This window comes from Streptomyces sp. NPDC104307, from assembly GCF_055584045.1.
The window spans coordinates 341,067-569,298 of the sequence record NZ_JBVJMU010000001.1 but is presented as its reverse complement, the minus strand read 5'-3'; the positions used below and the strand labels follow the sequence as shown (position 1 = coordinate 569,298).

Annotated in this window: 198 protein-coding genes and 1 pseudogene; 107 read left to right on the top strand and 92 right to left on the bottom strand. The window is 71.4% G+C overall.

The window, feature by feature from the left end:
• The first annotated feature begins 146 nt into the window (after nt 1-146).
• On the top strand, nt 147-1,523 hold the full coding sequence (locus ACZ601_RS02225) for a transglycosylase family protein (protein WP_469532123.1): 1,377 nt from the start codon (nt 147-149) through the stop codon (nt 1,521-1,523).
• Here ACZ601_RS02225 and ACZ601_RS02220 read toward each other — a convergent pair.
• Nucleotides 1,493-2,860 carry a DMT family transporter gene (locus ACZ601_RS02220; protein ID WP_469532121.1) on the bottom strand — a complete coding sequence of 456 codons (1,368 nt, stop codon included), beginning with the start codon at nt 2,858-2,860 and terminating at the stop codon, nt 1,493-1,495. The two genes, ACZ601_RS02225 and ACZ601_RS02220, sit on opposite strands and share 31 nt — an antisense overlap.
• Nucleotides 2,861-3,092: 232 nt before the next feature.
• Here ACZ601_RS02220 and ACZ601_RS02215 point away from each other — a divergent pair, with 232 nt between their 5' ends.
• The 3 genes from ACZ601_RS02215 (at nt 3,093) to ACZ601_RS02205 (ending at nt 9,158) form a co-directional block, all read left to right on the top strand.
• Nucleotides 3,093-3,794, top strand: coding sequence for a (2Fe-2S)-binding protein (locus ACZ601_RS02215; protein ID WP_469532119.1), 702 nt, complete (start codon nt 3,093-3,095; stop codon nt 3,792-3,794).
• Between the two features lie 268 nt (nt 3,795-4,062).
• Nucleotides 4,063-6,666 carry a PA14 domain-containing protein gene (locus ACZ601_RS02210; protein WP_469532116.1) on the top strand — a complete coding sequence of 868 codons (2,604 nt, stop codon included), beginning with the start codon at nt 4,063-4,065 and terminating at the stop codon, nt 6,664-6,666.
• A gap of 128 nt (nt 6,667-6,794) precedes the next feature.
• Nucleotides 6,795-9,158, top strand: coding sequence for a GH92 family glycosyl hydrolase (locus ACZ601_RS02205; RefSeq protein ID WP_469532114.1), 2,364 nt, complete (start codon nt 6,795-6,797; stop codon nt 9,156-9,158).
• Between the two features lie 72 nt (nt 9,159-9,230).
• On the opposite strand, the gene ACZ601_RS02200 is transcribed toward ACZ601_RS02205, so the two are convergent.
• Entirely contained in the window at nt 9,231-9,563 is a 333-nt protein-coding gene (locus tag ACZ601_RS02200; RefSeq protein WP_440574046.1) for an STAS domain-containing protein, read from the bottom strand.
• Between the two features lie 276 nt (nt 9,564-9,839).
• On the bottom strand, nt 9,840-10,337 hold the full coding sequence (locus ACZ601_RS02195) for a MarR family transcriptional regulator (protein WP_440574047.1): 498 nt from the start codon (nt 10,335-10,337) through the stop codon (nt 9,840-9,842).
• 80 nt (nt 10,338-10,417) lie between these two features.
• Here ACZ601_RS02195 and ACZ601_RS02190 point away from each other — a divergent pair, with 80 nt between their 5' ends.
• The gene (locus ACZ601_RS02190) at nt 10,418-11,593 is read left to right on the top strand and encodes a PP2C family protein-serine/threonine phosphatase (protein WP_469532112.1); all 1,176 of its coding nucleotides are present in this window, start codon (nt 10,418-10,420) and stop codon (nt 11,591-11,593) included.
• A 53-nt stretch (nt 11,594-11,646) separates the two neighbouring features.
• On the opposite strand, the gene ACZ601_RS02185 is transcribed toward ACZ601_RS02190, so the two are convergent.
• The 5 genes from ACZ601_RS02185 to ACZ601_RS02165 form a co-directional block, all read right to left on the bottom strand.
• Complete coding sequence (locus tag ACZ601_RS02185) at nt 11,647-12,102, bottom strand: ATP-binding protein (RefSeq protein WP_469532110.1); 456 nt, start codon at nt 12,100-12,102, stop codon at nt 11,647-11,649.
• Nucleotides 12,103-12,204: 102 nt separating this feature from the next.
• Nucleotides 12,205-12,648: a response regulator gene (locus ACZ601_RS02180; RefSeq protein ID WP_469532108.1), complete on the bottom strand. Its 444-nt coding sequence runs from the start codon at nt 12,646-12,648 to the stop codon at nt 12,205-12,207.
• A complete protein-coding gene (locus ACZ601_RS02175) occupies nt 12,645-14,264 on the bottom strand; it encodes a sensor histidine kinase (protein WP_469532106.1) in 1,620 nt (539 codons plus the stop codon). Before ACZ601_RS02175 ends, ACZ601_RS02180 begins: the two co-directional genes overlap by 4 nt.
• Complete coding sequence (locus ACZ601_RS02170; protein WP_469533788.1) at nt 14,254-15,474, bottom strand: PP2C family protein-serine/threonine phosphatase; 1,221 nt, start codon at nt 15,472-15,474, stop codon at nt 14,254-14,256. The genes ACZ601_RS02175 and ACZ601_RS02170 overlap by 11 nt, the downstream gene beginning before the upstream one ends.
• Before the next feature lie 198 nt (nt 15,475-15,672).
• Nucleotides 15,673-16,575, bottom strand: coding sequence for an RNA polymerase sigma factor SigF (locus ACZ601_RS02165; RefSeq protein WP_440574052.1), 903 nt, complete (start codon nt 16,573-16,575; stop codon nt 15,673-15,675).
• Between the two features lie 213 nt (nt 16,576-16,788).
• Here ACZ601_RS02165 and ACZ601_RS02160 point away from each other — a divergent pair, with 213 nt between their 5' ends.
• The 13 genes from ACZ601_RS02160 to ACZ601_RS02100 all read left to right on the top strand — a co-directional run bounded on the left by ACZ601_RS02160 (nt 16,789) and on the right by ACZ601_RS02100 (nt 31,568).
• The gene (locus ACZ601_RS02160; protein ID WP_469532104.1) at nt 16,789-18,285 is read left to right on the top strand and encodes an MFS transporter; all 1,497 of its coding nucleotides are present in this window, start codon (nt 16,789-16,791) and stop codon (nt 18,283-18,285) included.
• 191 nt (nt 18,286-18,476) lie between these two features.
• Nucleotides 18,477-19,997, top strand: coding sequence for an SDR family NAD(P)-dependent oxidoreductase (locus ACZ601_RS02155; RefSeq protein ID WP_440574054.1), 1,521 nt, complete (start codon nt 18,477-18,479; stop codon nt 19,995-19,997).
• 348 nt (nt 19,998-20,345) lie between these two features.
• Nucleotides 20,346-20,522: a hypothetical protein gene (locus tag ACZ601_RS02150; RefSeq protein ID WP_440574143.1), complete on the top strand. Its 177-nt coding sequence runs from the start codon at nt 20,346-20,348 to the stop codon at nt 20,520-20,522.
• Nucleotides 20,523-20,876: 354 nt separating this feature from the next.
• On the top strand, nt 20,877-21,839 hold the full coding sequence (locus ACZ601_RS02145) for an urea transporter (RefSeq protein WP_440574144.1): 963 nt from the start codon (nt 20,877-20,879) through the stop codon (nt 21,837-21,839).
• A gap of 59 nt (nt 21,840-21,898) precedes the next feature.
• Nucleotides 21,899-22,204 carry an urease subunit gamma gene (locus ACZ601_RS02140; protein ID WP_024492193.1) on the top strand — a complete coding sequence of 102 codons (306 nt, stop codon included), beginning with the start codon at nt 21,899-21,901 and terminating at the stop codon, nt 22,202-22,204.
• 5 nt (nt 22,205-22,209) lie between these two features.
• Nucleotides 22,210-23,070 (top strand): sirohydrochlorin chelatase, encoded by an 861-nt coding sequence (locus ACZ601_RS02135; RefSeq protein WP_469532101.1) that lies wholly within the window; start codon nt 22,210-22,212, stop codon nt 23,068-23,070.
• Nucleotides 23,067-23,573, top strand: a complete 507-nt coding sequence (locus tag ACZ601_RS02130; RefSeq protein WP_469532100.1) for an urease subunit beta — start codon at nt 23,067-23,069, stop codon at nt 23,571-23,573. Before ACZ601_RS02135 ends, ACZ601_RS02130 begins: the two co-directional genes overlap by 4 nt.
• A complete protein-coding gene (gene ureC / locus ACZ601_RS02125; protein WP_440574147.1) occupies nt 23,573-25,297 on the top strand; it encodes an urease subunit alpha in 1,725 nt (574 codons plus the stop codon). Before ACZ601_RS02130 ends, ureC begins: the two co-directional genes overlap by 1 nt.
• Before the next feature lie 5 nt (nt 25,298-25,302).
• Entirely contained in the window at nt 25,303-26,064 is a 762-nt protein-coding gene (locus tag ACZ601_RS02120) for an urease accessory protein UreF (RefSeq protein WP_469532099.1), read from the top strand.
• A 29-nt stretch (nt 26,065-26,093) separates the two neighbouring features.
• Nucleotides 26,094-26,714, top strand: coding sequence for an urease accessory protein UreG (gene ureG / locus ACZ601_RS02115; RefSeq protein ID WP_073734604.1), 621 nt, complete (start codon nt 26,094-26,096; stop codon nt 26,712-26,714).
• Nucleotide 26,715: 1 nt separating this feature from the next.
• On the top strand, nt 26,716-27,675 hold the full coding sequence (locus tag ACZ601_RS02110) for an urease accessory protein UreD (RefSeq protein ID WP_469532097.1): 960 nt from the start codon (nt 26,716-26,718) through the stop codon (nt 27,673-27,675).
• Nucleotides 27,676-27,720: 45 nt separating this feature from the next.
• Nucleotides 27,721-29,070, top strand: coding sequence for an ammonium transporter (locus tag ACZ601_RS02105; RefSeq protein WP_469532095.1), 1,350 nt, complete (start codon nt 27,721-27,723; stop codon nt 29,068-29,070).
• 143 nt (nt 29,071-29,213) lie between these two features.
• Nucleotides 29,214-31,568 (top strand): alpha-L-fucosidase, encoded by a 2,355-nt coding sequence (locus ACZ601_RS02100; RefSeq protein ID WP_469532093.1) that lies wholly within the window; start codon nt 29,214-29,216, stop codon nt 31,566-31,568.
• Here the strand turns inward: ACZ601_RS02100 and ACZ601_RS02095 are convergent.
• Genes ACZ601_RS02095 through ACZ601_RS02085 form a run of 3 tightly spaced genes read right to left on the bottom strand, consistent with a single transcriptional unit; the run spans nt 31,546 to nt 34,389 of the window.
• Nucleotides 31,546-32,979, bottom strand: a complete 1,434-nt coding sequence (locus tag ACZ601_RS02095; protein ID WP_469532091.1) for a lipase maturation factor family protein — start codon at nt 32,977-32,979, stop codon at nt 31,546-31,548. The genes ACZ601_RS02100 and ACZ601_RS02095 overlap by 23 nt on opposite strands.
• A gap of 37 nt (nt 32,980-33,016) precedes the next feature.
• The gene (locus tag ACZ601_RS02090; protein WP_469532089.1) at nt 33,017-33,541 is read right to left on the bottom strand and encodes a DUF1990 family protein; all 525 of its coding nucleotides are present in this window, start codon (nt 33,539-33,541) and stop codon (nt 33,017-33,019) included.
• On the bottom strand, nt 33,538-34,389 hold the full coding sequence (locus tag ACZ601_RS02085; RefSeq protein ID WP_469532088.1) for a YndJ family protein: 852 nt from the start codon (nt 34,387-34,389) through the stop codon (nt 33,538-33,540). The genes ACZ601_RS02090 and ACZ601_RS02085 overlap by 4 nt, the downstream gene beginning before the upstream one ends.
• Nucleotides 34,390-34,585: 196 nt before the next feature.
• On the opposite strand from ACZ601_RS02085, the gene ACZ601_RS02080 reads away from it, so the two are divergent.
• Together ACZ601_RS02080 and ACZ601_RS02075 are read left to right on the top strand one after the other, a co-directional pair.
• Nucleotides 34,586-35,731, top strand: coding sequence for a DUF6777 domain-containing protein (locus tag ACZ601_RS02080; protein WP_469532086.1), 1,146 nt, complete (start codon nt 34,586-34,588; stop codon nt 35,729-35,731).
• 188 nt (nt 35,732-35,919) lie between these two features.
• Complete coding sequence (locus tag ACZ601_RS02075; RefSeq protein ID WP_469532084.1) at nt 35,920-36,972, top strand: chitinase; 1,053 nt, start codon at nt 35,920-35,922, stop codon at nt 36,970-36,972.
• 78 nt (nt 36,973-37,050) lie between these two features.
• On the opposite strand, the gene ACZ601_RS02070 is transcribed toward ACZ601_RS02075, so the two are convergent.
• Nucleotides 37,051-38,418: an FAD-dependent oxidoreductase gene (locus tag ACZ601_RS02070; protein WP_469532082.1), complete on the bottom strand. Its 1,368-nt coding sequence runs from the start codon at nt 38,416-38,418 to the stop codon at nt 37,051-37,053.
• A 319-nt stretch (nt 38,419-38,737) separates the two neighbouring features.
• Here ACZ601_RS02070 and ACZ601_RS02065 point away from each other — a divergent pair, with 319 nt between their 5' ends.
• The 10 genes from ACZ601_RS02065 to ACZ601_RS02020 all read left to right on the top strand — a co-directional run bounded on the left by ACZ601_RS02065 (nt 38,738) and on the right by ACZ601_RS02020 (nt 49,487).
• Nucleotides 38,738-40,804: a SpoIIE family protein phosphatase gene (locus ACZ601_RS02065; RefSeq protein WP_469532081.1), complete on the top strand. Its 2,067-nt coding sequence runs from the start codon at nt 38,738-38,740 to the stop codon at nt 40,802-40,804.
• A 193-nt stretch (nt 40,805-40,997) separates the two neighbouring features.
• The gene (locus ACZ601_RS02060) at nt 40,998-42,377 is read left to right on the top strand and encodes a wax ester/triacylglycerol synthase family O-acyltransferase (RefSeq protein ID WP_469532080.1); all 1,380 of its coding nucleotides are present in this window, start codon (nt 40,998-41,000) and stop codon (nt 42,375-42,377) included.
• 162 nt (nt 42,378-42,539) lie between these two features.
• Nucleotides 42,540-43,523 carry an aldo/keto reductase gene (locus ACZ601_RS02055; RefSeq protein ID WP_469532078.1) on the top strand — a complete coding sequence of 328 codons (984 nt, stop codon included), beginning with the start codon at nt 42,540-42,542 and terminating at the stop codon, nt 43,521-43,523.
• A gap of 1 nt (nt 43,524) precedes the next feature.
• Complete coding sequence (locus ACZ601_RS02050) at nt 43,525-43,836, top strand: L-rhamnose mutarotase (protein WP_389210258.1); 312 nt, start codon at nt 43,525-43,527, stop codon at nt 43,834-43,836.
• A 1-nt stretch (nt 43,837) separates the two neighbouring features.
• The gene (locus tag ACZ601_RS02045; protein ID WP_469532076.1) at nt 43,838-44,695 is read left to right on the top strand and encodes an amidohydrolase family protein; all 858 of its coding nucleotides are present in this window, start codon (nt 43,838-43,840) and stop codon (nt 44,693-44,695) included.
• Nucleotides 44,696-44,728: 33 nt separating this feature from the next.
• On the top strand, nt 44,729-45,589 hold the full coding sequence (locus ACZ601_RS02040) for an Fpg/Nei family DNA glycosylase (protein WP_469532074.1): 861 nt from the start codon (nt 44,729-44,731) through the stop codon (nt 45,587-45,589).
• A 52-nt stretch (nt 45,590-45,641) separates the two neighbouring features.
• Nucleotides 45,642-46,394: a LytR/AlgR family response regulator transcription factor gene (locus ACZ601_RS02035; RefSeq protein WP_440574164.1), complete on the top strand. Its 753-nt coding sequence runs from the start codon at nt 45,642-45,644 to the stop codon at nt 46,392-46,394.
• A 65-nt stretch (nt 46,395-46,459) separates the two neighbouring features.
• Nucleotides 46,460-46,822, top strand: coding sequence for a hypothetical protein (locus ACZ601_RS02030; protein WP_440574165.1), 363 nt, complete (start codon nt 46,460-46,462; stop codon nt 46,820-46,822).
• Nucleotides 46,819-48,300 carry a sodium/solute symporter gene (locus tag ACZ601_RS02025; protein WP_469532071.1) on the top strand — a complete coding sequence of 494 codons (1,482 nt, stop codon included), beginning with the start codon at nt 46,819-46,821 and terminating at the stop codon, nt 48,298-48,300. The genes ACZ601_RS02030 and ACZ601_RS02025 overlap by 4 nt, the downstream gene beginning before the upstream one ends.
• A complete protein-coding gene (locus tag ACZ601_RS02020; RefSeq protein WP_440574167.1) occupies nt 48,297-49,487 on the top strand; it encodes a sensor histidine kinase in 1,191 nt (396 codons plus the stop codon). Before ACZ601_RS02025 ends, ACZ601_RS02020 begins: the two co-directional genes overlap by 4 nt.
• A gap of 18 nt (nt 49,488-49,505) precedes the next feature.
• Here the strand turns inward: ACZ601_RS02020 and ACZ601_RS02015 are convergent, their stop codons facing one another.
• Complete coding sequence (locus ACZ601_RS02015) at nt 49,506-50,015, bottom strand: hypothetical protein (protein ID WP_469532068.1); 510 nt, start codon at nt 50,013-50,015, stop codon at nt 49,506-49,508.
• A gap of 124 nt (nt 50,016-50,139) precedes the next feature.
• On the opposite strand from ACZ601_RS02015, the gene ACZ601_RS02010 reads away from it, so the two are divergent.
• Nucleotides 50,140-50,337 (top strand): zf-HC2 domain-containing protein, encoded by a 198-nt coding sequence (locus ACZ601_RS02010; protein ID WP_440574169.1) that lies wholly within the window; start codon nt 50,140-50,142, stop codon nt 50,335-50,337.
• Here ACZ601_RS02010 and ACZ601_RS02005 read toward each other — a convergent pair.
• Complete coding sequence (locus ACZ601_RS02005; RefSeq protein ID WP_469532066.1) at nt 50,271-50,840, bottom strand: sigma-70 family RNA polymerase sigma factor; 570 nt, start codon at nt 50,838-50,840, stop codon at nt 50,271-50,273. The two genes, ACZ601_RS02010 and ACZ601_RS02005, sit on opposite strands and share 67 nt — an antisense overlap.
• Nucleotides 50,841-51,017: 177 nt before the next feature.
• Complete coding sequence (locus tag ACZ601_RS02000) at nt 51,018-51,479, bottom strand: universal stress protein (protein WP_401924825.1); 462 nt, start codon at nt 51,477-51,479, stop codon at nt 51,018-51,020.
• 165 nt (nt 51,480-51,644) lie between these two features.
• Here ACZ601_RS02000 and ACZ601_RS01995 point away from each other — a divergent pair, with 165 nt between their 5' ends.
• On the top strand, nt 51,645-52,487 hold the full coding sequence (locus ACZ601_RS01995; RefSeq protein ID WP_469532064.1) for a polysaccharide deacetylase family protein: 843 nt from the start codon (nt 51,645-51,647) through the stop codon (nt 52,485-52,487).
• Between the two features lie 84 nt (nt 52,488-52,571).
• Here ACZ601_RS01995 and ACZ601_RS01990 read toward each other — a convergent pair whose 3' ends face one another.
• The gene (locus ACZ601_RS01990) at nt 52,572-53,231 is read right to left on the bottom strand and encodes a class F sortase (RefSeq protein ID WP_469532062.1); all 660 of its coding nucleotides are present in this window, start codon (nt 53,229-53,231) and stop codon (nt 52,572-52,574) included.
• A gap of 314 nt (nt 53,232-53,545) precedes the next feature.
• Between ACZ601_RS01990 and ACZ601_RS01985 the strand changes: the two genes are divergently transcribed.
• Complete coding sequence (locus ACZ601_RS01985) at nt 53,546-54,214, top strand: hypothetical protein (protein ID WP_469532060.1); 669 nt, start codon at nt 53,546-53,548, stop codon at nt 54,212-54,214.
• A gap of 92 nt (nt 54,215-54,306) precedes the next feature.
• On the opposite strand, the gene ACZ601_RS01980 is transcribed toward ACZ601_RS01985, so the two are convergent.
• The gene (locus ACZ601_RS01980) at nt 54,307-54,861 is read right to left on the bottom strand and encodes a hypothetical protein (RefSeq protein WP_440579399.1); all 555 of its coding nucleotides are present in this window, start codon (nt 54,859-54,861) and stop codon (nt 54,307-54,309) included.
• Nucleotides 54,862-55,024: 163 nt separating this feature from the next.
• Nucleotides 55,025-55,792, bottom strand: a complete 768-nt coding sequence (locus ACZ601_RS01975; protein WP_440579400.1) for a bestrophin-like domain — start codon at nt 55,790-55,792, stop codon at nt 55,025-55,027.
• Nucleotides 55,793-56,904: 1,112 nt separating this feature from the next.
• On the opposite strand from ACZ601_RS01975, the gene ACZ601_RS01970 reads away from it, so the two are divergent.
• Nucleotides 56,905-57,723 carry an SAM-dependent methyltransferase gene (locus tag ACZ601_RS01970; RefSeq protein ID WP_469532058.1) on the top strand — a complete coding sequence of 273 codons (819 nt, stop codon included), beginning with the start codon at nt 56,905-56,907 and terminating at the stop codon, nt 57,721-57,723.
• Nucleotides 57,720-59,894, top strand: coding sequence for a putative bifunctional diguanylate cyclase/phosphodiesterase (locus ACZ601_RS01965; RefSeq protein ID WP_469532056.1), 2,175 nt, complete (start codon nt 57,720-57,722; stop codon nt 59,892-59,894). The genes ACZ601_RS01970 and ACZ601_RS01965 overlap by 4 nt, the downstream gene beginning before the upstream one ends.
• A 28-nt stretch (nt 59,895-59,922) precedes the next feature.
• Here the strand turns inward: ACZ601_RS01965 and ACZ601_RS01960 are convergent, their stop codons facing one another.
• Nucleotides 59,923-60,831, bottom strand: coding sequence for a LysR family transcriptional regulator (locus tag ACZ601_RS01960; RefSeq protein WP_469532054.1), 909 nt, complete (start codon nt 60,829-60,831; stop codon nt 59,923-59,925).
• Nucleotides 60,832-60,925: 94 nt separating this feature from the next.
• Here ACZ601_RS01960 and ACZ601_RS01955 point away from each other — a divergent pair, with 94 nt between their 5' ends.
• Genes ACZ601_RS01955 through ACZ601_RS01945 form a run of 3 tightly spaced genes read left to right on the top strand, consistent with a single transcriptional unit; the run spans nt 60,926 to nt 64,327 of the window.
• Nucleotides 60,926-61,633, top strand: a complete 708-nt coding sequence (locus tag ACZ601_RS01955) for a succinate dehydrogenase (RefSeq protein ID WP_469532053.1) — start codon at nt 60,926-60,928, stop codon at nt 61,631-61,633.
• Nucleotide 61,634: 1 nt separating this feature from the next.
• On the top strand, nt 61,635-63,584 hold the full coding sequence (locus ACZ601_RS01950; protein ID WP_469532051.1) for a fumarate reductase/succinate dehydrogenase flavoprotein subunit: 1,950 nt from the start codon (nt 61,635-61,637) through the stop codon (nt 63,582-63,584).
• On the top strand, nt 63,581-64,327 hold the full coding sequence (locus ACZ601_RS01945; RefSeq protein ID WP_024488731.1) for a succinate dehydrogenase/fumarate reductase iron-sulfur subunit: 747 nt from the start codon (nt 63,581-63,583) through the stop codon (nt 64,325-64,327). The genes ACZ601_RS01950 and ACZ601_RS01945 overlap by 4 nt, the downstream gene beginning before the upstream one ends.
• Before the next feature lie 72 nt (nt 64,328-64,399).
• On the opposite strand, the gene ACZ601_RS01940 is transcribed toward ACZ601_RS01945, so the two are convergent.
• The 3 genes from ACZ601_RS01940 to ACZ601_RS01930 form a co-directional block, all read right to left on the bottom strand.
• Nucleotides 64,400-66,169 carry a glycosyl hydrolase family 18 protein gene (locus ACZ601_RS01940; protein WP_469532049.1) on the bottom strand — a complete coding sequence of 590 codons (1,770 nt, stop codon included), beginning with the start codon at nt 66,167-66,169 and terminating at the stop codon, nt 64,400-64,402.
• 248 nt (nt 66,170-66,417) lie between these two features.
• Nucleotides 66,418-68,847, bottom strand: a complete 2,430-nt coding sequence (locus tag ACZ601_RS01935) for an excinuclease ABC subunit UvrA (RefSeq protein WP_469532047.1) — start codon at nt 68,845-68,847, stop codon at nt 66,418-66,420.
• A 111-nt stretch (nt 68,848-68,958) separates the two neighbouring features.
• On the bottom strand, nt 68,959-69,174 hold the full coding sequence (locus ACZ601_RS01930) for a dodecin (protein ID WP_440573981.1): 216 nt from the start codon (nt 69,172-69,174) through the stop codon (nt 68,959-68,961).
• Nucleotides 69,175-69,375: 201 nt separating this feature from the next.
• Here ACZ601_RS01930 and ACZ601_RS01925 point away from each other — a divergent pair, with 201 nt between their 5' ends.
• The 3 genes from ACZ601_RS01925 to ACZ601_RS01915 all read left to right on the top strand — a co-directional run bounded on the left by ACZ601_RS01925 (nt 69,376) and on the right by ACZ601_RS01915 (nt 72,545).
• Nucleotides 69,376-70,632, top strand: coding sequence for an extracellular solute-binding protein (locus ACZ601_RS01925; protein ID WP_469532045.1), 1,257 nt, complete (start codon nt 69,376-69,378; stop codon nt 70,630-70,632).
• Nucleotides 70,633-70,815: 183 nt separating this feature from the next.
• The gene (locus ACZ601_RS01920; RefSeq protein ID WP_469532043.1) at nt 70,816-71,658 is read left to right on the top strand and encodes a GNAT family N-acetyltransferase; all 843 of its coding nucleotides are present in this window, start codon (nt 70,816-70,818) and stop codon (nt 71,656-71,658) included.
• The gene (locus ACZ601_RS01915; RefSeq protein ID WP_469532042.1) at nt 71,655-72,545 is read left to right on the top strand and encodes a lysophospholipid acyltransferase family protein; all 891 of its coding nucleotides are present in this window, start codon (nt 71,655-71,657) and stop codon (nt 72,543-72,545) included. Before ACZ601_RS01920 ends, ACZ601_RS01915 begins: the two co-directional genes overlap by 4 nt.
• On the opposite strand, the gene egtD is transcribed toward ACZ601_RS01915, so the two are convergent.
• From egtD to egtA, 4 genes are read right to left on the bottom strand one after another with little or no spacing between them, the layout of a single operon-like run.
• On the bottom strand, nt 72,488-73,450 hold the full coding sequence (gene egtD / locus ACZ601_RS01910) for an L-histidine N(alpha)-methyltransferase (protein WP_469532040.1): 963 nt from the start codon (nt 73,448-73,450) through the stop codon (nt 72,488-72,490). The two genes, ACZ601_RS01915 and egtD, sit on opposite strands and share 58 nt — an antisense overlap.
• Entirely contained in the window at nt 73,447-74,202 is a 756-nt protein-coding gene (egtC, locus tag ACZ601_RS01905; protein ID WP_469532038.1) for an ergothioneine biosynthesis protein EgtC, read from the bottom strand. The genes egtD and egtC overlap by 4 nt, the downstream gene beginning before the upstream one ends.
• Entirely contained in the window at nt 74,202-75,545 is a 1,344-nt protein-coding gene (gene egtB, locus ACZ601_RS01900; RefSeq protein ID WP_469532036.1) for an ergothioneine biosynthesis protein EgtB, read from the bottom strand. Before egtB ends, egtC begins: the two co-directional genes overlap by 1 nt.
• Nucleotides 75,542-76,858 carry an ergothioneine biosynthesis glutamate--cysteine ligase EgtA gene (egtA, locus tag ACZ601_RS01895; RefSeq protein ID WP_469532035.1) on the bottom strand — a complete coding sequence of 439 codons (1,317 nt, stop codon included), beginning with the start codon at nt 76,856-76,858 and terminating at the stop codon, nt 75,542-75,544. The genes egtB and egtA overlap by 4 nt, the downstream gene beginning before the upstream one ends.
• A gap of 147 nt (nt 76,859-77,005) precedes the next feature.
• On the opposite strand from egtA, the gene ACZ601_RS01890 reads away from it, so the two are divergent.
• Nucleotides 77,006-77,827: a TIGR02452 family protein gene (locus tag ACZ601_RS01890; protein ID WP_469532033.1), complete on the top strand. Its 822-nt coding sequence runs from the start codon at nt 77,006-77,008 to the stop codon at nt 77,825-77,827.
• Between the two features lie 133 nt (nt 77,828-77,960).
• Here the strand turns inward: ACZ601_RS01890 and ACZ601_RS01885 are convergent, their stop codons facing one another.
• Nucleotides 77,961-78,428 carry a type II toxin-antitoxin system PemK/MazF family toxin gene (locus ACZ601_RS01885; RefSeq protein ID WP_440573972.1) on the bottom strand — a complete coding sequence of 156 codons (468 nt, stop codon included), beginning with the start codon at nt 78,426-78,428 and terminating at the stop codon, nt 77,961-77,963.
• Between the two features lie 109 nt (nt 78,429-78,537).
• On the opposite strand from ACZ601_RS01885, the gene ACZ601_RS01880 reads away from it, so the two are divergent.
• Together ACZ601_RS01880 and ACZ601_RS01875 are read left to right on the top strand one after the other, a co-directional pair.
• Nucleotides 78,538-79,557: a LacI family DNA-binding transcriptional regulator gene (locus ACZ601_RS01880; RefSeq protein ID WP_469532031.1), complete on the top strand. Its 1,020-nt coding sequence runs from the start codon at nt 78,538-78,540 to the stop codon at nt 79,555-79,557.
• A gap of 58 nt (nt 79,558-79,615) precedes the next feature.
• The gene (locus tag ACZ601_RS01875; RefSeq protein WP_469532029.1) at nt 79,616-79,948 is read left to right on the top strand and encodes a hypothetical protein; all 333 of its coding nucleotides are present in this window, start codon (nt 79,616-79,618) and stop codon (nt 79,946-79,948) included.
• Nucleotides 79,949-80,058: 110 nt separating this feature from the next.
• Here ACZ601_RS01875 and trxA read toward each other — a convergent pair whose 3' ends face one another.
• Entirely contained in the window at nt 80,059-80,430 is a 372-nt protein-coding gene (gene trxA / locus ACZ601_RS01870; RefSeq protein ID WP_440573969.1) for a thioredoxin, read from the bottom strand.
• 117 nt (nt 80,431-80,547) lie between these two features.
• On the opposite strand from trxA, the gene ACZ601_RS01865 reads away from it, so the two are divergent.
• Nucleotides 80,548-81,987 (top strand): dihydrolipoyl dehydrogenase family protein, encoded by a 1,440-nt coding sequence (locus ACZ601_RS01865; RefSeq protein ID WP_469532027.1) that lies wholly within the window; start codon nt 80,548-80,550, stop codon nt 81,985-81,987.
• A gap of 227 nt (nt 81,988-82,214) precedes the next feature.
• Nucleotides 82,215-83,339, top strand: coding sequence for a PQQ-dependent sugar dehydrogenase (locus tag ACZ601_RS01860; protein ID WP_469532025.1), 1,125 nt, complete (start codon nt 82,215-82,217; stop codon nt 83,337-83,339).
• A gap of 227 nt (nt 83,340-83,566) precedes the next feature.
• On the opposite strand, the gene ACZ601_RS01855 is transcribed toward ACZ601_RS01860, so the two are convergent.
• Nucleotides 83,567-84,469 carry a glycoside hydrolase family 16 protein gene (locus tag ACZ601_RS01855; RefSeq protein WP_469532023.1) on the bottom strand — a complete coding sequence of 301 codons (903 nt, stop codon included), beginning with the start codon at nt 84,467-84,469 and terminating at the stop codon, nt 83,567-83,569.
• Between the two features lie 196 nt (nt 84,470-84,665).
• Nucleotides 84,666-85,331 (bottom strand): histidine phosphatase family protein, encoded by a 666-nt coding sequence (locus ACZ601_RS01850; RefSeq protein WP_469532022.1) that lies wholly within the window; start codon nt 85,329-85,331, stop codon nt 84,666-84,668.
• 261 nt (nt 85,332-85,592) lie between these two features.
• On the opposite strand from ACZ601_RS01850, the gene ACZ601_RS01845 reads away from it, so the two are divergent.
• Both ACZ601_RS01845 and ACZ601_RS01840 read left to right on the top strand, forming a co-directional pair.
• Nucleotides 85,593-85,808 (top strand): CbtB domain-containing protein, encoded by a 216-nt coding sequence (locus tag ACZ601_RS01845; RefSeq protein ID WP_469532020.1) that lies wholly within the window; start codon nt 85,593-85,595, stop codon nt 85,806-85,808.
• A 29-nt stretch (nt 85,809-85,837) separates the two neighbouring features.
• On the top strand, nt 85,838-86,611 hold the full coding sequence (locus tag ACZ601_RS01840) for a CbtA family protein (protein ID WP_469532017.1): 774 nt from the start codon (nt 85,838-85,840) through the stop codon (nt 86,609-86,611).
• A gap of 89 nt (nt 86,612-86,700) precedes the next feature.
• Here the strand turns inward: ACZ601_RS01840 and ACZ601_RS01835 are convergent, their stop codons facing one another.
• Nucleotides 86,701-87,207: a GNAT family N-acetyltransferase gene (locus ACZ601_RS01835; protein ID WP_469532015.1), complete on the bottom strand. Its 507-nt coding sequence runs from the start codon at nt 87,205-87,207 to the stop codon at nt 86,701-86,703.
• Between the two features lie 95 nt (nt 87,208-87,302).
• Nucleotides 87,303-87,674, bottom strand: a complete 372-nt coding sequence (locus ACZ601_RS01830) for a tetratricopeptide repeat protein (protein WP_469532012.1) — start codon at nt 87,672-87,674, stop codon at nt 87,303-87,305.
• Nucleotides 87,675-87,816: 142 nt separating this feature from the next.
• Between ACZ601_RS01830 and ACZ601_RS01825 the strand changes: the two genes are divergently transcribed.
• Nucleotides 87,817-88,782 carry a pirin family protein gene (locus ACZ601_RS01825; protein WP_469532010.1) on the top strand — a complete coding sequence of 322 codons (966 nt, stop codon included), beginning with the start codon at nt 87,817-87,819 and terminating at the stop codon, nt 88,780-88,782.
• A gap of 13 nt (nt 88,783-88,795) precedes the next feature.
• On the opposite strand, the gene ACZ601_RS01820 is transcribed toward ACZ601_RS01825, so the two are convergent.
• Nucleotides 88,796-89,191: a Rid family hydrolase gene (locus ACZ601_RS01820; protein ID WP_469532008.1), complete on the bottom strand. Its 396-nt coding sequence runs from the start codon at nt 89,189-89,191 to the stop codon at nt 88,796-88,798.
• 64 nt (nt 89,192-89,255) lie between these two features.
• Entirely contained in the window at nt 89,256-89,867 is a 612-nt protein-coding gene (locus ACZ601_RS01815; RefSeq protein WP_469532006.1) for a Dps family protein, read from the bottom strand.
• A 385-nt stretch (nt 89,868-90,252) separates the two neighbouring features.
• Here ACZ601_RS01815 and ACZ601_RS01810 point away from each other — a divergent pair, with 385 nt between their 5' ends.
• Genes ACZ601_RS01810 through ACZ601_RS01795 form a run of 4 tightly spaced genes read left to right on the top strand, consistent with a single transcriptional unit; the run spans nt 90,253 to nt 95,060 of the window.
• Entirely contained in the window at nt 90,253-91,509 is a 1,257-nt protein-coding gene (locus tag ACZ601_RS01810; protein WP_469532004.1) for a polyprenyl synthetase family protein, read from the top strand.
• A complete protein-coding gene (locus tag ACZ601_RS01805; RefSeq protein ID WP_469532002.1) occupies nt 91,503-93,038 on the top strand; it encodes a phytoene desaturase in 1,536 nt (511 codons plus the stop codon). Before ACZ601_RS01810 ends, ACZ601_RS01805 begins: the two co-directional genes overlap by 7 nt.
• A complete protein-coding gene (locus ACZ601_RS01800) occupies nt 93,025-94,047 on the top strand; it encodes a phytoene/squalene synthase family protein (protein ID WP_469532000.1) in 1,023 nt (340 codons plus the stop codon). Before ACZ601_RS01805 ends, ACZ601_RS01800 begins: the two co-directional genes overlap by 14 nt.
• A complete protein-coding gene (locus tag ACZ601_RS01795; protein ID WP_469531998.1) occupies nt 94,044-95,060 on the top strand; it encodes a DUF5914 domain-containing protein in 1,017 nt (338 codons plus the stop codon). Before ACZ601_RS01800 ends, ACZ601_RS01795 begins: the two co-directional genes overlap by 4 nt.
• A gap of 75 nt (nt 95,061-95,135) precedes the next feature.
• Here the strand turns inward: ACZ601_RS01795 and ACZ601_RS01790 are convergent, their stop codons facing one another.
• From ACZ601_RS01790 to ACZ601_RS01780, 3 genes are read right to left on the bottom strand one after another with little or no spacing between them, the layout of a single operon-like run.
• Nucleotides 95,136-96,695: an FAD-dependent oxidoreductase gene (locus tag ACZ601_RS01790; protein WP_469531996.1), complete on the bottom strand. Its 1,560-nt coding sequence runs from the start codon at nt 96,693-96,695 to the stop codon at nt 95,136-95,138.
• Nucleotides 96,692-97,420, bottom strand: a complete 729-nt coding sequence (locus tag ACZ601_RS01785) for a class I SAM-dependent methyltransferase (protein ID WP_469531994.1) — start codon at nt 97,418-97,420, stop codon at nt 96,692-96,694. The genes ACZ601_RS01790 and ACZ601_RS01785 overlap by 4 nt, the downstream gene beginning before the upstream one ends.
• Complete coding sequence (locus ACZ601_RS01780; protein WP_469531992.1) at nt 97,417-98,676, bottom strand: lycopene cyclase family protein; 1,260 nt, start codon at nt 98,674-98,676, stop codon at nt 97,417-97,419. The genes ACZ601_RS01785 and ACZ601_RS01780 overlap by 4 nt, the downstream gene beginning before the upstream one ends.
• Nucleotides 98,677-98,932: 256 nt before the next feature.
• Here ACZ601_RS01780 and ACZ601_RS01775 point away from each other — a divergent pair, with 256 nt between their 5' ends.
• The 3 genes from ACZ601_RS01775 (at nt 98,933) to ACZ601_RS01765 (ending at nt 101,708) form a co-directional block, all read left to right on the top strand.
• Complete coding sequence (locus tag ACZ601_RS01775) at nt 98,933-100,978, top strand: MMPL family transporter (protein ID WP_469531990.1); 2,046 nt, start codon at nt 98,933-98,935, stop codon at nt 100,976-100,978.
• A gap of 120 nt (nt 100,979-101,098) precedes the next feature.
• Nucleotides 101,099-101,278, top strand: a complete 180-nt coding sequence (locus tag ACZ601_RS01770; protein WP_440573951.1) for a DUF6480 family protein — start codon at nt 101,099-101,101, stop codon at nt 101,276-101,278.
• 205 nt (nt 101,279-101,483) lie between these two features.
• Nucleotides 101,484-101,708: a hypothetical protein gene (locus tag ACZ601_RS01765; protein WP_440573950.1), complete on the top strand. Its 225-nt coding sequence runs from the start codon at nt 101,484-101,486 to the stop codon at nt 101,706-101,708.
• Nucleotides 101,709-101,914: 206 nt separating this feature from the next.
• Here ACZ601_RS01765 and ACZ601_RS01760 read toward each other — a convergent pair whose 3' ends face one another.
• On the bottom strand, nt 101,915-102,160 hold the full coding sequence (locus ACZ601_RS01760) for a DUF6343 family protein (RefSeq protein ID WP_469531988.1): 246 nt from the start codon (nt 102,158-102,160) through the stop codon (nt 101,915-101,917).
• A 427-nt stretch (nt 102,161-102,587) separates the two neighbouring features.
• Between ACZ601_RS01760 and ACZ601_RS01755 the strand changes: the two genes are divergently transcribed.
• The gene (locus tag ACZ601_RS01755) at nt 102,588-104,459 is read left to right on the top strand and encodes a transketolase (protein ID WP_469531986.1); all 1,872 of its coding nucleotides are present in this window, start codon (nt 102,588-102,590) and stop codon (nt 104,457-104,459) included.
• Between the two features lie 162 nt (nt 104,460-104,621).
• On the opposite strand, the gene ACZ601_RS01750 is transcribed toward ACZ601_RS01755, so the two are convergent.
• From ACZ601_RS01750 to ACZ601_RS01730, 5 genes are all read right to left on the bottom strand, one after another.
• Nucleotides 104,622-106,334, bottom strand: a complete 1,713-nt coding sequence (locus ACZ601_RS01750) for an aldehyde dehydrogenase family protein (RefSeq protein WP_469531984.1) — start codon at nt 106,332-106,334, stop codon at nt 104,622-104,624.
• A 39-nt stretch (nt 106,335-106,373) separates the two neighbouring features.
• Nucleotides 106,374-107,681, bottom strand: a complete 1,308-nt coding sequence (locus ACZ601_RS01745) for an MFS transporter (protein ID WP_469531982.1) — start codon at nt 107,679-107,681, stop codon at nt 106,374-106,376.
• A 118-nt stretch (nt 107,682-107,799) separates the two neighbouring features.
• Nucleotides 107,800-108,735, bottom strand: coding sequence for a TauD/TfdA dioxygenase family protein (locus tag ACZ601_RS01740; RefSeq protein ID WP_469531980.1), 936 nt, complete (start codon nt 108,733-108,735; stop codon nt 107,800-107,802).
• Between the two features lie 190 nt (nt 108,736-108,925).
• Nucleotides 108,926-109,528, bottom strand: coding sequence for a TetR/AcrR family transcriptional regulator (locus ACZ601_RS01735; protein ID WP_469531978.1), 603 nt, complete (start codon nt 109,526-109,528; stop codon nt 108,926-108,928).
• A 36-nt stretch (nt 109,529-109,564) separates the two neighbouring features.
• Nucleotides 109,565-111,100: a class I adenylate-forming enzyme family protein gene (locus ACZ601_RS01730; RefSeq protein ID WP_469531976.1), complete on the bottom strand. Its 1,536-nt coding sequence runs from the start codon at nt 111,098-111,100 to the stop codon at nt 109,565-109,567.
• Nucleotides 111,101-111,173: 73 nt separating this feature from the next.
• On the opposite strand from ACZ601_RS01730, the gene ACZ601_RS01725 reads away from it, so the two are divergent.
• Both ACZ601_RS01725 and ACZ601_RS01720 read left to right on the top strand, forming a co-directional pair.
• Nucleotides 111,174-111,794: a TetR/AcrR family transcriptional regulator gene (locus tag ACZ601_RS01725; RefSeq protein WP_469531974.1), complete on the top strand. Its 621-nt coding sequence runs from the start codon at nt 111,174-111,176 to the stop codon at nt 111,792-111,794.
• 51 nt (nt 111,795-111,845) lie between these two features.
• Entirely contained in the window at nt 111,846-113,504 is a 1,659-nt protein-coding gene (locus tag ACZ601_RS01720) for an acyl-CoA dehydrogenase family protein (RefSeq protein WP_469531973.1), read from the top strand.
• A gap of 85 nt (nt 113,505-113,589) precedes the next feature.
• On the opposite strand, the gene ACZ601_RS01715 is transcribed toward ACZ601_RS01720, so the two are convergent.
• From ACZ601_RS01715 to ACZ601_RS01695, 5 genes are all read right to left on the bottom strand, one after another.
• Nucleotides 113,590-116,973: an ATP-binding protein gene (locus ACZ601_RS01715; RefSeq protein ID WP_469531971.1), complete on the bottom strand. Its 3,384-nt coding sequence runs from the start codon at nt 116,971-116,973 to the stop codon at nt 113,590-113,592.
• Between the two features lie 115 nt (nt 116,974-117,088).
• Nucleotides 117,089-120,025 (bottom strand): FG-GAP repeat domain-containing protein, encoded by a 2,937-nt coding sequence (locus ACZ601_RS01710; RefSeq protein ID WP_469531969.1) that lies wholly within the window; start codon nt 120,023-120,025, stop codon nt 117,089-117,091.
• Entirely contained in the window at nt 120,025-122,586 is a 2,562-nt protein-coding gene (locus ACZ601_RS01705; RefSeq protein ID WP_469531967.1) for a S8 family serine peptidase, read from the bottom strand. The genes ACZ601_RS01710 and ACZ601_RS01705 overlap by 1 nt, the downstream gene beginning before the upstream one ends.
• Before the next feature lie 108 nt (nt 122,587-122,694).
• On the bottom strand, nt 122,695-124,389 hold the full coding sequence (locus ACZ601_RS01700; protein ID WP_469531965.1) for a SulP family inorganic anion transporter: 1,695 nt from the start codon (nt 124,387-124,389) through the stop codon (nt 122,695-122,697).
• A gap of 14 nt (nt 124,390-124,403) precedes the next feature.
• Nucleotides 124,404-125,081 (bottom strand): GAP family protein, encoded by a 678-nt coding sequence (locus ACZ601_RS01695; RefSeq protein ID WP_469531963.1) that lies wholly within the window; start codon nt 125,079-125,081, stop codon nt 124,404-124,406.
• Nucleotides 125,082-125,384: 303 nt separating this feature from the next.
• Between ACZ601_RS01695 and ACZ601_RS01690 the strand changes: the two genes are divergently transcribed.
• A complete protein-coding gene (locus ACZ601_RS01690) occupies nt 125,385-126,665 on the top strand; it encodes a hypothetical protein (RefSeq protein ID WP_469533786.1) in 1,281 nt (426 codons plus the stop codon).
• Between the two features lie 35 nt (nt 126,666-126,700).
• The gene (locus ACZ601_RS01685; protein ID WP_469531962.1) at nt 126,701-127,720 is read left to right on the top strand and encodes a DUF389 domain-containing protein; all 1,020 of its coding nucleotides are present in this window, start codon (nt 126,701-126,703) and stop codon (nt 127,718-127,720) included.
• Between the two features lie 69 nt (nt 127,721-127,789).
• Here ACZ601_RS01685 and ACZ601_RS01680 read toward each other — a convergent pair whose 3' ends face one another.
• A complete protein-coding gene (locus tag ACZ601_RS01680) occupies nt 127,790-128,992 on the bottom strand; it encodes an erythromycin esterase family protein (RefSeq protein ID WP_469531960.1) in 1,203 nt (400 codons plus the stop codon).
• Nucleotides 128,993-129,072: 80 nt separating this feature from the next.
• Between ACZ601_RS01680 and ACZ601_RS01675 the strand changes: the two genes are divergently transcribed.
• On the top strand, nt 129,073-129,807 hold the full coding sequence (locus tag ACZ601_RS01675; protein WP_469531958.1) for a TioE family transcriptional regulator: 735 nt from the start codon (nt 129,073-129,075) through the stop codon (nt 129,805-129,807).
• 120 nt (nt 129,808-129,927) lie between these two features.
• Here the strand turns inward: ACZ601_RS01675 and ACZ601_RS01670 are convergent, their stop codons facing one another.
• On the bottom strand, nt 129,928-131,022 hold the full coding sequence (locus ACZ601_RS01670; RefSeq protein WP_469531957.1) for a Rieske 2Fe-2S domain-containing protein: 1,095 nt from the start codon (nt 131,020-131,022) through the stop codon (nt 129,928-129,930).
• 378 nt (nt 131,023-131,400) lie between these two features.
• On the opposite strand from ACZ601_RS01670, the gene ACZ601_RS01665 reads away from it, so the two are divergent.
• Entirely contained in the window at nt 131,401-131,652 is a 252-nt protein-coding gene (locus ACZ601_RS01665; protein ID WP_469531955.1) for a hypothetical protein, read from the top strand.
• A gap of 61 nt (nt 131,653-131,713) precedes the next feature.
• Here ACZ601_RS01665 and ACZ601_RS01660 read toward each other — a convergent pair whose 3' ends face one another.
• Both ACZ601_RS01660 and ACZ601_RS01655 read right to left on the bottom strand, forming a co-directional pair.
• Nucleotides 131,714-132,142, bottom strand: coding sequence for a pyridoxamine 5'-phosphate oxidase family protein (locus tag ACZ601_RS01660; protein ID WP_469531953.1), 429 nt, complete (start codon nt 132,140-132,142; stop codon nt 131,714-131,716).
• A gap of 90 nt (nt 132,143-132,232) precedes the next feature.
• A complete protein-coding gene (locus ACZ601_RS01655; protein WP_440576513.1) occupies nt 132,233-133,192 on the bottom strand; it encodes a quinone oxidoreductase family protein in 960 nt (319 codons plus the stop codon).
• A gap of 104 nt (nt 133,193-133,296) precedes the next feature.
• On the opposite strand from ACZ601_RS01655, the gene ACZ601_RS01650 reads away from it, so the two are divergent.
• Complete coding sequence (locus ACZ601_RS01650; protein WP_469531951.1) at nt 133,297-133,773, top strand: MarR family winged helix-turn-helix transcriptional regulator; 477 nt, start codon at nt 133,297-133,299, stop codon at nt 133,771-133,773.
• A gap of 53 nt (nt 133,774-133,826) precedes the next feature.
• Complete coding sequence (locus ACZ601_RS01645) at nt 133,827-134,255, top strand: helix-turn-helix transcriptional regulator (protein ID WP_440576511.1); 429 nt, start codon at nt 133,827-133,829, stop codon at nt 134,253-134,255.
• Nucleotides 134,256-134,288: 33 nt separating this feature from the next.
• Here the strand turns inward: ACZ601_RS01645 and ACZ601_RS01640 are convergent, their stop codons facing one another.
• A complete protein-coding gene (locus ACZ601_RS01640) occupies nt 134,289-134,927 on the bottom strand; it encodes a TetR/AcrR family transcriptional regulator (protein ID WP_469531950.1) in 639 nt (212 codons plus the stop codon).
• A 121-nt stretch (nt 134,928-135,048) separates the two neighbouring features.
• Here ACZ601_RS01640 and ACZ601_RS01635 point away from each other — a divergent pair, with 121 nt between their 5' ends.
• Nucleotides 135,049-135,903 carry a class I SAM-dependent methyltransferase gene (locus ACZ601_RS01635; RefSeq protein ID WP_469531948.1) on the top strand — a complete coding sequence of 285 codons (855 nt, stop codon included), beginning with the start codon at nt 135,049-135,051 and terminating at the stop codon, nt 135,901-135,903.
• Between the two features lie 85 nt (nt 135,904-135,988).
• The gene (locus ACZ601_RS01630) at nt 135,989-136,441 is read left to right on the top strand and encodes a flavodoxin family protein (RefSeq protein ID WP_469531946.1); all 453 of its coding nucleotides are present in this window, start codon (nt 135,989-135,991) and stop codon (nt 136,439-136,441) included.
• A 200-nt stretch (nt 136,442-136,641) separates the two neighbouring features.
• Here ACZ601_RS01630 and ACZ601_RS01625 read toward each other — a convergent pair whose 3' ends face one another.
• The 6 genes from ACZ601_RS01625 to ACZ601_RS01600 all read right to left on the bottom strand — a co-directional run bounded on the left by ACZ601_RS01625 (nt 136,642) and on the right by ACZ601_RS01600 (nt 145,017).
• Nucleotides 136,642-137,484 carry a hypothetical protein gene (locus ACZ601_RS01625; RefSeq protein ID WP_469531945.1) on the bottom strand — a complete coding sequence of 281 codons (843 nt, stop codon included), beginning with the start codon at nt 137,482-137,484 and terminating at the stop codon, nt 136,642-136,644.
• Between the two features lie 89 nt (nt 137,485-137,573).
• Nucleotides 137,574-139,532 (bottom strand): ABC transporter permease, encoded by a 1,959-nt coding sequence (locus ACZ601_RS01620; RefSeq protein ID WP_469531943.1) that lies wholly within the window; start codon nt 139,530-139,532, stop codon nt 137,574-137,576.
• A gap of 91 nt (nt 139,533-139,623) precedes the next feature.
• On the bottom strand, nt 139,624-140,430 hold the full coding sequence (modA, locus tag ACZ601_RS01615; RefSeq protein ID WP_389210001.1) for a molybdate ABC transporter substrate-binding protein: 807 nt from the start codon (nt 140,428-140,430) through the stop codon (nt 139,624-139,626).
• Nucleotides 140,431-140,801: 371 nt separating this feature from the next.
• Nucleotides 140,802-141,284: a molybdopterin-dependent oxidoreductase gene (locus tag ACZ601_RS01610; protein ID WP_469531941.1), complete on the bottom strand. Its 483-nt coding sequence runs from the start codon at nt 141,282-141,284 to the stop codon at nt 140,802-140,804.
• Between the two features lie 155 nt (nt 141,285-141,439).
• Nucleotides 141,440-144,196: a molybdopterin-dependent oxidoreductase gene (locus ACZ601_RS01605; RefSeq protein WP_469531939.1), complete on the bottom strand. Its 2,757-nt coding sequence runs from the start codon at nt 144,194-144,196 to the stop codon at nt 141,440-141,442.
• A complete protein-coding gene (locus tag ACZ601_RS01600; protein WP_469533783.1) occupies nt 144,193-145,017 on the bottom strand; it encodes an FAD binding domain-containing protein in 825 nt (274 codons plus the stop codon). Before ACZ601_RS01600 ends, ACZ601_RS01605 begins: the two co-directional genes overlap by 4 nt.
• Nucleotides 145,018-145,260: 243 nt before the next feature.
• Here ACZ601_RS01600 and ACZ601_RS01595 point away from each other — a divergent pair, with 243 nt between their 5' ends.
• Complete coding sequence (locus ACZ601_RS01595) at nt 145,261-146,781, top strand: PucR family transcriptional regulator (protein ID WP_469531937.1); 1,521 nt, start codon at nt 145,261-145,263, stop codon at nt 146,779-146,781.
• Between the two features lie 24 nt (nt 146,782-146,805).
• Here the strand turns inward: ACZ601_RS01595 and ACZ601_RS01590 are convergent, their stop codons facing one another.
• Both ACZ601_RS01590 and ACZ601_RS01585 read right to left on the bottom strand, forming a co-directional pair.
• Nucleotides 146,806-147,213 (bottom strand): TOBE domain-containing protein, encoded by a 408-nt coding sequence (locus ACZ601_RS01590; RefSeq protein WP_440578130.1) that lies wholly within the window; start codon nt 147,211-147,213, stop codon nt 146,806-146,808.
• A gap of 28 nt (nt 147,214-147,241) precedes the next feature.
• Nucleotides 147,242-147,853 (bottom strand): TetR/AcrR family transcriptional regulator, encoded by a 612-nt coding sequence (locus ACZ601_RS01585; RefSeq protein WP_469531936.1) that lies wholly within the window; start codon nt 147,851-147,853, stop codon nt 147,242-147,244.
• 198 nt (nt 147,854-148,051) lie between these two features.
• Between ACZ601_RS01585 and ACZ601_RS01580 the strand changes: the two genes are divergently transcribed.
• From ACZ601_RS01580 to ACZ601_RS01570, 3 genes are read left to right on the top strand one after another with little or no spacing between them, the layout of a single operon-like run.
• Nucleotides 148,052-148,618: a 2Fe-2S iron-sulfur cluster-binding protein gene (locus ACZ601_RS01580; RefSeq protein ID WP_440578132.1), complete on the top strand. Its 567-nt coding sequence runs from the start codon at nt 148,052-148,054 to the stop codon at nt 148,616-148,618.
• Nucleotides 148,615-149,607: an FAD binding domain-containing protein gene (locus tag ACZ601_RS01575; protein WP_469531935.1), complete on the top strand. Its 993-nt coding sequence runs from the start codon at nt 148,615-148,617 to the stop codon at nt 149,605-149,607. The genes ACZ601_RS01580 and ACZ601_RS01575 overlap by 4 nt, the downstream gene beginning before the upstream one ends.
• Nucleotides 149,604-151,742: a xanthine dehydrogenase family protein molybdopterin-binding subunit gene (locus ACZ601_RS01570; RefSeq protein ID WP_469531933.1), complete on the top strand. Its 2,139-nt coding sequence runs from the start codon at nt 149,604-149,606 to the stop codon at nt 151,740-151,742. The genes ACZ601_RS01575 and ACZ601_RS01570 overlap by 4 nt, the downstream gene beginning before the upstream one ends.
• 75 nt (nt 151,743-151,817) lie before the next feature.
• Here the strand turns inward: ACZ601_RS01570 and ACZ601_RS01565 are convergent, their stop codons facing one another.
• Nucleotides 151,818-154,244, bottom strand: a complete 2,427-nt coding sequence (locus ACZ601_RS01565) for a glycoside hydrolase family 95 protein (RefSeq protein WP_469531931.1) — start codon at nt 154,242-154,244, stop codon at nt 151,818-151,820.
• 414 nt (nt 154,245-154,658) lie between these two features.
• On the opposite strand from ACZ601_RS01565, the gene ACZ601_RS01560 reads away from it, so the two are divergent.
• Entirely contained in the window at nt 154,659-155,426 is a 768-nt protein-coding gene (locus ACZ601_RS01560) for an NPP1 family protein (RefSeq protein ID WP_469531930.1), read from the top strand.
• Between the two features lie 42 nt (nt 155,427-155,468).
• Here the strand turns inward: ACZ601_RS01560 and ACZ601_RS01555 are convergent, their stop codons facing one another.
• A complete protein-coding gene (locus tag ACZ601_RS01555) occupies nt 155,469-156,656 on the bottom strand; it encodes an ROK family transcriptional regulator (RefSeq protein WP_469531928.1) in 1,188 nt (395 codons plus the stop codon).
• A gap of 200 nt (nt 156,657-156,856) precedes the next feature.
• Here ACZ601_RS01555 and ACZ601_RS01550 point away from each other — a divergent pair, with 200 nt between their 5' ends.
• Nucleotides 156,857-159,058, top strand: a complete 2,202-nt coding sequence (locus ACZ601_RS01550) for an alpha-galactosidase (protein WP_469531926.1) — start codon at nt 156,857-156,859, stop codon at nt 159,056-159,058.
• A 51-nt stretch (nt 159,059-159,109) separates the two neighbouring features.
• On the opposite strand, the gene ACZ601_RS01545 is transcribed toward ACZ601_RS01550, so the two are convergent.
• Together ACZ601_RS01545 and ACZ601_RS01540 are read right to left on the bottom strand one after the other, a co-directional pair.
• Nucleotides 159,110-159,340, bottom strand: coding sequence for a hypothetical protein (locus ACZ601_RS01545; protein ID WP_469531925.1), 231 nt, complete (start codon nt 159,338-159,340; stop codon nt 159,110-159,112).
• Between the two features lie 85 nt (nt 159,341-159,425).
• A complete protein-coding gene (locus ACZ601_RS01540) occupies nt 159,426-160,376 on the bottom strand; it encodes a TauD/TfdA dioxygenase family protein (protein ID WP_469531923.1) in 951 nt (316 codons plus the stop codon).
• 629 nt (nt 160,377-161,005) lie between these two features.
• Here ACZ601_RS01540 and ACZ601_RS01535 point away from each other — a divergent pair.
• Nucleotides 161,006-162,664 carry an MFS transporter gene (locus ACZ601_RS01535; protein WP_469531921.1) on the top strand — a complete coding sequence of 553 codons (1,659 nt, stop codon included), beginning with the start codon at nt 161,006-161,008 and terminating at the stop codon, nt 162,662-162,664.
• 42 nt (nt 162,665-162,706) lie between these two features.
• Here ACZ601_RS01535 and ACZ601_RS01530 read toward each other — a convergent pair whose 3' ends face one another.
• A complete protein-coding gene (locus ACZ601_RS01530) occupies nt 162,707-164,998 on the bottom strand; it encodes an exo-beta-d-1,3/1,6-glucosidase (protein ID WP_469531919.1) in 2,292 nt (763 codons plus the stop codon).
• Between the two features lie 178 nt (nt 164,999-165,176).
• Here ACZ601_RS01530 and ACZ601_RS01525 point away from each other — a divergent pair, with 178 nt between their 5' ends.
• A complete protein-coding gene (locus tag ACZ601_RS01525) occupies nt 165,177-165,776 on the top strand; it encodes a TetR/AcrR family transcriptional regulator (RefSeq protein ID WP_440575663.1) in 600 nt (199 codons plus the stop codon).
• 39 nt (nt 165,777-165,815) lie between these two features.
• Here the strand turns inward: ACZ601_RS01525 and ACZ601_RS01520 are convergent, their stop codons facing one another.
• Nucleotides 165,816-166,712, bottom strand: coding sequence for a carbohydrate kinase family protein (locus tag ACZ601_RS01520; protein ID WP_469533780.1), 897 nt, complete (start codon nt 166,710-166,712; stop codon nt 165,816-165,818).
• A 168-nt stretch (nt 166,713-166,880) separates the two neighbouring features.
• Between ACZ601_RS01520 and ACZ601_RS01515 the strand changes: the two genes are divergently transcribed.
• Nucleotides 166,881-167,345, top strand: a complete 465-nt coding sequence (locus ACZ601_RS01515; RefSeq protein ID WP_469531918.1) for a hypothetical protein — start codon at nt 166,881-166,883, stop codon at nt 167,343-167,345.
• Nucleotides 167,346-167,418: 73 nt separating this feature from the next.
• Here ACZ601_RS01515 and ACZ601_RS01510 read toward each other — a convergent pair whose 3' ends face one another.
• A complete protein-coding gene (locus ACZ601_RS01510) occupies nt 167,419-169,476 on the bottom strand; it encodes a SpoIIE family protein phosphatase (protein ID WP_469533777.1) in 2,058 nt (685 codons plus the stop codon).
• A gap of 246 nt (nt 169,477-169,722) precedes the next feature.
• Here ACZ601_RS01510 and ACZ601_RS01505 point away from each other — a divergent pair, with 246 nt between their 5' ends.
• The 4 genes from ACZ601_RS01505 (at nt 169,723) to ACZ601_RS01490 (ending at nt 173,280) form a co-directional block, all read left to right on the top strand.
• On the top strand, nt 169,723-169,977 hold the full coding sequence (locus tag ACZ601_RS01505; protein ID WP_469533774.1) for a WhiB family transcriptional regulator: 255 nt from the start codon (nt 169,723-169,725) through the stop codon (nt 169,975-169,977).
• Nucleotides 169,978-170,047: 70 nt separating this feature from the next.
• Nucleotides 170,048-170,365: a YkvA family protein gene (locus tag ACZ601_RS01500; protein ID WP_469531917.1), complete on the top strand. Its 318-nt coding sequence runs from the start codon at nt 170,048-170,050 to the stop codon at nt 170,363-170,365.
• Between the two features lie 133 nt (nt 170,366-170,498).
• A complete protein-coding gene (locus ACZ601_RS01495; RefSeq protein WP_469531916.1) occupies nt 170,499-172,670 on the top strand; it encodes a discoidin domain-containing protein in 2,172 nt (723 codons plus the stop codon).
• Nucleotides 172,671-172,770: 100 nt separating this feature from the next.
• Nucleotides 172,771-173,280 carry a mycothiol transferase gene (locus ACZ601_RS01490; protein ID WP_469531915.1) on the top strand — a complete coding sequence of 170 codons (510 nt, stop codon included), beginning with the start codon at nt 172,771-172,773 and terminating at the stop codon, nt 173,278-173,280.
• 8 nt (nt 173,281-173,288) lie between these two features.
• On the opposite strand, the gene ACZ601_RS01485 is transcribed toward ACZ601_RS01490, so the two are convergent.
• The gene (locus tag ACZ601_RS01485; RefSeq protein ID WP_469531914.1) at nt 173,289-174,107 is read right to left on the bottom strand and encodes a helix-turn-helix transcriptional regulator; all 819 of its coding nucleotides are present in this window, start codon (nt 174,105-174,107) and stop codon (nt 173,289-173,291) included.
• 102 nt (nt 174,108-174,209) lie between these two features.
• On the opposite strand from ACZ601_RS01485, the gene ACZ601_RS01480 reads away from it, so the two are divergent.
• Entirely contained in the window at nt 174,210-174,641 is a 432-nt protein-coding gene (locus ACZ601_RS01480) for a DUF2000 family protein (protein ID WP_469531913.1), read from the top strand.
• A gap of 54 nt (nt 174,642-174,695) precedes the next feature.
• Here ACZ601_RS01480 and ACZ601_RS01475 read toward each other — a convergent pair whose 3' ends face one another.
• From ACZ601_RS01475 to ACZ601_RS01455, 5 genes are all read right to left on the bottom strand, one after another.
• Entirely contained in the window at nt 174,696-175,745 is a 1,050-nt protein-coding gene (locus tag ACZ601_RS01475; protein ID WP_469531912.1) for a polyprenyl synthetase family protein, read from the bottom strand.
• Nucleotides 175,742-176,806, bottom strand: coding sequence for a tetratricopeptide repeat protein (locus ACZ601_RS01470; protein ID WP_469531911.1), 1,065 nt, complete (start codon nt 176,804-176,806; stop codon nt 175,742-175,744). Before ACZ601_RS01470 ends, ACZ601_RS01475 begins: the two co-directional genes overlap by 4 nt.
• 225 nt (nt 176,807-177,031) lie before the next feature.
• Nucleotides 177,032-178,324 (bottom strand): phosphoribosyltransferase family protein, encoded by a 1,293-nt coding sequence (locus ACZ601_RS01465; RefSeq protein WP_469531909.1) that lies wholly within the window; start codon nt 178,322-178,324, stop codon nt 177,032-177,034.
• Nucleotides 178,325-178,460: 136 nt separating this feature from the next.
• On the bottom strand, nt 178,461-179,150 hold the full coding sequence (locus ACZ601_RS01460) for a formylglycine-generating enzyme family protein (protein WP_469531908.1): 690 nt from the start codon (nt 179,148-179,150) through the stop codon (nt 178,461-178,463).
• Between the two features lie 56 nt (nt 179,151-179,206).
• Nucleotides 179,207-179,599 carry a nuclear transport factor 2 family protein gene (locus ACZ601_RS01455; RefSeq protein WP_469531906.1) on the bottom strand — a complete coding sequence of 131 codons (393 nt, stop codon included), beginning with the start codon at nt 179,597-179,599 and terminating at the stop codon, nt 179,207-179,209.
• A gap of 130 nt (nt 179,600-179,729) precedes the next feature.
• On the opposite strand from ACZ601_RS01455, the gene ACZ601_RS01450 reads away from it, so the two are divergent.
• The 7 genes from ACZ601_RS01450 to ACZ601_RS01420 all read left to right on the top strand — a co-directional run bounded on the left by ACZ601_RS01450 (nt 179,730) and on the right by ACZ601_RS01420 (nt 185,373).
• Nucleotides 179,730-180,434 carry an alpha/beta fold hydrolase gene (locus tag ACZ601_RS01450; RefSeq protein ID WP_469531905.1) on the top strand — a complete coding sequence of 235 codons (705 nt, stop codon included), beginning with the start codon at nt 179,730-179,732 and terminating at the stop codon, nt 180,432-180,434.
• A 105-nt stretch (nt 180,435-180,539) separates the two neighbouring features.
• Complete coding sequence (locus ACZ601_RS01445; RefSeq protein WP_440573227.1) at nt 180,540-181,217, top strand: ABC transporter permease; 678 nt, start codon at nt 180,540-180,542, stop codon at nt 181,215-181,217.
• Nucleotides 181,214-181,891 carry an ABC transporter permease gene (locus ACZ601_RS01440; protein ID WP_440573228.1) on the top strand — a complete coding sequence of 226 codons (678 nt, stop codon included), beginning with the start codon at nt 181,214-181,216 and terminating at the stop codon, nt 181,889-181,891. Before ACZ601_RS01445 ends, ACZ601_RS01440 begins: the two co-directional genes overlap by 4 nt.
• A complete protein-coding gene (locus tag ACZ601_RS01435) occupies nt 181,888-182,841 on the top strand; it encodes an ABC transporter substrate-binding protein (RefSeq protein WP_469531902.1) in 954 nt (317 codons plus the stop codon). Before ACZ601_RS01440 ends, ACZ601_RS01435 begins: the two co-directional genes overlap by 4 nt.
• Nucleotides 182,842-182,930: 89 nt before the next feature.
• Nucleotides 182,931-184,082, top strand: coding sequence for a serine hydrolase domain-containing protein (locus ACZ601_RS01430; RefSeq protein ID WP_469531901.1), 1,152 nt, complete (start codon nt 182,931-182,933; stop codon nt 184,080-184,082).
• Between the two features lie 10 nt (nt 184,083-184,092).
• Nucleotides 184,093-184,752: a class I SAM-dependent methyltransferase gene (locus ACZ601_RS01425; protein WP_469531899.1), complete on the top strand. Its 660-nt coding sequence runs from the start codon at nt 184,093-184,095 to the stop codon at nt 184,750-184,752.
• A 63-nt stretch (nt 184,753-184,815) separates the two neighbouring features.
• On the top strand, nt 184,816-185,373 hold the full coding sequence (locus tag ACZ601_RS01420) for an SMI1/KNR4 family protein (protein WP_469531897.1): 558 nt from the start codon (nt 184,816-184,818) through the stop codon (nt 185,371-185,373).
• A 29-nt stretch (nt 185,374-185,402) separates the two neighbouring features.
• On the opposite strand, the gene ACZ601_RS01415 is transcribed toward ACZ601_RS01420, so the two are convergent.
• Nucleotides 185,403-186,566: an ABC transporter ATP-binding protein gene (locus tag ACZ601_RS01415; protein WP_469531895.1), complete on the bottom strand. Its 1,164-nt coding sequence runs from the start codon at nt 186,564-186,566 to the stop codon at nt 185,403-185,405.
• Nucleotides 186,567-186,671: 105 nt separating this feature from the next.
• Here ACZ601_RS01415 and ACZ601_RS01410 point away from each other — a divergent pair, with 105 nt between their 5' ends.
• Nucleotides 186,672-187,967: an alpha/beta fold hydrolase gene (locus tag ACZ601_RS01410; RefSeq protein ID WP_469531894.1), complete on the top strand. Its 1,296-nt coding sequence runs from the start codon at nt 186,672-186,674 to the stop codon at nt 187,965-187,967.
• A gap of 73 nt (nt 187,968-188,040) precedes the next feature.
• On the opposite strand, the gene ACZ601_RS01405 is transcribed toward ACZ601_RS01410, so the two are convergent.
• Both ACZ601_RS01405 and argG read right to left on the bottom strand, forming a co-directional pair.
• A complete protein-coding gene (locus tag ACZ601_RS01405; RefSeq protein WP_440573234.1) occupies nt 188,041-188,613 on the bottom strand; it encodes a rhodanese-like domain-containing protein in 573 nt (190 codons plus the stop codon).
• A gap of 181 nt (nt 188,614-188,794) precedes the next feature.
• Nucleotides 188,795-190,246: an argininosuccinate synthase gene (gene argG / locus ACZ601_RS01400; RefSeq protein WP_073734012.1), complete on the bottom strand. Its 1,452-nt coding sequence runs from the start codon at nt 190,244-190,246 to the stop codon at nt 188,795-188,797.
• A 130-nt stretch (nt 190,247-190,376) separates the two neighbouring features.
• On the opposite strand from argG, the gene ACZ601_RS01395 reads away from it, so the two are divergent.
• Nucleotides 190,377-191,108: a PIG-L deacetylase family protein gene (locus ACZ601_RS01395; protein ID WP_469531892.1), complete on the top strand. Its 732-nt coding sequence runs from the start codon at nt 190,377-190,379 to the stop codon at nt 191,106-191,108.
• Between the two features lie 76 nt (nt 191,109-191,184).
• On the top strand, nt 191,185-192,042 hold the full coding sequence (locus tag ACZ601_RS01390; protein WP_469531890.1) for an enoyl-CoA hydratase/isomerase family protein: 858 nt from the start codon (nt 191,185-191,187) through the stop codon (nt 192,040-192,042).
• Nucleotide 192,043: 1 nt separating this feature from the next.
• On the opposite strand, the gene ACZ601_RS01385 is transcribed toward ACZ601_RS01390, so the two are convergent.
• Complete coding sequence (locus tag ACZ601_RS01385) at nt 192,044-192,994, bottom strand: SDR family oxidoreductase (protein WP_469531889.1); 951 nt, start codon at nt 192,992-192,994, stop codon at nt 192,044-192,046.
• Nucleotides 192,995-193,139: 145 nt separating this feature from the next.
• Between ACZ601_RS01385 and ACZ601_RS01380 the strand changes: the two genes are divergently transcribed.
• The 5 genes from ACZ601_RS01380 (at nt 193,140) to ACZ601_RS01360 (ending at nt 199,781) form a co-directional block, all read left to right on the top strand.
• Nucleotides 193,140-195,818: a beta-N-acetylglucosaminidase domain-containing protein gene (locus ACZ601_RS01380; protein ID WP_469531887.1), complete on the top strand. Its 2,679-nt coding sequence runs from the start codon at nt 193,140-193,142 to the stop codon at nt 195,816-195,818.
• A 201-nt stretch (nt 195,819-196,019) separates the two neighbouring features.
• The gene (locus ACZ601_RS01375; RefSeq protein ID WP_469531885.1) at nt 196,020-196,988 is read left to right on the top strand and encodes an NADPH:quinone oxidoreductase family protein; all 969 of its coding nucleotides are present in this window, start codon (nt 196,020-196,022) and stop codon (nt 196,986-196,988) included.
• Nucleotides 196,985-198,208 carry an acyl-CoA dehydrogenase family protein gene (locus tag ACZ601_RS01370; RefSeq protein WP_469531884.1) on the top strand — a complete coding sequence of 408 codons (1,224 nt, stop codon included), beginning with the start codon at nt 196,985-196,987 and terminating at the stop codon, nt 198,206-198,208. The genes ACZ601_RS01375 and ACZ601_RS01370 overlap by 4 nt, the downstream gene beginning before the upstream one ends.
• Nucleotides 198,205-199,413: an acyl-CoA dehydrogenase family protein gene (locus ACZ601_RS01365; RefSeq protein ID WP_469531882.1), complete on the top strand. Its 1,209-nt coding sequence runs from the start codon at nt 198,205-198,207 to the stop codon at nt 199,411-199,413. The genes ACZ601_RS01370 and ACZ601_RS01365 overlap by 4 nt, the downstream gene beginning before the upstream one ends.
• Nucleotides 199,414-199,586: 173 nt before the next feature.
• Complete coding sequence (locus ACZ601_RS01360) at nt 199,587-199,781, top strand: hypothetical protein (RefSeq protein WP_024489726.1); 195 nt, start codon at nt 199,587-199,589, stop codon at nt 199,779-199,781.
• Between the two features lie 27 nt (nt 199,782-199,808).
• Here ACZ601_RS01360 and ACZ601_RS01355 read toward each other — a convergent pair.
• Nucleotides 199,809-200,171, bottom strand: a pseudogene (locus tag ACZ601_RS01355) (MerR family transcriptional regulator); the annotation flags it as partial.
• Nucleotides 200,172-200,197: 26 nt separating this feature from the next.
• Nucleotides 200,198-200,968, bottom strand: a complete 771-nt coding sequence (locus tag ACZ601_RS01350; protein WP_469531880.1) for an SDR family NAD(P)-dependent oxidoreductase — start codon at nt 200,966-200,968, stop codon at nt 200,198-200,200.
• Nucleotides 200,969-201,219: 251 nt separating this feature from the next.
• On the opposite strand from ACZ601_RS01350, the gene ACZ601_RS01345 reads away from it, so the two are divergent.
• Nucleotides 201,220-202,002: a hypothetical protein gene (locus ACZ601_RS01345; protein WP_469531878.1), complete on the top strand. Its 783-nt coding sequence runs from the start codon at nt 201,220-201,222 to the stop codon at nt 202,000-202,002.
• Between the two features lie 57 nt (nt 202,003-202,059).
• Here the strand turns inward: ACZ601_RS01345 and ACZ601_RS01340 are convergent, their stop codons facing one another.
• From ACZ601_RS01340 to ACZ601_RS01330, 3 genes are all read right to left on the bottom strand, one after another.
• Nucleotides 202,060-202,422 (bottom strand): DUF779 domain-containing protein, encoded by a 363-nt coding sequence (locus ACZ601_RS01340; RefSeq protein WP_440573243.1) that lies wholly within the window; start codon nt 202,420-202,422, stop codon nt 202,060-202,062.
• A 131-nt stretch (nt 202,423-202,553) separates the two neighbouring features.
• Complete coding sequence (locus ACZ601_RS01335; RefSeq protein WP_469531876.1) at nt 202,554-203,252, bottom strand: response regulator; 699 nt, start codon at nt 203,250-203,252, stop codon at nt 202,554-202,556.
• Nucleotides 203,249-204,847, bottom strand: coding sequence for an ATP-binding protein (locus ACZ601_RS01330; RefSeq protein WP_469531874.1), 1,599 nt, complete (start codon nt 204,845-204,847; stop codon nt 203,249-203,251). Before ACZ601_RS01330 ends, ACZ601_RS01335 begins: the two co-directional genes overlap by 4 nt.
• Before the next feature lie 232 nt (nt 204,848-205,079).
• Between ACZ601_RS01330 and ACZ601_RS01325 the strand changes: the two genes are divergently transcribed.
• The 3 genes from ACZ601_RS01325 (at nt 205,080) to ACZ601_RS01315 (ending at nt 207,859) form a co-directional block, all read left to right on the top strand.
• Nucleotides 205,080-205,895 (top strand): ABC transporter ATP-binding protein, encoded by an 816-nt coding sequence (locus tag ACZ601_RS01325; RefSeq protein ID WP_440573246.1) that lies wholly within the window; start codon nt 205,080-205,082, stop codon nt 205,893-205,895.
• On the top strand, nt 205,885-206,748 hold the full coding sequence (locus ACZ601_RS01320; RefSeq protein ID WP_440573247.1) for an ABC transporter permease: 864 nt from the start codon (nt 205,885-205,887) through the stop codon (nt 206,746-206,748). Before ACZ601_RS01325 ends, ACZ601_RS01320 begins: the two co-directional genes overlap by 11 nt.
• A 73-nt stretch (nt 206,749-206,821) precedes the next feature.
• Nucleotides 206,822-207,859 carry an ABC transporter substrate-binding protein gene (locus ACZ601_RS01315; protein ID WP_469531872.1) on the top strand — a complete coding sequence of 346 codons (1,038 nt, stop codon included), beginning with the start codon at nt 206,822-206,824 and terminating at the stop codon, nt 207,857-207,859.
• An 87-nt stretch (nt 207,860-207,946) separates the two neighbouring features.
• Here ACZ601_RS01315 and ACZ601_RS01310 read toward each other — a convergent pair whose 3' ends face one another.
• Nucleotides 207,947-208,264 (bottom strand): hypothetical protein, encoded by a 318-nt coding sequence (locus tag ACZ601_RS01310; protein WP_469531871.1) that lies wholly within the window; start codon nt 208,262-208,264, stop codon nt 207,947-207,949.
• A gap of 214 nt (nt 208,265-208,478) precedes the next feature.
• Between ACZ601_RS01310 and ACZ601_RS01305 the strand changes: the two genes are divergently transcribed.
• Complete coding sequence (locus ACZ601_RS01305) at nt 208,479-209,312, top strand: PepSY domain-containing protein (RefSeq protein ID WP_469531869.1); 834 nt, start codon at nt 208,479-208,481, stop codon at nt 209,310-209,312.
• A 62-nt stretch (nt 209,313-209,374) separates the two neighbouring features.
• Here ACZ601_RS01305 and ACZ601_RS01300 read toward each other — a convergent pair whose 3' ends face one another.
• Nucleotides 209,375-211,279 (bottom strand): ABC transporter ATP-binding protein, encoded by a 1,905-nt coding sequence (locus ACZ601_RS01300; protein WP_469531867.1) that lies wholly within the window; start codon nt 211,277-211,279, stop codon nt 209,375-209,377.
• Nucleotides 211,280-211,567: 288 nt separating this feature from the next.
• On the opposite strand from ACZ601_RS01300, the gene ACZ601_RS01295 reads away from it, so the two are divergent.
• A complete protein-coding gene (locus tag ACZ601_RS01295; protein ID WP_199884365.1) occupies nt 211,568-211,729 on the top strand; it encodes a hypothetical protein in 162 nt (53 codons plus the stop codon).
• A gap of 182 nt (nt 211,730-211,911) precedes the next feature.
• Nucleotides 211,912-213,738, top strand: coding sequence for an ATP-binding SpoIIE family protein phosphatase (locus ACZ601_RS01290; RefSeq protein WP_469531865.1), 1,827 nt, complete (start codon nt 211,912-211,914; stop codon nt 213,736-213,738).
• A gap of 46 nt (nt 213,739-213,784) precedes the next feature.
• Here ACZ601_RS01290 and ACZ601_RS01285 read toward each other — a convergent pair whose 3' ends face one another.
• The 5 genes from ACZ601_RS01285 to ACZ601_RS01265 form a co-directional block, all read right to left on the bottom strand.
• Nucleotides 213,785-214,750: an ABC transporter substrate-binding protein gene (locus tag ACZ601_RS01285; protein ID WP_469531863.1), complete on the bottom strand. Its 966-nt coding sequence runs from the start codon at nt 214,748-214,750 to the stop codon at nt 213,785-213,787.
• A 1-nt stretch (nt 214,751) separates the two neighbouring features.
• Nucleotides 214,752-216,710, bottom strand: a complete 1,959-nt coding sequence (locus ACZ601_RS01280; RefSeq protein ID WP_469531862.1) for an ABC transporter permease — start codon at nt 216,708-216,710, stop codon at nt 214,752-214,754.
• A 94-nt stretch (nt 216,711-216,804) separates the two neighbouring features.
• Nucleotides 216,805-217,854, bottom strand: a complete 1,050-nt coding sequence (locus tag ACZ601_RS01275; protein WP_469531860.1) for a quaternary amine ABC transporter ATP-binding protein — start codon at nt 217,852-217,854, stop codon at nt 216,805-216,807.
• On the bottom strand, nt 217,851-219,389 hold the full coding sequence (locus ACZ601_RS01270; RefSeq protein WP_469531858.1) for a GMC family oxidoreductase: 1,539 nt from the start codon (nt 219,387-219,389) through the stop codon (nt 217,851-217,853). The genes ACZ601_RS01275 and ACZ601_RS01270 overlap by 4 nt, the downstream gene beginning before the upstream one ends.
• Before the next feature lie 14 nt (nt 219,390-219,403).
• Nucleotides 219,404-220,888 carry an aldehyde dehydrogenase family protein gene (locus ACZ601_RS01265; protein WP_469531856.1) on the bottom strand — a complete coding sequence of 495 codons (1,485 nt, stop codon included), beginning with the start codon at nt 220,886-220,888 and terminating at the stop codon, nt 219,404-219,406.
• A 327-nt stretch (nt 220,889-221,215) separates the two neighbouring features.
• Between ACZ601_RS01265 and ACZ601_RS01260 the strand changes: the two genes are divergently transcribed.
• Nucleotides 221,216-222,073 (top strand): class I SAM-dependent methyltransferase, encoded by an 858-nt coding sequence (locus tag ACZ601_RS01260; protein ID WP_469531855.1) that lies wholly within the window; start codon nt 221,216-221,218, stop codon nt 222,071-222,073.
• 76 nt (nt 222,074-222,149) lie between these two features.
• Nucleotides 222,150-222,887 (top strand): SAM-dependent methyltransferase, encoded by a 738-nt coding sequence (locus ACZ601_RS01255; protein WP_469531853.1) that lies wholly within the window; start codon nt 222,150-222,152, stop codon nt 222,885-222,887.
• 97 nt (nt 222,888-222,984) lie between these two features.
• Here the strand turns inward: ACZ601_RS01255 and ACZ601_RS01250 are convergent, their stop codons facing one another.
• Complete coding sequence (locus ACZ601_RS01250) at nt 222,985-224,199, bottom strand: MFS transporter (RefSeq protein ID WP_440577616.1); 1,215 nt, start codon at nt 224,197-224,199, stop codon at nt 222,985-222,987.
• Nucleotides 224,200-224,646: 447 nt separating this feature from the next.
• Here ACZ601_RS01250 and ACZ601_RS01245 point away from each other — a divergent pair, with 447 nt between their 5' ends.
• Nucleotides 224,647-225,297 carry a fasciclin domain-containing protein gene (locus ACZ601_RS01245; RefSeq protein WP_440577615.1) on the top strand — a complete coding sequence of 217 codons (651 nt, stop codon included), beginning with the start codon at nt 224,647-224,649 and terminating at the stop codon, nt 225,295-225,297.
• 133 nt (nt 225,298-225,430) lie between these two features.
• On the opposite strand, the gene ACZ601_RS01240 is transcribed toward ACZ601_RS01245, so the two are convergent.
• A complete protein-coding gene (locus ACZ601_RS01240; protein ID WP_440577614.1) occupies nt 225,431-225,739 on the bottom strand; it encodes an RskA family anti-sigma factor in 309 nt (102 codons plus the stop codon).
• 744 nt (nt 225,740-226,483) lie between these two features.
• Between ACZ601_RS01240 and ACZ601_RS01235 the strand changes: the two genes are divergently transcribed.
• Entirely contained in the window at nt 226,484-228,049 is a 1,566-nt protein-coding gene (locus tag ACZ601_RS01235) for a DUF4331 domain-containing protein (protein WP_469531850.1), read from the top strand.
• The last annotated feature ends 183 nt before the right edge of the window (nt 228,050-228,232 follow it).

The window sequence follows — 228,232 nt, the reverse complement described above, 5'->3', positions numbered from 1 at the left end:
GTCGCTGGCCGACGTCGGCCGTGTCAATGGGGAACGGTTGCGCGGGGGTTGAAGCGGGTTACCGGTCGCGCTCTTGTCATCACCCGTTGTCAGCACATAAGTTGACCGCTTGCGACGTGTCCTACTGTCAGTGGGGGAGCCAAGTCATGGCCGCGAACGGACGGCACCGCAGATATCAGCCGAGCCGCATCAACCGCGCCTCTGTGCTGGTCACAGCGGGCGGTGCGGGACTAGCACTCCCGCTGATCACGGCCGCCTCTGCGGGTGCGGCTTCGGGGGATGTCTGGGAGAAGGTGGCCGCGTGCGAGTCCACCGGCAACTGGCACATCAACAACGGCAACGGCTATTTCGGCGGGCTCCAGTTCACCCGGTCGACCTGGGCGGCGTACGGCGGCGCGGAGTACGCGCCGCGCGCCGACCTGGCCAGCAGGGACCAGCAGATCGCCATCGCGGAGAAGGTCCTCAAGGGGCAGGGGCCGGGCGCCTGGCCGGTCTGCTCCGGGCGGGCGGGACTGGCACGGGGCGGCGACTCTCCCGACATCAGCCCGCAGACCGAGCGGAGGACCGAGGCCTCGGCGCCGAAACGGGCTGCCACGGAAGCCAAGGCCTCCGAAACCAGGGCCTCGACACCCGCGAAGACCCGGACGAAACAGACCCCGGCGGCCGGCACGCCGACATCGGTGCCGGGCAAGCGCGACTCGTACACCGTGGCGAGCGGCGACTCGCTCTCCGGGATCGCGGCCGACCGCGATCTCGGTGCCTGGCAGAGGCTGTACTCGGCGAACCGCAAGGTCGTCGGTGACGACCCGGACCTGATCTTCCCAGGCCAGCGGCTGAGCCTCGACCTCGCCGGTACTCCGAGAGCGGCCACGAAGAGCGCCCCGAAGACCGATCAGAAGCCGGCGGCCCGGCCGGCCGCGCCGAAGCGGACGGCGCAGCCCGCACCGAAGCAGGCGCACCCCAGCCAGACGGCCAAGCCGTCGCACCCCAAGCCGGTCGCACAGCCCAAGCAGCAGGCCAGGCCCGCACCGAAGAAGACCGAGACCCACAAGAAGACCGAGACCCACAAGACTCAGGCTCACAAAACCGAGGCCCACAAGAGCGGGCACACCGCGAAGCACGCCGGGATCACGGCCCCGGTCGAGGCCCGTACCGGCACCCAGTACAGGCAGTCCGGTGCCTGGTCGAGCGGCTACCACACGGGCGTCGACTTCCCCGTGCCCACCGGCACCTCGGTCAAGGCGATGTCTTCCGGCACGGTCGTCACGGCCGGCTGGGGCGGGGCGTACGGCTACCAGATCGTCATCCGGCACAGCGACGGCAAGTACAGCCAGTACGCGCACCTCTCGGCGCTCCACGTGCGCGCCGGACAGCGGGTCGGCGAGGGCCAGCGCATCGCCCGCTCCGGCGCCACCGGCAACGTGACGGGTCCGCACCTGCACTTCGAGGTCCGCACCGGCCCCGAGTACGGCTCCGACATCGACCCGCTGGCCTACCTCAGGGCGGGCGGCGTCAAGGTCTGAACGGTCCCGCCCCGACCGGCGTCATCGGCCGTCACGGCTGTGGCGCCGGCAGCGGAGGGTGAGGCGGTTGACCCGGCGGGCGATCCGCCGCGCCCCGCGCCGGCGGTGTGCGGCGGACGCGGGCCCGGACTGAACGCGACCTGGACCGACCGGAGCTCCGGCGGGGTCCGAACAGGCAGCGACCGCCGGCTGGGAGGGATTTCCGGAATCGATTGCTCCGGCCCCGCGGGCCCGGGGAACGCCACCGTGCCCCGAGGCGCCCCGGCCTGCCGCCGTGCTGCGCCCGCCGGGTCCGGGGACCCGGCGGGCCCGCCGAAATCCCCGGCCTCCCCGCCGGGGACGGGTGCGGCACCGGATCCGGGTGAGGCATCGGGTGCGGCACCGGATCCGGGTCCGGGTGAGGCATCGGATTCGGGTACGGCGGGTGAGGGGGGTGCGCCCGGAGCCTCGTCCGCGCTCTTTCCGGCCCGCCGCGCTCCGCCGTCCGCCGCCTCCTGGGCCCGCCGGCGCTCCGCGCCCATCCGTTCCGTGGTGAGCAGGATCAGACCGCCGGCCGCGACGACCCCGCAGGCGAGGGCGAGCATGGCGCCCGCGGTGCCGTGCCGGAACGACTCACCGAACAGCGTGAGGCCGACGACCGCCGCGACCACCGGATTCACCACGGTGACCGTCGCGAGCGGGGCGGTCAGACCCGCGCCTCGGTACGCGGCCTGCGACAGCAGCAGCCCGGTGGCGGCGAGGGCCGCGATCACCAGCAGGGCAGGCAGTCCGGTCCGCACCGAGCCGGAGGTCCACTCCATGGCCACGGTCTTCGTGAACACCGAGGCGATACCAAACGCCACACCGGCAGCCGCGGCCAGCACCACGCTCCGCATCACCGGCCGGCGCATCACCTTCGACAGCAGGACGAGCGCCGCCACCGCGCCGAACGTCACCGTGCCGAGCATCAGCTGCTGCGGGCGGCCCAGGGTGTGGGTGTCGGAGCTTCCGGTGAGGGCGAGCAGACCCGCCAGCCCGACGGTCGCCATGACCGCGCCGCGCCAGGCCGTCGCCCCGGCCCTGCGGTGGACGAAGAGGGCGGCCATCGGCAGGGCGAAGACGATGGTCAGGGCGCCCAGCGGCTGCACGAGGCTGAGCGGGCCGTAGGCCAGCGCCACCACGTGCAGAAGCGCTCCCACCCCGTTCAGGGCGACCGCGGCCCACCAGACCCGGTTGCGCAGCGGAGCGAGCGAGCGGCCGTCGGAGGCCGTGGCGACGCGCTCCTGGACGATCGCGCCGGCCGCGTAAGCGACCGCGGAGACCAGTGACAGCAGCACGGACAGCGCGAGGGAACTCATGTACACCACGATGGCCCTTCAAAGCCGCCGCGTCGTCGTCCCTGAGACGGCGATCCGGCGTACTGCTTTGGTAGTACGGCAGTGGTTACGGTGTCCTCCTCCCGACGGTAGTCCCCCCTGCGACCGACGTCAGAACGATCATCCCGTACGGATACGGTGGACCGCGAGCCGTGGCACTCCTGGTATCCGCGGCGTCACGACAGGTGGCCGGGAGAGCGGAGGGGGCAGCGCGATGAACGAGCCGCGAGCGGCCTCGGTGAGCGTGTTCTTCGCGCTCGGGGCGGCCCCGCCGCAGGGCGAGGGACACCGCGCGCTGACCCGCCTGTACGCGGGCGGCACGGAGCCGCTGACCTCCCGCATCGACACCGTCGCCGAGCGGCTCGGAACGACCGAGCGCCGGGTTGCCGCCTCCCTGGCGCAGCTGGGCCTGGCCGCGCGGCTGTGGTCCTGCGCGCTCGGTCCCGCGGCACTCTCGGGCCGCTTCCCCGACCTGCGGCCGGAGAACCTCCACTGGGACCCGCGCCGGCCGGCGCCGGAGGACCTGTGGACGGACTCCGCCGAGCTGTTGCCGGGCACCGCGGCCCGGATCAGGGACGTCGTCCAGTACGGCCATCTCGAACCGCTCGCGGCGGCGATCCGCCGCGACACGGCCGTCTCGTCCCGGCTCCTGTGGGGCAACGCCGGATCCGCACTGGCCGGAACCGTACGCCAGCTGACCGGCTGGGCGCGTACGCACGGCAGGCCGGACGTCGCCGCCCGCACCAGGACCCTGGCGGCCGAACTCTTCGACCACCACGAGCTGCGCGACACCTGCGCCCCGCCCGGCCCCGGATTCCGCCGGAACACCTGCTGTCTCTACTACCGCGTTCCGGGCGGCGGCCTGTGCGGTGACTGCGTCTTCGACAGCGCGCCCGGCGCGGCGGGGCGCGCCTAAAGCGTCTGGCCCGAGCGCCGCGAGCGTACTTTTCGGTGTGCCGGACCCCTGGTCGCAGGCGTGCCGAAGGGCGGCGTGGCGGGGGTGCTTCCTGCCCCGTGCCATGCCGATGTGCCGCCGGTTTTCCCGGTGTTACTCCCTCCGAAGAGTCGAATGTCATGCACCTGGACAGGGCCGTATCGGTCGTGCTGTCATGCCAACTGCCATTCCTTCCAACGTTGTACATCCTGTTGCAACGAGCCGCCACCCTTCCTCACAAGGAGGATCCGTGCGCATCAGAAAGAAGTTTGTCCTGCTGCTCGCCGCCGTCGTCGGCGCCGCGGGACTGTCCGCCGTACCCGCTGCCTCCGCGGCGGACCAGGACCCCGGGGGCACGTCCGACGTGCATGGGCTCAAGGGGGAGTACTACACCCAGTCCGCCCCGGGAGCCTTCGACTTCGGTGAGCTGAAGGCCACCGGATTCGACCCGGGCATCGACTTCCAGAGCCTGGAGTCGCGGCTGTCCTCGGCCACCGGGCAGGCCGACGACGCCAGCATCCGGTGGACCGGGAAGATCGTGCCGGAGAAGTCCGGCGCCCACACCTTCTCCATGATCGGGGACAACGGTTTCCGTCTCTGGATCGACGGGAAGCCGGTCATCGACCACTGGGTCGACGACTGGGAGAAGGAACAGACTTCGGAGCCGGTCGAGTTGACCGCGGGCAAGGCCTACGACTTCAAGGTCGAGTACTTCGAGCACGAGGGCGGCTCGAACCTCCACCTCAAGTGGACCGAGCCCGGCGGCACGAAGGTGCCGGTGCCGCAGTCCGCCTTCCGGCTGCCCGACGACTTCGCGTACGACGGGGCCATCGCCGCCACCGTCCTCGCGGACGGACGCACCCTCAAGCTGGACTTCGCGCAGAAGCTCGGGAAGCTTCCGGCCGGCCTGGTGAACCACCTCGACGCCGTGATCGGCGGCGCCGAGTGGCCGCTCGGCGCGGTCAAGGCCGACCGGAAGGACCCGCGCAGCCTGACCGTCGCCCTCAAGGAACCGGTCGTCGGCAACAAGGCCGGGAACGCCACCGGCCTGGCCGACATCCGTTACGACGGCGACGGCGCCCTGGCCGGTGAGGACGGCAAGCGGGTCGGTGCCTTCTGGTCCAGCGGGCCGAACCACTCCACGCACGAGCTGAGCACCAAGTGGGCCGAAGAGGTGGGGCCGAAGAACGCGCTCCCCGAGTACCCGCGCCCCCAGCTCACCCGTGACAACTGGCAGAACCTCAACGGCTCCTGGGAGTTCGCCTCGGCGAAGGCGGGGGAGCGCCCCCCGGTCGGCAGGAAGCTCGGCGAGAAGATCCTCGTCCCGTACCCGGTCGAGTCCCAGCTCTCCGGGATCGAACGGCACGAGGACCGGATGTGGTACCGCCGCACCTTCACCGTGCCCAAGAACTGGAAGGTCGGCTCCGGCAAGCGGCTCCAGCTCAACTTCGGCGCCGTCGACTGGCAGGCCGAGGTGTACGTCAACGGGCACAAGGTCACCGAACACAAGGGCGGCTACGACAAGTTCAGCGCCGATGTCACCGACGCGCTGAAGCCCGGCCGCACCCAGGAGCTGATCGTCGGCGTCTACGACCCGACCGATGCCAAGGGCGGCGAGAACCCGCCGATGGGCAAGCAGCGCCTCGACCCCAGCGGCATCTGGTACACCCCGTCCTCCGGCATCTGGCAGACCGTCTGGATGGAGCCGGTCGCCGCCGACCACGCGGACTCGCTGAAGATCACCCCGGACGTTCCGGGCAAGAGCGTCGCGGTCGAGGTACGCGGGGTACGTGACGGTGTCCCCGTCACCGCGACCGCGTACGACGGCAAGCGCAAGGTGGGCACCGTCACCGGGCGGACCGGATCGGCCCTGAAGGTGCGGATCCCGGACCCGCACCTGTGGTCCGCCGACGACCCGCACCTCTACCAGCTCAAGGTCTCCGTCGGCTCCGACCGGGTCGGCAGTTACTTCGGGATGCGGTCCATCTCCGTCGAGAAGGTGAACGGCACCCCGCGCACCGTCCTCAACGGCAAGCCGGTCTTCCTGATGGCCACCCTCGACCAGGGGTTCTGGCCGGACGGGCTGCACACCGCGCCCACCGACGAGGCACTCGCGTACGACCTGAAGATGCACAAGGCGATGGGCTTCAACTCGGTGCGCAAGCACATCAAGGTCGAGCCCGACCGCTGGTTCTACTGGGCGGACAAGCTGGGCCTGATGGTCTGGCAGGACATGCCGGCGATGGCCGACACTCCTTCGGCCGCCGCGCGCACCGAGTACGAGCACGAGATGAAGGAGATGATCGACGAACACTCCAGCCACCCGTCCGTCGTCATGTGGGTCACCTTCAACGAGGGCTGGGGCCAGTACGACGAGGCCCGCATCGCCGACCAGGCCAAGTCCTGGGACCCGACGCGCCTGGTCAACAGCATGTCCGGGATCAACCTGGGCGTCGACGGGGGCACCGGTGACATCATCGACGAGCACGGCTACCCGAGCCCGGCACTGCCGAAGCCGGACGGTCAACGTGCCCTGATCAGCGGTGAGTACGGCGGACTGGGGCTGGCGGTCCCCGGCCACGCCTGGGCCGTGCAGCAGTCGTACATCGCCGTCGACCCGGCCACCTACACCGACGACTACCTCGCCAAGCTCGACGAGGTGCACGCGCTCGCCTGCAAGGGCAGCAACGGCGCGGTGTACACGCAGATCTCCGACGTGGAGGGTGAGCTGAACGGTCTGCTCACCTACGACCGCAGGGTCGTCAAGCCCGATGTGAAGCGGGTGCACGACGCCCAGCAGGCGTTGATCCGCGACGCCTCGCAGCCCGCCGTGGCGGGCTGCCCCACCGGCTGATCCGTGCGACCCGCTCCGGTCCGGCCCTCGCGGGCGGGCCGGAGCGGGTCCGTCCGCCCTCTTGACGGGGGCTGACGGGGAACCAAGAATGATCGCGCTCTGACAACGTTGTCCGAAGGAGTATTCCCATGCACCGGACCCCACGGCCGCGACTGCGCGGCCCGGCGGCCGCACTCGCGGCCGCAGCCCTCCTGGGCGGTGTCCTCACCACGGGGGCCACGGCCGAGGCCGCGCCGCACAAGGACGGCCGGCTGACCGATCTGGTCAACCCGTTCATCGGCACCCAGAACGAGGGCAACACCTACCCCGGCGCCTCCGTGCCCTTCGGCATGGTGCAGCTCTCCCCGGACACCGGCCACAACACCGGTTACGACTACGGCGAGAACCACATCCGCGGCTTCTCCGCCGTCCACCTCTCCGGCGTCGGCTGCGGACTCGGCGGCGATCTGCCGACCCTGCCCACCACCGGGGACGTCACCGAGACCGACTACGCCAAGTACGCGGCCGAGTTCAGCCACGACGACGAGAAGGCGAGCCCCGGCTACTACAAGGTCGGGCTCAAGACCGGCATCGACGCCGAGCTGACCGCCTCGAAGCGCACCGGGGTCCAGCGCTACACCTTCCCGGCCACCGACAAGGCCAACGTCCTGCTCAACGCGGGACAGACGCTGCACAAGACGCTCTCGTCCAAGGTCGAGATCCTGGACAGCCGCACCGTGCGCACCGCGATCACCGGCAGCGGCTTCTGCCAGGACACCAAGCCGTACACGGTCTACACCGTCACCCACTTCGACCGGCCGTTCGCCACCTCCGGCACCTGGAACGGCGACACCGTCACCGAGGGCTCGAAGACGTCTTCCGCCACCGACGCCCGCAACGGCGCCTGGCTGCGCTTCGACACCAGCAAGGACCGCACCGTCGAGGCCACCACCGCCCTGAGCTACGTCGACGCCAAGGGCGCCGCGCTCAACCTCCGCGCCGAGGGCGGCCGCAGCTTCGACCGCGTCGAGCGTGCCGCGCAGCGCGACTGGGAGGACCGCCTCGAAGGCGTGAAGGCGCAGGGCGGCAGCGACGAACTGCGCCGCACCTTCTACTCCTCCCTCTACCGCTCCTTCCTCGCGCCCAACGTCGGCAGCGACGTGGACGGCCGCTACACCGGCTGGGACCAGAAGAAGCACCGTGCAGTTTCCGCCAAGGGAACTTTCACGTACTACCAGAACTGGTCGCTCTGGGACACCTACCGCACCCAGGCCCAGCTCCTCTCGCTGCTCGCCCCGCGCGAGTCCCGCGACATGGCGATATCCGTCCTGCGGATCGACGCGGAGAGCGGCTGGCTGCCCAAGTGGGGCTACGGCACGGTCGAGACGAACATCATGACCGGCGACCCGGTCACCCCCTTCCTCACCAACGCCTACCAGCAGGGACTGCTGAAGGGGTACGAGGAGGAGGCGTACCGCGCCCTGAAGAAGAACGCGGACGGTGTGCCGCCCAAGGACTCCGCCCCGGTCGGCCGGGAGGCCAACGCCGAGTACCTGAAGGACGGCTTCGCCCCGTACATCAAGGACCGTGAGCACGCCAAGCCCGGCGACTCCGACTACGACCACGGCGCCTCCGCCACCCTGGAGTACGCGCTGTCCGACGGAATGCTCGCCGAGATGGCCCGCGACCTCGGCCACAAGGCCGACGCCGCCCGCTACGACGCCCGCGCCCAGAACTACCGGAAGATCTTCGACCCGTCGACCGGCTTCTTCCGCGCCCGCGACGCCGCCGGAGCCTTCACCGGACCGGTCGACCCGGCCGAGAGCGAGGGCTTCCACGAGGGCACGTCCTGGCAGTACCAGTGGATGGTGCCGCAGGACATCCCGGGCATGGTCGACCTGATCGGCGGCAAGGACGCCGCCAACCAGCGGCTCGACTCGTTCTTCGCGTACGACAAGCTGCTGGCCGACCCCGCGAAGACCGCCCGTGAGGTCTGGGTCAACGGTCCGTACGCGTACTACAACGCCGACAAGTACAACCCGCAGAACGAGCCCGACCTCATCGCCCCGTACACCTACCTCTCCACCGGCCAGCCGTGGAAGACGACCGACGTGGTCCACGCGGCCCTGACGCTCTTCACCAACGGTCCCACCGGGATGACGGGCAACGACGACCTGGGCACCATGTCCGCCTGGATGGTGCTGTCCTCGATCGGGGTCTTCCCGGTCCAGCCCGGCACCGACACCTGGGGGCTGTCCACGCCCGCGTTCGAGCGCGTCGACATCAAGCTCGACCGCCGGTACTACCCGCGCGGTTCGCTCACGGTGAGCGCTCCCGGCGCCTCGGACACCGACCGCTACATCCAGTCCGCCCGGCTCGACGGTGCGAAGCAGTCGCGCACTTACCTGACCACGGACGACATCCGCTCGGCCCGCTCGCTCTCCTTCACGGTGGGCGACACGCCGTCGGCCTGGGGCACCTCGCCCGAGGACGCTCCGCCCGCGCTCGGCTGACCCGGCCGGTCCGCGGCAACGCCGGGCGCCCTTCCCCCGCACCAAGGGGGAAGGGCGCCCGGCGTTCGGGTTTCAGCGGGGGAGCGGGGGGTCGATCGCCTCGGTGACGGTCGCGAAGACCGGCAGCGCGCTGTCGAGGCCCAGCACCCCGATGAGCCGCTCCATGAACGGGGACGGCTGTGCGAGCCGCAGCCGGGGCCCCAGCAGGGTCTGCCCCTGGAGCAGCACGTTCACCGTCGTCGAGTCCGCGAAACTCACGTCCGAGAGGTCGACCACGACGGGGCCTTCCCCGCCCGCGGCCGCGCTCTCCAGGGCGGCGCCGAGCGGGGCGACATTATCGATGTCGAGGTCGCCGGTCACGGCGAGCACCAGCGCCCCCCGGTCCTCGCGTGGGACGATTCTCATGGCTCTGCCGGCACTGGGGGATGGGAGCACGGTCACCTCATGACGCACTGGACGGCGGGGGAGAACACCGGTTGACGCGGACGGTCCGGTGCATGTCCGTCCTGCTCGCGGCGGGTGGAGGCCAACGATAGAAGTAATAGTTGCCATTTGACAACATTCTCCATGGAGCAACAATCTGTACTTGAACGATCAATGGACGCATCCCCCCGGGGCGTACCTCGGAAACGCTGAAGCAGAGGCCCGATGAAGCTAGTGCCGCGGCAGTCCGGACACGCCCTAGGCGCTGTCCGCGATGTCGTCACGGAGCCGGTCGGCGGTGAGCCGCTGCGCCGCGGCCGAACGGAAGGCGGCCAGCCCCGCGGCGAGCGCCGCCACGTCGGCGGGCTGCATCCGCTCCAGCACGGCGGAGAGCTCTCGAGTGCGGATCGCCCGGTACTCCTCCAGCAGGGCGTGGCCCCGCCCGGTCAGCCGCAGCTCGACCTCACGACGGCTCGTCTGGCTCGGCTCCCGCTGGACGAGGCCCATGGCCTCCATCCGGTCGCAGAGCCGGCTCACCGACGGAGCCCGCGAGCCGAGCGCCTCACCGAGCGAGCGGAGGTTGCTGCCCTCCTGCTTCTCGATGACGAGGAGGGCCCGCAGCTGCGAGGTCGACACCGTGCCCGGAGGCGCGGCCTCCTGGCCGCGGCCCCACAACACCTCAAGCAGTTCCGCTGCGGCACACACGTCCTCGGACACCCGCTCAAGGCGGTGAGGAGGGTCGGTACGGTGGCGCATCCATCCACTCTTTCATCCGGTACACCCTCCTGTCAGCCCGGCCCGGCCCCCGCGACCCGAAGAGGAATGAGCGCAAGACCGTGAACGTCCGTACCGAAATCGAGAGAGCCGTACGCGCGGCCGCACCGTACGCCCTGGTCGAGGCGGTGCGCAGCGCACTCGCCGCGGCGTACGACGCCCGGTCGGTGGAACTGCTGCTGGCGGACTACGGAATGACGGTGCTCAAGCCGGTCGGCTCCACGCCGGGGCATGAACGCACCCTGTCGATGCACAACAGCCCGCAGGGCCGGGCGTTCGGCAGCCAGCTCCCGCACGAGGAGCCGGCCGGCCGGGGCGGCGCCGTCGACCACCACTTCCCCGTCACCGTACGGGGCGAGCGCCTCGGCATCCTCACCGTCCGCCTCCCGGCAGGCGGCTCCACCCCGCGGATCATGGACGAGCTGGCCCAGGTGGCCGACCTGCTGGGCCACGAGATCATCGTCGCCGAACGGGACACCGACCTGTATCAGGGCGCCCGCCGTATCGCCCGGCTCACCCTGGCCGCCGAGATGCAGTGGCAGCTGCTCCCCGCCCGCGCGTTCACCGCGGCCGAGTACGCCATCGGCGCCCAGCTGGAGCCGGCCTACGCCATCCACGGCGACAACTTCGACTGGGCCGCGGACGGCGACCAGCTGACCGTCTCCGTGACCAATGGCATGGGCGAGGGCATCCAGGCCTCCCTGCTCACCAACCTCGCCGTGAACGCCCTGCGCAACGCCAGAAGGGCCGGCATCGGCATCGAGGACCAGGCCGCACTCGCCGACCAGGCGCTCTACGACCAGCACCGCGGCGCCGCCTACGTGTCGACCCTGCTGCTCCGCTTCGACCTCGCCACCGGAACGGTCGGCGCGGTGGACGCCGGCTCCCCGCAGCTGTGGCGGCTGCGCGGCAGGAAGGTCGCCCGCATCGAACTGGACGCGCAGCTGCCGCTCGGCATGTTCGAGGAGTCGCGGTACGACGTCCAGTACCTCCAGCTGGTCCCCGGCGACCGGCTGCTGCTCGTCAGCGACGGGGTGTACGACACCGTCTCGCCGCTCGGCGAGCCCTACGTCGAGCGGGGTCTCGCCCGGGCCATTCTGGCGACCCGGCTGCTGCCCGCCGCCTCGGTGCCCGGCGCCGTGCTGCGTGAGCTCGCGGACTACCGCGAATCGGACCCGCTCGACGACGCGCTGGTCGTCTGCATCGACTGGTTCGGCAGACACGACAGCGAAGGCTGACCGCCGCGGGCCGGTGGGACGTCGGAACCGGAGACCGCCGGGGCGGGCCCGGATCAGCTGCTGAGGGTGAACTCGGCGCGGATGCGCTTGCCGACGGGTACCCGCTCGGCCGTCAGCCGGTCGCACAGGGCCACCACGATCTCCATGCCGTGACCACCCAGCCGGCTCGGATCGGGGGAGTAGAAGACCGGGAGCGCGCTGCTGCTGTCGTACACGGTGACGCTGATCCGCTTGGCCGTGCCCTCCAGCTCCAGCAGATAGGGGCCGTGGCTGTAGCGATCGGCGTTGGTGACCAGTTCGCTCACGGCCAGCATCAGATCGTTGCGGGTGTGGGTGCCGAGCACGGCCATCCACTCGGAGACGAGCCGCGCGAGAAAACGGTCGGCCAGCTCCCGTGCCAGAGAGATGCACCCGGGCTCGCCGTCGAACACCTCGGCGGCGTGCAGTGACTCCGTGGGCGGACCGCCCACCGGGGAGTCGTCCGGCCGGGAGATGGCCTGTTCGTTCATGTGCTCCAGCCAAGGCGCGGCGGGGAGACCGTGAAGGCCTCTCTTCTCGCTGATCGTGTACCCCCGCCGGGAGATCCCACTCCCGGCCGGTGCCAGCAGATTTTACGCACGTCCGGGAAGCCGGACCACGGTCACGAAGAACTCGTCGATCTGGCGGACCGCCGCGATGAACTGATCGAGGTCGACCGGCTTGGTGACGTAGGCGTTGGCGTGCAGCTTGTAGCTGCGCAGGATGTCCTCCTCGGCGGAGGACGTCGTCAGCACGACCACCGGAATGAGGGAGAGCTCCTGGTCCTGCTTGATCTGCTCCAGCACCTGACGCCCGTCGTACTTGGGCAGGTTCAGGTCGAGCAGGATCAGGTCGGGGCGCGGCGCCTCGCCGTGCTCGCCGCGGCGGTAGAGGAAGTCGAGCGCCTCCTGTCCGTCGCGGACCACGTGGAGGGTGTTGCGGATCTTGTTGTCCTCGAACGCCTCACGCGTCATCAGCTCGTCACCGGGGTCGTCCTCGACGAGCAGGACCTCGATGGGCTGTGCGGGATGGGTCACGCGGTATCTCCGGGGATCTCGGCGGGTGGGGCGGCCTCGGCCTCGGCAGAGGATTCGTCGTCCTCGGCCGGCAGGCTGAAGTGGATGCGGGTGCCCCGGCGGGGTTCGGGATCAATCCAGATCCGGCCGCCGTGGAACTCGATGATCTTGCGGCAGAGGGCCAGTCCGATCCCGGTGCCGTCGTACTCGTCACGGGCGTGCAGACGCTGGAAGATCACGAAGACCTTCTCTGCGAACTCGGGGGCGATCCCGATCCCGTTGTCCGTCACGGTGAAGTGCCAGACGTCGTCCTCCCGGACGCAGCCGACCGTGATCACGCACGGCTCGTCCGGGCGGCGGAACTTCACCGCGTTACCGATCAGGTTCTGCCAGATCATGGCGAGGGTCGTACCGTCGCCGTTCACCTCGGGCAGTGCGTCCTCGCGCACGACCGTGGTCCCGGACTCCTCGATGACCAGCGTCAGATTGGCGAGCGCCCGGTCCAGCGAGCGGTCCAGGTCGACGGTGTTCCAGCCGTCGTGGACCCGGCCCACCCGGGAGAAGGTCAGCAGGTCGTTGATGAGCACCTGCATGCGCTTGGCGCCGTCGACCGCGAAGTCGATGTACTGCTTGCCGCGCGCGTCCAGTTCCGTCCCGTAACGCTTCTCCAGGAGCTGGCAGAAGGAAGCGACCTTCCGCAGCGGCTCCTGGAGGTCGTGCGAGGCGACGTACGCGAACTGCTCCAGCTCCGAGTTGGAACGGCGGAGCTCCTCCGTCTGCTGGGCCAGCAGCTCCTCCCGCCCCGTGGCGGCGTCGAGCTCCTCGACCAGCCGGCACCGCATGTCCTCGACGGCAGCCGCCACCGCCCTCACGTCGGACGGGCCGCGCACCTCGATCCGGCGGCGGAAGGAGCCGGACTGTACGTGCCGGGACGCCTCCGTCAGCGAGTGGAGCGGCCTTCCCACCACCCGGTGCAGCAGCAGGCTGAGGGCGATCACGCACAGCACGAAGCAGGCCACGAGCGCGATCAGGGTCCGGTCGCGGGTGACGCGTGCGTCGTTGAGCTGGGCGCGGGCGTGGTCGCGGGCGGTGGCGAGATGCGACTGCTGTGCGGTGTAGAGCCGCCGCAGCGTGTCGAAAGCGGTCTTGCTCTCGGAGGTCCTGGCGGAAGCGCGGCCCTGCGGGCCGTCGCGGCGGACGGCGGCGATCAGCGGTTCCGCGTGCTCCTTGCGCCACTGCGCGGAGGCCGCGGCGATCCGGTCCAGATCACGGGCGTACGGCTCGGCGCCGCCCATCGCGGAACGGACCCGGGCCAGCCGCAGCTCTTCGTCGTGCTTGCCCGTCGCGTAGGGCTGGAGGAAGGTGGGGTCGCCGCTGAGGGCGTAGCCCCGGACCCCGGTCTCCTGGTCGAGCAGCGCGTTCTGCAGCTGGAAGGAGGCGGAGCGGGCGGGCTGGATGCGGTCCACCAGTTCGGTGGTCCGGTCGGATATCCGGGCCAGTACGAGTCCGCCGATGACCAGGCAGCCGCACACGACCATGACGAAGCAGCCCAGGATCAGATGGACCCAGTTCTGGACCGACAGCCGTGCCAGCCGTCCCGGCAGCAGCGGGGAGTCCGCCGGTGAGTCACTGGTCATGAGATGTCCTGTTCCAAGCGAGATGAAGCACGGCCACGTCGTCGGCGAGGCCGCCGTGGGGAGCCGCCGCGTCGGCGGCTCCGTCGACCAGGGCGTCGATGAACGGACGGGCGGGAAGCGCGGCCCGGCTCCGGGCCATCGCGAGCAGTCCGTCCTCGCCCAGCCGGGTGTCGGGGCCGGTGCGCCCCTCGAACAGGCCGTCACTGAAGAGTACGAGACGGGCACCGGGCGCCAGCGTCAGGTCGGTGGAGATCCACTGACCGTGACCGGGCAGCAGTCCGAGCGCGATGCCGCCCTCGGGCTCCACCCACTCGATGTCCGTGCCCTGGCGCAGCAGCAGTCCCGGGTGTCCTGCCCGCACGATCCGGACGTGGTCCCCGCCGGGCGGGAAGACGAGCGAGGTGACGGTCGCGAAGACGTGCGGGTCGGACCGCTCCGCGACCAGGATCTCCTCCAGCAGGCCGATCTGTTCCAACTGGCCGGTGCGGCACAGCACAGCCGTGCGCCAGGCCACCCGCAGGCACACCCCCAGCGCGGCCTCCGCCGCGCCGTGCCCCGACACATCACCGATCACGGCGTGCACCGTGCCGTCGGACGTCTGGACCACGTCGTAGAAGTCACCGCTGAGCAGACCGTGGGCGCGGCCGGGCTCGTAGCGGGCGACCGCCTCGAAACCGTCGTCGTTCAGCAGCGGTACCGGTAGCAGCCCGCGCTCCAGGCGGGCGTTCTCCTGGGCCATCTGCTGGTTGGCGCGCAGGGCCGCCGCCGCCCGTTCGACCTGCTTGCGCTGGAGGGCGTAGCGGACGGCGCGGGACAGGGCCTGCGGGTCCAGCCGTCCCTTGACCAGGTAGTCCTGCGCACCGGTGGCCACCGCGTCGAGACCGGCCTCGGCCTCGGCCAGCCCGGTCAGCACCACGATCGCGGCGTCCGGAGTGGTCTCCACGATCTGCGTGACGGCGCTCAGCCCGTGCACATCGGGGAGGTGCAGGTCCAGCAGGACGCAGACGGGTGTCCGGTGTCCGCGCAGAAAGGTCAGGGCCTCGGTCAGTGTCTTGCACCAGGTGAGCGCGGAGTCCAGCTCGCCGTCGGCGAGCATCTCCTCGACGAGGAGGGCGTCGCCCGCGTCGTCCTCCACCAGCAGGATGGCGGCGTTGACGTCCCACACGGAGGCCCGGCCGCCCTGCTGTGCCCCGGTCTGGGCCGGGAGAATCGCGCTGATCGGGTGTCGCGTGTGGGAGCCAGTACGCGTCTCAGCCACGCCTCACCCTCTCGTTGTGATCGAGCGGGCCGCCCGCCGTCGCCAGGGCAGCATATGTGAATGACGCCCGCCCGAGTGCGGGCAGGCGCCATTCAGCTGCTGTGTGATGCACTACGTGCGTTGCCGTTGCCGGACGCCAGGCGTCGGGCCTCAGGCCTCGACGGACATTCCGGCCCGCAACTGCTTGACGATGCGGGCGAGCAGCCGTGACACATGCATCTGCGAGACGCCGAGCTCGGCACCGATCTGGGACTGCGTCATCTCCTGGCCGAAACGCATCTGCACGATGCTGCGCTCGCGTTCGTCGAGCTGTTCCAGCAGCGGCGCCAGCGTGTGGAGGTTCTCGACGGTCTCCATCCCGGGGTCGGCCTCACCGATCATCTCGGCGAACGACCGCTGGTCGCTCCCGGAATCGGTCTCGGCCGAGGGGGAGTCCAGGGACCCCGCCGAATAGCCGTTGGCCGCGACGAGTCCCTCGATGATCTCTTCCTCGGGCAGGTCGATGAGTTCGGCCAGTTCCTTGACCGTCGGATCGCGGTCGAGCTTCGCCGAGAGCTGTTCCTTCGCCTTCGCCAGGTCGACACGGAGTTCCTGGAGCCGCCGAGGCACGTGCACCGCCCAGGTCGTGTCCCGGAAGAAGCGCTTGATCTCCCCGACGATGTAGGGGACCGCGAAGGTGGCGAACTCGACGTCACGGGAGAGGTCGAACCGGTCGATCGCCTTGATCAGCCCGATGGTGCCGACCTGGATGATGTCCTCGGTGTCGTCGCCACCGCGGTTGCGGAACCGAGAGGCGGCGTACCGCACCAGCGAGAGGTTCATCTCGATGAGGGTGTTGCGCGCGTACTGGTATTCGTGAGTGCCCTCTTCGAGGACCTGGAGCCGGTCGAGGAAGAGCTTCGACAGGGCGCGGGCGTCCTTCGGAGCCACCTTCCCGGTGTCCTCGATCCACGGCAGCTCCGAGGTGCCGGGCTCCGAACGGATGCCGGTCTGCTCGGAGAACGTGCGGGTGGAACCAAGGACTGCGCCGGTCTGGTCCGTCGTGGCCGCCATGTTGTCGCCCCTCCTGCTAGCCAAGTTCGTCAGACCTCGTGTGCCCCGCATCAGTGAGGTCATGCCGAATGGGTGCGATTTTTTCTCGCCGCCGTGGCGGCAGCGGATATGAGTGCCCGTTATGGCCATTTTGTGCCAGTGCCGGTTGGATCCGGGATGTTGCCGGCCCGCATTCGCGGGCACTGTCTTGTATCCGATGCGCAGGGAGATGCCATGGCGAACAGCGATTCCGCGGGCCCGGCCACGGTCACGACCAGGATTCCGGCGAGACTGGACAGGCTCCCCTGGTCGGGGTGGCACTGGATGATCGTGATCGGGCTCGGGACGGTCTGGATCCTGGACGGCCTGGAGGTCACGGTCGTCGGCAACATCGCGAGCCGGCTCTCCGAGGACGGCAGCGGTCTGCCGATCAGTGGCGGCCAGGTCACCGGAATCGCCGCGGCGATGTACGTCGCGGGGGCGTGCTCGGGCGCGCTGGTCTTCGGCTGGCTCACCGACCGCTACGGCAGGAAGAAGCTCTTCCTGATCACGCTCGCCGTCTACCTCCTGGCGACGGCACTCACCGCGGTCTCCTTCTCGGTCTGGTGGTTCTTCCTCTTCCGGTTCCTCACCGGCTTCGGGATCGGAGGGGAGTACGCCGCGATCAACTCGGCCATCGACGAACTCATCCCGAGCAAGTACCGGGGACGTGTCGACCTCATCATCAACGGCAGCTTCTGGCTCGGCGCCGTGGCCGGCTCGCTGCTCTCCGTGCTCGCCCTCAACACGTCCATCTTCCCGAAGGACGTGGGCTGGCGTCTCACCTTCGCCCTGGGGGTCGTCCTCGGACTCGTCATCCTCCTCGTACGCCGCCACGTGCCGGAGAGCCCCCGCTGGATGTTCATCCACGGCCGTGACGAGGAAGCCGAGAAGCTCGTGGCCGAGGTGGAACGTGAGGTGGAGTCACAGACGGGGCGCAAGCTCCCGGAGGCCGGGACGAGCATCACCGTCGAGCAGCGGGGCGGGATCGGCTTCGGGCTGATCGCCAGGACCGTCTTCCGGTCCTACCCGAAACGCGCCGTGCTGGGCTTCTCGCTCTTCATCGGGCAGGCGTTCCTCTACAACGCCGTCACGTTCGGCTTCGGCTCGATCCTCGTCACGTTCTTCGACGTGTCCAGCGGCGCCACCGGCTACTACTTCGCCGTCATCGCCGCCTGCAACTTCCTCGGACCGCTCCTGCTCAGCCGCTTCTTCGACACCGCGGGCCGCAAACCCATGATCGCCGGGACGTACATCCTGTCCGGCGTCCTGCTCCTGGTCACCGCGTGGTTCTTCAACAGCGGGTGGCTCTCGGCCGTCACCATGACCGCGTGCTGGTGCGTCGTGCTGTTCTTCGCGTCCGCCGGTGCCAGCTCCGCCTACCTGACCGTCAGCGAGATCTTCCCGATGGAGACCCGCGCGATGGCGATCGCCTTCTTCTACGCCATCGGCACCGCCGCCGGCGGAATCTCCGGACCCCTCGTCTTCGCCGACCTCACGGAGAGCGGCGTGGTGGCCGACACCGCGCTGGCCTTCTGCATCGGGGCCGGGCTCATGATCGCGGCCGGGCTGGTGGCCTGCTTCTTCGCGGTCGCGGCGGAGGGCCGGTCCCTTGAGGACATCGCCGCGCCGCTGAGCACCCGGAGGGATGCCGGCGGAAGCGGGACGCGGCCCTCGGGCGAACCAGGCTGACGCACTCGAATGGAGCAGCCGCCGGAGCATGGCAAACTTGGTGGGGGCGTTCGGCCCGCAGTGCGGCGGCTTCGCGCAGAAGCCCGCGGCCGGACCTTCAGTCCCGTGGATGCGAGTCCTCGTGAGTCCGGCTCGGCGGCGCGCCACGGTCGCCGGGAGAATCCGGCGGCACAAGCAACAGAGGAACGGCAATGACGGTGACAGAGGACGGTCCCGAGCTCGGTACCGAGGAGCTCGTGCCCGGTACTGAGGAGTTCGGTCCCGGTGCCGGGGAGTTCGGCCCCGGTATCGACCCGCAGCGGCTGGCCGTCTGCCTGGGCGTGCTCGACGAGCTCGACGCCATCGAGGTCGACCACCCGGACGCCATCGCGGTGCGCCGCGCCACCGCCGGCATCTACCGGACCGTGAAGCAGCGCCGCCGCCAGGAGCGCCGGGCCGCCAAGACCGCGCACGACAAGGCCGTCACGGAGGCCACCGCGACCGGTTCGGCGGAGCGCATCGACGACGAGACCCAGGGCGTCCTGCCGTCCTCCTCCGCCGCCGCGGAGATCGCGGGCGTCCTCCAGCGCCCCAGGTCCTGCTACATCTGCAAGACGCGGTACGTCGAGGTCGACGCGTTCTACCACCAGCTCTGCCAGTCGTGCGCCCGGGAGAACCGCTCCCGCCGCGACGCGCGCACCGACCTGACCGGCCGCCGGGCGCTGCTCACCGGGGGCCGCGCCAAGATCGGCATGTACATCGCGCTGCGTCTGCTGCGGGACGGCGCGCACACCACGATCACCACCCGCTTCCCCAACGACGCGATCCGCCGCTTCAAGGCGATGGAGGACAGCGACGAGTGGATCCACCGGCTGAAGATCGTCGGCATCGATCTCCGCGACCCCGCGCAGGTCGTCGCGCTCGCCGAATCCGTCGCCGCCGAGGGCCCGCTGGACATCCTGATCAACAACGCCGCCCAGACCGTGCGCCGCTCACCGCAGGCGTACAGCGAACTGCTCGGTGCCGAGTCCGCCCCGCTGCCCGCGGGTGAACTCCCCGCCGCAGAGGTGATCGGCACCTTCGGCAGCGGCACCGTCGACCGCGTCGCCGCGCTGCCCGCCGCCCGCAAGGAGGGGCTGAGCGCGCAGGACGTCACCGATCTCGCACTGGTCACCGGATCCGCCTCGCTCGAACGCATCGCTGCCGGCACCGCCATCGACGCGGGCGGCCTGGTCCCGGACCTGCACCACAGCAACAGCTGGATCCAGACAGTCGACGAGGTCGAGCCGATCGAGCTGCTGGAGGTCCAGCTCTGCAACTCGACCGCGCCCTTCATCCTGATCAGCCGGCTCCGCCCGGCCATGGCCGCGACGGCGTCGGCCCACTCCTACGTGGTCAACGTCTCCGCGATGGAAGGCGTGTTCGGCCGCGGCTACAAGGGAGCGGGGCACCCGCACACCAACATGGCCAAGGCCGCGCTGAACATGCTCACCCGCACCAGCGCCCAGGAGATGTTCGAGAAGGACGGCATCCTGATGACCGCCGTCGACACCGGCTGGATCACCGACGAGCGGCCGCACCCCGACAAGATGCGGCTGGCGGAGGAGGGCTTCCACGCCCCGCTCGACCTGGTCGACGGCGCCGCCCGCGTCTACGACCCGATCGTGCGCGGCGAGGCGGGCGAGGCGCTGTACGGCTGCTTCCTCAAGGACTACGCCCCGGCGAACTGGTAGCGGTCGGGAACGGCGCCCCTGCACGGAGCCGCGGACCCGGCCCGGGAAGTCTCCCGGGCCGGGTCTTTTCCGTGCCCGGTGGCTGAAAGTGACCCAGGGCACACGTTCCATCGAGCGTAGCGGCGCTCATTTGGTTACTCTGAGAGGAACGGACGCAACCGAGGGATCCACGAAGATTCCCCGGCCGCCCCGGGACAGGCCTGTCAACCAGGCCGCCGTCCCGCCCCGTACCCGGCGCCACCGCGACCGAAGCTGATCCTTCCCCCGCCCCGGCGGGCGGTCGACGTGCCGGTATAGGAGCCGGAGCGTCGGCGACGCCCGGGGTTACGCGACACAAAGGAGTGCGCGGTGACGACACCGGAACTGACGAAGCACGAGGAGCGACCGGCCGAACGGTCCGGAGAGCGGGCCCGCAGGCCCGAGAAGCTCCGGAACATCGAGGTCTGGGCCAGGTCCGCGCCGATCCGGCTGGCCGGCTACGAGGACGACCTCGCCGAGCCGCACATCCTGCCCGGCATCGACTGAGCGTCGCACCACCGAGCTCCGGCCCGCACCCGTGAACGGGGGCGCGGGCCGGAGCTCTGCCGTCTGGCGGGCGCCCCGTTCAGAAGGCCGCGCGGGCCACGGCGGCCCCGGCGAACGAGAGGCCGACCCCCGCGCCGACGGTGAGCAGCAGCTAGCCCGCCGCCAGGGTGACCCGGCGGGCGGCACGGGCGGGTCCGGCCGGGGCGCAGCGCGCGAGCCCGTACCCGGGTGGGTCAACTGGAGACCCCGCAGCGCGATTATCCGAACACTCTATGTCTTGATGGCATATGTAGTGATGCGCCCCCGGCCCGTCGGGACGGAGGCCTCCTCGCCGTCGAGTCGCTGGAGTCAGCCTTGCCCCTCGCCGAGCCGGAATTCGTCCGGCGGCTGGAGAGCCGTCAGCCGTCCGCGTACGTACTGGCCTCGCTGCGGGGGTTCGGGCAGGTCGATCTCCAGGCCGGACTGCTGACCGGTGTGGCGATCCTCGTCGCGCTGTGGGTGTCCGGCTGGCAGAACGGCCTCTACGCCACGCTCGGCACCCTGATCGCCACCGCGACCGCCTACGCCCTCGCCGTCGACCGGTCGGGGATCGCGCTCGGACTCCAGGGGTACGCGGGCTGCCTCACGGGCATCGCCCTCGTCTCCTCGCTGGGCAACCATCTCGCCACCTATGTGCTGACCGTCGTCGGCGCCGTCATGTGCACCGTTCTGATGGCCGCCCTGGGCACCCTCCTCGCGCCCTACGGGCTCACCCCGCTCACCGCGCCCTTCTGCCTGGTCTCCGGAGTGATGGTGGTCGGCGCCCCCTCGTTCGCCCGGGTCTGGCACGGCGATCCGGCCTCCGTGGCCAGCACCACCACCGGCGGGACCGGGTGGACCTGGACCGCCCTGTGGCACGCGTTCTTCAACAACATCTCGCAGGTCTTCCTGATCGACAGCTGGTACGTCGGGCTGATCATGCTCGTCGGCCTCGCCCTGGCCGGCCCGCGCGTCGTGCTCTACGCGGCGGGCGGCAGCGTGGCCGGCATCGTCGCCGCGTGGGTGCTCGGCGCCCCGACGGCGCTGATCGCCAACGGCATCTACGGATACAACGCGGTGCTCGTGGCCATCGCCCTCGGCGCGGTGTTCCTGGCGAACACGGTCTGGAACGGTGCGTACGCGCTCTTCGGCGCGGCCGTCAGTACCGGGCTCACAGCTTCGCTGACGTCCATCTTCAAGACCTTCGGCGGCCACACCTTCACCTGGCCGTTCATTCTCACGACCTGGGCGCTGATGGCCGCCGTGCCGCTGCTGCCCCGGCTCCGCCGGAGCGGCTGACCGTCCAGGCCCCCGGGCCCCGCGCCCTCAGCCCGTACAACCCGAGGAAGGTACCGACGATGAACCTCGCCCCTCGCGAGATCGACAAGCTGCTGGTGTACGTGGTGGCCGACCTGGCCCGCAAACGCCAGGAACGCGGCCTCAAGCTCAACTACAGCGAGTCCGTCGCGCTGATCACCGAGGCGATCCTCGAAGCCGCGCGCGACGGCAGGAGCGTCGCGGACTGCATGGAGCTGGGCCGCCATGTCGTGGGCGAGCCGGACACCATGCCCGGCGTACGGGAGATGCTCGGCCTGCTCCAGGTCGAGGCGTCCTTCGTGGACGGTACGAAGCTGGTGTCCTGCCACGACCCGATCGGGGGCTGACCCCGGTGGCCGAGCGCTGCGCCGTCATCGCCGTGTGCGGCCACGAAGCCGGTTACGGGCGTCCGCTGGAGCGACTCCTGGGCCCCGGGGTGAGCGTCGTGCCGAGCGGGCGCGAGCTGTTCCGGAGCATCTCCGCGCACCGGCGCCGGGGTGAGGAGACCGCGGTCGTCCCGATGACGCTCGGCCGGGACCCCGGACTCGTCGCGGACACCGCCCGGACCCTGCGAGCCCTTGCCGGCGGCGACCGGGCGGCCACCGTGCTCACCGAGCCGTTCGGAACCGCACAGCACCTCGTCGGCTGGCTGCGCGCTGCGGCGGGACGAGTACCGGAGGACTCCGCCCTGCTGGTCACGGCCACGTCCGGCGACCCGTTCGAGGACGCGGAGCTGTACCGGATCGCCGCACTCGTACGCCGCTACGGGCGGCACGCCCTGGTCGAGGTGGCGTTCACGGGCGGGGACCCGGACCCGGCCGAGGGCGTCCGGCGCTGCCGGCTGCTCGGCGCGCAGCGGGTGACGCTGCTTCCGGCCGGGTTCGCGCCGCCGGAGGTGCCGGAGCCCGCCGGACCGGCCGGGCCGGCGGTGGACCGCGCCGGCCCCCTCGTGTCCGCGTCCGCGCTGCGACGGGTACTGGCCGAGCGGGTGGCCGACGCCCGGCGGCGCCTGCGCGAAAGCGGCGACGACGGCATCGCGGCCGGGCTGAGCGCGGCAGAGAACCACGGCCACTCCCACACCCACCCACCGGGCGGGGGACACGACCACGACCACGGCCATGGTCACCACCATCACGGCGGCCCTGGCCATCCGCACCCGCATCAGCACCCGTCCGCCGATGGAGCGGGCCAAGTCATCAGGAGCATCGCGTGACGTTCCGTCAGAAGTACCTCTACGGCAAGGACCCCATCGAGATCAACGCGGGCCGCCGCACGTTGAAGGTCACCGTGAGCAACACCGGTGACCGTGCGGTGCAGATCGGCTCGCACTACCACTTCTTCGAGGTCAACTCGGCGCTGTCGTTCGACCGCGAGGAGACACTCGGCATGCACCTCAACATCCCCGCCGGCACCTCGGTGCGGTTCGAGCCCGGCGGCTCGCGCGAGGTCGAGCTGTGCGCGTACGGGGGGACCGGCCGGCTGATCGGCTTCAGCGGGCTGCTCAACGGCAGCCTCGCCTCCCACCCCGCCCGGGTCGAAGCCGTCCGCAAGGCCATCGAGCAGGGCTTCCAGGGCGCGCGGAGCACCGCCGCCAGGAGCACCGGGGCCGGCCGGCCCGCCCCGAAGCGGGCCGCCAAGCCTGCAGCCAAGCCCACAGCCAAACCCGCAGCCAAGCCCGCCAAGGCGGCCAAGGAAAAGAAGAAGGGTTCGCGCTGATGCCCATCCTGCCGCGCAAGCAGTACACCGACATGTTCGGCCCGACGGTCGGGGACCGCTTCCACCTGGCCGACACCAACCTCGTCGTCGAGGTCGAGAAGGACTACAGCGAGGGCCAGTACGGCGACGAGGTCCTCTACGGCGGCGGCAAGACCATGCGGGACGGTATGGCCTCCGACCCGCAGATCACCGCCGCCCAGGGCGCACTCGACACCGTCATCACCAACGTCGTGGTCATCGACCCGATGGTCGGCGTGGTCAAGTGCGACATCGGCATCAAGGACGGCTTCATCGTCGGCATCGGCAAGTCCGGCAATCCGCAGACCCAGAACAACGTCGATCCGAACCTGGTCATCGGCGCGGGCACAGAGGCCATCGCGGGGGAGCACCTCATCGCCACCGCGGGCGCCATCGACACCCACGTCCACCTGATCGCCCCGCAACAGGCCGAACAGGCGCTCACCAACGGCATCACCACCCTCATCGGTGGCGGCACCGGACCGACGGACGGCACCAACGGCACCACCTGCACCCCCGGCCCGTTCAACATCGCCAGGTTCCTCCAGGCCGCCGAGGGTTTCCCGGTCAACCTCGGCATCATGGGCAAGGGCAACGGCAGCCTGCCGGAAGCGCTCAACGAGCAGATCGTGGCGGGTGCCTGCGGCCTCAAGGTGCACGAGGACTGGGGCGCCACCCCGGCCGTCATCGACAACGCACTGAACGTCGCGGACGCGTACGACGTCCAGGTCTCCATCCACACCGACAGCCTGAACGAGAGCGGCTTCTTCGAGGACACCCGCTCCGCGATCGACGGCCGGGCCATCCACACCTTCCACAGCGAGGGCGCGGGTGGCGGCCACGCCCCCGACATCATGCGGGTCGCGGGCGAGCCGAACATCCTGCCGTCCTCCACCAACCCGACCCTGCCCTACACCAAGAACTCGGTGGACGAGCTCCTGGACATGGTCATGGTCTGCCACCACCTCAGCCACGACATCCCGGAGGACGTGTCCTTCGCGGACAGCCGGGTGCGGGCCGAGACGATCGCCGCCGAGTCCGTGCTGCACGACCTCGGCGTGATCAGCATGTTCTCCTCCGACTCCCAGGCCATGGGCCGGGTCGGGGAGTCGGTCACCCGGGCCTTCCAGACCGCGCACCACTGCAAGGACAAGCTCGGCAGGATGGAGGGCGACTCGGCGCGCAACGACAACCAGCGGGTGCTTCGCTACCTCGCCAAGATCACCATCAACCCGGCCATCGCCTCGGGCATCGCCGAGCACGTCGGATCGATCGAGAAGGGCAAGCTCGCCGACATCGTGCTGTGGCCCATCCACTCCTTCGCGGCCAAGCCGAAGATGGTGATCAAGGGCGGCATCGTCTCCTGGGCCCAGATGGGTGACCCCAACGCCTCGCTGCCCACCCCGCAGCCGGTCATCTACCGGCCGATGTTCGGCCAGTACGGCAAGGCGCTCCCGTCGACGCACGTCACCTTCATGTCCCAGGCAGGCATCGCCGCCGGTGTCCCCGCCGAACTCGGCCTGGAACGCAAGGTCCTGCCGGTCCGGCGCACCCGCACCATCGGCAAGCACAACATGGTCCGCAACGACGCGCTGCCGGACATCCAGGTCGACCCGGAGACGTTCAAGGTCACGCTCAACGGCAAGGTCGCCACCATCGACCCGGCCGAGACGCTGCCCCTCAACCACCTGTACTTCCTGGTCTAGGGCCGATGTACCGCAACGAGGGCGACAGCCTGGGCGAACCCCCGCCCGCCATGCCCCCGCCCGCAGTGACCACGGGCGCCACCGGCCTCGGGCGGCTGCTGGTCAGCCTCCAGCTGACCGACTCGGCGTTCCCGAGCGGCTTCTACACGCTGTCGCACAGCCTGGAGGGCTTCGCCCAGGCCGGGGCCGTCGACGCCGCCACCGTGCCGCGCCTGCTCCACGACCTGCTGCTGCACGGTGTCGGCCCCGCCGACGCCACGGCGCTCGCCCTCGCCCACCGCGCGACGGCGGCGGGCGAACCGGCGGCCGTGGTCCGGATCGACGAGCACCTCTTCGCGACCAAGCTGGGCCGCGAGATGCGCCAGGCCGCCACCCGGACCGGACGCCAGCTGCTCGACCTCGGGCAGGAGGTCTTCGACCACCCGGAGATCTCCGACTACTTCGGCCGTGTGGTGCGCCGGGAGGCCCCCGGCACCCAGGCGGTCGCCGCGGGCGTCATCTACGCGGCGACCGGGGTCCCGGTCCGGCAGGCCGTCGCCTGCGACCTCTTCGCCTTCTGCGTCAGCTTCGCGGGCGCGGCACTGCGCCTCAGGCTGACCGACCACCGCTCGGCGCAGACGCTCCTGCGGGGCGCCGCGCCCCTCATCGAGGAAGCCGTCGAGGCGGCGCTGCGGCGCGAACTCGATGACGTCGGGGCCACCGTCTTCGCCTCGGACATCATGTCGGGCCGTCATGAGCGCGCCGAGGCCCGGCTCTTCGCCAGCTGAAACCAACCCCGTCACACACAGGGAGCACCATGGACGACAACGTACTGCGGGTCGGCATCGGCGGACCGGTCGGCTCCGGCAAGACGGCGCTCATCGAGGCGCTGGTGCCGATGCTGATCGAGCGCGGCCACCGCCCCGCCGTCATCACCAACGACATCTACACCCAGGAGGACGCCCAGCACGTCCGGCGCACCCTGGCCGGTGTGCTGGAGCCGGAACGGGTCGTCGGCGTCGAGACCGGCGCCTGCCCGCACACCGCCGTACGCGACGACCCCACGATGAACCTGGCGGCCGGCGCCGAGATGCTGGAGCGCTTCCCCGACACCGACACACTGCTCTACGAGTCCGGCGGCGACAACCTCACACTGACCTTCAGCCCGGCCCTCGTGGACCTCTTCCTCTTCGTGCTGGACACCGCGGAGGGCGAGAAGATGCCCCGTAAGCGCGGCCCCGGCATCACCGAGTGCGATCTGCTCGTCATCAACAAGATCGACATCGCCCAGTACGTGCGCACGGACATCAATGTCATGGAGTCCGACGCCCACCGGGTCCGGGACAACCGCCCCGTCGTCCTCACCGACTGCCTGACCGGCGTCGGCATCGACGACATCGCGGTCTACCTCGAATCGCGCCGCAAGGTGCTGATCTGAGATGACGCTCGCCCCGCACCGGCCACCGGCCGACCGGCTGGCCGAGGAGTACTACGCCGCGGTCCGGATCCCGCCGGACGTGGCGGCCCTGGCGTCCGTGCCCGACACGCTCGCGCCCGGGTCCCCGGCCAAGGTCGGCATCCTCGACCTGGCCTTCGCCGTGCGGGGCGGGCGCACCGAACTCGTCGAGCGCTACCAGAAGACACCGCTCCAGATCATGCGGCCGCTGTGGATCGACCCCGCGCTGCCCGGCATGAGCTACGTCTACCTGATGGCGACCGGCGGCGGTTACGCCCAGGCCGACCGCTACCGGATGGACTTCCGCTGCGGCCCGGACACCCAGGTCCATCTGACCACCCAGGCCGCCACCAAGGTCTTCCGGATGGAGCACGACTACGCCAGCCAGCGGGTGCACCTGACGGCGGAGGCCGGGAGCTACGTCGAATACCTGCCGGACCCGCTGATCCCGTTCAAGGACGCGCGTTTCTACCAGCGCACCGAGGTCACGGTGGCGAGCGGCGCCACCGTCGTCGTGGGCGACACCCTCACCGCCGGACGGCTCGCCCGAGGGGAACGCCACGCCTACCGGGTGCTCGCCACCGACCTGCGCGTCAGCAGGCCCGACGGCACCCTGCTCGCCCTCGACATGCTGCGCCTGGCTCCCGGTCCGGACGGCGCGGGGGTCCTCGGCCCCGGGGTGTTCGCCGGCCACGACCATGTCGCCTCGCTCTTCGTGGTGACCGACCGCGCCCCCGCCGCCGAAGTGGCCGACGCCCTGCACGGGGCGCTGGCACCGCTCGGCGTCCTGTACGGGGTGAGCGTCCTGCCCCGGGAGTGCGGCGCCTGGGTGCGGCTGCTGGACGACAGCCCGATCCGGGTCGCCGCCGCGCATCAGGCCGCCTGGCGGTCCGTGCGCCGGCTGCTCACCGGCCATCCGGTCCCGGACCTGCGCAAACCGTAGCCTCTCCGCCCCACGAGAACCGCGAGAAACCCGAGGTACCCGCCGATGAACACCGCTCCCGCGCCGATGCCACCCGCGTACGACTCCGGTGACACCGCCTGGCTGCTGGCCTCCACCGCCATGGTGCTGCTGATGACGCCCGGTCTCGCGTTCTTCTACGGCGGCATGGTGCGCACCAAGCACGTGCTGGTGATGATCAAGATGAGCTTCGCCGCGCTCGCGTTCGGCACCCTCGTCTGGTGGGTCATCGGGTACACCCTCGCCTTCGGTCCCGATGTGGGCGGTGCCGGAGTCATCGGCAACCTCGACCACGTGTTCATGCACGACATCGAACTGACGACGCTGACCGGGGCGATCCCCACCTACGTCTACAGCACCTTCCAGATGGGCTTCGCCATCATCACGGTGGCGCTGATCAGCGGTTCGATCGCGGACCGCGCCACGATGCGGGGCTGGCTGGTCTTCGTCGTGCTGTGGCTGCTCATCGTCTACATCCCCATCGCGCACTGGGTGTTCGACACGGACGGCTGGATCGTCAGGCACCTCGGCGCCCTCGACTTCGCCGGCGGCCTGCCGGTGGAACTCAACTCCGGTGTGGCGGGCCTGGCCGTCGCGCTCGTCCTGCGGGCGCCGCGCGATTTCGCCCGCCGCGAGGAGCGCCCCAACAACATTCCGCTTGTGGTCATCGGGGTCGGCCTCCTGTGGTTCGGCTGGTTCGGCTTCAACTCCGGCTCGGCGCTGACCGACCAGGGCACCGCGGCCGCGGCTTTCATCAACACCCAGCTCGGGGCGGCGGGAGCGATGGTCACATGGCCGCTGGTGGAGAAGTGGCGCACCGGCCGGGTCACCACGATGGGGGTCGTCTCCTCCGCCGTCGCGGGCATGGTCGCCATCACCCCGGCCTGCGGTGAGATCAACACGCTGGGCGCGGTCATCACCGGCCTCGTGGTCGGCGCGGTCTGCGCGTTCGCGATCACCCTGAAGTTCCGCTTCAACGTGGACGACACGCTCGACGTGGTGGGTGTGCACGGGGTCGGCGGTCTGATCGGCCTGATCATGGTCGGCCTGTTCGCCACCGCGCGCATCAGCGGAAAGAAGGGGCTCTTCTACGGCGGCGGCTGGGGGCTGCTGGGCAAGCAGCTCGTCGCGATCGCCGCCGTGATCGCCTTCTCCTTCATCCTGACCTGGCTCATCGCCAAGGCAGTGGATCTGACCGTCGGTTTCCGCGCCAAGGAGGAGTACGGCCGGGTTCCCGGTGAGGAGCAGGAGCGGGCGTACGACTTCCAGACCGCGGAGCGCCTCGGCGCGCTGGTCTCCAGCAAGCCGGTGACCAGCGACGAGGAACTCGTCAAGCAGATCAGCACCCTGCTGCGGGCCCGCCGGCAGGAGAAGTAGCCAACGGCTGGCGAGGCGGACTCCGGATGCCCGGCCCGCCCCGCTTCGTCCCTCAAGTCATCCGATGGATGCGGGAGAGAAGTTTCGTTCTGTCTGGAAGATTGCATTGACAGGTTCACGTCCTGCTCCAATCATCGGACGTCATGACCGAACTTCCCAGGCGCCACGTACTCGGAATGACGGCAGGGGCGGCAGTCGGCGCCGCCCTGCTCACCCCAGCCACCGCCGAAGCGGCCCCGCGAACCGGGACCGCGCCCGAGACCCGGCACGGCGGTGACTGGGGGACGGTGCCCCCGGCCGTCCCCGTCCCCCTCGACGACTGGTTCGACAACGACGGCATCGACACCGCCCAGGACCGGGGCGGCAGCTTCGACGGCTCCGGCTACACCTTCCCCGGCGAGGAACTCCCGGCAGGAGAGCGGGAGATAGCCGGAACCCTCTTCCGCTTCCCGGCCGCCGGGGCCGGAGCCCAGAACAACATCGTCGCCCTCGGCCAGCGCGTCGACCTCCCGCCAGGCCGCTACCTGTCCGGCCTCTTCCTCACCGCGTGCAGCTACGGAGCCGCCTCCGGGAGGGCGACGGTGCACTACGCCGACGGCACCACCTCCGAACCGGCCCTCGCCGGACCCGACTGGTACGCCGGCAACGGCGACCTGACCTCCGCCTACCGCTACGCCCCCGACGGCACGAAGGACCCGCACCCGGTCTCCATCGCCGTGTCCGAGATCCCGCTCGACCCGGCGAGGCAGGCCGTCGCGCTGACGCTCCCCACCACCCAGCCAGCGCAGGAGAACAAGTCCGCCCTGCACATCTTCGCGCTCTCCCTCCAGCCGGCCGCAGAGGGACGGGCGCTGGCCGTACGGGAGGCGCACTCCACCACCTCACTGCTCGACAACGGTGCCCAGAGCGTCGAGGCCACCGTCGTCAACGCGGGCACCGTGGGCATCCTCGCCGCCGACGGGCTCAGCCTCTCGGTCGACGTACCCGGGGCGCGCACCGTCGCGCCCGCCCGCATCACCCGGCTCGCCCCCGGTGACCAGGCCCGCGTCCGCATCGGCATCCGCAACAGACCGGGCACCGCCGCCGGGACCGCCCGGGACGGCAGCGTCGTCGCCCGCGGCCGGGGACAGCAGGCGGCGACGGTCCGGCGCTCGCTCACCCTCGGCGTCCCCGACTACACGCCCACGGACGCCTCCCTCTCCACCCACCAGGCGCCGTACTGGTACCAGGACGCGAAGTTCGGGATCTTCATCCACTGGGGCGTCTACTCCGTCCCGGCCTGGGCACCGGTCGGCACGCAGTACGCCGAGTGGTACTGGAGTCAGATGCAGGACCCGGGCAACCCCACCTACGCCCACCACCGCGACACCTACGGTGAGTCCTTCGCCTACGACGACTTCATCCCGCAGTTCCGCGCCGAACACTTCGACCCACGCGCCTGGGTGGAACTGTTCCGGGACGCCGGCGCCCAGTACCACGTCCTCACCTCGAAACACCATGAGGGCTTCGCGCTCTGGGACACCAAGCTCTCCGACCGGAACTCGGTGAAGATGGGCCCCAAACGCGATGTCGTCAGGGAACTCTTCGACGCCTCACGGCGCTACGCCCCCGAACTGCACCGGGGGCTGTACTTCTCCATGCCCGAGTGGTTCAACCCGGACCACCCGTGGCAGGGCCACGCCCCGCGCAATCCGTACACCCTGGAGCCCGTCCCGTACACCGGCCACACGGCGGGCAAGGACTACGTCACCGAGTTCCAGGGCCCGCAGATGCTGGAGCTGATCGAGGGATACGACCCCGAGATCATCTGGTGCGACATCGGCGGCGACAACGACAGCCACCGGGTGCTCGCCGAGTACTTCAACCACGCCAAGAACCGGGCCCGGCCGATCGACGTGACCGTCAACGACCGCTCCGGAATCGGTTCGCACGACTTCACCACACCCGAGTACACGACGTACGACCAGATCGTCACCGCCAAGTGGGAGTCCAGCCGGGGCCTCGACCCGTACAGCTACGGCTACAACGCGCAGACCCCGGACGAGAAGTACATGACGGCTCAGGAGATCGTGCACTCGCTCGTCGACATCGTCTCCAAGAACGGCAACTTCCTGCTCGACATCGGGCCGAAGGCCGACGGCACCATCCCCGACATCATGCAGCGCAGGCTGCGCGAGACGGGGCGGTGGCTCAAGACCAACGGAGAGGCGATCTACGACACCACGTACTGGTCGCGGATGCCGCAGCTGGGCGAGGACCTGCGGTTCACCGTCCGGCCGGACCGGGCGTTCTACATCCACTCGCTGGTCCGGCCCGGCGCGACCCTGACGGTCCAGGCGCCGGTGCCGGTGCGCGGCGGCGACCGGATCACGCTGCTCGGGTACGGCCGGCCGCTGAGCTGGCGCACCGCCGGTGACTCGCTGGTGATCGACGTACCGGCGGCGTCCCGCAGGACCGGCGAGCACGCCTGGGTGTTCAAGATCGACTGGAAGGGCTGACCGGTCCCGGGCGCGGCACCGGGCGCATGAACTCCCGCACATAGGTGCGGTGCCACCAGTGCCCGGTGTCCCGCAGTTCGCGCCAGGTGGTGTACCGGTAGCGGTACACCCTGGCGCGGACGTGCTCCGGCGGCGCGTCCGGGAACGGGTTGTGCCGCAGCAGCCGCAGCGTGTCCCGGTCGTTCTCCAGCAGCCGCTGGACGAACGGCCCGAACCAGGGGCGGGCATAGGCGGGCGAGAGCGCGGCGAACCACATCATCCAGTCGAGCCGCAGGTGGTACGGGGCGAACTGGCGCGGCAGCCGCCGAGGATCGCCGGGCTTCCCCCGGAATCCGTACTCCCGCCAGACCGCGTCCGGCCCCACGGTCCGCTCGTCCGTCCCCTCCACCACCACCTCCAGCCGGACCCGGCTGATGCTGCCGAAGGCGCCGTAGGTGTTGACCAGGTGCAGCGGGTCGAAGGAGCGGTTCATCACCTGGCGGCGCGAGACCAGATTGCGGGCCGGGCGGTAGCTGAGGAACAGCACCAGGGCGGTGACGGCGATGACCACCACCTCGTACCAGAGGGGCGCGGCGGACTGCGCGGGCGGCTCAACCAGCGGGGACCAGTCGACGGCCGACAGGGCGAGCACGATCGTCAGCCAGTTGAGCCACGCGAAGTTCCCGGAGAGCACCAGCCACAGCTGGGTGAGGACCATCAGCCCCGCCGCCGCGCTCGCCACCGGCTGTGGAGTGAAGAGCAGTACCGGGACCAGCAGTTGGGTCACATGGTTGGCCGCCACCTCTGCCCGGTGCAGCGACCGGGGCAGATGATGGAAGAACCAGCTCAGCGGTCCGGGCATCGGCTGGGTCTCGTGGTGGAAGTACAGGCACGTCAGCCCGCGCCAGCACGCGTCGCCGCGGATCTTGATCATCCCGGCTCCGAACTCGACCCGGAACAGCACCCAGCGCAGCAGCCACAGCACCAGCACCGGCGGCGCGGTGGGCCCGTTGCCGAGGAAGACGGCGAGGAATCCGGTCTCCAGCAGCAGCGACTCCCAGCCGAAGCCGTACCAGACGTCCCCGACCTGGACGATCGACAGGTACAGCGCCCAGGGCAGGGCCCACAGCAGCATCGCCGCCCAGAGCGGCAGCCGGGCCTCCACGCCCGCGATCAGGGCGACGGAGAGCGCGCAGCCGGTCCAGGCCACCAGCGCGAAGAACCGGTCCGAGTAGTGGAGCCGGAAGAGCCCGGGGGCGGTGCGCCAGTCGGTGCGCCGCAGCAGCGCGGGGACGGGCAGCATGCCGCGTTCACCGGTCAGCGCCCGGAACTGGAGCGCGGCGGTGAGGAAGGCGGTCAGATAGATGACGGCGAGCGCCCGCTGGAAGATCAGCCGGCTGAGCCAGTACCCGTCTGCGGTGAACCACTCCATCGCCCCCAGTATCGGGCCCGTCGCGCCTTCCGGCGCGTCAGTTCGGCTGTCGGCGCGCCCGCGTGACGATCCGGCGCAGGGTGCGGCCGAGCCTGCGCGCGTACCAGCGCTGCGCCACCGGTACGAGCGGACCGGCGAGCCGGGCGTACCAGCGGGCCGGGCGGCTGAACGCCATGACGGTGAACGACACCGTTCCGTCGTCGGCCAGGTCGACCACAAAGGACTCCTCACCGCACTCGGGGTGCCGGGCCAGCGTCCCGTAGGCGAATCCGATGCGCTGAGGTCCGTACTCGGTCCAGACGACCCGGCAGGGCGCGGAGAACCGGACCGGGCCGACCCCGAGGGACACCCGAACGGCCCCACCGGGCTCGGCGCGTGGCGCCGAGGCCTCGACCCCGGCGCCGGAGGCCCGGTGCATACGGAACTCGGTGACGGCGGCTCCGGCGGCCTCGAAGTCCGCGCGGCCGTGGCCGACCCGGTTCCGGTGGTGGAGGTGGTGGTAGCCGTCGGGGAGCGGGCCGAGACGGGTGGCGCCCGCCTCGGAGTAGGTCAGGGTGCTCATGCGATGCGTCCTTCGTGGTCGGTGCGGTCACGGAGCCGCTTCCAGGCGAGCACCGAGCAGAGCGCGAAGCCCAGCGCGTTGCCGACGCCGTGGGTGGCGGCCATCCAGGTCAGGGTGGGGTGGGGCAGTCCGGTGGCCTCGCCCAGGGCCCAGCTGAGCGCGAGCGCCATGGTCACCGCGAGCACGCCGGCCGAGGTGCCGAGCAGCAGCCGGGTGGCCCGGTCGCGGCCGGTGCGCAGCCGTCGCCAGGTCAGCAGGGCGGTGGTCCACATCCCCGCCGTCAGCACGACCGCGCCGGTGAGTTCGGCCCACTCCCCGACGAAGTAGCCGATCAGGACGAGCAGGGTGCCCAGCGGCACGCTGATCGCCGCGAACCGGCCCGCCGGGCTGTCCACGAGCCGGCAGAGCAGTCCGGAGACCAGCGCGGCGGCGAACCCGGCGAAGTGGAAGTGCGGCACGGTCAGCGCCAGGATGCCGGGGCCGAATCCGAACAGCGGACTGCCGGAGCGCTCCGCGACCAGCGCGGTGGCGGCGATCGCGGGCGTCACGAGGGCGGTGAGCAGCGCGATCTCGGCCGGTGCCGTACGCGGGGTACGGATCGGTGCGGAGCGGCGGACGAGCCGGGGCGGGGTGTGCAGTGCGAGGAGCACGGCCCCGATCGCGTAGCAGAGCGCGAGGGCCGTGGCGGCGGGGCCGCGCGGCAGCCAGAGGGAGACGGCTCCGGGCACGGCGAAGGCCGGCCACAGCCGCCGGATCCGGTCGAGCTCCGGCACGTCCGCCAGCCGCAGCCCGGCCGGCACGATCACCAGCATGCCGAGCATCACGATCAGGCCGACCAGAACAGACATGACCCACCCCCCGTTGAACACGTTCAACTGTTTGCCTGTGCCGACTCTAGAGACTTTCTTGAACGTGTTCAAGCGGATGGTTCCGGCATCGTCCCGCTGTCGCGCCCGTGGTCCGCCCCCGGCTTGCGGGGCGGGGTCAACTGCGGCAGACATGAGGGGACCACTCGGGACCGGTGAACCGGCAGGAGGCCTCTTCGTGCGCTCACCCATACGCCTGCGCCGCGCCGCGGGCGCCGCACTGTCCGCCGGGATACTCCTCGCGGCGGGCTGCGCACAGGCCACCCATGGCAGCAGCAACGGCACCAAGGGGACGGCCGACGTCCAGGAGGTCCTGCTCCAGCCGGCCGCGTCGCGGGGGCCGCACCCCTTCACCGCGTCGACGGCCCGGCCGTCCGGTGCGGCGCCGACGCCCTCACGCACCGCCCCGCAGAAGTCCCCCGGCTCCGGTGGCGGCGCTGTCCACGAGATCACCGGCGCCACCCCCGGTATCTACGGCGGCATCCGGTCCGTGGCCTCCTGCGATGTCGGGAGGCAGATCCGGCTGCTCTCCGCCGATCGCGCCAAGGGGGCGGCGTTCGCGCACGCGGCCGGCGTTTCCACGGCCGGGATCCCCGGTTTCCTGCGCGGGCTGACCCCGGTCCTGCTGCGGGCCGACACCCGGGTCGCCAACCACGGCTTCGACGGGGGGTCCGTGACCACGTTCCAGTCCGTGCTCCAGTCGGGTACCGCCGTGCTGGCCGACGGGTACGGGCTGCCGAGGGTGAGGTGTACCTGCGGAAACCCGCTGACCGCGCCGGACCGTGCGCGCGTGCCGGCCGGCCGGGCGGGGGAGTGGACCGGTTACGACCCGGCGCGCATCGTCGCCGTCGGGCCGGCCGAGCGCGAGGTCTCCGGCCTGGTGATCGTCGACGTCGTGAACGACGCCTGGATCGAGCGGCTGACCGGGGACGAGGGTGCCCGGGACCGCACCCCCCGGGTGCCGCCGCCGTACGCCCCGGATGCCGACATCACCGGACCGCTGCCGAAGGTGCCGCCCGCGGAGCCGACGGACTGCCCCACTCCCGGCGTCCCGACTCCGTCGGGGGAGGAGGCCGCCGTGACCGCGAGCCCCTCGGGGGCCCCGGAGGCCGGCCGGGCGGTGCCGCGCTGTCCGAGCGGTCTGCCCTCCGACGACGCCACCGAGCCCCCGGATCTCCCGTCCGAGGAGCCGCCCGGTACCCCGGCGGAGCCGGAAGAGCCGCCCGGGGATCCGGTGCCGTCGATGACGGAGGAGCCACAGACCGCGATCCGGCTGCCTTGGCCGGACGACGAGGGGGAGGGCGCGGGACCCGTCACCGGGTGAGCCCGGCGCTCGCGCATCTGGTCCAGACCTATTGACGGAAGGTCTGGACCACTTTAGCGTGTGCCGCGTTGTGGCGGCCGGGATGCCAGGACCTCTGACCAGCTCTGACCAGCTCTGACCAGCTCTGACTTGTCAGGATCATGGCATTTTCGGCTTCTCTGGTCTCCACCCCACGAAGGGAACCGGACATGTTCGGTCGGACATCACGTCTGCTGGGCGTCGGCATCGCGGCGGCATGCGTCGTACAGATGCTGGTCGCGGCGACACCGAGCTCCGCGCAGGACGACACCTGCGCCGTCAAGTCGAAGCCCGCGGGCAAGGTGCTCCAGGGGTACTGGGAGAACTGGGACGGCGCCTCCAACGGGGTGCACCCGCCGCTGGGCTGGATCCCCGTCACCGACAGCCGCATCACGCAGCACGGCTACAACGTGATCAACGCGGCCTTTCCGGTGATCCTCTCCGACGGCACCGTCCTGTGGGAGGACGGGATGGACTCGACCGTCAAGGTCCCCACCCCGGCCGAGATGTGCCAGGCCAAGGCATCCGGGCTCACCACCCTGATGTCCATCGGCGGCGCGGCGGCCGGGATCGACCTCAGCTCCAGCGCGGTGGCCGACCGCTTCGTCGAGACGGTGGTGCCGATTCTCAAGAAGTACAACTTCGACGGCATCGACATCGACATCGAGACCGGCCTGAGCGGCAGCGGCGACATCAACCAGCTGTCGGCCTCGCAGTCCAACCTGATCCGCATCATCGACGGGGTGCTGGCCCAGATGCCGTCGAACTTCGGCCTGACGATGGCCCCGGAGACGGCCTACGTCACCGGCGGCAGTGTCACGTACGGCTCGATCTGGGGCGCGTACCTGCCCATCGTGAAGAAGTACGCGGACAACGGCCGGCTCTGGTGGCTGAACATGCAGTACTACAACGGCAGCATGTACGGCTGCTCCGGCGATTCGTACGAGGCCGGCACCGTCGAGGGATTCACCGCGCAGACGGACTGTCTCGACAAGGGACTCGTCATCCAGGGCACCACCGTCAAGGTGCCCTACGACAAGCAGGTCCCGGGGCTGCCCGCCCAGCCGGGCGCGGGCGGCGGCTACCTGGCGCCGGGGCTGGTGTCCCAGGCCTGGAACCACTACGGGGGCGGCCTGAAGGGCCTGATGGACTGGTCGCTGAACTGGGACGGGTCCAAGAACTGGACCTTCGGTGACAACGTCAAGGCACTCCAGGGGCGCTGACCGCCCCCGCTCCGTGACGGCCGACGGCCCCGGAAGGATCTCCCGCGAGGAGACCTTCCGGTGCCGTCGGCCGTGCTGTCAGTTGCCGGGCTCGGAGGCGTCGAGCATGGCGTCGCGCTCCACGACCTTGACCCGCTCGCGGTCCTGCTCCGCGCCGAGGGCGCGCTCGTGGGCGTCCAGCCGGTACCAGCCCTCACGGGTGGTGTAGCGGACGCCGCGGGCCCGCAGGAACTCGGTGACGGCCTCGGGCTCGGGCTGCGCCGGGGCGGGCAGCCGGCCGCTGGTGTGGTCCTCCAGCAGGCAGGCGACGGTCTCGTTGGCGTCACCCTTGGTGTGGCCGATCAGTCCGATCGGGCCCCGCTTGATCCAGCCGGTGACGTACACCGAGTCCATCGGCTCGTCACCGGCCAGCACCCGTCCGGCGGCGTGCGGAACGGTGCCGGAGGCGACGTCGAAGGGGAGCTTGGGCAGCTCCTGCGAGTAGTAGCCGACCGCGCGGTAGACGCTCTGCACGTCCCAGTCGTTGAAGCGGCCGGTGCCGCGTACGTTGCCGGTGCCGTCCAGCTCGGTGCGCTCGGTGCGCAGGCCGACGACCCGGCCGTCCTCGCCGAGGATCTCGACGGGGGACTCGAAGAAGTGCAGGAAGAGCTTGTGCGGCCGGTCGCCGACGTCGCGGATCGCCCAGTTCTCCAGCGTGGAGGCCACCATGTTGGCCTGCTTGTTGCCGCGCCGGGTCTCGATCGAGCCCTGGTCGTAGTCGATGTCCTCGGGGTTGACGATGACCTCGATGTTGGGCGAGTGGTCCAGCTCGCGCAGCTCCATCGGGCTGAACTTGGCCTGGGCGGGACCGCGCCGCCCGAAGACGTGGACCTCCAGCGCCTTGTTGGCCTTGAGGCCCTCGTACACGTTGGCGGGGATCTCGGTCGGCAGCAGCTCGTCGCCGGTCTTGGCGAGCATCCGGGCCACGTCCAGGGCCACGTTGCCGACGCCCAGGACCGCGACCTTCTCGGCCTCCAGCGGCCAGGTGCGCGCCACGTCGGGGTGGCCGTCGTACCAGGAGACGAAGTCGGCCGCCCCGTGCGAGCCGTCCAGCTCGCTGCCCGGTATGTCCAGGGCCCGGTCCGCGTTGGCGCCGGTCGAGAAGATCACCGCGTCGTAGAAGGACCGCAGCTCGTCCAGGCCGATGTCGTTCGGGTAGTCGACATTGCCGAACAGCCGCAGCTGCGGCTTGTCCAGGACCTGGTGCAGCGCCTGCACGATGCCCTTGATCCGGGGGTGGTCCGGTGCCACGCCGTAGCGGATCAGGCCGAAGGGGGCGGGCATCCGCTCGAACAGGTCGATGGACACGCCCGGCTCCGCGGCGGCCTCGGATTTGAGCAGCGCGTCCGCCGCGTAGATTCCGGCGGGACCGGCTCCGACGATGGCAACGCGGACGGGGCGTGTCATGGAGGGCTGTTCCTTAGAACGGGCGAAGAGCGGGCGGAGAACGGAAGAACGATCAGGCGAACAGTGGGCGAACACGGGCAGGACCTGCCTTGGTAAGGCTTGGCTTAGTTCACCCCCGCACACGTTAGCCGCTGCCCGCGTCCGGTTTCGGGGCGGGTCGGCGTTCTGCGGGGGTATCCGGCACTCCCGAACGCGGCTCCGCGCGCCGAATCCTTGGGATACGGGCCTGTGGGCCGACCCGGGGAATGTGTCCCATCGCACGTTCAGCTGGTGGACAGCTCACTCGAAGAATCGGACAAATGGTGGCAGAGTGATCCGTATGGATGATCGGGTAGCGGGTGCCCTGTCACTCCCGGACGACTGGCCCGCCCACCCGGACCTCAGTCTCGCCCTGAACCGTATGGGCAGCTTCGACTGGGACCTCGACAGCGGCCTCATGCACATGGACGAGCCCGCGCTTGAAGTGTTCGACCTGCGGGCCGACGAGTACGACGACCGGCCGGAGTCGCTCGCCGTGCGGGTGCCCCCGGACGAGGGCGTCCGGCTGGACGCGCTGGTCGCGCAGGCGCTCAAGAGCGGCCGGAGCAACTACGGGGCCTACTTCCGCAGCCTGCGCCGCGACGGGAGCCTGCGCTGGACCCACACCCAGGGCTTCGTCCAGCGCGACGCGAGCGGGCGGCCCCGCCGGATCATCGGCATCGTCCGGGACGCCACCCAGGAGCTGGCCGACTCCACCGCCCGCCGTGAGCTGGACCGGGAGCGCAGGCGCCGGACCAGTCTGGTGGAGGCCACCACGGCCGCGCTGGCGCACGCCCGTACCGTCCGGGACGTCACCGACGTGCTCAAGAACTCCCAGGGGCTCGCGCACCTGGGCGCGACGAGCCTGGTCATGGGACTGATAGAGGCCGGGCGCATCCATCTGGTGGCGGACGGGCCGGAGGGCTCCTTCGTGCCGGGCACCCGCTACACCCGGACGGACGAGCCGTACCCGATGAGCGAGGTCGTGCGCACGCTCACCCCCCGCTTCATCGAGTCCGCCGAGGACTTCGCGGCCTCCTACCCGCTCCTGTGGCCCCACATCAGCCATCTCGGCATCACCTCCGCGGCCTATCTGCCGCTGATCGCCCAGGCCCGGCCGATCGGCGCGCTCGGGCTGCTCTACAGCGACAAGGACGGCTTCACCGGCGACGAACGCAATCTGCTCGTCGCCCTCGGCACCTCCATCGCCCAGAGCCTGCAGCGCGCCATGCTCTACGAGCAGGAGCACGACCTCGCCGAGGGGCTCCAGCAGGCCATGCTGCCGCGCCGGATTCCCGACGTGCCCGGTGCGCAGACCGCCGTCCGCTACCGCTCGGCCCGCCTGGGCCGGGACATCGGCGGCGACTGGTACGACGTCATCCCGCTGCCCGGCGGCAGGGTGGGCGCCGTCATCGGTGACGTACAGGGACACGACACCCACGCCGCGGCCGTCATGGGGCAGCTGCGCATCGTGCTGCGCGCCTACGCGGCCGAGGGCCACAGCCCGGCGACGGTGATGGCGCGGGCCTCCGTCTTCCTGCATGAGCTGGACACCGACCGCTTCGCGACCTGCACCTACGCCGAGGCCGACCTGACCACCGGGGTCGTCCAGCTGGTCCGGGCCGGTCATGTGGACCCGCTGGTCCGGGAGGCCGACGGGAGCTGCCGCAAGGTGCCCGTCGAGGGTGGGCTGCCGCTGGGGCTCTCCGCGATGTTCGGGCGGCTGGAGTACCCGGTCAGCACGGTCGAGCTGGATCCGGGCCAGACCATGGTGCTGTTCACCGACGGGCTGGTGGAGCTGCCCGGAGCCGATCTCGACGAGGGCACGCAGCTGCTGGCCGACATGGTCAGGAACGGTCCGCAGGACCTCCAGGAGCTGGCCGACCGGCTCTGCGAATGGGTCGACGAGCGCGGCGGCGAGGACGATGTCGCCGTGCTGCTGCTGCGGCGCCGGGCCGCCCACGCGCCGCAGCCCGGCGGCCGGCTCCAGCAGCACGTGGCGCAGAACGACCCGGAGGCGCTGAGCTCGGCGCGCCACATGATCCGTGCGGCGGTGCGGGCCTGGGGCGCGAAGGACCGGGCCGACGAGGTCGAGCTGGCCGCCGACGAACTGACCACCAACGCGCTGATGCACACCGACGGCGGAGCGATCGTCACCATCCGGGTGCTCACCGGGGCCGGGCGGCGGCTCCGGGTCGATGTCGAGGACCGGTCGAGTGCGCTGCCGCGCCGCCGGGACGCGGGCGAATCCGGGGTGTCGGGCCGGGGGCTGATGCTGGTGGACCAGCTCGCGGACGCCTGGGGCGTCGAGTCCCGGGGCACCGGCAAGTGCGTCTGGTGCGAATTCAATATTCCGCCCCGCGACTGAGTTGCCGGATCGACGCGGCGGGCGGAGGCAGTGAACGCTACTGCAAAGTAACAGAACGTAACATGTCTGTACTTGACCGTAACCGACCGAGAGGGATTGACTGTGATCTCGTGATCTCGCGATGTCGTGATCTGGTGATGTCGTGATCTGGTGATTTCCGTCAGTCGTTTGTCTTCGATGACATGAGGACCCGTTGGGCACTGAGCTACTGGCACCCCTCGATCTGGCCTTCTGGCACCTTGAGTCCGATGCCCACCCCATGCACCTCGGCGCGCTCGCCGTCTTCTCCCCTGACGGCGGCCCCTCGCCCGGCCCGGACGCCCTGCTGGAGCTGCTCGGTGCCCGTGCCGCCGCGATCCCCCGGCTGCGGATGCGGGTGCGCGACGTACTGCTGCCGGTCGGCGGCGCGGCCTGGTCGGTCGACAAGGACTTCGACGTCCACCAGCACGTCAGGCGGGTGGAGCTGCCCGGCACGGAGACCGGCGGCGAGGGCGCGTTCATGGCGGCGGCCACCCGGCTCGCCGGCGAACTGATGGAACAGCCGCTGCGCAGGGGGCTGCCGCCCTGGCAGATGTACGTGATCGGCGGCGCCGCCGACGGCCCCTTCGCCGTCCTGGTCAAGCTCCACCACGCGCTCGCCGACGGGATGCGCGCGGTCGCCATCGGGGCCGGGATCTTCGACGAGATCGCCTCCGTCGCGGGGCGTGGCCGGGCCGGGGCACCGGCCGGCCGGACCAGGCCGGTGCCGCCGCGCTCCTGGATGCCCGGTCCACGCCAGGTCGCCGGTCTCGCGCTCGGCCGGATCGAGGACCTCGGCCGGGCGTTCGGCGTCGGCGCCTCCCTGGTGCGGGCCAGCCGCCTCGACCTGCGCGGGGCGACGGCGCTCAGTGCCAGCTCCAGCGGTACCCGGCGCCTCGCCACCGCCGATCTGGACCTCGACGACGTGCAGCGCGTCCGCCGGGTCGCGGGCGGCACGTCCAACGACGTGCTGCTCGCGGTCGTCGCCGGAGCGCTGCGCCGCTGGATGCTGGAGCGCGGCGAGCCGCTGCCCGGCGCCGATCCGCGCGCCCTGGTCCCCGTCTCCCGGCGCCGGCCGGGGGGCGCCGCCACCGGGAACCGGCTGTCCGCGTACCTGCTCGGCCTCCCCGTCTCGGAACCCGACCCCTGGGAGCGGCTGCGGGCGGTACGCGGCGCCATGGACCGGAACAAGGCCGCGGGGCCGCTGCGCGGGGCAGGCGCGGTCGCCGTACTGGCCGATCAGCTTCCTTCGCTGGCCCACCGCTTCGGCGCCCCGCTCGCCGGCGGCGCGGCCCGGATGCTCTTCGACGTCCTGGTCACCAGCGTGCCGCTGCCGCGCTCCGCGCTCTCCCTCGCCGGCTGCCCGCTGCGCGCGCTGTACCCGATGGCGCCACTGGCCCGGGGCCAGTCGCTGGCCGTGGCGCTCACGACGTACGGCGGCCGGGTGCAGGTCGGGCTGGTGGCCGACGGCAAGGCGCTGCCCGATCTGGAGCGGCTGGGACGCTGTGCGGAGGAAGAGGTGGCTGAGCTGCTCGCGACGCTGCCCGTCCACTGACCGGCCGGAGGCCCGGTCGTCCGACCGAGTGCGGCGCTATAGATCGGACAGATACCCGAGTAAACGCCGTAGTTGATCGCCTCCGGGGTGTTGACGCAGTCGAGTGATCCGATGAATATGTGCGGAGAGGGCAGATCGATCATCGGGGAGGGCGGCACAGCGATGCGGCGCAACAGGCTGGGAAACAGCGCGGTAGAGGTCACCGAGCTGTCCTTCGGGGCGGCCGCCATCGGCAATCTCTTCACCGCCGTCGAACCGGCGCGGGCCGCGGCCGCCGTCGACGCCGCCTGGGACGAGGGCGTCCGCTACTTCGACACCGCCCCGCACTACGGACTGGGCCTCTCGGAGCGGCGGCTCGGTGCGGCGCTGCGCGCCCGCCCCCGCGACTCGTACGTGCTGTCCACCAAGGTCGGCCGGGTGCTCGACCCGCTGCCCGACGGCGGATCCGCTCCGTCGGAAGAGCTCTCCGAGGGCTTCGCCGTCCCGGCCACCCACCGCCGCCGCTGGGACTTCAGCGCCGCCGGGGTCCGCCGCAGCATCGAGGACAGTCTGGAACGGCTCGGCCTCGACCGCATCGACATCGCCTACCTGCACGACCCGGACGACCACGCGGAAGCCGCCTTCCAAGAGGCCTACCCGGAGCTGGAGAAACTGCGCGCGGAAGGCCTGATCGGCGCCATCGGGGCCGGCATGAACCAGACCGCGATGCTCACCCGCTTCGTCCGCGACACCGACGCCGACGTGGTGCTCTGCGCCGGCCGCCTCACCCTCCTCGACCAGTCCGCCCTGAGCACTCTGCTGCCGGAGGCCGCCGCTCGCGGCCGCAGCGTCGTCGTCGGCGGGGTCTTCAACTCCGGCCTCCTCGCCGACCCGCGCCCCGGCGCGACATACGACTACGCCGCCGCACCCCTGACCCTCCTGGACCGGGCCCTGCGCCTGAAGGCCGTCACCGAGGGCCACGGCGTACCGCTGCGCGCCGCCGCACTGCACTACCCGCTCACCCAACCCGCCGTCGCCGGTGTCCTCGTCGGCACCCGCTCCCCGGACGAGGTCCGCGACGCCGCCGCCCTGCTGCGCGAGCCGGTCCCCGACGAGCTCTGGGACGAACTGCGCGAAGCGGGACTGCTGCCCGAGAACGGAAACTGACATGCGCGTCGCCCTGCACACCAAGGTCCGCGCGGACCGCATAGCCCAGTACGAGGCCGCGCACCGCGAGGTCCCGGCCGAACTGACCCGGGCGATCCGCGCGGCCGGCGCCACCTCCTGGACGATCTGGCGCAGCGGCACCGAACTGTTCCACGTCATCGAGTGCGAGGACTACGCCCGCCTCCTCGCCGAACTGGAGGAGCTCCCCGTCAACGTCGCCTGGCAGGCCAGGATGGACGAGCTCCTCGACGTCACGCACGACTACTCCTCGGACGGCGCCGAAGCCGGACTCCCCGTCGCCTGGGAGCTGTGAGATGACCGCCACCCCACGGATCGTCGACGCCCACCACCACGTCTGGGACCTCTCGGTACGCGACCAGGAGTGGATCACCGGCGAGGAACTCGCGCCCCTGCGCCGCGACTTCTCCCTCAGCGACCTGGAACCGGAGGCCCGCGCCAACGGCGTGACCGCCACCGTGCTCGTGCAGACCGTCACCGTCCCCGAGGAGACCCCCGAGTTCCTCGCGCTCGCGGACGGCAGCGATCTGGTCGCCGGCGTCGTCGGCTGGAGCGACCTCACCGCGCCGGACATCACCGACACTCTCGCCGCCCTCCGCGCGCTGCCCGGCGGCGACCGGCTCGTCTCGCTGCGACACCAGGTCCAGAGCGAACCCGACCCCGAATGGCTGCTGCGCGCCGACGTCCTGCGCGGCCTGGCGGCGGTGGCCGCCGCCGGACTCGTCTACGACCTGGTGGTCCAGCCGCACCAGCTGCCCGCCACCGTCCGGGCCGCCGAACTGCTGCCCGGCCTCACCTTCGTCCTCGACCACGCGGGCAAACCGCCCATCGCCACCGGCTCCCCGCACCCCTGGGCGGACGACGTGCGGGCGCTGGCCGCCCTCCCCAACACCGTGTGCAAACTCTCCGGACTGGTCACGGAGGCCGATCCGCACAACTGGACCGTCAAGGACCTGCGCCCGTACGCGGACACCGTCATCGACGCCTTCGGGCCGACCCGGCTGATGTTCGGCTCCGACTGGCCGGTGTGCAGGCTCGCGGCCACGTACACCGAGGTCGTCGAGGCCGCCCACGCCCTGCTCAGCGGCCTCGGCCCCGATGAACGGGCCGCCGTCCTCGCCACCACCGCCGAGCGGGTCTACGGCCTCCGGTAGCCACCCCGGCGCCGACTGCGGCAGGCTGGGACCATGCCAGAACTGCCGGAAGTCGAAGCCCTGCGGGTCTTCCTCGACGAGCACCTCGTCGGCAGGGAGATCGACCGCGTCCTCCCGCTCGCCATCAGCGTCCTGAAGACGTACGACCCGCCGCTCACCGCCCTGCACGGCGGCACGGTCACCGGCGTCCGGCGGCACGGCAAGTTCCTGGACATCGCGGTGGGCCCCCTGCACCTGCTCACCCACCTCGCACGGGCCGGCTGGCTCCAGTGGAAGAACAGCTTCCCCGCCACCCCGCCGCGCCCCGGCAAGGGGCCACTGGCGCTGCGCACCGAACTCAGCGGCGGCGACGGCTTCGACCTCACAGAGGCCGGCACCACCAAGCGCCTCGCCGTTTACCTCGTGCACGACCCGGCAGAGGTGCCCGGCGTCGCCCGCCTCGGACCCGACCCGCTCGACCCGTCCTTCGACCGGGACACGTTCGCCGCACTGCTCGAAGGGGAGCGCCGCCAGATCAAGGGCGCGCTGCGCGACCAGTCGCTCATCGCCGGCATCGGCAACGCCTACAGCGACGAGATCCTGCACGTCGCGAAGATGTCCCCCTTCAAACTCACCGCGCACCTCACCGACGACGAGATCACCCGGCTGCACACCGCGCTGCGCACCACCCTCGACGACGCCGTCGCCCGCTCCAGCGGCCTCGCGGCGAAGAAGCTCAAGGCCGAGAAACGCAGCGGGATGCGGGTCCACGGACGTACCGGAGAGGCCTGCCCGGTCTGCGGCGACACCATCCGCGAGGTCTCCTTCAGCGACTCCTCGCTCCAGTACTGCCCGACCTGCCAGACCGGCGGGAAACCGCTCGCCGACCGCAGGCTCTCCAGACTGCTCAAGTAGGAGCCCGGCCGTCGGGCTCCCGCGCCACCCGGCCGGTCTACACTCCGGCCTCATGCTGCGCGTACTCGCCGTCGACGACGAAGAACCCGCCCTGGAGGAGCTCCTGTACCTCCTGCGCGCCGATCCCCGCATCCGCAGCGCCGAAGGAGCCACCGGGGCCACCGAGGCGCTGCGCCGCATCGGCGGCGCGGTCGACGCGGGGCCGGAGGACCCCGCCGCCATCGACGTCGTCTTCCTCGACATCCACATGGCCGGACTGACCGGGCTCGACGTCGCCCAGCTGCTGGCCGGATTCGCCGCGCCCCCGCTCATCGTCTTCGTCACCGCCCACGAGGACTTCGCCGTACAGGCCTTCGACCTCAAGGCCGTCGACTACGTCCTGAAACCGGTACGGCGCGAGCGGCTGGCCGAAGCCGTGCGCCGCGTCGCCGAACAGGTCGGGGAGCGCTCCGCCCCCGTCCACGACACCGCGCAGGACCAGATCCCGGTCGAACTGGGCGGCGTCATCCGCTTCGTCCCGATCGACGACATCGCCTACGCCGAGGCCCAGGGCGACTACGCGCGGCTGCACACCGCCACCGGAAGCCACCTGGTCCGGGTGCCCCTGACCACCCTGGAGGAACGCTGGCGGGCCCGCGGCTTCGTACGCATCCACCGCCGCCACCTCGTGGCCCTCGGCCGGATCGACGAACTCAGGCTCGACGCGGGCAGCATGAGCGTGCGCATCGGCACCGCCGAACTCGCCGTCAGCCGCCGCCACACCCGGGCGCTGCGCGATCTGCTGATGCGGCAGGGCGGCCGCTGACCAGCGGCTACCCGCCTTTCGAAGCCCTTCCCAGCGGGGTCCGGTGCTGCGTACACTCCGGCCCCATGTCCGCAGAGTCAACGCCCCGGCGCGAAGTGGTGACGGGGGAGCCCCGGCGGGTACGGCCGCTGCCGCGCTACCGCACCCAGTCGGAGATCGACGAACAGACCGCGCTCGGCGGTGCCTACGTACGCTCGCTGATGCGCAGCCAACTGCGCGCAGGGCTCACCGCCTTCGCCGCGCTCGCCGTCGTCGCGGGCACCCTGCCGCTGGTCTTCGCGGCACTGCGCAGCGACGCCGTCGTATGGGCCGTCCTCGGCTTCGCCGCCTACCCGCCGATCACCCTGATCGCCTGGTGGTACGTGCGCCGGGCCGAGCGCAACGAACACGACTTCGCCCGGCTCGTGGAAGGCCGCCCCGCACAGTGAGCCGCGCCTACGCGGTGACGGCGGTCGCCGCCGTCGTCTCCGCCACCGTCCTCGTCGGCGGATTCGGACTGCGCATCTCCCGCACCACGTCCGACTTCTACGTCGCCTCCCGCACCGTACGGCCCCGCCTCAACGCGGCCGCGATCAGCGGCGAGTACCTCTCCGCCGCCTCCTTCCTCGGCATCGCCGGACTGGTCCTCGTGCACGGCCCCGACATGCTCTGGTACCCGGTCGGCTACACCGCCGGGTACCTCGTCCTGCTGGTCTTCGTCGCCGCGCCGCTGCGCCGCTCCGGGGCCTACACCCTGCCCGACTTCGCGGAGGGGCGGCTCGAATCCCGGCAGGTGCGCCGGCTCGTCAGCGTGCTCGTCGTCGGAGCCGGCTGGCTCTACCTCGTGCCGCAGCTCCAGGGCGCCGGACTGACCCTGAAGATCCTCACCGGGGCGCCCGGCTGGCTCGGCGACGTGCTGGTCGCCTCCGTGGTCGTGCTGGCCGTCGCCGCGGGCGGCATGCGCTCCATCACCTTCGTCCAGGTCTTCCAGTACTGGCTGAAGCTGACCGCGCTCCTGGTCCCCGCCCTCTTCCTGGTGCTGGCCTGGCAGGGCGACGGACGGCCCCGCGTCACCTTCGAGGAGCAGCTGTCCGTCTTCCGCGCCGACCACCCGCTGTACGCCACCTACGGGCTCATCGTCGCCACCTTCCTCGGCACCATGGGCCTGCCACACGTCGTCGTCCGCTTCTACACCAGCCCCAACGGCCGCGACGCCCGCCGCACGACCGTCGCCGTCCTCGCCCTGATCGGCGTCTTCTACCTGCTGCCGCCCGTCTACGGCGCCCTCGGCCGGCTCTACGCCCCCGAGCTGATCCACGGCGGTGACGCGGACGCCGCCGTGCTGCTGCTGCCCGGCCGGGTCATCGGCGGCCTCGGCGGCGACCTGCTCGGCGCGCTCATCGCGGGCGGCGCCTTCGCCGCGTTCCTGTCCACCGCCTCCGGACTGACGATGGCCGTCGCCGGAGTCATCACCCAGGACGTCCTGCCCTCGCGCGGCGTACGGCACTTCCGGCTGGCCACCGTCCTCGCCATCTCCGTCCCGCTGGCCGGCTCCCTGCTGGTCAGCCGGGTGCCGGTGGCGGACTCCGTGGGGATGGCGTTCGCGGTCTCCGCGTCCTCCTTCTGCCCGCTGCTGGTCCTCGGGATCTGGTGGCGCCGACTCACCCCGCCCGGCGCCGTCGCCGGACTCCTGCTCGGCGGCGGCTCCGCGATGCTCTCCGTCGCGATCACCGTCAGCGGCGCGGTGCGCCCGCCCGGCTGGCCGCACGCCCTGCTCGCCTGGCCCGCCGTCTGGTCGGTGCCCGTCGGCTTCCTCGCCATGATCCTCGTGTCGCTGGCCACGCCCAGCCGGATACCCGCCGGCACCAACGCCGCCATGACCCGCTTCCACCTGCCGGAAGCCCTCACCTCCGGGAGGCACCGGTGACCGGGGCCGGATACGCCGTCATCGTGCTCCTGGGCGTCCTGCTCTTCGGGGCCGGACTGCTGGCCGGACGCCGCACCGCCCGCCCCGTCCGCACCAGCGACGTCGGCACCCCCGTGGAGCACGCCACCTTCGAGACCCTGCACACCGCCTCGCTGGCCGCGCCCCCGCTGCGCGCCGGACTCACCGAGGACAGCGCCCGCAAATCCGCCCGCAGGCTGCGCTCCCTGCTCGGCACCGACGCCCTCTGCCTCACCGACCGCGAGCGGATCCTGGTCTGGGACGGCGAGGGCGGCCACCACGGCGAACACGTCATGGAACAGGTGGCGGAGCTGCTCGCCAGCGGCCGCGACACCGCCTTCCGCAGCGACTGCGACGATCTGGACTGCCCGCTGCGGTGGGCCGTCGCCGTGCCGCTCACCGTCGACCACCGGGTCCTGGGCGCCCTGATCGCCTACGCGCCGAGGGAGTCGGCGGTCCTGGCGAGGGCCGCCGGAGAGGTCGCCCGCTGGGTCTGCGTACAGCTGGAACTCGCCGAGCTCGACCGCTCACGCACCCAGCTCATCGAGGCCGAGATCAGGGCCCTGCGCGCGCAGATCTCCCCGCACTTCATCTTCAACTCGCTCGCCGCCATCGCCTCCTTCGTCCGCACCGACCCCGAGCAGGCCCGCGAACTCCTCCTGGAGTTCGCCGACTTCACCCGCTACTCGTTCCGCAGCCACGGCGACTTCACCACCCTCGCGGACGAACTGCACTCCATCGACCAGTACCTGGCCCTGGTCCGGGCCCGGTTCGGGGAACGGCTCGCGGTCACCCTCCAGGTCGCGCCGGAGGTGCTGCCCGTAGCCCTGCCGTTCCTCTGCCTCCAGCCCCTCGTCGAGAACGCCGTCAAACACGGACTCGAAGGGGCGGTCACCTCCAGCCGCATCACCATCAGCGCCCTGGACGCCGGTTCGGAGGCCGAGGTGGTCATCGAGGACGACGGCATCGGCATGGACCCCGAACGGCTGCGCCACATCCTGCGCGGCGAGGGCGGCAAGTCCACCGGGGTCGGCCTGCTCAACGTGGACGAACGGCTGCGCCAGGTGTACGGCGACGACTACGGGCTCGTCATCGAGACGGGCATCGGCGCCGGAATGCGGATCACGGTGCGGCTGCCGAAGTACCGCGCCGGGGTGCACGGTTCCTGAGAGGCGGCCGACAGGCTCTCAGTACAGGTGGATCGAGAGGTGACCCAGCGGCAGCCCCAGCTGCCAGGCCGGCGTCCACACCTGGGCCGCCGCCCCCTCCGCCTCCGGCGGGCCGTCGGCCGGCTCCCCGGGCGGCGGGCCGATCGCGTCGAGGTCGGCCGCCAGCAGTTCGGTGTCCTCCAGCCACCGCCACGCCGCCCGTGCCAGCGCCAGATCCGGGCCGGGGCCGCCCCGCGCCGCCTCCAGCGCGTCGAGCCGCTCACAGACCCAGCCGCGCCACGGGGCCCCGTACGCCGTCAGCAGCCGCAGCTCGTCCACCCGGGTGGCGGGCAGCGCCTCGGCCACCGCGCTGTCCGAGAGGAAGACCGTGAGGGCTAGCGCGTCACGCCCCGCCCGGTACTCCAGCGTGGCCGGCTCCATCAGCTCCCCGGTCCGCAGCAGCTCGTCGGCGATGTACTCCGCGTACATCCACGCCATCGGGATGAGCAGTCCGCCGCCACTGGATCCGTCCTGACGTTCCGGACGCATCGCGTCTCGCCCCATTCCGTTCTCGTCACGCCCCCACACGCAGCATTGAACCGGGGGAGCGCGCCCCGCGTGGCCAGAAGGACAGGATCCGTCGGACCGGATGCGTCACAGACAAGAGGGTGCGATGACCGCAGAGCCCGGGGAGGGACCGCACATGAGGCAACTGCTCGGCGCCTATGTGCTGGACGCGCTCCCGGCCCCGGAGGCGCTGGAGGTCTCCCGCCATCTGCAGAGCTGCGACCGCTGCGCCGCCGACTACGTGGCGGTGGCGGAGGCCGCGGCCCTGCTCCCGCTGCTCAGCGAGGAGGACCTCCTTGAGTAGCCCGGCAGATTACGGGAGAGCAGGCGCAGCGCGTAGTACGAACGGGACTTCACGGTCCCGGCCGGAATCCCGAGCACCTCGGCCGTCTCGCCCACGCTCAGCCCCCGGAAGTAGATCTGGACCAGCACCGCCCGGTGCTCCGGGCTGAGGCCGCGCACCGCCTCGCGCACATCGAGCGCGGCGACCGCGGACTCGGCGGTGTCCTGCGCGCACGGGGCGCTCTCCAGCACCGCGTCGCCCACCTCTGCGGGCCGGGCCAGCCGCGACCTGCGGGCGTCGATCGCCAGCCGCCGGCCCACGGTGAACAGCCAGGGCCGCATCGACTCGTACGGGCCGTCGAAGGCCTCCGGGTGCTGCCAGGCCCGCACCAGGGTCTCCTGGAGCAGGTCCTCGGCCCGCTGCCGGTCACCGAAGGTCAGACCGAGGAGAAAGTGGAACAGGGCCGGGCCGTGCTCACGCTGCAGATCCGCGAGGGCCCGCTCGTCGGTCGTCGTCGTGGTCATGGTGAACGCCCTTCCCCGCGGAGGTCCCTGCCGCCTCGCTGCTGACTCGCGTATACGAACGCATCCGGGCCCCTGGCAACAGGACAAAAGCCGCCCCGTGCGACGAGCGGTCGCACGGGGCGGCGAATGGTGCGGTGAGCGGTCGGGCGGCGCGGGCGGGAGTGCGGGGAGCGGGCGTTACGGGACGACGGTGACGGGCCAGCGCCCCGCCTTCACCAGGCGGACGGCCACCGAGCCGATGAAACGGTGGCCCGCCGATTCCGACGCGCCCACCACCACGGCATCCGCCTTGAGTTCGTCCGCCGCCGTCACCAGGCCGTTGTACGGATCGCCGCGGAAGGTGTGGAACTCCCAGCGGACATCCCATATGTCCTTCATCCGCTCGGTCGACTCCCGGATCTCATTCACCAGCCCCTCCGCGACCTCCCCGGTCGTATCACCGACCGGCACACCGAGCGCGGCGCCCGCGGGCAGCACGGGCTGTACGTAGACGAGGGCGAGCATGGCCCGCTGCCGCCGGGCGAGCCCGGCCGCATAGGCCGCGGCACGCATGGACGACTCCGAACCGTCGAGGCCCGCGACGATCACTTTTGGGCCGTCTGTGCCACGTTCGAACTGGTGAGGCTGCTGGTCTGTCACGGCAGTGAGGCTATCCGCTGCCGTGCGGCCCGCCCGGCCGGGCTCTCGGTCGCGGGGTCGCGCGGGCGCCGGTTGCCACGGACGGGCTCCCCCCATTGGGTGCAAAAAGCCGCGTGGCCGGTGTCGTTGAGGTGGGTGGCAGCCCGGACGTGCGAGCAGTTGGTCATGAAAAATGATCAGAGGCCGCCCGGGCGTAGGACGCTGCTGAGGCTGGCCGCAGGACTGGGCGGGGCCTCCCTCGTGAGCCTGGTCGCCGCGGACACCGCAGGCACTCCCTTCCGGCGCCCCGTGGCGCCTTCCGACGCCGCGGCGGGGCCGCCCGCGGCTCTCCGGACCAGACCGCTGTCCTATCGTCTGAGCCCCATGACAGCGAACACTCCACCCCACTACCGCCCCGCGGCGCCGCCCGTCCGTACCCGGCCGTTCGAGCAGCTGCCCGACATCGGGCACGCGATGGTGCTGACCTTCGACGACGGCCCGGACCCTCTCTACACCCCGCACATCCTGGACACGCTGCGCAGGCACGAGGTACGGGCCATGTTCTTCCTCTGCGGGGAGATGGCCAACGACAACCAGGACCTGGTGCGCAGGATCTCCGACGACGGACACACGGTGGGCAACCACTCGTGGACGCATCCGCTGGTCACCAAGCTCTCCCGGGCGGGAATCACCGATGAACTGGGGCGCACCAGCGAGGTGATCGAGAAGATCACCGGCGCGCCGCCGCTCTGGTACCGGGCGCCCTACGGCGCCTGGAACCGCAATTCCTTCGAGATCGGCGCGGCGATGGGCATGGAACCGATGGCCTGGACGGTGGACACGCTTGACTGGACGGTTCCCGGTACCGACAGCATCGTCGACCGGGTCAGGGAGGGTGCCGGACCCGGCGTCGTGGTGCTGTCGCACGACGCGGGCGGCAACCGTTCGCAGAGCGTGGCCGCGCTGGGGCGCTATCTGCCCGAGCTGCTGGACGAGGGCTACCGGCTCACCGTGCCGCGGCGCCGTTGAGCCGTGCCGTTGAGCCGTGCCGTCGTGCCGTTGAGCCGTGCGGCGGTCGCTGCCGGGGGTCGGGGCCGCCCCCGGCAGCGGTCGTCAGCGCGTCGCGACCAGCCTGGCGAAGACCACGACGTTGCCGTCGTAACCGTTGGCCTTGGTGAATCCGCCGCCGCAGGTGATGACCCGCAGTTCCGCCTTGCCGGTGTCGCCGTACACCCGGGCGCCGGGGAAGTCGTTCTTCGCGAACACCTCGACCCCGTAGACCTCGAACACGGCGACCCGGTCGTCGCTGCGGGTGACCTCGACGCGGGTGCCCTTCTTCAGCGAACCCAGGCTGTAGAAGACGGCCGGGCCCGCCTCGTTGTCCACGTGGCCGACGACGACCGAGGTGCCCAGCTGCCCCGGTGCGATGCCGTTCTGGTACCAGCCCGCGAGGTTGGGGTCCTGCGGGGGCGGCGTCTCGATCCAGTCGTCCGGGTCCAGGTTCACGTCGATGACCGGCGCGTCGACCTGGATCGACGGGATGGCGACGCGGTCGACGGGGGCGTACGCCAGCGGCTTGACCACCGGCCCCGACGCGGGCGCCGCGGGCACTGCCTTCTGGTGGCCGACCGACGTGGCGGCGACCGGCTGCGGCGGTCCTGGCGAGAGGTCCGCGCCGTTCCGCATCAGTGCGAGACCGGTGAGCATCACCAGGGCGAGCGCGCCCCAGGGCGAGTGTCTGATCCGTTCGGGGTGCCAGTTGTCCCGGCCCATGGTTCTCCCTTCGTCGCGACGAGGGGAACGCTAGGCGCGGGGCGGCCGGGCGGCGATCAGGGAGGGGCGAACGGGTGGCGGCCGGGCGGGCGGCTGCGTATCGGAGTAGTGCGCGGATAAAAGTTCTGACGCTCTGTGACCTGCGAATCCATCAGTTTCACCGGTGTGCGCACGGTGTGTCGGATCACCGGGGTGGAGCAGCGCCGAAATGCGGTGGATCAAGGATCTGGTGAGGGTTCGTCATGGGAGGCGTTCTCGTCGATCCATCCCGGCGCACCGAGCTCCGGGGGCGCTTCCCGCTGGAGGTTCGAACGATGCGTGCTACACGCGCTCTCGTTGTCGCCGCGACCGCCGTCGCCGCCCTCGGGATCGGCGCCCCGATGGCAGCAGCCGGTGGAGACGTCGGGAACGGCCAGAACAACGGGAACAGCCAGAACGACTGGAACGACCCGGGCAACTGGGACAACGGAAACGGGAACGGCAACAACAACGGCAACGGCAACGGCAACGGGAACGGGAACGGGAACGGCAACGGGAACGGGAACGGCAACGGGAACGGCAACGGCAACGGGAACGGCCGCAACAACGGTCCGAACAACGTGACCGTCGATCCCGAGCGCGTGCACCAGGGCGCGGCCATGCAGGTCAGCGCGGAGGGCTGCGGCCGGGGCGGCAGCGTCTCGTCCAACGCCTTCCGGACCACGCGGCTCTCGGCGGGCCGGGTCGGTCACGCCAGGGTCCGGATCCTCAACGACGCCACGCCCGGCTCCTACAACCTGACGGTGCGCTGCGACGGCACCGACCGGACGGCCGGGCACCGGTTCACCGTGCTCAACAGCCGTGGCGCACAGGGCGGCCTCGGCGGCTCGATGGCCGCGAGCCCGGCGGACATGGGTGTGGGCGCGGGCCTGGTCGCCTCCGCGGCCCTCGGCGGAGGCATGTACATCATGCGCCGCCGGAGGAACAGCCATGGGGCGGTCTGACCTCGCGGACACACCTGCCGGACCGATAACCACGTCGCCCCGGGTCCTGTGAAAGGACCCGGGGCGACTTCCGTTCCCGCCGGCGGTGCCGGTCAGTGCGAGCGGTTCTCCCTGCGCCGCCGCGCCACGAAGACGGTGCTGGTCGCGGCGGCCACGGCCAGCGCGGTGCCGCCCACGATCATCGCGGTGTTCGGGCTGTCGATGCTGCCGCCGAGACCACCCTGAACGCCGGCGGGCGAGGCCGTCGAACTCGTGGTGCTCGTGGAGCTGGTGGTGGGCGTGCTCGTGGCCGCGCTGATCGTGAGGTTCACCTTCGCCGTGGAGCTCGGCGAAGTGTTGCAGGTGAACGTCACCTCGTACGCGGCGGCCGGTTTGGCGTCCCAGTCGACCGTTGCCCTGGCGGTGCCGCCCCGGGGGATGGTGACGGTGTCGAACACCCCGGAGGACGCCGTGGCCGTAGTCGAGCACCCCTTGGCGGCCAGGGTCACCTGACCGCCCGGCGCGATCACCGAAGGCGTGACGGTGTATCCGCTCCCGCCGTTGGACGGTCCGCCCGCGGTCGCGGCATACGCGGTCGCGGCCGGGGCGGTCAGGGCCAGTGCCGCCGCGCCGAGCAGAGCGAGGGGAGCGACACGTATTGCGCGCATGGTGATTCCTCCGGGTCCCCGAGGAGCAGTTGCGGAACGGATTCCCGCAAAGCATCAGAAATGCACCTCGATGCCGCCAACGCTAGAAGTGGCGCATTTCGCCCGCGATCGGAGTCGTCCAATGGTGCGCCGCTGTCCCCCGAGCGGCGCACGCACCTGAGTTCTAACCCCCCGAGGCCCGGGGGAAGAGATCGAGGAAGGGTGCGGCGGTGGCCGAGAGGCCGCGGCCGAAAGGCGAGTCGAAGTCCCAGATCAGGAAGAGCAGAAAGGCGATCAGGACACTGAAGAGGCCGGCCAGCAGGAGTTCCCGGAATGTGCGCCGGATCTGCAGGGTGAAGATCAGTCCCACGGTCACCAGCGCCCCGGTGATCAGTCCGAACCAGACGACCCCCGGCATGGTGGCCCCGGCGCTCTGCCCGCGTGCGCTGCGGGCGTCGTCGGCCGCGGCGATCTGGTCGACGAGCGGCTGGTAGGCCTGTCCCTCGTGGTCCGTCTTCGGCTTGTAGTCGGTGACATCGGCGCGCACCCGGTCCAGGAGCTGCGAGCCCCGGTCGTCGAGCCTGCCGTGGTCGATCATGGTCTGCCACTCGTCGTGCACGACGAAGCTGACGTAGGCGTCGACGTCGGCGCGGATCCGGGTGCGTACCTCGACCGGGTAGACGGATGAGCGTGCGTCGACCTCGTGGAGCGCCTGCGCCTCCTGGCGGACGTACTCCTGGGCCGCTCCGCGGCCCTCCCAGACGCCCGCGATGGCGAGGCCCAGGACGATCGCGTAGACCACGCCGATCATCATCGTCATGTACTCGATGACGTCAGGGGTTTCGGACGGGTCGTCGTCCTCGGGAAGCCGGCGGTTGTTGAGTACGGCGATGGTCAGCACCACGGCGGTGGCCGCGACCATGGCGAAGGTGAGAACAAGCCATTCCGACATGTGGGTCTCCGAAGGTCATCGGGAACGGGGCCGCAGCACGGCGACGGCGAACACCGCGGGGGCTGTGATCATCAAAGTGAGCGTGACCAGGGAGGTATGGCGCTCCGGGGCCTTCCGGACCGGTCTGCGGTAGGCGGGCAGGGCCACCGGCCGGGGCGTGGGACGCGCGGACGGCGACGGTGACGGCGAGGGTGAGGGTGAGGGGGCCGGCGACGGAGGGGGCGGCGGTGGGGGAGGAGGCGGTGGTGCCGGCTCCGGCTGGGGCGGCGCGGGCGCCGCTGGTGCTGGTGGGGGCGGTGGTGGAGGAGGGGGAGGGGGCGGTGGAGGTGGCGGGGGTGGTGTTGGAGGTGGCGGCGGGGGCCGGGGCGCGGGCGGTGGCGTGGGCTTGGGCTCCGGACCCGCGTGACAACTGCCGTCACCACTGCTGGCGACCGCCGAACTGCCCCCGTCGTCGCCGATCGAGGCATACCCGCAGTTGCTCGCCACCGCTGGCACCGGGGCGGTCAGCAGCCAGATGAGTGCGACGGCCGCCGAGAGCCGGCCGATGAGTGATCCGTACACGACCGGGAGCATGTTCCGGGCCGCACGTCGGCACGCCGCACGGCCGCTGGATTCCCCTGATGGTGGGGACCTGAGGCACTGGGTGTTTGCGGCCGGGGAAAATTCTGCGGACGCATTGAACAAAGAGGGCCCATGCGGACCCCCTCATGGTCATGCATCACACGATTGCGCATCGCAACTGACAGCGTCGGCAGGAGAGTTGACATGCACATCGGCTGGGCCGGTTCGCGTGCGGCGGCCGCGTGCCCGCCCCGGCGGCGGTGGGCCGGCCGGTGTCAACAGCCCCGGAGCCGGGGGAAGATGGTGCGTGGCGTCCCGCAATGCCGAGTCGGCCGATACGTCAAAGTAGTTCTATTGCGAACCTTTTTCAGGGGTTCCGTCGGCCGAATGTCACACGCAGCGACGAGGCGGTTGCAGTTGCCACGTGTGTGACCAATAACGGACCGCTAATTTCCGTTTCCGCTCGCTCTCCTGGCGGGCGATCAGTAGCCTCTGGTCAACACTGACCATGAACATGGCCGGATCGCCGTGGCGACTTGTTGGAGAGATCGATGGAGCGTCCCGCCTGGGCACCGCAAGGCATTGACATTTCGGTGCCGAGCGTGTCCCGAATGTATGACTTCTATCTGGGCGGCTCGCACAATTTCGAGGTGGACCGGGAAGCGGCCCGCAAGGCCATGGAGTTCATGCCGGGACTTCCCAAGATCATGCAGGCGAACCGTGCCTTTATGCGCCGGGCGGTGCGCTACGCACTCGATGAGGGGATCTCCCAGTTCCTGGACATCGGTTCCGGGATACCGACCTTCGGTAATGTCCATGAGGTCGCCCAGGGCATCGCCCCCGAGGCCCGGGTGGCGTACGTCGACCACGATCCGGTCGCGGTCGCACACAGCCAGGCCGTGCTGGAGGGCAATTCCGCAGCGGTGATCGCCACCGCCGATCTGCGCCGCCCGCAGGAGATCCGGGACAACCCGGAGATCTCCGGACTCCTCGACTTCGACCGGCCGGTGGCGCTGCTGCTCGTCGCCGTACTCCACTTCATCGAGGACTCCGACGAGCCGCAAAAGGCGGTCGCGGAACTGCGGGACCTGCTGGCCCCCGGAAGCCTCCTCGTCGTCACCCACGCCTCGTACGAGGGCATCCCGCTGACCCGGGAGGAGGCCGGCGGCGCGGTCGGGGTGTACAAGAACATCCGCAACCCGCTGGTCATGCGCTCGCCCGACGAGATCGGCCGGTTCTTCGAGGGCTACGAGATGGTCGACCCCGGCCTGGTGCCGATGCCGAGCTGGCGCCCCGACACCCCGGTGGCGCAGGGCGGTGAAGACCCGTACGCCTTCTCGGGCTTCGCGGGAGTGGGACGCAAGGCGTGAGTATTCCCGCCCAGTCGTCCGGAGCGCCGGACGCGGAGCCCGACGGCCCCGAGGACCGGCTCCGGCGATTCGCCACGATCTGGAGCCGGGCCATATTCCCGTCGACGGCAACCTCCCTGACCCGCCCGGAGTTCGAGCACCATCTGCTCCCGCTGGCCCGCATGCTCAGCGACACCCTGCACGCCCGCCCCTTCGACGCCGTAGCGGCGGCCGGGGTGGGCGGCGCGCTCGTCGCGGCGCACTGCACGGACCCGGACGCGCTCAGCTCCACGCTCGGCGTCGTCGACTCCTACCTCGTCCTGTACTGCGGGAACAACGGCCCGGTGGCACTGGCGACCGAGGACAGCCGGTCCCGCTGCGCCAGGATCCAGCACGCCGTCGCGGGCGGCTTCAGCCAGGCGCTGCGCGAGCGGACCCTCGCCGAGCAGGAGGCCATCGCCCGCTCGGCGCTCGCCGCACGCTCCCACGCCGAACAGGCGCTGCACGCGACCGAGGCGCGGTTCCGGGCCGTCTTCAAGGACGCCGCCATCGGGATCGGCATCGCCGACCTCGACGGCAACGTGCTGGAGGTCAACGACACCCTCACCCGGATGTTCGGCGGGCTTGAGCACCACGTGCGCAGCCACCGCGTCAACGAGTGGGTCCACCCGGAGGACTCCCCGAAGGTCTGGACGTACTACAACGAGCTGGTGGGCGGCGAGCGCGATCACTACCACGTCGAGAAGGCGTTCTACCGCAACGACGGAACGGTCCTGTGGACCAATCTGACGGTGTCCCTGCTGCGCGACGCGGAGGGCAACCCGGAGTACCAGCTGGCGTTGATGGAGGACACCACCGAGCGCAGGCTCCTGAATCTGCGTCTGCGGTACGAGGCCACGCACGACGCGCTCACCGGTCTGCCGAACCGGACGCTTTTTTTCGAGCGCCTTGAGAAAGCGCTCTCGGCCAGTGACGGCAGCCGTTTCGGCCTCTGCTACCTGGATCTGGACGGCTTCAAGGCGATCAACGACAGCCTGGGCCACGCCTCGGGCGACCGGCTGCTCGTCGAGGTCGCGGACCGGCTCCAGAGCTGCGCGACCGCGCCGGGCGAGATGGTGGCGCGGCTGGGCGGCGACGAGTTCGTGGCGCTGACGACCGGCCCCGACACGGCCTCAGAGGTCGACGAACTCGCCTGCCGCATCCTCTCGGTGCTCGCCACACCGATCAGGCTCGACGGGCGCGAACTCACCGTCCGGGGGTCCATCGGGGTCGTCGAGGGGCCGGCCGGTGAACGCAGCGCCGCCGAGGTGCTGCGCAGCGCCGACATCACGATGTACCGGGCCAAGTCCGCGGGCGGCAACCGCTTCGAGCTGGCCGACGCGGAGGCGGACGCCCGTGCCATCACCCGGCACGGGCTCACCACGGCGCTGCCGGCCGCGCTGGAGCGCGGCGAGTTCTTCATCGAGTACCAGCCGCTGGTGCACCTCGGGGACGGCTCCGTGCACGGGGCGGAGGCACTGGTGCGCTGGTGCCACCCGCAGCACGGGGTGCTGGGGCCCGACCGCTTCATCGCCCTCGCCGAGCACACCGGGCTGATCGTGCCGCTCGGCCGCTGGGTGCTGGAGGAGTCGGTACGGCAGGCCAACTTCTGGCAGGAGCGGCACACCGACGGGGGCCCGCTGCGGATCAACGTCAACCTCTCGCCCGCCCAGCTGCACCATCCGCGTCTGGTCGCCGAGACCGTCGATGTCCTGGAGCGCTCCGGGCTGGAGCCCGCGGCGCTGTGCCTGGAGGTCACCGAGTCGGCTCTCATCGGCGCCGACGACGATCTGCTGAAGCCGCTGCGCCAACTGGCCGACATGGGTGTCGGCATCGCGCTCGACGACTTCGGCACGGGGTACTCGAACCTGGCGAACCTGCGGCGGCTGCCGGTGAGCGTGCTGAAGCTGGACCGCTCCTTCACCCAGGGGATGCAGCACCATCCGGCCGATCCGGTGGACCTGAAGATCGTCGAGGGCATCGTGTCGCTCGCGCACAGCCTGGACCTGGCGGTGACGGTGGAGGGCGTGGAGACGGGGGCCCAGGCGGAGCAGCTGCGCGAGCTGGGCTGCGACACGGGCCAGGGCTGGTACTACGCGCGGCCCGGCGCCCCGGACCGGATCCACTCGCTGCTGCTGGCCGACGCGGTGTGAGCCGGCGGACGCTCCGGCTCCGGGCGCCTCAGGCGCCCGGAGGCGCGGTGTCCGCCCGGCTCGCCAGCAGCACCCGCTGGAACTCGCGCGCCGCCCGTGGCGGAGCCACGTCACTGCGGTGCGCGAGAGCGATCGTGCGGCGGAGCCCCGGCTTCGCCAGTGGCGTCGTCCGCAGGTCGTGGCCCGCCCGGGTGGCCACCATGCTCGGGACCACCGCGATGCCCAGACCGGCCCGTACGACACCGAGCACCGCGTCCATCTCGCCGCCCTCCACGGTGAACGACGGCTCGAAGCCCTCGGCGCGGCAGGCGGCCACGGTCAGCTCCCGCAGGTCGTAGCCGTGCCGGAACATCACCAGCGGCTCGCTCCGCAGATCCGCGATCCGGACGCGCCCGCCCCGTCCGGGCCGTGGTTCCGCCGCCGACGAGACCACCACCAGATCCTCCTGGAGCAGCTCGACCGTGGTCAGGGCCGGTGAGGCCGCGGGGAGCGGCAGCACCACGAGAGCGAGATCGAGGGCGCCGCGCGCCAGTTCCCGTACCAGGTCGTGCGAACCGCCCTCCTCCAGCAGCAGCTGGATGCCCGGGTGCAGATCGTGGAAGGCGCGCAGCGCGTCGGGCAGCAGCCCCGTGCAGACGCTGGGCGTCGCGCCGAGCCGGACCCGGCCGCGGCGCAGCTGGGCCAGCTCCTGGACCTCGTGCCTGGCGGTGTCCGCGTCGGCCAGGATGCGCCGGGCCAGCGGCAGCAGCGCCTCACCGGCGTCGGTCAGCGCGATGTTCCCCCGGGCGCGGCTGAACAGCTCGGCCCCCAGCTCGCTCTCCAGCGCCCTGATCTGCTGCGAGAGCGAGGGCTGCGACACATGTACGTCCTCGGCGGCGCGAGTGAAATGGCGGGCCTCTGCCACCGCCACGAAGTACGTCAGCTGCTGGAACTGCATACACCCACCATAGCTCGCCCGATAGGCGGAGGCTATGGACATCAGCTGCTCGATGTCTTGGACCGATCGGATATTCGGCCCTAGCATCACGTCCATGGCATTGGCAACACGGACGGACCGACGGCCGTCCATGACGCGTTCGCTCTGGGACTCATCCGTCGGCAAGAAGACGATCATGGCCGTGAGCGGTCTGATCATGCTCCTCTACTTGGTCGCCCACATGGTCGGCAACCTGAAGATCTTCTTCGGACCGGGCGAGTTCGACGGCTACGCGCACTGGCTGCGCGTGATGGGCGAACCGGTACTGCACCACGAGTGGGCGCTGTGGATCGTCCGGCTGGTGCTCGTCGCCGCCGTGGTGCTGCACGCCGTCTCCGCGTACCAGCTCAGCCGCCGCGACCTCAGGGCGCGGCCCAGCAAGTACGTGCACCGCAAGCCGCGTGCCAGCTATGCCACCAACACCATGCGCTACGGCGGCATCATCCTCGCGCTGTTCATCGTCTGGCACATCCTGGACCTGACGACCGGCACCGTGCACTCGGGCGGATTCCAGTCCGGACACCCGTACCAGAACGTCATCGACACCTTCTCCACCTGGTACGGCAACGTCATCTACATCGTCGCCATGCTCGCCATGGGCCTGCACGTCCAGCACGGGTTCTGGAGCGCGGCACAGACCCTCGGCGCCGGCCGCGCGACCCGCGACCGTGTCCTCAAGACCCTCGCCAACGCGCTCGCGCTGGTGCTGACGGCGGGCTTCGTCTCCGTACCCGTCGCCGTCATGACCGGAGTGGTGAGCTGACATGAACGACTACACGGACTACGCGACCGGCGAGCCCCTCGCCGACACCCGCGCCCCCGGCGGGCCCGTCGCGGAACGCTGGGACACCCGCCGCTTCGAGGCGAAGCTGGTCAACCCGGCCAACCGCCGCAAGCACACCGTCATCGTCATCGGCACCGGCCTGGCCGGCGGCTCCGCGGGCGCCACCCTGGCGGAGCAGGGCTACCACGTCGTCCAGTTCTGCTTCCAGGACTCGCCTCGCCGGGCCCACTCGGTGGCCGCCCAGGGCGGCATCAACGCCGCGAAGAACTACCGCAACGACGGCGACTCGGTCCACCGGCTCTTCTACGACACCGTCAAGGGCGGCGACTTCCGCGCCCGCGAGTCCAACGTGCACCGGCTGGCCCAGATCTCCGTCGAGATCATCGACCAGTGCGTCGCCCAGGGCGTCCCCTTCGCCCGCGAGTACGGCGGACTCCTCGACAACCGCTCCTTCGGCGGCGTCCAGGTCTCCCGCACCTTCTACGCCCGGGGCCAGACGGGGCAGCAACTGCTCCTCGGCGCCTACCAGGCCCTGTCCCGGCAGATCGCCGCGGGCAACGTCGAACTGCACCCCCGCACCGAGATGCTCGACCTGATCGTCGTCGACGGCAAGGCCCGCGGCATCGTCGCCCGCGACCTGGTCACCGGCAAGATCGACACGTACTTCGCCGACGCGGTCGTGCTGGCCAGCGGCGGATACGGCAACGTCTTCTACCTCTCGACCAATGCCATGAACTCCAACGCCACCGCCGTCTGGCGCGCCCACCGGCGCGGCGCGTACTTCGCCAACCCGTGCTTCACCCAGATCCACCCCACCTGCATCCCGCGCACCGGTGAGCACCAGTCCAAGCTGACGCTGATGAGTGAGTCGCTGCGCAACGACGGCCGCATCTGGGTCCCGAAGGCCAAGGGCGACACCCGTCCCGCGGGCGAGATCCCCGAGGACGAGCGCGACTACTACCTGGAGCGCATCTACCCCGCCTTCGGGAACCTGGTGCCCCGCGACATCGCCTCCCGCGCGGCGAAGAACGTCTGCGACGAGGGCCGCGGCGTCGGTCCCGGCGGGCAGGGCGTCTACCTGGACTTCGCGGAGGCCATCCAGCGGATGGGCCGGGCGAAGGTCGAGGAGAAGTACGGCAACCTCTTCGACATGTACGCGCAGATCACCGCGGAGAACCCGTACGAGACACCGATGCGCATCTACCCGGCCGTGCACTACACGATGGGCGGGCTCTGGGTCGACTACGACCTCCAGACCACGATCCCGGGCCTGTTCGCGATCGGCGAGGCGAACTTCTCCGACCACGGGGCCAACCGGCTCGGAGCCTCCGCGCTGATGCAGGGCCTCGCGGACGGCTACTTCGTCCTCCCGTCGACGATCAACGACTACCTGGCACGCAACCCGCACCACGAGAAGGTCGACGCCTCGCACCCCGAGGTGGAGGAGGCCGTGGCCGAGACCGAGGACCGGATCAACCTGCTGCTTGCCGTCGACGGCGACCGCACCCCCGACTCCTTCCACCGGGAGATCGGTGAACTCATGTGGGAGTACTGCGGTATGGCCCGCACAGAGGAGGGGCTGCGCGAGGCGCTCGGCAAGCTGCCGTTGATCCGCGAGGAGTTCTGGCGGCGCATCAAGGTCCCCGGTACCGGCGAGGAGTTCAACCAGTCGCTGGAGAAGGCCAACCGCATCGTCGACTACCTGGAGCTCGCGGAGCTGATGTGCCTCGACGCACTGCACCGCGCCGAGTCCTGCGGAGGGCACTTCCGCGAGGAGTCACAGACCCCGGACGGCGAGGCCGCCCGGCGCGACGAGGAGTTCTCCTACGCCGCGGCCTGGGAGTTCACCGGCACCGGCGACGCTCCCGTCCTGCACAAGGAAGACCTGGTCTTCGAGTACGTCCACCCCACTCAGCGGAGCTACGCATGAAGCTCACCCTGCGCGTCTGGCGCCAGAAGAACGCCGACGCCCCCGGCGCCATGTCCACCTACCGGGTGGAGGGCATCTCCCAGGACATGTCGTTCCTGGAGATGCTCGACACCCTCAACGAGGAACTCATCCTCGAAGGGGACGACCCCGTCGCGTTCGACCACGACTGCCGCGAGGGCATCTGCGGCGCGTGCAGCCTGGTCATCAATGGGGACGCCCACGGCCCGGAGCGCACCACCACCTGCCAGCTCCACATGCGGTCCTTCGAGGACGGCGACACCATCGACATCGAGCCCTGGCGCGCCTCGGCCTTCCCGGTCGTCAAGGACCTGGTCGTGGACCGCTCGGCCTTCGACCGGATCATCCAGGCCGGCGGCTACATCTCCGCCCCGACCGGTACGGCCCCGGACGCGCACGCCACCCCGGTGCCCAAGCCGGACGCCGACTTCGCCTTCGAGCACGCCGAGTGCATCGGCTGCGGTGCCTGCGTGGCGGCCTGCCCCAACGGCTCCGCGATGCTCTTCACCTCGGCCAAGGTCAACCACCTCAACGTGCTGCCGCAGGGCGCCCCGGAGCGTGAGACCCGGGTGCTGGACATGGTGGGGCAGATGGACAGCGAGGGCTTCGGCGGCTGCACCCTCACCGGGGAGTGCGCCACGGCCTGCCCGAAGGGCATCCCGCTGCCGTCGATCTCCGCGATGAACAAGGAGTGGCTGCGGGCGACCCGCAAGGTCCACCGCTGAGCCGGCGGAGCCCCGGCTCCGGAGGCCGCCCGCCTCCGGAGCCGGGGCTCCGCCGTTCCGTCGCCCCGTCGGTCAGGACGTCACGGCGAGGTCGTCACCGTAGACCGTGCCCTGCCCGTACCAGCCGTGCAGATACACCGTCACCGCACCACTGGCCCCGGTGGTGAACGCCACCGACTGCTTGGCGTAACCGCTGGACGAACCCCAGGTGCTCGCCGTGGCCCCGCCCTTGACGCCGAGGTAGCCGTAGCTGCCCTGCACCCAGCCACTCAGCGTGTACTTGGTGTTGGGGGACAGCGTCAGCGTCTGCGTGCACTCGCCGGTCTGCGAGGCGGTGGCCGCCGCGGCGAGCGCGTGCGAGCCGCCGTGCACCGGGGTGGAGACGACCGAGCCACCGGACTCACAGGTCCAGGGGCCGAGCGAACCCGTCTCGAAGTCGCCGTTCACCAGTGACCCGGTGCCGCCCCCGGGACCCGAGACCGTCAGCGTGAAGACCGCCGTGTGGCTCAGCGTGCCCGCCGCGCCGGTCACGCTGATCTTGTACGTGCCGGGCGCCGCCGACGCCGAGGCGGTGACCTTCAGCGCCGACGTACCGCCCGCGGTGACCGAGGCCGGGCTGAGCGTGGCCGTCACACCGGCCGGCGCCCCGCTCGTCGTCAGCGCGACGGTCTTGGCGCTGCCGGAGGTGACCGCGGTGCTCACGGTCGCCGTGGCCGAACCGCCGGGCGCGACGGTCGCCGCACCGGGGGCGACGGCCACCGAGTAGTCGTCCGTCACCGGACCCGTGCCGCCTCCGGTGGTGAAGGGCGCGAACGTGTGGCTGAAGTACCAGGTGTCCTGCGCGATCCCGGAGCAGGTGTCGCTGCCGCCGGTGCCGGGGCAGCCGCCGTTGTCACGCTGGAGTGCCCAGAACGACAGGGTGCTGACGCCCTTGGAGACGGCCCAGTTGTAGACCGAGGTGGCGTCGGCCGTGGTGAACGTCTCGGCGGGGCCGTAGTCGTCGATGCCCGGCATCTCGATGATCCCGGTCATGCCCCACAGCTGCGCCTCGGTCTTTGACGGGTAGAGCTTGGCCAGCTGGCCCTTCAGCCCGGTGATCGCCGTCTGGGTGTCCTGCGCCATGTTGTGCGAGGCGCCGTCGTAGTAGTCGAATGTCATGAGGTTCACGACGTCGACCCGGGCGCCGTTGGCCACCGCGCTCTTGAGCACGGCGAGCCCGCTGGCGGCGAGGCCGCTGGTCGTGGTGGGCAGGGTGTACGAGATCTGCACCGAGCGGCCGTTGGCGGCGGCCCAGTCCTGGACTTTCTTGATCGCCTGGTTGCGGCGGTCGATCCCGGCCTTGTTGGTGAGTGAGTTGTCCTCGATGTCCATGTCGAGGCGGGACACGTCGTAGGTCGTGATGACCTTCTCGTACGCCGCGGCGATGGAGTCGACGCTCGTGCAGCTGTCGGCGATCTCGGTGCCGCCGTTGTCGGCCGCGAACCCGCCGAACGACGGGATCACATCGCCGCCCCGCGACCGGATGGTCGTGAAGTCGGCGCCGAACTCGGACTGGGCGATCGGCGTACTCGAATCGCCGTTCCAGTACGGGGTGCAGGAACCCTTGGCCTCGGTCTGGACAAAGGCCATGGTCAGATACTTGGCACCGGACGCCTGCGAGAGGGCGGCCGGGCTGTCTCCGTTGTACGCCTCGAAGTACGGGGCGAAGACATGCGCGGGCAGGGGAGTGGCGGCGGTGGCGGCGGCCTGCGCGCCGGCGCCTGATCCGAGGACCAGGCCGGCGGACGCGACGGCCGTGGCCAGCGCACTCAGGACGGCGGCGACTGTTCTTGGACGTCTCATGGGGTAGCTCCCAGCGGAGTGAGACAACGGGCGGATCGCACGGCTCTGCCACGCCCGTCGAGGGCGTGGTCCGTTCCTGTGAATCCCGGCCGGGGGTCACGTACCGCACGGCGTGGAACGGCCGTGAGGCATGCCCATAATTGGTCTGGACCAGCTAACTGTCAACGTTCTTTACTGTTTTATTTCCCTCTCGCTGCCCGAACCGGCAACCGGCAGGACAATTAGGGGAGTTGCGGAGAAAAGAACGGTCAATCGAGGTGGAGCGAGGCCCGGAGGTACGCCGCCGTCCGGCTGCCCTCCGCCCGCGCCACCTCCGAGGGCGGCCCCGTCGCCACGATCCGGCCGCCCCGGTCGCCGCCGCCCGGCCCGAGGTCGATCACCCAGTCGGCGCCCGCGACCACGGCCATGTCGTGCTCGACGACCACCACGGTGCTGCCCGCGTCGACCAGCCCGTGCAACTGCCGCATCAGCACCTCGACATCGGCAGGATGCAACCCCGTCGTCGGCTCGTCCAGCAGGTACAGGGTGTGGCCCCGGCGGGCGCGCTGGAGCTCGGCGGCCAGCTTGATCCGCTGGGCCTCGCCGCCGGAGAGCTCGGTCGCCGGCTGCCCGAGCCGCAGATAGCCGAGCCCCACGTCGAGCAGGGTCCGCAGACTGCGTTCGGCGCCGGGCGTACCGGCGAAGAAGCCCGCCGCCGACTCCACCGTGAGATCCAGCACCTGGGCGATGTTCAGCCCGCGCAGGGTGACTTCGAGGGTCTGCGGGTTGTACCGCGCGCCGTGGCAGTCCGGGCAGGGCGCGTACGTACTGGGCAGGAAGAGCAGCTCCACGGAGACGAACCCCTCACCCTGGCAGGTCTCGCACCGCCCGCCCGCCACGTTGAAGGAGAACCGCCCGGCCCGGTAACCGCGCTCCACCGCCGTGTCCGTGGCGGCGAACAGCTTGCGCACGACGTCGAACAGTCCGGTGTACGTGGCCAGGTTGGAACGCGGCGTACGGCCGATCGGCTTCTGGTCGACCTGGACGAGACGGTCCACCGCCGACAGCCCCTCGGCCGACGCGCACCCGGGTGCGGGCCGCTCCCGAGGCTGATCGGCCTCCGCCTCGGCAGGAGCCCGCCGGTCGGCCAGCACGTCCGCCAGGACCTGCCCCACCAGCGTCGACTTGCCCGAGCCCGAGACCCCCGTGACGGCGGTGAACACCCCGAGCGGGAAGGCGGCGTCCACGCCGCGCACATTGTGCCGCTCCACGCCGTGCAGCCGCAGCCACCCGGTGGGCTCCCGCACCTCGCGCACCGGGGCCGGCCCGTCGTCGAAGAGGAAGCGGCGCGTCGCCGACTCCCCGACATCGGCGAGACCGGCCGGCGGGCCGCTGTGCAGCACCCGGCCGCCGTGCTCACCGGCCAGCGGCCCCACGTCGACCAGCCAGTCCGCCCGCCGCACCACGTCCATCTGGTGCTCCACGACGAAGACGGTGTTCCCGGCCTCCTTCAGCCGGCCGAGCACCCCGAGCAGCGACTCGGTGTCCGCCGGGTGCAGTCCGGCGGACGGCTCGTCCAGTACGTAGACGACGCCGAACAGGCCCGACCGCAACTGGGTGGCCAGCCGCAGCCGTTGCAGCTCGCCGGAGGAGAGTGTCGGGGCCGTGCGGTCCAGGCTGAGATAGCCGAGCCCCAGCTCGGTGACCGTTTCGATGCGGGCCAGCAGATCAGCCGTCAGCACCCGGGCCGTGTCGCCTCCGCCGGCCGCAGTCAGTGCCTCGGCGAGCCCGGTGAGCGGGAGTCCCGCCAACTCGGCGATCGTCCGGCCGGCGAAGGTGACCGCCATGGCCTCCGGCCGCAGCCGGCTGCCCTCGCAGACCGGGCACGGCTCACTGGTCAGGAAGCGCTCCGCCTTCGTCCGCAGGGACCGGCTCTTGGTGTCCGCGAAGGTGTGCATCACATAGCGGCGCGCGCTCATGTACGTGCCCTGGTACGGGCGTTGGATCCGGCCCGCGTCACGAACCGGATGGACCGTCACCACCGGCTGCTCGTCGGTGAACAGGATCCACTCCCGGTCTGCCGGGTCGAGATCGCGCCACGGTCGTCCCACGTCGTACCCCAGGGCGTCCAGCACATCGCGCAGGTTCTTGCCCTGCCAGGCCCCGGGCCAGGCGGCGATCGCGCCGTCCCTGATCGACAGCGAGGGGTCGGGGACCAGCAGCTCCTCCGCGGTGCGGTGCACCCGGCCGAGGCCGTGGCAGCGCGGACAGGCCCCCGCGGCGGTGTTCGGTGAGAACGCGTCGGAGTCCAGCCGCTCGGCGCCCTCCGGATACGTCCCGGCCCGGGAGAAGAGCATCCGCAGCGAGTTGGACAGCGTGGTCACCGTCCCCACGGATGACCTGGCGCCCGGCGCGGAGCGGCGCTGCTCCAGCGACACGGCGGGCGGCAGCCCGGTGATCTCGCCCACCGCCGGTGCGCCGACCTGGTGGATCAGCCGCCGGGCGTACGGGGCGACGGACTCGAAGTAGCGGCGCTGGGCCTCCGCGTAGATCGTCCCGAAGGCCAGCGAGGACTTTCCGGAGCCGGAGACGCCGGTGAAGACGGTGAGGGTGTCGCGCGGGATGTCGACCCGGACGTCCTGGAGGTTGTGCTCGCGGGCGCCGCGGACCCTGACGTACGGGTCGTGGGGGGTGGGCATGGGGGCGGGGACTCCGTACGGTTCGGGGCAGTCCGGTCCGGGCCGGACAAACAGACCGATTCTAGGCCGCTGCGGACCCGCGCTGTGCGGGCCCGCCGGGCGCGCTCCGCGTCAGTCCTTGTCGTCGAGCCGGAAGCCGACTTTCATGCCGACCTGATAGTGCTCGATCCGGCCGTCCTTGATCTGGCCGCGCACCTCGGTGATCTCGAACCAGTCGAGATTGTGCAACGTTTCCGAAGCCCTCGCGACCCCGTTGCGGACTGCCGCGTCGACGCCCTCATGGGAGGTTCCTACGATCTCTGTGACGCGATACGTATGGTTTGACATCTTATGTCTCCTCTCGCCTCTACCAAGGTGCCCCACCTTGACGGGGTTCGCGAGAGTTGGCGAGGCGGCCGGGCGTCCGGAACCGGCCTTGACCAAAGTATTGGTCCATACCAAAATCCAGCCACGCCCGTGCGAGCGCAGCCCGCAGTCCCCCACACCGGGTCCTGACTTTGTCGTGCCGTTTCGCAGAAGGTGACCCCCGTGAAGAACCGCAAGCTCGTAGGAGCTGTTGCCCTGATATCCGTAGCCGCGCTGGGTGGCTGCGGTGTGATCCCCGGTTCGGGTGGCTCCGGCAGCAAGAAGGTCACGATCTGGCTGATGAAGGACAGCGTGAGCCCCGACTTCCTGGCCAATTTCAAGAAGTCGTACGAAGCGGCGCACTCTTCGGTCGAACTGGACTTCAAAATCCAGAGCTGGAGCGGTATCGGGCCGAAGGTCATCGACGCCCTGGGCGGCAAGGACACCCCGGACGTGATCGAGGTCGGCAACACACAGGTCGCCCAGTACGCGGAGAGCGGCGGGCTGCGCGACCTGACCCTGGAGTCGATGCGGGACCTCGGCAGCGAGGACTGGCTCCCCGGCCTCGCCGAACCGGGCAGCATCAACGGCGTTCAGTACGGAATCCCCTGGTACGCGGCCAACCGGGTGGTGATCTACAACAAGGACCTCTTCGAGGAGGCCGGCATCAAGTCCCTGCCGAAGACGCGCGCGCAGTGGATCGCGGACAGCGAGAAGCTGAACAAGGACGGCAATCAGGGCATGTACCTGCCGGGCCAGAACTGGTACGTGCTCGCCGGATTCGTCTGGGACGAGGGCGGTGAACTCGCGAGCGAGAAGGGCGGCGACTGGAAGGGCACGCTCAACTCCGCCGCGGCCCTGCGGGGCATGAAGTTCTACCAGCAGCTCCAGGCGCTCGGCAACGGCCCCAAGGACGCGGACGAGGAAAAGCCCCCGCAGGGCAATGTGTTCGCCAAGGGGGATGTCGCACAGATCATTTCCACCCCCAGTACCGCGACCCTGATCGAGAAGGCGAATCCCGAACTCAAGGGAAAACTGGGATACTTCCCGATCCCGGGCAAGACCGCGAAGTCTCCCGGTTCGGTATTCACCGGCGGATCCGATCTGATCGTTCCGGAGAAGGCGCACCGCCGGAGCGCCGGCATCGACGTGGTCAAGGAACTGGCGGGCGCCAAGTGGCAGGAGGAACTGGCCAAGACGATGAGCTACGTTCCCAACAAGACCACCCTGGCCCACGTCATCGAGGGCGAGGAGAGCACCGCCGCGATGGCCGAGGGCGCCGCAGAGGGCCACGCCACCCCCAACTCGCCGCAGTGGGCGGCGGTGGAGGCCGACAACCCGATCAAGCCGTACATGACGGCCGTCCTCCAGGGCGGTGACCCGGCGGCGGAGGCGAAGACCGCCTCGGAGAAGATCACGGGAGCACTCGCGGGCAGCTGACCGCGCGGTCGGCCGGTGCGCCGGGGACCGGCGCGCACCACGGGATTCAGCCGTCGCACATCCCGGCTCTCCATGGCGGTCACGTCGAATCCAGCCGGTCACGGAAGAAGTAAGGAGCCGGGCCGCCGCACCTGCCGCGGCGGCCCGGCAGCCGCCCTTGCCGACCCGTCCCCGGAGACCGTCATGCATGCGCTGCCCACCGCCTCCACCGCCTCCGCCACTCCTGCTGCCGTCCCCCTCGAAGCCGTCCCGCCCGTTGCCGTGCGGCAGCCCGCGCGGCCCGCCGCACCGCCGCGCTACCGGGTCTCCCTTGCCGTGGACCAGGAGGAGGTGCGCGCCGCCCAGCGCCTGCGCCACCAGGTCTTCGCCGCCGAGTTCGGCGCCCGGCTGGAGGGCCCGGAACCGGGCCTGGACAGCGATGCGTTCGACGCGTACTGCGACCACCTGCTGGTCCGGGAGACGGCCACCGGCGACATCGTCGCCACCTACCGGCTGCTGCCGCCCGAGCGGGCCCGGATCGCCGGACGCCTCTACGCGGAGGGGGAGTTCGACCTCACCAGGCTCGAACCGATCCGCGACGAACTGGTGGAGGTCGGCCGCTCCTGCGTCCACCCGGCCCACCGCGACGGCGCCGTCATCGCCCTGATCTGGGCAGGCCTGGCCCGCTACATGGAGCGCACCGGCCACAACTGGCTGGCCGGCTGCTGTTCGATCTCCCTCTCCGACGGCGGCGGAGCAGCGGCCCGCGCCTGGGAGACCGTACGGAACAAACACCTGGCACCCGAGGACTACTGGGTCTCCCCGCACCGCCTCTGGCGGGCCCCTACGGCGCTTCCGGGCGGCCCCGGCGGGCTCGCCGCGCTGCCGCCGCTGCTGCGCGGCTATCTGCGCCTCGGCGCCAGGATCTGCGGGGCGCCCGCCCACGACCCCGAGTTCAACGTCGCCGATCTCTACGTACTGCTGTCGCTGCGCGGCACCGACCCGCGCTACCTCCGCCACTTCCTCTCGCTCGCCCCGCAGCAATGAGCCACTGGATGCCCGCGTCCCCGTGCACCCCGCCCGGCTGTGCGGTCCACGCGGGCCGGGCCCGGCATCCGGTACCGGCGGCGGCCCTGCTGCTGGCGGGCTGCGCGCTGACCCTCGCCGGGGTGCTGTGCGCCCCGCCGGCGCTGTCGCTGACCGGCGGGGCGTGGCGGGAGCGGCTGATCCGGTGCTGGGCGCACGGGGTGCTGCGGGCGTTCGGGGTAGGGGTGCGGATCACCGGGCCGCCCGCCGTACGGGAAGGGGCTCCGGCCGTCCGGGGCGGCGCGGCGGGCAGCCGCGCCGGCACCCCGGGGGTGCTGGTGGTCGCCAACCATGTCTCCTGGCTGGACATCCCGCTGGTCGCGGCCGTGTGCCCCGGCCGGATGCTGGCCAAGAGCGACATCCGGCACTGGCCGGTGCTCGGCCCGCTGGCGGCGCTCGGGGGCACCCTGTTCGTCGAGCGCGAGCGGCTGCGTACGCTGCCCGCCACCGTGCGGAACCTCGCCTCCGCGCTGCGCGGCGGCTCCCGGGTCGTCGTCTTTCCGGAGGGCAGTACCCGGTGCGGCCGCGCGCCCGGCGGCCGGTTCCGGCCCGCCGCGTTCCAGGCCGCGATCGACGCCGGGGCCGCCGTCCAGCCGCTGCGCATCCGCTATCTGGCCGGTCCGCCGGACCACCGGGCTCCGGCGGGCGCCGCGGCCTTCGTCGGTGACGATCCGCTGACCGCCTCGCTGTGGCGGGTGGTGCGGGCGGCCGGGCTGACCGCCGAGATCCGCGTACTGGCGCCGATCCCGGCGGGCGCGGTGCCCGGCCGCCGTGAACTGGCCCGGCTGGCTCAGTCCACCGTGGCCAGCGACAGCGCGAACCTGCCCGCGGCGTCCGTCCACCACTGAGCCAGCCGCAGCCCGGCCCGGCCCAGTTCGTCCCGTACCCCCTCCTCGCGGAACTTCGCCGAGATCTCCGTCCGCAGCTCCTCACCGGCCTCGAACGGCACCACCAGATTCAGTTCCGGGATCTTCACCGTGAGCTCCCGGCGGGCCCGCAGCCGCATCTCGATCCACTCACGCTCCGGATTCCACCGGGCCACGTGCTCGAAGTCGGCGGGCTCGAAATCGGCCCCCAGCTCCCGGTCGACCACCGACAGGACGTTCCGGTTGAACGCCGCCGTTACTCCTGCGGCATCGTCGTACGCCGCTACGAGCACCTCCTCGTCCTTCACCAGATCCGTACCGAGCAGCAGGCTGTCGCCGGGGGAGAGCAGCGAGCGCACGGACGAGAGGAACGCGGCCCGTTCCTCCGGCAGCAGGTTGCCGATGGTGCCGCCCAGGAAGACGATCAGCCGCGGCCCCGGGGTCTGTGGCAGTGTCAGCGCGCCGGTGAAGTCGGCGATGAGCGCGTGCACGGACAGTCCGGGCCGCTCCTCCAGCAGCGCCTCGGCCGCCCCGCGCAGCGCGCTCTCGCTCACGTCGACCGGCACGTAGGTGTGCAGATCCGGCAGCGCGTCGAGCAGGTGCCGGGTCTTCTCGGAGGACCCGGAGCCCAGTTCCACCAGGGTCCGGGCGCCGGACGCGGCGGCGATCGCGCCGGCCCGGTCGATCAGGATCTCCCGCTCGGCCCGGGTGGGGTAGTACTCGGGCAGCCGGGTGATCTCCTCGAACAGCTCGCTGCCGCGGGCGTCGTAGAACCACTTGGGCGGCAGCGTCTTCGGCTGCCGGGTCAGTCCGTGCAGCACGTCGGCGCGCAGCGCCGCGTCCGTCGCGTCCACCGGCAGGGTGCGGGTCAGCAGAAAGGGACTCACTCGGTGGGCTCCTTGAGCGGGGTCAGCAGGACATCGGTGCGGGTCGCGGTCAGCAGAGTGCGGTCCGGGACCTCGCGCCAGCGCGGATCGTCGTCGTAGGGCTCCGAGGCCACGACCGCGTGCCGGCCGGGCTCTGACCAGTGCCACAGGGTGTCGCCCCAGGCCGTCGCCACGATGGTGGAACCATCGGTGAGCAGCAGGTTGAGCCGGGAGCCCGGAGCCGCCTCCGCGACCTCCAGCACGGTGTCCGCGACGGCCTGCGGGAGCGCGTCGCCCGCGGCGAGCCGGTGCCGCACCAGGGCCCAGACCAGTGCCGAATCGCAGCGGGCGGTCAGCCTCAGCAGTTCGGCCGGGGGCAGCGTCGCCGCGAGCGGCGCCATGGAGCCGGGCCAGCCCTTCACCGCGCCGTTGTGGCTGAACAGCACCTCACCGGCGGCGAACGGCGCGGCCGCGGCCTCGCCGTCCGGATCGAACTCCGTGGCATCGCGGACCGCGGCCAGCACGGCACGGCTGCGTACCACCCTGGCCAGATCGGCGAAGGTCCGGTCGCCCCAGACGGGTCCGGGCCTGCGGTAGCGTCCGGGGACGGGGTCCCCGTCCGCGTACCAGCCGACGCCGAAGCCGTCCGCGTTGACCGTCCCGTGCCGCTGCCTGCGCGGCTCCCAGGACTGGCGCACCAGTGAGTGCGCGGGCCGGGTCAACACCTCTCCCAGGGCTACCGGAGGCCCCACGTAAGCGATGTGACGGCACATCAGGCATCCCTCGCGGTGCGGAAACCCGAGAAGATCTGCCGTCGGACCGGCAGGTCCCAGTTGCGGAACGTGCCCCGGCAGGCCACCGCGTCCACCGCGAACGAACCGCCGCGCAGCACCTTGTGACCGGGACCGAAGAACACCTCCGAGTACTCGCGGTACGGGAACGGCGCGAAGCCCGGGTAGGGCAGGAAGTCGCTCGACGTCCACTCCCACACGTCCCCGATCAGCTGCCCCGCTCCGGACGGTGACCGGCCGGCCGGGTACGCCCCGGCGGGGGCGGGCCGCAGATGGCGCTGGCCCAGGTTGGCGTGGTCCGGTGTGGGGTCCTCGTCGCCCCAGGGATAGCGCCGGGACCGGTCGGTGGCCGGGTCGTGGCGGGCCGCCTTCTCCCATTCGGCCTCGGAGGGCAGCCTGCGCCCGGCCCAGCGGGCGTAGGCGTCGGCCTCGTACCAGCTGACGTGCAGCACCGGCTCGTCCGCCGGCACCGGCTCGGTCACGCCGAAGCGCCGGCGCAGCCACTGACCGGCGTCCCGGTGCCAGAACAGCGGCGCCGTCAACTCGTGTTCACGGACCATCGCCCACCCCTCGGGCGCCCACCAGCGCCGCTCGGTGTAGCCGCCGTCCTCGATGAACGCCCGGTACGCGCCGCAGGTCACCGGGGCGGTGTCGAGGAAGAAGGCGGCAACCTCGCGGCCGTGCGCGGGGCGTTCGTTGTCCAGAGCCCACGATTCGGTCGAGGTGCCCATGGTGAACGGGCCACCCGGTACCAGCACTTCGGCCGGAAGCGTGGCCGCCTCTGCGGCCCCGGGCGGCTCGGGGGCGCTGAGCGCGACGGGGCCGGAGCGCAACTGATGGGTGATCAGCATGGTTTCGTCGTGCTGCTGTTCATGCTGCGCGATCATCCCGAAGGCGAAGGCGGACCGCAGCAGGGGGCGCCCGCCGAGCGGTGTGGAGCCGAGCACGTCCAGGGCCCGGCCGCGCACCTCCGCGGCGTACGACCTGGCCTCCGCGGGGGCCAGCAGCGGCAGGGAGGGGCGGGCGGCCCGGGGGTGCTCGAAGGCGTCGTACAGGCCGTCGATCTCCGGGCGCATCGCCTCCCGTCCGCCCACTGAGCGCAGCAGCCACAGTTCTTCCTGGTTGCCGATGTGCGCGAGGTCCCAGACCAGGGGAGACATCAACGGTGAGTGCTGGGCGGTCAGTTCATGGTCGTCCACGCTGTCGGTGAGCAGCGTGGTGCGCTCCCGTGCGGTGAGGAGCGCGGCGACAGCACGCTCGCGGAGCGCCTCGGCGTCGGGCGCTTCAGGTCCGTCCTGGGTATGAGGTGCGGGGGAGTCGGTCATGAGAGGGTCCCCTTCGGGTCGTACCGGCCGTCCGTCCGGTCAGCTGAGAGCGTGGCCCGGAGATCGTCGGCGGGACATCGGCCCCGGGCGACGTACCGGTCGTGGAAGTCCGCCACGGTGTCCTGCACCGCCCGCGTCGCACCCATCCTGGGCAGCGCCGCCATGGCCAGCTCGAAGCAGGCGGTGGCCGCCGCCCGCAGTTCGGGATCGGCCAGTCCGTCCCGGGCGGCGGCGAGCCAGAGCGGATTGCGCGGAGGGGCCAGCGGCCCCGCGGTCTCGGCCAGCGGTTTGACGGTGCGGTACACGGTCTCGGCGGCCTCCGGGTCGTCGAACAGGGCAGTGGTGACCGCGAGCGGCACGAGCCATCCGTCGGTACCGGACTGCGCGTCGATCATGCGCAGCTCAAGGTGCCCGCGCGGACGGACCGGCGGGAACAGCGTGGTGATGTGGTAGTCGAGATCGGAGCGGACCGGGCGCCGGGGCGCCCCGGACCGGATCCACTCCCGGAGGCTGAGCCCCTCCGGCACGTGCCACGGCCCCGCCTCGCCGCGGATGCACAGGACCGGCGTGTCCAGGACGTGCGAGGCCCAGGCGTCCCGGGCCGGCCGCGAAGCGGCCGGGGCGAGCGTGCGCAGCGGGTCGAGATCGGTCCACAGGGACTGGCGCGCGGAGCGCCACGGCGTCGGCCTGCCCTGCCGGAACGGTGAGTTGGCGAACACCGCCACCAGTACCGCACCCAGCAGATGGGCCAGCTGCCAGCGCCGCCCGTAACCGAGCGGACCGGGTTCCTCCTCTCCGGCGTCCAGACAGACCTGGACGGAGGCGGTCGTGCACATCATGGCGCGGCCCGCCGGGCCCCACCGGTCCAGCGCCTTCTCCATGGCGTCGTACCGGGGTTCGCGCAGCAGCCTGCGCGGAGAATGCCAGGGATCGACGCCGAGCCCGACGGCGGTGAGATCCAGCCGGTCGAGCGCGGCACGTACGGCGACGAGGTCGTCGGCGGTGTCGTTGACACACGCCATCAGGGAATTCGCGGGGCGCGAGCTGAGCTCCAGCTGGCCGCCGGGTTCGAAGGTCACCGCGGCGTTCAGGGACAGCGCCCGGACGGCCGCTGCGGCCGCTTCCAGACGGTGGTGGGGGACGGGACTGTGCGGGCGGTCGCGATCGTGCAGGAGCCATTCCAGCTCGACTCCCACGATGCGCGGCGGTCCCGTCTTGAAGCAGATGCCGCGCAGCAGATCCTCCGCCTCGCCCTCGCCGAGGGGCGGGGCGTGGCCGGGCGGACCGTGGCCGCTGGACGTTTCGGGTGACATGCCGGGCCTCCTTTGCCGGTGCGTCCGTCCTACCCAAACCCCTGTCGGGAGTTCGCACAAGGGTGCCCCTGTGCGTCAGAAATTCGGTTGCGTCCAAACCGCTGGAGCGTCGATCATGCCCCGTATGCACCATAAGGGGGAGGGCCGGTGAGCGCCCGGCTGCGCGGCATCGCGCGAGAGACCGAGTCCATCGTCGAGGCAGGGTTCTACCGCACGCCGCAAGGGCGGGAAGTGAGCATCGAACGGGCGCTGACAGCCGCCCTCTCGGGTACCAGGCTGTACGGCCCCGAGCCGGTGCCGGTGGCGTCGCTGGACCACGACCGCACACCGGTCTTCGAGGTCACCGGCGAGAGCAGCCTTGAGGCTGCCGCCCGGATGACCGGCGAACGGCCGGGCAAGGTCGCCGTCCTGAACTACGCCTCCGCCCGCAACCCCGGTGGCGGATACCTCAACGGGGCCCAGGCGCAGGAGGAAGCACTGTGCCGGGGCTCCGCGCTCTACGCCACGCTGCGCAGGGCCCCGGAGTTCTACGCGCACCACCGGGCCGAACGCAGCCCCTTCTACACCGACCGGGTCATCCACTCACCGGGCGTGCCGGTCTTCCGCGACGACCGGGGCCGGCTCCTCGGCGCCCCGTATGTGGCGGGATTCCTCACCTCGCCGGCGCCCAACGCCGGGGTGATCCGCCGTACGGATCCCGGCTCGGCGCACCTCGTCGGGGCCGCGCTCGCCGCACGGGCCGAGCGGGTGCTGGAGGTCGCGACGGTGCGCGGATACCGCAGGCTGGTGCTGGGAGCCTGGGGCTGTGGCGTCTTCCAGAACGATCCGGCGGAGGTGGCGGGCGTCTTCCGCGCTCTGCTCGCCGACGACGGCCGGTTCGCGGGCCACTTCGAGCAGATCGTCTTCGGCATCCTCGACCGCGACGGGGAATCGCCCATCAGGGCCGCGTTCGATCGCGCATTCGGATAAATGAGTCAACCCTCACCCTGACGTTGAGCCATAGGCTTCGACGTCATCCGGTACGGCCCGCCTCGGCCGTTCGGGTCCGCGGCCCGGCACGCCCGCGCGAGGGACGCCGTGGAAGTGACGGGCCGCCGCACCGTCACCTCCAGCCGTAGAGCTCCCGGAGCCGCCCGGCGACCAGGTCGAACCTGTCCCGGTCCAGGGCACACGCCTCGCGCCGCATCCCGTCCTCGTGGACCCGCAGCACCCGGTCCAGGTCGACCCAGGACGGGCGCCCCGAGCTGTCCCAGGGCCCTGCGCCCAGCGCCACCCACTCGCGGTCCTGGTCGTGCTGCTTGCTGGAGAGCTGTACGGCGAGCAGGGTGCCCGCCTCCTCACGTGCCACGACGAGAACCGGGCGGTCCTTGCCGCGCCCGTCGTTCTCCTCGAACGGCACCCAGGTCCAGACGATTTCGCCGGGGTCGGGATCGCCGTCCCGGTCGGGGGCGTAGGTGGCACGGACCGGGCCCACCCCGTTCGGGTCGGCCTCCGCGGTGGCGCCGGGACCGGTGCGCCCGGGAGAGGCCGCCGAGCCGTCATTGATGTCGCTGCGGTGCTGGATGCTCATCGCAACACCGTAGAACCCGCACGGCCCCTCGCGTGGAGCGGGTCCGCGAAACGGGTACGGGGGCCGGAGCGTTCCCGTACCGGACGGGTCTGTAAGACTGCCCGACGCCATGATTCAGTTACCCGAGCAGCCCGCCGAAGGCCCCGTCCCGACCAGCGCCGACGTGGCGCGGCTGGCCGGCGTCTCCCGGGCCACCGTGTCCTACGTACTGAACAACAACGCGGCCGTACGGATCAGCGATCCGACCCGCCGCCGGGTGCGCGACGCGGCCGCCGAACTCGGCTACGTACCGCACGCGGCCGCCCGCAGCCTGCGCGCCGGACACTCCCGCATGGTGCTGCTGCCCACCGGGAGCTTTCCCTCCGGCCCCCTGCACCACCGCTTCCTGCGCGAGCTGGAATCCGGACTGCGCCGCCTCGACTACACCGTGGTCCAGTACGGCTCCCTCGGGCTGGACGCCGACGAGGCGGCCCGCGCCTGGGCGGAGCTCCGGCCCGCCGCCGTCATCGTCCCCGGCTCCGTCCCTCTCACCCCGCAGGGCGCGGCCGTGCTCCGTCGCTCCGGCGCCAAGGCGGTGATCACGCTCGGACCGCAGCCCGTGGCGGGAGCCCACGCGCTGATCATGGACCAGCGCAGGGTCGGCAGCTGCGCCGTCCGGCATCTGCTGGAACGCGGCAGGCGCCGGATCGGCGTGGTGATGCCGGCGGAACCGGGCCTCGCGCCGTTCGCCGGACCCAGACTCGCGGGAGCCCGGCAGGCCGCCGCCGGCACAGCCCGGATCGAGCCGCTGCCGCTGCGTAACGACGAGGAATCGGCCGCCGGACTCGCCGCCCGCTGGCGCACACTCGGCCTGGACGCCGTCTTCGCCCACGACGACCTCCACGCGATGCTCCTGATGCGGGCGCTGCAGGACGCGGGCATCGAGGTCCCCGGCGAGACCGCGGTGGTCGGCGCGGACGACCTGATGCTGGCCAGGCTGCTGAGGCCCAGGCTCAGCAGCGTACGGATGGAACTGGACACCGAGCAGCCGCTCGCCGATCTGGTCGACCGGCTGGTACGCCATCCGGGCAAGGAACCCGAACGCCACGACCTGCTGCGGGCGCGGGCCGTCCACCGCGATTCGAGCTGAACGGACCCGCCAGCGCGGCAACGTGCGCGGCGGACCTCCCTTGCCTAGCGTCATGACCATGAGCCATCCGCAGAGTTACGAGATCCTGGTGATCCCCCAGTTCAGCGACGCCAAGGGGGCGGACGCCTCCGGCACCGGGCGGACCATCCGTTCCGCGGTCGTGACGGCGACCGGTGCGACGGGCGAGTCCGGCTACCCGCGATACGCCGGGGAGGGCATGGTGGCCGACATCGACCCGGCGACCCACACCGTCGAGGCGATTCTCGTCGACGGCTCGGAACTCGACTACGGACTCACTGCCCGGATCTCGGAGCAGCCCGTCCCGGACAACCACGTGCCCGGCAACCACGTCCCGGAGACGTCTGTCCCCGAGAACAACACGGACGGCTGAGTCCGCCGCCCGGCAACGCACCGGGGCCCGGCCGTCCACGGCCGGGCCCCGACGGGCTTCGCGCGCCTCCGCGAGACGTCTGCTTCCGGGAGCTTGCTTCCGCGAGACGCCTACTTCTGCTCCTTCTGCTCCTCCGCGATGGACTTGCGGACCTCGTCCATGTCCAGCTTCCGGGCCTGGCCGATGACGTCCTCCAGCGCCGCCTCGGGCAGCGCGCCCGGCTGCGAGAAGACCGCCACGTTGTCCCGGACGATCATGAGCGTCGGGATCGACCGGATCTCGAAGGCCGCCGCCAGCTCCTGCTGCGCCTCCGTGTCGACCTTGGCGAAGACCAGATCGGCGTGGCGCTCGGACGCCGAGTCGTAGACCGGGGCGAACTGCCGACACGGGCCGCACCAGGAAGCCCAGAAGTCGATCAGGACGAACTCGTTCTCGCTGACGACCTGATCGAAGTTTTCCTTGGTGAGCTCTACGGTGCTCATGCTCTGCTACCTCTTCCTGTGCCCGTGCGGACTTGTCCCCGGACAACGGTGCCTGTGCTTGCACTATTCCGCCTGCCCATGTGGCCGCCGCGCACACCCACGACCAAAATGGGCCTCATGACACATGCTGTGGAGCCTGTCGAGTACGACGTCGTGGTCATCGGGGCCGGTCCGGTGGGTGAGAACGTGGCGGACCGGGCCAGGGCCGCCGGTCTGAGCGCCGCGATCGTGGAGTCCGAGCTCATCGGGGGTGAGTGTTCGTACTGGGCCTGTATGCCGAGCAAGGCCCTGCTGCGCCCGGTCGTCGCCCGCGCGGAGGCCCGCCGCGTCCCCGGGCTCAGCGGATCCGTACAGGGCCCGCTCGACACCGCCGCCGTTCTCGCCCACCGCGACGACTTCGCCTCCCACTGGAAGGACGACGGCCAGGTGGCCTGGCTGGAGGGCATCGGCGCGGACATCTACCGGGGCACCGGCCGGCTGACCGGCACGAAGGCGGTCTCCGTCACGGCGCCCGACGGTACGGAGCAGCGGCTCACCGCCCGGCACGCCGTCGCCGTCTGCACGGGCAGCCGGGCCGTGGTCCCCGATCTGCCCGGAATCGCGGAGGCCCGCCCCTGGACGAGCCGCGAGGCGACGAGCGCCCAGGAGGTGCCGGGACGGCTCGTGGTCGTCGGCGGGGGCGTCGTCGGGGTGGAGATGGCCACGGCGTGGGGCGCCCTGGGCGCGCAGGTCACCATGCTCGTCCGGGGCGCGGGGCTGCTGCCCCGGATGGAGCCGTTCGCCGGTGAGCTCGTGGCGGAGGCGCTGACCGAGGCCGGGGCCGATGTCCGGTTCGGCGTCTCGGCCACCGCCGTACGGCGCCCGGCCCCGGACGGACCGGTCACCGTCGAGCTCGACAACGGTGAGAGTGTCGAGGCCGACGAGATCCTCTTCGCCACCGGCCGCGCCCCGCGCACCGACGAACTGGGACTGGAGACGGTGCACCTGAAGCCCGGCTCCTGGCTCACGGTGGACGACAGCTGCCGGGTCGAGGGCACCGGCTGGCTCTACGCCGTCGGTGACGTCAACCACCGCGCGCTCCTGACCCACCAGGGCAAGTACCAGGCCCGGATCGCCGGAGCGGCGATCGCCGCCCGCGCCCAGGGCGTTCCGCTGCTGGAGACCGACCGCTGGGGCGCCCACGCGGCGACCGCCGACCACGCCGCCGTTCCCCAGGTCGTCTTCACCGACCCGGAGGCCGCCTCGGTCGGCCTCACCCTGGCCGAGGCGGAGCAGGCGGGCCACCGGGTCAGGGCCGTCGACCACGACCTCGGCGCGGTCGCGGGCGCCGGGCTGTACGCGGACGGCTACCGGGGCCGCGCCCGCATGATCGTCGACCTGGACCGGGAGATCCTGCTCGGCGTCACCTTCGTGGGTCCGGGCACCGGCGAACTGCTGCACTCCGCGACGGTCGCCGTCGCGGCGGAGGTCCCCATCGAGCGGCTCTGGCACGCGGTCCCCGCCTACCCGACGATCAGCGAGATCTGGCTGCGGCTCCTGGAGGCGTACCGGGGGTAGCAGCGGCGGTCGAGGCCGGACGGTGAAGGGCGTGCGGGTGCGGCGGGCGGAGCGAGTCATCTCTCCTGTGGTCTAGGCCAAGAGGGTTCCGTCCCTCTATCCTCGTGCGTGCCGGCGGCACGCCATTCCCCACCCCTGGTTGCGCGCCGGCGAGCGCGATGCCCGGCCGGCTCTCCGTCGAGCGGCCGGGTAACCTCCCCCCCACTCACCGCCTCCAGGAGGCCACGGTGAAATTACGCACCAGAATCACGGCGATCGTCGGCGCTGCCTGTCTCGCCGCGTCCCTGGCCCTCGCCTCGGCGTCGGCCGCCCCGCAGCAGTCGGCGTCGGTCGTCCTCAACGAAGTCGCGCGGGCCACGAGCCCGTCCGCCGGCACCGCCGGGCCGGACGGCACGGTCTGGATCGCCGAACGCGCGGGAACCGTAAGGGTTCTGAATGACCAGGGGCTCGGTGAGCCGGTCCTGGACATCTCCGACGAGACCACCATCGACGGCGAACGTGGCCTGCTGGGCATCGCGTTCGACCCGGACTTCGCCCACCTCTACATCTCGTTCACGGACCTCGAAGGCACAAGCACCGTGGACGAGTTCGCCATGGCGGGCGGCGCGATCCGGCCGGACACCCGGCGCACCGTTCTGACACAGACCCAGCCGTACTCGAACCACAACGGCGGCGACATCATGTTCGGTCCCGACGGCTATCTCTACATCGGCCTCGGTGACGGTGGATCGGGCGGTGACCCGGACGGCAACGGCCAGAACCTCGGCACGCTGCTCGGCAAGCTCCTGCGGATCGATCCGGGAGGCGGCGACCCGTACGCCATCCCGGCGGACAACCCGTTCGTGGACGACCCGGCGGCGAGGGGCGAGATCTGGGCGTACGGACTGCGCAACCCGTGGCGGTTCTCGTTCGACGCGGGCACGGGCGACCTGCTGATCGGTGACGTCGGCCAGAGCGACTGGGAGGAGATCGACTGGGCTCCCGCGGACAGCAAGGGCGGCGAGAACTACGGCTGGTCCTCGATGGAAGGCAACCACCCCTTCCGCGGCGGTACCGAGCCCGCGAATCACGTGCCGCCGGTCCACGAGTACGACCGCAGCGGCCTCGGCTGCTCGGTCACCGGCGGCTACGTCTACCGCGGCGATGCCATCGCCGACCTCAAGGGACAGTACGTGTTCAGCGACTACTGCGACGGCACGATCCGCACCCTGCGGATCGAGAACGGCGAGGTCACCGGCGAGGGTGACCTGGGAGTCCAGGGCGGCGAGGTCATTTCGTTCGTGGAGGGCGGCGACGGCGAACTGTATGTTCTCGCCATCGGCGGCAGCATCTCGCGCATCGACCCGGCGTGAGCCGATGACGTCCCCCGCACACTGACAGCCGGGAGGCCCGCGGGGCCGGGACCGCGAACCGCGACCCCGGCCCCGCGGGTCGCGGTTCGCGGTCTGTGGTTCACCCGGACTTCCGGGTCGAGATCGACGCGCTGGCCGTGGCGCAGAGGGCAGACGCCAGGGCTTACGGCTGAGCCGCGGGCGCGCACGCGGTCCCGCCGGGCGACCGCCCGGCGGGACCGTTTCGCTCAGGCCGGCGGCTGGTTGTCGCTGGTGGTGACGCGGACGTGGTCGACGACGAGTTGCTGGGGGAAGGTGGTGTTGCCGTCGGGGTCGCCGGGCCAGTAGCCGCCGACGGCGAGGTTGAGGATGAGGAAGAAGGGCTTGTTGAAGGCCCAGGTGTTGCCGTTGGTGTCGGCGGGGGTGCGGTGCTGGTAGACGTTGCCGTCGACGGACCAGGTGACGGAGTCGGGTGCCCAGTCGATGGCGAAGGTGTGGAAGTCGTCGGCGAAGGCCTGGCCGTCCGGGAGGGTGTATCCGGCGCCGATGCCGGCGGAGCCGGAGTAGCCGGGTCCGTGCAGGGTGCCGTGGACGGTGCCGGGTTCGAAGCCGACGTTCTCCATGATGTCGATCTCGCCGGAGTTGGGCCAGCCGACCTGTCCGATGTCGTCACCGAGCATCCAGAAGGCGGGCCACATGCCCTGGCCGCGCGGGATCTTCATCCGGGCCTCGACATGACCGTAGGCCTGGGTGAACTTGCCCGAGGTGTTCAGCCGCGCCGAGGTGTACTCGCAGGTGCCGTACCAGCACTGGTAGTTGTTCGGGTTCTCCTTGCGCGCGGTGATGACGAGATGGCCCTGGCCGTCGAGCGCCGCGTTGCTGTTGCCCGCCGTGTAGTACTGCCGCTCGTGGTTGTCGACGTTGTCGCCGGTCTCGATCTGCCACTTGCCGCCGTCCACGGCGGAACCGGCGGCTCCGTCGAAGTCGTCGGTGAACGTCGCGGCGGCTGCGGACGCCTGGTTCGTGACGGATCCCTGTGCCGCCGGAAGGGGCACAGGAGCGGCGGAAGCGAGGCTGGAGGTGGCCGAGACGAGGGCGAGAACCGAGAGCGCGGAGACCAGGAGGCGCCTGGTCAGATGGGGGGAGCTCATGTGGATTTCCTTTCCGTACGGGACGGAGGAAATGTGACTCACCATGCATATGACAAGTGGGGGCATGGCGGCCACGTGGGGGAGTTGAGGCCTTAGTTCAGTACGTGATTTAAGAAGTGAACCAAGAGCGTGTCAAGGCTCCTCACAGACCACAGTTCTTGCACGCATCGATCCCACCGCCCCTGCGGTACGCGTGTCAGTTCCCGGATTCCGGCGAGAGCGGCCGGCCGCAGCGCAGGTTCCACCGCCCCGACCTGCCGCTGAGCTCCGTGACGGTCAGCGGGGCCACGTCCAGCCGCCAGAAGGCCTGCGGCGGGAGATCCAGCGCGTGGACGGTGGCGGCCCGGATCACGGCGGGCTCGGCCACGGCCAGTACCGGCCCGTCGTCGCCCCCGTGACTCCCGTCGCTCCCCCCGCTGCCGTCGCTCCCTCCGCTCCCTCCGCTCCCTCCGCTTCCGTGTCTCCCGTGTCCCCCGTGCGAGGAGTCGAGCCACGCGCCTACCCGGGCGCACAGCTCCAGCAGGGACTCGCCCCCGTGCGGAGCGGCCGACGGATCGGTCAGCCAGGCCGCCACCCCGTCCGGCTCGTCCGCGCCCACCTCGGTGAGCCGTGCTCCGGACCAGCGGCCCATCTCCCAGTCGCGCAGGGCGGGTTCGGGATCGGACCGGAGCCCGAGGGCGTCCGCGGTGGCGGCACAGCGCAGGGACGGACCCCGCAGGCACCGGTCCGCGGCGGGCACGGCGCCGGCGGCGGACCGGGCCTGCCGGAGACCGGACGCGTCCAGCGGCGCGTCGCCGGCGAACCGGGCCTCGCGCAGCGCGGCGTTCATCGCCGGTGAGATCAACATCACCCGTACCGTCATTACCGCCCTCAACTCCCTGAACAGTGGCCACTTGGCCAAGCACACCATGGCACCCGGGCTCCGCAGCACCTTCGATGCGCCATGGCGGGCCCCGCTTCCAGGCGGTATGGTCGCGACGACATGACGACGGTGTGACGGAAGCCCGGTGAGAATCCGGCACGGTCGCGCCACTGTGAACCCGTACCTGTGCGGGAAGTCAGACCCAGCACCTTCGTCTCAGGCACCACGATCGGGACGCGTGTTCCCACAGGAGGTTCTGCCATGGCACAGACTGCTGCCCCCACCACCGGCGCACCCGCCATCACCCCCATATCCCTGAAGGTCATTGCCCCTTGGGCGGTCTTCTTCGGCATCGTCATGCTGATCCTGCTGTACTTCGTCGGCGCCGAGCAGGGCGCCACCTCCGTCATCTCGGGCGCAGGCGTGCACGAGTGGGTCCACGACGGCCGCCACCTGCTCGGTTTCCCCTGCCACTGACCTACCGGGCTGATCCAGGGGAATCCCTCATGAACTCCATATCTGTCAGAGCTCTGCTGGTCCGCGGCATGCTGGCCGGCCTGATCGCGGGCGCGCTCGCGCTGATCGTCGCCTACTGCCTCGGTGAGTCCCGGGTGGACGCGGCCATCGCCCTCGAAGAGGCGCACAGCCACGATCACGGCGGCGGCGAGGAACTCGTCAGCCGCACCATGCAGTCCACCGCGGGCCTCGCCACCGGCGTGCTCGTCTTCGGCGTGGCCATCGGCGGCATCGCCGCACTCGTCTTCTGCTACGCGCTCGGCCGGATGGGCCGGTTCGGCCCGCGGGCCACGGCGGCGCTGATCGCGGGCGCCGCTCTGCTGACCGTGTACGTCGTGCCGTTCCTGAAGTACCCGGCCAATCCGCCGGCCGTCGGCAACCCCGACACCATCGGCAAACGCACCACGCTGTTCTTCCTGATGGTCGCCCTCAGCGTGCTGCTTGCCGTCGCCGCCGTCATCCTCGGCAGGCGGCTGGCTCCCCGACTGGGCGTCTGGAACGCGACGATCGCCGCGGCGGCCGGCTATGTGCTGGTGATCGGCCTCGCCTACGCCTTCCTGCCCTCGTTCAACGAGGTGGGAAGGGACTTCCCGGCCACCCTGCTGTGGCAGTTCAGACTGGCCACGCTCGCGGTTCAGTTCACGCTCTGGACCACTTTCGGGCTGGTCTTCGGCTACCTCACGGAGCGGCTGCTGGTGCCGAGGGCGCAGGCCGTGACGGCCGGAAGCGGAACGTCGGAACGGACCGCCACCGCCGCGCGCTGACCCGCACGGAGGCGCTACCGGACCGAGACACGGCGGAACCCGCGAGGATTCACCTCGCGGGTTCCGCCGTGTTCCGGTTCCGGTCCGGCTCACTCCGGGCCGGGCCCGTCCCAGTCGACCCGGTAGTGCTTCAGCGCGGAGTCCTGACGCACGAAACGCATGCCCGCGGCCGTCATGACCCGCTGGGACGCGATGTTGTCGAGGTCGGCGTCCCCGTGCACGCAGGTGACGCCCCGGTCCCGGGCGAACCGCAGCAGCGCCCGCAGCGCCTCGGAGGCGTACCCCATGCCCCGGACCGAGGGCACCAGCCCGTAGCCGATCGTGACGTGCCCGGCCTCGTCGGGCGCTCCGTGGAACCCCATCCCGCCGATCACCGGCCCGCCCTCCCGGAGCCGTATCTCGTACGAGCCGAACGGGCTCGGATCCCCGGTGCCGGCAAAGGTGCCGAGCAGCCGGGTGGCCGCAGCCTGCTCACCGGGGGAGGGATACCCGTCAGCCCAGCGGACCCCCTCCGGCGGCCGGCCCGCCGCCACGTGCTCGGCGTCGGACGCGCTCATGGCGCGGAGCAGGAGGCGTGGAGTACTGAGCGCGGTCATGACCCAGTGGACTATCACGCGGTCCGCGCGGCGCGCACCCGGATATCCTCGCCGGCCGGCCGCCGGCTTCGGAGCTGACGGTGGCCGGCCGGTGGCTACTCGCCCCCGGCCGGGGTGGATTCCGCCGGGGTGAAGTCCCCGGACAGTGCGGCCGCCACCCGAAGGTGCGTCGCCGCCTCCGCCGCGCGCCCCTGGCGCTCCAGGGCGCGTCCGAGCATCAGCCGGGCGTAGTGCTCGACGGGATCGAGTTCCAGCACCGCCCGCAGCTCCGTCTCGGCCCGGCCGAGCCGCGCGGAGTGGTAGTAGGACCTGGCCAGCAGCAGACGCGGCGCGACCTGCTCCGGTACCTCCTCGACCAGCCCGCCCAGAATCCGGGCCGCGACCAGGTACTCCTTCGACTCGAAGAAGAACTGCGCGCGCTCCCACCGCTCGGCGGCCGTTCCGAACTCGTAGTAGGTGTCGCTCATTCGTCCTCCTCGGTCGAGGCTCGCCGCCGGGCCGGTCCCGCACGCGTCAATCGCCACAACACTCCGAGATGGTTTAACATTCCACTAAATATTCGGCGTCGGTGCCATCGGACCGGGCCCGTACGGGAATAGGTTGAGCGCCATGAGCAATCTCGATCGCCAGGCCGTCCCCTCCGTCTGCGGAGGACGCGGCTTCGTCGTGGCCGAACCGGTACGTGAGCTCCTCACCCCGCGCCGCGTGAAGCTCGGGGAGTCCACCGAGGTCCGCAGACTGCTGCCCAATCTCGGCCGCCGCATGGTCGGGGCCTGGGCCTTCGTGGACCACTACGGCCCCGACGACATCACCGACGAGCCCGGGATGCAGGTACCGCCCCACCCCCACATGGGCCTGCAGACGGTCAGCTGGCTGCACGAGGGCGAGGTCCTGCACCGCGACAGCCTCGGCAGCCTGGCGACGATCCGCCCGCGCGAACTCGGCCTGATGACCTCCGGCCGGGCGATCAGCCACTCAGAGGAGAGCCCCAGGTCGCACGCCGCGCTGCTGCACGGCGCGCAGCTCTGGGTCGCGCTCCCGGACGCCCACCGCGATGCCGAGCCGCACTTCCAGCACCACACGGACCTGCCGACGGTCACCGCCCCGGGTCTCAGCGCCACGGTGATCCTCGGCGATCTCGACGGCGCGACCTCGCCCGGTACCGCGTACACCCCGATCGTCGGCGCGGACCTGGCCCTGAGCCGGGGCGCCGAGGCGCGTCTGCCGCTCGACCCCGACTTCGAGTACGCGGTGCTGTCGATGTCCGGCGAGGCCGAGGTCGACGGCGTGCCCGTCCTGCCGGGCTCGATGCTCTACCTGGGCTGCGGCCGCGACGAACTCCCGCTGCGCGCGGAGTCCGACGCCGGCCTGATGCTCGTGGGCGGCGAGCCCTTCGAGGAGGAGATCGTCATGTGGTGGAACTTCGTGGGGCGTTCGCACGAGGAGATCGAGCAGGCTCGCGCGGACTGGACGGGCGGTGATCGGTTCGGTGCCGTACGCGGCTACGACGGTGCGCCGCTCCCCGCTCCGGCGTTGCCTCCTGGGCCCTTGAAGCCCCGGGGGCGTGTGCGCTGAGCGGCGGGACGGGTCAGCTCACCGCGATGGCCTCGATCTCGATGAGCATGTCGGGGTCGGACAGGGCACTGACCTCGGCCAGGAGGCTGGCTGGACGGCAGTGGACTGCGGCGAGTTCGTCCATGAGAACCGTGTAGCGGGCCTTGCAGGCGGCCAGGTCGGTGGTGACGACGCGAATCTGTACGACGTCCGCCATCGTCATTCCTGCTTCGGTGACGGTCTCCCCGAGCCGTTGCAGGGCGAGCCTCATCTGCCCAGCCATGTCCCCCTTCCAGGCGATGGCGCCGTCGTCGTCGCGGGCTTCATGCCCGGAGACAAAGAGCCAGCTCCGGGGAGATTCGACCCGGACCGCACGGTTGTACATCAGCCTCTCGCCCACCATGCGTGGACCAATCTCGTGAATGTCCATCTCTCCCGCCTTTCCTGTCAGATTGCGGGCACACAGGCAATCATCAGGAATCTCTGCGTAACGCTCAGGCCTTGGCGGTTCCGCGCTTCTTGGCGGGCCGCTTGGCAGTGGGCCTGCGGGCAGGGGAGGCTGCCTTGGCGGCCTGCTCCTCGGTCCGCTTCCCGGCCGTCGAGAGGGAGCCGGTGGCATTCTCCAGATGAGCTCGGACGAACCACTGGAACTGTTCCAGGGAACGGAGGTGCTCGATGAGAAGGTCCTCTGTGACCGGATCGAGAGAGCCCGCCTCTGACGCTGCCGAGCGGTGGTCGGTGATGACCCCGGTGTAGACGAGGTCCAGGGCGCCCAGGTGTGCCAGGGCGTCGGCGCGGCCGAGGCTGTAGTCGTTCCAGTCACGTTCGGCGACGAGGACTCCGGGGGTGCCCTGCGGTTCACCGCCGAGCGCGGAGATGCGCTCCGCCGCGGCATCCGCCATGCCCCGCACCGCGGTGGTCTGAGGGTCGAGCATCTCGTGGACGGCGATGAAATGAGGCCCCACCACGTTCCAGTGGATGTGCTTCAGGGTGAGTGCGAGATCGTTGAGTGCGTGCAGACGCATGTGCAGCAGTGCGATAACTTGCTTTCCCTCCTTGGCGCTGAGGCCGGGAACGGTGTAGCGCGGATTACTGGGAACCGCCATGACACTCCTTCGTCGGTCGAATGACGTCATTTCCACTTCCCCCTCCCGTCTGATCCATAACCAAGTAGTTTGTGTCGCGCGCGGACCGCCGTTCAGTTGTGAAGGAGACACCCGGTCCCTGTGTCCTGCGAGATCAATACCGGCTTACGCATCACAATGGACGCAGAGGTATTCGGCCACCGCCTGAACCCCTGGTCCTCTCGTACGGCCGGTCGGCCCTATCCATAGCCGGAAATTCGTTATTCAGTGCATCCGAACGCCTCGCAGTACGGAATGAGAAGTGGGAGTGCGCCGAACCCGCCGACCGGAGGACATGGTGATGCTGCGAAGCCGGGCCAAGGCGCAGTCCTTTTCCCAAGGCCCCCCGCATTCGGAGACAGAGACGATGGACGGTGCCGCTCACGCCGGCCGGGGCCGCTACCCGGCGCACGACGGGGCCGGGCCACGGCACGGTGCCATTGGCCTGGTGGACCAGGACGTAGCCGGTGCCGTCCTGCGCACAGCACGGGCCGTCCTCCGCGAGAAGCTCGACCAGGCCGCCGCGATCGACGCCGTCTTCTCCCGTGACGTCGCCGACCGCCTCGCCGGCTTCACCCTCGGCGGGGGGAGCCGCATGCGCTCCCAGTTCATCTGGTGGGGCATGCGCGCGACCGCCGCGGGCTCACAGGCCGTGGACGTCGAGCCCGCGCTGCGCCTGGGAGTGGCGGTCGAACTCGTCCAGACGTGCGCGCTGGTCCAGGACGACGTGATGGACGGTTCGTCGTTGCGCCGGGGCCGCCCCGCCGTGCACGTCGACTTCGCGGAGAGCCCCGGCCTTTCATGCGGCCCGAAGCTGCGGGACTCATTCGGCAGATCCGCTGCCGTGCTCCTCGGTGACTTGGCTCTCGCCTGGGCGGACGACACCGTCGCGGAGACGACCATGCGCCCGGGGACCAGGCAGCGCGTGTCGGAGGTCTGGCGGGCGATGAGAACCGAGATGGTGGCCGGGCAGTACCTCGACCTGCACGGGCAGGTCACCGGCACACGGTCCGAGGGCCGTGCCCTGCGAACGGCGTACCTGAAGAGCGCTCTGTACTCCGTTGCCCGTCCACTGGCGCTGGGAGCTGCCCTGGCCGGCGCCACGGAGGACGCCACTCGCGCGTTGTCGGCGGCCGGCCGGTGCGCCGGCCTCGCTTTTCAGATCCGCGACGATCTGCTGGGCGTCTTCGGTGACCCCGGCAAGACCGGTAAGCCTTCGGGCGGCGACATCCGCGAGGGAAAGCCGACCTGCCTGATGGCCGTGGCCCGGTCGCGAGCCGGCACCAGCGGTGCGCGCGCCGTCCTCGACGACGCCCTGGGCCGGGCCGACCTCTCGGACGAAACCCTGACCGAGGTGCGCGACGTACTCGTGACCACCGGGGCCCGCGCCGAGATGGAGGACAGAGCCGGCCGGCTCATGAAGCACGCGGCGCGCCACCTGGCCGAGGCCTCCGTGGAGCCGTACGCCGGAAACCGCCTGCTCGGCCTGTTCGAAAGCGTCACCGGAGCCGGCCCGACTCCATCGGCGGAAGCGAGGACCCGGCCCGGCCCGGCCCCGGAGACGGGCTCCTCCTCGCCTTCCGGCGCGACCGGCCCGGCAGAAGGGGGCGCAGCCCGGTGCTGACCGTGAAGGGCCCCACCGACCACGTGGTGGTGGTCGGAGCCGGGCTGGCGGGACTCTCCGCCGCTCTCCATCTGCTCGGCGCCGGACGGCAGGTCACCGTGGTGGAGCGAGACTCCTCGCCCGGCGGAAGAGCCGGGCTGCTGGAGCGCGGCGGCTACCGCATGGACACCGGTCCGACCGTGCTGACCATGCCGGATCTGGTCGAGGAGGCCTTCGCGGCCGTCGGCCACACTCTGGCCGGCCGACTGGAGCTGATCCCTCTCCACCCCGCCTACCGGGCACGGTTCGCCGACGGGACGCAGCTGGACGTGCACACGGAACCGGCGGCCATGGAAGCCGCGGTCGGGCAGTTCGCGGGCGCCAGGGAAGCGGTCGGCTACCGCAGGCTGCGGACCTGGCTGACACGCCTCTACGCCGTACAGATGCGCCGGTTCATCGACACGAACTTCGACTCCCCGCTCCAGCTCCTCCACCCCGACCTGGCCCGGCTCGCCGCCCTCGGAGGCTTCGGACGGCTCGACGCGCGCGTCGGACACTTCATCAAGGACGAACGGCTGCGCCGGGTCTTCACCTTCCAGGCCCTGTACGCGGGTGTGCCGCCGGCCCGCGCACTGGCCGCCTACGCCGTCATCGCCTACATGGACACCGTCGCAGGGGTCTATTTCCCCCGGGGCGGCATGCACGCACTGCCGAAGGCGATGGCCCGCTCGGCGACCGAGGCGGGCGCCGCGTTCCACTACGGGCAGACCGTCACCCGTTTGGAGCGTTCCGGAGAACGGATCACCGCCGTCGTCACCGACCAGCAGCGCATCGCCTGCGATGCCGTCGTCCTGACGCCGGATCCGCCCGTCAGCTACCGATTGCTCGGCCACAGCCCCCGCCGCCCCCTCGCTCTGCGCCACTCTCCGTCCGCGGTGATCCTGCACGCGGGAACCGACCGGACCTGGCCCGGCCTCGCCCACCACACCATCTCGTTCGGTGCGGCCTGGAAGGAGACCTTCCGTGAACTCACCCACGGATCCCTGATGTCGGACCCCTCCCTGCTCATCACCCGGCCCACCGCGACGGACCCGGATCTGGCTCCGCCCGGCAAACACCTCCACTACATCCTGGCGCCGTGCCCGAACACGGACGTCGGACCAGGCACCGGGGAGTGGCGCCAACTGGCACCCCGCTACCGCGACACCCTGCTGACCACGCTCGAACAGCGTGGAATGGCCGGGCTGGGCTCCGCGATCGAGGAGGAGGGCCTGGTCACCCCCATCGACTGGACCGCCCAGGGACACCCGGCCGGCACACCCTTCTCCGCCGCCCACACCTTTCCCCAGACGGGGCCCTTCCGCCCGCGCAACCTCCCACGGGGCACCGAGAACGCCGTGCTCGCCGGCTGCGGCACCACGCCGGGCGTCGGCGTGCCCACCGTGCTCATCTCGGGAAAGCTGGCCGCAGAGAGGATCACCGGTCCTCGCTCCGGCCGACCTCGTCCACGTCCCCCCTCCCGAAGGGCAGGCCCGCATGACGCCTCGTGAACTCGACGCGGCAGGCATCCACGAGCCCGCCCTGCGCGCCGCGTACACGGCGTGCCGCCGGCTCAACGCGCGGCACGGCAAGACGTACTTCCTCGCGACCCGGCTGCTCCCGGTCGAAAAGCGCCCAGCGGTCCATGCCTTGTACGGCTTCGCCCGGTGGGCCGACGACATCGTGGACGACCTCGACAGCGCCGCCACCCCCGACGAACGCGCCCACGCGCTGCACCGTCTCCAGGAAGTCCTCGACGACGGCCTGCGCGGCGGCACCTGCACAGAGCCCGTCATCCGGTCGCTCGTCCACACGGCAGCCGTCCACGACATCGACCACCGTCACTTCGCCGACTTCATGACCTCGATGCGCAGCGACCTGACGGTGACCGGCTACGCCTCCTACCAGGAACTCGGCCGCTACATGTACGGGTCGGCCGCCGTGATCGGTCTTCAGATGCTGCCGGTGCTGGGTACCGAAGGTCCGCAGGACGAGGCGGCCCCGTACGCGGCCGCCCTGGGCGTCGCCTTCCAGCTCACCAACTTCCTCCGGGACGTGGGGGAGGATCTCGACCGAGGCCGGCTCTATCTGCCGGCCGATCTGCTGGCCGCGCACGGAGTGGACCGGGACTACCTCGAATGGAGCAGGGCCACCGGCCGGAGCGACGTTCGCATCACCAGGGTCATGCAAGCGGCGGCCGCTCACAACCGCGGTGTCTATCGCGACGCGCTCCCCGGTCTCGCCCTGCTCGCGCCCCGCTCACGCCCGTGCGTCCGTACCGCGTTCATCCTCTACAGCCGCATCCTCGACGCGATCGAGGACGACGGCTACGCCGTCCTGCACCGACGGGCAGTGGTGCCCCGACTGAACCGGGCGGCCGTGGCCCTCGACGGACTGGTACGGGCCCTGGCCACCAGGGCCGGAGCGGGTGCCGGCCACACCTCGCCGGCCCGCCCCGCGACGAGCGCCGCGCCGGCGCCCGAGACCCTGGCCCCACCGGTCCGCGAGGAGGTGGCATGACCCGCGGCCGCCGTACCGCACGGAACCGGATCCCCCTGCGGCTGCGCAGCGCGGCCGTCACGTGGGACCGGCAGCCCCCGACCTGGCGCGACGCCAGGCCCGGTGTCATCGCGGACGCGCTGAAGCGCGCGCTGGGCCGGCCTTCCGGCAACTGGTACGTCCTCGGGGCGTCCCGTGCCGTCACGGCCGAGCGGTCGATCGGACGGACCATCGGTGGCAGCGAAGTGGTCGCCTGGCGCGATGCCTCGGGCCGTCTGCGCGCGGGCCCCGGCGCGTGCCCGCACCTCGGGGCGCCGCTGCGCGACAGCCCCGTCCGGTGCGGCACCCTGGTCTGTCACTGGCACGGACTCGCCCTGAGCGGTGAGCCGTTCGCCGGCTGGGAGCCCTATCCGGCCTTCGACGACGGAGTTCTCGCCTGGGTGCGCCTCGACCACGTCGGCGGTGAGACCCCGCTGGAGCGGCCGGTCGTCCCGCCCCGGCCGGCGGCGGGGGCCACCGTCGACTCCGTGTACGAGGGTGTCGGCGTCTGCGAGCCGGAAGACGTGGTGGCCAATCGCCTCGACCCCTGGCACGGCGCCTGGTTCCACCCGTACTCATTCGTCGACCTGACAGTGACCGGTACGCCTTCCGGTGAGGGCGACGGGGACGAGGACGGGTTCGCCGTCGACGTGTCCTTCAAGATCGTGGGGCGCGTCGTGGTACCGGTGCGCGCCCGCTTCACCGCGCCGGAACCACGCACCGTCGTCATGCACATCACGGAAGGCGAGGGCCGGGGGTCCGCGGTCGAATCCCATGCCACGCCGCTGGGACCCGACCCCATGGGCAGGCCCCGGACCGCGGTGACGGAGGCGCTCCTGGCCGCCTCCGACCGTCGCGGTTTCGCCGTTGCCCGCGCGGCGGCCCCGCTGCTCCGCCCGCTCATGCGGGCCTCCGCCGGACGCCTGTGGCGGGACGACCTCGCGTACGCCGAACGGCGTTGGGAACTGCGCGGCAGCGGCCGCTTCCCGGGCTGACCTCGGCGCGCGCCCGGCCCGACGGCCTGCCGGGCGGTGCTGTGACCGCGCGCCGCCCGGCTTCGGCCGTCCTCCTCACCGGGTGCCGAGCGCGGACAGCCCGCGCAGCACCGCGGATCGGCCGGACCGAGGCACCGTCCACAGCGTCTGACCGCGCACCCCCCAGCGCTCCAACAGCGCGTTGGCCGCGAGGAATCCGCTTGTCGCGGAACGCTCCATCAGCGCCACCGGAAGCTCCGTCCGGACCAGGTCACCCGCCACCGTCACGGTCGGGTCGGGCGTGCGGACGCCAGGCCGGTGCGGGTAACCGCCGACCGGGAAGAGCGGGCAGTCCGCGCGCCATTCGTGCCGTACGTCCACCACCCGGGCGCTGCGCGTCTCCGGGTAGACCCGGTGGAGCTGTTCGATCGCCGCCGACTGCACCCCGGCACGGTCCGCGTCCGGTGAGACCGCGTAGGCGTGCAGTTCGACCACAGAGCCCCGGTGACGGCGCGCCCAGCGGGCGGCCTCGCCCTCCCACCGGTCCAGCACACTGACGTTGTCCAGCGGGGGGTAGCCGCTGGTACCGAGGAAGCCGGGGCGGTCCGGCGCCACCGGACGGTCCAGCCAGAGCCGCGAGACGAGGAACGGTGGTGCCGTCCGGAGACCGTCCACCTTCGCACGCCAGGAAGCGTCGCCCAGTCCGGGCGACGCTGCCACGGCCTTCCGCAGTCCGTCGGTGTCCAGGGCCAGGACCAGTGCGTCGTGGCGCCGCGTCCGGCCGTCGGCGGTGACATCGTGCCCACCGCCCGACAGGGGTGTGACGTTCTCCACCGCCGATCCCGTGCGCACCCGCGCGCCGTGCCCCTCCAGGTATCGCCGCAACGGTTCCCACAACGCCTGCGGGAACGGCTCGTCCGGCACGTCGAAGAGGAGTCCCTCGCTGGAGCCGAGAAAATAGATGTGGAACATCAACACCAGTTCCGCAGCCGACAGTTCTCGCGGGTCGGCGAAGAAGCTGCGGGAGAACACCTCGAAGGCCAGATGGTGGGCGGCCTCCGGGAACCGGATGCGCGTCAGGAAGTCGTGCGCGCTGACCTCGTCGAGCTGCTCGTACACGTCGGGCACGCGCACGTCCAACAGGGGCAGCGCGGCCCGCGGCCTCATCCGGACCAGGTCGCGCGGGCCGAAGGCCGGGCTGAGCGCGACGAAACCCAGGACGCTGAACGGGGGAGTGCGGGGCACCCGCGCGAAGCTGTCGTACAGGCCCGTGCTGTGCCGCAGCGGATAGTCGGGCAGCCCGGTCAGCGTACGCAGTCCCGGGTCGACCCGGCGCAACAAGCCGCGCAGGTTGTAGTACTGACGGAAGAAGGCGTGAAAGCCGCGGCTCATCGTGATCGTGGTCCCGTCGGCGATCTCGGTGGGCCGGCCCGCAAGCCGCCCGCCGAGACCCGGCTCACGCTCGTACAGCGTCACCCGCGCGCCTCGCTCGGCCAGCAGTGTCGCCGCGGAGATTCCCGCGATGCCGCCGCCGATCACGGCCACCGAGGGCGCGTCACCGGAGAAGCGGGCACGACCGCCGGGTCCGGGGAGCATGACGGCCCTCCGGTCGCGGCCGCGACGGTGGCCGTCCGTCACGGACCTTGCGGACCTCATGGCCGCTCCCGTACGGCGCTCGGTGCCTGGGCGACGATCGTGTGGGTGATGCCCGTCTGCCAACCGGGCAGCGGCAGGACCCGCACATGACCGAATCCGCAGCGGCGTACCCGGCCGGCGAAATCGGCGGCCGAGTCGAACTCCAGCACGCTGCGGTACAGGTGACGGTAGAGGTCCGTGTCTCCGGTGAGCCGCCCGGCCGGGACCACCACCGCGCCGCAGACCGCCGACCACACCGCCCGTTGCGTGCGGCCGGAGCCGAGCGTGTACTCGTGGACGGCCAGCCGCCCGGCCGGGACGAGCAGTTCACGGACCACGTCGAGCACCTGGTCCGGATCGCTCACATTGCGGAAGAGGTAGGCGGCGAACACCGCGTCGAAGCGGCCGTTCACCTGTGAGGGGTGCAGGGCCTCCGCCGGTGCGTGCACGAAGGTGACGTTCGCCGGCCAGCGCTTGGCCGAGGCACGTTCGAGCATGCCCGCCGACGCGTCCACCGCGACGATCTCCGCATCCGGTGCCGCCGTCAGGAGCGCGGCGGTCGACGTTCCCGTTCCGCAGCCGAGATCCAGCAGGCGCAGGCCCCGGCCTCCGCCCGCCAGCCCGAGTCTGCGCGCCGAGCGCCGCAGGTCGCGGCGGTAGCCGGGATTGACCGAGGTGAGCCGGTCGTAGGCGAGGGAGCCGTGGTCGAACGCGGCGGACAGGTCGCCGTCACGCAGCAGTGTCATGGGACGCTCGTTTCCTGATCAGGAGGCGTACGGGCAGGAGCGCCGGGAAGGGGCCACGGCCGCGCTACGGCAGGAGCCTGCCGCTTCGGTCTGAAAGGGAGTTCGACGACGGTGCGAAGCATCGGGGCGACCGGCGTGCGCAGTCCGACCAGGACGTCCTCGTATCCGCGCGACGTACCGTCCAGGAACCGCAGCAGCCGCTCTCCCGGGACCGTGCGGAAGAGGCCGGAGAAGAACTCGCCACCATCCACCCGGCCGCTGTCCAGCGCCCGCAGCATGACGGCGTCCATGGCGCGCGGCCAGGCTCCGTAAGGCGATGCCACCCGCAGCCGGCTTCCGCCGCGTACCCGCGCGGCGATGGCCCGGCTCTGGCGCTGGACAGCGGCGAACGTATAGCCGGTCGACGGGCGGGTGGCCCCGCCCGCCGTCCCGATGCGGAAGACCGACCGGCCGACCCGCACCGGGAAACGTCCGTCGGTCATCGGAATGACGCCCCGCTCCACAGCGGTCACCCGATGGGCCCCGAGACTCAGCACATCGTGGGTGTAGTGACGCAACGCCCGTTCATATCCCGGCGCGTCCAGCACCGCACGCGAGAACTGCGTGTACTCGACCAGGGCGCTGCGCGGTCCCATCGGGAGCACGTATCCGAACGACAGGCCCCGCGGCGGCTGCGGAGTGCGGAAGTCCATCAGATCCGCCGTGGCCGGATCGAACACCGGCTCGTCGGCCTCGACGAACCAGCCCATGAAGTGCTGCAACAGCGTGGTGCGCGCCGACGGCAGCCGGGCGGGCGGTCTCGAATCGAAGACGTACCTCCCGTGCAGCAGGATCCGCCCGCCCCGGGCGTCGCGTGCGACCACCCGGCCACCGCCCCCGGGCGCGTCCCCGACCGCGGTCACCGTCGCCTCCAACCGGCGAAAGCCCGCCGCCTGCGACAGCCACCGCTGGACCAACTGCTCGAAGGCGTCGGAGCGGAGCATCTTGTAGCGGAACGGATCGGGGCACGTCACGGTTTCCGCCCCGTCGGGGCCTGTCACGCGCAACCGCGCCCAGGACGCGGACAACACGTCGTCGTACGCGCCACCGGCGGCCTCCCAGAAGCACCACGTGCGAGGCGGTGGCCGCAACGGTCCTTCGGGCGCGTCGACGAGGACAACCGACACGGGGGCACCGTCCGTCGGCGCGCACAGCTGATGGGCCAGTGTCAGCCCGGCCGCCCCGGCGCCCACGATGACGACGTCCGGCTGAAGCACAGGGCGCCTCTCTCTCGAACGGGAGTCAGTACAGCAAGCCGGCGGTCCGTGGAGAGGACCGCCCGCCTGCTGGAGATACTTCCGCAGGGGACGGCACTGCGGATGCGTGCGACGCGCACACGACGTGTAATCGTGCCGACCTGATCGCGCGCACTGCCCATCCTCGTTGCTGCATCCGAAGTGGCCGTGGGAGACGAAGTGTCAAAAGGTGTCACCCCACCAGCGGAATCCAGCCTCTACCTGAGAGACAACACGCGTGCACACACTGACTGGCTTCGTCATCCGGCACCGCTTCCTGGTACTCGGAGTCTGGCTGCTCCTGGCCGTGGTGGGCGGCTACGCCGCACCGAAGGCGACCGCTGCCCTGAGCTTCGAGTTCGGACTGCCGGACCAGCCCGGCTACGAGGCGAACGAGCAGTTGGTGGAGCACTTCGGTTCCGGCGGATCGAACGCACCCGTCCTGCTGGTCGTCGGTGACGGAGACGCCCGTGTCCAGCGGTCGGCGGCGGCACCTCTGGTCGCCGATGTGCGGCGCGCGGTGCCCGGCGCGCGTGTGGCCTCGTTCGGTGACGAATCCGCGCTGCTGTCCCGCGACGAACGCACCGGCGTCATCCTGGTCTACCCCCGGCCGGTGCCCGGCCAGGACCCCTATGCCCGTGCCCTGCCGGCCCTGACGAAAGTCGCTGAGCGTTCCGGTGAGACGGTGCGGGTGACCGGGGAGGACGCCTTGCAGTCGGACGGCGGCGGTGGCGGCGCCGGGGTGCTCGCCGAGACGCTGTTCGGCGGCGTGGGCGCGTTGATCGTCCTGCTGGTGGTGTTCGGATCCGCCCTCGCGCTGATGCCGCTGCTCATCGCCGCCGCTTCCATCCTCACCACGTTCCTGATCGTGTGGGGCCTGACGGGTGTCACCGACATCTCGTTCATCGTCCAGTACCTGCTCGCCCTGATCGGCCTGGGGGTGGCGATCGATTACGCGCTGCTGGTCGTGACCCGCTGGCGCGAGGAGTTGGGCCGCGGGGCCGACACCGAGGAGGCCGTGCGGCGGGCCATGTCCACGGCCGGTCGCTCCGTGCTCTTCTCCGGGGTCACCGTGGCGGTGAGCCTGGCGGCACTGATCGTCCTGCCCGTCCCGTTCCTGCGAAGCGTCGGATTCACGGGGCTGCTCATTCCGTTGATGAGCGTCGCTGCCGCCCTCACCCTGCTCCCGGCTCTCCTGCTGACGGTGGGCAGGCGGCTGGAGTGGCCCGGCCGGCGCTCCCGCGCCTCCGGGAGCAGGCTCTGGCACGCGGTCGGCAGCGCTGTGGTGCGCCACCGCTGGGCGGCCGGTCTGGCGGCCACGGTGGTGCTGCTGGCACTGGCCTCGCCGGTGCTCGGTCTGCGGCTCGGCCGGCCCACGACGGAGTCACTGGCATCCCTGGGCGGGCCGGCCGCCTCCGCCGTGGATCAACTGGACGGTTCGTCGATCGGAGCCGGTCTCGCGCATCCCGTCGAGATCGTCACCGGGGACGTGGCGAAGGTCCGTGAGGCACTCGGCGGTACCGAAGGCGTGGCGGGCGTCATCGCACCACCCGCCTGGACCGACGGCAGCCGTTCCGTCGTCGAGGCGTGGACGCGTGCGGACACCTCCACGGAGGCCGGAGCCGATGCGGCCGCACAGATCAGGACCGCCGCCGAGAAGGCCGGTGCCCAGGTCGGCGGAGGCCCCGCCCAGGACGCCGACTTCCTCAGCGCCGTCTACGGCAACGCGCCCTGGGTGCTGGCCATCATCGTGGTCGTGACGTTCCTGCTCCTGTCCAGAGCCCTGCGTTCGTTCTGGCTGCCGGTCAAGGCACTGGTGCTCAACGTGCTCTCGCTCGGGGCCGCATACGGCATCACGGTCCTGATCTGGCAGCACGGCCTGGGTACCGAGTTCCTGTTCGGGCAGTCCGCATCGGGCGCGATCACCGTCTGGGTCCCGATCGCCGTGTTCGCGTTCCTCTTCGGCCTCTCGATGGACTACGAGGTGTTCCTGCTGTCCCGGATCCGCGAAGAACACGACGCCGGAGCCGACACGGACACCGCCACGGTGCTGGGCGTCGCCCGGACAGGCCGGCTCGTCAGCTCCGCGGCACTCATCCTGTTCCTCGCCTTCGTCGCCCTGTCACGCGTCCCCACCACCGACGTCAGGATCCTTGCCACGGCGCTCGCGCTCGGCATCGTCATCGACGCGACCATCGTCCGCGGCGTGCTCGCACCGGCCCTCGTGGCGCTCCTCGGCGACGCCAACTGGTGGCGCACCCCCCTGCCACGCAAGAAGAGATGAACCTCCGCACGGACGGGGCCGCGCCTCTCCCCGGCGGTCAGCGACGCTCGACCGCCGTTCCGCTGAGGTCCCAGGCGGTCTGGAGATGCGCGGACGGGTGTATGGCACCACGCTTGAACCATGGCTGAGCACCTCGTATATCCCACTGAGACCCCTCCCGCAGAGGGCTGCATCGCCGAAGCCCATGAAGAGCGCCCGGACGGAGGCGTGTGGGAGCATCCGCAGATCTGGCTGGGACTCATCGTCTTCGGCGCGGTTCTCGTCGCCGCCTTCTTCATCGCCCGCATATTCGCCCTGTGATCCGACCGGCGCCGCGTCCCCACCCACGATGTCCCGGCGGGCGCCCCCGGGTCCCGCTGTTCGGCGCAGGAGAAGGCGGCTATGCGGGCCACTGGTGTATCGCGCGTTCCGCCGGCACCACTGACCGGAACCATTCGCATGCCGTGCGGGGGCGCCCGCGTCCGGAGCGGATGCGGGCGGCGGCGCTCAGGGTCACGCTGGAATCATGGCTACGCCTCCGATCGTGATCCACCGGCCGGCACCCTCCGGTGCGAGGCTCGTCACCGTCCACATCGCCGGCCGCGAAGAACGGCTCGGGCTCGCCCACAGCGACCACGACGTCATCGTGTTCCTCGCCGACGCCGGAATGGCCAACCCCGAGCGGGCCCTCGACTGTGCGTCCCTCGTCGAGTGGCAGGGCGCCCCCGCCCACGAGTACACAGCCCCCTGATGTCGCGGCAGGAGTCGGCGCTTGAGTGCCTCGGCCGACCGGTCGTCCACGCTGGATGGATGCGCTGCGTGTGGCTGGAGCTGACTCGCACTGCCGGGGGTGTGAATGCGGCGAGTAAGAATGCCGACCGCTGATGGTCCGGATCACCGCGACAGCCGGCCTCGTGACCTGGGCTGCTTTCGAGCAGGCCCCCCGCAGGCATGACCTCACTGGCGTCTCAGCCTCCGCCGGAGCACCAGCAGGTCGATGCCGGCGGTCGCGGCGAGGAGGGCGCACACACCGGCGAGAACGGCCAGTTCCGTGCGGGTCGGTGTATCGCCGGGACCGGCGGCAGCCGCCCCGAGGGCCAGCAGCACCGCGGCCACCACGAAGAGCGGCAGAGCCGTCGTCGCGAGAATTCTCCTGAGGCGCAGCGCGCTGCGGGCGTTCGCGGGTTCCGTGCCTCGTCTCATCCGGTTTCGCGCTCCTCAGGCGTGTCGTGTCAGCCCCTGGCCACCGTAGCGTTCAGGAGCCCGACCGGGCGGGCCCGGCGGTGTCCTCGAACGCCGGAATGCGCGGTGGCCCCGGAGCCGTCCGGGAACCGGGAGCAGGAGGGAGCATCGTGCATTGGGGTGATACCGGCAGCGCGTGGACGGTTCGGCAACGTGCGCAGCACCGTCGTGCGGCCTCCACCGCTGCCTCCACCCGCGGCCCACGGCCGAACGAGGTCAAGCGGACCGGAGATGTGATGGATCGCCCGGATCAGGGAACTCGTCTCCCGTCGCACCTCTCCCCGTCGCACCGTCTTCCGTCGCACCGTCTTCCGTCGCACCGTCTTCCGTCGCACCGTCTCTCCCTCCGCACCGTCTCTCCCTCCGCACCCGTACGAAAGGCCCGGCCATGTCCACCCGACCGACCACGCTCGATTCCAGCAGCGACCTGCACCAGATCTTCGAGCTCGCCCAGCAACTGCGCGTGGACTCCGTGAGGTCCAGCACCTCCGCGAGTTCCGGGCACCCCACCTCCAGCCTCTCGGCGGCCGATCTGATGGCCGTCCTGCTCGCCCGCCACCTGCACTACGACTGGTCGGCGCCGGACAACCCTGCCGGTGACCACCTGATCTTCTCCAAAGGGCACGCGTCACCGCTGCTCTACGCCATGTTCAAGGCCGTCGGAGTCATCGGTGACGAGGAGCTGATGACCACGTACCGCCGATTCGGTCACCGCCTCCAGGGCCACCCCACCCCGGTGCTGCCCTGGGTGGACCTGGCCACCGGGTCTCTCGGCCAGGGCATCGCGTACGGGGTCGGCATCGCGCTGGCCGGCCGGGATCTGGAGAAGCAGCTCTACCGGGTATGGGTGCTCTGCGGGGACAGCGAGATGAGCGAGGGTTCCGTCTGGGAGGCGCTCGACAAGGCGGGGCGGCACCAGCTGGCCAACTTCACCGCGATCGTCGACGTGAACCGGCTCGGCCAGAGCGGACCGACCGAGCTGCAGTGGGACACGGCTGCCTACGCGCGGCGGGCCGAGGCGTTCGGCTGCCGGGCCATCGTGGTCGACGGCCATGACCTCGAAGCGGTCGACCGGGCCCTGACCACCGCCGCCGACGGGCAGGCACCCACCGTCATCGTCGCCAGGACCGTGAAGGGCCAGGGCGTCAGTGAGGTCGCCGACCAGGAAGGCTGGCACGGCAAACCGCTGCCCGAGGACCTGGCCGAGCGGGCCGTGGCGGAACTGGGCGGCATCCGCGATCTCAGGGTGAGCGGCCCCCGGCCGCCGGAGGCCGCCCCGTCCCCGGCCCCGGCAGCGGGTCCGGTGGAGCTGCCCCGCTATGACGTGGGGGACAAGGTCGCCACCCGGGTCGCCTTCGGCAAGGCACTGGCTGCCCTCGGGGCCCGCCCGGACGTGGTCGCCCTGGACGCCGAGGTCGGCAACTCGACGCACGCCGAGGACTTCAAGAAGGCCCACCCGGAGCGGTACTTCCAGACCTACATCGCCGAGCAGCAGATGATCGCCACCGCCGTCGGCATGGCCGTGCGCGGCTACCGTCCCTACGCCACCACCTTCGCCGCCTTCCTCACCCGGGCTCACGACTTCATCCGGATGGCCGCCGTCTCCGAGGTCACCATGGCCCTGTGCGGGACCCACAGCGGCGTGGAGATCGGAGCCGACGGTCCCTCCCAGATGGGTGTCGAGGACCTTGCGATGATGCGTGCCGTCCTCGGATCCACCGTCCTCTATCCGTCCGACGCGACCTCGGCCGCCGCCCTGACGGCCGCCATGGCCGATATCGACGGCATCTCGTACCTGCGCACCACGCGCGGGGCCTACCCGGTTCTCTACGACGGGGACGAGACCTTCCGGCCGGGAGGCTCCAAGACCCTGCGCGGGGGTGACACCGACCAGGTCACCCTGATCGGCGCCGGTGTGACCCTGCACGAGTGCCTGGCCGCCGCCGATGAACTCGCCGCCGACGGCATCCCGGCCCGCGTGATCGACCTGTACTCGGTCAAGCCCATCGACGCGGGCACCCTGGTCCGCGCGGCCTCGGAGACGGGAGCCCTGGTCGTGGTCGAGGACCACCATCCCGAAGGAGGCCTCGGAGAAGCGGTCCTTTCGGCTCTCGCGACGTCCGGCAGCAACCCGCGCTTCGCCCATCTTTCCGTCACCGGCCTGCCGGAATCGGGCACCACGGACGAGCTCCTCGACGCGGCCGGGATCTCCCGCTCCCACATCGCCGACTCGGCCCGCGGCCTGGTCAAGCGCAGCTGACAGCTTTGAGCCCGGTCCCGTTGGCGCGGTTCAGGAGGATCATCACGCGACCGAGGAGCTTGCTCACGTTCTGAATGCCGGGCTCAAGCCCTTCCCGGCGCTCGCGTCGAGTTGCACTGACCCGACGGCCGCGCAGGGCCGGTGCCCCGCACGGCCCTCGGATCAGCCGCGCAGGGCCGAGGCGAAGATGCCGGGCAGCCGCGACGGCCTGGGATCGGTGGTGTAGGCCGTGAGCCGCTCCATCGTCGTACGGCCGGTCCGGTTGGTGACGTAGTACGGGGGGCGGGGCGAGAGCGACGGCGAACCGGTGAACAGGCCGCGCGGCGCGGGTGCGAAGGGGGCGCGCAGGACCGTCCGCTCGACGTGCTCCAGCATGAACGCGTTGTGCACGAACCCGATGCCGCTGCCGATCTCCTGACGGGTGTGGCCCGGGAACGCGCCCCACGGCGTGTAGCCGAGGAGGAAGCCGAACGCCGACCAGCAGTTGACGCCGAGCGTGCCGTACCGCAGGGCTGCGATGGCCTCTTCGACCGCCGCGCGATGGGCGCGTTCCGTCCTGGGATGGACCAGCAGGGTGGCGCCGAGGGTGCCCGGCAGCCTGCCATTGGCGAACTCGGTCGCCGCGCGCAGGAACCCGGCCGCGTCGCTACCCGGCAGCCGCACCACCCCGAGCGCGCTGGCGAACACCTCCACGTCGAACATCGGGTCGTCCGGGTCCGTGATGTCCGGGACCAGGATGCGGCACGCCGCTTCGCCCAGCGTCTCCGCGTCCGGGTGGGCCCGTACGACGGCGTCGAGCCGCTCCGCGGCGCCCGGGTAGTAGTCGCTGCGGGAAGGCAGTTCGCGCAGCACCCCGCGGATCTCGGTGAGCAGCCGCTCGGTGCCGTCCCACTCCCGGGGCACCACGAGAATCTGACTGGCGACGCAGTTGTGGCCGGAGTTGTTCATCTTGCTGGTGACGATGTGTTCGGCCTGGAACCGGAAGTCCGCCGCGCTCCACGGTCCCGGCGTCACGATGCAGGGGCTGACCCCGCCCAGCTCGCTGGTGAACGGCTTGTCGTTGAGGGGGATGTCCTCGCTGCGCCGCCGCCCCGCCCGGTCGTCCGTGCCCCAGACGATGGCGTCGTGGGTGCGCTCGCTACCGGTGACGTGAATGGTGTCGATGTCCGGGTGCGCGGTGAGGTGCGCGCCTTGCTCCGCGCCGCCGTCGGCGAAGCGGACCCAGCCCCGTTCGATGAACTCGCCGAAGACCTCCTCGAACTGGGGGCGGAGATAGGTGTTCACCGGGTTCATCTTGGCCAGGACGACGTGGCCCTCCGCGTACAGCTTGTGCAGGATGTCCAGCGGGGTGATGGCGGGGACGTTCCCGGCGCCGAGCACCAGGGCGACCCCCGGGCGCCCCTGCCGGCCCCGGTACTCGCCCGCCGCGTCGGCCAGTACGTCCGCGCGGGTCGTTCCGGGCAGCGTCCACACCTGGGCGGTGAACCCGTTGAGCAGCAGCCGGTCGGAGGCGGTGGCGGGGAAGACGTCGACGACCACACGGCCGTCGCGCTCATGGACGGCCCCGGCGCCGACCGGATCGTCTCCCGCCGCCACCCTGCGCAGTACGTGCAGATACGCGCTCACCATCTGCGCCAGGGCCCAGGGGGCGGTCACCCAGTCCTCCGCGGCCCACTGCGACGTGGCCCCGTACCCCTTGGCGCGGGCGGCTCCGGCGACCATGGCGGGGGCTGCTTCTGCGATGCGCGGGAGCATCCGCTCCAGCAGCCGGATGCGTTCCGCCAGTGGTGTGGCGGTCCAGCTCGCGGCGTGGTCGCGCAGCTCGGCGACGGCGAGGTCGAGCGAGGCGGTGTCGAGTACGGGTGCGGCGCTCATGGAGGGTTCCTTGAGGGTGGGCTGCGGGTGGGGGCGGGGTCAGGCGGACAGCCGGGCGATGTCCCGGGCCGGGTCGACGAGCCAGAAGGACGCCGCTGCCCCGACGGTCAGCAGCAGGCCGGAGAGGACGATCGCGCTCTGGTACCCGTCGGATCCCTGGGCGTCGACCAGGGCGCCGACGACGGCGGGCGCGGCGAGACCGGCGGCGGTCACCACCGCGTTCATGACGCCCAGGGTCCCACCGCTCCTGGACGGCGGGGAGAGTTCGGCGACGCTGGTCGCGGCCACGGCGGCGTACGAGCCGCCCAGACCGAAGCCGAGGGCGACCAGCACGGTCCTGGCGGTGGAGCCGTCCACGAGCGGCAGGGCCAGACAGCAGACGGCGCCGAGCGCGAGCAGGGCACCGCCCACCCAGCCGCGGGCACGCCGGCTGCCGGTACCCCGGCGCATCAGCCACCCGGTGATCCCGGCCTGGGCGAGCAGGGCGACCGCGCCGATGGTCCAGGGCGCGATGACGACGGTGCCCGCCTCGTCGGCTGTGTAGCCCAGGCCGTTGCGCAGGTAGGACGGCATCCAGACCAGCATCAGGGCGACGGTCCAGTAGCTGGTGAAGTAGGCGACCGTGGCGCCGATCCAGGTGCGGCTGGTGAGGATCCGGCGGTACGGGACCTGCGCCGCCGCCCGCTCGGCGCGGGTGTTCGCGCCCGCCGTGCCGATCTGGTGCCGGCCGTCGGCGCCGAAAACCGCCCAGACGGCCGCCCACACCAGTCCCACGCCTGCCAGGACCCACAGGGCCATCCGCCAGCCGTGGTGCTGGATCACCCAGGACAGGCCGGGCGCGGAGACGATCACGCCGAGCGTGACGCCGAGGGTGATCAGCGCGCCGGGCAGATTGCGCCGGTGGTTGGGGAACCACGCGAGGGTGGCCTGCTGGGCCACCGGGAAGGCCGGTCCCTCCGCCGCCCCGAGGAAGACGCGGGAGCCGATCAGGACGGCGAGCCCGCCGCCGATCGCGGCGGGCACCTGCGCCACGGACCACAGCAGCGCCATGAGTACCAGCAGCAGCTTGGGCGACACCCGGTCGGCGGCGAGGCCGACAACGACCGCGGCGACCGAGAAGAGCAGGAAGAACGCGCCGTTGACGAGCCCGAACTGAGTGGCACTCAGATGCAGGTCCGCACGGATCTCGTCGGCGGCCAGGCCGAGGACGGACTTGTCCGCGAAGTTGACCATCATGAAGACCACGAGCAGCGCGGTCACCGTCCAGGCACGGACGTTACTGCTGCTGGTGGTGGGTCCCGCGGCCGCAGCGTGGGGCTGGGGCGGCGCGGTCGGTGCCGCGGTCATGGAGACTCCTGGGAGGCGGGGTTGACGTCCTGCGGGGTGCGGTCTTCGAGGTCGCGGAGTGTGGCCCGCACCGCGATCGGCGGGCGGTGCGAGCCGGTCCGTTCAGGGCAGGTCGGGTTCAGGACAGCGGTACGCCGGCGACGGCGATGCGCTCCATGACCCGTCGCTGCGGGAAGTAGTCGTTGATCGCGTAGTGCTGGGTGGCGATGTTGTCCCAGATGGCGATGGAGTCGGCCTCCCAGCGGAAGCGGACCTGGTACTCGGGGATGCGGGCCTGAAGCACCAGGATGTCCAGCAGCTCGCGGCTCTCCGCGTCGGACAGGCCCTTGACGCGGGTGGTGAACGGCTCGTTGACGTACAGGGTGCGGCGGCCGCTGCGCGGGTGGCGGACCACGACGGGGTGCTCGACCTGCGGCCACAGCTTGCGGAACTCGGCCTTCTGCCCGTCGTTCATGAGCGCGCCCCAACTGGGTGCCCAGTCGTGGACCGCGGTGAGGTCCTCGATCCGTTGCCTGAGCTCTTCGGGCAGGTTGTCGTAGGCGGCCGCCATGTCCGCCCACATGGTGTCGCCGCCCGCGGCCGGTACCTCCACGGCGCGCAGGACAGAGCCGAGCGCAGGGTTGGCCATGAACGAATGGTCGCTGTGCCAGATGTTCTTGTTCCCGGCGGCCTTGGCGTCCTTGGCGAGCCGGGAGACGCCCGCGGTGCCGGTCCTGGGGAAGAACGGGTTGGGCTCCGGCGGTCCCCAGACCGCCGACAGGGCGAGCTGGTGGTCCGCGGTGAACCCGGTCTGCTTCCGGAAGAAGATCACCTTCCACTCCAGCAGCGCCTGCCGCAGCTCCCCGGCGAGTTCGTCCGGGATGGGGCCGGTCAGGTCGACGCCGCCGAGCACCGCGCCGAAGTGCGGGGTGAGCGGGCTGATCTCCACGTGCCGGTACGCGGACGGCTCCGCGCCCGGGGCGAGCCGTTCCAGGACCCGGCTCCCGTAGTGCATGAGGGGCTTGTCCAGGACCGGCCTGGGGTTGTCGACAGGGTTGGTCGTCGCGCTCTGCATGAGGGTTCCTCCCGACAGCGAGGCTGATTACGTAACCAGCAGTATCGATATCAAGATGTGGCGGGGCAAGGGGTGTGAGGGATTGATTTACCGAAGCTTCAACGGTCCGTCGCGGGCGTCGTCCGGGCATGCCGACGGCCCCCGTGGCCCGCTTCTCGCGGGCGGGCAGACGGGACTTCTCAAACACGCCCTACGGCAGGGCGGCGACCGCGCGGGAGATCAAATCCACCACGGAGTCGACCAACTCCTCGTCAGGGAGCTGCTGTTCGCCGACCATGCGGAAGGCCAGGGACGCCGCCACGAGCGTCGCGGCGGCGGGCACGTCGACATCGGCCCGCACGTCACCGCGCGCCACGCCGCGCTCCAGCAGATGACGGGTCTCGCTCATCACCCGGGCCGTGTAGTCGCGGTAGGCGTCGCGTCCGGCCCCCGACTCGGAGGCGGCGCCGATCACCCCGGCCAGCAGGCGGTTGATGCCCGGCTGCCGGTACGCCTCCATGCGCGCGGCCAGCACGGCACGCAGCTCGGCCCGGAAATCGCCCATGTCCGGAACGTCCAGGGGGCCGATCCGGGACTCCGCGGCGGCGATGACGAGATCCTGCTTGGTGGCCCAGCGCCGGTACATGGCCGGCTTGCTCACGCCTGCCCTGCCCGCCACCGCGTCCATCGTCAGGGCGCTCATGCCGTTCTCCGTCACCAGCTCGACGACGGCGTCCAGCACGGCCCGGGTGACGCGTTCCTCCCGGGGCCGCCCCGGGCCCCGGCGGGCGGTCCGTGCCTGTTCATCGGCCATGCCGTGACCCTACGCGGGCCCCGCACGAGGCCGTTCTCAGGGGTGCGCGGCGGCCTCGGTGAGTTCGGCGCGCAGGACGTGCTTGGTGATCTTTCCGGACGGTGTGCGGGGCAGCTCCGTCCGCAGGACGAGCTCGCGGGGCAGCTTGTAGCGCGCGATCCGAGGCTCCAGCCAGCCGCGCAGCCGTTCCAGGTCGACCTCCGCGCCCGCGCGCGGTACGACCACGGCCACCACGGTCTCGCCCCACTGCGGGTTCGGACGCCCCAGGACGGCGACGTCGAGGACGTCCGGATGGCCGCGCAGAACGCCCTCCACCTCCTGGGACGCGACGTTCTCCCCGCCGGTGATGATCACGTCCTTCATCCGGTCCACGACCGTCACGAATCCGTCCTCGTCGGCCCTGCCCAGGTCACCGCTGCGGTACCAATCGCCCGCGAACGCCTCGGCGGTGGCCGGTTCGTCGTCGAGATATCCGGTCATGCGGGTGTCCGAGCGCAGCCAGATCTCTCCGGTCTCCCCGGCCCCGGCGTCCGTGCCGTCCGGCCGGACGAGCCGAAGATCCACGCCGGGCATCCCACCGCGCCCGATCGAACCCGCCTTCGTCACCTGCTCGGCCGGTGAGAGCGAAGCCCCCACGGGGCCCGTCTCGCTCATTCCGTAGACCTGGTGGAATCGGTCGGAGCCGTACGCCTTCATCAGCCGGCGCGCGGTGTCGGCGTCCAGCGGGCCGGCGCCGTAGATCCAGGCGCGCACGGATGTCAGGTCGAACGCGGCGAAGTCCTCGACCGCCCGGACGGGGGTGATCAGGGCGATCGGTGCGCCGAACAGGGCGGTGATCCGTTCCCGCTGGATGGTCTCCAGCATGCCGCGTGGCTCGTACTCGCGCTGGAGCACCACCGTCGCGCCCAGCAGCAGTGTGCCCATCGCCCAGTTGTTCAGCGGCGACGCGTGCCAGATCGGCATGCAGATCAGGAACCGCTCGTCCCGCTGAAGCGGGATGGCGGCCGCCGTGTACGTCGCCGTCAGGGCGATGCCCCGGTGGGTGTGGACGCAGCCCTTGGGGTTCCCGGAGGTGCCCGAGGTGTACAGGATCTGCGCGACGTCGCTGTCCGGGCCCGGCTCCGCGGACCACGGCTCGGCGCGTGCCATCCGTGCCTCGAACGAGTCGGCGGGCAGCTCGCCGTCCCCGGCGTCGGGGTGGCTGACCAGCCAGGGCGTGCCGGTGTCCGCAGAGGTCGCCCGCGCCCCGATCTCCGCGTCGACGACCCCGAGCTTGGCCCCGCAGTGCCTCAGCTGCCGCTCCACCTCCGCGGTCCGCAGCTTGTGGTTCACCGGCACCAGCGTGGCGCCCGCGTACCAGGCCCCGAACGCCGCGAACAGGAAGGCGGGGGTGTTGTACGTCATCACCGCCAGCCGGTCTCCCGGCCGCAGCCCGGCCTCCCGCAGCACGGTCGCGGCGCGGCGCGCCGCGTCGGCGAACTCGCGGTAGCTCCAGCGCCGCTCACGGTAGACGACCGCTTCGCTGTCGCCGGCCGAGCGGACCGCGCTGTCCAGCAGGGTACTGAGGTGCATGACGTTCTCCTTGCGGGCCGGGCCGGTGGAACCGACCGTGGCGGGAAACTCTGAATGATGGTTCACTTCTTTTATGGCCTACCGCAAGACCCCAGCCGAAATCAGTCGGCTCGAAGCCGCCAGAGAGCACCTGATCACTTGTGCCACCTCGGTGATCACGGAAGTGGGCTGGTCACAGGCGTCCGTGACCGCCGTCGCCGACTCGGCGGGCATCGCGGCCGGTTCCGTCTACCAGCACTTCGCGTCCAAGACCGCCCTCGCCGTCGAGGTGTTCCGGCGCGCCGCCGGGCGCGAGGTCGACGTATTGGGTGACGTGCTCCAGGGACCGGGAGACCCCGTCGGGCGGATCGGACGCGGCGTCGAGGTCTTCGCCCGCCGCGCCCTGGAGAACCGCGGACTGGCCTACGCGCTGCTCGCCGCCCCGGCCGAACCCGCGGTCGGCGCCGAACGCCTCGAATTCCGCCGCCGCTACCGAGCCCTGTTCGCCCAGGTCGTGCACGAGGGCATCGAGTCCGGCCTGCTGCCCGCCCAGAACGGCGAGATCACCGCGGCCGCGCTCACCGGGGCGATCGGTGAAGTGCTCGTCGACCCGCTCGCCGCCCGCGACGAGAAGGCTGCGGAGGCGCTCCTCGCCGAACTCGTCGCCATGGCCTTGCGTTGCGCGGGCGCCGCGCCCGGCTCCCCGCAGCCCTGACCGGACCGGCGAGAACCCCCGCCTCCCGTCCATCCCACTCGGAGGAAACCCGTGACCACGACCGACGCCCCTCGCAGCCACCCCACCGCACCGACCCACGAAGTAACCAACCAGACACCGCCGTTGACCGGCCATGACCTCGCGGACGACGCCGTGCTGCTGGAGGGCGTGCGGCGCGAGGGCGCCGAGTGGCACGTCGAAGAACTGCACCGCCTCGGCCGCCTCGTCGGCAGCGAGGAGGCGCAGCGCTGGGCCGACCAGGCAAATGACCACGAACCCGTCCTGCGCACCCACGACCGCTACGGACACCGCGTCGACGAGGTCGAGTTCCACCCCGCCTACCACCACCTGATGGACACTTCGGTGGGCGCCGGCCTGGCTGGTGCGGCCTGGGCCGACGAACGCCCCGGCGCCCATGTGGCCCGCGCCGCGGGCTTCATGCTGATGACGACCCTGGAGCCGGGACACCTGTGCCCCGTCTCCATGACGTACGCCGTGGTCCCGGCGCTGCGCCACTCACCCGACCTGGCCAAGACGTACGAGCCGCTGCTCACCAGCAGGGTCTACGAGTCCGGCCTGCGCACCCCGGCCCAGAAGCCCGGCCTGCTCGCCGGGATGGGCATGACGGAGAAGCAGGGCGGCACCGACGTACGGGCCAACACCACCGCGGCCACCGAAGCGGCCGACGGAACCTGGCGGCTGCGCGGGCACAAGTGGTTCACCAGCGCGCCGATGAACGACCTCTTCCTCGTGCTCGCCCAGTCGCCCGGCGGACTCTCCTGCTTCCTGGTGCCGCGCGTACTGCCGGACGGCAGCCGCAACACCTTCCGAATCCAGCGGCTCAAGGACAAGCTCGGCAACCGTGCCAACGCCAGCAGCGAGCCCGAGTTCGACGACACGGTGGCCTGGCTCGTCGGCACCGAGGGCAAGGGCGTACGCACCATCATCGACATGGTCACCATGACCCGCCTGGACTGCGTTCTGGGCTCCGCCGCCGGTACCCGCGCCGCCCTCGCCCAGGCCGCCCACCACGCCCGCCACCGCTCGGTGTTCGGCGCGAAACTGATCGACCAGCCGCTGATGCGCAACGTGCTCGGTGACCTCTCCGTGGAGTCGGAGGCCGCGACGACGATGGCGCTGCGGCTGGCCGGCGCCGCCGACCGGGCACAGCGGGGCGACACCGGGGAGCGCGGGTTCCTGCGGCTCGCCACGGCCGTAGCCAAGTACTGGGTCTGCAAGCGCCAGCCCGTCGCGGTGGCCGAAGCGCTGGAATGCCTCGGCGGCAACGGATACGTCGAGGAGTCGGGCATGCCGCGCCTCTACCGGGAGGCCCCGCTCAACGGCATCTGGGAGGGCTCCGGCAATGTGAACGCCCTCGACCTGCTGCGGGCGCTGGCCCGTGAGCCCGAGTCCTTCGAGGCCTTCCACACCGAGATCGAGGCCGCCTCCGGCGCCGACCGGCGACTGGACGCCGCCTGGCAGGAACTGCGCGGCGAACTCGTCCTCACCGAGGACGCCCGGCTGCGCGCCCGCCGTCTCATCGAACGCGCCGCGCTCGTGCTCCAGGGCTCCCTGCTCGTCCGGCACGCACCGGCCCCGGTCGCGGACGCCTTCTGCGCGTCCAGGCTGGACGGGGACCGGGGCCAGGCGTTCGGCACCCTCGCGCCGGGCACGGACTTCGCCGGACTGCTGGAGCGGCTCCCCGCCTGAGACTGCCTGAGACCGGGGGAGGCCCGGGAGACGTGGGAGACGGGGATGCGGGGGTGCGGGGATGTGGCTCGGGTGCACCCCCGTCTCAGGCGGCCCTGTCCATCAGCCGGCGCGCGTCGGCCGCGTGGCGGATCCCCGCCGGATACGGCAGCGCCCGCACCAGCGCCTCGGCCCGGTCCAGGGCCTCCCGCGCGGCCGCGTGCTCCGCGAGCCGGAACAGGGCCACGGCCAGGGCGATCCGCGCGTCCGCCTCGGCGATCCGCTCACCGGTCCGCGCCGCCCGTCCGACCTCCGCGTGCGCGATCCGCCGCGCCGACGCGGCATGCCCCGCGCGGAGCTGCCCCCAGGCAACCAGCACCGGGGCCTCCTCCGCGAATCCGTCCACCGCACTGAGCGCCTCGCGGGGCAGGCCCGCGCGCAGGGCGAGTTCGGCGCGGGCCGTGCGTACCTCGTGGCCGGCCTGCCGGTCCACCATGCCCACGGCGGACCGCTCGGCCCGATCCAGCAGGGCCGCCGCCTCCGAGGGCTCTCCGGTGCGTATCCGCACCAGGGCCAGCGTCGCCAGGGTGTACGGCAGACACCACGCGTCGTCCGGCTCCGCGCTCGCCACCGCCGCCTCGGCGAGCGTCCGCGCGGCGGTGAACTCTTCGAGCAGCAGGAACAGTTCGGCGAGGTTCGCCCGCTCGAACGCGGCCGCGATCGGATCGCCCGACTGCTCCGCGAGATCGAGGGCGCGCTCTCCCATGGCCACGGCCTCGCGCAGCCGGCCGCCCCGCCGCCGGTTCTCCCGCAAGGTCGACAGAACCGAGCCGAGCAGGGTCGGGTCCCCGTACTCCTCGGCCGGAGCGAGCGCCCGGCCGGCGGCCGTACGGGCTTCGTCCAGCCGCCCGTTGAGGCCGAGGTTGCTGGCTTGCAGGGCGTACGAGCGGGCCACGAGCCCCTGCCCCTGCCTGCCGGACACCCGCAGCGCGACGGCGAGCGCCTGCTGGGCGGCCAGGTAGCCCTCCTCGTACCGTCCCTGGATCTTGCAGATCATGGACAGCGCGAGGTAGTGCCCGGCGGCCGGCTCGGGGGCGGTGTCCTCGGTCACGGGATGCTCGCCCAGCACCCGCCGGCCGGATTCCGGGCCGCCTGCCCGCGCCAGGGCGTCGGCCAGCCAGGCGGCGGTGAGGACGACGTCCTCGTGGTCGCCCCGGCGGGCGAACTCGTCCAGCGCGAGCCGCAGCACCTCGGCCGCCTCGCCGAAGTTGCCCATCCGGCACAGCACTTGGCTGTGCGCGAGGCGGGCACGGGCCGCGTCCACGTCGAGCCGCGCCACCAGATCCCGGTAGTAGCGGTCGGCGGTGTCGTTGGCGAAGAGCGCAGCGGCCCGTGCGGCGGCCCTGCGCAGGTACTCGGCGGCGCGCGGGTCGTCGGCGTGCGCGAAGTGCGCGGCGAGGGTGTCGACCGCGTCGGGGCGGCGGCGCAGCACCGCCTGGGCGAACGCGCCGTGCAACTGCCTGCGGCGGACCGAGGAGAGCTCCTCGTAGCAGGTGAGACGGACCAGGGGGTGCCGGAAGATCAGCCCGGCCTCGTGCTGGCCGGCCAGCACGATCTCGCGCTCCTCGACGAGGGAGGCACCGATGGCGTGCTCCAGCGCGTCGGTGGCGGCGCCGCCGGAGACCGGCGGGTGCAGTCCGTGGGCGGCGACATCGAGCAGTTCGGACAGGGCGGTCTCGGGCCCTGCGACGGAGAGCGCCTCGACGATGCGCCGCGTGTCGTGGTCGAGCCGGCCGAGGCGTTCCGCCACCAGCTGCCGGATTCCGTCCGGCGCCGGGACGCCGGACACGTCCTCGGCCAGGCCGTGGGCCAGCTCGACGGCGAACAGCGGGTTGCCGAGGGAGAGTTCCCACACCCGGTTCAGCCGGTCGTCCTGCCCGACGTCACCGGCCGGGTCGCCGGGTCCCGGCGCCAGGTGCGGGGCGGCGGGCAGCGGCACCGTGTCGCGCACCACCGCGAGACAGGCCTCCTGGCTCAGCCGGCCCACCTCCTCGCGGGTGGCCAGCCCCTGGCGCAGCAGCGACGTCAGCCCGGTCCGGCGCGGATCGCCGTCGGGTATCTCCTCCTCGCGGCAGGTCACCAGGAACCGGGGGCCGCCCGTCTGCGCCGCCCGCCTCGCCAAGTGGCTCAGCAGCTGGAACGAGCCCTCGTCGGCCGCGTGCAGGTCGTCCAGGACGATCAGTACCGGCTGCACGGAGGACAGTTCGCCGAGCAGCCCGGCCGTGGCGCGGAACAGCCGGTCCCGCTCCTCCTCCGGGCTCCGCTCCTCGTCCGCACGCACCCGGCCCAGCGCCGGGAGGAACGCGGCCAGCTCCGGGTACTCCGCGCCGACCCCGGCGCGCTGGTCCGGGTCGCGTTCGGCGAGCCACCCGTCGAGCGCCTCCGCGAACGCCCCGTACGGCGTGTGCCCCTCCGCGTCGTGCCCGCCGCCCCACAGCACCGCCGTACCGGATGCGGCAGCCCGCCGCGCCACCTCGCCCACCAGCCGGGTCTTGCCCACCCCGGCCTCACCGGTCAGCAGCCTGACGACGGCGGGGCCTTCTGCCGCAAGCAGCCGTGACAGGACGGCCTCGCGTCCGCGCAGCGGGGTCGCGACCGGGACCCGCAGGACCGCCGGCAGCGAGGGCGCGGACGGTACGAGCGGGAGCTCCGCCGCCAGCGCGATCCGGTGCAGGCGCTCGGTCTCCGCACCCGGCCGCACCCCCAGCTCCGCGTCCAGCGCGGCCCGGCACACGTGGTACTGCCGCACCGCGCGCCGCCGCAGCCCCTGGCGCGTGTACACGTCGATGAGGATGCGGTGCGCCAGCTCCTCCGCGGGGCTCGATTCGAGGACCCGTTCGGCGGCGGCGGCCGCCTCCTGCGCCGCGCCCGCCTCCAGTTGCGCCGACGCGAGGCCCAGCAGCACCCGCTCCTCCAGCCGCGCGAGCTGGGCCCGACGGCCCTCGGCCCAGTCGGCGTAACGGTCCTCGGGCAGCAGTTCGCCGGAGAACCACTCCAGGGCCCGCGCCAGCTCCGCCACGCCGCCACTCGCCAGCGCGTCCAGCGCGTCCCGTTCGGCCTGGTCCGCGTCGATCCACACCGTCGCCGGGTCGAGGAACAGCAGTGCCCCCTCCGAGACCAGGTAGGAGGACGTGGCACGTGAGGCGAGTTCGGGCTCCAGGATCCGGCGGGCGGAGTGCAGAGCGACGCGCAGGCTGCCCTGCGCCGCGTGCGGATCGGAGTCCGGCCAGCAGATGTCGATGACCTGCTCGCGGTGCAGCCGGTGCTCCGGCACCACGGCGAGCAGTTTCACCAGGGCCTGTGCGGTCATTCTCGGCCAGCGCTCGGCGGGTGCCGCGCCGGATTCCCTGGTAGCCCGAAAACCGCCGAAAAGGTGCAGGTTCAGGCGTGGCGCCACGGGATCGGTGCCGGTGGTACGTCGTGCGTTCATGAGGGCGCAACTGTAACCGAGCATGCTGAGGACCCCCGGCCGCCGCCGGGGGTCCTCAGTGGTCAAGCGCTTGCGGGTCGTCGCGCCATGGCGCCGCGCGGCCCGGTTGGAGCGGTCAGGACAGGGTGTACACCACCATCTGACGACTGGCGTCGTTCAGGGACAGGACGCCGCCGCCCAGTTCCTGAGCCATCCGGTTGTTGCCGTGGTGGTCGAAGTTCAGCGAGACCATGTCGTCGACTCCGTCGCCGTCCAGGTCAGCGGCGAGGTAGTTGCGGCCGCCCATGGTGCCCGCGCTGCCCACACCGTCCTGGAAGGACCAGCCGGACGTGAGGACCGACGGGTCCCATACGCCCACGCCGCCCTCCACGCCGCCCGCCACCAGTTTGCGGCCGCCGGGGCCGGTGATGAACTGGGCGGTCCGCAGCGGCGCCACCACCGAACTGCTGGTGTCCTGGCCGTCGGGACCGTATCCATGGAAGGTACCGAAGCTCATGTCGTACAACGGGCCGCCCGTGCCGTCGATGAAGAAGTTGCCGTGCGACCACGGACTGCCATTGACGGTCTGGTGCAGCAGTTCGCCGGTGCGCCCGTCGCGGATCTCCGCCACCATGTGCGGGGTCGCGGTGGAGATGTCGCCGGAGGTGGTGGGATCGGTCAGCGCCAGCCAGGTGTAGACGACCGCGTGCCCGTCCGCGTAGGGGATCTTGGGCGAGGCGAAGACGGCGTGGTCGAGGAGCGCGCCGTGCAGCTTGCCGTCGACCGCCTTGGCCGGCGCCTTGGGATCGGCCTTCCAGTTCACGGTGCCCTTCGCACCGTCGAGCGCGACACCGTTCTCGGCGGCGTCCGGCAGGTCCAGCGCGTTCTTGGAGGCGTACTGCGTGTACACCTGACCGTCACCGGTGACGGTGTCGGAGAAGACCACGTCGCCCGCGTCGGCGGGGGCCGAATACGTCCACAGCGCCTTGCCGTTGCCCTTGTAGGCGCGCAACGCGTCGGTCGGGACGAGGATTTCGGCCTTGCCCGTGCCGTCGACATCGGCGACGGTCACGGAGCGGACGTACTGCCCGCCGCCGTCGATGGTCGTCAGGATCTTGCCGGTGGTGCCGTCGAGCACGACCACCGCCTTCTCTGCGGCGACGATCACCTCCGGCTTCTTGTCACCGGTCACGTCACCGGTCTGGACGCTGAGCACGGAGCCGGGCACGGTGGTTTTCCACAGCTGCTTGGGCGCGCCCTTGACCAGTGACGGGCCGGACCATGCCCACACACCGTTCGACTCTCCGCCGGCAACCACGTCCGGCTTCTTGTCGCCGTCCAGATCGGCGGCCTGCGCGTAGTTGAGGTCACCCTGGAGCGGCGTCAGGCTCTGCTGCTTGCCGTTGTCCACCTTGTACTCGTGGATGTTCTGCTGCGGGTCGATGGTCCGCACGTAGTCGGTGCCACCGGAGCGGTATGCCTGCTGGAACATGGGTGAGGCGTTCAGCCCGGCCTGCCGCCAGGCGACCTTTCCCTTGGCGTTGAACGCCGTCAGCGAGCCGTACCGCAGGCTGCCGATGTTCTGTGCCAGTGCGCTGTCCGTGTCGTCCTGAGCCGCGGCGATCAGCTTGCCGCCGACGACATCCATGTGCCAGGTGGCCGGAGCGTTGTGCGCGTTGCCGGGCGAGCGCTTGGTCGTGTTGGTCCACTGGACCGTGGCGCCGTCCGAGCCGCTCAGGACACGGACGGTACTGGCGTTCAGGAACAGATTCGTGTCGAGCGTCGACTCGCTGACCGCGTACTCGGTCCCGCCGCCCGGGGCCACGTCACCGATCGTCATGGCGGTCGGCAGGGCGTTGATCCGGGTGTTCAGCGTGATGCGCTTGCCGCTGTCCAGGTCGTAGGAGACGATCTGGTACTTGACCGCGTCCGAGGTGTCCGCCTGTTCCAGGGCCACCATCCGGCCACGGGCGGCGTCCAGGTGCAGCTGACGCCCGTACAGCTCGCTGTCCGTCTTCCAGACGACGGAACCGTCGGAGGTGTCCAGGACCAGGGTGCGTCCCCGCGCGGCGGTCGTGGCGGTCTTGCTGAGGTTCCAGGAGGCGGCGACCTTCCCGTCGCCCGCGTCCTCCAGCGAACCCCAGGCGGCCGTACCGGTCTCCCCGGTGTCGTAGGTCCAGGTCGAGGAGGGGGTCAGCGCGCCATCGGCGTACGAGAACCGGGTCCCGTAGAGGGCGCCCGTCGCGTCGGCCGGAGGCTGTCCGTTCAGCTGGGGTGAGTCGGCGACCAGCAGCGTCCCGTCGACGATCTTGACCATGCCGGCGTAGGCGTACACCTTCGACCAGAGCGTGTTCCCGGTCTTGCCGTCCAGGACGGTCACCACCGTGCCGGACGTCATCGTGGTGCCGGGGATGGTGACGCCGGTCGGCGGGTCGATGCCGACGCTCGCCGAGAAGACCAGGTCCGGGACGCCGTCACCGGTCAGGTCGCCCGAGTCGTAACCCTGGTCGGAATAGGGTGAGAACGGGCTGACCGCGTTGTAACCCATCATCACCCGGGCCGGGTAGAACTCGGTCTGCCAGGGCCGGAGGTTCTTGATCTTCCAGTCCGCGTACAGGGAGTCGCTGGTGCGTGACCAGGTGGTGGAGCCGTCGGTCTTGTGGAACTGGATGGTGGCGAGGCTGTGCACGGTGAAGTAGCCGCGGGAGCCGGCCGGCACGGTGGCGCCGAGACCGGCGACGCCGTCCAGCGCGGACTTCTTGGTGAAGGTGACGGGCGTGTCCGTCGCGTCGGTGCCGGACGCCGAGGCCTTCGGTGCCTTCTTCGCCGGGGAGCCCTGGAGGGAGGTGCCGTGGTCCTTCGTGGTGGCGTCGTCCTTGGCCGTGCCTTCCCCGTCGCCGTACACATCGACGTGGGCGTTCGCGGCCAGCTGCTTCGCCTGGTCAGCGGTGAGGCGCATCGCCGTGGGGGAGCTGTCGGCGGCCAGGGCGTGCGGGGCCGCGGTCAGCGCGAGACCGGCCGCGACGAGGGTGGAGGCGAGCCGCAGGGCCCGCCGCGAGGCGTGGGTTCTCATTACTTGCCTTCCGGCGCGATACGAACGGCGGAACCGGCGGTCAGCACCGGCTGGTTGTACGAGTACTGGAGTGCGTCGACGCCGGCCTGGTTCTCGATGCCGACCGTCGCACCGACGCCCCGGTCGTCGACCGTCTTGTACTGCAGCGTCACCGCACCGGTGGCCTCGTCGAAGACGGCCTCGAAGGTGGCGCGGCCGCCCGAGCCGTCCGCGTAGGCGGCCTTGTTCCAGACGACGGCGAACGTACGGTGGCCGACATCGCCCTTGGTGGCCGTCTGAACGCTGGACTTCTTGTCCAGGACCAGGTCGTCCCAGAGGGCGGCGACGGCGCCGTTGGGCTTGGCAACGGACGGCAGCGCGACGTTGTCGAAGTCGCCGAGCCGCGGCTCCATGAAGTTGATCAGACCGTTCGTGGTGACCGAGGCGCTGGTGTAGTCGACGCCGTACAGCTCCACGGGGAACGGCAGCGAGATCGTCGTGGCGTCCTCGTCACCGCTGAGCGTCACCTTGTCCTTGCCGTTGACCCAGGAGTACGTGGCCGGGGAGCAGGTGTGGCCGTAGGAGTCGGTGCGCAGCGGGAGCTTGACCTTCTCCGACATGTCACCGGCCACCTTGAGGGCCTCGGCGTACACACCGTTGCAGAGCACCGGGGCGGCGGGCGTCACGGTCAGGGTGTAGCTGCCCTCGGCGACCTCGGGCAGGGTGAACGTGCCGTCGGTGCCGGTGGTGACCGGCTTCACCGGCGTACCGGAGATCTCGACGGTGGCCTTGCCCAGCGGCCGGCCCTGGACGTCCTTGACGGAGCCGGAGATCTGGTGCGAGGTGACGGCGTCGAGTGCGAAGTCCTGGCTGAGGTCGCCGCTCTCGGTGACCTCGACGCCGGAGACGGTGGAGGTCGCGTAGCCGTAGCCGCTCACCGTGAAGTCGTACGTGCCGGCCGACAGGGTCAGCCGGTAGCCGCCGTTCGCGGTGGTGTGCACCGCACGAGAGGCGCCTGCGGCGTCGGTGGCCTGGATGGAGAGGCCGGACAGCGCGGTGCCGGTCGCCTTGTCGGTGACCTTGCCGGTCACGGTGCCGGCGCTGTGCGGAGCCTTCTCGACGGAGGCGTAGATGTCGAGCTTGCCCTCGCCCCAGACGTTGTTGGCGGCCGCGGTGCCGCCGCAGTGCGTGTCGTCGACGTCCGTCGCGCCTTCGTTGAGCAGGGCGCGGGTGGCATCGATGTCACCGATGAGCGACGGGGCCGCCGACCACAGGAGCGCCACCGCGCCGGAGACGTGCGGAGTCGCCATCGAGGTGCCGGAGATCGTGTTGTACGTGTCGCCCGGCCAGGTGGACCGGACATCGACGCCCGGGGCCGAGATGTTCGGCTTCATCGAGCCGTCGACGAGCGACGGGCCGAAGCCGGAGAACTTGGCTATCTTCCCGGTCGAGTCGTACGCGCCCACGCCGTAGGCCGGAGCCTGCGCGCCGGGTGCCTCCGTGGTCGAGCAGGTGGCGCCGTCACCGGCGTTGCCGGCCGCGAACGCCTCGAAGATGCCCGCCGCGTTCCAGGCCTCGACCGTGTCCTGGTAGAACGTGGTGTTGCCGCCGCCCCAGGAGTTGTTCACGATGTTCGGCGCGAGGTCCGGGCGCGGGTTCTCACCCTTGTGGTCGGTCGGCGCGAGAATCCACTGGCCGGCCGCGAGCAGTGACGCGTCCGAGCAGGAGTCCGTCTCGCAGCCCTTCGTGGCGATCCAGGTCGCGCCGGGGGCGACGCCGACGCCGTCCTTGCCGACCATCGTGCCCATGGTGTGCGTGCCGTGGCCGTTGTTGTCGCACGGAGCGGACGTGGGGCACTGACCGCTGGCGTCGTACCAGTTGTAGTCGTGCGTGAAGGAGCCGTCGCCGTTGTTGCCCCGGTAGTTGCCGACCAGATCAGGGTGGTCGTACTGGACACCGGAGTCGAGGTCGGCGATGACGATGCCCTCGCCGCGGTCCTCGTACTCGTCCCAGACCTGGTCGGCCTTGATGTCCTTGACGCCCCACTCGGGTGCGCCGTCCGCTTCGGTGGCCGCGGCCTTCGAGGCGGTGTCGACGGCCGCCTTCGTCGCTGCCTTGGAGGGCTTGCTCTCGATGTCGTCGAGCTTGTAGTGCTGCTCCTTGACGATCCGCGCGACGTCGGAGCGCTTCGAGAGTTCCGCGATCAGGTCCGCGTCACCGGTGACCTTGACCGTGTTGGCGATCCAGAAGTCCTGGTGGCCGACCTTCTTCTTGTCGAGGAAGGAGTTGAGCGAGCGCTGGCTGGTCTGTGCCTTGGTCTTCAGCTCGCTGAACGCCGACTTCGCCTTCGCGGCGTGGGCGCGCTTGCTCTTGGCCGGCGAGAGGTCGGCCTTGTCCTTCAGGACGACGAAGAACGACGCGTCGCCGCCGCCGTCCACGGCGTTCAGCAGGGCGGCGTCGACCTGGGCGGTCGGCCCGGAAGCGGCGGCCGCGGACGGTGGGCCGATCAGCAGGCCCGTGACGGTGAGCGCTGCGGCCGCCCATGCGGCGGTTCTGCGCCGGGGCGATCGGGACAGGTGCATCGGGATGCTCCTCCAGGAACGGTACGGGGGAGTCCGCACGCTAGGAGGACGCCGTTACTCGGGCATTACAAGGCCCGCAGGGGCGCTGGCCCAAGGACTCCGTCCGGTTCAGGAGCCGTCCGGCGAACCGTCGCCCGAGTGACGGCGGGCCCACGTACGGCTCTGCGTAAGCGCCTCCTCCAGCGGCTCGAACAGCGCGCCTCCGGCGGGGATCACCCCTTCGGGGCCGAGGTCTGCCGCGATGCCGGTCGCCGCCAGCAGGCGGCCGAGCTCCGGCTGCACGCCCACCAGGACCAGCCGGGCCCCGTTCCGGTCGAGTTCCCGGATCCGGCGCCGCAGCAGCTTGACCACCATGGAGGACGGTACGTCCGGCAGCCCGCGCATCACGAGGACGAGCACGGCGCCCTTCGCCCCGTCCGCCCGCGGCAGCGACGCCTCGATCCTGGGCAGCTCCGCGAACAGGCTGACCCCGTCGTAGTACAGGACGGTGACCTCACCGGGCGTCAGCCGTTCGGGGACCGGCGCCGGATGCCACCGGCCCTCCGGGGCGCGCACCAGTGCCAGCAGCCGGGCCCGGCGCGCCGCCTGTACGCAGTACAGCAGCAGTGACAGGACCGCGCCGAGCACGATCGCCCGCTGCAACGGGATCTGAGTGGTGGCCAGGAAGGTCACCGCCATCGCCGCGGACGACAGCCGCGAGGTGCGCAGCACCAGCCGCACGTCATGGCGCTTGCCCACGATCAGCTCCCCGCCGACCACCAGGATCAGCCCCCCGATGACCGGCATGGGGATGCGTTCGGCGAGCGGCGCGCACACCAGAACGACTGCGGCGAGCAGCACCCCCGACAGCACCCCCGCCCAACGGGTACGGGCGCCGGCGGACACCGCCACCCCGGTGCGGGACAACGAGCCGCCGGCCGGCAGCGCCTGGAAGAAGCCACCCGCGAGGTTGGCCAGCCCCTGGGCCGCGAAGTCGCCGTTCACGGAGGAGCGGGAACCGTCCGGGTTCGGCACCGACGGCCCGATCCCGGCGGCCTGCGCCAGCGCCACCAGGGCCACCGCGCACGCCCCGCCGAGCAGCTGCGGCACGGCGGACAGATCGGGCGCGGAGAACCCGGGGAGCGCGGCCGGGATGTGCGCGATGTCGCGCACCAGTTCCACATCGACGCCGAACACGGCGACCCCGGCGGTCGAGGCGACCATGGCGATCAACAGGGCCACCGGCCTGAGGGGGCGTACCAGCCGGGCGAGCGCCCACACCGCGATGGTGGCGAGGGCGACGAGAGTGGTGTCGAGCTGCCAGTCCGTGAGGTGCGCGAGCCAGTCGCCCAACTGGTACAGGCGGTTGTGGCCGTGCGGGTCGTAGCCGGTGGCGTCCTTGAGGACTCCGGTGACGATCTGCAGCGCGATTCCGACGGAGAACCCCGTCATCACGGCGTTCGATACGAAGCTCAGCAGCACGCCGAGCCGCAGCACACCCATCAGCACCATGGTCACGCCCGCCATGAGCGTCAGGGTGGCGACGCTGCCCGTGTCCTTCGGATCGAGTCCGGCGTCCTTCAGCACGCTCTGGGAGGTCAGGGCGATCGCACTGGTGAGGGTGGTGACCATGAGGACGGTACGGGCGGTGAGCGAGCCGACGATCGCCGGTACGACGCCCGCGTACAGCCCGGCGACCGGATTGAACCCGGCGATCGCCGCGTACGCCATGCCCTCCGGGATGGAGAAGAGGCCCGTGACCAGCCCGGAACCCACGTCCGCGGGGCGCGGCCTGCCCAGCCGCGACCTCGCCCGCTTGAACACGGTCCGCACCGGGATCACGCGGCCAGACCGCTCACCGCGTCACCCACGTACTTGACGCCCAGGACGATCAGCAGCGTCGTCATGATGGCGGCGTTGTGGAGTGCCATCCACTCCTTCCAGCCGCCGAGCACCCGCGCCGAACGTTCGCCGCCCAGGAGGTAGACGGCGAGCGGGACCATCGTGCACAGCGACGCGATCAGGACCATCACCACGACGGCGACCACCCGCCCGGCCGCGGTGGCGTCGGCGTCGGCGACGGACACACCGCCTCCGACGGCCAGCACCAGGTTCTTGGGGTTGGCGACGACCAGTGCCACGGCCAGGCCCGCCGTACGGGCCGGGGTGAAGGCGTCGATGGCCGCCATCCAGCCGGGGTTCTCGGCCTTCCGCCCCTCCCTGGGCCGGTGCGTCCACTGCCGGGCGCCGAGCAGCAGGAAGAGTACGCCGAAGGCCAGCTTCAGCCAGGAGGTCCAGCGGGCGGGCGCGCCGCCGGAGGACGCGTCCGCACCGGCGCCGACCAGCACCACCACGGTGACGAGGACGGCCAGCGAGACGATCCATCCGACGGTGAACACGATGCCGTTGGTCCGCCCGCGCGGTGTCGCCAGCATGAGCACCATCGCGATCAGCGGGACGGGACTGATGGCGATGCCGACCGCCGGGGCGAGTACTTGTCCGATGGCGTCGCCCATGACCGGCCTCCGTGCTGCGTCGGTTCTGCGGCCTGCTGTGGAGACCGGCGGTACATATAAGTCAAGGTAGTTGAAACATATGACAAGACGACACGTAATGACTTAATAGCCCTGTTAACACCCCTAATGGCCCAGTTCGGCTCGCGTCAGCCCGCCGCAGACCGTTCCCTGACAGGCAGACAGACAGAAGGAGAACCGGACGGGGCAGGGGAGCAGGGGGGCAGGGTGGAGGACGGAAGCACACGCGGCGACGGCGGCACCGGACAGCCGGAGCAGCCGGAGCAGCCACGGCGTCCGGAGCAGTTGGAACAGTCGGAACTCGACGGTCTGCGCACGCGGGTTGCCGCCCTTGAGAGCGAGCGTGCCCGGCCGCCCCGGCACCGCGGCCGGTCCTTCCTCGCCGCGGTACTCATCACGGTGGGATGCCTGCTCGCCCCGCTCTCCGTCGTCGCCGCCTGGGCGGCCGACCAAGTGGGGGACACCGGCCGCTACGTGGCCACGGTCGCACCCCTTGCGTCCGATCCCGATGTCCAGGACGCCGCCGCCGGGCGGGTGACCGACGCGCTCATGACCCGGATCGACCTTTCCGCCCTCCTCGCTGACGTGGCACCTGCGGACCGGCCCCGTCTGGAAAAGGCACTGGGCCCGCTGGGCGACTCGCTGGAGGGCGCGATCCGCAGCTTCGTGCACGACAAGGCGCGCGCGGCCGTGTCCTCCGACGCGTTCGAGACGGTCTGGACCGAGGCCAACCGCCGGGCCCACAGCGCCGTGGACAAGGCGCTGACCGGCAAGGGCGGTGGAGCCGTCGAGCTGACCGACGACGCGGTCACGCTCGACCTCGCCCCTGTCGTCGACCGGGTCAAGCAACGCCTGGTCGACGCCGGTCTGACGGTCGCCGGGCGGATCCCCGAGATCCACACCGACATCACACTCGTCAGGTCCGACGACATCGGCAAGGTCAGGACGTACCTGCGGGTCCTGCAGTTCCTGGGCAACTGGCTGCCGGTGATCGCGGTCCTCCTGATCGCCGCCGGGGTACTGCTCGCGGTACGCCGACGCCGGGCCTTGGTCGCGGGATGTCTCGGCGCCGCGGTGGCCGCCGGCGCACTCGGCATCGGGCTGCGGGTCTTCCGGGTGGTCTACCTGGACGCGCTGCCCGCCGACGTCTCCCAGGGCGCGGCGGGCGCGGTCTACGACGCCATGACCCACTTCCTGCAGACCACCGTCCGGATGGTCGTCGCCGTCGGCGTCGTCATCGCCCTGGCTGCCTGGCTCACCGGTCCTGGCCGGCGCGCCGGACTCGTACGACGGCTGTGGGTCACCGGCATCGCGGCGGTGCGCTCCACCGCCGACGTCGCCGGTCTGCGCACCGGGCCCGTGGGCCCCTTCGTGCGCCGCCGCCGCACCTGGATCACCTGGGTGCTGGTGGCCGCCTCGCTGCTGGTGTACCTGCTGTGGTCGCACCCCACCGGCTGGGTGGTCGTCGCCATCGCGCTGTGCCTGCTGTTCCTGCTGGCCGTGGTCGAGTTCCTGGCGGCCCGGCCGGGCACGGGGGACCGGGAACCGGTGGCGCCCCCCGCCTGACCGGACGCGGCCACCCGACAGAAAGGACCTCTGCCATGGCGGGAGTCGACGCGGACGCGGTCCGGCGGATGACCGGAACCCTGTTCATCGAGCGCGGAATCCGCAGTCCCGGCTCGACCCGGTTCTGGGGCCTGCTCGTGCTGGCCGCCGTCATCGCGAGTGCCGGCGTGGTCGGGGACTCGACCGCCACCGTGATCGGCGCGATGATCGTCGCCCCGCTGATGACACCGATCCTCGGCTGCGCCCTGGCCCTCGTTCTGGCGCGCCGCCGCCAGGTGACACGCTGCCTGCTGCTCGTGATCGGTGGCGCCGTCGCGGTCGTCGCGATCGGTCTGCTGCTCGGCTGGATCGTCACCCCGCCCGACGCCTACGCCTCCAACAGCCAGGTCTCCTCCCGCATCAGCCCCCGACTCATCGACCTGCTCGCCGCGCTGGCCACCGGCACCGTCGGCGCGTTCGCCCTCGTGCGCGCCGACATCTCCGACACGCTGCCCGGTGTGGCGATCGCCATCTCGCTCGTACCGCCGCTCGCCGTCACCGGACTGCTGCTCACCGTGCACCGCTACCACGATGCCGGGCAGTCGGCGCTGCTGTTCGCCACCAACGTGGCCGCGATCGTCGCCACCGGGACCGTGGTCTTCCTGATCTACGGGGTCCGGGCGGGAGCCGAGAGGGCGGACATGCGGGTGGGGGAGTTCCGGGGCAGAACGCTCGCCGCGGTGGTCTGCGTGGTCGTGCTCGTCGCGGCCCCGCTCACCGCGGGCACCGTCACCGTCGCCCGGGACCGCTCGCTGGCCGCCGACGCCCGGCCGGTCGCGGAGAAGTGGGCCGCCACCGGGAAATGGCAGATCGCGTCCGTCGAGGCCCGCAACGGCATCGTCGTGATCGGCGTACTCGGGCTCCCCCCACAGCCCGCGCCGACCGCGCTGCGCGCCGCTCTCGACGAGCACGGCATGCGCGATGCCGACCTCGAACTCCACCTGGTCGGCGGGCGCACTCAGTGGTGCCCCGCCGACGCGGACACCTGCACGGTACGAGAGAGCGGGCGCAGCTGACGCCTTCCCGGGGGCCCGGGGCCGGTGCGGGCGGGCCGGTGCGACCGGGAGACCGACGTGGATCAGTCTCTAACCCCGCGGGACGTCCTTGACGAACACGATCCCGTCGATCCGCTCCAGGTGGGCCGGGTCCAGCGGTGAGTAGCCGTAGTACGGGGAGACCCGGTGGGCGGGCCGGGTGTCCCCGAGGGAGGCGGCCAGTTCCGCCGCGCCGACGACGCAGCGGTCCTCCGGCAGCGCGTACAGGAGCCCCTCGACACTGTCCGGCGGCGGGGAGTCCACGCCCTGGTGCCGGATCGTGCCGAGGACCGTGGCGAGGAAGGCGTACCCCTCGCCCAGGCGGGCGCTCACGAGTGCGCCGGCGCTCCACCACTCCAGCGGCCGGCCGGCCATCCGCGTCGTGCTCCTGTCCCGCTGGAGGTGCCCGTTGTGGGCGTTGACCAGTGCCGGACCCTGCTCGGCGAGGGCGAGCAGGTTGGCGGCCATCATCGAGTCCCGCAGGCCCATCAGCCAGGAGAGGCGGCTCGGTGACGCGTCGGCCATCCAGAAGTGGTACCGGAGCAGCCCGACGGCGGTGCGCCCGTACAGGCGCGCCCGGTGCCAGCCCTCCCGCGAGTCCGACGCGATCAGCTGCGGTGTCCGGGCATCGAGCAGCGCCACGAGATCGTCGGTGAGCAGCCGCAGCCGTGCGGCCTCCTCCGACCGCCCGAACGACCGGGCCGGGTCCATCATCGCGGCGGGCTCGGTCCACCGGTCGTCCGGGCCGAGCAGCCGGTCGAGCGTCTTCGCGGTGCAGGGGAGCAGGTCTGTGGCCACGTGGGAGGAGAGGTGGCCGTGGAGGGCGATGAGGGCCTGCCGGGGGCTCGCGGCGCCGGTGATCTCCAACGGCCCGTCGAAACCGGCGAAGCGGACCTGTTCGGACGCGGGCCGGCCCTCGTTGTGTGCCCGCATCCACCGTACGAGGTCGCGGTTGCCCGCGAAGGCGCCCCACTCATGGCTGAATCCGTGCTCCATGACCTCGTCGAGCGTGCCCGTGCCCGAGGTGACGTAGTCGTCCACGAGCAGGCCCATCAGGCAGTCGCTCTCGATCGCGATCGTGCGGTATCCCTCCTGCTCGACCAGTTGGCGGAAGAGCTCGTTGCGGGTGTCCAGCACCGTGCCCGCGCCGTGGGTGGGCTCGCCCAGAGCGAGCAGCCGAGGCCGGCCCGGGAGCAGCTTCATGACGGCGGAGGCCTCTACGGCCTGTGTGATGTCCCTGATGCCAGTAGCCATGCCTTCAACGCTATCGTTGAACCAACGGTGGAAACTTTTGCGCACAACCAGCAGCAAATGCAGAGGGAGTTGGATGAGCAGTGGGGAAAAACCCTCAAAGCGGTGAGCGGCTCAGGCCGGTTGATCTGGCGCGTGGGCACGGTCTGTCCACCCAGGCGGTGCGGAACTACGAGGAGGCCGGCATCCTTCCACCGGCCGGCCGCGCCCCCAACGGCTACCGCACCTATACGCCGCTGCACGCGGTCGCTCTGCGCGCGTTCCTCGCCCTGGTGCCCGGCCACGGCCACCGGACGGCGACGCTGATCATGCGGTCGGTGAACGAGGGCGCGGCCGATCACGCGTTCCACCTCATCGACGAGAGCCACGCCCAGCTCCTCGACGACCGCCGGACCCTCCAGGCCGTGGAGAGCGCCCTCCGCGACCTTGAGCCCGCCCCGGTGTCCGAGCCCGGTGCGGTCACGGGGGCGAAGGGCGGCACGTTCATCGGGCCGCTCGCCGGGAGGCTCGGGATCCGGCCCGCGACGCTGCGGAAATGGGAGGGCGCCGGACTGCTGAGCCCGGACCGCGACCCGCTGACCGGCTACCGCGTCTACGACGAGGCCGACGTGCGGGACGCCCGGCTGGCCCATCAACTGAGGCGGGGCGGATACCTGCTACAGCAGATCGCCCCGCTGATCGCCCAGGTGCGGGCGGCCGGCGGACCGGAGCCGCTGGAGGCCGCACTGGGCGACTGGCGCGCCCGGCTTTCCGCCCGCGGCCGGGCGATGCTGACCGGGGCCACGGAGCTGGACGGATACCTCCGCGAGCGCGGCTGAGATGTGAGCGCGGCTGCGACGTCAGCGCGGCTGAGATGTGAGGGCGACTGGGAGGACGTGAGCGCGACTGGGACATGAGCGCGACTAGGACGTGAGCGCGGCTGAGGCATGAGCGCGGAGTCAGGGGAGCACGGCCTTGTCGCCTCCCTCGCTGTGGCTCGGGCGCGGTACGGCGCCGTTGCCGGGCGGTGGCGGGTAGAACCGCCGGGCCCAGCGCCGGAACGGGCCGATCGGGCCGTCACCGGAGGCCAGCCGGGGCGGCTGCTGGTACTGCTTGTGGTGCCAGATCGGGAAGTCGGCCGCGGTGAACTCACAACTGGACCGGAAGATGATCCGGTCCAGGAGCCGGGCGGCGGTACGGCTGACCGCCCGCGCGAGCGGGGACGGCAGCCGGCCCGGCTCGGCGAAGGCGATGCGGTTCAACTGCCGGAACTGCATCCGGTTGGGTGCGATCGCCGTCGGCATCACCATCGTGCACATCCGCAGCCCGAAGCGCGGCGTGTACACGTCGGCGTGCAGGCAGCCGAGCCCGTATCCGTCCACCTCGACATCTACGGTGAAGGCGCCCACGAGCGGAGCCGTCTCGTGGGCCCGCATGGATACGTGGAACGCGGCGTCGTCATACACCACCGGACCGCCGATCTCGGCCTTGGCCCAGCCGTGCAGAGTGGCGAAGTGCCCGAGGTCCACCGAGTTCTCGATGACCTCCTGGACGTTTCCGGCCAGCTCCCAGGCGGCCGTGCGGGCGGGCCGGTGGCCGATCTCGTGCCAGCGGGGGACCGTCCAGTCCGGGGCGCGGCCGTCGTGGTGGCGCCACACGAAGACGGCGCCGTTGACCTCGTCCACGGGCAGTTGGGTCAGTGGGGAACGTGGCGGCGGCGTGCCGTACCCCGTGCGCACGCACGCGCCGTCGGGGCCGAACGCGAAGAAGTGGAAGGGACACGTGAGCTCGTCCCCCTCGACCTTCGCCAGCCCGAGATGGGCACCGAGGTGCGGACAGTACGGCTGGACGGCCCGCAGTGCCCCGCTGCCCAGCCGGTACAGCACGACGTCCTGGCCCGCCAGCGGCCGGGTCAGGACGGTGCCGGGCCGCAGCTCGTGCGAGAAGGCCAGTGCGGACCAGCCGCTCGGGTAGGGCAGGGCCGGCGCCCCGGCGGTGTCCGCCGGGGTCGGACCCTCGCTGATGGTGCGCCCGTACTCGGGTGACACTTCCAAGACTTCCCCTTCGGCGAATTCCCCTTCACGGTCTTTCGCCGGGAGACTGCCCCGGGCCTCCGCGCGATTCCCTCGACACGACGCACGCCACCCGAACGGGATGTGGTGGGTGACGAGTTGACGACGGGGGTGGACGGGGGAGCAGGGGGTGCCTCAGGGACGGCGGCGAGCAGCCGCTCCGAGCCCGTGTTCCGCGTTCTCGGTGAGCGTGATCCCCGCTCCTGTGGGACGAATGGAGTGCCCTACCCGGAGGCGGGCCGTGTGCCGTCGGAGCCGGGGGCGGCCGAGGGCATCAGGTGACGAGGCCGCCATGCATCGGTGCCGGTCGCCCGGGTACCCGCAACGGGTGGGACGCCTACTGGAGGAAGTGAGCACACCGTGAACGACGTTCATTCGAATGGCCGGGGGAACAGCGTGGACCCGATACCCCGCGACCCGCCCGATCAGCAGGCCAGGGCCGACGAGGACCCCCTGGACGTGGTCGGCGGCAAGAAGCGGCGTACGGGCGATGACCGGCCGGATCCGGGGATCCCCGACACGGACGAGGCGGGCACCGGCCGACGCGGCGCTTCGCAGGACGGCCATCGGCCCCATCCGGAGCACCCCGTGCCCGACGAACCGTCCGGCTGACCCGGTCCCGGTAAGGGGGGCGCGGGCCCGGTGCGGGCGGCCCGGCCCGGTACCGCTCTCCTCAGACCTGGCCGAGGTCCGAGGAGAGCCAGTGCTGCGGCCGCAGGTGGATGACCACCTGCTCGCCGTGCTCCTTCCAGGCGAAGTCGACGTAACCCTCGACCTTCTCCGCGGCGAGGTAGCGCGACGCCATCTCCACCAGGTGTTCGCGGGTGGCCGGGACGGTCGAGACGACGGGGCCTTCGACCGAGACGTACCGGACGGTCGGTGAGACGCGTTCGACCATCAGGCAGAACCGGCCCGCCGCCGCGATCGCCTTCCCCTTGCGGGAGTTGAGCCCTGTCATGATCCAGACGTCGCCGCCCGGCAGGTACTGGTACCAGATCGGGACCGTCAGCGGGGACCGGTCCCGCTCGATCGCGTTCACGGCCAGCGCCGCGACGTGCGGCTCCGTCAGGAACTGCTCGCGCTCTTCACGGGTCAAAGCCACGGGGACTCCTTCGTGGTGGGTGTCGTGAGCTCCTCGTGCTGAATTATGCAACGTCGGTACCGTCTCGTCCTGGGCACCGCGGCGTGGGCGTCAGGGGGTCAGGACGATGCGCTGGCCGGGGGCGGTCGGGGTGTTCCACGCCTCCTCGACCTGGCTGAGCGGGATGAGCAGCGGGTCCACGGCGAGTTCTCCGGAGACGATCCGCTCGGCCAGGGACGGCAGCTCGGCGACGATTCCCGCGGTGGTCACCGACCCCTGGCCGCTGCCCATGAGGTTCAGGTTCGCCGCGCGGAGCAGGGACGAGGGCAGGTTGATGTTCTGGCCGGCCATGGAGCCGATCTGGATCCAGGTCAGCGCCTTCGCGCGGTCGGCGCGGGCCATCAGCATCGCGGGCATGGCCTGCTGGGTGATGTGGCCCCACAGGTAGTCGATGACGACGTCGACGTCTGCGGCCGCCTGGCCGAGCCGCTCGGTCACGGTCTCCTCGTCGCCGGTCAGGCTCACCGTCTCGTCGGCTCCGATGCCCTCCAGCAGCCTGAGCCGTTCCGGTGAGCGGCCCGCGCCGATCACCCGGCCGGCCCCGAGGTGCCGGGCGATCTGGACGGCGAGCTGTCCGGCGTTGCCCGTGGCGCCCAGGACCAGGACGGAGCTGCCTGGCCGCAACGAGATGCGGGAGCGCAGCGCCACCCAGGAGGACATGCCGGGGTTCATCGCCGCGGCCACGTCGGCCGGGTCCGTGCCGGACGGCAGCGCGATGGCCCGGCGGCGGTCGACCACCGCCTGCTCCGCCATGGTGCCCGGAGCCGTGTCCGAGGCGACGAAGTAGAGCAGTTCGCCCTCCTGGGTCCGGCCGACCGCGTCGAATCCGGGGATCAGGGGGAGTGTGCCGTCGGAGGTGTAGTGGCTGCCGTTCGCGGCCGAGCGGACCCGGGGGTGCAGACCGGCGGCCAGGACATCTACCAGGACCTCGTGGTCCCCGGAGGCGCTGGGGGTCGGGAAGCTCTCGAACCGGGGCGGCGAGCCGAAGGACCGTACTACTGCGGCGTGCATGGGGTTCTCCCGTTCCGCTGTGGCTGCCGCGACCATTTGGTTTGCGGCACGTACTAAATTCGAAAATAGTTTGTATCGCGTACTACGTCAAATAGGCTGGCCCCATGACCCTTGAATCCGACCCGTCCGGCCTTGCCGCCGAGGGGCCCCCGAACACGGTGGACGCGCTGGTGCAGCTGTCCTTCCTGATCCACCGCATCGTCTCCGCCGCCGGTGCCGAGCACGACCTGTCGGTCATCCAGATCAGGCTGCTCGGCATCCTGCGTGACCGGCAGGCGGGCATGGTCGAACTCGGACGCCACCTCGGCCTGGACAAGTCCTCGATGACCGGACTGGTCGGCCGCGCGCAGAAGCGCGGCCTGGTCGAGCGCACCCCCTCCCCGTACGACGGCCGCGCCGTCCTCGTCACGCTGACGCCCGACGGCAGGCAGCTCGCCGGGCGGTGCGCGGACGAGATCGGACGCCGGGTGAACGCGCTCACCGACGAACTGCCCGCCGCCGGGCGCGCCCGGCTCACCGAGCTCGCCGCATCACTCCTGGCGCAGGCGGGCGGGTCCGGCACCTCCGAGCGGACACGCTGAGAAGGGTTACGAAACCACGGGGGCGGCCGCGCGGGGGGAGGTACCCTCGTCGCATGGACGACCAGCGCCTCGCCAACCTCGCGCACCTGCGCCGGGCGCGGGATCTCGTCGACCGGGAGTACGCGCGACCGCTCGACGTGGCGGCGATGGCGAGCCGCGCGCTGATGTCACCGGGGCACTTCTCCCGGGCCTTCCGGGAGGCCTACGGCGAGACGCCGTACAGCTACCTCATGACCCGCCGGGTCGAGCGGGCGATGGCGCTGCTGCGCGCGGGCGTGAGTGTGACCGACGCGTGCATGACGGTCGGCTGTACCTCCCTCGGCTCGTTCAGCTCACGGTTTACGGAACTGGTGGGCATGACGCCGAGCGCGTACCGGGCCGGGGATCACAGCGCCGTGACGGCGCTGCCCGCCTGTCTGGCCAGGGCGCACACCCGGCCGGTCCGGGACCAGCCGGCCAGGATCGGTGAGGCGCCGGCCTGACGCGCGCGGCTGCCGGGGCTGCGTCGACAGCGCCTACTCGACGGCCGGGAGTTCGCCCGAAGCGGACCCGGCGGACCCGGCGGCCCCGGCCGCCGACGCCAGCATGGCGATCAGCCCCCGCACCTGCTCCCTGGGGTCGGCGGCGCCGGACCATCCCGTCATCAGCAGATGATGGGTGGTTCCGACCGCGGCGAGCGCGACCGCCGACGTGTCGGCGCCCGACGCGACGCGGCCCAGGCGCTGTTCGGCGTCCAGGTAACGGGTGATCGACTCCTGGACCGCGGAGAAGCCGGGCGCCCCCGACTCCAGTGCCCGGCGCAGCCGCAGGGAGGCGGCGGGGCGGGTCATGGCGAGGCCGGCGATCGTCGGACCGGCGGAGTCCAGCAGTGCGAGCGCGACACCGCAGAGGTTCCCGGCCACGGTGCCCGCGCCCGCTCGTCCGGCGAGTTCCTCGGCCGACCGTGCGGTGTGCGCGAACCTGTCGAGCACCAGATCCGCGACGAACTCGTCCAGCCCGGCGAAATGGGCGTGCAGTACGCCCTTGGCGCAGCCCGCCTCCGCGGTGATCGCCCTGCTGGTCAGGGCACCCGGCCCCTCGCGGGCCAGCACGCGTTCCGCAGCGGCGAACAACCGCTCCCGAACGTCCGGCATCGCTACTCCACGCGGCGACATGGGGCTCCTCCCGATTCTCGGTTCGTGATTCCAGGGTTGCCAGTATGGGCGCGCGCCCATACCTTGATGGGCACACGCCCATCATAAGTCCGGCGTTCCCGCACCCAGCAGGAGGCACCCGATGTCAGACTTCGCCAACATCGCCAACAGCGAGCAGGCGCAGGCATGGAACGGCTACGAAGGCGCCTACTGGGCGCGCAATCAGGACCGCTGGAACGCGGTGAACGGGGGCTTCGACGAACCGCTGCTCACCGCCGCCGCGATAGGCGAGCGGGACCGGGTGCTCGATGTCGGCTGCGGAGCCGGAAAGACGGCACGGCTCGCCGCGGAGCGAGCGCCGCGCGGGAAGGTGCTGGGGGTCGACCTGTCGCTCCCCATGCTGGAGCGCGCCCGGCTGACGGCGGCGCAGGAGGGCGTCGGCAACGCGACGTTCGACCACGCGGACGCCCAGGTCCACCCCTTCGAACCCGCCGCCTTCGACGTGGCGGTCAGCCGGTTCGGGGTGATGTTCTTCGGTGACCCCGTCGAGGCCTTCGCCAACATCGGCCGCGCCCTGCGCCCCGGCGGCCGCCTGGCGTTCATCTGCGCGGCGGAGGCCGGGGGCAACGAGTGGATCACGGCCATGGCCGCGCTGCGCGACCACCTCCCCTTCGGGGAGTTCGGGACGTCGGGCGGTCCGGGCATGTTCTCCCTTGCCGATCCGGACCGCGTCCGCACCGTGCTGTCCGCCGCCGGGTTCGTGGACATCGGCGTCGCGGGTGTGGAGGCGTACGGGGACTGGGGGCGCGACGCAGGGGACGCGGCGGACTTCCTGCTGGACAGCGGACCCGGACGCCATCTGACCGATCAGGTGGACCAGGCGACGCGCGACCGCGCCCGCGAGGCTCTGGCGAACCGGCTGCGCGACCACGAGGAGCGCGGCGCCGTCCGGCTGCGCGGCACCGCTTGGCTGGTCACCGCGGACCGCCCGGCGTGACGGCGCCCTGTGTGATCATGCCCGGCCCGTGCCTGAGACGTGCCTCGCTTGCGGCCGGGAGCCGGGGGCGGCAGGGTTCGGGGGTGTGGCCACTTTGCTGATCGTCCATCACACCCCCTCGCCGAACTGCCAGGCGCTGTTCGAAGCCGTCGTCTCCGGTGCGACGACGGAGGGGATCGAAGGCGTCCGGGTCGTGCGACGGGCGGCGCTCGCCGCCACGGCGTCCGATGTGCTCGATGCCGACGGGCTGCTGCTCGGGACCCCGGCCAACCTCGGCTACATGTCCGGCGCCCTCAAGCACTTCTTCGACCAGGTCTATTACCCCTGCCTGGACGCGACGCGCGGCCGCCCCTTCGGGTACTACGTGCACGGCGGCAACGACGTCACCGGAGCCGTCCGTGCCATCGACTCGATCACCACGGGCCTGGGATGGCGCCGGGCGGCGGACCCCGTGACGGTGACCGGAGAGCCGGGCAAGGCCGATACCGAGGCGTGCTGGGAGCTGGGAGCGACGCTCGCGAGCGGCCTGATGGACTGACTCCGGCGCCGCCCGCACGATGGCGGGGGCCGGCGGCATCTTCCCGGCCGGCCAGATCCAGTCCGCGAGCCAGACATCGGGCGGCGGCAATCTGCTGATGAACGTCATCGACACGTGGTCGTCGACTCCCTCTCGCGCCGGAGCCAGAAGGCGGCGGGACGGGCCTGAGGGGGCACTGCTTCCCGCCGGTCACCGAGACGTCATCGGCTGCGGATCCTGGCCAGCAGCCGCCGGAGGAAGGGGATCCGGTCGCTGTCGGCGGGCAGACGCGCGAGGCAGGCGTCCAGCTCCTCGACCTGCCCGAGCCGCAGTCTGCCCGCGCCCTCCTTGTCGACGACGGCCGCGATCGCGTGGAAGCCCCAGTACTGGCTGAACGCGAGCTGCTCGTCGCCCAGAACCGCCTGCGTCAGTCCGTCCAGGTAGTCCCCGTCGGGCCGGGCGTACAGCCGGGCGTAGCCGGCCAGCCGGGTGCCCGGGTCTGTGGACCGCAGGGCGGCCGGAATGTCGAAGCCGTCCAGCCGCCTGGTCGCCGTCACCAGATCGGCGAAGATCTGCTCCATGCGGGCCGTCCGTGCGGCGCTGCTCGGTGCGTGCGCGCGCAGACCGGTGTACTCACTCGCCAGGTGCTCGACGGCCCCGGCGGCTTCCCCGGACCCGTCGCCGGAGGTGTCCGGGGCCCCGCTGTCCTCGCCGCTCCTCGTCACGAAGGCGACGCGCGCGGTGCGGGTCGCGTCGTCCGCCGCACGGCCGGCCTGCGCCGATTGCTCCTCGGCCGCCTCCACCCGGTCGGCGAGTTGCCGGTACTGGAACCTCGCTCCACCGGGCAGCTCGATGCTGTCGAAGATGCTGCCGAGCCACGGCACCACGGCCACGACGAGGAGCACCGCGGTGACTCCGTCGATCTTGAGGTCCGGTTTGACCATGTGCACGACCGCAGCCGCGATCGCCGTGCCGGTGAGGATCGCGGCGATCACGTCCCGCCTGCGCCCGCGCCGTTGGCCCGGCCGCTCTCCGGGTTCCGTATCCGCTGATCTGTCCGCCATACGGGTCACCCTCGCAGACCCCGCTCGGCTCGCGCGAGGCAACCCGGACAACTTCCGGTGTCCCGGCATGTCCGCCCGTGCCGGTACGCCTACAGGGTCACGACCGTCGTCTCGGTCGCCTTGACGCTCGTCCACACCGGGACACCGTCGGCGAGGCCGAGTTCGGCCGCGGCCTGGGGGGTGATCTCCGCGACGAGATCCGGTGCCTGCGGTGAGGTGATGAGCACGCGCAGCCGGCTGCCGCTGGTGGTGATCTCCCGGACGGTGCCCGCCCAGATGTTGCGCGGGCTGCCGCCGGGCTCGGTGCGGTGCACGGAGACCGCTTCGGGTGCGATGACCGCCAGTGCCGAGGTACCGGCCGGCAGCGGGTCCGCGATGACCAGGAGGCCGCCGTCGTGGAGCCGGAGCCCCTCGGCGGTCGCGGTGCCCGGCCAGGCGTTGCGGCCGAGCATGCGGGCGACCCAGGGGGAGTGCGGGTGCCGGGTGACCTCGCCGGGCGGGGCGTCCTGGAGGACGTGGCCGTCCTCCAGGACGAGGACCCGGTCCGCGAGGGAGACGGCCTCCACCGGGTCGTGGGTGACGATCAGGCAGACGCCGCCGAAGCCGCCGAGATGGGTACGCAGGGTGTGCCGGACATGTGCCCGGGTGGTCTGGTCGAGCGCGGCCAGCGGCTCGTCGAGCAGCAGCAGCCGGGGCCGGGTGGCGAGCGCCCTGGCCAGGGCGATGCGCTGGGCCTGTCCGCCGGAGACCTGGGACGGCTTACGGGCGGTCAGATGTCCCACGCCGAGCCGGTCGAGCCACTCCTGGGCGCGGCGGCGGGCCTCGGCGCGCGGCACGCCCTGGGCACGCAGCCCGTAGGCGGTGTTCGCGACTGCGCTGAGGTGCGGGAACAGCGCGCCGTCCTGCGGCACCCAGGCGACGCCGCGGCGGTGCGTGGGCAGGGCGCTGACGTCCAGCTCCCCGAGCCGCAGCGCGGCGTGGGCGCGCGGGGTGAGCCCGAGCAGGGCGCGCAGCAGGGTCGTCTTGCCCGCCCCGTTGGGTCCGACGACAGCGATGGTGGTCCCGGCACCGGCGTCGAGCGTGAGCTGGTTGAAGCCGGTGACCTCGGCGTGCAGCGGCCAGCTGTCCCCGGCCTCGGCTTCGGCGTCGGCTTCGACGTGGACCGGCGGGGCCGGCCGAACGTCCTGTGACGGGACGGAGGCCGGCTCCTCGGCCGGTCCGCGCGGACCTGCGGTCGCCGCGCTCGGGGTCCCGGTCCACCGCCCGCGCAGCCCGAGGAGAACGAGCATGGCGATCGCGAGCAGGAGCAGCGAGACCGAGGTGGCGGCCTCCGGATTGTCCTGGAGGAGCAGGTAGACCTGGAGCGGCAGCGTCTGGGTGGTCCCGGGAAGGTTCCCGGCGAAGGTGATGGTGGCGCCGAACTCACCGAGTGCCCGCGCCCAGGTGAGTGCGGCCCCGGCGGCGAGGCCGGGGGCGACCATGGGCAGGGTGACGGTGAAGAACACCCGTACCGGCGAGGCCCCGAGGGAGGACGCCGTCTCCTCGTAGCGGGGACGCAGCCCGCCGAGCGCCCCTTCGAGGCTGATGACGAGGAACGGCATCGCGACGAAGGTCGCCGCCAGGACGGCGCCCGAGGTGTGGAAGGGCAGCGTGATGCCGAACGTGTCCTCCAGCCACGGCCCGAGCAGCCCGCGCCGGCCGAAGGCGAGCAGCAGGGCCACACCGCCCACCGTGGGCGGCAGCACCATCGGCAGGAGTACGAGCGAACGGACGAAGGTCTTGCCGGGGAAATCGGTACGGGCCAGCAGCCAGGCCAGCGGCACCCCGAGCACGAGCGAGAGCCCGAGTGCCCAGAACGAGACGAGCAGCGACAGTTTCAGCGCCTGGGTGGTCTCCGGGCTGGTCAGATGGGTGCCCAGCTCGCCCCAGGAGGTGCGGGCGAGAATCCCGATCAGCGGCAGCAACAGGAAGGCGATGGCCAGCAGCGCGGGGACCGCCAGGGCGATCGGTGCGCGAGGGCCGGCGGCGCGGCTGTGAATGCGTCTCATCGAAGTCCCTGAAGCTGGAAGTCCCTGAAGCAGTAAACACCGTGCGGGCGGCCGGACCGGGGCCCGGCCGCCCGCACGGGGCGGTCACCGGTTACGGCTGCTGGAAGCCCGCGTCGGTAAGGATCTTCAGGGCCTCCGGGGTGGAGAGCCACTTCACGAACGCGTCCGCGGCTTCGCTGTTCTTCGTGGTCTTGAGCGTCGCGGCCGGGTACGAGGCGACGGCGTTCTGGGCATCGGGGATGTCGATGGCCTCGACCTTGTCGGTGGCCGTCGCGGCGTCCGTCTTGTAGACGAGACCCGCGTCCGCCTCACCCAGCTCGACCTTGCTGAGGACGGCGCGGACGTTGGGCTCCTGGGAGACCGGCTTCACGGTGATCTTCTGGGCGTCCAGGATCTGCTTGCTGTAGCGGCCCACCGGCACCTCTGCGGCGGCGAGCACCACCTTGAGCTTGGTGTCGGAGAGGTCCTTCAGGTTGTCGATCTTCTCCGGGTTGCCCTTGCCGGTGGCGATCACCAGGCGGTTCTTCGCGATGACGGCCGGCGTGCCGGTGTCGGACTTGAGGCCGTCCATCGTCTTGGTGTCCGCGGTGACCAGGGCGTCGGCGGGCGCGCCCTGCTTGACCTGGGCGGCGAGTTCCTGCGAACCGGCGAAGGAGAACTTCACCTTGGTGCCGGGGTGCTCCTTCTCGTACGCCGCACCGGCCGTCTTGAAGACGTCGGTGAGGGACGAGGCGGCCAGCACCGTCAGATCCGCCTTCGGGACTCCGGTGGCGGAGGCGCTCGCGTCGGCGCCCGAGTCCTTCTTGTCGTTGTCGCTGCCGCAGGCTGCCAGCGGAACGAGGAGAGCCGCCGTGAGGATCGCGGCTGCGGTACGGCGTCTGGTGAAGGCGAGGGACATGAGGGTCGGGACTCCTTGGGAACGCGGTCGGCCGGTGCCGTCCGAGCGGATGGTGGTGAGCCGCGCCGGGGACGGGCGACGCCGCTTGGTGGAGCTGTGGAGCTGTGGAGCTGTGGAGCTGTGGGGCTTGTGGGGTCGTGGGCTCAGCTGCGGTCGGTGTGCACGCCGGGCGACGCACAGCGGGTGGTGGTCACCCGGGTTGCGGGATCGCCCAAGGCGGGGGACTGCATGTGCCACACAGTAGGTGTTTTCGGCTCGCATTTACAACGCGTAATGCGATGCTCCATAGCAGATGCGGTGCCGTTCGGAGGAAACTCCGAAGTGGCTGCCGCAGGGCGGCCCGCCAAGGTGGCGGCAGGCGGACGCGCCCGTCATACGGGGACCGGCCACGCCCCTACCCACACACGCGTGATGGCGCTGATGTAGCGCGCGCCGCACCGGTCGGCGGGCACCACCAGCTGGCTTCCCACCGCGTCCAGCCCCCGGCCGTCCATGCTGGTGGCCAGGAGGACCGGGACATCGCCGAATTCGGCGTCCACCTCCGCCCAGGACAGCACCGTGTGGTGGCCGTCCCCGCCGGTGACCGCCAGCAGATAGCGGGACCGGTCCTTGCGCCTGCGCGCGTCGAACACCGGGTGGGCGTCGAGCACCACCTCGCGGAGCAGCGGGCCCTCGAAGCGGTGGTGCTGCGGTCCGTTGGTGGCGCAGTCGAAGACCACCTCCGCCCGGTGCTGCTCCCAGCCGCCGCGCAGGTCGGCCACGGTCAGCGTGGCCGGGCATTCGACGTCCCCACGCAGGGTGAAGGGCGTGAACAGCGTGGCGGGAGTGCGGGGTTGCGCACTGAGTCTGCTCATGGGGATCCCCAAATCGGACGGCCCGCAGGGCGGCTGTCAGAAGGTATGCCCAGCAGTCGCCCCGCGAAATCGCGCGTACGAGGCGATGTCCGCCAAAAGCCTGGCGTTTGTGAACCAGCGCCAGCGATATCAAGCGTTTCTGCCGCATTCCAGGATCACTGACCGCCCGGTGCGCCGGACCGGCACCGGGCCTGTTCGTCCAGGGCCAGCCAGACGCGGTCCCTGGTCAGGGGCAGTTCGGTGAACCGGACCCCGGTGGCGTCCCGCAGCGCGTTCGCGAACGCAGGCGCGACCGGGTTGAACGGGCTCTCGCTCATCGACTTCGCCCCCAGCGGGCCGATCGAGTCCTCGGTCTCCATGAAGTGGACCTCCGTGCGGGGGATGTCCGCGTACTGCGGCAGCCGGTACTGGCGGAACGCGGCGGTGGTGACCTTGCCCCGCTCGTCCAGCCGGACGTTCTCGAAGAGCGTGGCTCCCAGCGCCTGGGCGATGCCGCCCTCGACCTGCCCCCGGCACTGCATCGGGTTCATGACCCTGCCCGCGTCCGCCGCGTGCACGCTGCGCAGGATCCTGATCTCACCGGTTCCCGGGTCGACGGCGAGCCTGAACCACTGGGCGTTGAAGGCGACGGAACGGGGCGTCCCGCCGAAGTGGCCGTCCGCCGCGAGCTCCCGGCCGGCCGACTGCGCCGCGGCGTACAGCTCCTTGAGGAGGATGCGGGTGTTCCGGTACTCGACCGCGTCCTCCAGGAGGCGGCACTCGTCGCGGTGCACCTCGAGGTGCTGGGCCGCGAAGGTGAGGAGGGTCTCCGCCAGGGCCTGGGAGGCGCGGAGCGTCGCCTTTCCGGCCACCACGGTCCCGGTCGATCCAAAGGCCCCGGTGTCGTGCTTCACGACATCGGTGTCCGACTGGCGCACGGCGATCCGGTCGACGGTGGTGCCCAGTTCGCCGGCTGCGATCTGCCGGTGAACCGTGGTGGTGCCGTTGCCGAACTCCGCGGTCCCCACGGCCAGATCGAGGGTTCCGTCGGCCAGCAGGCTGATCCGGGCGTCGGCGATGTGCCCGCCGGGCGGCCCCGTCGCGATCATGGAGAGCGCGGACCCTTCCCCCACGAGCCACCCCTCGGGCGCGGTCCCGGCGGGCTCGGCCCGCGCGCCCCGCACGATGCCCAGGCACTGGTCGAGCCCGTAGCTGGCGATATGCAGGTCCTCCTCCTCGCCGCCCGGACTGATCATGGGTTCCCCCGGGCCGATGATGTTGCGTTCCCGGAACTCCAGCGGGTCCATGGAGAGCAGCCGGGCCAGTTCGTCCATGACCGACTCCATGGCGAAGACGACCTGCCCGAGCCCGTAGCCGCGGAACGCGCCCGCGGGCACGGCGTGGGTGTAGACGGCGTAGGCGTCCGCCTTCTTGTGCGGGGCGCGGTAGACGGCCATCGACTCACCGACGCTGTGGAACATCACGGCCGGTCCGTGGTTGCCGTACGCCCCGGTGTTGGACACCACCCGCAGTTGCAGCGCGGTCAGGGTGCCGTCGTCACGGGCCCCTGCCTTGACCCGGACGGTGAACGGGTGCCGGGTAGTGGCCCCGTAGAACTGCTCGGCGCGGGTGTATTCGAGCTTCACCGGACGGTGCAGACGCATCGCGGCGAGTACGACGATGTCCTCGACGATCATCTCCTGCTTGCCGCCGAACCCGCCGCCCACCCGCCCCGCCAGCACCCGCACCTTCGCCAGGGGCAGATCGAACAGGGCGCAGAGCGCCCGCCGGGTCAGGAAAGGGGTCTGGGTGCTGGAGCGCACCACGACGCGCTCCGGCCCCTCCTCCGGCCGCTCGAACCAGGCGACCGCGCCGTGCGTCTCCAGGCTCGCGTGCTGGACCCGCTGGGTACGGAACGTCTCCTCGTACACCACGTCGGCGGCGGCGAACCCCTCCTCGACCGAGCCGATCTCACCGTGCGACTCGCCCACGACGTTGTCGAGCGGCCGGGCGATCCGGGCCTCCGCCGCATCCTTCGCATGCACGACCGGCGCACCCGGCAGCATCGCCTCCTCCGGGTCGAGTACCGCCGGCAGCACCTCGTACGTCACCTCGACGCGCCGGCAGCCCTCCTCGGCCGCCGCCTCACTGTCGGCGACGACCGCCGCCACCCGCTGGCCGACGAAGCGCACGGTGTCGTCCAGCACCCGGGTGTCGTCGGGGTCCTCCGTGGGGTGTTCGTGCCGGGCGGTGGAGTAGTGGCGTTCGGGGGCGTCGTGATGGGTGAGCACCAGCCGCACCCCCGGGACGCGCAGCGCGGCGGATGTGTCGATGCCGGTGATCCGGGCGTGCGCGTGCGGGGAGCGCAACAGCTTCATGTGCAGGAGGCCCGGGACGTCGATGTCGAAGGTGTAGCGGGCGGTCCCGGTCACCACCTGGGGGCCCGCCGGGGCCGGCAGGCTGCGGCCGACCGCCGCGCCCGCGCACGGGGCCTCGACGTGCTTCACGCCGCGCACCGCGTCCTCGATGGCCCGGTACCCGGTGCAGCGGCACAGGTTTCCCTTGAAGGCGCGCGGCAGATCGGTGAGCTGGTCCTCGTCCAACGCCGCCGTGGTCATCAGATACCCGGCGGTGCAGAAACCGCACTGGAAACCCTGCGCGTCCAGGAACCTCCGCTGCACGGGGTGGAGTTCGCCGTCCGTGGCCAGACCCTCCACGGTGGTCACGGAGCGGCCCGCCGCCCGGACGGCCGGGTAGATACAGCTGTGCACCGGCTCCCCGTCGACATGGACGGTGCAGGCCCCGCAGTCACCGGCGTCGCAGCCCTTCTTGACCCCGAACCAGCCGCGTTCGCGCAGATAGGTGCGCAGGCACTGTCCGGGCCGCGGTTCGGTGTCGAAGGGCTGCTCGTTGACATGGATCCCGAAACTCATCGCGTACCTCCCGTGGTCAGCTCGCGCCGGATCTCCTCGGCCAGGCGGAAGGCCATGTGGCGCCGCCAGGCGGGCAGCCCGTGGATGTCGTCGAACCAGTCGGCGTCGTCGATGGCCGCCTCCAACGCGCCGCGAAGGGCCGCCCGGTCCGGTGGCAGCGGGAACCAGAACCGGAAGGGGCGCACGGTCGCCGCGGTGACCGTCACGGCCAGCGAGCCGTCCTGCTCGTCGAGCACCCCGATGACCAGGGCGCCGGACCTGCCCAGTCCGTAGAGCGAGGCCTGCCGGAAGGCGGTGCGCGCGGCCAGCGTCCGGGCCGGCAGGGTGACGGAGCGCAGCAGCTCGCCCTCGCCCAGGTCCTTGCGCCCCGCTCCGGTGACGAAATCGGCCACCCGTACCCGGCGCAGCGAGCCGTCCTGCGCCTGGAGGAGGCACTCGCCGTCGAGGGCCGCGGTGAGGGAGATCATCGGCCCGGCCGGCAGGGCGTTGCAGAGGTTCCCGCCGACGGTGGCCATGTTCCAGATCTTGAAGGAGGCGAGGAACGCCCGGCAGCACTGCTCGAAGAGCGGCGCGGCCCGGACCCGGCTCCGCTTCCCGTGGCGGGACAGCTGGGCGATGGTGCAGGTCGCGGCGAACTCCACGGAACCGTCGTCATGGTGGGTGACCGGCTCCCAGCCCATCCGGCTCAGGTCCACCAGCCGCCGCAGCCGGGGCTGGGGCTCGGAGAACAGATAGGTGCCCCCGCCGAGCCAGGCGTCACCGGGCCGCCAGGGCTCGTGGGAGCGGGCGTCCCGCACGTCCCGCACGGTGTTGAGATCCATGTCGTTCTCCACTCCGGCCGCTGCGTCGTCGGCCACCGAGAAGCTCAGTGAAGCAACGCCGCCGCCCCGCGCACGACTGGTGCACCACACGGAAAAACACCAGCCCCCGGGCCGCGTCCTGGAGGATTCACCAAGAGGTGTATCTCTCGCTTCACCTTGCATTTACGATGGCCGGACTCGCAGTCGCCTCGTGAATGTGAGATGTCGGGGCCCGGACCCGGCAGTCGCGCAAGGAGCCACACCATGCACGTCGAACACCTTCTCCAGCTCGAATCGCTCGGCCTCACCCTGCTGTGGGGCGAAGAGCCCCTGCCGGTCCGGGAGATCAGCGGGGTCACCGCCACCGACCTGGAGGATCCGGCGCGCTTCCTCCAGCAGGGGGAGATCGTGCTCAGCGGACTGGTGTGGTGGCGCCCCGACGACGGGCCCGAGAAGGCCGAGCGGTTCGTAACCGCGCTGCGGACGGCCGGAGCCGTGGCCCTGCTCGCGGGCGAGGAGACGCACGGGACCGTGCCCGGTGTCCTGGTCGACGCCTGCCGGACGCACGGGGTCACCCTCGTCGCCGTCCCCGCGCGCACCAGCTTCCGGGCCATCACCGAAGCGGTCTACCTGCGGCAGTGGGGCGATCTCAGCCGCCGCCCCACGCACCACTACGCGACCCCGGAGAACGTACGCAACGAGCTCAGCGCCCTGCTCGCGGCCGGCGCGCACCCGGACACCCTGCTCGACCGGGCCTTCGCCCACCTGGGCACCCCGCCCGCCTACCTCCTCAGCGCGACCGGGCGCACCCTCGCGCGCACCCCGTCCGCCCCGCCGCTGACCGCGCGACGGGGCGCGGAATGCCTGCACGGGCCCGCCGGGGTCACGCTGCGCGTCGAGTCGGAGGGATCCCCCTACGACGTCTGGCACCTGTACGTCCCCGACACGGCCGGGGCGCCGCCCCGCGTGCTGCACGAGATAGCCGACGTGCTCGCGCAGCACCGGCACCGCGCCGCCCCCGCGGAGAACGCGGCACGCCGCAAGGGCGACGAGCTCGTCTCACTGATCGACGCCCCGGGCACCGACGGGACATCGCTTCGCACCGCGCTCCACGGCTGCGGCCTCTCGGACCGGGGGCCCTATCAGGTCCTCACCGCCCGGCAGGCCCATGAGGACGACGCGAACGCGGCGGCGGACGCCCTGAGCGAGGCCCTGCACCACGACACGGAGCGCCCCTTCGCCGTCGGCAGGCTCACGGAAGGCGCGGCCGTGGCCGTCGTCCAAGGCGAACCGGGGGACAGCCAGGCTTTGTTGCGCGCCCTGTGGCCCGTACTGGACGGCTGCCACCCCGACGCGACGCTCCACGGCGGGCTCGGCGCCCCGGCCGCAGGTCCGGAAGAACTGCACGGCAGCCTCGTACAGGCGCGCTACGCCCTGACGGCGTCCCGCACCACCGCACCCGCAGCGGCCCGACTGACCTCGGTGGACGAACTCACCACCCTGCGCACGCTGCTCGCGGGACTCCCCGGAGAGGTCCGCGAGGTCTTCAGCGCCCGGACCCTGGGCGCGCTGACCGAGGGGGACAATGCCTCGCAGCGCATGATGCTGCACACCCTCGAAGTCTTCCTCGCGCAGAACTGCTCCTGGGCCCGCGCCGCCGAGGCACTTCACCTCCACGTCAACACGGTCCACTACCGGGTCCGGCGTATCGAGCAGCTCACCGGCCGCGATCTGTCGCGCCTCGACCACCGGCTCGACCTGCAGGCCGCACTGATGTGCCGCTGACCGGCGACGAGCCGGGGCCGGGGATCAGCCCCGGCTGCCCGGCCGGTCGATGTGGACGTTCGTCGACTTCACCCGGGCCGTGGCCATGACCCCGACCGCCAGGCCGAGTTCATCGACGGACTCGCGGCTGATCAGGGACACCAGCCGGTGCGGCCCCGACTGGATCTCCACCTGCGCCACCACGTCGTCGGCCGTCACCGCGACGACGATCCCGGCGAACGAGTTCCGTACCGAGGTCAGGACCTCCCCGGGTACCGGATGCAGGCCGGCGGCACGCTCCGTGGCGAAGCACGCGAGGCTGACACCGTCGATCACCCGGTTGCCCGAACCGCCCCGGTCCATCGCGAGCTGGCCACCGTCGGCCCAGCGGCGAACGGTCTCCGGACTCACGGCCAGCAGCTCCGCGGCCTGGCCAATGCTGTACGAGGGCACTGGCGCACTCTAGTGCCTCTCGTCCGGATCAGGCGGGGCTCGCGGGGTCCGGAGCCGTACCGTGCCCGCCGGACGCGCCTGCCCGCAGCCCGTCCATCACGAGGTCCAGCAACCGGGCCGCACGCGGCTGCCAGTCGCCGTGCGGGTCGATCTGCCAGAGCCCGGCTATGGCGAGCAGGAAGTCCTCCGGGGTCAGCCCCGTACGGATGGTGCCGGCCCGCTCGTTGGCGTCCAGCAGGAGCGTGACAGCCGCGGTCACCGGGCCGTGACCCAGCCGGGCCAGGCCGCCCTGCCGGCTGACCGTCGTGCGCAGCGCCTCTGCCAGACCCGCCTTGGCCATGGCGAACTGCGCGAGCCGGTCCATCCACTCGCGCAGGGCCCGGTCGGGATCGTGGGTGCGGAGCAACTGGGCGGCGGAGTCGGCCACCTGCTGCATCTCGTAACGGTAGACCTCCAGGACGAGCGCCTCCCGGTCGGGGAAGTTGCGGTAGAACGTCCCCTGCCCGACGCGGGCCTTCCTGGCGATCACGCTCACCGGAGCGTCCGCGGCCAGGGTCAGCTCGGCCAGCGCGACTTCCAGGATGCGTTCGCGATTGCGCTGCGCGTCCGGACGCAACGGGGCGTTCTTCCCGTCCTGCACAGGTCCTCCTTTCGGGTTCACGGCCACGGCCGCTCTTGATAACCGGACAGCTGTCCACTAGGTTTGATCACTGGCGGACAGCTGTCCACTTAGCCTTACCTTAGCGGCCGTTCAAGCCACTCCTCGCATCCCCCGGACCGTCCGCCGGGACCGGTCTCGTTCGACGACGCGCATCAGCAACGCGAAAGAAGGCTGATCATGGCCCCATCGACGTCCAGTGCGATCACCCTGAACATCAATGGCGAAAAGCACACGCTGCCCGTCGATCACCGCACCACCCTGCTCGACGCCCTGCGCGAGCGCCTCGATCTGACCGGCACCAAGAAAGGCTGCGACCAGGGCCAGTGCGGGGCCTGCACGGTACTGCTCGACGGGCGCAGAGCCGTGGCCTGTCTGCAACTGGCGGTCGCGGCCGAGGGGCGCGCGATCACCACCATCGAAGGGGTGGCCGACGGCGACCGGCTGCACCCGGTCCAGCAGGCCTTTCTCGACCTGGACGGCTACCAGTGCGGCTACTGCACCCCGGGGCAGATCTGCTCCGCCCTCGCGGTGATCGAGGAACACGCGGCGGGCTGGCCGAGCGCCGTGACCGACGACGTCCGGCCAGAAGCCGGGGTGCCCGCCCTCACCGCGGAGGAGATCCGCGAGCGGATGAGCGGCAACCTGTGCCGCTGCGGCGCCTATGTGTCGATCGTGCGGGCGGTCGCACAGGCCGCGGAAGCCTCCGCAACCTGTGCCGACGGGGTCAAGGAGCCGCTCGCATGAGGGAATTCGGCTACGAGCGCGTCCACGACGTCTCCGGAGCGCTGGCGCTGCTCGGCACGGACCCGGAGGCCCGCTTCCTCGGCGGCGGCACCAACCTGGTGGACCTGATGAAGGCCGGTGTGGAGCGCCCCGCACTCCTCGTCGACGTCCAGGGACTGCCGCTGGACACCATCGAGTTCACACCGGACGGCGGACTGCGCATCGGCGCGACCGTCACCAACAGCGATCTCGCCGCCCACACCGAGGTGCGGCGTCACTACCCGGCACTGGCGCAGGCACTCCTGGCGGGCGCCTCAGGACAGCTGCGCAATATGGCCACGGTCGGCGGGAATCTGCTCCAGCGCACCCGCTGCGGCTACTTCAGCGACCTCGCCAAGCCGTGCAACAAGCGGGTCCCCGGCAGCGGTTGTCCGGCCATCGCGGGCGAGCACCACAACCACGCGATCCTCGGCGCCTCCGGGCACTGTGTGGCCACCCACCCCTCGGACATGGCGGTCGCGCTCGCGGCGTTCGACGCCGTCATCTCGTACGAGACGGCCGACGGGCCCGGTGAGCTGCCGATCGCCGAGTTCTACGCGCCGGTGGGAGACACCCCGCACATCGAGACCGCCCTGCCGCCCGGCGCCCTCATCACCGGTGTCACGCTGCCGCCGGCCTCGGTCGCCGCGTACTCCCGGTACCGGAAGGTGCGCGAGCGCGCCTCTTACGCCTTCGCGGTCGGTTCCATCGCCGCCGCGCTCGATGTCAGGGACGGGACGGTGGCCGAGGTGCGCCTCGCGTTCGGGGCGGTCGCTTCCCGGCCGTGGCGGGCCCGCACCGCCGAGCGGGCGCTGACCGGCGGACCGGCGAGCGCGGAGGCGTACGCCGCCGCTGCGGACGCCGAACTGGCGGCGGCCGAGGCGCTCCCGGAGAACGGATACAAGGTGACGTTGACGCGCAATCTCGTGGTGGCCGTGCTGAGCGAACTCGCCGAGGAGGCAGCCCGATGACCACGACGACCGACAGTGCGGCGTTCACCGGGGCCGTCGGCTCCGGCCGTACCCGGGTGGAGGGCCGCGACAAGGTCACCGGAGCGGCCCGCTACGCCGGCGAGATCCCCTTCGCGGACCTCGCCCAGGGCTGGCTGGTGCTCTCGACCGTGGCCCGGGGCCGGATCCGTGAGGTGCGGGACGCCGACGTCCTGGCCATGCCCGGAGTCCTCACGGTGCTGCACCACGGGAACGCACCGCGCGTCGAGACCGACTACGTCGGCATGCTGGGACGGCCCAACCCGGTCATCGGGCTCTTCCAGCACGACCGGGTGCCCTTCGTGGGCTGGCCGGTGGCGATGGTCGTGGCCGAGACGTCCGAGCAGGCCAGGGAGGCGGCCGAGGCGCTGGTCGTCCGCTACGACGAGGAGCCGCACGACGTGGCGTTCTTCGCCGGCCACCCCGGTGCGTACACCCCGCCGAGCGGTGTGATGGCCGAGGCCGAGACGGCGAAGGGCGATCTGGAGGCCGAACTGGCGGCGGCCGCCTTCGTCGTGGACGAGGCGTACACCACTCCGGAGGAGCACCACAGCTCGATGGAGCCGCACGCGGCGACCGCCCGCTGGGACGACGGCCGGCTCGACGTCGTCGACTCCAACCAGGGCAGCTCCTGGGTGGCCGCCGAGCTCGCGCTGGTCTTCTCCCTCGACCCGTCAGCCGTACGAGTGCGGTCCGAGCACGTCGGTGGCGCCTTCGGCTCCAAGGGGCTGAGCCCCCATCAGGTGGCCGCCGTGATGGGGGCCACCGTTCTCCAGCGGCCAGTACGCGTCGTACTGACCCGGCGTCAGATGTTCTCGCTGGTGGGGTATCGCAGCCCCACGGCGCAGCGGGTCAGGCTCGCCGCCGACCCGGACGGCCGGCTGCGCGTGTTCGACCACCGGTCGCAGAGCCTGACATCGACCGTGCACGAGTTCGTCGAGACGAGTGCCGTGCTGGGGCGGGTCCTGTACGACGCGGACGCGCACCACACCCAGCACGCGCTGGTACGGCTCGACGTGCCGACCCCGACCTGGATGCGCGCACCCGGCGAGGCGCCGGGGTCCTTCGCCGTCGAATCGGCGCTCGACGAACTGGCCGAGAAGTGCGGCGTGGACCCGATCGCGCTGCGCGTCCGCAACGAGACCTCGGCCGGGCCCGTCTCCGGGCTGCCGTTCAGCAGCCGCAACGTGGTCGCCTGTTTCGAGGAGGGGGCCCGCAGGTTCGGCTGGGCGGACCGGGACCCACGCCCCGGCGTGCGCCGCGAGGGACGCTGGCTGACCGGGACCGGAACGGCCGCGGCCACCTACCCCTCGGGAGTCAGCCCGTCCACCGCGGCCGTGACCGCGGAGCCGGACGGAGGCTTCACCGTACGGATCAACGCGGCGGACATCGGCACGGGGGCCAGGACCGCGATGACCCTGGTCGCCGCGGAGGCCCTGGAGGTGGACCCGGACCGCGTCCAGGTGCGGATCGGGGACAGCGACCTGGGGCCGGCGATGATCGCAGGCGGCTCGATGGGCACCCGCTCCTGGGCCTGGGCGGTCATGCTGGCGGCGGGCGAGGTGCGCGAGCGGCTGGCGCTGGGCGGCGGCATCCCGCCGGAGGGAATCACCGCCAGGTCGAACACCGCAGATGTCATCGGCACCCTCCCGCAGCTGGAACGGCACTCCTTCGGGGCGCAGTTCGCGGAGGCGGCGGTGGATATCACCACCGGCGAGGTGCGGGTACGCAGGCTGCTCGGCATCTACGCCGCGGGCAGCATCGTCAACCCGCTCACCGCACGAAGCCAGTTCATCGGCGGGATGACCTGGGGGCTGTCGATGGCCCTGCACGAGGAGGCGATCAGGGACCAGGCCTCCGGCGGCCATGTCGGCGCCGACCTCGCCGGCTACCACTTCGCCTCGCACGCCGACGTGCCGGTCATCGAGGCGGACTGGGTGGACGACCGCCTTCCCGACGACCCCATCGGCATCAAGGGCATCGGTGAGATCGGTGTCGTCGGCGTCGCCGCCGCGATCGCCAACGCGGTGTGGCACGCGACCGGCGTCCGTCACCGGGAGCTGCCGATCCGCCCCGACCGCGTCCTGCGCGCGGCGGAGGAGGCCAGGGGCGCCTGAGCGGCGGACGCCGCTCCCGGCGGCGGTGTGACCGGCAGAGGTCACGCCGCCGCCGTACGGGACGGGGAACCGGAGTCAGAACTTCCGCAGGGTGACCGAGTGGCCGGGCCGCAGTTCCACCCGCCGCGTCACGCCTTGCCAGCTGACCTCGGTGCTGCGGCCGCCGACGCTGCGGATCCGCGCCTCGCGCACCTTCCCGTCGCGCCAGCTCAGATCCACCAGGAAGCCGCCACGCGCGCCCAGTCCGGTGACGGACCCCGAGCCCGCCCACGCCGCCGGCAGGGCGGGCAGCAGCTCGATGTGGCCGGGCCGGGAGTACAGGAGCATCTCGATCATGGCCGTCGGGGTACCGAAGTTGGCGTCGATCTGGAAGATCCCCCGGTCCGGGCCTGTCTGGTAGATGTCGAACAGATTCGCCGAGGTGCCATTGCTGCTGCTGACCGAGGGCCGCAGGTTGTTGACCACGAGCTGGTAGGCGTTGTCGGCGTTCTTCAGCCGTGCCCAGCACATCGCCCGCCAGGCGTTGGCCCAGCCGAAGTTCTCCATGCCGCGCGCCGTGAGCAGTGCGGTGGCGCCGGCCAGCAGTTCGTCGGAGACCGCGCCCGCCCTGATCCGGTCCCCGGGGAAGAGGCCGATCAGCGGTGACAGATGGCGGTGCTCCGTCTCGCCGAGGTTCTCCGGGGACATCCACTCCTGGAGCCAGCCGGTCTCGGGGCTGACCTCCGGCAGGTACAGCCGCTTCCGCATCCTCGCCACGGCCGCGCCGTACCGCGCGTCGCGGCCGAGCAGCGCGCACGCCTCCTCGAAGTGCAGGAAGAGGTCCCGTACCACCTCCTGGGCGTAGGTGTTGCCCTTCGCGTCCTGCGGTCCGTGCTCGGGGGACCAGTCGCTGTCCGCGATCAGGACCTCGCGCCGCTCGCCCGTCGCGGCGTCGGTGACGGTCGTCGTCAGCAGCCGTGCCTCCCAGAACTCGCAGGCACCCTTCAGCATCGGGAAGATCCGCGCCACATGCGCCAGATCGTGGGTGAACTCGTAATGCTCCCAGAGGGAGTTGCACAGCCAGGCGTTGCCGGCGGGGTGCCACCACCAGCCGAGACCGCCGTGGATGTTGGTGGAGAACGCCACGGTCCAGCCGGCGACCTTGCCGCTGGAGTTGCGGAAGCGGTTGGCCGGGTCGTTGAAGTGGCTGCCCGTCAGCTCGGTCCAGGACGGGAGCTGGGCGAGGCAGTAGTCCGTCAGCGCGTCGAAGCAGGGGGACAGCCCCGCGCGGTCGGCCATCCAGTAGTTCATCTGGATGTTGATGTCGGTGTGGTAATCGCCCATCCAGTCCGGGTCGTTGCCGTCCAGCCACAGGCCCTGGAGGGCGACCGGCAGCCCGCCCCGCGATCCGGAGATCATCAGGTAGCGGCCGAACTGGAGGTACAGAGACTCCAGTTCGGGATCGGGATCACCCTCCGTTGTACGGGCCCGCAGCCGGTCCCAGGTGTCCAGGGAGCGCTGCTGCGGTGTGGAGGCGCCCAGGTCCAGCGTCATGCGGTCGAACAGCCCCCGGTGATCGGCCACATGGGTGTGCAGCAGAACGGTGGCGGAGACGGCGGCGGCGTCACGGGCCTTGGTGCGCGCGAGGGCGAGCGGGTCGAGCCCCGGGTCGCGGTAGCCCTTGGCGGCGTCGGGGGCGTAGTCGGTGCCGCCGCTGATCACCACGGTGAGGTCCGCGCACCGGGTGAAGGTGATCCGGCCGCCGTCCGTGGACACCTTGCCGCTGCGGCTGTGCGCCAGGACGACCGCCCCGTAGCGGAGCCCGTTGCCGAACGAGGCCGCCAGGGAGAGTTCCGCCCTGCGCCCGTCGGCCGTGGTGGTCTCGCCGTGGGTGCCGTCCAGCGCGAGCGTGCCGGTGTAGTGGCCGCCGCCGCGCTGGCTGAACCGGATGACCACGACGTCGTCCGGCCGGCTGGCGAGGACGCTGCGCTCGTACGTCACACCGGAGCGCGTGTAGCGGGAGGTGATGACGCCCTGGGCGAGGTCGAGACCGCGGCGGTAGCCGGACACCGCGGAGAGCTCGTGGTCCGGGATGTCGACGGACACGTTGCCCAGCAGCGTGAAGCTGCCGAAGTCCTCACGCCCGTAAGGGAACTGGCCGTCCGCGTCCAGCTGGTCGTTGATCCCGCCGGTCCACAGGGTGGCGTCGGTGAGGTGCAGCAGTTCGTGCGCGGGGTCGTTGCCGACGAGCGCGCCGAGCCGGCCGTTGCCCACCGGGAGGGCCTGCTCGATCATCGAGTCGGCGGAGGCGGGCGTCCGGTACCACATCTCGGTGGCCCGGCCGGGGGCGCGCGGCGGGGCCGCGGCGGGCCGCTCCGGGGCGGGCGTGGCGGCGAAGGCGGGCAGCGCGCCGAGGGTGGTGGCCGAACCCACGGCCGCGGCGAGCGTGAGCAGGCGGCGGCGGCTCGGGTGACCGGGCTCCGGCTGCGCGGGCGGCTGCGGGTGCGGGTGCTGGTCGTTCACGGTGACTCCATTTCCGGTGCGGGTGACGGGCGGGGAGAAACAGTGCGGCGGAGCGCCGGTCGTACGGGGTGGCGGGGGAGTGAGGGAGAGACAGGTCGTTAGATGCGGCGCACGACGGCCGAGTCCGACGCGATCGCCTCGACGAGGCTGGTCGATGACATGGCCGGAAAGGTAGGGGAGTTAATTTCCTCTGTCAAGAAAAAAAGCGTCTCAGGCCAGGTGTCGCGGCAGTGGAGCGCAACCGCCCGGAGAACTCGCCCGGAGCGACTGGGCCCGGTGGTGGGCCGGGCCGTTGGCCGAGCTGTCACCGCCGCGAAATCCCCCGTACCCGGCAGGAATTCGAGGTTCCCCGAGTATCGGCATGGGCATGACATCGCATGGTGCGGCCCCACCCGCTTCGACCAGGAGGAAGCAGTGAAGAACAGACGACGGATCCGCAACGTACCACTGGTGCTGGCCGCGGCCGGGGTGTTGGTCCTGGCCTCGCCGGGCAGTGCCTTCGCGGACGTACCGGGTGCTCTGCCCGCGAACGCGGACGGACTGGAACAGACCTTCCAGCCGGCCTACGACTACGACGGTGACGGCTGCTATCCGACCCCCGCCATCGGCCCCGACGGCACCGTCGCCCCCGGACTGAAGACCACCGGCGCCGTCAACGGCAGCTGCCACGACTCCTGGGACCTGGACAACACCAACGGCTACGCGCGCTCCAAGTGCAACAACGGCTGGTTCGCCATCATCTACGGCCTCTACTTCGAGAAGGACCAGGCCGTGGCCGGCAGCGGTCTCGGCGGGCACCGCCACGACTGGGAGCACGTCGTGGTCTGGGTGCAGGACAACGAGGCGAAGTACGTGTCCACTTCGGCCCACGGCGGCTTCAGCGTCTACGGCCGCGATCAGATCCAGTGGGACGGGACCCACCCCAAGGCCGTCTATCACAAGGACGGGATCGGTACACACTGCTTCCGTCCCGCGACCACCGGCGACGAGCCGCCCGAGAACCACTACCACCAGTGGCAGTTCCCCGATCTCGTCGGCTGGAACGGCTACCCCGAAGGCATCCGGGACAAGTTGGTGCAGGCCGACTTCGGCAGTGCGGTCTTCGGCCTGAAGGACGGGAACCTCGCGGGCCACCTCCAGAAGGCGATGCCCGCCGGGATCCCCTTCGATCCCAACGCCTGACGGGACCGCTAGGGCCGGTACGGCGGGGCGGTGCGGTGCGGGTCAGTGCCGCACCGCACCGCCGTACCGGCCGGGGAGCGGGGCGAGGAGCCGGTGGGCCGCCATCGCCGCGCCACCGCGTGCCCACGCCTCGAACGGCAGTGGCCGCACCAGGAGTTCGCACCCGGCGGCGGCGCCGAAGGCCTGGTCCGCGAAGGTCCGCCGGATCTCGTCGGAGAAGAGGTCGTACGCCGCCACGCCCTCGCCGGAGATGATGACGCGCTCCGGGCCGATGAGGTTGGCCACCGAGGCGATTCCCAGCCCCAGCGCCCGCCCCGCCCGGGTGAACACCTCGCGGGCGGCGGCATCCCCGGACCTGGCCAGACGCACGGCGCCGGAGAGGGAGAGAGCTCCGTCCCCGGTCTGCTCCCGTACCTGGTCGACGATGGCCTGGGTGGACGCGACGGCCTCGACGCAGCCGGTGTTTCCGCAGGTGCAGACCCGTTCCGTACCGCTGACGGGCAGGTGTCCCAGTTCGCCGGAGACCCCGTACGCCCCGGAGACCACCCGTCCGTGGAGGGATATCCCGCATCCCACTCCCGCGCCGACCGTGACCAGGGCGAAAGAGGAGAGCCCGACCCCGGCACCGAACCACTGCTCTGCGACGGTGAGCGCCCGGACGTCGTTGTCGATCACCGTCGCGATGCCGGTGGCCTCCTCGACCAGTGCGGCGAGCCGGACACCGTGCCAGTCGAGGAAGGGCGAGTAACGGACCGTTCCGCCCGGCCCGTCCACATCGCCGGAGACCGTCACGCCGACGCTGTGCACCGCCGGACCGGACTCGCCCGCCCCTTTCGCGCCCTGGCCGCGGAGGGCGCCGACCAGTTGGGCGACGGCCCTGACCACGGTGCCTACGTCCCGTGAGCGCAGCGGGGTCCGCCGGGTGGCCAACGGTGCGGCCGTGAGGTCGACGAGCATGCCGATGAGCTCGTCGGACGTGATCTTGATGCCGATGAATCCGGCCCGCTCCGGCCGTACCGCCACCAGCGTGGCCGGGCGGCCGGGCTGCCGGTCACCGGCCGGGCCCAGCTCGGTGATCCAGCCGTCGTCGAGCAGCGGTGCCGAGACCTTGGTGATCGCCCCGGAGGAGAGTCCGGTACGGCGTCCGAGCTCCGCCCGGGTCAACGGACCCTGGGTCAGCAGGGCCTGGAGAACGAGGGTGGCGGACGGCGGCTGCCGGGAGAGGTTCACCTCGTGGAGATTACCTTCTGACCGAAAGCAAGGCAGGCGCGTCCGAGGGCGTGGAACACCCATGGGCGGGGAAATGGCCCTGGACCGGTGTTGAATATATTGACGTTGGAAGGAAACTCTCGCTACATTCGCCGCGCGCTCGCCGCAGGCGGCGGCCGAGCGGAGCCGCGTCCGCACCGCTGGTTCCGAGAGGACATGCCATGACCCGCACCACCACCCGGATCGCTCATCTGCGGGCGGCCGGGGTGAGCTTCGTCGTCGAACTCCGCGCTCCGCTGCCGCGTGTCCTGCACTGGGGTGAGGACCTCGGTGAGCTGACCGGCGACGGTCTCGCGGCCCTCGGGATGACGGCGGAGGCCGCCACGCTCAACAACGCCCCCGACGAACCGCGTCAGTTCACGGTCTGGCCCACCGAGGCCGACGGCTGGCTGGGCACTCCCGCCCAGCAGGGCCACCGGTCCGGGACGGCCACCGCGCCCAGGGTCGTGCTGACCGGGGCAGAGGAAAGCCCCGGCGAACTGGCCATCGCCCTCCACGACACCGACGCCGCAATCGACATCACCCTCACCTACCGGCTGGACCCGTCCGGCGTCCTGGGCGTGCGCACCAGCGTCTCGTGCCCGGCCCGGCGAGAATCCGACACCGCCGCCGCCGTCCCGTACGACCTCGCCGCCACCACCGCGCTGCTCCCGCTGCCGAACCGGGCCCAGGAGATCCTGGACTTCACCGGGAAGTGGTGCCGCGAACGCTCCCCGCAGCGCGGCCGGCTGGCGTTCGCCGGCCATGTCCGTGAGGTGCGCCGGGGCAAGCCCGGAGTGGACGCGCCGCACCTCCTGACGGTCGGGGTGCCCGGATTCGGGTTCCGTACCGGCGAGGTCTGGGCCCTGCACGTGGGGTGGAGCGGCAACCAGCGCTGGCTCGCCGAGCGGCTGCCCGAGGGCGCCGGGGTGCACGGGGGAGTCCTCGGCGGCGGGGAACTGCTGGCTCCCGGCGAGATCCGGCTGGCCCCGGGCGACCGGTACACCTCGCCCGAGTGCTTCTTCGCCTGGTCCGGCGAGGGCCTGGACGGGCTGGCCGGCCGCTTCCACACGATGCTCCGCGCCCGCCCCGGCCACCCGTCGTCGCCCCGGCCGCTGACCCTGAACACCTGGGAAGCGGTCTACTTCGACCACCGCCCCGAACGGCTGCTGGCGCTGGCGGATGCCGCGGCCGCCGTCGGGGTGGAGCGACTGGTCCTGGACGACGGCTGGTTCCTCGGCCGCCGGGACGACACGGCGGGACTCGGTGACTGGACGGTGGACCCTCGGGTGTGGCCCGAGGGGCTGACCCCGCTGGCGGACCGGGTGCACGGCCACGGGATGCAGTTCGGGCTCTGGGTGGAGCCGGAGATGGTGAACCTCGACTCGCGGATGGCCCGCGAGCACCCCGAGTGGATTCTCGGCCCGTCCGCCGGGGTGGGCCCCAGCTCCCGCCACCAGTACGTGGTGAACGTCGCCGACGGGCGCGCCTTCGCCCATCTGCTGGAGCGGCTGGACGCGCTCGTCACCGAGTACGGCATCGACTATCTCAAGTGGGACCACAACCGGGACCTGCACGAAGCGGTGCGGCGCGGCGCGCCCGGCGCCGACCGGCCAGGCGTGCACGCCCAGACGGCGGCCCTGTACCGGCTGATGGACGAACTCAGGGCGCGCCACCCCGCGCTGGAGATCGAGTCGTGCTCCAGCGGCGGCGGACGCGTGGACCTCGGCGTCCTCGCCCGTACGGACCGGGTCTGGGCGTCCGACTGCAACGACCCGGTGGAGCGCCAGTCGATCCAGCGCTGGACGGCGCAGCTGCTGCCGCCCGAGCTGATCGGCGCCCATGTCGGGGGCCCGCGCAGCCATACGACGGGGCGGGTCACCGATGACTCGTTCCGGCTGATCACCGCGTTGTTCGGTCACGCGGGCATTGAGGACGACCTGACCGCGCGCACCCCGGAGCAACGCGCGGCGCTGGGCCGGTGGGTGGCGCTGTACAAGGAGCTGCGCGGTCTCCTGCACGGTGGACGGGTCGTCAGGGCGGACCTGGACGACGAGGCGACCCAGCTGCACGGCGTGGTCGCACCGGACGCCGGCGCCGCGTTGTACTGCTGGGCGCGCACGGAGACCTCGGTGCCGGGGCAGTCCGGCCGGGTCCGGCTGCCCGGCCTCACCCCCGGCCGGCCCTACCGGGTCCGGATCCGTACGGAGGCGGGGCTGCCCGCCCTCCACCAGGTCGCCGGTCCCCGCTGGTGCACGGCGGCGCTCGACGGCTGGGTCCCGGTGCCGGGCACCGTGCTGACCGGCGCGGGGCTGCCGATGCCGACGCTCAACCCGGGGCAGGCCCTGCTGATCGAGGTCGCGGCGCAGGTCGCCGCGAGCTGACCGGCGGCGCACCGGCCGGCCCGGGTGGGGCCGGTGCGCCGCCGGCCGGGGTCACGGGCTCGCCGCGTCGTAGCCGTAGCGCAGCGGGCCGTCGCCCGGGGGCAGGCCGAGCCGGTAGACGTACAGGGCCTCGGCCCTGACGCCACCCGGCGCGGCCTCCACCTCGCAGGGGCGGGTGACCTGTACGACCGTGGGCCGGTCGGTGACGCGCAGGCGCAGGCCGTGGGCGGGGCCCCCGACGAGCACCGCGTGCTCCTCGCATGTCGTGCAATCGGTATCCATGCCCATACTTTAAAGGTTGCGCAATAAAAGGAGTATGCGCCTCCGCTCCTTTCAGGCCTCGGCTCCTTTCAGGCCTCCGCTCCTTTCAGGCCTCGGCCGAGGCGCCGGACGCGATACCGAAGGCGGGCTCCGGCACCTTCGCGGGGCTGATGAGAGTGGAGTGCCGGCCGTCCGTGCCGACCGGGACGTCTCCGTCGATGGTGACGCGGCGCAGCTTGCGCTCGTGGGTGTCCGAGTCGTCCACCCCGTAGTGCTGGGTGGCGCGGTTGTCCCAGATGGCGACGTCGCCGGCCTGCCACTGCCAGCGCACGGTGTTCTCCGGGCGCTCGATGTGGGACTGGAACAGGTCGATGAGGGCCCGGGAGTCGCGGCCGGTGAGTCCACTGACGCGCTGGACGAAGTTGCCCAGGAGCAGCACCCGTTCGCCCGTCTCGGGGTGGACGCGGACCACCGGGTGCTCGGTGAGGAACTTCGTCGAGGTGAACACCTTCCGGTACTGGGCAAGCGCCTCCGGCAGGGCGTCGGGGCGCAGCGCCACGTAGTCGTAGTCGTTGGAGTGGACGGCCCGCAGGCCGTCGGCCAGGGTGCGCAGCGGCTCGGGCAGCCCGGCGTACGCGGCGGCGGTGTTGGACCAGAGGGTGTTGCCGCCGTAGGGCGGGACGGTCACCGCGCGCAGGATGGAGAAGGCCGGATAGGCGGGTACGAAGGTGACGTCGGTGTGCCACTGGTTGGCCCGGCCGCCGTGGTCGGAGTCGATGCCCAGTGAGTAGCGGCCGTCGGCGGACGGGACGGTCGGGTGGGCGACCGGGGTGCCGAGCAGCCTGCCGAACGCCTCGTGGCTGTCCTCGTCCAGGTGGTCCTGGCCCCGGAAGAAGATGACCTTGCTGGCCAGCAGCGCGGCCCGGACGGCCGCGACCGTCGCTGGGGCGAGATCACCACCGAGGCGTACCCCGGAGATGACGGCGCCGATGCGGCCGCCGACCTTCTGGACGGTCACGGTGGATGCGGGAGCGGAAGCGGTGGTTGCCGAGGACATTGCGGGAATCCTTTCGAGGGGCACGCCCCGCAGGCGGCGGACTGCCGCCGCCGGACTGCCGCCGCCGGACGCGGAGGGTCCGGTCGCGGTTACGTGCGGACGCGGATACGTGTGGACGCGGTGTACGCGGAGACGCGGGGATGTCGGTACGTGGCGGTGGCGCGGGAAGCGGAGGCGCGGTGCGACAGGGGCGGTCAGGCAGCGCTACAGCGGCCCGGACACCCGGGCGGCCGTGCGGTGCGGCCGACGCGCGGGGCGGGCCGCGCATCGGTAGTGGCCGTCGCGAACATGTTCCGGAGACTCGCAGCGCCCCGCCGGGTACGTCAACCACGTACCCGCGCCACGCGGGGCGCCCGAGCGCGGTCCGCGCCCCGTCCCGGCGGGCACCGGCAAACCGCCCCCGACCAGGGCTTCGCGGTCCGCGACCGGCCGTCCGCGCACGGTGCCCGGGAACCGGGTGCGGGGCCCCGCGCGATTTCACGCCGCCGTAATGTCGCGCCCGCCCCGCACAGACCGCCCCGCGCCACCCGCCGGAGTCTCCATCGATTGGCGAGGGCGGACGGGCAGGACTAATCTCGTGTGAGTGAACGAATGCGTTCACTCAACGGCTTGAGTCTGCAAGCGATCCCATGACGGAATCCCACGCGACACCCCGGCGGTCTGCCGAGTCCCGGAAGCGGGCACACGGCAGCGGAATCGCCCTACTCGTCATCTGCTCATGTCAGTTGATGGTGGTCCTCGACATCACCATCGTGAACATCGCCCTTCCGCACATCCAGACCGCGCTGGGCTTCTCCACCGAGAACCTCTCCTGGGTGGTCAACGCCTACACGCTGACGTTCGGCGGACTGCTGCTGCTGGGCGGGCGGCTCGGTGACATCCTCGGCCGCCGCAGAGTCTTCATGTTCGGCGTCGTGCTCTTCGCCTTCGCCTCGCTGCTCGGCGGGCTCTCCCAGGAGTCCTGGCAGTTGCTGGCGGCGCGTTCCCTCCAGGGTGTCGGCGGTGCCATCGCCTCACCGACCGCGCTCTCACTGATCACCACGACCTTCCGCGAGGGGCCCGACCGCAACAGGGCGTTCGGCGTCTTCGCCGCCGTCTCGGCCGGCGGCAGCGCCATCGGGCTGCTGGCCGGCGGGCTGCTCGTGGAGTGGCTCGACTGGCGGTGGATCTTCTTCGTCAACGTCCCCATCGCGCTGCTGATCGTGCTCGCCACACCCCGCTTCATCCGGGAGTCCGAACGCCACCCGGGCCACTTCGACGCGGTCGGGGCGCTCACGGCCACGCTGGGCATGGTGCTGCTCGTCTACGGCTTCATCCGCGCGTCCGAGGAGGGCTGGAGCAACGGCCTGACCCTGGGAGCCTTCGCCGCGGCCGTCGTCCTGCTCGCCCTGTTCATCGCCATCGAAGGACGATCGAGGCAGCCCATCACACCGCTGTGGATGTTCCGCGACCGCAATCGCGCGGGTGTGTACGGGATGATGCTGTGTCTGTCCGCGGCGATGTTCGGAATGTTCTTCTTCCTGACCCTCTTCGTGCAGAACATTCTGAGTTTCAGCCCGCTCCGGGCCGGCCTCGCCTTCCTGCCGATCAGCGCGATCATCGCCGTGGGGGCCGGATTCACTTCCAGGCTGCTCCCCAGATGGGGCCCGAAACCCTTCATGGTGACGGGCTCGCTCCTGTGCGCCGCGGGGCTCGGCTGGCTGACGCAGGCGGACGCGGACAGCACGTACCTGGGCAGTCTGCTCGGTCCGGTGCTGGTGTTCGGGCTGGGCATGGGGCTGCAGTTCGTGTCGCTGACGCTGATGGCCGTGTCCGGTGTGGCGTCGCGGGAGGCGGGCGCGGCGTCCGGAATCCTCAACACCATGCAGCAGGTCGGCGGTTCGCTCGGCCTGTCCATCCTGGTCACGGTCTTCGGCACGGCCAGCCGTAACGAGGCCACCCATCAGGTCCCCGGCTTCCTGTCGCAGGCGACCCCCGCAGAGGTGGCGCAGTTCCGCAGGACGGGCCAGCTCCCCGGGCAGTGGGGCGAGCAGGTGCTGGTGACGGGCATCTCCAGGGCCTTCGTCACTGCCGTCGTGTTCGCCGTGGTGGCCGCGCTGGTCGCGCTCATCATCGTCAAGGTGCGCCCCTCGGACATCGAGCGGCTGCGGGGCGGCGGCGCCGTGATGCCCGCAGCGGCGGAGGCCGCTGACGCTCCGGGAGGAGCGGGGGCACCGGGCGGTGCGGACGAGCCCGCCCGGCAGCCGCGGCGGCCGGGCGGCCAGGATCCCCCCGATCCGGAACGATGACCCCCGGAACAGGGGCGACGACTCCCGGACCAGGGGCGGCTCTCAGCCCTTGACGGTGAAGCCCGCCCGCAGCAGTGCCTCGTCGCGCGAGGACGGGCCGACGAGCAGCTCGAAGGCGCCCGGCTCGACGATACGGTTGCCCGCGGCGTCCACCAGACTGCACTCCGCGACCGGCAGTTCGATGACCACCTCACGCGACTCGCCGGGTTCGAGCATCACCTGACGGTAGGCCTTGAGCTCCTTCTCCGCCCACGTCACCGAAGTGACGGTGTCGCTCACGTACGCCTGCACGGTCTCCCGCACCGGCCGGTCACCGGTGTTGCTGACGAGGACGCGTGCGCGAAGGGTGTCCTCCGCGCCGAGGTCCTCCGTGAGCACCTCCAGCCCGGTGTACGAGACGCTCGTATAGCTCAGGCCCTCACCGAACACGAACGCCGGACTCTGCGTCAGATCGGCGTAGCGGGAGCCGTGCTGGCCGCGCACCTGGTTGTAGTACGTCGGCTGCTGACCCGAGTGGCGGGCGAAGGAGACCGGCAGCCGGCCGGACGGCTCGATGAGGCCGAGCGCCAGTTCGGCGACCGCCCGGCCACCGAGCATGCCCGGATTGAAGGCGTGCACGATCGCCGCCGCGCTGTGCGCGGAGGGCGGCAGCACCAGCGGCTTGGAGCTGATGACGACCACCACCAGCGGCTTGCCCGTCGCGGCGAGCGCGTCGAGCAGCGCGACCTGGCCGCCGATCAGTTCCAGGGTCGCGGTCGAGCGCCCCTCACCGATCAGCTCGATACGGTCACCGACGACCGCGACGACGTAGTCGGCGGCCTCCGCAGCGGCGACGGCCTCGCCGATCAGCGCCTGGGAGGGCTCCGCGGGGACGACGACCTCCGGCCGGGGCTGCCCGTCCGGGAAGAACGCGCCCAGCGGGTCGGGTCCCACGGTGAGGATGTCGGCCCCGCGTGCGTGGGTGACGGTCCAGCCGTCCGGCACATGCTCCCGGAAGCCGTCCAGCACGGTGCGGATCATGTCGCGCGGATGCCCGTCCGGCAGCCAGTCCGCCTGACCGGAGGAACCCGCCCAGTCACCGAGCTGGGTCTGCGCGTCGTCGGCGTTGGGCCCGATGACCGCGACGGTGCGTGGCTCCGCCCCGGTGGCCGCAAGCGCGCGGCCGTCCGGCCCGGCCGTGAGACCGCCGGCCAGCGGGAGGGTGCCGTCGTTGGTGAGGAGCACCAGCGAGCGGCGGCCCGCTTCGAGGTTCAGTTCGGCGTGCCCGGCGCTCCCGATGACCGAGGCCTGCCGCTCGCGGTCCGGGTGGCGCGGGTTCTCGAACAGACCCAGCTCGAACTTGAGCGTGAGGATCCGGCGGACCGCCGCGTCGATCTCCGCCTCGTCGAGCGTGCCGGCGGCGACCGCCTCCTGCGCACCCGCGAAGAAGTCCGGCGTCGTCATCACCATGTCGTTGCCCGCGCGGACCGCGGCGGCGGCCGCCTGCGCGTGGTCGGCGTAGACCCGCTGCTCCCACACCATGCGGCCGACGTTGTCCCAGTCGGTCACCAGCGTTCCGGTGTACCCCCACTCGCCGCGCAGCACCTCGTTCAGCAGCCAGTTGTTGACCGTGATCGGGACCCCGTCCATCGACTGGTACCCGAGCATGAACGTCCGGCAGCCCTCCTTGGCGACCCGCTCGAACGGGGGCAGGAACCACGAACGGAGCTTGCGGCGCGAGATGTCGGCCTCGCTCGCGTCCCGGCCGCCCTGGGTCTCCGAGTAGCCGGCGAAGTGCTTTGCGCAGGCCAGGATCGCCGTCGGGTCGTCGAGACCGTCGCCCTGGTACCCGCGCACCATGGCGGAGGCGAGCTCACCGATGAGGAACGGGTCCTCGCCGAACGTCTCGCTCACCCGGCCCCAGCGCAGGTCCCGGGTGATGCACAGGACCGGGGAGAACGTCCAGTGCACGCCGGTCGCGGCGACCTCGACCGCCGTCGCCCGCGCGATGCGCTCGACGAGTTCGGGGTCCCAACTCGCGGCCATGCCGAGCTGGGTGGGGAAGATCGTGGCCCCTTCCCAGAACGAGTGGCCGTGGATGCAGTCCTCCGCGACGAGCAGCGGGATCCGCAGCCGGGTCCGTTCGGTGAGCGCGGCCGCCTCCAGGACGCGGTCGGGGGAGGCGTGCAGGATCGAGCCCGCGTGCATGTCCTCGATGTGGTGCCGGACCCCGTCCTTCGCGTTCAACTGGAGCATCTGGCCGACCTTCTCGGGCAGCGTCATCCGCCCGGCCAGATCGGCGACGCGCTCGGCGACGGACAGCGCGGGGTCGAGATAGGGCAGTGAGGAGCCCACAGGAGTTCCTTTCACAACGTCGGTGACGTTCTCGTCGGGCGGATGCCTGGGTGAAGGACCGGCCGGTCCAACTCGGCCACCCGGTCCCACCGTACGCCGAATCCCGACCGGGTGGTAAGTATGTGAGTATGCAACTGTACTCATGGACGCCGTCAGGGACGGCCGGGGAGAGTGGCACATGACCGGCGACACACGGCGTGGATACGCCAAGGGCCGGGCCAAACGCGTGGAGATTCTGGACCAGGCCATGGCCATCTTCGGTGAGGCCGGCTACCGGGGCGCGTCGTTGCGGGTGATCGCCACCCGCTGCGGGATCTCGCATCCCGGTCTGCTGCACCACTTCCCGACCAAGCAGTCGCTGCTGCTCGCGGTGCTGGAACACCGCGACGAGGTGGACTCCCAATGGCTCGCCGTCGGCAGTCCGAAGGGCGTCGGCCGGCTGCGCAGGCTCGTCGACCTCGCCGCGCTGAACGCCGAACGCCGGGGGATCGTCGAGCTGTTCTCCGTACTCGCCGCAGAGGCGACCGCCGCCGACCACCCGGCCCACGCCTACTTCGTGGAGCGCTACCGCACCTCGTTGCTCTCCACGGCCGTCTCCTACCGGGAGGCGCTCGACGAGGGCGCGCTGCGTGCCGGGATCGAGCCCGACGAGGCGGCGCAGCAGCTGATCGCCATGATGGACGGACTTCAGATCCAGTGGCTCATCGGCGGCTGCGTGACGGACATGGCCGGTGTGCTGCGGGCCCATGTGCAGGCGCAGTTGACCGTGGCGCTGTGAAGCCGGGGCCCGTGCCGCCCGCAGGCGGCACGGGCGGGGTCAGGCTCCCGGCGAACCGTCGGGGCCGGCCGCGAGCAGGGCGTCCCGGCCGATGAGGGCGGTCGAGCCGGGCCCCGTGCAGGCGTACGCACCCGCCACCGCGCCCAGCCGCGCGCAGTCCTGGACGTCCCTGCCGTCGAGCCTCCCGTACAGGAAGCCGGTGACGAACGCGTCGCCCGCCCCGTTGGTGTCCACCACCGGGGCCGGCGGCACGGTCGCCGGTACGTGGCACGGGTCCGGTCCGCCGTCGCGGGTCAGGAACCAGGAGCCCCCGGCCCCCGCCGTGGCGACCACGGTCCGGGCACGGCCCTCCCGCAGGATCCGCCGCATCAGCGCGGGGGCACCGTCACCGGCCGTCGCCGCGCTGAAGAAGACGAGATCGGACCGCAGGGCGAACTCCCGCTGGTGCTCGGCCAGTCCGTCCCAGTCATGCAGATCGGTGGAGACGGGGACACCGAGGGCCTCGATGTCGTCGTACAGGAATCTGGTGAAGCCCGTGATCGACAGGTGGACATGACGGGCGCGCCGCAGCCGGGGCAGGTAGAACTCCCGGGGCATCCGCAGCTCCTCGGGGTCCCGGGCGTCGTAGAACGACATCCGGCGGCCCTTCGCGTCCACCAGGTTCACCGCGCGCCGGGTGCCCGCCGCGGAGATCAGCGGATGGAACTCCACATCCCCCTCGGCCAGCCGCTCGCGCACCAGGGCACCGGTCGGATCGTCACCGATGCAGTCGAGCAGGGCCACGTCCAGACCGAGCGCCCGCACGCCGAGGGCGACATTGCCCCCGGTCTGCCCGGCCCACTCCGCGATCGGTCCCACCATGACGGAGTCGGCGAGCGGGACCGGCAGGGAGTCGACGCGGACGATCGTGTCCACCCCGCTGCCGCCTACCACCACAACGTCGTACCCGGGTTGTCGCTGGTTCACTGTGCCGCCTCTCTCGTCCCGCCGCGGCCAGTATCGCGGACCGGACGGCGGCACCGCGGCCGTTCTCTGCGAGCGGTCCGGCAGCCCGCTGCCTATGATCGACCGGGGGCCTTGGACCTGATCTGTGGAGGCTTTTCGATGCTGTCGGTGCTCGAACCGCGTGACATTCCTCCGCGCCTCGCCACTGGCGCGTTCATCCTGAATTCCGGCCTGGGCAAGCTCAAGGCCGACGAGGAGACCGCCCAGACCCTGCACGGCATGGCCTGCACCGCCTACCCCTTCCTCGACCGGATCGAGGCCGGACGGTTCACCCGGCTGCTCGCCTGGTCCGAGATCGCGGTCGGCAGCACACTGCTGGTCCCCGTCGTGCCGACCCGGCTCGCCGGACTGGCGCTGACCGGGTTCTCCGGCGGACTGCTCGGCCTGTACCTGCGGGTTCCCGGAATGCGTGAGCCGGGCAGCCTGCGCCCCAGCCAGGCCGGCGTTCCGCTGGCCAAGGACGCCTGGATGTTCGGCATCGGGCTGGGCTTCCTCGGCGCGGGGGCCCGCCGCTGCGGCACGCCGCGCCGCCGTTGCCGCCGGCACCGCGGGTGCCACCGCTGAACCATCCGGCCGTGGGTGGTGGTACGCGTCCCGGCCGTGGGTGGTGGCACGCGTCCCGAGCCACCGCCCGCCGTCAGCCGCGCACCCGGGCCATCAGCAACGCCACGTCGTCGTGGTGGCTCGGGTCCCGGAGCTTGCGCAGCAGCCGGTCGCAGGACTCCTCCAGCGACGCGTCCGGCTCGCGCAGCAGCTCCCGCAGGGCGGCCAGCCGGGTGTCTATGTCCTGGTCACGGGTCTCGACCAGGCCGTCCGTGTACAGGACGAGCCGGTCACCCGGTCCCAGTTCGAACGTCACGTCGCTGAACGGAACACCGCCCACGCCCAGCGGCGCCCCGGCCGGCAGATCGAGCAGCCGGGGCGGGCCCCCGGCCGGTATCAGCACCGGCGGCAGATGCCCGGCGGTGCTCACCCGGCAGCTGTCGCGGGCCGGGTCGTACACGACGTAGACGCAGGTGGCGAACCACGGGTCGAGATCGGCGGTGATCTCGTCGAGGTGCCCGAGCACCTCCGCGGGCCGCAGGCCGATCCTGGACAGCGTCTGGGTGGCCGTCCGCAGCCGCCCCATCGTGGTGGCCGCGTTGATACCGCTGCCCATGACATCGCCGACCACCAGGGCGGTTCCGCCCTCCCGCAGCGGGATGACGTCGAACCAGTCGCCGCCGACCTCGTACCGCGAGGCGGCCGGCCGGTAGCGGGACGCCACCTCCAGCCCGGCCGGGGCGTGGTGGTTGTGCGGGAGCATGCTGCGCTGAAGGGTGAGGGCGGTCTCCCGCTGCTGCCGGAACAGCCGGGCGTTGTCGATGGAGACCGCCGCGCGGGCGGCCAGCTCGCAGGCCAGCACCTCGTCGTCCTCGGTGAACGGCAGCGGGTTGTCCGTCCGGATGAGGTCGATGGCGCCCAGCACCTCGCCCCTGGCGATCAGCGGCACCGCCAGGTAGGAGTGCGCACCGGCCTCCGCCAGCAGCCCGGCCGAACGGCTGTCGCGGGCGACCCGCGCCATCGACTCCGCGTCGAGGTACGGCACCCGCACCGGTTCGGCCGTACGCACGCAGCGCGTGATCAGCCGGTCCGCTCCGTAGTGGGCCGCGTGACCCGGCGGATCCGCGGCTTCCACGACCGGCGTCGGCCGGGCCGCGACGACGGCCAGCGCCTGGATGAGGGCGGGGCCCTCGGTCTGGCTGGGACGGCCCTTCAGCACACTGTCCAGGACATCGACGGCCGCGACGTCGGCGAGCGCGGGAACCGTGACCTCGGCCAGCTCCCGCGCCGTCTGCTCCAGGTCAAGGGTGGTCCCGATGCGCACGGAGGCGTCCGCGACCAGCGCCAGCCGGTGCCGGGCCCGCTCCGCCTCTGCCTCCGCCCGGTGGTGGTCGGTCATGTCGATCAGCGAGACGGCGAGGCCCAGCACCCGGCCACCGGAGTCCTCCAGCCGGTACAGCGACATGGACCAGGCACGGTCGGTCTCCGGATCGGCCGAGGTACGGCCCTCCACCTGATGGCCCACCTGCGGCACACCGCTCTTGAGGACCTCGCGCATCGCCGCCTCGACCACTTCGGCGTCGAGGAAGGGCAGCGCCTCCCCGACCCGGCGCCCGAGGTGCTCGGCCGCGCTCAGTCCGTTCATCCGCTCCAGCGCCGGGTTGGCCGCCAGATACCGCAGATCGCTGCCCAGGACCGCCAGACCGATCGGGGACTGGTCGACCAGGCGCACGGACAGCGCCAGATCGCGCTCCACCTGCCGCAGCGTCGCCCCGTCCGTGGCCAGCCCCAGCGCGAAGAAGTCACCGCGGTCGTCCTGCAGCCGCATGTTGCGGAACTCCAGCAGCCGGCTGGTGCCGTCCTTGCACCGTACGGGGAAGCTCCCCGCCCAGGTCTCACCGCTCTCCATCACCTCGGAGAACAGCCTCAGCACCAGCTCGAAGTGTTCCTCGTCGACCAGGATGCGGGCGGCGAACCTGCCCAGCGCCTCCTGCGGCGTGTAGCCCAGCAGCCGCTCCGCCTGCGGGCTCCACAGCACGATGCGGCCCTCGGTGTCGAGCATCATCGCGGCCGTCCCGAGGACGTCCACCAGACCGGTCTCGGAAGAGCGGCGCACCGTTGCCCGGCGGGCGTCGCCCGAGCCGGTCCGTATGTCATCGGTGCCGTCCACGGACCATCCTTCCCAAGCCGTCGCCGTGCCCGGACACAAGGTTCGCGCTCTCCCATGGTCGCCCCGGACCCGCCGCCACCGCAGCTCCTGCGAACCGGGAGATCCGGTCGCAGGAGGTTTCGGCGGCCTCACGACGGTCACCCGCAGCGTACTGATCCCCGCACACGAACACGACAGTCTGGAGTGAGACCCATGCAGAACCCCACGCAGAACCCCATGCAGAGCCCCATGCAGAACTGGCGCGAGCGGGCCGCTTGCCGCGACGAGGACCCCGACCTGTTCTTCCCCATCGGGACCACCGGCCCCGCACTCGTACAGGCCGAGGACGCCAAGGCGGTGTGCCACGGCTGCCCCGTACGGGCCGAGTGCCTGCGCTGGGCCCTGGAGAACGGCCAGGACACCGGCGTGTGGGGCGGTCTGGACGAGGCCGAGCGGCGCGCGCTGAAGCGGCGCAGCCGCCGAAGGGCCAAGGAGTACGGCTGAGCCGGCGCCTATGTACCATCGGCGGCCGGTCCGCGTGATGATTGCGCCGCCACCGGGTACACGGTGAGTCATGGACACCACGGCCTGGCTCATCATCGGCGCGGTTCTCGTGCTGCTCACCGTGGGTATCGCCGCAGTCCTTCTGGTGCGGGTGTTCCGGGCCAGAAAACTGCTGGTCGACGCCGGTATACCGCTACAGAACAAGGCGCTGGTCTGGGCAGCGATCATCTACACCGTGTCACCGGTCGACCTGCTGCCCGACCCCGTCTACCTCGACGACATCGGCTTCCTGATGCTGGCGCTGCGCTCCCTGCACGCCGCCGCGCGCGCTGCCGGGGTCGGCGGCCGCACCGAGCGGCCGGCCGAGTCCACCCGGCTCGTGCCGTAGCCCACGGCCCTGTTCGCCGAACCCGTCGCGTCAAGCTCGTTGACAGCTGAACAGCTACACGTCACTCTCCTGGGAGAGCGCTCTCCCATTCGGTTTCGGGACACCGTCCCGCACTCTTCTGCCAGGAGAGAATGTGCACAGACCTAGCGCAGCCCTGCCCGCGAGACCGCGTACGGGCACGCTGTTGATCACTCTTCTCGCGCTTCTCGCTTCGTCGCTCGTGATGCTCACAGCGACCTCCGCCCGAGCCGCCGATTCCCTGCTCTCCCAGGGGAAAACCGCTACCGCCTCCTCCCACGAGGGAGACGGCTATCCGGCGTCGGCGGCCGTGGACGGGAACACGACCGGCACCCGCTGGGCCAGTGAATGGCGCGACCCGCAGTGGATCCAGGTGGACCTGGGCGCCACCGCGGACCTGAGCAGGGTCGTCCTGACCTGGGAGTCCGCCTACGGCAAGGCGTACCGGATCGAGGCGTCCGACAACGGATCGGACTGGCGCACGCTCAAGACCGTCACCGACGGCGACGGCGGCACCGACGAGCTGGCCGTCTCCGGATCCGGCCGGTACGTCAGGATGTACGGCACCGCCCGCGTCGGCGGCTACGGCTACTCCCTCTGGGAGTTCCAGGTGTACGGCAGCACCGACGGCACACCGCCCGCGACCGGCGGCGCGGTCCGGGTCACCGGCTCGCAGGGCAACTGGCAGCTGACCGTCGACGGCAAGCCCTACCAGGTCAAGGGACTGACCTGGGGCCCGTCCGTCGCCGACGCGGCACGCTACCTGCCCGACCTGAAGTCGATGGGTGTCAACACCATCCGCACCTGGGGCACCGACGCCTCCTCCAAGCCGCTGCTGGACGAGGCCGCGGCCAACGGCATCCGGGTCGTCAGCGGCTTCTGGCTCCAGCCGGGCGGCGGTCCCGGCAGCGGCGGCTGCGTCAACTACCTGACCGACGACGCGTACAAGGCGTCCTCGCTCACCGAGTTCGCCAAGTGGGTCGACACGTACAAGAACCACCCCGGCGTGCTCATGTGGAATGTCGGCAACGAGTCGGTGCTCGGTCTCCAGAACTGCTACAGCGGTGACGAACTGGAGAAGCAGCGCAACGCCTACACCACCTTCGTCAACGACGTGGCGAAGAAGATCCACACGATCGACCCCAACCACCCGGTGACGTCGACCGACGCCTGGACGGGTGCCTGGCCGTACTACAAGCGCAACGCCCCTGACCTGGACCTGTACTCGGTCAACTCCTACGGCGACATCTGCGGGGTGCGGGGCGCCTGGGAGTCCGGCGGCTACACCAAGCCCTACATCATCACCGAGGGCGGCCCGGCCGGTGAGTGGGAGGTCCCCGACGACGCCAACGGCGTCCCGGACGAGCCCACCGACGTGCAGAAGGCCGAGGGCTACACCAAGGCCTGGAACTGCATCACCGCCCACCAGGGCGTCGCCCTGGGCGCCACGCTCTTCCACTACGGAACGGAGCACGACTTCGGCGGCGTCTGGTTCAACGTGGTGCCCGACGGCAAGAAGCGGCTCTCGTACTACGCGCTGAAGAAGGCGTACAAGGGCTCCACGGCCGGCGACAACACCCCGCCCGTCATCAGCAACATGACGGTCCAGAACGCCAACGGCGCGCCTGCCGGAAAGGAGTTCACCATCGGCGCGGACATCCGCGACCCGGACAACGACGCGCTGACGTACAAGATCTATCTGAGCGGCAACTACGCCACCGGCGACAAGGCCCTGGTCGAGGCGGACTGGCGGTCCACGGGCAACGGCACCTTCGCGGTGAAGGCGCCGGAGCGGCTCGGGGTGTGGAAGGTCTACATCCAGGCCGAGGACGGACACGGCAACGCCGGCATCGAGACCAAGTCGGTGAAGGTCGTGGTGCCGCCGGTCACCGGCACCAACGTGGCGCTCGGGCGCCCGGCCACCGCCACCTCTGCCCAGGCCGGCAGCACCGGCTGCCCCTGCACCCCCGCCATGGCGGTCGACGGCAGGATGGACACCCGCTGGGCCAGCGACTGGAGCGACCCCCAGTCGATCCAGGTCGACCTCGGTGAGCGCAAGTCCTTCCGCCACCTCCAGCTGGTGTGGGACCCGGCCTACGCCAAGTCGTACGAGGTACTGGTCTCGGACGACGGCAGCAACTGGCGCTCGGTCTACTCCACCACCAGCGGGAACGGCGATGCCGACGATCTCGACATCGCCCAGACGGCCCGTTACGTGAAGCTCAGCCTCACGCAGCGGGGCACGGCCTGGGGCTACTCGCTCTGGGAGTTCGGCATCTACAGCTGATCACCCGGCGGCGCCGGTGAGGAGAGTCCGCCTCACCGGCGCCGCATCCCGGGGGCGTGTCGTCGGCGCGGCCGGGGCAGGGGAACGGCATGGTGATGACATGAACGTCGCAGATATTCTGGTGGATGGATACACCCGCGTCCGGGAGACGGTGCACTCAGCCGTCGAAGGCCTGGAACCCGACGACCTCCACGCCCGCCTCGACCAGGGGGCGAACTCGATCGCCTGGCTCGTCTGGCATCTGACCAGGGTCCAGGACGACCACATCGCGGACGCGGCCGGCATCGAACAGGTCTGGTCGGCCCAGGACTGGTCCGCCCGCTTCGATCTGCCCTTCGCCGAGGGGGCCACCGGCTACGGGCAGAGCAGCAAGCAGGTCGGCGAGGTGAAGGTGGACTCGGCGGAGCTGCTGATCGGCTACCACGACGCGGTGCACCTCCAGACCATCAGCTTCGTCCAGGGCCTCGACGGCCAGGCGCTGGACCGGGTCGTGGACGAGGCCTGGTCGCCGCCGGTCACCCTGGGCGTACGGCTGATCAGCGTGCTGTCGGACGATCTCCAGCACGCCGGGCAGGCCTCCTTCGTGCGCGGCTCGCTGGAGCGCCGGTAGACAGCCCCTCAGGCCGCGGGCGGGGCGATCGGTCCGCGGGTGCGGGCGTAGTGCCCCGGGCTGGTGCCCACGACGCGCTTGAAGTGGCGGGCCAGATGGGACTGGTCGTAGAAACCGGCCGATGACGCCACGTCGGGCCCCGGCAGTCCCTGGAGGAGAAGCCGGCGCGCCAGATCGACCCGGCGCCCGGTCATGTACTGGTGCGGTGCCATCCCGAACTCCCGGCTGAAGGCCCGCACCAGATGCGTGTGATGGGCGTGCAGGAGCTGCGCCGCCTCCTGGAGCGTGATGCCCGCCACGAACCGCTCGTCGAGGAGATCGCGCAGCCGGTGGGCGACCCTGCGGTCGTGCACGTACCGGACGGGCTCCAGCCGGTTGCGCAGATGCCGGTCGAGCCGCTCGGCGACCAGCGCGAGCCGGCTCGCCGCCTCCAGTTCGTCGCCCGGCCGGGAGAGCGTCGTGTGGAGCCGGGCGATCCGGCGCCGCAGCGCCGGATCGTGCAGCACGGGACTGTCCACGGCCATGCCGATCAGCCGCTCGTCGACCTGCGCGGTGTTGAGGTACAGGACGCGTTTGCGGAAGCCCTCGGCGGTCGCGGCGCCGCCGTTGTGCGGAATGTGTGGCGGCAGCAGCGTCACCACATGACTGAGCACGCCGTGCTCGTGGTGGTCCAGGTCGTACCGGACGGCGCCCTCGTCCACGATGAGCAGGGTCCACGCGTCATGCGTGTGCATGGGGTAGGAGTGATCGATGAAGTGGGCGTGGAAGACCTCTTCGATCCCCTCCACGGGCGGACACCACGCGGTGATGTCCGGACGAGCAGCCATGCACCGATCGTACGCCCGGCGCGGCACGCGCCCTGCCGCTCCCGGGCAGCGTGCAAAGTTCGTACAAGACGGGCCGGGGGAGGGGCGGGCAGGCTCGGGGCCATGACACACGAAACCGCCCCCGTCCGCTTCGACACCAAGATCGCCGTACTGCTCCGGGACGACCTGCTGACCTGGCAGCGGCTGAACGTCACGGCCTTCCTGGTCAGCGGGCTCGGCACGGCGGTGCCCGAACTCGTCGGCGAACCGTACGCCGACGCCGACGGCACCCCCTACCTGCCGATGTTCCGCCAGCCGGTCCTGGTCCTCGAAGGCGGGAAGGAGGTGCTGACCTCGGCCCACACCCGCGCGGTCGGCCGGGGTGTGCCGCTCTCGGTGTTCACGTCCGACCTCTTCTCGACGGGCAACGACCGGGACAACCGGGCCGCCGTCCGGGCCGTGCGGCGCGACGCGATGGACCTCGTCGGGCTGGCCGTGCACGGTCCCCGCAACGCCGTGGACAAGATCCTCAAGGGCGCGTCCATGCACTCCTGAACACGGTCGCCGCCGGCCCGGCGCGTACGGGGCCGGCGGCGCGCCCGGACCCCGTCACACGGTGCGTTCGACGAAGTAGGGGAGCAGCGCGAGGAGCTCCCCGGCCGCCTCCGGCTCCAGCGCGACGCTCTCCAGGCAGGCGCGGGCGCTGTCCAGGTGCCGATGGGCCTCGGCCACGGTGGCCGACCGGCCGCCCGCCTCCTCGGTCAGACGGGCCGCCCGCCGGGCCGCCGCGTCGTCGAGCGGCTCGCCGGTACGCAGCAGCGCGCCCAGTTCCAGCGCCGCCCGGTCGCCCGCCGCGAGGGCGGTCAGGACGGGGTACGTCTTCTTCTGCCGGCGCAGATCGCTGTGCACCGGCTTGCCCGTGACTTCCGGGTCGCCCCAGATGCCGAGCACGTCGTCCATGGCCTGGAAGGCGACCCCGAGATGGCGTCCCGCCGAGGTGAGGGCGTCGACGGCGGTCCGTCCGGCCCCGCCGAGCACGGCGCCCAGACCGGCGGCGCAGCCGAGCAGCGAGCCCGTCTTGTGCTCGGCCATCAGCCGGTACTCGTGCGGCCGCACGGCATCGGGTCCGGTCCAGGGCCGGGACTCGAAGAGCAGATCGTCGGCCTGACCGCGGACCAGGTCGTTCAGCGTTCCGGACAGCAGCCGCACGGCCTGCACGCAGTGCGCGCCGGGGGCGTCCGCCAGGGTCTGCACGGCCTGCGCGAAGAGCGCGTCGCCCGCCAGGACGGCGGGCCCGGTCCCGTAGGCCTTCCAGGCGGTGGCGCGCTGTCTGCGGGTCTCGTCGCCGTCCATGATGTCGTCGTGGAGCAGCGAGAAGGTGTGGATCAGCTCGGCCGCGACGGCGCCCCGTACCGCACTTCGCGCGGGCGCGCCGACGGCCTCCGCACCGAGCACCGCGAGGGCCTGCCGGATCCCCTTGCCCTGCGCACCGGGGACGGCCCGCCCACCGGGCCCGTCCCAGCCGAGCGAGAACGCGGTGATCTCGGCGTGCCACGGATGCAGCTGCCGCACGGCCCGCTCCAGGCCGGGCCGGACGAGAGCGCGGCAGCGGGAGAGTATCTCCGGCGCCGTGGCCTGCTGGGTCACCGGCGGTGTCATCGGCGGCCGGCTTCCCCGGCCACCGTGTCACCGGCCGGTGACACGCCGAGTTCCGCGTAGGCCTTGTCGACCATGTCGCGGGCGTTGAGCAGTCCGATCCGGTCCAGCGTGACCCGCAGGCCGTCCAGTTCCGCGGCGGTCTGCGCGCGGTCCCGGCCCAGCCGGGCGAGCGACTTCACCAGGCCGAGGCGGGCCAGCGCCTCGCCCCGGGGCTCGGTCATCGCCCGGAATTCCCCCAGCGCCTCTTCGTAGACCTGCCGGGCCTCTTCGTACCGCCCGGCACGGTAGAGCACGTTGGCGCGCATCTTGTGGTTGTAGGCGAGGGCGCTGGACAAGTTCATTTCGCGGCAGGTCAGTTCGGCCTCCGACAGCAGGGCGAGCGCCCGCTCCGGGTCGTTGTCCCGTACGGAGATGATGTCGGCCATACCGCGCAGGGCCCAGGCCCGGCCGCGCCGGTCGTCGGCGTTCCCGGCCAGCTGCGCCGCCTCCTCGAACATCTCCAGTGCGGTGTCGAACGAGCCGGTGTTGCGGTGGATCTGCGCGATGCCCTCCAGGGCCCAGACGGTGTGCCGCGCCTCGCCCCGGGCCCGCGCCTCCGCGAGGAGCTGCTCGTGCAGCGCCGCGACGGTCCGGTAGTCGCCCTGGATGCGGCCGGTCTCCGCGAGCCCGGCGAGCGAGTAGCCCCTGGCGACCACATCGCCGCCCTTCTTGCCGAGCTCTGCCGCCAGCCCCAGCAGCCGGAAGGCGAGTCGCAGCGAGCCCCGCTGGCGGGCGAGGGTGCCGCCGCTCCACAGCGCCCAGGCCATCGCCCCGGTGTCCTCGGCAGAACGGGCCGCGCGGTAGCTGGCCTTCCAGGCGCGGTCGGCGTCCCGCACATGGCCCAGCCTGCGGTGCGCCTCGGCCACCGCGAGACCGGTGCGGGCCACCTCCTGCTGAGATCCGGCGAGTTCGGCGGCCCTCAAGTGGCGTTCTCCCTCGGCCAGTACGTCGGTGAGGGAGGCGTTCACGGACATCTTGGTGAGAGCGCCCTGGTACTCGGGGGCCAGTGCTTTGCTGTGCATGGGAGCCTTTCACGCGCGAACGGGCCGGCCGCGTCAACTATACGCGTGATGTATACACGCAGTGCATAGTTGCCCGGTGGTCCGACCTGTGCGCTCATGGGGGGTCGGAAGAGGCTTGTCGTGTGCGGCGTGCCGCCTTGTTGTGGATCAAGACGGCTGTGGCGCGCTCACGGTTGCTTCCAGTTCACCTATTCGTACGGACATCCGCTCCTGGCGTTCGTCCGGTCAGCCGGACCGGTCCGCCAGGTGCTCGGTGAACCACTCCCGGGCCAGCCCGGCGACCTCGTCCAGCGCGCCCGGCTCCTCGAACAGGTGCGTGGCACCGGCGACGACGTCCAGCCGGTTCTCGCAGCGCAGCGCCGACTTCGCCTGCTGGTTCAGCTCCAGTACCCGGGGGTCGCGGCCGCCCACGACGAGCAGCGTCGGAGACCGGACGTCACCGAGGCAGGGGCCCGCCAGATCGGGCCGGCCGCCCCGGGAGACGACCGCGCCGATCCCCGTGCCGCGTTCCGCCCCCATGGTCGCGGCCGCCCGCAGCGCGGCGGCCGCCCCGGTGCTCGCCCCGAAGACACCTACTGGCAGGGACTCGCGACGCAGCAGCCAGCCGGTGGCGTCCACCAGCCGCTCCGCCAGGGTCCCGATGTCGAAGACGTTGGCGCGGTCCGCCTCCTCGGCCGGTGTCAGCAGGTCGAAGAGCAGGGTGCCGAACCCCGCCCGGTGCAGGGCCGCCGCCACCGAGCGGTTGCGCGGACTGTGCCGGCTGCTGCCCGAGCCGTGGGCGAACACCACGAGAGCGCGAGCGGGTCCGGCCGCGGTCAGCTCACCCGGCAGCACGACGCCGCCCGCCGCCACGTCCACCTCGACGGACGCCGGCGCGGACGCCCGGTCCCCGGCCCGCGCCAGCAGCGCGACGACCTCCTCCTCGGGGGTCTGGCCGAAGTCCCGGTACCACTCACCCACCGCGGAGAACCGGGGCGGCGTGGACAGGCACACCAGCTCGTCCACCTGGCCGCGTACCCGCTCGGCGGCGTCCGGCGCCGCCACCGGTACGGCGAGCACGACGCGTGCCGCACCCTGCGCACGGGCCACCTCGCACGCGGCCAGCGCGGTCGCGCCGGTCGCGACGCCGTCGTCCACGATGATCACGACGCGTCCCTCGAAGCGGATGCGCGGCCGGTCGCCGCGGAAGGCGCGGGCCCGCCGCAGCAGCTCGGCGCCCTCGGCGCGCTCCACGGCGGCGAGGTCCGCAGACGACGCCCCGCTGCGGCGCACGATGTCCTCGCTGATGACCCGCACACCGCCCTCCCCGATGGCGCCGAAGCCCAGTTCCGGGTGGCGCGGGACGCCGAGCTTGCGGACCACGATCACATCGAGCGGCGCGCCGAGCTCCTGGGCGACCCGGAAGGCCACCGGGACCCCGCCCCGGGGCAGGCCCAGCACGACGGGGTCGCTTCCCGCCAGCGGATGGAGAGCCGCCGCGAGCCGTTGTCCCGCGTCGGCACGATCGGAGAACAGCACGGGGATTCACCCCAGACCGGAAGAGGAGGACAGCCGTCCGCGCACCTTCTCCGAGTCGACACCGTGCACTACAGGTGCGCAAGCCGGCGACGGAGCCCGTTCCGCCGGGAACGGTCCGCCCTGAGGCCGTCGCACGTCACAGGACGGAACGCGCCACCCGGAACCCGGTGTCGTCGATCCGGAACGTCGGGTGGCTGCGCCGTCGCACAGAGGCCCGGCAGCTCCAGTGCTCGTCGAACCAGCCGCCGCCGCGCAGTACCCGGTAGCTGCCGTACACCTCGGCGTCGTAGACGTCCCAGCACCATTCCCAGACATTGCCCAACGTGTCGTACAGACCCCAGGCGTTCGGTTCCCTGCCGCCCACCTCGTGCATCCGCTCCCGCGAGTTGCCACGGTGCCAGGCGATGTCGTCGAGCTCCCCGTAACGCGCACCGGTCGTACCGGCGCGGCAGGCGTGCTCCCACTCCGCCTCCGTGGGCAGCCGGTAGCCGTCGGCGGCGCTGTCCCAGCCGACGGACTCCGTGCCCTCTGCACCCTCGGCGGCGGCTTCGACCCGGTAGACGGGGGTCAGCCCGGCCTGTACCGACAGGGCGTTGCAGAACCGGACCGCGTCCAGCCAGGAGACGCCCTCGACGGGCAGCCGGCCGCCCTGAGCGGTGGCCGGGCGCTCGCCGGTGACCTGCGCGTACAGGTCCTGGGTGACCACGGACGCGGCGATCCGGTACGGGGCGAGAGCGACCGTCCAACTGCGTTGCGTGCGCCGGTCCGACAGCGTGACCCGGCCCGCCGGGACTGTGATCATCCGGATGTCCGTGACTGTGTCCATGGAGCACTGATCGTATCAACGCCGCTGAGGACGGCGCCCGGTTCGCGCCCGGCCGGTCAGCCCGCCGACGCCTCGCGGGCGATCGCGTCGAACCGCGCGCCCATCGCCGCCGCCAGCGCCTGCGCCCCGGACAGCGGCCGGACCATCACCGTCATGTCGTCGATCTCACCGGCGTCGTTCAGGTGCAGGAAGTCGCAGCCGCTGATCTCCCGGTCGCCCACCTTCGCGGTGAACGCCAGCGCGTGGTCGCGGCCGTCCGCACTCGCCATCTCCCGGACGTACCGGAAGTCCGAGAACACCTCGGTGACCGCGCGCAGGATCGCGGCGGTGAGGGGCCTGCCGGCGTACGGCTTGAACGCCACCGGGCTGGTGAAGACGACGTCCTCGGCCAGCATCGCCTCGATCGCGTCGAGATCGTGCGCCTCGACGGCTTCGCGGAAGGGGTGCATAGGGCGCTCCACAGTCAATTTGTCGAACAGGTGTTGAAGAGGTTAATCACCTGGGCGTTACGGCTCTACCGCGGGCTGGACCGGCGGACGGCTCAACGGCGTTGTCAGACCCATCGTTTAGGTTCTTCCCATGACTGAGTTCGTATTGGTGGCGGGTGCCTGGCTGGGAGCGTCGGCATGGGACGAGGTGGTGCCCGGTCTGCGCGCGGCCGGGCACGGCGCCCATCCGGTGACCCTGACCGGCGTCGGGGAGAAGCGGGGACTGCCGGTCGGCCCGCAGGCCCATGTGGCCGACATTGTCGAGGAGGTGGAGCGCCTCGGTCTGCGTGACGTCGTCCTGGTCGGCCACAGTTACTCGGGCATCCCAGCCGGCCAGGCTGCCGCCCGCATCGGTGACCGGCTGGCCCGGGTCGTCTTCGTGGACGCCAGCGTTCCGGCCGACGGCGAGTCCTTCGTATCGGCCTGGTGGCAGGGGCCGGCCGCGCTGGAGGCCGAGCTCGCGGGCAACGGCGGCTCCTGGGCGCCGCCGGCCCCGGCCGACTTCGAGGGCCAGGGACTCACCGAGGAGCAGACCGCGCGGCTCGTGGCCGACGCGACGCCGCACCCGGGCGCCTCGCTGAGCGATCCCGCCGAACTTGTACGCCCGCTCGACGGCCTACCGGCCACCTACGTCAAATGCCTGCTCGACGGCCCGGAACCGAGCGACGACGTGGCCGCGCTGCTGACCGGGGACAGCTGGGAGCTGGTCACCATGGACACCGGCCACTGGCCGATGTACTCTCGCCCGGCGGAGCTGGTCCGGATTCTCACCGGGGCGGCCGAGCGCCGGGCCTGAGCGGGCGCCGGCAGCCCCCGCGGCCCGGTACCGCCCGCCGTCCCTCAGCCACGAACAGTCGATCAGTACGCGCGCTCCCGCACCGTTCCGGGCTGCAATGGACGGGTGACCGCGCCCCCGGACGACTGCCTCGCGCGCAACGAATGGATCTGCGGCGCCTACCTGAGCAGCCGCCGGCACATCCTGTGGGAGGCCGTGCTCCAGCACCTCCAGCTGACCGTGATCGCCGTACTCATCGGCCTGGTGCTCGCCCTCCCGCTCGCCCTCGCCGCCCGCCGCTGGCGCTGGGCGGCGGGTCCGGTGCTCGGGGTCACCACCGTCCTGTACACCGTGCCGTCCCTCGCGATGTTCTCGCTGCTGCTGCCGGTGTACGGACTCTCCGCCGCGCTCGTCGTCGCGGGCCTGGTCCTGTACTCCCTCACCCTCCTCGTACGCAACATCCTGGCCGGACTGAGAGCCGTACCGGAGGAGACCCGGCAGGCGGCCCGGGGCATGGGATACGGGCCCGTACGGCTGCTCGTCGCCGTGGAACTGCCCCTCGCCCTGCCCGCCGCCATGGCCGGGCTGCGCATCGCCACCGTCTCCGCGGTCTCCCTGGTCACCATCGGCGCGATCGTCGGCTACGGCGGCCTCGGCAACCTCATCTACTCCGGGATGAACACCTACTTCAAGGCCCAGGTGCTCACCGCGTCCATCCTCTGCGTCGTCATCGCCGTCGCCGCCGACCTGCTGCTCCTCCTCGTGCAGCGCCTGCTGACCCCCTGGACCCGGAGGCAGTCGTGAACACCCTCTCCAAAGCCTGGTCCTGGCTCACGACCTCCGCGCACTGGTACGGCGACGACGGCATCTGGACCCGGCTCGGCCAGCACCTCTACCTCACCGTCGTCTGCCTGCTGATCAGCTGCCTCATCGCGTTGCCCGTCGCTCTGGTCCTCGGCCACCTCGGCAAGGGCGGCGCCCTCGCCGTCAACATCTCCAACGTCGGCCGGGCCGTCCCCACCTTCGCCGTCCTGGTGCTGCTCCTGCTCACCCCGGTCGGCCGGTTCGGCGAAGGGCCGACCATCGTGGCCCTCGTCCTGTTCGCCGTACCGCCGCTGCTCACCAACGCCTACGTCGGGATGCGGGAGGTCGACCAGGACGTGGTGCGGGCGGCCCGGGGCATGGGGATGACCGGACGGCAGCTGCTGTTCCAGGTCGAGGTGCCGCTCGCCCTGCCGCTGATCCTGACCGGTGTCCGGATCGCGGCCGTGCAGCTCGTCGCCACCGCCACCATCGCCGCCCTGGCGGGCGGCGGCGGCCTGGGCCGGATCATCACCGCCGGTTTCAACCTCGCCTCCACCGCCCAGGTCGTCGCCGGAGCGGTCCTGGTGGCCGTGTTCGCCCTGATCGTCGAGGGGCTCTTCGAGCTGGCGCAGCGGCTCGCGCCCGACTGGGTCCGTGACGGGAACGCCGGATGAGGGCCCGCCGCGCGGTCCCCGCGATCCTGCTCCTCGCGCTGCCGGTGACCGCCTGTACCACCGGACCGGCGCTGGAGAACCAGGGCGAGCTCACCGCACCGCCAGGCGACAGCAGACACCTCACCATCGGCTCCGCGGGCTTCACCGAGAGCGATCTGCTCGCCCAGATGTACGCCCTGCTGCTCGACCGGTCCGGATACTCCACGAAGATCATCTCCGTCACCAACCGGGAGATCTACGAACCGGCGCTGGAGAGCGGCCAGATCGACGTCGTACCGGAGTACGCCGCCACCTTCGCCGACTGGCTGAACGCCAAGAAGAACGGCGCCGACGCCGCGCCCGTCGGCTCCCCGGACCTCGCCGCCACCATGAAGGCCCTGCGCGCCCTGGCCGCACCGCGCGGCCTCACCGTCCTGGACCCCGGACGCGCCGTCGACCAGAACGCCTTCGCGGTCACCTCCGCGTTCGCGAGGAAGCACCACCTGAAATCGCTGAGCGACCTGGGCAGATCAGGGTTGCCGGTCCGGCTGGCGGCGGGTGACGAATGCGTGCAGCGCCCGTACTGCGCACCCGGGCTCAAGAAGACGTACGGCATCGACATCACCGCCGTGGACCCCAAGGGCGTCGGCACCACCCAGGCCAAGCAGGCGGTCCAGAGCGGCCGGGACCAGATGGTGCTGACCACAACCACGGACGCCACCCTGGATCAGTTCGGGCTCGTCCTTCTCGCGGACGACAAGCACCTGCAGAACGCCGACTACCTCGTCCCCGTCGTCAACCGGTCCCGGGCGGGCAGCGAGGGCGTGCGCAGGGCGCTGGGCAAGCTCAACACCGTACTGACCACGGCAGATCTGGCCCGGCTGAACGAGCAGGTCGACAGCTGGCGACGGCTCCCGGAGGACGTGGCCCGCAACTATCTGCGGTCCGAGCACCTCATCCCGGCCGGCTGAGCGCCCAGCGGGGTGGCGGGCGCGGTCCGATGAGTTCGCGCCTCCGGTGGAGTCATCCTGTTGAACCCCACACCTGAGAAGGCGGAGCGATGAGCACCCTGCGCGAAGTACTCGAAACGCATGTCCGTCACGGCTCTGTGCCGGGCGCGGTGGGGCTGGTGGCCCGCGGCGAACGCATCGAGGTGGCGGCCGCCGGTTCCGCCTTCACGGACGGCGGCGTGCCGATGGCCCGCGACTCGATCTTCCGGATCGCCTCGATCACCAAGCCGGTCACCGCGGCGGCGGCCATGATGCTGATCGAGGGCGGCCGGATCGCGGCCTCGGACCCGGTCGGGCGGTGGCTGCCCGAACTGGCGTCACCGAAGGTCGTACGCACCCCGGACGGCCCGGTCGACGACGTGGTCCCGGCCGTCCGGCCGATCACCGTGTCCGACCTGCTCACCTTCCGCGCCGGGTACGGGTTCCCCTCCGACTTCTCGCTGCCCGCTGTCGCACCCCTGTTCAGCGAGTTGCACCAGGGCTCACCGGAACCGAGGGGCGTCGCCGCCCCGGACGAGTGGATGGCCGCGCTGGCCCGCATTCCGATGCTCCACCAGCCGGGCGAGGCGTGGCTGTACAACACCTGCTCGGACATCCTGGGCGTCCTGATCGCCAGGGTCTCCGGCCAGTCGCTGCCGGAGTTCATGGCGGAGCGGCTGTTCGAGCCGCTCGGGATGACCGACACCGGCTTCGCCGTCCAGGCGGACCGGCTCGACCGGTTCACCGGCTACTACCGGGCCGGCGCGGAAGGAGCCCTGGAACTGGTGGACGCCCCTGACGGGCAGTGGAGCAGCATGCCGGACTTCCCGTCCGGGGCGGGCGGGCTCGTCTCGACCGTCGACGACTGGTACGCGTTCGCCCGGATGCTGCTCGACGAGGGGGCCGTCGGCAGCCGCAGCCTGCTGACGCCCGAATCGGTGCGGCAGATGACGACCGACCACCTGACCCCCGCTCAGCGTGCGGCCAGCGGGCTGTTCACCGAGGGACAGGGCTGGGGGTACGGCGGTGCGGTCGACGTCGAGACACTCGCTCCCTGGAACGTGCCGGGGCGCTACGGCTGGGTCGGTGGCACCGGCACGACGGCGCACATCATCCCTTCCACCGGCACGGTCGCCGTCATGCTCAGCCAGGTCGCGATGGCGGGCCCCACCCCGCCGGTCATGATGCGGGACTTCTGGCAGTACGCGGCGGGCCCTCACTAGAGTCGCCCGCATGCCTGATCACGCCTACCTCGCCGCCGTCCGGGAGTCGTACGACACCGTCGCCTCCGACTACTTCGAACGGGTCAAGCCTCCGGAGGAGCTCGATCCGCTGTCACGGGGCATGCTGAACGTCTTCGCGGAGACGGTGCGAACGGCCGGGCTCGGGCCTGTCGCCGACCTGGGCTGCGGGCCCGGCAGAGTCGCGGCCTACCTCGCCGAGCGGCAGGTGGACGTATTCGGGCTGGACCTGTCGCCCGCCATGGTCGAGCTGGCCCGCGGCGCCCACCCGGATCTGCGATTCGGCGTCGGCTCGATGACCTCGCTCCCGGTCCAGGACGGCGGACTCGGCGGCATCCTGGCCTACTACTCCACGCACCACACCCCACCGGCGCTGCTGCCCGTGGTGTTCGGTGAGTTCCGTCGCACCCTCGCGCCGGGCGGCTGCCTGATGCTGGCCGGCCACGTGGGGGCCGGCCAGCACCTGCGTCCCACCCGGGCGTACGGCGGCCACCCCGTCTCCTACGAGTCGTACCTGCTGCCGCCCGACCGGATCGCGCAGCTCCTGAAGCAGGCCGGGTTCGCACTCACCGCGCGGCTGGTGGAGGAACCCCGTGAAGGGGCCGAGCGGACCTTCGCGACCTTCCTCGCCCGCAGGCCGGAGCAGTCCTGAGGACCCCCTCCGTCCGGCGGCCTGATCACCGGCATGTCAGAGGGCTCTGGCAGCATCACGGTCATGACCGACATCGATGACCTCGTACAACGCGTCGCCGTCCGGGCCGCAGCAGACAACGAGGACCTTCCCACGCCTGCGGACGATGCCCGAATAGCGCGGGCCGAGGCCCAACTCGGCTTCGCGCTGCACCCCCTGCTGGCGCGCCTGTACCGCGGGGTCGCCGATGGTGGCTTCGGCCCCGGGTACGGGCTGCTGCCGCTGTCCGGTCCGGACGCCAGTGTCGTCGGCGAATACCTGACGCGCCGTGAGGCATCCGTCGCAGTGGAGCACCCGGAGTGGCCCGCAGGCGTCGTACCGGTCCTGACCTGGGGCTGTGGCATGTACGCGGGCGTCGACTGTCTGGTTGAGGACGGTCAGGTCCTGCTCTTCGAGCCGAACCCGTACGGCGGCGGATCGTGGGAGCAGTGCTGGTTCCTCGACTCCGCCGGCCTCGCGGAGTGGCTGGAGACCTGGCTCGCGGGGACGGGCTGGTTCGAGGAGGACGCCTACGAAAGGGACGACGTGGCCGAACCCGAGCTGTGGGAACAGGCCGGAAGCCGGCTGTCCGCCGGCGGGTAGACCGAGCGGCGGCGGTGGAGGCGCACCCGTCAGGCGTCCGACACCGAGTCGAAGTCGACCTCGTCGCGTCCCACGCCCTGCGCGTCCGCGTCCACGGAGCGGCGAAGCGCCTCGTGTAGCTTCGCCGGAGTCAGCACGCCGAGGAACCGCGCCCCGTCCAGCACCGCCACCCAGCCGGCGTCGTGCTGGAGCATCTCGCTGAACGCCTGCTTCAACGGGGCGCCGACCGGCACCCACGCGTCCATCCGGCGGGCAAGCTCACCCACCGTGCCGTGCTCCCCGGCGATCCGCAGCGCGTCCGCAGCCACCCAGCCGTGCAGTTCGCCCTCACCGTTCAGGACCACGGCCCACCGTGAGCCCGCTGAGCCGAGCCGGGCCGCCGCCACCCCGGCCGGCTCGTCCAGCCGGGCGACCGGGGGCTCCTCCAGGTCCTCCGGTTCGATCGTGGTGACCGAGAGCCGCTTGAGGCCCCGGTCGGCGCCGACGAACCGGGCCACGTACGGGGTTGCGGGGGACCCGAGCACCGCCCCCGGGCTGTCGTACTGCTCGATGCGGCCCTCCCCGTACACCGCGATGCGGTCACCCATCCGCACGGCCTCCTCGATGTCGTGGGTGACCATCAGAACCGTCTTCCTGACCGTTGCCTGGAGGCTCAAGAACTCGTTCTGCAGCCGCTCCCGCACCACCGGGTCCACCGCGCCGAACGGTTCGTCCATCAGCAGCACCGGCGGGTCGGCGGCCAGCGCGCGGGCCACGCCGACCCGCTGGCGCTGGCCGCCGGAGAGCTGGGCGGGGTACCGGGAGCCGTAGGTCGCCGGATCGAGACCGACCAGATCCAGCAGTTCGGCCGCCCGCTCCCGCGCCCTGGACCGCTTCCAGCCGACCAGTGCCGGGACTGTCGCGGTGTTGTCGAGGACCGTCCGGTGCGGGAAGAGCCCGACCTGCTGGATGACGTAGCCGATCCCGCGGCGCAGCTTCACCGGGTCGAGAGTCGAGATGTCCTCGCCGTTCACCAGGATCCGCCCGGAGGTCGGCTCGATCAGCCGGTTGACCATCATCATCGTGGTGGTCTTGCCGCAGCCGGACGGCCCGACGAGGGTGACGAGCTCACCCTCGCTGACTTCAAAGGACAGTTCGTGCACCGCCGTCGTGCCGTCCGGATAGACCTTGCCGACCTGCTCGAACCGGATCATGACTGCACGTTAGGAGGCGGCCGGGCCCACCGCACACGGGCCGGGACTGTCCGGGTCACCCCGGTGTGCTGAACTGTCCGGGAAACATCGGATTCAGGAGCACCCTTGAACAGCTACCGTCAGCCCGGCGTCGTCCTCACCGACCGCCGCTTCACCGTGCCGCTCGACCACACCGACCCCGGCGGTGAGCAGATCGAGATCTTCGGCCGGGAGGTGGTGGCCGGTTCCAGGGCCGCGGAGGAGCTGCCGTGGCTGCTGTACCTGGAGGGCGGTCCCGGCTTCGGCGCCCGCCGCTTCACCGGCACGGAGGCCTGGCTGGGCCGCGCGGTGCGGGAGTTCCGGGTGCTGCTCCTGGACCAGCGCGGCACCGGCCTGTCCACCCCGGCCAACCGGCAGACGCTGCCGCTGCGCGGCGGCCCGCGGGAGCAGGCCGACTACCTGACGCACTTCCGGTCCGACAGCATCGTGCGGGACTGCGAGCTGATCCGCCCGCAGCTGACGGGCGGCGCGCCCTGGACGGTGCTGGGCCAGTCCTTCGGCGGCTTCTGCGCCGTGCGCTACCTCTGCGCCGCGCCGGAAGGGCTCAGCACCGTCCTGATCACCGGCGGACTGCCCTCGCTCGACGCCCACGCGGACGACGTCTACCGGGCCGCGTACCCGAGGATCGAGCGGAAGAACGCCGCGCACTACGCCCGCTACCCGCAGGACGTCGAGCGCGCCCGCGAGATCACCGCTCACCTCGCGGAGCACCAGTCCGAGAGCGCCGGACACCGGCTGACGCCCGAGGGGTTCCAGTCCCTCGGCATCATGCTCGGCGGCGGCAGCGGCAGCCACCAGCTCCACTACCTGCTGGAGAACGCCTTCGTCCGTACCCCGCACGGCACCGAGCTCTCCGACAGCTTCCAGGAGGCCATGCGCACGGCCTGCTCGTTCGCCGGGCACCCGCTGTACGCGCTCCTGCACGAGGCGATCTACGGTCACGGCGAACGCCCCACCGGCTGGGCCGCCGAACGCGTGCGCGCCGAGTTCCCGCAGTTCGACGCGGCGGCCGCGCTCAAGGGCGACGGCCCGGTCCTGTTCACCGGCGAGAGCATCCACCCCTGGCACTTCGACGTGGATCCGGCCCTGCGCCCGCTGCGCGAGACAGCAGAGCTGCTCGCCACCCGCGCCGACTGGGAGCCGCTGTACGACGCGGAGCGGCTGGCCGCCAACGAGGTGCCGGTGGCCGCCGCCGTCTACCACGACGACATGTACGTGGACACGGCCCACGCGCTGCGTACGGCCGCCTCGATCCGCGGGCTGCGCACCTGGGTGACCGACGAGTACGAGCACGACGGCTTGCGCGCGGGCGGCCCGAAGGTCCTGGACCGGCTGCTCGCCCTGGTCCGCGACGAGGTCTGAGACAGCGACGAAGCCCGGCCCGCGACGGAGCCTGGCCCGCGACGGAGCCCGGCCCGCGACGGGGCCGGGCGGGTCAGCCCTGGAGGGCGTCCAGCGTCGCGTCCAGGCTCGCCGCCGCCCGCGGGTCACGGTTGTACGGGAGCCTGGACAGGACTGCCGCCATGCCGCAACTGTCGGTCACCGCGGAGTACACCAGACCGGTGCCGATACCGGCGGACAGCCAGCGCGCGGCCGGATACCTGACGCCCGCCAGCAGACCGGCCACCACCAGCGAACCGGCGGCGAGCCGTACCTGCCGCTCCAGCGGCCAGCCGGCCCGGGAGCCGGCGGGGCGGTCCAGGTCGCGTCCCTCGCCCTCCCAGGCGGAGGTGCCGCCGGTCAGCGTGGCGGCGTCGATGTCGGCGGCCGAGAGGATGTCGCAGGCCCGGGTGGAGCGGACCCCGGAGGCGCAGACGACGAGCAGTGCTCCGCGTGCGGAGGCGGACTTGAGCGCGGGGACGGCCTCGGAGAGACGGTCGAGCGGGATGTTCAGGGCACCGGGAACGTGTCCGGAGGCGTACTCGCCGGGTCCCCGCACATCGATGACGGTGAACTCCGTGAGGCGGGCTGCGGCCTGGGCTGGTGAGAGCGATACGGGGCTGGTCACGAGCGGTGTTTCCTTTCGTTCACCGGGGCGGGGCGGGTTCTCGTTCTCTCCTGCCCCGGACGGGCCAGGGTACCCGGCGGGGTATCCGAAGCCGTGGTGGACGAAGTCCGGGCGGGCCGCGCTCCGCCCGGCAGGGACGCCGGTGCGGCGTCCCTGCCGGGCGGATTCGTACGGGCTCCGGTCAGTCGGTGCCGAACTCCATGGCGGCGCGGTCGAGCATCTGGTCGTCGTCGCCCTCCGCGCGGTCGCGGGAGGCGATGACCTCGGCGCCGCCCTGCGGCATCGCGCCGATCAGCCCGGTCGAGGCGGCCTGGGCGGCACCGATGAGCGTGGCGTGCGTGTTGCCGACGATGCCGAGATCGGCGTACTGCTCCAGCTTGGCGCGGGAGTCGGCGATGTCGAGGTTGCGCATGGTGAGCTGGCCGATCCGGTCCACCGGGCCGAACGCCGAGTTGTCGGTGCGCTCCATGGACAGCTTGTCCGGGTGGTAGCTGAACGCCGGACCGGAGGTGTTCATGATCGAGTAGTCCTCGCCGCGCCGCAGCCGCAGCGTCACCTCTCCGGTGACCGCCGCGCCGACCCAGCGCTGGAGGGACTCGCGGATCATCAGCGCCTGCGGGTCGAGCCAGCGGCCCTCGTACATGAGACGGCCCAGGCGCCGGCCCTCGTTGTGGTACTGCGCGACGGTGTCCTCGTTGTGGATCGCGTTGACCAGCCGCTCGTAGGCGGCGTGCAGCAGGGCCAGGGCCGGCGCCTCGTAGATGCCGCGGCTCTTGGCCTCGATGACCCGGTTCTCGATCTGGTCGGACATGCCCATGCCGTGGCGGCCGCCGATGGCGTTCGCCTCCATCACCAGGTCGACGGCGGAGGCGAACTCCTTGCCGTTGATCGTCACCGGGCGGCCCTGGTCGAAGCCGATCGTGACGTCCTCCGTGGCGATCTCGACCGCCGGGTCCCAGAACCGCACACCCATGATCGGGTCGACGGTCTCGACGCCCGTGTCGAGGTGCTCCAGGGTCTTGGCCTCGTGGGTCGCGCCCCAGATGTTGGCGTCGGTGGAGTACGCCTTCTCGGTGCTGTCGCGGTAGGGGAGGTCGTGGGCGAGCAGCCACTCCGACATCTCCTTGCGGCCGCCCAGCTCATGGACGAAGTCCGCGTCGAGCCAGGGCTTGTAGATCCGCAGGTGCGGGTTGGCGAGCAGGCCGTAGCGGTAGAACCGCTCGATGTCGTTGCCCTTGAACGTGGAGCCGTCGCCCCAGATCTGTACGTTGTCCTCAAGCATCGCCCGGACCAGCAGGGTGCCGGTGACGGCGCGGCCGAGCGGCGTGGTGTTGAAGTAGGCACGCCCGCCCGAACGGATGTGGAACGCGCCGCACGTGAGCGCCGCCAGCCCCTCCTCTACCAGCGCCGCACGGCAGTCGACCAGACGCGCGATCTCGGCGCCGTAGGCAGAGGCGCGGCCCGGGACCGACGCGATGTCGGGCTCGTCGTACTGGCCGATATCGGCGGTGTAGGTGCACGGGACGGCACCCTTGTCGCGCATCCAGGCGACCGCGACGGAGGTGTCGAGGCCACCGGAGAAGGCGATGCCGACGCGCTCGCCGGCCGGCAGGGAGGTAAGAACCTTAGACATAGGAAGAGTATGCGCTATTACGCATGATCATGCAAAGTGAGTTCGTGGACGCGCCGTCGGGGCGGAGTAGCGCCGACGTGTCCGCGCGCTGAACCGTCAGCGATCGCGGGGCAGCCTTTAGCCTGCCGGTATGACCGAGCAGCTGGAATCCATGCCCGTGGACTGGCGGCGCGCCCTCGCCGTCGTGGCGCACCCCGACGACCTGGAGTACGGCTGCGCGGCGGCCGTCGCCGTCTGGACGGACGGAGGGCGCGAGGTCGGCTACCTGCTGGCCACCCGGGGCGAGGCCGGCATCGACACCCTCGAACCGGAGAGGTGCGCGCCGCTGCGCGAGCGGGAGCAGCGCGCGAGCGCGGCGGTCGTCGGGGTCTCCCGGGTGGAGTTCCTGGACCATCGCGACGGGGTGATCGAGTACGGCGTGGAGCTGCGCCGCGACATCGCGGCCGCCATTCGCCGCTACCGGCCCGAGCTGATCGTCACGCTCAACCACCGCGACACCTGGGGCGGCGTCGCCTGGAACACCCCCGACCACCGTGCGGTCGGCCGGGCGACCCTGGACGCGGCGGGAGACGCGGGCAACCGCTGGATCTTCCCGGAACTGGCCGAGCAGGGCCTCGAACCGTGGGACGGGGTGCGCTGGGTGGCCGTCGCCGGATCGGCCACGCCGACGCACGCCGTCGACGTGACAGCCGGACTCGAACGCTCCGTGCGCTCGCTGCTCGCCCACCGCACGTACATCGAGGTGCTCACCGACCAGGACCCGGAGGAGTACTGCCGCACCTTCCTGGCCGGCAACGCGCAGACGTCGGGCGAGCGGTTCGGCGGCCGGCCCGCCGTCACCTTCGAGCTGTTCGCGCGCTGAGCCGGACGGGCTCTGGCCGACCCGGTTGTCTCGCCGTACCCTGTGCCGCACAAGGCATCCTGACGAAGCGTCAGTTATGGCGAGGACGGGAGGGGTGGCGGTGCTCGACATCCTCGATCACGGTATTCCGCGGGGAGAGGAGCGGATCACGCTCCGGATCGAGGACGGCGTGGGTGTGCTGACCCTCTGCCGGCCCGACCGGCTCAATGGCTGGAGCTGGGAGTCCAGCAGACAGCTCGGCATCATGGCGGACCGGATCAGATTCGACGGCTCGGTCCGGGCCGTCCTGCTGCGCGGCGAGGGCCGGGCCTTCTGCGCCGGGATCGATGTCACCGCGCCCGGTGGTGCCATCACCGGGCGTTCCCCCTCCGAACGCACCCAGAACACTTACGAGGGCATCCGCTGGGTGCACGAGCGCTTTGCCGCGTTCGCCGGGCTCCCGCAGCCGGTGGTCGCCGCCGTCCAGGGCTACTGCCTGGGCTTCGGCTTCGAGCTGGCGCTCATGGCCGATATCCGGATAGCCGCAGATGACGCCGTGTTCGCGCTCCCGGAGGCCGGTATCGGGGTCGCCGTCGACGCGGGCGGCGACATGCGGATCGCCCGCGAGGCCGGGGCGGGCTGGGCGAAGTACCTCGCGCTCACCGGAAACCGGATCGACGCGGCCACGGCCGAGCGGATCGGGCTGCTCCAGAAGGTCACGCCGCCCGGTGAACTGGAGGACGCCGCGCGGTCCGTCGCCGACGCGGTGGCGGCCAACGCCCCTTTGGCCGTACGGCACATCAAGCGCTCGGTCGACGCCTTCGCGGACGCCGGGATGGCCGCCGCGCTCGACCGGACGGCGCTGGCGGCCGCCCTCACCCTCACCTCGCAGGACTGCGCCGAGGGCTACGCGGCCAAGGCCGCCCGCCGGCCGCCGCACTTCGAGGGCGGCTGATTCACCGCCCGCCGGGGCCGGGCGGGGCGAACGGGCCGCGGCCCAGCTGCTCGCGCACCGGTACCACGGGCGGGGCGACGAGCGAGCGGCGCTGCCAGTTCGCACCGTCGACGACGAGCGAGTGGCCGGAGACGAAACCGGCGTACGGCGAGGCCAGGAACGTCGCCGCCCAGCCCAGTTCGCGGGGCAGGCCGACCCGTAGGGCGGGCTGCCGCGCGTCGTGCTCGTTGGGCTGTTTGTGTGCCCTGCGCCCGGGGTCCGCTTCGTCGGCCTGGTCCAGGTGGCCGCGGATGTCGGTGGTCATGTCCTCGTGCGGCATCAGCCCCGGCACCAGTCCGTTGATCCGGATGCCGTACGGACCCCACTCCACGGCGAGCGTCTCGACCAGGTTCTTGACCCCTGCCTTGGCGGCGGCCGAGTGGGCGTAGCCGGGGCCGCCGGTCCAGGCGTACGACGCCCCGACGCTGACGATCGAGCCCGGCGTGCCGGCCGCGAGGTGGCGCCGCCCGAACTCCCGGGTCATGAACCAGGTGCCGGTCAGCGTGATGTCGAGGACCGCCCGCCAGGCATTCGGCGACAGGTCCTCCGCGGGGGAGGGGAAGTTGGCGGCCGCGTTGTTGATCAGTACCTCCGGCAGTCCCAGTCGGGCCTCGGCCGCGTCGAACACCGCCGCGATCCGGTCGGGGTCGCGGATGTCGGCCGATGCCGTCATGACCCGGCCGCCGGTCAGGGGGGCCAGTTCGTCCCGGGCGGCGGTCAGCCGTTCGGTGTTCCGGCCGACCAGCACCAGATCCGCGCCGAGCCGGGCGAATTCGGCGGCGATCGCCTTGCCGAGTCCGGAGCCGCCGCCGGTCACCAGCACCACGACGCCGTCGTACGTGCCGGGGGGTAACGCGCTGGCGCCCAGTGGGGGAGGAGCGGCGAATCCGGAGGTGCGCATGGGCTCTGTCATGGCGCATAACTACCGCGCCCGAAGGTAAAACACCAGGTCCACGCAGTGATGTTGTCCAGACCATTGACATGTAAGCGCCAGGATGTTGAATTCGGTCCAGTTGTGTTGCGCGACTCTGATGACTTGAGTGATCAATGGAGGATCTGTGACGCCTCGCCCACCTCGTCTCACCGCCCTGGCCGCCTCTGCGGCCCTGCTCGTCGGTGGCCTGCTGGCCGCCGGGCCGTCCGCACAGGCGGCCGGCCCCACCGCGACCGACACCCCGACGAAGGCCCAAGGCGGCCCCGGGGCCCCCACGATCACCCCGACCCCGCAGTCGGTGAGGAGCCGGTCCGACCGGATCACCATCACTCCCACCGTCACCGTGGTGGCCGGCGAAACGGCCGACGAGTCCTCGCTCGCCGTCGTTGAGACCGCCCTGGAGCGGGCCGGTGCGCAGCGCGTCGTCCGGAGCGCGCGGCCCTCCGAGGGCGGGCTCACCGTCCACGTCGGTGACGCCGGCGCGCTCGCCGCCCAGAAGCTCGAAGGCACCGACGGACTGCCCGCCGACGGCTACGTCCTCGGCGTCGGGGCGGGCCGCATCGTCCTCGCGGGCAAGGACACCACCGGCACGTACTACGCCGCGCAGAGCCTGCGCCAGATCCTGCCGCACCAGCGGCGGCCTGGCGCCCGGGTCGGCGGACTCGCGGTGCGCGACTGGCCGGGCACCGCGCTGCGCGGCGTCATCGAGGGGTTCTACGGCACCCCCTGGTCGCAGAAGGCCCGGCTGGACCAGCTGGACTACTACGGCGAGCACAAGATGAACATCTACGTGTACTCGCCCAAGGACGACGCCTACCTCCGCGAGAAGTGGCGCGACGGCTACCCGGTCGACCAGTTGGCGCAGATCAAGGAGCTCGCAGACCGGGCGGTCCAGCGGCACGTCGAGTTCACCTACGCGCTCTCTCCCGGACTGTCGGTCTGCTACAGCTCGGACGCGGACATCAAGGCCCTCGTCGACAAGTTCCAGACGATCTGGGACATCGGCGTACGGACCTTCGCGGTGCCGCTCGACGACATCAGCTACACCGACTGGAACTGCGACGCCGACAAGGAGAAGTGGGGGACCGGCGGCGGTGCGGCGGGAGCCGCGCAGGCGTACCTGCTGAACCGGGTCAACAAGGAGTTCATCGCCACCCACCCCGGCGCGCAGCCGCTCCAGATGGTCCCCACCGAGTACTACAACACCATCGAATCCGCCTACAAGACTGCCCTTTCCGAACAGCTCGACCCGGATGTGCTCGTCGAGTGGACCGGCGTGGGAGTCGTCGCGCCGACCATGACGGTGGCTCAGGCGGACACCGCCCGCGAGGTGTTCGGGCACCCGATCCTGACCTGGGACAACTACCCGGTGAACGACTACGCGACCGACCGGCTGCTCCTCGGCCCGTTCAACGGACGCGAGAAGGGGCTCCCGGGCAGGCTCGCGGGCATCACCGCCAACCCGATGATCCAGCCGTACGCCTCGAAGCTCTCGCTGTACACCGTCGCGGACTACTCCTGGAACGACGCCGCCTACGACCCGCGCACCTCCTGGGGCAAGGGGCTCAAGGAGTACGCGGGAGGCGACGCCCGCACCGAGCAGGCGCTGCGCGCCTTCGCCGATGTCAACTACAGCTCCGCGCTCAACAGCGACAAGGCGCCGGAGCTGGCGGCGGAGGTCGCGCGCTTCTGGAGGTCCGGCGACGCGAAGCGGCTCACCACCGTGCTCGGAAACCTCGGCGCGGCCCCCGCCCGGCTGCGCGCGGCACTTCCGGACCGGGGTTTCGTCGAGGACTCCGGCCCCTGGCTGGACGCCACCGAGGCCTGGGCGACCGCGTCCAGCACCGCCCTGCGCATGGTCGAAGCGGCCCGTGCGGGGAACGGCGCACAGGCCTGGGACCTCCGGCAGCGACTGCCCGCGCAGGTCGAGCACGCCAAGTCCTTCGTCTACACAGGTCTCGGCGGCGACAAGGTGCCGGTCCACGTAGGTGACGGGGTGCTGGACGGGTTCGTCGACGCGGCCACCGCCGAGTACGACCGGATCCTCGGCGTGAGCGGCCGGCCCAGCGCCTCGACGAGCCTCGGCACCTACCAGGGCAACACCGCCGCCCGGATGCTCGACGGCGACGACGCCACGTACTTCTGGAGCGACGGGGCGCCCTCGGTGGACGATCAGCTCACCGTCGACCTGGGCCGGTCCAGGGACATCGGCGACATCACGCTCGCCATGGGGAAGCCCGGCAGCACCGACGACTACCTGCACGACGGAGTGCTGGAGTACTCGGCCGACGGCAGGAGCTGGCAGCCGCTCACCGCCTTCTCCGGCAAGCCGGACGTCGCCGCGACCGCGCCCGCCGGTACGAAGGCCCGCTATGTACGGGCGCGGGCGACCGAGGCCCAGACCAGCTGGGTCGTCGTCCGTGAGTTCCACGTCGCGACCACGGACGGAGCGGTCACCGGCGACCCGCCCGCCGCCACCGGCTCCGCCATGGAATCGGCGGCCGACGGGGACCCGGGCACGGTCTACCGCGCCGCACGGGCCCCGCAGGCCGGTGAGTTCCTTGAGGTGGGGCTCGGCAGCGCGCGTGCGGTCGGCTCGGTCGTGGTCCTACGGCCGGCCGGTGCCAAGGGTGCGGCGGACATCCAGCTGCGGAACGCGGACGGCGACTGGCAGACCGTCGGCCGGCTCGGTGGCGCGTACACCCGCATCGACACGCACGGCCGGACCGCCGACGCGGTGCGGCTGACCTGGCGCAAGGGCGCGGAGGCGCCGCAGATCGCGGAGGTGGTGGCGGGAACGTAGCGGCCCGCCCGAAGTGCGCCCGGCACCCCCGCACCCATGCGGGCGGGGCCGGGCGCACAGCCATGTCGCGGCCGGTCCGGCACGGTCCCTCCATACGCCCCCGGCCGGATCGGTCACCCTCGGGTTGTTCCCAGAGGGGCAAGCGACCGCTTAGTATGCGCCGGAGCAGTGGTAATGCCGACAGTGTTGTGGAGGCCCCTCATGCAGGCATGGCGAGTGCACCGGAACGGCGAGCCCAGCGAGGTGATGCGGCTGGAAGAGACGGACCGGCCCACGCCCGGCGACGGGCAGGTGCTCGTCGAGGTGCTCGCGGCGAACATCAACTTCCCCGACGCCCTGCTCTGTCGAGGCCAGTACCAGGTCAGGCCGCCGCTGCCGTTCACGCCCGGCGTGGAGATCTGCGGCAGGACCGAGGACGGGCGCCGGGTGCTCGCCACCCCCGCGCTGCCGCACGGCGGATTCGCCCAGTACGTCGTCGCGGACGAGGCGGCCCTGCTGCCCGCCCCGGAAGCCTTGGACGACGCCGAGGCTGCCGCGCTGCACATCGGCTACCAGACGGGCTGGTTCGGGCTGCACCGCCGCGCGCACCTGGAGGCGGGGGAGACCCTGCTCGTGCACGCCGCCGCCGGCGGGGTCGGCAGCGCCGCCGTCCAGCTCGGCAAGGCCGCCGGGGCCACCGTCATCGGCGTCGTCGGCGGACCCGAGAAGGCGAAGACCGCCGCCACGCTCGGCTGCGACCTGGTCATCGACCGGCGCACCGATGACATCGTGGCCGCGGTCAAGGAGTTCACCGGCGGCCGGGGTGCCGACGTCGTCTACGACCCGGTCGGCGGCGACGCGTACGCCAAGTCCGTGAAGTGCGTCGCCTTCGAGGGACGGGTGATCGTCGTCGGCTTCGCCAGCGGAGTGATCCCCACTCCGGGGCTCAACCACGCGCTCGTGAAGAACTACTCGGTCCTCGGGCTCCACTGGGGCCTGTACAACACGAAGGACCCGCAGGCGGTCCGCGACTGTCACCGGGAGCTGACCCGGCTCGCCACGGAGGGTGTCATCAAACCCCTGATCAGTGAGCGTGTCGCGATGGACGGGGCGGCGGCCGCCGTCCAGCGTGTCGCCGACGGCACCAGCACCGGCCGCATCGTCGTCCTCCCGTCGGGAGCCGCCCGATGACCGCCCCCGACGCCGCCGGACTGCGCCGCCGCACCCGGGAACTGCTCGCCGCCCACCCGCCTGCCACCACGGACCGCACCGACTTTCTCAAGGCGCGCTTCGACGCCGGACTGGCCTGGGTGCACTACCCGGCCGGACTCGGCGGCCTCGACGCGCCGCGCTCCCTCCAGACAGTCGTCGACGCCGAACTCGCCGCCGCCGGCGCTCCGGACAACGATCCGCGCCGCATCGGCATCGGCCTCGGCATGGCCGCTCCCACCATCCTCGGCTTCGGCACCGACGAGCAGAAGCGGCGCTTCCTGCGCCCGCTGTGGGTCGGGGAGGAGGTGTGGTGCCAGCTCTTCAGCGAACCGGGCGCCGGCTCCGACCTGGCCGCCCTCTCCACCCGCGCCGTCCGCGACGAAGGGGGCACCTCCCGTTCGAGCGAAGCCGAGAGTGGGGGCGACTGGGTGGTCGACGGGCAGAAGGTCTGGACGTCCAGCGCCCACCTGGCGCGCTGGGCGATTCTCATCGCCCGTACCGACCCCGACGTGCCCAAGCACCGAGGCATCAGCTACTTCATCTGCGATATGACCGACCCGGGTGTCGAGGTCCGGCCGCTGCGGCAGATCACCGGCGAGGCCGAGTTCAACGAGGTCTTCCTCACCGGAGTCCGCATCCCCGACAGCCACCGGCTCGGCCCGGTCGGCGAGGGCTGGAAGGTCGCACAGACGACGCTCATGAACGAGCGCGTCTCCATCGGCGGGGCGCGTATCCCGCGCGAGGGCGGCATGATCGGACCGGTCGCCGCGACCTGGCGCGAACGCCCCGAACTGCGTACCCACGATCTGCACCAGCGCCTGCTCACACTCTGGGTGGACGCCGAGGTCGCCCGGCTCACCGGAGCGCGCCTGCGCCAGCAGCTCGTCGCCGGACAACCGGGCCCAGAGGGATCCGGAATGAAGCTCGCCTTCGCCCGGCTCAACCAGGAGATCAGCGGACTCGAAGTCGAACTCCTGGGCGGCGAGGGGCTGCTGTACAGCGACTGGACGATGCGCCGGCCCGAACTCGTCGACTTCACCGGCCGCGACGCCGGGTACCGCTACCTCCGCTCGAAGGGCAACTCCATCGAGGGCGGCACGAGCGAGGTACTGCTCAACATCGTCGCCGAACGCGTGCTCGGTCTGCCCGCCGAACCGCGCAACGACAAGGACGTCGCCTGGAAGGACCTGTCCCGATGACCGCACGGCGCGAAGAGAACCGGCACGAAGAGAACCGGCACGAAGAGAGCCGGACAGAAGAGAGCCAGGCGCCCGATCTGCTGTACTCGGAGGCCGAGGAGGACCTGCGCGCCGCCGTCCGCTCGCTCCTGGACGCCCGGTGCGACGCGCCGGCCGTGATCGCCCGCACCGAGTCCGGCACGCCGTACGACCCGGAGCTGTGGAAGGCGCTCGCCACCGGCATCGGGGCCGCCGGACTCCTGGTGCCGGAGAAGCTCGGCGGTCAGGGGGCCGGGCACCGCGAGGCCGCCGTGGTCCTGGAGGAACTCGGCCGCAGCGTCGCCCCGGTGCCGTACCTGACCAGCTCCGTCGTCGCCACCCGGACGTTGCTCGCGCTCGGCGGCCAGGACGGGCCGGTGGCCGCGCTGCTGACCGAACTGGCCACGGGCCGCAGGACCGCCGTGCTCGTGGCGCCGTTCTCTGCCGCGGCGCCGGAGACCACCGCGGCGTTCTCAGCCGCGTCGCGGGACGCCGCGCCGGACACCGGCACCCCGCTCGCCGCCCTCGACGGCACGCTCGGCCCGATCGCGGACGCGGCCGCCGCCGACGTCCTGCTGGTGCCCACCGCCGACGGCCTGTACGCGGTCGACGCGGACACCCCGGGCGTCGCCTTCGCACCGCTCGTCGCGCTCGACCTGACCCGCCCGCTCGCCACCGTCACCCTGAGCGGCGCCACCGGAACCCGCCTCGCGGACGCCGGGACCGCTCGGGAAGCGGTGCGCGCGGGGCTGCTGTCCGGAGCCGGGCTCCTCGCCTCTGAGCAGCTCGGGATCGCCGAGTGGTGCCTGACCGAGACGGTCGGGTACACCCGTGAGCGCCACCAGTTCAACCGTCCCGTCGGCTCGTTCCAGTCGCTCAAGCACCGCATGGCGCAGCTCTGGCTGGAGGTCGTCTCGGCGCGGGCGGCGGCGCGCAACGCCGCGGACACGCTGGCCACCGGCAGCCCCGACGCGCCGCTGGCGGTGGCCGTCGCGCAGGCGTACTGCTCCAAGGTCGCCGTCCACGCGGCGGAGGAGTGCGTCCAGCTGCACGGCGGTATCGGGATGACCTGGGAGCACCCGGCGCACCTGTATCTGAAGCGCGCCAAGGCCGACTCGATCGCGTACGGCACGGCGGGCCGCCACCGCGAGACCGTCGCCGAACTGATGGAGCTGCCCGCGCCCTGAGACCCGTGGGGCGGGTCCCCGGCAGGACCGGCCGGCCGGGGGCCGCCCAAGCCCTGTCCCCGGCCGCCCAGCCTTACCCGTTTGGCGGACACGCCAGTGCGCCGGATGGCTCCTCCGCTACGCCAAACTGGCCGCCGAATGCCGCAATTCAGGCGCGGCGGAGGAGGTTGGCCATGGCCATTTCGATCTCACTGGTGCTGCTTCTGCTGATCCTGGCGGTGATCTTCCTCCGCAACGGCGGACTGAAGATCTCACACGCGCTGGTCTGCGGCCTGCTGGGGTTCTTCCTCGCGGGGACGAGCATGGCGCCCACCATCCAGGAGGGCCTGACCGCCACCGCCGACGTCGTGAGCAGCATCAGGCCCTGACCCCGTCGCCGGTCCGGTGGCTCCGCCCGGCCGGGCCGGGCCGCCGGACAGTGCCCCGAGCGCCGCGGCCAGCCGGTCCCGCGCCTCGGTCTGGGCGGCGATCCGGGCTTCGAGGACCGCGAGCCGCTCGCGGGCGATCCGCAGCCCCTGCGGGGAGGGCGGGGAGGCGGCGACATCGCCGTCCAGGCAGGGCAGGAACGCCCGCACGTCGTCCAGCGTGAGCCCGGCGGCCAGCAGGTGGCGGATGTTCCGGACCCGGACGACCGTGCGCGCCTCGTACACGCGGTATCCGTTGGCGGCCCGCCGCGAAGTGATCAGCCCGGCCTGCTCGTAGTGGCGCAGCGCACGCGCGGTCGTCCCGGTGACCGTGGCCAGTTCGCCGATCAGCACGCCCACCACCTCCCCGTTCACTCCTATCACGCGACCACCGCACCGCCGTCGACCGGGAGAACCGCACCGGTGATGAACGAGGCGTCCGGTGAGGCGAGATACGTGATCGAGCGTGCCACTTCCGCCGGTGTGCCGCGCCGGCGCATCGGCGTGTGCGCCAGCTGCCATTCCCGCAGCGCCGCCAACTGCTCGGGCGTCAGTCCCTGGTGCTTGCCGATCGGGGTCCCGATCGCACCGGGCGCGACCGCCACGACGCGGATGCCGCGCGGCGCGAGTTCGACCGCCCAGGTGCGGGTGAACAGCTCCATGGCCACCTTGGTCGCCGCGTAGACGGAGCCGCCCGGCCACCCCCGCTGCCCGATCGAGGTGCTGATGTTCACGATGACGCCGCCGGAGGCCTCCAGCAGGGGCAGTGCGGCCCGGGAGAGCAGGAGGGGCGCGATCAGGTTGGTGGCGATCTGCGGCTCGATGATCTCGTTGGTCACGGCGTCGAGCGCGGCGCTGCGGACCACGGCGGCGTTGTTGACCAGCACATCGAGCCGCCCGTACGTCTCCCGCGCGGTGCGGACGATCCGTTCGGGCTCACCGGGGCCGGTGATGTCGGCCACCAGCGGCACGACGCGGTCGTGCCCGGCGGCGGTCTCCTCCAGCGGGCCGGGGCGCCGCCCGATGACGAGCACGGTGGCCCCCTCGGCGGCGAAGGCGTGGGCGGTGGCGCGGCCGATGCCGGTCCCGGCACCGGTGATGGCGACGACCCGGTCGGCGGAAGATCCGGAAGGTGCTGAGCTGCTGTTCATGCGGCAATCGTTCAACCCTGCCGCCAATGGCAAGGTCAAGCAGCGGCGTGGAAACGCGCACAGATGGTCCCGCTACGTACAGGAACCAATGTGTTTCAGTCGGCCGGCTACCTTGTGAGGCTTTTCAGGGGTCCTGGGCATTCGGGTATGAAACGGTCCGGTGGGGTGCGCGACAGCGCGTACCGTATCCCCGTCCGGCACGGCAACGGCTGCCGGGCGCCGCACCGAGCCGGGACCCGGAGAACGCAGCCATGTCATTGCCCCCACTCGGACGCGAACCGGGCGCCGTGCACCACGAGCACTGCCGTAGCAGCCGCTGCTGCCGTTGCCAGCAGCGGCCCTGGGCGACGGTCGCCGGCTTCGAACGGCTCTGCGGACTGTGCGCCTCCTGCTGCCGGGAGTGCGGCCGGGCACCCGCCCGGCATCTGGACGGGCTCGACCACGGACTGTGCGGCGACTGCCGGGGCCTGTGCAACCGCTGCCGCACCCCGCTCACCCCGGACGGGGACTGCCAGTGCCGGAAGTGGCAGCGGCCGGGCGCGGACCCGGTCGGCTACCTCCTGCACGTGCTTCCGCAGCCGCTGATGAGGGAGTTCGGCGGCCAGTATCCGGCCGAACTCGTCGAGATGATCCACCGGGAGCTCGGCCGGCGCAGCCCGGACCAGCTCCTGGACCGGGTGGAGCGCCGGTGGAACGCGCGCTGGGCCCACACCCTCCAGGAGAAGGACGAGGACGGCGGGCGGCGCTGGCCGCCCCTGGAGATCGCCGGACACCTGCTCGGCTCGGCATTCTGCGAGGACCCGCAGTGCGAGGACGGCCGGCTGATCCACACCGATACCGCGTGCCCCCGGTGCGGACTGGCGCCGCACCGGTTCGTGCCCGCCCAGGCGGACCGCAGGGCGACCTCGGAGCGGGCCAGGAGCACGGCCGCCGAGATCCGGCGCGAGCTGCTCGACCGCCGGACCGGCGCGCGGCGCGGAGCGGGCGGAGCACGCCGGGGCGGCGGGGGATCCGGCGACGCCGCACGGCCGTGAGGCGCCGATGGAACACGGCGCGTTTCTGATTCCCCGCCGGGGGTGCCCGGTTCCTGATCAGCCGCCCACCAGCCGCGACCGGATCAGGAACCGCACCCCCTCCGGGGCCTCCAGCGAGAAGCCGCTGCCCCGGCCCTCCACCACATCCACGATCAGCCGGGTGTGCGCCCACACCTGCGACTGACTCCTCGACATCCAGAACGGAATGCTCTCCGCCACCCCGTCGACCTCAAGAGAGGCGAGCAGTACGTCGGAGCCGCCGGTACGGAACTCACCGTCCTGGTAACACATCGGCGCGCTACCGTCGCAGCAGCCGCCCGACTGGTGGAACATCAACGGTCCGTGCAGCCCGCGCAGCCGCCGCAGCAGATCGGCGGCCGCGGGCGTCAGCTCCACCGGCGGCGCGTCCTCGGTACTCATGGCCGCACCCTCTCGCATCGGTTCACGGACCGGCCTCCCTCCGGGCACCGCGCGGATCGCGGTACGCGCACGGCCTCCATACAACCCTGCCGGACGTTGCGGCGGGGTTGCGCGGGCCTGGAGCCGGCCCCTCAGCCCGCCGCCGCCCAGGCGTAGCGGTGTTCCGGGCGGCCGGTGTCCCCGTACTTCAGCGTGAGGCTGATCCGGCCCGCGCCCTCCAGGTACTTGAGATAGCGCTGGGCGGTCGAGCGGCTCAGACCGGCCCGCGCGGCGACCTCGTGCGCGGACAGCGGCTCATCGGCCGCGAGCAGGACCTGGCGGATGACATCGGCGGTCGGCGCGGAGTGCCCCTTCGGGAGCCCGGCCGCGGCGACCGACTCCGAGGTGCGCAGCGCCCCGAAGATCTGGTCGACCTGCTCCTGGCCGGCTTCCCCGCGGCGGCTCTCCACACCCTCCAGCGTGCGCCGCAGCGTCGCGTAGCTCTCCAGCTTCGAGCGCAGGCCGCCGAAACTGAACGGTTTGACCAGGTACTGCAGGGCGCCGTACCGCATCGCGGTCCGCACGGTCACCACATCACGGGCCGCCGTCACCATGATCACGTCGGCCGGATGGCCGATCTGGTGCAGCTGACGCACCAGCGTGAGCCCCGTCCGGTCCGGCAGATAGTGATCGAGCAGGATCAGATCGATGTGCTCGCGCTCCAGGACAGACAGCGCCTGCGCGGCCGTGTGAGCCCGGGAGACGACCCGGAAGCCCGGCACCTTGGCCACGTACGCCGCGTTGATCTCCGCCACCCGGAAGTCGTCGTCCACCACCAGAACGTCAATCACTGCACCCCTCCGACTTCGGCCCGCTGCCGGACGGCGAGCGCCTCCGGCAGGACGACGGTGAAGACGGCGCCGCCACCGGCCCTGGCCGTGACCCGGGCCGCGCCGCCGTAGCGCTCGGCGAGGCGGCGCACCAGCGCCAGTCCGAGCCCCCGCTCCCGGTGGGCCGGGGGCTCCTTGGTGGACCAGCCCTCGGTGAAGATCTGCTCCCGCATGGCGACGGGCACCCCGGGCCCGTTGTCGCTGACCCGCAGGACCGCCGTGGTGCCCTCTGCGAACAGCTCCACCTCGACCAGCGTGGCGGCGTCCAGGGCGTTGTCGATGAGATTGCCCAGTACGGTCACCAGATCGCGCGGATCCACCACGACGTCGGGCAGCCGGGTGGCGGGGGAGACCAGCAAGGACGCGCCGCGCTCCGCGGCCACCGCGGACTTGCCGACCAGCAGCGCGGAGAGCAGCGGATCGTTCACCCGCTCCGCGACCTGCTCGGCCGAGGCCCGGTGCCCGTCCGACACCTCGGTGACGAACTCCACCGCCGCCTCGTGCCTGCCCAGCTCCAGCAGACCCAGCAGGGTGTGCAGCCGGTTGGCGTGCTCGTGGTCCTGAGCACGGAGCGCGTCGAGCAGCCCGTGCGTGGAGTCCAGCTCGCGGCCCAGCAGTTCGAGCTCGGTGCGGTCGCGCAGCGTCACCACGGCGCCGCCGTCACCGGTCGGCATCCGGTTCGCGATCAGCACCCGCCCCCGGCAGACGGTGAGCAGATTCGCGCCGTCGACCCGGCCCGCCAGCACCTCAGCCGTGCGCCCCGGCGGCAGCACGTCGCCCAGCGCCCGGCCGACGGCGTCCGGGGCCAGCTCCAGCAGCCGCTGCGCCTCGTCGTTGAGCAGCCGGATGCGCCCGCGCGCGTCGAGCGCGAGCACCGCCTCCCTGATGCTGTGCAGCATCGCCTCCCGCTCGTCCAGCAGCGCGGAGATGTCCGCGAAGGCCAGACCATGGGTGTTGCGCTGGATGCGCCGGGAGACGAAGAACGCCGCCAGCACCCCCGCGGCCAGCGCGGCTCCCGCGTACTGCAGGAGCACCGGAATGGTGGAGAGCAGCCCCTGCCGGACGCTCTTGTACGCGATGCCCACCGAGACGGCCCCGACCACGGTGCCGGAACGGTCGCGCAGCGGAACCTTGGCCCGCGCCGAGCGCCCCAGGGTGCCGATGTCGATCTGCATGATCTCGCGGCCGGCCAGCGCCGTGCTCGGATCGGTCGAGACGGGTTCGTTGATGCGGGCGGTCTCGGTGTGCGACCACCGCACCCCCCGGGTGTCCATCACCACGATGTACAGCGCCCCGGTGGCCCGCCGGATCCGCTCCGCCTCTGCCTGTACGGGCCCGGACGGATCGGGCCGGGTGGAGAGCAACTGGTCCACCAGGCCGGGTTCCGCGGCGGTGGTCTGCGCGATGGACAGGGCCCGGCGCATCGCCTGGTCGTCCAGCTCGTGGCTGAGCGGGGCGAGGAAGAGCCCGGTGACGAGCATGACCACCCCCGTCGTGATCGCCACCTGGGTGACCAGGACCTGGGCGAAGACACGGCGGGGCCAGTGAATCCGCATGTCCGTGTCCTCTGCTCTCCCGCGGACGCACTGCCGCGGTCCTCGAATCCGGTACTCCGATCGGCTCGGTGTAAACGCAAGGTAAACGGCGCCGGCCTCGCTGCCTAGCCCTCGTCTCCGCTTCGTTGTACGGGAGTGAGCACAATGAGCAGAACCACGGGTAACAGGCAGAACCAGGAGTTGTGAGCGCAAGGCTCCCGCCGCTGCCGGACCGCCCCTAGCGTCCCGCCCCATGAACAGCGAACTGAGCCCCGCCATCGAGCTGCGGGGGGCGAGCAAAGCGTTCCGGACTCCGTCGGGGGCGCTCCACACCGCCGTACGGGATCTGGACCTGACGATCGGCAGGGGTGAGTTCGTCGCGGTCGTCGGCCCCACCGGCTGCGGCAAGTCGACGACCCTGACCCTGATCAGCGGCCTTGAGGAGCCCACGGAGGGAGAGGTACTGGTCTCCGGCGAACCGGTGCGCGGCATCGGTGACAAGGTCGGCTTCGTCTTCCAGCAGGACGCGGTCTTCCCCTGGCGGACCGTCCTGTCCAACGTGATGGCGGGGCCCCGCTTCCGGGGCGTGCCGAAGGCAGAGGCGAAGGAACGCGCACGGGCCTGGCTGGACCGGGTCGGCCTGTCCTCCTTCGAGGACCGCTATCCGCACCAGCTCTCCGGGGGCCAGCGCAAGCGGGTCGCACTCGCGGCGACGTTCGTCAACGACCCGGAGATCCTGCTGATGGACGAGCCGTTCTCGGCCCTCGACGTGCAGACCCGGGCCCTGATGTCCGACGAACTGCTGGAGCTGTGGGGCGGCACCGGAGCCTCCGTCGTCTTCGTCACGCACGACCTGGAGGAATCCATCGCGCTCGCCGACAAGGTGGTCGTGATGACCGCGGGCCCGGCCACCGTCAAGGAGGTCTTCGAGATCGGACTGCCCCGTCCGCGCAAGGTCGAACAGGTGCGCCTTGAGCCCCGGTTCCTGGAGATCTACCGGGAGATCTGGTCCTCGCTCGGCGAAGAGGTCCGCATCACCCGCGAGAGGGGTGCGGCCGATGCCGCCTGAGACCGTCACCAAGACCGCCGCCGTGATCCCGACCGGCCGGACCGAGGCCAGGGCGCGGGCCGCCCGCAACCGCAGGATGCTGGTGCTGGCCAGCCGGATCGCCGTGCTCGTCGCGGTCGTCGGGCTGTGGGAGTGGCTGGCCAGGACAGCCGTCATCGACCCGTTCAACTTCTCCATGCCGTCGAAGATCTGGGAACAGATCCGTACCTGGGTGACCGACGGAACCGCCCAGGGATCCCTGTGGGAACAGATCTGGTACACCCTCTACGAGGCGCTGCTCGGCTGGGTCATCGGCGTGATCGCCGGCGTGCTGTTCGGTATCGCGCTCGGCCGGGTCCGCTTCGCCGCCGATGTCCTCGGCCCGTACATCAAGGTGCTCAACGCCCTGCCGCGCATCGTGCTCGCCCCGATCTTCCTGATCTGGTTCGGCCTCGGCCCGGCGTCCAAGGTCGCCTCCGCGGTCGTCCTGGTGTTCTTCCCGGTCTTCTTCAACGCCTTCCAGGGCGCCAGGGAGGTCGACCGCAACCTCGTCGCCAACTCCCGCATCCTCGGCGCCAGCAACCGGCAGGTCACGCTCCAGGTGGTCATTCCGTCGGCCACCTCGTGGATCTTCACCAGCCTCCACGTCAGCTTCGGCTTCGCGCTGATCGGCGCCATCGTCGGTGAGTACATCGGCGCCACCAAGGGCCTCGGTCTGCTGGTCGCCGCCTCGCAGGGCACCTTCAACGCGGCGGGCGTCTACGCCGCCATGGCCATCCTCGCGGTCGTCGCCCTGCTCGCGGAGGGGCTGCTCACCTTCCTGGAGAAGAAGCTCTTCCGCTGGAAACCGGCCGACGCCGACACCGCGCGCTGACCCGAGCCCTTCTCCCTCCCTCCGTGACACCTCTTCCCCTCCCGGGAACCCCCTTCACAAGGACGTGAACCAGATGCGTATGTCCCCCCGGATCCCGGCCCTCGCCGTCGCCGGAGCCCTCGCCGCGGCGAGCCTGACCGCCTGCGGAGGAGACTCCACCTCCGCGTCCGGCGACAAGAACGACAGCGTGAAGATCATGGTGGGCGGCCTCGACAAGGTCATCTACCTGCCCGCGATGCTCACCGAGCGGCTCGGCTACTTCAAGGACGAGGGCGTCGCCGTCCAGCTGCTGACCGAGCCCGCCGGCGTCCAGGCGGAGACCGCGCTGGTCTCCGGCGACGTACAGGGAACCGTCGGCTTCTACGACCACACCCTCGACCTCCAGGTGAAGGGCAAGCACATCGAGTCGGTGGTCCAGCTCTCCCAGGCCCCGGGAGAGGTCGAGATGGTCTCCGACAAGGCGGCGGGCGACATCGGCTCCGCGAAGGACTTCAAGGGCAAGAAGCTGGGAGTGACGGGCCTCGGCTCCTCGACCGACTTCCTGACGAAGTACCTCGCCGTGAAGAACGGCGTGCAGACCAGCGAGTTCACGCCCGTCGCGGTCGGAGCCGGCCAGACGTTCATCTCCGCGCTCCAGCAGGGCTCCATCCAGGGCGGCATGACCACCGACCCGACCGTGGCCACCATCCTCGACAAGAAGCTCGGCAGCATCCTCGTCGACATGCGGACCCCGGAAGGCTCCAGGAAGGCGCTCGGCGGCCTCTACCCGTCCTCCAGCCTCTACATGCAGACCGAGTGGGTCGACGCCCACAAGCCGACCGTGCAGAAGCTGGCCAACGCCTTCGTGAAGACCCTGAAGTGGATGTCGACGCACAGCGCCGACGAGATCGCCGCGAAGATGCCGGCCGACTACGCACAGGGCGGCGGCGCGGCGCTGTACGCGCAGTCCATCAAGAACACCCTGCCGATGTTCACCACGGACGGGGTGATGCCCCCGGACGGACCGGCCACCGTCGAGCGGGTCCTGAAGGCCTTCAACCCGAACCTCAAGAACGCGGACGTGGACCTCTCCAAGACGTACACCACGGAGTTCGTGAAGAAGGCGCACTGAGCCACGACGGATCCGGCCCGCGCCCGTCACGCCTTCGCGTGCGGGCGCGCGGCCACGTATCGGCTGGGACGGCCCCGCGGTTGCCGGTTATTCGGCGACGGTCCCGCCGGCCGGCCGGTCCGGCTCCAGGCACGCGGTCGGAACCGTGGCCGCAGAACCCCGCCGGACGGCGTTCACCACGGCCTCGTGCAGCGACCGGCTCTCCTGCTCGGAGGAGCAGGGAACGGGACTGCCGGACATGGTGAACCAGTCGGCCGCATCGGTGTACTGCACCGTGATCTGTGCAGTGTCGTCGGCCCATGTGGTGTGGACGGTCAGATCGCCGGACAGCGGCCCGACCTCCTCGGTGAGCACGCCACCGTGCCCCGAATACACTCCGCGAGTCGTCCAGGACGCCCAGGTCATGCTTCCAGGCTCGCACCAAAACGCCCGGATCGCGACCCGCGGGAGGCAATATCCCTTGCGACGTCTGGGGAATCGGGCCCTGCCGCCTCGCTGCTCCGTCGCCCGGGGCTCCCGTGTCACGGACGGGCGGGTCCGGACCCGGAACACGGTTGATCGGGTGACTACCACCCGTCTCCCCACATGCCGGAGCCGCAGGGCGGTTAGGCATGCCGGCATGACATATGACCCCCGACCGAAGAACACCGGATTCCTGCGCGCCCACCGCCTCCGCGCGGCCGGCGCCGCCTGCGTCGTCCTGACCGCGGCCCTGCTCACCGGCTGCGGCCAGGACAGCGGCAGCACGTCGACGAAGACGGAGACCTCCGAAGCCGCGCGTGCCGTCCCGGAGCGCACGACCAGTCCCTCGCCCAGCCCGAGCGCCTCGCTGACCAAGGACCAGGAGAAGCGGAAGAAGCTGCTGGCCTCCACCAAGATCACCTTCGGTAAGGCCGTCACCACGGCCGAGGGAGCCGTCAAGGGCGGCAAGGTGACCGAACTCGAACTGAAGGGCCCCGGGAAGTCGGACGACGACACCGACGCGTCCGCCTCAGCCTCCGCGTCCACCTCCGCGAGCGCGTCCATGAGCGCCTCCCCGACCGGTGCCAGCTCCTCACCGAGCGGCTCCAGCGCCTCCCCCTCCGCCAGCCCCTCCGCCACCGGCCCGGAGTGGGTGGCGACCGTCGTCGCGAAGGACGGCACCGAGCACACCGTGCGCATCGACGCGGTCACCGGCAAGGTGCTCCAGTCCGTCGAGGACCCGGACCAGGACACGGAGGACAAGAGCCGGGCGGCCGAGCGGATCGCCAAGGCCACCCAGACGCCGCAGCAGGCGGCCAAGGCCGCGACGGACAAGGCCAAGGGCACCGTGACCTCCCTCGACCTGGACGAGAACGACAAGAACGTCCTCGTCTGGTCCGTCGACGTCGTGGCCAAGGACTACAAGGAGACGACGGTCGACATCGACGCGGCCAGCGGCTCCGTCACCGGCGAGGACGTCGACGACGACTGACCCGGCCTCGGCAGCACACAAAGCGCGCCCCCGGTCCGCGCGGACCGGGGGCGCACCTGTTGTCATTCGGCCGGTACCGGCTCCGACTCCGGCTGCGCCCCGTCCGCCGCCGGATCGAACTGGGTCCGGTACAGCTCCTCGTACCGTCCGCCCGCCGCCAGCAGCTCGCTGTGCGTACCCCGCTCGGCCACCCGGCCCTCCTCGATGACCAGGATCAGATCGGCCGCCCGCACGGTCGAGAGCCGGTGGGCGATCACCACGGCGGTACGTCCCTCCAGCGCCTCGGCGAGCGCCTCCTGCACGGCCGCCTCCGAGGTCGAGTCCAGGTGCGCGGTCGCCTCGTCGAGGATGACGACGCGCTGCCGGGCCAGCAGCAGCCGGGCGATCGTCAGCCGCTGACGTTCACCACCCGACAGCCGGTAGCCGCGCTCGCCCACCACCGTGTCGAGACCGTCGGGCAGCGAGGCCACCAGCCCGTCGAGGCGGGAACGTCGCAGGGCGTCCCAGATGTCGTCCTCACTCGCTCCGGGCCTGGCGAGCGTGAGATTGGCGCGGACCGACTCATGGAAGAGGTGCCCGTCCTGGGTGACCATGCCGAGCGTCTCGCGGATCGACTCGGCGGTCAGATCGCGTACGTCGACGCCGTTCAGCCGCACCGAGCCGGAATCGGCGTCGTACAGCCGGGGCAGCAGCTGCGCGATCGTCGACTTGCCCGCACCCGAGGAACCGACCAGAGCGACCATCCGGCCGGGCTCGGCACGGAAGGAGACCTTGTGCAGCACCTCCGTACCGCCCCGGGAATCGAGGGTCGCGACCTCTTCGAGGGAGGCGAGGGAGACCTTGTCCGCGGACGGGTAGCCGAAGGACACCCCGTCGAACTCCACCGACACCGGACCGTCCGGCACCCTGCGGGCATCCGGCTTCTCGGAGATCAGCGGCTTCAGGTCGAGGATCTCGAAGACCCGCTCGAAGCTCACCAGCGCGCTCATCACCTCGACCCGGGCACCGGCCAGCGACGTCAGCGGGGCGTAGAGGCGGGTGAGCAGCAGCGCGAGCGACACGACCGCGCCCGCCTCCAGGCTCCCGCGCAGCGCGTAGTAGCCGCCGAGCCCGTAGACGAGCGCGAGCGCCAGCGCGGACACCAGGGTGAGCGCCGTGATGAACGTCGACTGCGCCATGGCCGTACGGATACCGATGTCCCTGACCCTGGAGGCGCGCGCGGCGAACTCGGCGGACTCGTCGGCGGGGCGCCCGAAGAGCTTCACCAGGGTCGCGCCGGGAGCAGAGAAACGCTCGGTCATCTGGGTGCCCATGGCGGCGTTGTGACCTGCGGCCTCACGCTGCATCCGGGCCATCCTGGAGCCCATCCGCCGCGCGGGCACGACGAACACCGGCAGCAGGACGAGCGCCAGCAAGGTGATCTGCCAGGAGATGGTGAGCATCACCGTGAGGGTCAGCAGCAGGGTCACCAGATTGGAGACCACACCGGACAGGGTGTTGCTGAACGCCCGCTGCGCCCCGATGACGTCGTTGTTGAGCCGGCTCACCAGCGCTCCGGTGCGGGTCCGGGTGAAGAAGGCGACCGGCATCCGCTGCACATGGTCGAAGACCGCTGTGCGCAGGTCCAGGATCAGCCCCTCGCCCAGGGTGGCCGACAGCAGTCGGGTCAGCAGCCCGAGCCCCGCCTCGGCCACGGCGATCACGGCGATCAGCAGGGCCAGCCGGGTCACCGTGCCGTTCTCCTTGCCCTCCACGATCGCGTTGACCACCCGGCCGGCCAGCACCGGCGTGGCCACCGCCAGCAGGGCCATGACCACGCTCAGTACCAGGAAGCGGTACAGCTCACGGCGGCGCGGCCGGGCGAAGGCGCCGATCCGGCGCACGGTCGCCCGGGAGAAGGGCCGGCGGTCCTGCTGGGCGTTCATCGCACTGTGCAGCGACGACCACGCCGTGACTTCCATACTCATGCGTGCCTCCGGGAACGAGTCGATGCTCCCGTCGGCCGGACACGGCCAGGGGCGCGGACAGAACGCTAAGATCTCAAGTTGACTTGAGGTCAACCGCTTTCTCCGCGCCCGGCGCAGGATCTCATGCCCCGTCCGGCGGACAGGCCGGAACCGGCTATCGCCCGGAACCGGGTATCGCCCGGAACGCCCACTCCTCGGTGCCGCCCACGGCCCGGACGGCGGACCACGTAGAATCGGCCCCGTTTCCGGCCGAACGATGGCATACCCAACCGATTGAGGCAGTTCGACGTGAGTTTCACAGACAGTTCAGAGGCACCGATCTACGCCGGTCTCGTGGAGGAGCACGGGGACGTCCTGGCGGAGGTGCGCCGAGTGGCTGAGGAGACTCTGCGCGAGGCCGACCTGGCCGTCGACTTCAGCGATGTACGCAGGTCCGCGGCGTATCGCTGACAGCTGACCGGCCCCGTTCCGGCGGCAGCACGCCCGCTCATCGCACCCCTTCCTACCCCCGCGTCCCGGCCCTCGCGCGGCCCCGTGCCGCGCACCTTCGGGGTCTCTCGCACTGCGGACCCGGCTCCGCCGTCGGAGCATGGTACGAACAGTCGGCGACGGACATCGGGAAGGGATGCCGGATGGGTGGTGAACGGCATGAACCGCCGCCGGACGAGTTCGAGGCCGAGCTGGACCAGATCGCCGAGCTGAACCGGCTGGAATCCCCGTCCCCGGCGCCGAGGGACGGGGGCAGCCGGACGGCCGGCGAGGGCGTCCCGCCCGGCGAGGCGGTCAGGCGCCGCGACGCGCTCCTCCTCTCGGCCGGTCACACGGTCGCGGAGTCCGACTCGCTCGACGAGGCGCTGAGGCTGGCGGCCGGGCTGTACGCGCCGGACTTCCCGATGGACGCCCAGTACGTGTTCGCCATCGGTGACGGCTCCCTCACCGCGTCGGCGCAGTACGGATTCCGGCCCGGGGGGGAGACCGACGAGGGTTTCCGGATGCCGCTGACCACCGGCTACCCGGCCGCCGAGGTCGCCAGAACCGGCCGGGCGGTGTTCCTGGCCTCCACCCAGGAGTACCGCGCCGCGTTCCCGGCCACCTGGCACATGTCGGCCCGCAAGGGCCTCAACGCGTGGGCCTTCCTGCCGCTCGTGAACGCCGGACGGGTCGTCGGAGTGTGGCTCGCCGCCTTCCGCTCACCGGTCGCCTTCACCAAGAGCGAGCGCGCCCTGCTGACCGTGACGGGCCGGATGATCGCCCAGGTCCTCGAACGCGCCCGTGCCGGCAAGGCGGAACTCGCCCTCTCCCGCGGCCTGCGCCAGAGCATGCGCGCCGCAGGTCCGGCGCTGACCGGTCTGAGCGTCGCGACGCGCTACGTGCCGACCGGGGGAGGGCTCATGGTCGGCGGCGACTGGTACGACAGCATCGATCTGCCCAACGGCCGCCTCGCCCTGGTCATCGGAGACGTCCAGGGACACGATGTGCACGCCGCCGGGCTGATGGCCCAGCTGCGCACGGCCGTCCACGCGTACGCCGCCGAGGGGCACGGCCCGGACGCCGTACTGGCACGGGCCTCCCGCTTCCTCACCACCCTCGACGACGACCGGTTCGCCACCTGCCTATACATCGAAGCCGACCCGTCCACCGGCAACCTCCACATCGCCCGCGCCGGCCACCCGCACCCGGTCCTGCGGATGCCGGACGGCACCTGTCTGCTCAAACACGTCAGCGGCGGCCTGCCGCTCGGACTGATGCCCGGCGAGGAGGACTACCCCGTCGACATCCTGCGACTGCACGATGACGAGGTCCTGATGCTGTGCACGGACGGCCTGATCGAGAACGGCGGCCACGACATGTACAGCGGCTGGGTGCGGGTGCGCGACGCCTTCTCGCCCGGTCCCGTGGAGGATCTCGAAGGGATGGCCGACCGGCTGATGTCGGCCGTGCTCAGCCCCGAACCCGGCGCCCGCGAGGGCGTCGCCCGCGACGGCGACGACATCGCGCTCCTGCTCCTGCGCCGCGACTCCGTGAAGCCGCGCGCCGAGGTGAACCAGCGCCGGCTGGTGCTGACCATCGGCCAGGACCAGGGTGAGGGGCTGGCCGAGGCGCGGGCCGAACTGAAGGCGCTGCTGCACGACTGGGCGCGGCCGGACCAGGTGGACACCGCGGTGCTCCTGGCGACGGAACTGCTCGGCAACGTACTCGTGCACACCGACCAGGACGGCTCGCTCACCGCGCACGTCACCGGTGAGACCGGCCGGCGCAGGCTGCTCGTCGAGGTCATGGACCGCGGCGACGAACTGCCCCACCAGCGGACCCCGGTCGAACTCGCCTCCTCGGGGCGCGGCCTGCTGCTCCTGGACATCCTGGCCGACCAGTGGGGTGTGCGGCCCGAACCCGAGGGCAAGACCGCCTGGTTCGCCCTCACGGAGGCGTCCTCGGGCGAGGCCGGGGGAGGCGCCTGAATCTGAGACCGGCGCCCCCCTGCCCGTCACGCTGCCGAGGGAGCGATCAGCGGGGAATCCAGGCCCGCCACGTCTTCTCGTTCTCGTGGACCCACTTCTCCGCCGCGTCCTGGGGCGACATCTTCTGGTCGGCGATCATCATCGCCACCTTGTTCTGCTCCTCGGTGCTCCAGGAGAACTTCTTCAGGAACCGGGCGGCCTTGCCGCCGCTGTCGGCGAAGCGGGCATTGAGGTACTTCTTCAGCGGCGTCCGCGGGTAGGCGCACGCGACCTTCTTCGCGTCGGCGTCGCAGCCCTCCTTGTACGCGGGCAGCTTCACCTCCGTCATCGGCACCTTCTCGAACAGCCACTGCGGCTTGTACCAGTAGGAGAGGAAGGGCTTCTTCTCCTTGGCGAACTGCTTGATCTGCGTGATCTGGGCAGCTTCGGAGCCGGAGAACACGACCTGGTAGTCCAGGCCGAGATTGTGCACGAGGGCCTTGTCGTTGGTGACGTACGACGGGGAGCCGTCCAGCAACTGGCCCTTCCCGCCGCTCTCCGCCGTGGCGAACTGCTCGGCGTACTTGTTGAGGTTGTGCCAGTCGGTGACGTCGGGATGCCGCTCGGCGAAGTACGTCGGTACGAACCAGCCGATGTGCCCGGTGACCCCGAGCTCGCCGCCGGAGCTGATCGTCTTCTTGTCCTCGACGTACCTGGCCTCCTGGTCCGGATGGCCCCAGTCCTCCAGGATCGCGTCCACCCGGCCCTGACTGAGGGCGTCCCAGGCGGGTACCTCGTCGATCTGTACGGTGTCGACGCGGTAGCCCAGCTCGTGTTCGAGGAGGTACTGGGCGACGGCGACGTTCGCCTGGGCGCCGACCCACGACTGCACGGACAGGGTCACCGTCTTCGCGCCCTGCGCGTTGGCGAACGGCGAGGACTGCTGGGTCATGTCCGCTGCCCCGCAACCGGCCACGGCGACCAGTGCCGTGGCGGAGAGGAGCGCGATGAGTGGAGTGCGCGGACGAGCCATGTCAGGCCCCCTTTCCGAAGTGGCGTGCCGTCGGCTGGGTGACGCGGTCGAGCATCAGGCCGAGCAGGACGATCGCCGCGCCGGCGACCAGCCCGGTCGCCAGGTCACCCTGCGCGAGGCCGAACACCGCGGCGTAGCCGAGCGCCCCGCCACCGACGAGACCGCCGATGACGACCACGGCGAGGACCAGGACGACGCCCTGGTTGACGGCGAGCAGCAGCGCCGGCCGGGCCAGCGGAAGCTGGACCTTCAGCAGCTGCTGGACCCCCGTCGCACCGAGGGAGCGCGAGGACTCCATGGTGACCGGGTCGACGCCGTTCAGGCCCTGGGTGGTGATGCGGACGACGGCGGGCAGCGCGTAGATGACGGCGGCGGCCACCGCCGGCGCGCGGCCGACACCGAACAGAGCCACGACGGGGATGAGGTAGACGAACTGCGGCATCGTCTGGAACACGTCCAGCACCGGACGCAGCAGCCGCTCCAGCCGTGCGCTGCGGGAGGCGGCGATCCCGACGGCGAAACCGGCCACCAGGGTCACCGCGACACCGGCCAGCACCTGGGAGAGCGTGTCGAGCGCCGGGTCCCAGACGCCGAGTACCCCGATGGCGGCCATCGCGAGGACGGCGGTCACCGTGGTGCGCCAGGTGCCGATCAGCATGGCGAGCACGGCGATCAGCAGCAGCACCGCCCACCAGGGCAGCCACTGCAGCCCGTCGCGCACCGGGTTCAGGACCCAGGTGGTGAAGTGCCCGGCCCAGTCCGCCGTACCGCCGATGACCGGGACGCCCGAGTACAGGTGGTCGGTCATCCAGTCGACGGCCCTGTTGACGGGCTCGGCCACCGCGACTGTCCGGCCGTCCGGCCAGTTCGTCCCTGAGACGAGGCGCGCCACGACGGCGACGACCACGGTGCCGGCCGCGGCGACGGCCCAGCCCAGCCGGGCCGATCCGGCCCGGGGCGCGGTGTCGAGCCCGTTGCCGGCCGCGCCGGTGACCCGGTCGAGGACCACGGCCAGGAGCACGATCGGGATGCCGGCCGCGAGCGCGGCTCCGACGTCGACGGAGGCCAGCGCCTGGTAGACGCGGTCACCGAGACCGCCGGCGCCGATCACCGAGGCGATGACCGCCATCGAGAGGGCCATCATGATCGTCTGGTTGAGGCCGAGCAGCAGCTCCCTGCGGGCCAGCGGCAGCCGGGCCGTCAGCAGCCGCTGCCGTCCGGTGGCGCCGAGCGAGGCCGCCGCCTCCATGACGCCCGCGTCGGCGCCGCGCAGCCCGAGAGCGGTCAGCCGGGCCATCGGCGGTGCCGCGTAGACGACCGTCGCGAGCACGGCGGCCGGCACGCCGATGCCGAAGACGAGCACCACCGGCAGCAGATACGCGAAGGCCGGCATCACCTGCATGGTGTCGAGCACCGGCCGCAGCAGGCGGAAGACCCGGTCCGAAAGGCCCGCGGCCAGGCCGAGCAGCGCACCGAGCGCCACCGAGACCAGGACGGCGACCACCATCAGCGCCAGGGTCTGCATGGTCGGCACCCACATGCCGAGCAGCCCGCAGAGCAGGAACGCGACGACCCCGGACAGCGCGAGCCGGACACCGGCCACCCGCCAGGCGATCAGCCCGACTGCCGCGGTGACCCCGGCCCAGCCGGCCGCGAGCAGGACCAGGTAGACGGCGCGCACCGAGAGCACGACGCCGTTGCTGATGTGCCCGAAGAAGTAGAGGAACAGCGGGTGGGTGTCGCGGTTGTCGATGATCCAGTCGCTGACGCTGCCGAGCGGACCGGTGAGGTCGACGGTGAGGTCCCCGGGCCAGGCGCCCCGGCCGGCCAGGACGCTGCCGAGCACCAGCAGCACGACCGCGGCGCCCAGCAGGAGGGCGGTGCGGTGCCGGGCGAAGGCGGTGGCGGCCCCGGAGGGGAGGAGGCCCGTGGGGCGTGCGGGGGTGGCGGTCGCGGTCATCGCTGCCACCTCCGGCTCGGTGCGGCGGGCCGCACGGCCGGCCGCGGACACGGTGCGAGGCGGCCCGGCGGGGCATCCGGGAGGGTCGTCCGCATCACGCGGCCTCCTTCACGGCCGGGATCCCGGCCACGACGCCGAGCAGGCAGGCGTGGTCGACCACGCCCAGGCAGCGCCCCTCGTCGACCACCCGCGCGGTCTCACCGGTACGGACGACCGCCTCGATCGCCTCGGAGACGGTGGTGCTCGGTCCGAGCGCGGGACCCGAGACACTCTCCGTACCGTCGGCCGGACGCATCGCCGCCCGCACGGTCAGGACCTGTTCGCGCGGAACGTCGCGCACGAAGTCCCGCACGTAGTCGTCGGCCGGAGACCCCACGATCTCCTCCGGAGTGCCCAGCTGGACGATCCGGCCGTCCCGCATCAGCGCGATCCGGTCGCCGAGCTTCAGCGCCTCGTTCAGGTCATGGGTGATGAAGACCATCGTGCGTCCCTCCTCGCGGTGCAGGCGCACGACCTCCTCCTGCATGTCCCGCCGGATGAGCGGGTCGAGGGCGCTGAACGGCTCGTCGAACAGCAGGACTTCGGGGTCGACGGCGAGGGCCCGCGCCAGCCCGACACGCTGCTGCTGGCCGCCGGAGAGCTGCCCGGGACGGCGGTCCGCCAGTCCGTCGAGACCGACCTTCGCGATGAACTCGGCTGCCCGTGACCGGCGTTGGGACCGCCCCATGCCCTGGATCTCCAGCCCGTACGCGACGTTGTCGACGACCGAGCGGTGCGGCAGCAGACCGAAGTGCTGGAAGACCATGGAGGCGCGGTGACGGCGCAGTTCACGCAGCCGTCCCGCGCTCATCGAGAGCACGTCCTCGCCGTCCATGGTGATCTGACCGGACGTCGGTTCGACGAGCCGGGTGAGACAGCGCACGAGGGTGGACTTGCCGGAACCGGACAGGCCCATCACGACGAACACCTCGCCCTTGCGGACGTCGAAGGAGACGTCGCGCACGGCGGCGGTGCAGCCGGTCCGCTCGCGCAGTTCCGTGGCGTCGAGCTCGGCCAGTGCGGCGTCACCGGGCACCCGGCCGGCCTTCGGTCCGAAGACCTTCCAGAGGTTGTTCACGGAGAAGACGTGCGGCGGTGTGTTCATCGGGCATGACCCCCCGTAGTGGCGCCGAGCAGCTCCGCGCACTTCTCCCCGACCATCAGGACCCCGATCATCGGGTTGACGGTCGGCATGGTCGGGAACACCGACGCGTCGGCGATCCGGACGGCGTCCAGGCCGCGGATCCGCAGATCGGGTGCGACCACGGCGAGCGCGTCGTCGGCCGCGCCCATCCGGCACGTTCCGGCCGGGTGGTACACGGTGTGCGCGACCCTGCGCGCGTACTCGCTCAGATCCTCGTCGGAGGTGACCTCGGGCCCCGGACAGACCTCCCGCTTCAGCCAGCCGGCCAGCGGCTGCCGCGCGGCGATCTCACGGGCGATCCTGATCCCGTCGACGAGCGTCCGTCCGTCGTAGTCCTCCGCGTCGGTGAAGTAGCGGAAGTCCAGGGCGGGTTTGACCTCGGGGTCGGGGCTGGTCAGATACAGCCGGCCGCGGCTCCTCGGCTTCGGGATGTTCGGCGTCATGGACACCCCGTGCTCAGGACGCTCGTACCCGAGCCGTTCCGGATTGTCCGTGAACGGGATCTGGTAGAAGTGGAACATCAGGTCAGGACCCGGGCTCTCCGGGTCCCGGCGTACGAACAGCCCGGCGTCGCTGTCCATCGCGGAGTTCTCCGGAATCGGTCCGTGGGTCTCCCAGACGATGACCGACTCCGGGTGGTCGAGCAGGTTCTCACCCACACCCGGCAGGTCGTGCACCACGGGTATGCCGAGCTTCTCCAGCTCCGCGCGGTGGCCTATCCCGGAGTGCATCAGCAGCCGCGGCGTGTCCACCGCGCCCGCGCACAGCACCACTTCGCGCCGGGCGCTTACCAGCCGCTCCGTGCCGTCCGCCGTGCGCACCCGCACTCCGGTCGCCCGGTCGCCGTCCAGCTCCAGCCGGAACGCCCAGGTCTCCAGGGCGATATGGAGGTTCGGCCGGTCGAGGAAGGGGTGCAGATACGCGACAGAGGCGGAGGAGCGCTTGTTGTTCTCGGGATGGTAGGCGAGGTCGAAGAACCCCACGCCGTCCTGGAAGGCCGCCTTGTTGAAGCCCTCGACGCGCGGGATTCCGAGAGCCGTCTGCGCCGTGTCGACGAAGTCGCGGGCGATGGCGTTCCGGTCGGCCTCGTCCACGGGAACGATGTTGTTGCGCAGCCGTGCGAAGTACGGGTCCATCGACGAGGCGTCCCAGCCGTCCGCGCCCGCCTCTGCCCATTCGTCCCAGTCGGACGGCAGCGGCTTGAAGGCGATCAGGGTGTTGTGGGACGAGCACCCGCCGAGCACCCTGGCCCTGCTGTGCCGGATGTTCGAGTTGCCGCGGGGCTGCTCGGTCGTGGGGTAGTCGTAGTCCAGCTCGCCGCCCAGGAGGCCCATCCAGCGGCGCAGGGTCAGGACGTCGTCCCGTCCCACGTCACTGGGGCCGCCCTCGATGAGGGCGACGGTGACGTCGGGGTCCTCGGTGAGCCGGGAAGCGATCACAGAGCCCGCGGTGCCGCCGCCGACGATGACATAGTCGTAGTGGGTCATGTTCTCCATCGCCTCTGCTCCTGTCAGCCCGCGAACCAGCGCACCGGGCGCGGGGCGAGGTTCTGGTAGATGTGCTTGGACTCGCGGTACTCGGCGAGACCCGTCGGGCCGAGCTCCCGGCCGATGCCGGACTTGCCGAAGCCGCCCCACTCGGCCTGCGGCAGGTAGGGGTGGAAGTCGTTGATCCAGACGGTGCCGTGGCGCAGCCGGGCCGCGACCCGCCGGCCGCGCCCCGGATCGGCGGTCCACACGCCGCCGGCCAGCCCGTACTCCGTGTCGTTGGCGAGCGTCACGGCCTCGTCCTCGGTACGGAACGTCTCGACGGTCAGGACCGGTCCGAAGACCTCCTCGCGCACCACGCGCATGGAGCGGTCGCAGTGGTCGAGGACGGTGGGCCGGTAGAAGTACCCGGGCCCGTCCGGGCGTTCACCGCCCGCCCGCAGCACCGCACCCTCGTGGAGCGCGGAGGCGACGAACTCCTCGGTCCTGGCCAGCTGTCGCGCCGAGACGAGCGGACCGCACTCGACACCGTCGTCGGTGCCGCGGCCGATCCGGATCAGCTCGGCGCGCCGGGCGAGCTCGGTGACGAACCGCTCGCGCACCGACTCCTCGACGATCAGCCGCGATCCGGCGGAACAGACCTGGCCGCTGTGGATGAAGGCGGCGTTGAGCGCCTGGTCCACGGCGGTGTCGAAGCCCTCCTCGGTGGCGCAGGCGTCCGCGAACACCACGTTGGGGTTCTTGCCGCCGAGTTCGAGCGCGACCTTCTTGACCGACTCCGCGGCGGCCCGCATCACCTTCGTCCCGCTGCTGAGCCCGCCGGTGAAGGAGACCAGGTCGACCCCGGGGTGTTCGGCGAGCCGGGCTCCGACGGTGGCGCCGGGGCCCGTGACGATGTTGGCGACCCCGGCCGGCAGTCCGGCCTCCGTGAGCAGCGCGATCAGCGCGACCGTGGTCAGCGGTGTGATCTCGCTCGGCTTGACCACGAAGGTGTTGCCCGCGGCGAGAGCCGGCGCGATCTTCCAACTCGCCTGGAGCAGAGGGTAGTTCCATGGGGTGATCAGCCCGCAGACACCGACGGGTTCGTGCACCACGACGCTGTGGATCTCCTCGGACCCGGCATCGACGACACGTCCGCCGCTCTCGTTCATGACGAGGTCGGCGAAGTAGCGGAAGGCGTCCCGCACGCAGTCCACGTCGACCCGGCCCTCTTCGAGCGTCTTCCCGGCGTCCCGGCACTCCAGCGCGCCGATCCGCTCCCGGTCGCGCTCCAGCAGACCGGCCACCCGCCTGAGCAGCGCGGCGCGCTCCGCGACGGGCGTGTGCGGCCAGGGACCCGCGTCGAAAGCGGTCCGGGCCGCGGCGACGGCGGCGTCCGCGTCCACGGCGTCCCCCTCGGAGACGACGGCGAACGCGGTCGCGTCCACGGGGTCGAGAACCTCGCGCGTGGCGCCGGATGCGGCGGCTCGCCACTCTCCCGCTACCTGGATCGTGTGTTGTGCCGACACGTCGTGTGCTGCCCTTTCGGTGGCCGTGCGTCCGACGCCGGGCGAACCCCGGCGGTCTGGGCCTATTCCCCGGAAGCCCGAAGCCATGCGCGGAGGTCATCGCGAAGTGACCCGGCTCACGGGAACCCCACGTCAGGGTGGGGCGCGGTCGGTTCCGCGGGCCACTGGCGTGCGGGGCAGGGCCACCGCCGCCGGTCCGCTCGGCGGTGGTGGCCGCCGTGACGCCCTGTGTGCCAGTTGAGTGAAATAGCTTAAAAATATTGATATGCAACTATTTGGGTAATGTGGGCCCCGGCCGGGAACCGACCGTAAGGAGTGGGAACAGCCATGGCGGACGAGCAGTACGAGGAGCCGGACAACACCGCGGTGCGGGTCGCGCTCTGGCGGGCGATGCACGTACAGGCAGACGCCGAGCCACACGTGTTCGAGGACGAGATCGGCCTGCGGCTGGTGGCGCCGGAAGAGGACTGGCGGAGCCGCCCCGACATGGACCCGGACGCCACCAGCGGGTTCCGGGCCTCCACCGTGTGCCGCGCCCGATTCGTCGAGGACCTGGTCGCGGAGGAGATCAGCCAGGGCATCGACCAGTACGTCATCCTGGGAGCAGGCCTGGACACCTATGTCCAGCGCCGGCCCGAGACGGCTTCCCTGCTCCGGGTCTTCGAGATCGACCAGCCGGCCACCCAGTCCTGGAAACGCCGACGGCTGATCGAGCTCGGCTACGGGATCCCCGACCGGCTGCGACTGGTGCCGGTCGACTTCGAGGCGGGCGGCGACTGGTGGCGGCAGCTGTCGGACGCCGGCTTCGACCCGGGCAGGCCGGCGCTCGTCGTCTGTGCCGGCGTCACGGTGTACCTGACCAAGGAAGCCATCGCGGCGACCCTGCGCAGGCTCGGCGGGCTCGCCCCCGGCTCGACGCTCGCCATGACGTTCATGCTGCCGGCCGAACTCGTCGATGACGTGGACCGCGACCGGCTGGAGGAGACCAAGCCGAGGGCGCGCGCGTCCGGAACACCCTTCATCAGCTTCCACACCCCGCAGGAGATGCTCGGCCTGGCCCGCGCCGCCGGATTCGAGAGCGCCCGGCACGTGTCGGGACCGCAGCTGGCCGCACGCTACTTCGCGGACCGGACCGACGGTCTCCGCGCGTCGAGCGGCGAGGACCTGCTGATCGCCACCGTCTGAAACGTGCCCGTTCCCTCGCCGGGCACTGGCTGGAAAAGCGGATGCGCGTGGTCTCCGGTGCTGTCACGCTGCGCCGGTGAACCGAGAAGAGCTCTCCAGAATCGCCCATGCCCACCACCCCATCAAGTCCCCGCTCGACGACGACTCGGTACGTCAACTGCTGGACCACGGCATCACGCGCGGCGACGAGCGCGTACTCGACCTCGGCTGCGGCGGCGGGGAGTGGCTCGTGCGCGCACTGTCCGGCCGGCCGGAACTGCGGGCCGAGGGCGTGGACATCTCCGAGGGCGCGCTGGCGGATGCCCGTACGCGCGCCACCGGGCTCGGCGTCGCGGACCGGCTGACTCTCCATCAGCTGCCCGCCGCCGACTTCGTCTCGCCGCACCGGTTCGACCTGGTGCTGAGCTTCGGGGCGGCGCACGCCTTCGGCGGGCTGCTCCCCACCCTCGCCGCGGCCCGCGAACACCTGGCTCCGGGCGGCCGGGTGCTGGTCGGTGACGGCTTCTGGGAGCGTGAACCGTCACCGGAGGCGATCGAGATGCTCGGGGACTTCGCCGACCTGGCGACGACCGTGGACCAGGTCATGGCCGAGGGCTGGACGCCCGTCCACGGCCACGTCAGTACCCGCCGCGAGATGGACGACTACGAATGGGCCTGCTGGGGGACGCTGGCCGACTGGGCGCTCGACCACCCCGCCCACCCCGACGGCGCGGAGACGCTCGCCCTGTCCGCCACCCGTCGCACCGAATGGCTGCGGGGCTACCGCGACACCTGGGGCTTCGTCAGCCTGGTCCTGCGCCGCACCGCCGACTGAGGGCGCTGCGCCGCACCGCCGACTGAGGGTTCCGCGCCGCACCGCCGACCGAGCGGCGGGCCGGGCCCGTCCTGCCCCTGGTGCGTTCCGCCGCTGCTCACGACCCCGGCGGTGGCCTGAGCGCGGCGTACGTTCCCGCCCCGGCCGCCAGCAGCAGCACGCAGCCCGTGAAGACGATTCCGGCCTGGCGCAGCCCGAGCCAGGTGGCGATGGCGCCGACCCCGACGACCGGTACCGAGATGCCGGTGTACGCGACGACGAAGAAGGCCGAGATGGTGCCGCCGCGGTGCTCGGCCGGGGCCGCACCGCTGACCAGGGTGAGCGCCGCGCGAAAGGCGAGGCCCTGGCCGGTGCCGCCGCACACCGCTCCGAGGATCAGCAGCGGCAGGGACTCGGCGATGAGCGAAGAGGCCACCAGCACCAGGCCCGCCATGAGGATGCCGCAGCCGGCCGGGAGCGCGCGGCGGGCGCCGAAACGCCGCGTCAGCAACTGCCCGAACGTCGAGGCCAGGAACACCGAGAAGACCACGGCCCCGATGACGGCCGCGTTGTGCACCCCCAGCGTCTGCGAGGCGAAACTCGGCGCGACCGCCGTGAACAGCCCGAGCAGCGCGAAGCCGGCGAAGGCCGCCACGGAGGCGGGCACGAACACACTCCGGACCTCGGGCGGCACCGCCATGCCCTGGGGCGCCGGGCGCGGCCACCGCTGCGGCTCCGCGACGGTCTCCGGAAGGAACCAGATGATCCCTGATGCCACGGCCACCAACCCCAGGTGGACCCAGAACGGCAGCGTCAGCGGCCAGGGCGTGTACTGGGCGAGGAGCCCGGACAGCAGCGGTCCGCAGCCCAGGCCGCCCATGTTCGCGGCCGTGGCGGCGAATCCGGCCCGCGCCTTCTGAGCGGGCCCGGCCAGTTCGATGACAGCGGCCGTCGCGGCGCCGCTCAGCAGCCCCGCCGCGAATCCGGACAGCAGCCGTCCCGCGAAGAGCAGCGGCAGACCGCGCTCCAGGAGGAAGCAGCCGGCGCTCGCCGCCGACAGGGCCATCGCGCACAGGAGTACGGGTCTGCGGCCGACCTTGTCCGAGTAGTTGCCCGCCAGCAGCAGCACGGTGATGACCGCGACGGCGTAGACGGCGAAGACGACGGTCACCATCAGCTCGGAGAAGCCGATCTGCTGCTGGTAGAGCCCGTACAAGGGCGTGGGCAGCGTGGTACCGGCCATCCCGATGGCGAACACCACCGCCGCAGCCAGGTAGCCCGGGTGCCGGCTGCCACTTGTGTTCAGCGCATGCTCACGAACGATCACATACATCACCATATGATCGGCCGCCCGGCGAGACGGCGTTCGGCGCGAGGGCGCCTGCCGGCACAACGGCGCGTACCGGGACAACGGCGCCTGTCGGCACAACGGCTGTCATAGCCTCACCGGCCCCCGCTGTCCGCGTTTCGGGAATTCTTCTCCTGATCGAGTGATCGACCAATCCACCGGGCGCTCAGCACCGAACAAGCTGTGTGACGATCTTCCGGACCACTCCGATTCGTACCGTGCCCGCTGCCCGAGCCATCGGCCGGGCCGGTGGCGTCCGGACCGGACGCACCTCACTGCCTTTCCCCCCCGGTGCGGGCGCTCAGTAGCGGGCCGTCCTGACCGGCCCCGCCGCCCGGCACCCGTCGCGGACGCAGCCGCTGGCCGCGACCTCTGTTCGCCGTATTCCAGAACCCGTATTCCACCAACTCGCATTCCATCAAGGAGAACACCATGAACGCCCTTCGCTACCGTCGTGCAGCCGTCGCCGTCGCCGCAGCCGCCGTTCTTCCGCTGGCGCTGACCGCGTGCTCGGACGACAGCTCCGACAAGGCGTCGGACAGCAAGTCCAGTGCCGCTGCCGCCGCTCCGGACGCTTCGGAGCCGGCCACGGCCGACTCCGCCTCGATGGACAAGCCGTTCGGCCCGGCCTGCGCGGGTGTCCCGAAGGAAGGCGCGGGCAGCTTTGACGGCATGTCGAAGGACCCGGTCGCCACGGCCGCCTCCAACAACCCCGACCTGTCCACCCTGGTGACGGCGGTCAAGAAGGCCGGCCTGGTCGACACGCTCAACAACGCCAAGAACATCACCGTGTTCGCACCCACCAACGAGGCCTTCGCCAAGATCCCGAAGGCCGACCTGGACAAGGTCCTCAGCGACAAGGCGACGCTCACCAAGATCCTGACCTACCACGTCGTGGGCCAGAAGCTCACCCCGAAGCAGCTGGAGAACGGCAGCTTCGACACCCTCCAGAAGACCAAGCTCACCACCGCCGGATCCGGTGAGTCCTACAAGGTCAACGACAGCGCCAAGGTGGTGTGCGGCAACGTGCCCACGGCCAACGCGACGGTCTACATCATCGACACGGTCCTGATGCCCAAGTAGTCACGGCCGACGCCAGACAGAGCCGCCCCGCTGCGCGCCCGACCGGAATCAGCCCCCCGGTCCGGGCTCGCAGCGGGGCTTTTCTCTGCGTGCTCCGGTGTTGCGGTGTTCCGGGGCGCTGCGCGCCGTGCGCTCAGCGGAGCGTGCAGCGCAGCAGCCGCACGGCTGCCCGACGGCGAAGCCGCCGTCCCAGGCCGCTCACTCTCAGCCGCCACGGCGGCTGCCGGGGCGTGGCCCGGACGATGTCGAGTACACGCCCCTTCAGGGCCGCGGGCGGAATCGTCGTCGACGCCATCCCCAGACGGGCCGCGGTCGCCCGGAACTCCTCGCACTCGCGAAGGCAGGTGGGACATCCGGCGCAGTGGGCCTCGACGGCTGTGCGTTCCCGCTCCTGGAGTGCGTCCAGTGCGTACGCGCCAGTCAGCATGTGAACGTCGGACACCAATTTCTCCAGTGTTTACGGGGTGGATGTTTCCCGGGTTCGTCGATTTCATGTGCGGTCCGGGTGTCCTGGGCCCCGGTGGAATGGAAAAGGCAACAGTGAACCGCGGTACCGGTACTTCGGTCACCCGAATTGCCGATCGCCGAATATGCGTTGACGAGAAATAAGGTATCCCTGTCCGAAATCCTCTCCGGTGTTGCCGCGAGTGGCATCTGTACGGCCGTTCTTGCAGTGATCCGTAGCCGGGGCGGTTGCGGATTGCCGTCCGGACGAAATTAGTGAAGATGCACCCAAAGTCCACGGCTTCGAGGTGATTTGAGGACTTCGGCGGGGGTCCGTACGGGTGAATGATCGTACTTCTGCCGTGAGTGAATAGAGGTTGCTTATTGCGAATGATTCGCAATAAGTGGGTGGTAGCGCTTATGGCCTACAGCCGGAACGTGTTCTCCGTTCAATTCGCACGGTTCCGGTAGGGGCTCAGTGCTGTGTTCATCTGCGGTTATGTCCGACGAGGGGTGCGTCACCGGAATTCTTCCCAGGAAATACGTGAATCCTTGCCGGAGAAATGTGGTTCGCTGTCGCCCCGACGATCGGCGGCGGGCACAGCCCCCGCGACAGGCGCACGGAATTCTTCCCGTGCGCGGGATCGTCGGCCCGTTCCGCCCAACCCACGCATCGCCCCGTACCCGCACCTGCGCCCCGGCCAGGCGGTGCGGTGGTGATCCGTTGTCGAGAGGACCAGTCTTGACGTCCCCCACTCCGAGGCCGCGCAGTCGTCGCGTCCTCGACCACTCCCTCCTCGTCCTCGGCGCCGGCGCGCTGGCCACGGGGCTCGGCGTCCTCACGCTCGCACCCGGAATCAGTGCGGCCTCCAGCCACCGCGAGGCCCCGCTGATCGCAGGTGACCCGCGTGCGGACAACACCGACGTGTACGCCTTCACCAGCCCCGACCGCTCCGACACGGTGACGCTCGCCGCCAACTGGATTCCGTTCGAGGAGCCCAACGGGGGCCCGAACTTCTACCAGTTCGCCGACGACGCCCGGTACAACATCAAGATCGACAACACCGGCGACGGCAACGCGGACGTCACCTACACCTGGCGCTTTCGCACCCTGACGCGGGACGCGGGCGGCCAGTTCCTCTACAACACCGGTCAGGTCACCTCGCTCAACGACCCGGACCTGAACATCCGACAGGTCTACGACCTCACGGTGACCACCTCCCGCGGCACCTCCACGGTGCTGCGCGGGGCCCCCGTGGCGCCGTCGAACGTCGGCAAGGCGTCCATGCCGAACTACGCCGCTCTGCGCGCCCAGGCGGTCCGCAACGCCCCGGGCGGCGGCAAGGCGTTCGCCGGCCAGGCGGAGGACCCGTTCTTCGCCGATCTGCGCGTCTTCGACCTGCTCTACGGCGGGAACCTCAGCGAACGCGGGCAGGACACCCTCGCCGGGTACAACGTCAACTCGGTCGCACTCCAGATCCCCAAGAAGGACCTGGCACTGCGGGGCAACGCCACCCGAAACCCGGTGGTCGGGATCTGGTCGACCACCGAGCGCCAAGGCGTCCAGGTCACTGACTCCAGGACCGCGAGCGCCCACACCGGGTGGAAGCAGGTCTCCCGCCTCGGCAACCCGCTCGTCAACGAGGTCGTCGTACCCCTCAAGTACAAGGACGCCTTCAACACCCTCAACCCCAGCCAGGACCGGACCGTCCAGCCGGTCGTGGACAAGGTGCTGGACCCGATCCTGCCGAAGCTGATCCAGAAGGTGTACGGCGTGCCGGCACCGAAGGCCCCGCGCAACGACCTCGCGGAGATCTACCTCACCGGCATCTGCAAGGCCTGCGGGCCGGTCAAGGCCGATCTGAACGCCCACCGGCTGAACAAGGACGCCTCGCTCAAGAAGATCGTCCCGGCCGAGGAGCTGCGGCTGAACATGGCCGTGCCGCCGACCGCGAAGCCCAACAGGCTCGGCGTCCTCGCCGGGGACCTGGCCGGCTTCCCGAACGGCCGCCGCCTCACCGACGACGTCATCGACATCTCCCTCCAGGCGGTCGAAGGAGCCGCCCAGACGGGCAAGCTCGTCCCCGCACTCGCGGACGGCGACAAGGTCGATGCCAATGAGGTGCCCTTCGGCACGCGCTTCCCGTACCTGGCGCTCCCGCACACCAAGAGCGTCAACAGCGGCCCGTCCGGCCGCGCCGGGAAGTCGGCCATGACGCCGTCGAACGCGGCCGCGATCGGCACCGCGGGCATCGCCCTGCTGGGTGTCGGAGGACTGCGCCTGCGCCGGCGCCGCGCCACGAGCTGACCCGCCGCCCCTGCTCCAGGGGTGCTCCCGGGTCACACAGGTGTCCGGACCGGCCGGCCGGTCCGGACACCACCGCCGCCTCCCCCCCCCCCCCCACCCAAAAAAATTTGGGAAACAATGCCACCCCCCCCCCACAAAAACCCCCGCCCCCAAACCCCAACCGGGTTAACACCCGGAGGCCTT

Coding starts and splice junctions, on each gene's coding strand:
- ACZ601_RS02225 (WP_469532123.1), top strand. CDS start 147: ATGGCCGCGAACGGACGGCACCGCAGATATCAGCCGAGCCGCATCAAC.
- ACZ601_RS02220 (WP_469532121.1), bottom strand. CDS start 2,860: ATGAGTTCCCTCGCGCTGTCCGTGCTGCTGTCACTGGTCTCCGCGGTC.
- ACZ601_RS02215 (WP_469532119.1), top strand. CDS start 3,093: ATGAACGAGCCGCGAGCGGCCTCGGTGAGCGTGTTCTTCGCGCTCGGG.
- ACZ601_RS02205 (WP_469532114.1), top strand. CDS start 6,795: ATGCACCGGACCCCACGGCCGCGACTGCGCGGCCCGGCGGCCGCACTC.
- ACZ601_RS02200 (WP_440574046.1), bottom strand. CDS start 9,563: ATGAGAATCGTCCCACGCGAGGACCGGGGGGCGCTGGTGCTCGCCGTG.
- ACZ601_RS02195 (WP_440574047.1), bottom strand. CDS start 10,337: ATGCGCCACCGTACCGACCCTCCTCACCGCCTTGAGCGGGTGTCCGAG.
- ACZ601_RS02185 (WP_469532110.1), bottom strand. CDS start 12,102: ATGAACGAACAGGCCATCTCCCGGCCGGACGACTCCCCGGTGGGCGGT.
- ACZ601_RS02175 (WP_469532106.1), bottom strand. CDS start 14,264: ATGACCAGTGACTCACCGGCGGACTCCCCGCTGCTGCCGGGACGGCTG.
- ACZ601_RS02165 (WP_440574052.1), bottom strand. CDS start 16,575: ATGGCGGCCACGACGGACCAGACCGGCGCAGTCCTTGGTTCCACCCGC.
- ACZ601_RS02160 (WP_469532104.1), top strand. CDS start 16,789: ATGGCGAACAGCGATTCCGCGGGCCCGGCCACGGTCACGACCAGGATT.
- ACZ601_RS02155 (WP_440574054.1), top strand. CDS start 18,477: ATGACGGTGACAGAGGACGGTCCCGAGCTCGGTACCGAGGAGCTCGTG.
- ACZ601_RS02140 (WP_024492193.1), top strand. CDS start 21,899: ATGAACCTCGCCCCTCGCGAGATCGACAAGCTGCTGGTGTACGTGGTG.
- ureC (WP_440574147.1), top strand. CDS start 23,573: ATGCCCATCCTGCCGCGCAAGCAGTACACCGACATGTTCGGCCCGACG.
- ACZ601_RS02120 (WP_469532099.1), top strand. CDS start 25,303: ATGTACCGCAACGAGGGCGACAGCCTGGGCGAACCCCCGCCCGCCATG.
- ureG (WP_073734604.1), top strand. CDS start 26,094: ATGGACGACAACGTACTGCGGGTCGGCATCGGCGGACCGGTCGGCTCC.
- ACZ601_RS02110 (WP_469532097.1), top strand. CDS start 26,716: ATGACGCTCGCCCCGCACCGGCCACCGGCCGACCGGCTGGCCGAGGAG.
- ACZ601_RS02105 (WP_469532095.1), top strand. CDS start 27,721: ATGAACACCGCTCCCGCGCCGATGCCACCCGCGTACGACTCCGGTGAC.
- ACZ601_RS02100 (WP_469532093.1), top strand. CDS start 29,214: ATGACCGAACTTCCCAGGCGCCACGTACTCGGAATGACGGCAGGGGCG.
- ACZ601_RS02095 (WP_469532091.1), bottom strand. CDS start 32,979: ATGGAGTGGTTCACCGCAGACGGGTACTGGCTCAGCCGGCTGATCTTC.
- ACZ601_RS02090 (WP_469532089.1), bottom strand. CDS start 33,541: ATGAGCACCCTGACCTACTCCGAGGCGGGCGCCACCCGTCTCGGCCCG.
- ACZ601_RS02085 (WP_469532088.1), bottom strand. CDS start 34,389: ATGTCTGTTCTGGTCGGCCTGATCGTGATGCTCGGCATGCTGGTGATC.
- ACZ601_RS02075 (WP_469532084.1), top strand. CDS start 35,920: ATGTTCGGTCGGACATCACGTCTGCTGGGCGTCGGCATCGCGGCGGCA.
- ACZ601_RS02070 (WP_469532082.1), bottom strand. CDS start 38,418: ATGACACGCCCCGTCCGCGTTGCCATCGTCGGAGCCGGTCCCGCCGGA.
- ACZ601_RS02065 (WP_469532081.1), top strand. CDS start 38,738: ATGGATGATCGGGTAGCGGGTGCCCTGTCACTCCCGGACGACTGGCCC.
- ACZ601_RS02055 (WP_469532078.1), top strand. CDS start 42,540: ATGCGGCGCAACAGGCTGGGAAACAGCGCGGTAGAGGTCACCGAGCTG.
- ACZ601_RS02050 (WP_389210258.1), top strand. CDS start 43,525: ATGCGCGTCGCCCTGCACACCAAGGTCCGCGCGGACCGCATAGCCCAG.
- ACZ601_RS02045 (WP_469532076.1), top strand. CDS start 43,838: ATGACCGCCACCCCACGGATCGTCGACGCCCACCACCACGTCTGGGAC.
- ACZ601_RS02040 (WP_469532074.1), top strand. CDS start 44,729: ATGCCAGAACTGCCGGAAGTCGAAGCCCTGCGGGTCTTCCTCGACGAG.
- ACZ601_RS02035 (WP_440574164.1), top strand. CDS start 45,642: ATGCTGCGCGTACTCGCCGTCGACGACGAAGAACCCGCCCTGGAGGAG.
- ACZ601_RS02030 (WP_440574165.1), top strand. CDS start 46,460: ATGTCCGCAGAGTCAACGCCCCGGCGCGAAGTGGTGACGGGGGAGCCC.
- ACZ601_RS02015 (WP_469532068.1), bottom strand. CDS start 50,015: ATGCGTCCGGAACGTCAGGACGGATCCAGTGGCGGCGGACTGCTCATC.
- ACZ601_RS02010 (WP_440574169.1), top strand. CDS start 50,140: ATGACCGCAGAGCCCGGGGAGGGACCGCACATGAGGCAACTGCTCGGC.
- ACZ601_RS02005 (WP_469532066.1), bottom strand. CDS start 50,840: ATGACCACGACGACGACCGACGAGCGGGCCCTCGCGGATCTGCAGCGT.
- ACZ601_RS01995 (WP_469532064.1), top strand. CDS start 51,645: ATGAAAAATGATCAGAGGCCGCCCGGGCGTAGGACGCTGCTGAGGCTG.
- ACZ601_RS01990 (WP_469532062.1), bottom strand. CDS start 53,231: ATGGGCCGGGACAACTGGCACCCCGAACGGATCAGACACTCGCCCTGG.
- ACZ601_RS01985 (WP_469532060.1), top strand. CDS start 53,546: ATGCGTGCTACACGCGCTCTCGTTGTCGCCGCGACCGCCGTCGCCGCC.
- ACZ601_RS01980 (WP_440579399.1), bottom strand. CDS start 54,861: ATGCGCGCAATACGTGTCGCTCCCCTCGCTCTGCTCGGCGCGGCGGCA.
- ACZ601_RS01975 (WP_440579400.1), bottom strand. CDS start 55,792: ATGTCGGAATGGCTTGTTCTCACCTTCGCCATGGTCGCGGCCACCGCC.
- ACZ601_RS01970 (WP_469532058.1), top strand. CDS start 56,905: ATGGAGCGTCCCGCCTGGGCACCGCAAGGCATTGACATTTCGGTGCCG.
- ACZ601_RS01960 (WP_469532054.1), bottom strand. CDS start 60,831: ATGCAGTTCCAGCAGCTGACGTACTTCGTGGCGGTGGCAGAGGCCCGC.
- ACZ601_RS01955 (WP_469532053.1), top strand. CDS start 60,926: ATGGCATTGGCAACACGGACGGACCGACGGCCGTCCATGACGCGTTCG.
- ACZ601_RS01950 (WP_469532051.1), top strand. CDS start 61,635: ATGAACGACTACACGGACTACGCGACCGGCGAGCCCCTCGCCGACACC.
- ACZ601_RS01945 (WP_024488731.1), top strand. CDS start 63,581: ATGAAGCTCACCCTGCGCGTCTGGCGCCAGAAGAACGCCGACGCCCCC.
- ACZ601_RS01940 (WP_469532049.1), bottom strand. CDS start 66,169: ATGAGACGTCCAAGAACAGTCGCCGCCGTCCTGAGTGCGCTGGCCACG.
- ACZ601_RS01935 (WP_469532047.1), bottom strand. CDS start 68,847: ATGCCCACCCCCCACGACCCGTACGTCAGGGTCCGCGGCGCCCGCGAG.
- ACZ601_RS01930 (WP_440573981.1), bottom strand. CDS start 69,174: ATGTCAAACCATACGTATCGCGTCACAGAGATCGTAGGAACCTCCCAT.
- ACZ601_RS01920 (WP_469532043.1), top strand. CDS start 70,816: ATGCATGCGCTGCCCACCGCCTCCACCGCCTCCGCCACTCCTGCTGCC.
- ACZ601_RS01915 (WP_469532042.1), top strand. CDS start 71,655: ATGAGCCACTGGATGCCCGCGTCCCCGTGCACCCCGCCCGGCTGTGCG.
- egtC (WP_469532038.1), bottom strand. CDS start 74,202: ATGTGCCGTCACATCGCTTACGTGGGGCCTCCGGTAGCCCTGGGAGAG.
- egtB (WP_469532036.1), bottom strand. CDS start 75,545: ATGACCGACTCCCCCGCACCTCATACCCAGGACGGACCTGAAGCGCCC.
- egtA (WP_469532035.1), bottom strand. CDS start 76,858: ATGTCACCCGAAACGTCCAGCGGCCACGGTCCGCCCGGCCACGCCCCG.
- ACZ601_RS01885 (WP_440573972.1), bottom strand. CDS start 78,428: ATGAGCATCCAGCACCGCAGCGACATCAATGACGGCTCGGCGGCCTCT.
- ACZ601_RS01880 (WP_469532031.1), top strand. CDS start 78,538: ATGATTCAGTTACCCGAGCAGCCCGCCGAAGGCCCCGTCCCGACCAGC.
- ACZ601_RS01875 (WP_469532029.1), top strand. CDS start 79,616: ATGAGCCATCCGCAGAGTTACGAGATCCTGGTGATCCCCCAGTTCAGC.
- trxA (WP_440573969.1), bottom strand. CDS start 80,430: ATGAGCACCGTAGAGCTCACCAAGGAAAACTTCGATCAGGTCGTCAGC.
- ACZ601_RS01865 (WP_469532027.1), top strand. CDS start 80,548: ATGACACATGCTGTGGAGCCTGTCGAGTACGACGTCGTGGTCATCGGG.
- ACZ601_RS01855 (WP_469532023.1), bottom strand. CDS start 84,469: ATGAGCTCCCCCCATCTGACCAGGCGCCTCCTGGTCTCCGCGCTCTCG.
- ACZ601_RS01850 (WP_469532022.1), bottom strand. CDS start 85,331: ATGACGGTACGGGTGATGTTGATCTCACCGGCGATGAACGCCGCGCTG.
- ACZ601_RS01845 (WP_469532020.1), top strand. CDS start 85,593: ATGGCACAGACTGCTGCCCCCACCACCGGCGCACCCGCCATCACCCCC.
- ACZ601_RS01840 (WP_469532017.1), top strand. CDS start 85,838: ATGAACTCCATATCTGTCAGAGCTCTGCTGGTCCGCGGCATGCTGGCC.
- ACZ601_RS01835 (WP_469532015.1), bottom strand. CDS start 87,207: ATGACCGCGCTCAGTACTCCACGCCTCCTGCTCCGCGCCATGAGCGCG.
- ACZ601_RS01830 (WP_469532012.1), bottom strand. CDS start 87,674: ATGAGCGACACCTACTACGAGTTCGGAACGGCCGCCGAGCGGTGGGAG.
- ACZ601_RS01825 (WP_469532010.1), top strand. CDS start 87,817: ATGAGCAATCTCGATCGCCAGGCCGTCCCCTCCGTCTGCGGAGGACGC.
- ACZ601_RS01820 (WP_469532008.1), bottom strand. CDS start 89,191: ATGGACATTCACGAGATTGGTCCACGCATGGTGGGCGAGAGGCTGATG.
- ACZ601_RS01815 (WP_469532006.1), bottom strand. CDS start 89,867: ATGGCGGTTCCCAGTAATCCGCGCTACACCGTTCCCGGCCTCAGCGCC.
- ACZ601_RS01810 (WP_469532004.1), top strand. CDS start 90,253: ATGGACGGTGCCGCTCACGCCGGCCGGGGCCGCTACCCGGCGCACGAC.
- ACZ601_RS01800 (WP_469532000.1), top strand. CDS start 93,025: ATGACGCCTCGTGAACTCGACGCGGCAGGCATCCACGAGCCCGCCCTG.
- ACZ601_RS01795 (WP_469531998.1), top strand. CDS start 94,044: ATGACCCGCGGCCGCCGTACCGCACGGAACCGGATCCCCCTGCGGCTG.
- ACZ601_RS01790 (WP_469531996.1), bottom strand. CDS start 96,695: ATGAGGTCCGCAAGGTCCGTGACGGACGGCCACCGTCGCGGCCGCGAC.
- ACZ601_RS01785 (WP_469531994.1), bottom strand. CDS start 97,420: ATGACACTGCTGCGTGACGGCGACCTGTCCGCCGCGTTCGACCACGGC.
- ACZ601_RS01770 (WP_440573951.1), top strand. CDS start 101,099: ATGGCTGAGCACCTCGTATATCCCACTGAGACCCCTCCCGCAGAGGGC.
- ACZ601_RS01765 (WP_440573950.1), top strand. CDS start 101,484: ATGGCTACGCCTCCGATCGTGATCCACCGGCCGGCACCCTCCGGTGCG.
- ACZ601_RS01760 (WP_469531988.1), bottom strand. CDS start 102,160: ATGAGACGAGGCACGGAACCCGCGAACGCCCGCAGCGCGCTGCGCCTC.
- ACZ601_RS01755 (WP_469531986.1), top strand. CDS start 102,588: ATGTCCACCCGACCGACCACGCTCGATTCCAGCAGCGACCTGCACCAG.
- ACZ601_RS01750 (WP_469531984.1), bottom strand. CDS start 106,334: ATGAGCGCCGCACCCGTACTCGACACCGCCTCGCTCGACCTCGCCGTC.
- ACZ601_RS01745 (WP_469531982.1), bottom strand. CDS start 107,681: ATGACCGCGGCACCGACCGCGCCGCCCCAGCCCCACGCTGCGGCCGCG.
- ACZ601_RS01740 (WP_469531980.1), bottom strand. CDS start 108,735: ATGCAGAGCGCGACGACCAACCCTGTCGACAACCCCAGGCCGGTCCTG.
- ACZ601_RS01735 (WP_469531978.1), bottom strand. CDS start 109,528: ATGGCCGATGAACAGGCACGGACCGCCCGCCGGGGCCCGGGGCGGCCC.
- ACZ601_RS01730 (WP_469531976.1), bottom strand. CDS start 111,100: ATGCACCTCAGTACCCTGCTGGACAGCGCGGTCCGCTCGGCCGGCGAC.
- ACZ601_RS01725 (WP_469531974.1), top strand. CDS start 111,174: ATGGCCTACCGCAAGACCCCAGCCGAAATCAGTCGGCTCGAAGCCGCC.
- ACZ601_RS01715 (WP_469531971.1), bottom strand. CDS start 116,973: ATGAACGCACGACGTACCACCGGCACCGATCCCGTGGCGCCACGCCTG.
- ACZ601_RS01710 (WP_469531969.1), bottom strand. CDS start 120,025: ATGAGAACCCACGCCTCGCGGCGGGCCCTGCGGCTCGCCTCCACCCTC.
- ACZ601_RS01705 (WP_469531967.1), bottom strand. CDS start 122,586: ATGCACCTGTCCCGATCGCCCCGGCGCAGAACCGCCGCATGGGCGGCC.
- ACZ601_RS01695 (WP_469531963.1), bottom strand. CDS start 125,081: ATGGGCGACGCCATCGGACAAGTACTCGCCCCGGCGGTCGGCATCGCC.
- ACZ601_RS01685 (WP_469531962.1), top strand. CDS start 126,701: ATGGCGGGAGTCGACGCGGACGCGGTCCGGCGGATGACCGGAACCCTG.
- ACZ601_RS01680 (WP_469531960.1), bottom strand. CDS start 128,992: ATGGCTACTGGCATCAGGGACATCACACAGGCCGTAGAGGCCTCCGCC.
- ACZ601_RS01655 (WP_440576513.1), bottom strand. CDS start 133,192: ATGCACGCCGCAGTAGTACGGTCCTTCGGCTCGCCGCCCCGGTTCGAG.
- ACZ601_RS01650 (WP_469531951.1), top strand. CDS start 133,297: ATGACCCTTGAATCCGACCCGTCCGGCCTTGCCGCCGAGGGGCCCCCG.
- ACZ601_RS01645 (WP_440576511.1), top strand. CDS start 133,827: ATGGACGACCAGCGCCTCGCCAACCTCGCGCACCTGCGCCGGGCGCGG.
- ACZ601_RS01640 (WP_469531950.1), bottom strand. CDS start 134,927: ATGTCGCCGCGTGGAGTAGCGATGCCGGACGTTCGGGAGCGGTTGTTC.
- ACZ601_RS01635 (WP_469531948.1), top strand. CDS start 135,049: ATGTCAGACTTCGCCAACATCGCCAACAGCGAGCAGGCGCAGGCATGG.
- ACZ601_RS01625 (WP_469531945.1), bottom strand. CDS start 137,484: ATGGCGGACAGATCAGCGGATACGGAACCCGGAGAGCGGCCGGGCCAA.
- ACZ601_RS01620 (WP_469531943.1), bottom strand. CDS start 139,532: ATGAGACGCATTCACAGCCGCGCCGCCGGCCCTCGCGCACCGATCGCC.
- modA (WP_389210001.1), bottom strand. CDS start 140,430: ATGTCCCTCGCCTTCACCAGACGCCGTACCGCAGCCGCGATCCTCACG.
- ACZ601_RS01610 (WP_469531941.1), bottom strand. CDS start 141,284: ATGAGCAGACTCAGTGCGCAACCCCGCACTCCCGCCACGCTGTTCACG.
- ACZ601_RS01605 (WP_469531939.1), bottom strand. CDS start 144,196: ATGAGTTTCGGGATCCATGTCAACGAGCAGCCCTTCGACACCGAACCG.
- ACZ601_RS01600 (WP_469533783.1), bottom strand. CDS start 145,017: ATGGATCTCAACACCGTGCGGGACGTGCGGGACGCCCGCTCCCACGAG.
- ACZ601_RS01595 (WP_469531937.1), top strand. CDS start 145,261: ATGCACGTCGAACACCTTCTCCAGCTCGAATCGCTCGGCCTCACCCTG.
- ACZ601_RS01580 (WP_440578132.1), top strand. CDS start 148,052: ATGGCCCCATCGACGTCCAGTGCGATCACCCTGAACATCAATGGCGAA.
- ACZ601_RS01575 (WP_469531935.1), top strand. CDS start 148,615: ATGAGGGAATTCGGCTACGAGCGCGTCCACGACGTCTCCGGAGCGCTG.
- ACZ601_RS01570 (WP_469531933.1), top strand. CDS start 149,604: ATGACCACGACGACCGACAGTGCGGCGTTCACCGGGGCCGTCGGCTCC.
- ACZ601_RS01550 (WP_469531926.1), top strand. CDS start 156,857: ATGACCCGCACCACCACCCGGATCGCTCATCTGCGGGCGGCCGGGGTG.
- ACZ601_RS01545 (WP_469531925.1), bottom strand. CDS start 159,340: ATGGATACCGATTGCACGACATGCGAGGAGCACGCGGTGCTCGTCGGG.
- ACZ601_RS01540 (WP_469531923.1), bottom strand. CDS start 160,376: ATGTCCTCGGCAACCACCGCTTCCGCTCCCGCATCCACCGTGACCGTC.
- ACZ601_RS01535 (WP_469531921.1), top strand. CDS start 161,006: ATGACGGAATCCCACGCGACACCCCGGCGGTCTGCCGAGTCCCGGAAG.
- ACZ601_RS01525 (WP_440575663.1), top strand. CDS start 165,177: ATGACCGGCGACACACGGCGTGGATACGCCAAGGGCCGGGCCAAACGC.
- ACZ601_RS01515 (WP_469531918.1), top strand. CDS start 166,881: ATGCTGTCGGTGCTCGAACCGCGTGACATTCCTCCGCGCCTCGCCACT.
- ACZ601_RS01505 (WP_469533774.1), top strand. CDS start 169,723: ATGCAGAACTGGCGCGAGCGGGCCGCTTGCCGCGACGAGGACCCCGAC.
- ACZ601_RS01500 (WP_469531917.1), top strand. CDS start 170,048: ATGGACACCACGGCCTGGCTCATCATCGGCGCGGTTCTCGTGCTGCTC.
- ACZ601_RS01490 (WP_469531915.1), top strand. CDS start 172,771: ATGAACGTCGCAGATATTCTGGTGGATGGATACACCCGCGTCCGGGAG.
- ACZ601_RS01485 (WP_469531914.1), bottom strand. CDS start 174,107: ATGGCTGCTCGTCCGGACATCACCGCGTGGTGTCCGCCCGTGGAGGGG.
- ACZ601_RS01480 (WP_469531913.1), top strand. CDS start 174,210: ATGACACACGAAACCGCCCCCGTCCGCTTCGACACCAAGATCGCCGTA.
- ACZ601_RS01475 (WP_469531912.1), bottom strand. CDS start 175,745: ATGACACCGCCGGTGACCCAGCAGGCCACGGCGCCGGAGATACTCTCC.
- ACZ601_RS01470 (WP_469531911.1), bottom strand. CDS start 176,806: ATGCACAGCAAAGCACTGGCCCCCGAGTACCAGGGCGCTCTCACCAAG.
- ACZ601_RS01460 (WP_469531908.1), bottom strand. CDS start 179,150: ATGGACACAGTCACGGACATCCGGATGATCACAGTCCCGGCGGGCCGG.
- ACZ601_RS01455 (WP_469531906.1), bottom strand. CDS start 179,599: ATGCACCCCTTCCGCGAAGCCGTCGAGGCGCACGATCTCGACGCGATC.
- ACZ601_RS01450 (WP_469531905.1), top strand. CDS start 179,730: ATGACTGAGTTCGTATTGGTGGCGGGTGCCTGGCTGGGAGCGTCGGCA.
- ACZ601_RS01435 (WP_469531902.1), top strand. CDS start 181,888: ATGAGGGCCCGCCGCGCGGTCCCCGCGATCCTGCTCCTCGCGCTGCCG.
- ACZ601_RS01430 (WP_469531901.1), top strand. CDS start 182,931: ATGAGCACCCTGCGCGAAGTACTCGAAACGCATGTCCGTCACGGCTCT.
- ACZ601_RS01425 (WP_469531899.1), top strand. CDS start 184,093: ATGCCTGATCACGCCTACCTCGCCGCCGTCCGGGAGTCGTACGACACC.
- ACZ601_RS01420 (WP_469531897.1), top strand. CDS start 184,816: ATGACCGACATCGATGACCTCGTACAACGCGTCGCCGTCCGGGCCGCA.
- ACZ601_RS01415 (WP_469531895.1), bottom strand. CDS start 186,566: ATGATCCGGTTCGAGCAGGTCGGCAAGGTCTATCCGGACGGCACGACG.
- argG (WP_073734012.1), bottom strand. CDS start 190,246: ATGTCTAAGGTTCTTACCTCCCTGCCGGCCGGCGAGCGCGTCGGCATC.
- ACZ601_RS01395 (WP_469531892.1), top strand. CDS start 190,377: ATGACCGAGCAGCTGGAATCCATGCCCGTGGACTGGCGGCGCGCCCTC.
- ACZ601_RS01390 (WP_469531890.1), top strand. CDS start 191,185: ATGGCGAGGACGGGAGGGGTGGCGGTGCTCGACATCCTCGATCACGGT.
- ACZ601_RS01385 (WP_469531889.1), bottom strand. CDS start 192,994: ATGACAGAGCCCATGCGCACCTCCGGATTCGCCGCTCCTCCCCCACTG.
- ACZ601_RS01375 (WP_469531885.1), top strand. CDS start 196,020: ATGCAGGCATGGCGAGTGCACCGGAACGGCGAGCCCAGCGAGGTGATG.
- ACZ601_RS01370 (WP_469531884.1), top strand. CDS start 196,985: ATGACCGCCCCCGACGCCGCCGGACTGCGCCGCCGCACCCGGGAACTG.
- ACZ601_RS01365 (WP_469531882.1), top strand. CDS start 198,205: ATGACCGCACGGCGCGAAGAGAACCGGCACGAAGAGAACCGGCACGAA.
- ACZ601_RS01360 (WP_024489726.1), top strand. CDS start 199,587: ATGGCCATTTCGATCTCACTGGTGCTGCTTCTGCTGATCCTGGCGGTG.
- ACZ601_RS01350 (WP_469531880.1), bottom strand. CDS start 200,968: ATGAACAGCAGCTCAGCACCTTCCGGATCTTCCGCCGACCGGGTCGTC.
- ACZ601_RS01345 (WP_469531878.1), top strand. CDS start 201,220: ATGTCATTGCCCCCACTCGGACGCGAACCGGGCGCCGTGCACCACGAG.
- ACZ601_RS01340 (WP_440573243.1), bottom strand. CDS start 202,422: ATGAGTACCGAGGACGCGCCGCCGGTGGAGCTGACGCCCGCGGCCGCC.
- ACZ601_RS01330 (WP_469531874.1), bottom strand. CDS start 204,847: ATGCGGATTCACTGGCCCCGCCGTGTCTTCGCCCAGGTCCTGGTCACC.
- ACZ601_RS01325 (WP_440573246.1), top strand. CDS start 205,080: ATGAACAGCGAACTGAGCCCCGCCATCGAGCTGCGGGGGGCGAGCAAA.
- ACZ601_RS01320 (WP_440573247.1), top strand. CDS start 205,885: ATGCCGCCTGAGACCGTCACCAAGACCGCCGCCGTGATCCCGACCGGC.
- ACZ601_RS01315 (WP_469531872.1), top strand. CDS start 206,822: ATGCGTATGTCCCCCCGGATCCCGGCCCTCGCCGTCGCCGGAGCCCTC.
- ACZ601_RS01310 (WP_469531871.1), bottom strand. CDS start 208,264: ATGACCTGGGCGTCCTGGACGACTCGCGGAGTGTATTCGGGGCACGGT.
- ACZ601_RS01305 (WP_469531869.1), top strand. CDS start 208,479: ATGACATATGACCCCCGACCGAAGAACACCGGATTCCTGCGCGCCCAC.
- ACZ601_RS01300 (WP_469531867.1), bottom strand. CDS start 211,279: ATGAGTATGGAAGTCACGGCGTGGTCGTCGCTGCACAGTGCGATGAAC.
- ACZ601_RS01290 (WP_469531865.1), top strand. CDS start 211,912: ATGGGTGGTGAACGGCATGAACCGCCGCCGGACGAGTTCGAGGCCGAG.
- ACZ601_RS01285 (WP_469531863.1), bottom strand. CDS start 214,750: ATGGCTCGTCCGCGCACTCCACTCATCGCGCTCCTCTCCGCCACGGCA.
- ACZ601_RS01280 (WP_469531862.1), bottom strand. CDS start 216,710: ATGACCGCGACCGCCACCCCCGCACGCCCCACGGGCCTCCTCCCCTCC.
- ACZ601_RS01275 (WP_469531860.1), bottom strand. CDS start 217,854: ATGAACACACCGCCGCACGTCTTCTCCGTGAACAACCTCTGGAAGGTC.
- ACZ601_RS01270 (WP_469531858.1), bottom strand. CDS start 219,389: ATGGAGAACATGACCCACTACGACTATGTCATCGTCGGCGGCGGCACC.
- ACZ601_RS01260 (WP_469531855.1), top strand. CDS start 221,216: ATGGCGGACGAGCAGTACGAGGAGCCGGACAACACCGCGGTGCGGGTC.
- ACZ601_RS01250 (WP_440577616.1), bottom strand. CDS start 224,199: ATGTATGTGATCGTTCGTGAGCATGCGCTGAACACAAGTGGCAGCCGG.
- ACZ601_RS01245 (WP_440577615.1), top strand. CDS start 224,647: ATGAACGCCCTTCGCTACCGTCGTGCAGCCGTCGCCGTCGCCGCAGCC.